General features: G+C 65.9%; 205 protein-coding genes, 5 tRNA genes and 2 pseudogenes (2 of these 212 cut by a window edge). 67 read left to right on the top strand and 145 right to left on the bottom strand.

The window, feature by feature from the left end; all coding sequences use genetic code 11:
* From ACUYV6_RS01930 to ACUYV6_RS01905, 6 genes are all read right to left on the bottom strand, one after another.
* Positions 1-463, bottom strand: partial view of an NAD(P)/FAD-dependent oxidoreductase gene (locus ACUYV6_RS01930; RefSeq protein ID WP_449276954.1) — the start only. It extends 872 nt beyond the left edge of the window; the window shows 463 of its 1,335 coding nt (coding positions 1-463); the start codon lies at positions 461-463; its stop codon lies beyond the left edge, outside the window.
* Positions 464-585: 122 nt separating this feature from the next.
* Entirely contained in the window at positions 586-1,266 is a 681-nt protein-coding gene (locus tag ACUYV6_RS01925; RefSeq protein WP_449276953.1) for a GntR family transcriptional regulator, read from the bottom strand.
* Positions 1,267-1,353: 87 nt separating this feature from the next.
* Complete coding sequence (locus tag ACUYV6_RS01920) at positions 1,354-2,316, bottom strand: ornithine cyclodeaminase family protein (RefSeq protein WP_449276952.1); 963 nt, start codon at positions 2,314-2,316, stop codon at positions 1,354-1,356.
* Complete coding sequence (locus ACUYV6_RS01915; protein WP_449276951.1) at positions 2,313-3,320, bottom strand: proline racemase family protein; 1,008 nt, start codon at positions 3,318-3,320, stop codon at positions 2,313-2,315. Before ACUYV6_RS01915 ends, ACUYV6_RS01920 begins: the two co-directional genes overlap by 4 nt.
* Before the next feature lie 223 nt (positions 3,321-3,543).
* Positions 3,544-4,449 (bottom strand): dihydrodipicolinate synthase family protein, encoded by a 906-nt coding sequence (locus ACUYV6_RS01910; RefSeq protein WP_449276950.1) that lies wholly within the window; start codon positions 4,447-4,449, stop codon positions 3,544-3,546.
* Positions 4,450-4,801: 352 nt separating this feature from the next.
* Positions 4,802-5,617 carry a GntR family transcriptional regulator gene (locus tag ACUYV6_RS01905; RefSeq protein WP_449276949.1) on the bottom strand — a complete coding sequence of 272 codons (816 nt, stop codon included), beginning with the start codon at positions 5,615-5,617 and terminating at the stop codon, positions 4,802-4,804.
* 185 nt (positions 5,618-5,802) lie between these two features.
* On the opposite strand from ACUYV6_RS01905, the gene ACUYV6_RS01900 reads away from it, so the two are divergent.
* Both ACUYV6_RS01900 and ACUYV6_RS01895 read left to right on the top strand, forming a co-directional pair.
* Entirely contained in the window at positions 5,803-7,116 is a 1,314-nt protein-coding gene (locus tag ACUYV6_RS01900) for an MFS transporter (protein ID WP_449276948.1), read from the top strand.
* Between the two features lie 61 nt (positions 7,117-7,177).
* Positions 7,178-8,281 (top strand): mandelate racemase/muconate lactonizing enzyme family protein, encoded by a 1,104-nt coding sequence (locus tag ACUYV6_RS01895; RefSeq protein ID WP_449276947.1) that lies wholly within the window; start codon positions 7,178-7,180, stop codon positions 8,279-8,281.
* A gap of 171 nt (positions 8,282-8,452) precedes the next feature.
* Here ACUYV6_RS01895 and ACUYV6_RS01890 read toward each other — a convergent pair whose 3' ends face one another.
* From ACUYV6_RS01890 to rplK, 10 genes are all read right to left on the bottom strand, one after another.
* Positions 8,453-9,427, bottom strand: coding sequence for a hypothetical protein (locus ACUYV6_RS01890; protein ID WP_449276946.1), 975 nt, complete (start codon positions 9,425-9,427; stop codon positions 8,453-8,455).
* The gene (locus ACUYV6_RS01885; RefSeq protein ID WP_449276945.1) at positions 9,424-10,248 is read right to left on the bottom strand and encodes a PP2C family protein-serine/threonine phosphatase; all 825 of its coding nucleotides are present in this window, start codon (positions 10,246-10,248) and stop codon (positions 9,424-9,426) included. Before ACUYV6_RS01885 ends, ACUYV6_RS01890 begins: the two co-directional genes overlap by 4 nt.
* On the bottom strand, positions 10,245-11,831 hold the full coding sequence (locus ACUYV6_RS01880; RefSeq protein ID WP_449276944.1) for a DUF5684 domain-containing protein: 1,587 nt from the start codon (positions 11,829-11,831) through the stop codon (positions 10,245-10,247). The genes ACUYV6_RS01885 and ACUYV6_RS01880 overlap by 4 nt, the downstream gene beginning before the upstream one ends.
* A 10-nt stretch (positions 11,832-11,841) precedes the next feature.
* Complete coding sequence (locus ACUYV6_RS01875) at positions 11,842-14,319, bottom strand: DUF3488 and transglutaminase-like domain-containing protein (RefSeq protein ID WP_449276943.1); 2,478 nt, start codon at positions 14,317-14,319, stop codon at positions 11,842-11,844.
* Positions 14,316-15,707 (bottom strand): DUF58 domain-containing protein, encoded by a 1,392-nt coding sequence (locus tag ACUYV6_RS01870; protein WP_449276942.1) that lies wholly within the window; start codon positions 15,705-15,707, stop codon positions 14,316-14,318. The genes ACUYV6_RS01875 and ACUYV6_RS01870 overlap by 4 nt, the downstream gene beginning before the upstream one ends.
* The gene (locus ACUYV6_RS01865; protein ID WP_449276941.1) at positions 15,704-16,699 is read right to left on the bottom strand and encodes an AAA family ATPase; all 996 of its coding nucleotides are present in this window, start codon (positions 16,697-16,699) and stop codon (positions 15,704-15,706) included. Before ACUYV6_RS01865 ends, ACUYV6_RS01870 begins: the two co-directional genes overlap by 4 nt.
* Before the next feature lie 106 nt (positions 16,700-16,805).
* A complete protein-coding gene (locus ACUYV6_RS01860; RefSeq protein ID WP_449276940.1) occupies positions 16,806-22,742 on the bottom strand; it encodes an Ig-like domain-containing protein in 5,937 nt (1,978 codons plus the stop codon).
* Positions 22,743-22,751: 9 nt separating this feature from the next.
* Positions 22,752-23,864 carry a serine/threonine-protein kinase gene (locus ACUYV6_RS01855; protein WP_449276939.1) on the bottom strand — a complete coding sequence of 371 codons (1,113 nt, stop codon included), beginning with the start codon at positions 23,862-23,864 and terminating at the stop codon, positions 22,752-22,754.
* Between the two features lie 256 nt (positions 23,865-24,120).
* The gene (gene rplA / locus ACUYV6_RS01850) at positions 24,121-24,810 is read right to left on the bottom strand and encodes a 50S ribosomal protein L1 (protein WP_449276938.1); all 690 of its coding nucleotides are present in this window, start codon (positions 24,808-24,810) and stop codon (positions 24,121-24,123) included.
* Between the two features lie 11 nt (positions 24,811-24,821).
* On the bottom strand, positions 24,822-25,250 hold the full coding sequence (gene rplK, locus ACUYV6_RS01845) for a 50S ribosomal protein L11 (protein WP_119073702.1): 429 nt from the start codon (positions 25,248-25,250) through the stop codon (positions 24,822-24,824).
* 281 nt (positions 25,251-25,531) lie between these two features.
* Between rplK and ACUYV6_RS01840 the strand changes: the two genes are divergently transcribed.
* Together ACUYV6_RS01840 and ACUYV6_RS01835 are read left to right on the top strand one after the other, a co-directional pair.
* Positions 25,532-26,305 (top strand): acetoacetate decarboxylase family protein, encoded by a 774-nt coding sequence (locus tag ACUYV6_RS01840; RefSeq protein WP_449276937.1) that lies wholly within the window; start codon positions 25,532-25,534, stop codon positions 26,303-26,305.
* 77 nt (positions 26,306-26,382) lie between these two features.
* Positions 26,383-27,243 (top strand): substrate-binding periplasmic protein, encoded by an 861-nt coding sequence (locus ACUYV6_RS01835; RefSeq protein ID WP_449276936.1) that lies wholly within the window; start codon positions 26,383-26,385, stop codon positions 27,241-27,243.
* Positions 27,244-27,395: 152 nt separating this feature from the next.
* Here the strand turns inward: ACUYV6_RS01835 and ACUYV6_RS01830 are convergent, their stop codons facing one another.
* The gene (locus tag ACUYV6_RS01830; protein ID WP_449276935.1) at positions 27,396-28,091 is read right to left on the bottom strand and encodes a GntR family transcriptional regulator; all 696 of its coding nucleotides are present in this window, start codon (positions 28,089-28,091) and stop codon (positions 27,396-27,398) included.
* A gap of 183 nt (positions 28,092-28,274) precedes the next feature.
* Here ACUYV6_RS01830 and ACUYV6_RS01825 point away from each other — a divergent pair, with 183 nt between their 5' ends.
* On the top strand, positions 28,275-29,030 hold the full coding sequence (locus ACUYV6_RS01825; protein WP_449276934.1) for an acetoacetate decarboxylase family protein: 756 nt from the start codon (positions 28,275-28,277) through the stop codon (positions 29,028-29,030).
* 268 nt (positions 29,031-29,298) lie between these two features.
* Positions 29,299-30,078, top strand: coding sequence for a FadR/GntR family transcriptional regulator (locus tag ACUYV6_RS01820; RefSeq protein WP_449276933.1), 780 nt, complete (start codon positions 29,299-29,301; stop codon positions 30,076-30,078).
* Positions 30,079-30,186: 108 nt separating this feature from the next.
* Here ACUYV6_RS01820 and ACUYV6_RS01815 read toward each other — a convergent pair whose 3' ends face one another.
* The 3 genes and pseudogenes from ACUYV6_RS01815 to ACUYV6_RS01805 form a co-directional block, all read right to left on the bottom strand.
* The gene (locus tag ACUYV6_RS01815; protein WP_449276932.1) at positions 30,187-31,554 is read right to left on the bottom strand and encodes a TIGR00366 family protein; all 1,368 of its coding nucleotides are present in this window, start codon (positions 31,552-31,554) and stop codon (positions 30,187-30,189) included.
* A 44-nt stretch (positions 31,555-31,598) separates the two neighbouring features.
* The gene (locus tag ACUYV6_RS01810) at positions 31,599-34,823 is read right to left on the bottom strand and encodes a molybdopterin-dependent oxidoreductase (RefSeq protein ID WP_449277142.1); all 3,225 of its coding nucleotides are present in this window, start codon (positions 34,821-34,823) and stop codon (positions 31,599-31,601) included.
* 3 nt (positions 34,824-34,826) lie between these two features.
* A pseudogene (locus tag ACUYV6_RS01805) lies at positions 34,827-34,997 on the bottom strand (hypothetical protein); the annotation flags it as partial.
* Between the two features lie 114 nt (positions 34,998-35,111).
* Here ACUYV6_RS01805 and ACUYV6_RS01800 point away from each other — a divergent pair.
* Positions 35,112-35,483 (top strand): annotated as a pseudogene (locus ACUYV6_RS01800) (class I SAM-dependent methyltransferase); the annotation flags it as partial.
* A 119-nt stretch (positions 35,484-35,602) separates the two neighbouring features.
* The gene (locus ACUYV6_RS01795; RefSeq protein WP_449277141.1) at positions 35,603-36,274 is read left to right on the top strand and encodes an ATP-binding cassette domain-containing protein; all 672 of its coding nucleotides are present in this window, start codon (positions 35,603-35,605) and stop codon (positions 36,272-36,274) included.
* Here ACUYV6_RS01795 and nusG read toward each other — a convergent pair.
* From nusG to ACUYV6_RS01780, 3 genes are all read right to left on the bottom strand, one after another.
* Positions 36,271-37,068, bottom strand: a complete 798-nt coding sequence (gene nusG, locus ACUYV6_RS01790; RefSeq protein ID WP_449276931.1) for a transcription termination/antitermination protein NusG — start codon at positions 37,066-37,068, stop codon at positions 36,271-36,273. The two genes, ACUYV6_RS01795 and nusG, sit on opposite strands and share 4 nt — an antisense overlap.
* Before the next feature lie 64 nt (positions 37,069-37,132).
* Positions 37,133-37,408 carry a preprotein translocase subunit SecE gene (gene secE, locus ACUYV6_RS01785; protein ID WP_449276930.1) on the bottom strand — a complete coding sequence of 92 codons (276 nt, stop codon included), beginning with the start codon at positions 37,406-37,408 and terminating at the stop codon, positions 37,133-37,135.
* Positions 37,409-37,507: 99 nt separating this feature from the next.
* A tRNA-Trp gene (locus ACUYV6_RS01780) sits at positions 37,508-37,583 on the bottom strand.
* A gap of 227 nt (positions 37,584-37,810) precedes the next feature.
* Between ACUYV6_RS01780 and ACUYV6_RS01775 the strand changes: the two genes are divergently transcribed.
* The 3 genes from ACUYV6_RS01775 (at position 37,811) to ACUYV6_RS01765 (ending at position 40,596) form a co-directional block, all read left to right on the top strand.
* Positions 37,811-39,013: a pyridoxal phosphate-dependent aminotransferase gene (locus ACUYV6_RS01775; RefSeq protein ID WP_449276929.1), complete on the top strand. Its 1,203-nt coding sequence runs from the start codon at positions 37,811-37,813 to the stop codon at positions 39,011-39,013.
* A 118-nt stretch (positions 39,014-39,131) separates the two neighbouring features.
* Positions 39,132-39,989: a siderophore-interacting protein gene (locus ACUYV6_RS01770; RefSeq protein ID WP_449276928.1), complete on the top strand. Its 858-nt coding sequence runs from the start codon at positions 39,132-39,134 to the stop codon at positions 39,987-39,989.
* 70 nt (positions 39,990-40,059) lie between these two features.
* Positions 40,060-40,596: a dihydrofolate reductase family protein gene (locus tag ACUYV6_RS01765; RefSeq protein ID WP_449276927.1), complete on the top strand. Its 537-nt coding sequence runs from the start codon at positions 40,060-40,062 to the stop codon at positions 40,594-40,596.
* Positions 40,597-40,704: 108 nt separating this feature from the next.
* Here the strand turns inward: ACUYV6_RS01765 and ACUYV6_RS01760 are convergent, their stop codons facing one another.
* On the bottom strand, positions 40,705-41,997 hold the full coding sequence (locus ACUYV6_RS01760) for an MFS transporter (protein WP_449277140.1): 1,293 nt from the start codon (positions 41,995-41,997) through the stop codon (positions 40,705-40,707).
* A gap of 215 nt (positions 41,998-42,212) precedes the next feature.
* Positions 42,213-42,671, bottom strand: coding sequence for a MarR family winged helix-turn-helix transcriptional regulator (locus tag ACUYV6_RS01755; RefSeq protein ID WP_449276926.1), 459 nt, complete (start codon positions 42,669-42,671; stop codon positions 42,213-42,215).
* A gap of 136 nt (positions 42,672-42,807) precedes the next feature.
* On the opposite strand from ACUYV6_RS01755, the gene ACUYV6_RS01750 reads away from it, so the two are divergent.
* Entirely contained in the window at positions 42,808-43,260 is a 453-nt protein-coding gene (locus tag ACUYV6_RS01750) for a VOC family protein (RefSeq protein WP_449276925.1), read from the top strand.
* 56 nt (positions 43,261-43,316) lie between these two features.
* A complete protein-coding gene (locus ACUYV6_RS01745) occupies positions 43,317-43,988 on the top strand; it encodes a dihydrofolate reductase family protein (protein ID WP_449276924.1) in 672 nt (223 codons plus the stop codon).
* 116 nt (positions 43,989-44,104) lie between these two features.
* Here ACUYV6_RS01745 and ACUYV6_RS01740 read toward each other — a convergent pair whose 3' ends face one another.
* The 3 genes from ACUYV6_RS01740 to ACUYV6_RS01730 all read right to left on the bottom strand — a co-directional run bounded on the left by ACUYV6_RS01740 (position 44,105) and on the right by ACUYV6_RS01730 (position 48,434).
* The gene (locus ACUYV6_RS01740) at positions 44,105-45,481 is read right to left on the bottom strand and encodes an NAD-dependent succinate-semialdehyde dehydrogenase (RefSeq protein WP_449276923.1); all 1,377 of its coding nucleotides are present in this window, start codon (positions 45,479-45,481) and stop codon (positions 44,105-44,107) included.
* A gap of 9 nt (positions 45,482-45,490) precedes the next feature.
* A complete protein-coding gene (locus tag ACUYV6_RS01735) occupies positions 45,491-46,858 on the bottom strand; it encodes an aminotransferase class III-fold pyridoxal phosphate-dependent enzyme (RefSeq protein WP_449276922.1) in 1,368 nt (455 codons plus the stop codon).
* A gap of 91 nt (positions 46,859-46,949) precedes the next feature.
* Positions 46,950-48,434 carry a CoA-acylating methylmalonate-semialdehyde dehydrogenase gene (locus ACUYV6_RS01730; RefSeq protein ID WP_449276921.1) on the bottom strand — a complete coding sequence of 495 codons (1,485 nt, stop codon included), beginning with the start codon at positions 48,432-48,434 and terminating at the stop codon, positions 46,950-46,952.
* Between the two features lie 172 nt (positions 48,435-48,606).
* Here ACUYV6_RS01730 and ACUYV6_RS01725 point away from each other — a divergent pair, with 172 nt between their 5' ends.
* Positions 48,607-50,394, top strand: coding sequence for a PucR family transcriptional regulator (locus ACUYV6_RS01725; RefSeq protein ID WP_449276920.1), 1,788 nt, complete (start codon positions 48,607-48,609; stop codon positions 50,392-50,394).
* Positions 50,395-50,607: 213 nt separating this feature from the next.
* Complete coding sequence (locus tag ACUYV6_RS01720) at positions 50,608-53,316, top strand: LuxR C-terminal-related transcriptional regulator (protein WP_449276919.1); 2,709 nt, start codon at positions 50,608-50,610, stop codon at positions 53,314-53,316.
* 11 nt (positions 53,317-53,327) lie between these two features.
* Here ACUYV6_RS01720 and ACUYV6_RS01715 read toward each other — a convergent pair whose 3' ends face one another.
* Both ACUYV6_RS01715 and ACUYV6_RS01710 read right to left on the bottom strand, forming a co-directional pair.
* Positions 53,328-55,256 carry a LuxR C-terminal-related transcriptional regulator gene (locus tag ACUYV6_RS01715; RefSeq protein WP_449276918.1) on the bottom strand — a complete coding sequence of 643 codons (1,929 nt, stop codon included), beginning with the start codon at positions 55,254-55,256 and terminating at the stop codon, positions 53,328-53,330.
* Entirely contained in the window at positions 55,253-56,545 is a 1,293-nt protein-coding gene (locus tag ACUYV6_RS01710) for an Hsp70 family protein (RefSeq protein WP_449276917.1), read from the bottom strand. The genes ACUYV6_RS01715 and ACUYV6_RS01710 overlap by 4 nt, the downstream gene beginning before the upstream one ends.
* A gap of 292 nt (positions 56,546-56,837) precedes the next feature.
* Here ACUYV6_RS01710 and ACUYV6_RS01705 point away from each other — a divergent pair, with 292 nt between their 5' ends.
* The 3 genes from ACUYV6_RS01705 to ACUYV6_RS01695 all read left to right on the top strand — a co-directional run bounded on the left by ACUYV6_RS01705 (position 56,838) and on the right by ACUYV6_RS01695 (position 62,062).
* Positions 56,838-58,418: an IniB N-terminal domain-containing protein gene (locus ACUYV6_RS01705; RefSeq protein WP_449276916.1), complete on the top strand. Its 1,581-nt coding sequence runs from the start codon at positions 56,838-56,840 to the stop codon at positions 58,416-58,418.
* A gap of 141 nt (positions 58,419-58,559) precedes the next feature.
* On the top strand, positions 58,560-60,419 hold the full coding sequence (locus tag ACUYV6_RS01700; protein ID WP_449276915.1) for a dynamin family protein: 1,860 nt from the start codon (positions 58,560-58,562) through the stop codon (positions 60,417-60,419).
* Positions 60,416-62,062 carry a dynamin family protein gene (locus tag ACUYV6_RS01695; RefSeq protein WP_449276914.1) on the top strand — a complete coding sequence of 549 codons (1,647 nt, stop codon included), beginning with the start codon at positions 60,416-60,418 and terminating at the stop codon, positions 62,060-62,062. The genes ACUYV6_RS01700 and ACUYV6_RS01695 overlap by 4 nt, the downstream gene beginning before the upstream one ends.
* A gap of 540 nt (positions 62,063-62,602) precedes the next feature.
* Here ACUYV6_RS01695 and ACUYV6_RS01690 read toward each other — a convergent pair.
* The 5 genes from ACUYV6_RS01690 to ACUYV6_RS01670 form a co-directional block, all read right to left on the bottom strand.
* Positions 62,603-63,367 (bottom strand): DsbA family protein, encoded by a 765-nt coding sequence (locus tag ACUYV6_RS01690; RefSeq protein ID WP_449276913.1) that lies wholly within the window; start codon positions 63,365-63,367, stop codon positions 62,603-62,605.
* Positions 63,368-63,416: 49 nt separating this feature from the next.
* A complete protein-coding gene (locus ACUYV6_RS01685; protein ID WP_449276912.1) occupies positions 63,417-64,145 on the bottom strand; it encodes a Maf family protein in 729 nt (242 codons plus the stop codon).
* A gap of 9 nt (positions 64,146-64,154) precedes the next feature.
* Positions 64,155-64,889, bottom strand: coding sequence for an ABC transporter permease (locus ACUYV6_RS01680; RefSeq protein ID WP_449276911.1), 735 nt, complete (start codon positions 64,887-64,889; stop codon positions 64,155-64,157).
* The gene (locus ACUYV6_RS01675) at positions 64,886-65,617 is read right to left on the bottom strand and encodes an ABC transporter ATP-binding protein (RefSeq protein ID WP_449277139.1); all 732 of its coding nucleotides are present in this window, start codon (positions 65,615-65,617) and stop codon (positions 64,886-64,888) included. The genes ACUYV6_RS01680 and ACUYV6_RS01675 overlap by 4 nt, the downstream gene beginning before the upstream one ends.
* Before the next feature lie 375 nt (positions 65,618-65,992).
* Entirely contained in the window at positions 65,993-66,625 is a 633-nt protein-coding gene (locus ACUYV6_RS01670) for a TetR/AcrR family transcriptional regulator (protein WP_449276910.1), read from the bottom strand.
* Positions 66,626-66,710: 85 nt separating this feature from the next.
* On the opposite strand from ACUYV6_RS01670, the gene ACUYV6_RS01665 reads away from it, so the two are divergent.
* Complete coding sequence (locus ACUYV6_RS01665) at positions 66,711-68,039, top strand: class I SAM-dependent RNA methyltransferase (RefSeq protein ID WP_449276909.1); 1,329 nt, start codon at positions 66,711-66,713, stop codon at positions 68,037-68,039.
* Between the two features lie 30 nt (positions 68,040-68,069).
* On the opposite strand, the gene ACUYV6_RS01660 is transcribed toward ACUYV6_RS01665, so the two are convergent.
* Positions 68,070-68,543 (bottom strand): META domain-containing protein, encoded by a 474-nt coding sequence (locus ACUYV6_RS01660; RefSeq protein ID WP_449276908.1) that lies wholly within the window; start codon positions 68,541-68,543, stop codon positions 68,070-68,072.
* A gap of 480 nt (positions 68,544-69,023) precedes the next feature.
* Here ACUYV6_RS01660 and ACUYV6_RS01655 point away from each other — a divergent pair, with 480 nt between their 5' ends.
* A complete protein-coding gene (locus tag ACUYV6_RS01655; RefSeq protein ID WP_449276907.1) occupies positions 69,024-71,261 on the top strand; it encodes an LPXTG cell wall anchor domain-containing protein in 2,238 nt (745 codons plus the stop codon).
* A gap of 868 nt (positions 71,262-72,129) precedes the next feature.
* Here ACUYV6_RS01655 and ACUYV6_RS01650 read toward each other — a convergent pair.
* Positions 72,130-73,515 carry an MFS transporter gene (locus ACUYV6_RS01650; protein WP_449276906.1) on the bottom strand — a complete coding sequence of 462 codons (1,386 nt, stop codon included), beginning with the start codon at positions 73,513-73,515 and terminating at the stop codon, positions 72,130-72,132.
* Between the two features lie 109 nt (positions 73,516-73,624).
* On the opposite strand from ACUYV6_RS01650, the gene ACUYV6_RS01645 reads away from it, so the two are divergent.
* A complete protein-coding gene (locus tag ACUYV6_RS01645; protein WP_449276905.1) occupies positions 73,625-74,179 on the top strand; it encodes a HutD family protein in 555 nt (184 codons plus the stop codon).
* Positions 74,180-74,208: 29 nt separating this feature from the next.
* Here the strand turns inward: ACUYV6_RS01645 and ACUYV6_RS01640 are convergent, their stop codons facing one another.
* The 7 genes from ACUYV6_RS01640 to hutH form a co-directional block, all read right to left on the bottom strand.
* Positions 74,209-75,507 (bottom strand): formimidoylglutamate deiminase, encoded by a 1,299-nt coding sequence (locus ACUYV6_RS01640; protein ID WP_449276904.1) that lies wholly within the window; start codon positions 75,505-75,507, stop codon positions 74,209-74,211.
* Positions 75,504-76,709: an allantoate amidohydrolase gene (locus tag ACUYV6_RS01635; RefSeq protein ID WP_449276903.1), complete on the bottom strand. Its 1,206-nt coding sequence runs from the start codon at positions 76,707-76,709 to the stop codon at positions 75,504-75,506. Before ACUYV6_RS01635 ends, ACUYV6_RS01640 begins: the two co-directional genes overlap by 4 nt.
* 151 nt (positions 76,710-76,860) lie before the next feature.
* Entirely contained in the window at positions 76,861-77,649 is a 789-nt protein-coding gene (locus ACUYV6_RS01630) for an alpha/beta fold hydrolase (RefSeq protein WP_449276902.1), read from the bottom strand.
* 51 nt (positions 77,650-77,700) lie between these two features.
* Positions 77,701-78,468: an amino acid ABC transporter ATP-binding protein gene (locus ACUYV6_RS01625; RefSeq protein WP_449276901.1), complete on the bottom strand. Its 768-nt coding sequence runs from the start codon at positions 78,466-78,468 to the stop codon at positions 77,701-77,703.
* Entirely contained in the window at positions 78,465-79,262 is a 798-nt protein-coding gene (locus tag ACUYV6_RS01620) for an amino acid ABC transporter permease (protein ID WP_449276900.1), read from the bottom strand. Before ACUYV6_RS01620 ends, ACUYV6_RS01625 begins: the two co-directional genes overlap by 4 nt.
* 309 nt (positions 79,263-79,571) lie before the next feature.
* A complete protein-coding gene (locus ACUYV6_RS01615) occupies positions 79,572-80,513 on the bottom strand; it encodes an ABC transporter substrate-binding protein (RefSeq protein ID WP_449276899.1) in 942 nt (313 codons plus the stop codon).
* A gap of 305 nt (positions 80,514-80,818) precedes the next feature.
* Positions 80,819-82,351 carry a histidine ammonia-lyase gene (hutH, locus tag ACUYV6_RS01610; RefSeq protein ID WP_449276898.1) on the bottom strand — a complete coding sequence of 511 codons (1,533 nt, stop codon included), beginning with the start codon at positions 82,349-82,351 and terminating at the stop codon, positions 80,819-80,821.
* Between the two features lie 192 nt (positions 82,352-82,543).
* On the opposite strand from hutH, the gene ACUYV6_RS01605 reads away from it, so the two are divergent.
* Entirely contained in the window at positions 82,544-83,596 is a 1,053-nt protein-coding gene (locus ACUYV6_RS01605; RefSeq protein WP_449276897.1) for an NADP-dependent oxidoreductase, read from the top strand.
* A 289-nt stretch (positions 83,597-83,885) separates the two neighbouring features.
* Here the strand turns inward: ACUYV6_RS01605 and ACUYV6_RS01600 are convergent, their stop codons facing one another.
* Genes ACUYV6_RS01600 through ACUYV6_RS01585 form a run of 4 tightly spaced genes read right to left on the bottom strand, consistent with a single transcriptional unit; the run spans position 83,886 to position 87,703 of the window.
* Complete coding sequence (locus ACUYV6_RS01600; protein ID WP_449276896.1) at positions 83,886-84,671, bottom strand: SDR family NAD(P)-dependent oxidoreductase; 786 nt, start codon at positions 84,669-84,671, stop codon at positions 83,886-83,888.
* A gap of 50 nt (positions 84,672-84,721) precedes the next feature.
* Positions 84,722-85,939, bottom strand: a complete 1,218-nt coding sequence (hutI, locus tag ACUYV6_RS01595) for an imidazolonepropionase (protein WP_449276895.1) — start codon at positions 85,937-85,939, stop codon at positions 84,722-84,724.
* 12 nt (positions 85,940-85,951) lie between these two features.
* On the bottom strand, positions 85,952-87,250 hold the full coding sequence (locus tag ACUYV6_RS01590) for an NAD(P)/FAD-dependent oxidoreductase (protein WP_449276894.1): 1,299 nt from the start codon (positions 87,248-87,250) through the stop codon (positions 85,952-85,954).
* A 48-nt stretch (positions 87,251-87,298) separates the two neighbouring features.
* Positions 87,299-87,703 carry a nuclear transport factor 2 family protein gene (locus ACUYV6_RS01585; RefSeq protein ID WP_449276893.1) on the bottom strand — a complete coding sequence of 135 codons (405 nt, stop codon included), beginning with the start codon at positions 87,701-87,703 and terminating at the stop codon, positions 87,299-87,301.
* Positions 87,704-87,955: 252 nt separating this feature from the next.
* Between ACUYV6_RS01585 and ACUYV6_RS01580 the strand changes: the two genes are divergently transcribed.
* The 3 genes from ACUYV6_RS01580 (at position 87,956) to ACUYV6_RS01570 (ending at position 91,799) form a co-directional block, all read left to right on the top strand.
* Positions 87,956-89,998, top strand: coding sequence for a flavin-containing monooxygenase (locus tag ACUYV6_RS01580; protein WP_449276892.1), 2,043 nt, complete (start codon positions 87,956-87,958; stop codon positions 89,996-89,998).
* Positions 89,995-90,846, top strand: coding sequence for an alpha/beta fold hydrolase (locus tag ACUYV6_RS01575; RefSeq protein ID WP_449276891.1), 852 nt, complete (start codon positions 89,995-89,997; stop codon positions 90,844-90,846). The genes ACUYV6_RS01580 and ACUYV6_RS01575 overlap by 4 nt, the downstream gene beginning before the upstream one ends.
* Positions 90,847-90,944: 98 nt before the next feature.
* Positions 90,945-91,799: a MurR/RpiR family transcriptional regulator gene (locus tag ACUYV6_RS01570; protein ID WP_449276890.1), complete on the top strand. Its 855-nt coding sequence runs from the start codon at positions 90,945-90,947 to the stop codon at positions 91,797-91,799.
* A 536-nt stretch (positions 91,800-92,335) separates the two neighbouring features.
* Here ACUYV6_RS01570 and ACUYV6_RS01565 read toward each other — a convergent pair.
* Positions 92,336-92,409 (bottom strand) — tRNA-Met (locus ACUYV6_RS01565).
* A gap of 29 nt (positions 92,410-92,438) precedes the next feature.
* Positions 92,439-92,510, bottom strand: a tRNA-Thr gene (locus ACUYV6_RS01560).
* A 191-nt stretch (positions 92,511-92,701) separates the two neighbouring features.
* Between ACUYV6_RS01560 and ACUYV6_RS01555 the strand changes: the two genes are divergently transcribed.
* Together ACUYV6_RS01555 and ACUYV6_RS01550 are read left to right on the top strand one after the other, a co-directional pair.
* Positions 92,702-93,175, top strand: coding sequence for a hypothetical protein (locus tag ACUYV6_RS01555; protein ID WP_449276889.1), 474 nt, complete (start codon positions 92,702-92,704; stop codon positions 93,173-93,175).
* A 36-nt stretch (positions 93,176-93,211) separates the two neighbouring features.
* On the top strand, positions 93,212-93,400 hold the full coding sequence (locus ACUYV6_RS01550) for a hypothetical protein (RefSeq protein ID WP_449276888.1): 189 nt from the start codon (positions 93,212-93,214) through the stop codon (positions 93,398-93,400).
* A 108-nt stretch (positions 93,401-93,508) separates the two neighbouring features.
* Here ACUYV6_RS01550 and ACUYV6_RS01545 read toward each other — a convergent pair.
* Positions 93,509-93,596: transfer RNA gene (locus tag ACUYV6_RS01545), tRNA-Ser, on the bottom strand.
* A gap of 156 nt (positions 93,597-93,752) precedes the next feature.
* On the opposite strand from ACUYV6_RS01545, the gene ACUYV6_RS01540 reads away from it, so the two are divergent.
* A complete protein-coding gene (locus ACUYV6_RS01540) occupies positions 93,753-94,400 on the top strand; it encodes a lipase (protein WP_449276887.1) in 648 nt (215 codons plus the stop codon).
* A 130-nt stretch (positions 94,401-94,530) separates the two neighbouring features.
* Here ACUYV6_RS01540 and ACUYV6_RS01535 read toward each other — a convergent pair whose 3' ends face one another.
* Positions 94,531-94,737 (bottom strand): hypothetical protein, encoded by a 207-nt coding sequence (locus ACUYV6_RS01535; protein WP_449276886.1) that lies wholly within the window; start codon positions 94,735-94,737, stop codon positions 94,531-94,533.
* A gap of 91 nt (positions 94,738-94,828) precedes the next feature.
* On the opposite strand from ACUYV6_RS01535, the gene ACUYV6_RS01530 reads away from it, so the two are divergent.
* Positions 94,829-94,972 (top strand): hypothetical protein, encoded by a 144-nt coding sequence (locus ACUYV6_RS01530; RefSeq protein WP_449276885.1) that lies wholly within the window; start codon positions 94,829-94,831, stop codon positions 94,970-94,972.
* A 407-nt stretch (positions 94,973-95,379) separates the two neighbouring features.
* Here the strand turns inward: ACUYV6_RS01530 and ACUYV6_RS01525 are convergent, their stop codons facing one another.
* The 6 genes from ACUYV6_RS01525 to ACUYV6_RS01500 form a co-directional block, all read right to left on the bottom strand.
* Complete coding sequence (locus ACUYV6_RS01525) at positions 95,380-96,489, bottom strand: fatty acid desaturase family protein (protein WP_449276884.1); 1,110 nt, start codon at positions 96,487-96,489, stop codon at positions 95,380-95,382.
* 275 nt (positions 96,490-96,764) lie between these two features.
* A tRNA-Tyr gene (locus ACUYV6_RS01520) sits at positions 96,765-96,846 on the bottom strand.
* Between the two features lie 122 nt (positions 96,847-96,968).
* The gene (locus ACUYV6_RS01515; RefSeq protein WP_449276883.1) at positions 96,969-97,568 is read right to left on the bottom strand and encodes a GNAT family N-acetyltransferase; all 600 of its coding nucleotides are present in this window, start codon (positions 97,566-97,568) and stop codon (positions 96,969-96,971) included.
* A 114-nt stretch (positions 97,569-97,682) separates the two neighbouring features.
* Positions 97,683-98,393, bottom strand: a complete 711-nt coding sequence (locus tag ACUYV6_RS01510) for a hypothetical protein (RefSeq protein ID WP_449276882.1) — start codon at positions 98,391-98,393, stop codon at positions 97,683-97,685.
* Positions 98,394-98,395: 2 nt separating this feature from the next.
* Positions 98,396-99,289, bottom strand: coding sequence for an ATP-binding cassette domain-containing protein (locus ACUYV6_RS01505; RefSeq protein WP_449276881.1), 894 nt, complete (start codon positions 99,287-99,289; stop codon positions 98,396-98,398).
* Positions 99,286-99,732, bottom strand: coding sequence for a GntR family transcriptional regulator (locus tag ACUYV6_RS01500; protein ID WP_449276880.1), 447 nt, complete (start codon positions 99,730-99,732; stop codon positions 99,286-99,288). The genes ACUYV6_RS01505 and ACUYV6_RS01500 overlap by 4 nt, the downstream gene beginning before the upstream one ends.
* Positions 99,733-99,872: 140 nt before the next feature.
* Between ACUYV6_RS01500 and ACUYV6_RS01495 the strand changes: the two genes are divergently transcribed.
* Complete coding sequence (locus ACUYV6_RS01495) at positions 99,873-101,024, top strand: threonine aldolase family protein (protein WP_449276879.1); 1,152 nt, start codon at positions 99,873-99,875, stop codon at positions 101,022-101,024.
* A 12-nt stretch (positions 101,025-101,036) separates the two neighbouring features.
* On the opposite strand, the gene ACUYV6_RS01490 is transcribed toward ACUYV6_RS01495, so the two are convergent.
* A complete protein-coding gene (locus ACUYV6_RS01490; RefSeq protein ID WP_449276878.1) occupies positions 101,037-101,657 on the bottom strand; it encodes a LysE/ArgO family amino acid transporter in 621 nt (206 codons plus the stop codon).
* 90 nt (positions 101,658-101,747) lie between these two features.
* Between ACUYV6_RS01490 and ACUYV6_RS01485 the strand changes: the two genes are divergently transcribed.
* Both ACUYV6_RS01485 and ACUYV6_RS01480 read left to right on the top strand, forming a co-directional pair.
* Positions 101,748-102,629 carry a LysR family transcriptional regulator ArgP gene (locus ACUYV6_RS01485; RefSeq protein ID WP_449276877.1) on the top strand — a complete coding sequence of 294 codons (882 nt, stop codon included), beginning with the start codon at positions 101,748-101,750 and terminating at the stop codon, positions 102,627-102,629.
* Positions 102,630-102,692: 63 nt separating this feature from the next.
* Positions 102,693-103,613: an AEC family transporter gene (locus ACUYV6_RS01480; protein ID WP_449276876.1), complete on the top strand. Its 921-nt coding sequence runs from the start codon at positions 102,693-102,695 to the stop codon at positions 103,611-103,613.
* A gap of 88 nt (positions 103,614-103,701) precedes the next feature.
* Here the strand turns inward: ACUYV6_RS01480 and ACUYV6_RS01475 are convergent, their stop codons facing one another.
* From ACUYV6_RS01475 to ACUYV6_RS01420, 12 genes are all read right to left on the bottom strand, one after another.
* Positions 103,702-104,115 carry a hypothetical protein gene (locus tag ACUYV6_RS01475; protein WP_449276875.1) on the bottom strand — a complete coding sequence of 138 codons (414 nt, stop codon included), beginning with the start codon at positions 104,113-104,115 and terminating at the stop codon, positions 103,702-103,704.
* A 103-nt stretch (positions 104,116-104,218) separates the two neighbouring features.
* Complete coding sequence (locus ACUYV6_RS01470) at positions 104,219-105,004, bottom strand: uroporphyrinogen-III synthase (protein WP_449276874.1); 786 nt, start codon at positions 105,002-105,004, stop codon at positions 104,219-104,221.
* 225 nt (positions 105,005-105,229) lie between these two features.
* Positions 105,230-105,505, bottom strand: a complete 276-nt coding sequence (locus tag ACUYV6_RS01465; RefSeq protein WP_449276873.1) for a DUF3618 domain-containing protein — start codon at positions 105,503-105,505, stop codon at positions 105,230-105,232.
* Positions 105,502-105,957, bottom strand: a complete 456-nt coding sequence (locus ACUYV6_RS01460) for a phage holin family protein (protein ID WP_449276872.1) — start codon at positions 105,955-105,957, stop codon at positions 105,502-105,504. Before ACUYV6_RS01460 ends, ACUYV6_RS01465 begins: the two co-directional genes overlap by 4 nt.
* A complete protein-coding gene (locus tag ACUYV6_RS01455) occupies positions 105,957-106,316 on the bottom strand; it encodes a YtxH domain-containing protein (protein WP_449276871.1) in 360 nt (119 codons plus the stop codon). Before ACUYV6_RS01455 ends, ACUYV6_RS01460 begins: the two co-directional genes overlap by 1 nt.
* Positions 106,317-106,439: 123 nt before the next feature.
* On the bottom strand, positions 106,440-107,795 hold the full coding sequence (locus ACUYV6_RS01450; protein ID WP_449276870.1) for an FAD-dependent oxidoreductase: 1,356 nt from the start codon (positions 107,793-107,795) through the stop codon (positions 106,440-106,442).
* Positions 107,792-108,991 (bottom strand): CPBP family glutamic-type intramembrane protease, encoded by a 1,200-nt coding sequence (locus tag ACUYV6_RS01445; protein WP_449276869.1) that lies wholly within the window; start codon positions 108,989-108,991, stop codon positions 107,792-107,794. Before ACUYV6_RS01445 ends, ACUYV6_RS01450 begins: the two co-directional genes overlap by 4 nt.
* Positions 108,992-109,016: 25 nt before the next feature.
* Positions 109,017-110,402 carry a glycine--tRNA ligase gene (locus tag ACUYV6_RS01440; protein WP_449276868.1) on the bottom strand — a complete coding sequence of 462 codons (1,386 nt, stop codon included), beginning with the start codon at positions 110,400-110,402 and terminating at the stop codon, positions 109,017-109,019.
* 139 nt (positions 110,403-110,541) lie between these two features.
* The gene (locus tag ACUYV6_RS01435; RefSeq protein WP_449276867.1) at positions 110,542-111,807 is read right to left on the bottom strand and encodes an MFS transporter; all 1,266 of its coding nucleotides are present in this window, start codon (positions 111,805-111,807) and stop codon (positions 110,542-110,544) included.
* Positions 111,808-111,957: 150 nt separating this feature from the next.
* Positions 111,958-112,497 carry a hypothetical protein gene (locus ACUYV6_RS01430; RefSeq protein WP_449276866.1) on the bottom strand — a complete coding sequence of 180 codons (540 nt, stop codon included), beginning with the start codon at positions 112,495-112,497 and terminating at the stop codon, positions 111,958-111,960.
* Entirely contained in the window at positions 112,494-113,015 is a 522-nt protein-coding gene (locus tag ACUYV6_RS01425) for an Lrp/AsnC family transcriptional regulator (protein ID WP_449276865.1), read from the bottom strand. Before ACUYV6_RS01425 ends, ACUYV6_RS01430 begins: the two co-directional genes overlap by 4 nt.
* Before the next feature lie 163 nt (positions 113,016-113,178).
* Positions 113,179-114,642: an aldehyde dehydrogenase family protein gene (locus tag ACUYV6_RS01420; RefSeq protein ID WP_449276864.1), complete on the bottom strand. Its 1,464-nt coding sequence runs from the start codon at positions 114,640-114,642 to the stop codon at positions 113,179-113,181.
* A gap of 207 nt (positions 114,643-114,849) precedes the next feature.
* Between ACUYV6_RS01420 and ACUYV6_RS01415 the strand changes: the two genes are divergently transcribed.
* From ACUYV6_RS01415 to ACUYV6_RS01405, 3 genes are all read left to right on the top strand, one after another.
* Complete coding sequence (locus ACUYV6_RS01415) at positions 114,850-116,313, top strand: NAD(P)/FAD-dependent oxidoreductase (protein WP_449276863.1); 1,464 nt, start codon at positions 114,850-114,852, stop codon at positions 116,311-116,313.
* Between the two features lie 66 nt (positions 116,314-116,379).
* The gene (locus ACUYV6_RS01410) at positions 116,380-116,766 is read left to right on the top strand and encodes a DMT family transporter (RefSeq protein WP_449276862.1); all 387 of its coding nucleotides are present in this window, start codon (positions 116,380-116,382) and stop codon (positions 116,764-116,766) included.
* Positions 116,767-116,990: 224 nt separating this feature from the next.
* Positions 116,991-118,226, top strand: a complete 1,236-nt coding sequence (locus tag ACUYV6_RS01405; protein WP_449276861.1) for an MFS transporter — start codon at positions 116,991-116,993, stop codon at positions 118,224-118,226.
* 50 nt (positions 118,227-118,276) lie between these two features.
* On the opposite strand, the gene ACUYV6_RS01400 is transcribed toward ACUYV6_RS01405, so the two are convergent.
* Positions 118,277-119,218 (bottom strand): 2-hydroxyacid dehydrogenase, encoded by a 942-nt coding sequence (locus tag ACUYV6_RS01400; RefSeq protein ID WP_449276860.1) that lies wholly within the window; start codon positions 119,216-119,218, stop codon positions 118,277-118,279.
* A 48-nt stretch (positions 119,219-119,266) separates the two neighbouring features.
* Between ACUYV6_RS01400 and ACUYV6_RS01395 the strand changes: the two genes are divergently transcribed.
* A complete protein-coding gene (locus ACUYV6_RS01395; RefSeq protein ID WP_449276859.1) occupies positions 119,267-120,199 on the top strand; it encodes an alpha/beta fold hydrolase in 933 nt (310 codons plus the stop codon).
* Positions 120,200-120,253: 54 nt separating this feature from the next.
* Positions 120,254-121,318, top strand: coding sequence for a lipoate--protein ligase family protein (locus tag ACUYV6_RS01390; RefSeq protein ID WP_449277138.1), 1,065 nt, complete (start codon positions 120,254-120,256; stop codon positions 121,316-121,318).
* A gap of 131 nt (positions 121,319-121,449) precedes the next feature.
* Here the strand turns inward: ACUYV6_RS01390 and ACUYV6_RS01385 are convergent, their stop codons facing one another.
* Both ACUYV6_RS01385 and ACUYV6_RS01380 read right to left on the bottom strand, forming a co-directional pair.
* The gene (locus ACUYV6_RS01385) at positions 121,450-122,196 is read right to left on the bottom strand and encodes a hypothetical protein (RefSeq protein ID WP_449276858.1); all 747 of its coding nucleotides are present in this window, start codon (positions 122,194-122,196) and stop codon (positions 121,450-121,452) included.
* A 12-nt stretch (positions 122,197-122,208) separates the two neighbouring features.
* Positions 122,209-123,087, bottom strand: coding sequence for a substrate-binding periplasmic protein (locus ACUYV6_RS01380; protein WP_449276857.1), 879 nt, complete (start codon positions 123,085-123,087; stop codon positions 122,209-122,211).
* A gap of 249 nt (positions 123,088-123,336) precedes the next feature.
* Between ACUYV6_RS01380 and ACUYV6_RS01375 the strand changes: the two genes are divergently transcribed.
* Positions 123,337-124,167, top strand: coding sequence for an IclR family transcriptional regulator (locus tag ACUYV6_RS01375; protein ID WP_449276856.1), 831 nt, complete (start codon positions 123,337-123,339; stop codon positions 124,165-124,167).
* Positions 124,168-124,222: 55 nt separating this feature from the next.
* Here the strand turns inward: ACUYV6_RS01375 and ACUYV6_RS01370 are convergent, their stop codons facing one another.
* Entirely contained in the window at positions 124,223-124,849 is a 627-nt protein-coding gene (locus ACUYV6_RS01370; protein ID WP_449276855.1) for a response regulator, read from the bottom strand.
* Positions 124,846-125,979 (bottom strand): sensor histidine kinase, encoded by a 1,134-nt coding sequence (locus tag ACUYV6_RS01365; protein WP_449276854.1) that lies wholly within the window; start codon positions 125,977-125,979, stop codon positions 124,846-124,848. Before ACUYV6_RS01365 ends, ACUYV6_RS01370 begins: the two co-directional genes overlap by 4 nt.
* A 216-nt stretch (positions 125,980-126,195) precedes the next feature.
* Here ACUYV6_RS01365 and ACUYV6_RS01360 point away from each other — a divergent pair, with 216 nt between their 5' ends.
* The gene (locus tag ACUYV6_RS01360; protein ID WP_449276853.1) at positions 126,196-126,996 is read left to right on the top strand and encodes an ankyrin repeat domain-containing protein; all 801 of its coding nucleotides are present in this window, start codon (positions 126,196-126,198) and stop codon (positions 126,994-126,996) included.
* Positions 126,993-127,934 carry an ankyrin repeat domain-containing protein gene (locus tag ACUYV6_RS01355; protein WP_449276852.1) on the top strand — a complete coding sequence of 314 codons (942 nt, stop codon included), beginning with the start codon at positions 126,993-126,995 and terminating at the stop codon, positions 127,932-127,934. The genes ACUYV6_RS01360 and ACUYV6_RS01355 overlap by 4 nt, the downstream gene beginning before the upstream one ends.
* 14 nt (positions 127,935-127,948) lie before the next feature.
* Here the strand turns inward: ACUYV6_RS01355 and ACUYV6_RS01350 are convergent, their stop codons facing one another.
* The 3 genes from ACUYV6_RS01350 to ACUYV6_RS01340 are packed head-to-tail and all read right to left on the bottom strand — an operon-like array spanning position 127,949 to position 134,150.
* Positions 127,949-128,917 carry a quinone oxidoreductase family protein gene (locus ACUYV6_RS01350; protein ID WP_449276851.1) on the bottom strand — a complete coding sequence of 323 codons (969 nt, stop codon included), beginning with the start codon at positions 128,915-128,917 and terminating at the stop codon, positions 127,949-127,951.
* A gap of 47 nt (positions 128,918-128,964) precedes the next feature.
* Positions 128,965-131,232, bottom strand: coding sequence for a YhgE/Pip domain-containing protein (locus tag ACUYV6_RS01345; RefSeq protein ID WP_449276850.1), 2,268 nt, complete (start codon positions 131,230-131,232; stop codon positions 128,965-128,967).
* On the bottom strand, positions 131,229-134,150 hold the full coding sequence (locus tag ACUYV6_RS01340) for an MMPL family transporter (RefSeq protein WP_449276849.1): 2,922 nt from the start codon (positions 134,148-134,150) through the stop codon (positions 131,229-131,231). Before ACUYV6_RS01340 ends, ACUYV6_RS01345 begins: the two co-directional genes overlap by 4 nt.
* A 167-nt stretch (positions 134,151-134,317) precedes the next feature.
* Between ACUYV6_RS01340 and ACUYV6_RS01335 the strand changes: the two genes are divergently transcribed.
* A complete protein-coding gene (locus ACUYV6_RS01335) occupies positions 134,318-135,019 on the top strand; it encodes a TetR/AcrR family transcriptional regulator (protein WP_449276848.1) in 702 nt (233 codons plus the stop codon).
* 72 nt (positions 135,020-135,091) lie between these two features.
* Complete coding sequence (gene dcd / locus ACUYV6_RS01330; RefSeq protein WP_449276847.1) at positions 135,092-135,697, top strand: dCTP deaminase; 606 nt, start codon at positions 135,092-135,094, stop codon at positions 135,695-135,697.
* 11 nt (positions 135,698-135,708) lie between these two features.
* Here the strand turns inward: dcd and ACUYV6_RS01325 are convergent, their stop codons facing one another.
* The gene (locus ACUYV6_RS01325; RefSeq protein ID WP_449276846.1) at positions 135,709-137,100 is read right to left on the bottom strand and encodes a DUF2130 domain-containing protein; all 1,392 of its coding nucleotides are present in this window, start codon (positions 137,098-137,100) and stop codon (positions 135,709-135,711) included.
* A gap of 107 nt (positions 137,101-137,207) precedes the next feature.
* Between ACUYV6_RS01325 and ACUYV6_RS01320 the strand changes: the two genes are divergently transcribed.
* Positions 137,208-139,307, top strand: coding sequence for an oxidoreductase (locus tag ACUYV6_RS01320; RefSeq protein WP_449276845.1), 2,100 nt, complete (start codon positions 137,208-137,210; stop codon positions 139,305-139,307).
* Between the two features lie 32 nt (positions 139,308-139,339).
* The gene (locus ACUYV6_RS01315; protein ID WP_449276844.1) at positions 139,340-139,768 is read left to right on the top strand and encodes a DUF3995 domain-containing protein; all 429 of its coding nucleotides are present in this window, start codon (positions 139,340-139,342) and stop codon (positions 139,766-139,768) included.
* Here the strand turns inward: ACUYV6_RS01315 and ACUYV6_RS01310 are convergent.
* From ACUYV6_RS01310 to ACUYV6_RS01275, 8 genes are all read right to left on the bottom strand, one after another.
* The gene (locus ACUYV6_RS01310) at positions 139,746-141,797 is read right to left on the bottom strand and encodes a cytochrome c oxidase assembly protein (RefSeq protein WP_449276843.1); all 2,052 of its coding nucleotides are present in this window, start codon (positions 141,795-141,797) and stop codon (positions 139,746-139,748) included. The two genes, ACUYV6_RS01315 and ACUYV6_RS01310, sit on opposite strands and share 23 nt — an antisense overlap.
* A 107-nt stretch (positions 141,798-141,904) precedes the next feature.
* Positions 141,905-142,183, bottom strand: a complete 279-nt coding sequence (locus ACUYV6_RS01305; RefSeq protein ID WP_449276842.1) for an HU family DNA-binding protein — start codon at positions 142,181-142,183, stop codon at positions 141,905-141,907.
* 261 nt (positions 142,184-142,444) lie between these two features.
* Positions 142,445-142,750, bottom strand: a complete 306-nt coding sequence (gene rpsN / locus ACUYV6_RS01300) for a 30S ribosomal protein S14 (RefSeq protein ID WP_449276841.1) — start codon at positions 142,748-142,750, stop codon at positions 142,445-142,447.
* A gap of 2 nt (positions 142,751-142,752) precedes the next feature.
* Entirely contained in the window at positions 142,753-142,920 is a 168-nt protein-coding gene (gene rpmG / locus ACUYV6_RS01295) for a 50S ribosomal protein L33 (protein ID WP_449276840.1), read from the bottom strand.
* The gene (gene rpmB, locus ACUYV6_RS01290) at positions 142,920-143,156 is read right to left on the bottom strand and encodes a 50S ribosomal protein L28 (protein WP_449276839.1); all 237 of its coding nucleotides are present in this window, start codon (positions 143,154-143,156) and stop codon (positions 142,920-142,922) included. The genes rpmG and rpmB overlap by 1 nt, the downstream gene beginning before the upstream one ends.
* Positions 143,157-143,394: 238 nt before the next feature.
* Positions 143,395-144,651 carry a dicarboxylate/amino acid:cation symporter gene (locus ACUYV6_RS01285; RefSeq protein ID WP_449276838.1) on the bottom strand — a complete coding sequence of 419 codons (1,257 nt, stop codon included), beginning with the start codon at positions 144,649-144,651 and terminating at the stop codon, positions 143,395-143,397.
* Positions 144,652-144,914: 263 nt separating this feature from the next.
* Positions 144,915-145,388 (bottom strand): GyrI-like domain-containing protein, encoded by a 474-nt coding sequence (locus ACUYV6_RS01280; RefSeq protein WP_449276837.1) that lies wholly within the window; start codon positions 145,386-145,388, stop codon positions 144,915-144,917.
* A gap of 269 nt (positions 145,389-145,657) precedes the next feature.
* Positions 145,658-146,113: a DUF3817 domain-containing protein gene (locus tag ACUYV6_RS01275; RefSeq protein WP_449276836.1), complete on the bottom strand. Its 456-nt coding sequence runs from the start codon at positions 146,111-146,113 to the stop codon at positions 145,658-145,660.
* 382 nt (positions 146,114-146,495) lie between these two features.
* Between ACUYV6_RS01275 and ACUYV6_RS01270 the strand changes: the two genes are divergently transcribed.
* Positions 146,496-147,365: an SGNH/GDSL hydrolase family protein gene (locus tag ACUYV6_RS01270; protein WP_449276835.1), complete on the top strand. Its 870-nt coding sequence runs from the start codon at positions 146,496-146,498 to the stop codon at positions 147,363-147,365.
* Positions 147,366-147,581: 216 nt separating this feature from the next.
* Positions 147,582-150,245, top strand: coding sequence for an ABC transporter (locus tag ACUYV6_RS01265; protein WP_449276834.1), 2,664 nt, complete (start codon positions 147,582-147,584; stop codon positions 150,243-150,245).
* A 163-nt stretch (positions 150,246-150,408) separates the two neighbouring features.
* Here the strand turns inward: ACUYV6_RS01265 and ACUYV6_RS01260 are convergent, their stop codons facing one another.
* Genes ACUYV6_RS01260 through ACUYV6_RS01240 form a run of 5 tightly spaced genes read right to left on the bottom strand, consistent with a single transcriptional unit; the run spans position 150,409 to position 155,435 of the window.
* The gene (locus tag ACUYV6_RS01260; protein WP_449276833.1) at positions 150,409-151,692 is read right to left on the bottom strand and encodes a threonine synthase; all 1,284 of its coding nucleotides are present in this window, start codon (positions 151,690-151,692) and stop codon (positions 150,409-150,411) included.
* Positions 151,686-152,483: a metal ABC transporter permease gene (locus ACUYV6_RS01255; RefSeq protein ID WP_449276832.1), complete on the bottom strand. Its 798-nt coding sequence runs from the start codon at positions 152,481-152,483 to the stop codon at positions 151,686-151,688. The genes ACUYV6_RS01260 and ACUYV6_RS01255 overlap by 7 nt, the downstream gene beginning before the upstream one ends.
* Positions 152,480-153,394, bottom strand: a complete 915-nt coding sequence (locus tag ACUYV6_RS01250; protein WP_449276831.1) for a metal ABC transporter permease — start codon at positions 153,392-153,394, stop codon at positions 152,480-152,482. The genes ACUYV6_RS01255 and ACUYV6_RS01250 overlap by 4 nt, the downstream gene beginning before the upstream one ends.
* Positions 153,391-154,266: a metal ABC transporter ATP-binding protein gene (locus tag ACUYV6_RS01245; RefSeq protein ID WP_449276830.1), complete on the bottom strand. Its 876-nt coding sequence runs from the start codon at positions 154,264-154,266 to the stop codon at positions 153,391-153,393. The genes ACUYV6_RS01250 and ACUYV6_RS01245 overlap by 4 nt, the downstream gene beginning before the upstream one ends.
* 29 nt (positions 154,267-154,295) lie before the next feature.
* Positions 154,296-155,435: a metal ABC transporter substrate-binding protein gene (locus ACUYV6_RS01240; protein ID WP_449276829.1), complete on the bottom strand. Its 1,140-nt coding sequence runs from the start codon at positions 155,433-155,435 to the stop codon at positions 154,296-154,298.
* Between the two features lie 123 nt (positions 155,436-155,558).
* Here ACUYV6_RS01240 and ACUYV6_RS01235 point away from each other — a divergent pair, with 123 nt between their 5' ends.
* Together ACUYV6_RS01235 and ACUYV6_RS01230 are read left to right on the top strand one after the other, a co-directional pair.
* Positions 155,559-157,088 carry an amidase gene (locus tag ACUYV6_RS01235; protein WP_449276828.1) on the top strand — a complete coding sequence of 510 codons (1,530 nt, stop codon included), beginning with the start codon at positions 155,559-155,561 and terminating at the stop codon, positions 157,086-157,088.
* 48 nt (positions 157,089-157,136) lie between these two features.
* Positions 157,137-157,586 carry a YdeI/OmpD-associated family protein gene (locus ACUYV6_RS01230; protein WP_449276827.1) on the top strand — a complete coding sequence of 150 codons (450 nt, stop codon included), beginning with the start codon at positions 157,137-157,139 and terminating at the stop codon, positions 157,584-157,586.
* 93 nt (positions 157,587-157,679) lie between these two features.
* On the opposite strand, the gene ACUYV6_RS01225 is transcribed toward ACUYV6_RS01230, so the two are convergent.
* Positions 157,680-158,657: a DUF4349 domain-containing protein gene (locus ACUYV6_RS01225; protein ID WP_449276826.1), complete on the bottom strand. Its 978-nt coding sequence runs from the start codon at positions 158,655-158,657 to the stop codon at positions 157,680-157,682.
* Positions 158,658-158,822: 165 nt separating this feature from the next.
* Here ACUYV6_RS01225 and ACUYV6_RS01220 point away from each other — a divergent pair, with 165 nt between their 5' ends.
* The 4 genes from ACUYV6_RS01220 to ACUYV6_RS01205 all read left to right on the top strand — a co-directional run bounded on the left by ACUYV6_RS01220 (position 158,823) and on the right by ACUYV6_RS01205 (position 163,584).
* A complete protein-coding gene (locus ACUYV6_RS01220) occupies positions 158,823-159,035 on the top strand; it encodes a heavy-metal-associated domain-containing protein (protein ID WP_449276825.1) in 213 nt (70 codons plus the stop codon).
* Positions 159,036-159,107: 72 nt separating this feature from the next.
* Positions 159,108-161,483 (top strand): heavy metal translocating P-type ATPase, encoded by a 2,376-nt coding sequence (locus ACUYV6_RS01215; RefSeq protein WP_449276824.1) that lies wholly within the window; start codon positions 159,108-159,110, stop codon positions 161,481-161,483.
* A gap of 21 nt (positions 161,484-161,504) precedes the next feature.
* Positions 161,505-162,668 carry a cation diffusion facilitator family transporter gene (locus ACUYV6_RS01210; protein ID WP_449276823.1) on the top strand — a complete coding sequence of 388 codons (1,164 nt, stop codon included), beginning with the start codon at positions 161,505-161,507 and terminating at the stop codon, positions 162,666-162,668.
* Positions 162,669-162,789: 121 nt separating this feature from the next.
* Positions 162,790-163,584: a DUF1684 domain-containing protein gene (locus tag ACUYV6_RS01205; RefSeq protein ID WP_449276822.1), complete on the top strand. Its 795-nt coding sequence runs from the start codon at positions 162,790-162,792 to the stop codon at positions 163,582-163,584.
* On the opposite strand, the gene ACUYV6_RS01200 is transcribed toward ACUYV6_RS01205, so the two are convergent.
* Entirely contained in the window at positions 163,570-164,568 is a 999-nt protein-coding gene (locus tag ACUYV6_RS01200; protein ID WP_449276821.1) for a transporter substrate-binding domain-containing protein, read from the bottom strand. The two genes, ACUYV6_RS01205 and ACUYV6_RS01200, sit on opposite strands and share 15 nt — an antisense overlap.
* A 249-nt stretch (positions 164,569-164,817) precedes the next feature.
* Here ACUYV6_RS01200 and ACUYV6_RS01195 point away from each other — a divergent pair, with 249 nt between their 5' ends.
* Positions 164,818-165,330, top strand: a complete 513-nt coding sequence (locus tag ACUYV6_RS01195) for an NADPH-dependent FMN reductase (protein WP_449276820.1) — start codon at positions 164,818-164,820, stop codon at positions 165,328-165,330.
* A complete protein-coding gene (locus ACUYV6_RS01190; RefSeq protein ID WP_449276819.1) occupies positions 165,327-165,908 on the top strand; it encodes a flavin reductase family protein in 582 nt (193 codons plus the stop codon). The genes ACUYV6_RS01195 and ACUYV6_RS01190 overlap by 4 nt, the downstream gene beginning before the upstream one ends.
* A gap of 127 nt (positions 165,909-166,035) precedes the next feature.
* On the opposite strand, the gene ACUYV6_RS01185 is transcribed toward ACUYV6_RS01190, so the two are convergent.
* Together ACUYV6_RS01185 and ACUYV6_RS01180 are read right to left on the bottom strand one after the other, a co-directional pair.
* The gene (locus ACUYV6_RS01185; RefSeq protein WP_449276818.1) at positions 166,036-166,992 is read right to left on the bottom strand and encodes an NADP-dependent oxidoreductase; all 957 of its coding nucleotides are present in this window, start codon (positions 166,990-166,992) and stop codon (positions 166,036-166,038) included.
* Between the two features lie 124 nt (positions 166,993-167,116).
* Positions 167,117-168,139, bottom strand: coding sequence for an ABC transporter substrate-binding protein (locus tag ACUYV6_RS01180; protein WP_449276817.1), 1,023 nt, complete (start codon positions 168,137-168,139; stop codon positions 167,117-167,119).
* Between the two features lie 294 nt (positions 168,140-168,433).
* Here ACUYV6_RS01180 and ACUYV6_RS01175 point away from each other — a divergent pair, with 294 nt between their 5' ends.
* Both ACUYV6_RS01175 and katG read left to right on the top strand, forming a co-directional pair.
* A complete protein-coding gene (locus tag ACUYV6_RS01175; protein ID WP_449276816.1) occupies positions 168,434-168,913 on the top strand; it encodes a Fur family transcriptional regulator in 480 nt (159 codons plus the stop codon).
* Positions 168,914-169,013: 100 nt separating this feature from the next.
* A complete protein-coding gene (gene katG, locus ACUYV6_RS01170; protein WP_449277137.1) occupies positions 169,014-171,203 on the top strand; it encodes a catalase/peroxidase HPI in 2,190 nt (729 codons plus the stop codon).
* A gap of 203 nt (positions 171,204-171,406) precedes the next feature.
* Here the strand turns inward: katG and ACUYV6_RS01165 are convergent, their stop codons facing one another.
* The 13 genes from ACUYV6_RS01165 to ACUYV6_RS01105 form a co-directional block, all read right to left on the bottom strand.
* A complete protein-coding gene (locus tag ACUYV6_RS01165; protein ID WP_449276815.1) occupies positions 171,407-172,432 on the bottom strand; it encodes an aldo/keto reductase in 1,026 nt (341 codons plus the stop codon).
* Between the two features lie 10 nt (positions 172,433-172,442).
* Entirely contained in the window at positions 172,443-174,503 is a 2,061-nt protein-coding gene (locus ACUYV6_RS01160; protein ID WP_449276814.1) for an FAD/NAD(P)-binding protein, read from the bottom strand.
* A gap of 32 nt (positions 174,504-174,535) precedes the next feature.
* Complete coding sequence (locus tag ACUYV6_RS01155; protein WP_449276813.1) at positions 174,536-174,691, bottom strand: hypothetical protein; 156 nt, start codon at positions 174,689-174,691, stop codon at positions 174,536-174,538.
* A 343-nt stretch (positions 174,692-175,034) separates the two neighbouring features.
* Positions 175,035-175,835, bottom strand: coding sequence for an amino acid ABC transporter ATP-binding protein (locus ACUYV6_RS01150; RefSeq protein ID WP_449276812.1), 801 nt, complete (start codon positions 175,833-175,835; stop codon positions 175,035-175,037).
* Positions 175,832-176,851 (bottom strand): amino acid ABC transporter permease, encoded by a 1,020-nt coding sequence (locus ACUYV6_RS01145; protein ID WP_449276811.1) that lies wholly within the window; start codon positions 176,849-176,851, stop codon positions 175,832-175,834. Before ACUYV6_RS01145 ends, ACUYV6_RS01150 begins: the two co-directional genes overlap by 4 nt.
* Entirely contained in the window at positions 176,848-177,435 is a 588-nt protein-coding gene (locus tag ACUYV6_RS01140; protein WP_449276810.1) for a GNAT family N-acetyltransferase, read from the bottom strand. The genes ACUYV6_RS01145 and ACUYV6_RS01140 overlap by 4 nt, the downstream gene beginning before the upstream one ends.
* Positions 177,432-178,853: an NtaA/DmoA family FMN-dependent monooxygenase gene (locus ACUYV6_RS01135; protein WP_449276809.1), complete on the bottom strand. Its 1,422-nt coding sequence runs from the start codon at positions 178,851-178,853 to the stop codon at positions 177,432-177,434. The genes ACUYV6_RS01140 and ACUYV6_RS01135 overlap by 4 nt, the downstream gene beginning before the upstream one ends.
* Positions 178,850-180,244 (bottom strand): LLM class flavin-dependent oxidoreductase, encoded by a 1,395-nt coding sequence (locus ACUYV6_RS01130; RefSeq protein WP_449276808.1) that lies wholly within the window; start codon positions 180,242-180,244, stop codon positions 178,850-178,852. The genes ACUYV6_RS01135 and ACUYV6_RS01130 overlap by 4 nt, the downstream gene beginning before the upstream one ends.
* Positions 180,245-180,406: 162 nt before the next feature.
* Entirely contained in the window at positions 180,407-181,768 is a 1,362-nt protein-coding gene (locus ACUYV6_RS01125; RefSeq protein WP_449276807.1) for a dihydrolipoamide acetyltransferase family protein, read from the bottom strand.
* A 63-nt stretch (positions 181,769-181,831) separates the two neighbouring features.
* A complete protein-coding gene (locus ACUYV6_RS01120; RefSeq protein WP_449276806.1) occupies positions 181,832-182,851 on the bottom strand; it encodes an alpha-ketoacid dehydrogenase subunit beta in 1,020 nt (339 codons plus the stop codon).
* The gene (locus ACUYV6_RS01115) at positions 182,848-184,050 is read right to left on the bottom strand and encodes a thiamine pyrophosphate-dependent enzyme (protein ID WP_449276805.1); all 1,203 of its coding nucleotides are present in this window, start codon (positions 184,048-184,050) and stop codon (positions 182,848-182,850) included. The genes ACUYV6_RS01120 and ACUYV6_RS01115 overlap by 4 nt, the downstream gene beginning before the upstream one ends.
* Positions 184,051-184,229: 179 nt before the next feature.
* Positions 184,230-184,994: a hypothetical protein gene (locus ACUYV6_RS01110; protein ID WP_449276804.1), complete on the bottom strand. Its 765-nt coding sequence runs from the start codon at positions 184,992-184,994 to the stop codon at positions 184,230-184,232.
* 16 nt (positions 184,995-185,010) lie between these two features.
* Positions 185,011-186,108: a histidinol-phosphate transaminase gene (locus ACUYV6_RS01105; RefSeq protein ID WP_449276803.1), complete on the bottom strand. Its 1,098-nt coding sequence runs from the start codon at positions 186,106-186,108 to the stop codon at positions 185,011-185,013.
* Between the two features lie 137 nt (positions 186,109-186,245).
* Between ACUYV6_RS01105 and ACUYV6_RS01100 the strand changes: the two genes are divergently transcribed.
* Both ACUYV6_RS01100 and ACUYV6_RS01095 read left to right on the top strand, forming a co-directional pair.
* On the top strand, positions 186,246-186,662 hold the full coding sequence (locus ACUYV6_RS01100; protein WP_449276802.1) for a phage holin family protein: 417 nt from the start codon (positions 186,246-186,248) through the stop codon (positions 186,660-186,662).
* A gap of 44 nt (positions 186,663-186,706) precedes the next feature.
* Positions 186,707-187,189: a low molecular weight protein-tyrosine-phosphatase gene (locus ACUYV6_RS01095; RefSeq protein ID WP_449276801.1), complete on the top strand. Its 483-nt coding sequence runs from the start codon at positions 186,707-186,709 to the stop codon at positions 187,187-187,189.
* Between the two features lie 11 nt (positions 187,190-187,200).
* Here ACUYV6_RS01095 and ACUYV6_RS01090 read toward each other — a convergent pair whose 3' ends face one another.
* Together ACUYV6_RS01090 and ACUYV6_RS01085 are read right to left on the bottom strand one after the other, a co-directional pair.
* Complete coding sequence (locus ACUYV6_RS01090) at positions 187,201-188,832, bottom strand: tetratricopeptide repeat protein (protein ID WP_449276800.1); 1,632 nt, start codon at positions 188,830-188,832, stop codon at positions 187,201-187,203.
* Between the two features lie 21 nt (positions 188,833-188,853).
* Positions 188,854-190,176: an AAA family ATPase gene (locus ACUYV6_RS01085; RefSeq protein WP_449276799.1), complete on the bottom strand. Its 1,323-nt coding sequence runs from the start codon at positions 190,174-190,176 to the stop codon at positions 188,854-188,856.
* A 110-nt stretch (positions 190,177-190,286) separates the two neighbouring features.
* On the opposite strand from ACUYV6_RS01085, the gene purB reads away from it, so the two are divergent.
* The 3 genes from purB (at position 190,287) to ACUYV6_RS01070 (ending at position 193,144) form a co-directional block, all read left to right on the top strand.
* Positions 190,287-191,672 carry an adenylosuccinate lyase gene (gene purB, locus ACUYV6_RS01080; RefSeq protein ID WP_449276798.1) on the top strand — a complete coding sequence of 462 codons (1,386 nt, stop codon included), beginning with the start codon at positions 190,287-190,289 and terminating at the stop codon, positions 191,670-191,672.
* A gap of 72 nt (positions 191,673-191,744) precedes the next feature.
* Positions 191,745-192,590, top strand: coding sequence for an LssY C-terminal domain-containing protein (locus ACUYV6_RS01075; protein WP_449276797.1), 846 nt, complete (start codon positions 191,745-191,747; stop codon positions 192,588-192,590).
* Entirely contained in the window at positions 192,587-193,144 is a 558-nt protein-coding gene (locus tag ACUYV6_RS01070) for a hypothetical protein (protein WP_449276796.1), read from the top strand. Before ACUYV6_RS01075 ends, ACUYV6_RS01070 begins: the two co-directional genes overlap by 4 nt.
* 85 nt (positions 193,145-193,229) lie before the next feature.
* On the opposite strand, the gene ACUYV6_RS01065 is transcribed toward ACUYV6_RS01070, so the two are convergent.
* From ACUYV6_RS01065 to rpsF, 8 genes are all read right to left on the bottom strand, one after another.
* Positions 193,230-193,514 (bottom strand): ABC transporter ATP-binding protein, encoded by a 285-nt coding sequence (locus tag ACUYV6_RS01065; protein WP_449276795.1) that lies wholly within the window; start codon positions 193,512-193,514, stop codon positions 193,230-193,232.
* 30 nt (positions 193,515-193,544) lie between these two features.
* The gene (locus ACUYV6_RS01060) at positions 193,545-194,144 is read right to left on the bottom strand and encodes a hypothetical protein (RefSeq protein WP_449276794.1); all 600 of its coding nucleotides are present in this window, start codon (positions 194,142-194,144) and stop codon (positions 193,545-193,547) included.
* A gap of 95 nt (positions 194,145-194,239) precedes the next feature.
* Entirely contained in the window at positions 194,240-194,752 is a 513-nt protein-coding gene (locus ACUYV6_RS01055; RefSeq protein WP_449276793.1) for a mycothiol transferase, read from the bottom strand.
* Positions 194,753-194,861: 109 nt separating this feature from the next.
* On the bottom strand, positions 194,862-196,238 hold the full coding sequence (dnaB, locus tag ACUYV6_RS01050) for a replicative DNA helicase (RefSeq protein WP_449276792.1): 1,377 nt from the start codon (positions 196,236-196,238) through the stop codon (positions 194,862-194,864).
* 469 nt (positions 196,239-196,707) lie between these two features.
* On the bottom strand, positions 196,708-197,157 hold the full coding sequence (gene rplI, locus ACUYV6_RS01045) for a 50S ribosomal protein L9 (RefSeq protein ID WP_449276791.1): 450 nt from the start codon (positions 197,155-197,157) through the stop codon (positions 196,708-196,710).
* A gap of 14 nt (positions 197,158-197,171) precedes the next feature.
* Entirely contained in the window at positions 197,172-197,432 is a 261-nt protein-coding gene (gene rpsR, locus ACUYV6_RS01040) for a 30S ribosomal protein S18 (protein ID WP_200114886.1), read from the bottom strand.
* A gap of 53 nt (positions 197,433-197,485) precedes the next feature.
* Positions 197,486-198,034 (bottom strand): single-stranded DNA-binding protein, encoded by a 549-nt coding sequence (gene ssb / locus ACUYV6_RS01035; RefSeq protein ID WP_449276790.1) that lies wholly within the window; start codon positions 198,032-198,034, stop codon positions 197,486-197,488.
* A 3-nt stretch (positions 198,035-198,037) separates the two neighbouring features.
* A complete protein-coding gene (gene rpsF / locus ACUYV6_RS01030; RefSeq protein ID WP_449276789.1) occupies positions 198,038-198,400 on the bottom strand; it encodes a 30S ribosomal protein S6 in 363 nt (120 codons plus the stop codon).
* A 168-nt stretch (positions 198,401-198,568) separates the two neighbouring features.
* Here rpsF and ACUYV6_RS01025 point away from each other — a divergent pair, with 168 nt between their 5' ends.
* A complete protein-coding gene (locus tag ACUYV6_RS01025; RefSeq protein WP_449276788.1) occupies positions 198,569-199,756 on the top strand; it encodes a glycosyltransferase in 1,188 nt (395 codons plus the stop codon).
* A gap of 14 nt (positions 199,757-199,770) precedes the next feature.
* On the opposite strand, the gene ACUYV6_RS01020 is transcribed toward ACUYV6_RS01025, so the two are convergent.
* The 11 genes from ACUYV6_RS01020 to ACUYV6_RS00970 form a co-directional block, all read right to left on the bottom strand.
* Complete coding sequence (locus ACUYV6_RS01020; protein WP_449276787.1) at positions 199,771-200,949, bottom strand: amidohydrolase family protein; 1,179 nt, start codon at positions 200,947-200,949, stop codon at positions 199,771-199,773.
* A gap of 49 nt (positions 200,950-200,998) precedes the next feature.
* The gene (locus ACUYV6_RS01015; protein ID WP_449276786.1) at positions 200,999-201,781 is read right to left on the bottom strand and encodes an ATP-binding cassette domain-containing protein; all 783 of its coding nucleotides are present in this window, start codon (positions 201,779-201,781) and stop codon (positions 200,999-201,001) included.
* Positions 201,778-202,617: an ABC transporter ATP-binding protein gene (locus tag ACUYV6_RS01010; RefSeq protein ID WP_449276785.1), complete on the bottom strand. Its 840-nt coding sequence runs from the start codon at positions 202,615-202,617 to the stop codon at positions 201,778-201,780. The genes ACUYV6_RS01015 and ACUYV6_RS01010 overlap by 4 nt, the downstream gene beginning before the upstream one ends.
* Before the next feature lies 1 nt (position 202,618).
* Positions 202,619-203,509 (bottom strand): ABC transporter permease, encoded by an 891-nt coding sequence (locus ACUYV6_RS01005; RefSeq protein WP_449276784.1) that lies wholly within the window; start codon positions 203,507-203,509, stop codon positions 202,619-202,621.
* The gene (locus ACUYV6_RS01000) at positions 203,506-204,426 is read right to left on the bottom strand and encodes an ABC transporter permease (protein ID WP_449276783.1); all 921 of its coding nucleotides are present in this window, start codon (positions 204,424-204,426) and stop codon (positions 203,506-203,508) included. Before ACUYV6_RS01000 ends, ACUYV6_RS01005 begins: the two co-directional genes overlap by 4 nt.
* Positions 204,427-204,492: 66 nt before the next feature.
* On the bottom strand, positions 204,493-206,037 hold the full coding sequence (locus ACUYV6_RS00995; protein ID WP_449276782.1) for an ABC transporter substrate-binding protein: 1,545 nt from the start codon (positions 206,035-206,037) through the stop codon (positions 204,493-204,495).
* 189 nt (positions 206,038-206,226) lie between these two features.
* On the bottom strand, positions 206,227-207,255 hold the full coding sequence (locus ACUYV6_RS00990; RefSeq protein WP_449276781.1) for a YncE family protein: 1,029 nt from the start codon (positions 207,253-207,255) through the stop codon (positions 206,227-206,229).
* 111 nt (positions 207,256-207,366) lie between these two features.
* A complete protein-coding gene (locus ACUYV6_RS00985; protein ID WP_449276780.1) occupies positions 207,367-208,824 on the bottom strand; it encodes an oxamate carbamoyltransferase subunit AllG family protein in 1,458 nt (485 codons plus the stop codon).
* Entirely contained in the window at positions 208,821-210,377 is a 1,557-nt protein-coding gene (gene fdrA, locus ACUYV6_RS00980) for an acyl-CoA synthetase FdrA (RefSeq protein WP_449276779.1), read from the bottom strand. The genes ACUYV6_RS00985 and fdrA overlap by 4 nt, the downstream gene beginning before the upstream one ends.
* Complete coding sequence (locus ACUYV6_RS00975; RefSeq protein WP_449276778.1) at positions 210,374-211,030, bottom strand: ankyrin repeat domain-containing protein; 657 nt, start codon at positions 211,028-211,030, stop codon at positions 210,374-210,376. The genes fdrA and ACUYV6_RS00975 overlap by 4 nt, the downstream gene beginning before the upstream one ends.
* A 49-nt stretch (positions 211,031-211,079) precedes the next feature.
* On the bottom strand, positions 211,080-212,012 hold the full coding sequence (locus ACUYV6_RS00970) for a carbamate kinase (RefSeq protein ID WP_449276777.1): 933 nt from the start codon (positions 212,010-212,012) through the stop codon (positions 211,080-211,082).
* A gap of 107 nt (positions 212,013-212,119) precedes the next feature.
* Between ACUYV6_RS00970 and ACUYV6_RS00965 the strand changes: the two genes are divergently transcribed.
* Positions 212,120-213,184, top strand: a complete 1,065-nt coding sequence (locus ACUYV6_RS00965; RefSeq protein ID WP_449276776.1) for an oxamate carbamoyltransferase subunit AllH family protein — start codon at positions 212,120-212,122, stop codon at positions 213,182-213,184.
* 10 nt (positions 213,185-213,194) lie between these two features.
* Here the strand turns inward: ACUYV6_RS00965 and ACUYV6_RS00960 are convergent, their stop codons facing one another.
* From ACUYV6_RS00960 to ACUYV6_RS00945, 4 genes are all read right to left on the bottom strand, one after another.
* Positions 213,195-213,908 carry a GntR family transcriptional regulator gene (locus ACUYV6_RS00960; protein WP_449276775.1) on the bottom strand — a complete coding sequence of 238 codons (714 nt, stop codon included), beginning with the start codon at positions 213,906-213,908 and terminating at the stop codon, positions 213,195-213,197.
* A 73-nt stretch (positions 213,909-213,981) separates the two neighbouring features.
* On the bottom strand, positions 213,982-215,046 hold the full coding sequence (locus tag ACUYV6_RS00955; RefSeq protein WP_449276774.1) for an inositol-3-phosphate synthase: 1,065 nt from the start codon (positions 215,044-215,046) through the stop codon (positions 213,982-213,984).
* Between the two features lie 125 nt (positions 215,047-215,171).
* Positions 215,172-216,119: a PIG-L family deacetylase gene (locus ACUYV6_RS00950; RefSeq protein WP_449276773.1), complete on the bottom strand. Its 948-nt coding sequence runs from the start codon at positions 216,117-216,119 to the stop codon at positions 215,172-215,174.
* Positions 216,119-217,606 carry a CCA tRNA nucleotidyltransferase gene (locus tag ACUYV6_RS00945; RefSeq protein ID WP_449276772.1) on the bottom strand — a complete coding sequence of 496 codons (1,488 nt, stop codon included), beginning with the start codon at positions 217,604-217,606 and terminating at the stop codon, positions 216,119-216,121. The genes ACUYV6_RS00950 and ACUYV6_RS00945 overlap by 1 nt, the downstream gene beginning before the upstream one ends.
* A gap of 77 nt (positions 217,607-217,683) precedes the next feature.
* Between ACUYV6_RS00945 and ACUYV6_RS00940 the strand changes: the two genes are divergently transcribed.
* The 3 genes from ACUYV6_RS00940 to trxA all read left to right on the top strand — a co-directional run bounded on the left by ACUYV6_RS00940 (position 217,684) and on the right by trxA (position 221,417).
* The gene (locus ACUYV6_RS00940; RefSeq protein WP_449276771.1) at positions 217,684-220,041 is read left to right on the top strand and encodes a DUF6049 family protein; all 2,358 of its coding nucleotides are present in this window, start codon (positions 217,684-217,686) and stop codon (positions 220,039-220,041) included.
* An 85-nt stretch (positions 220,042-220,126) separates the two neighbouring features.
* A complete protein-coding gene (gene trxB, locus ACUYV6_RS00935; protein WP_449276770.1) occupies positions 220,127-221,053 on the top strand; it encodes a thioredoxin-disulfide reductase in 927 nt (308 codons plus the stop codon).
* Positions 221,054-221,093: 40 nt separating this feature from the next.
* The gene (gene trxA / locus ACUYV6_RS00930) at positions 221,094-221,417 is read left to right on the top strand and encodes a thioredoxin (protein ID WP_449276769.1); all 324 of its coding nucleotides are present in this window, start codon (positions 221,094-221,096) and stop codon (positions 221,415-221,417) included.
* A 60-nt stretch (positions 221,418-221,477) separates the two neighbouring features.
* Here trxA and ACUYV6_RS00925 read toward each other — a convergent pair whose 3' ends face one another.
* The 10 genes from ACUYV6_RS00925 to rpmH form a co-directional block, all read right to left on the bottom strand.
* Positions 221,478-221,933: an SRPBCC family protein gene (locus ACUYV6_RS00925; protein ID WP_449276768.1), complete on the bottom strand. Its 456-nt coding sequence runs from the start codon at positions 221,931-221,933 to the stop codon at positions 221,478-221,480.
* Positions 221,930-222,412 carry a hypothetical protein gene (locus ACUYV6_RS00920; protein WP_449276767.1) on the bottom strand — a complete coding sequence of 161 codons (483 nt, stop codon included), beginning with the start codon at positions 222,410-222,412 and terminating at the stop codon, positions 221,930-221,932. The genes ACUYV6_RS00925 and ACUYV6_RS00920 overlap by 4 nt, the downstream gene beginning before the upstream one ends.
* Positions 222,413-222,422: 10 nt before the next feature.
* Complete coding sequence (locus ACUYV6_RS00915; protein ID WP_449276766.1) at positions 222,423-223,514, bottom strand: ParB/RepB/Spo0J family partition protein; 1,092 nt, start codon at positions 223,512-223,514, stop codon at positions 222,423-222,425.
* 2 nt (positions 223,515-223,516) lie between these two features.
* Positions 223,517-224,428: a ParA family protein gene (locus ACUYV6_RS00910; protein WP_449276765.1), complete on the bottom strand. Its 912-nt coding sequence runs from the start codon at positions 224,426-224,428 to the stop codon at positions 223,517-223,519.
* A 68-nt stretch (positions 224,429-224,496) separates the two neighbouring features.
* Positions 224,497-225,135 carry a 16S rRNA (guanine(527)-N(7))-methyltransferase RsmG gene (gene rsmG, locus ACUYV6_RS00905; RefSeq protein WP_449276764.1) on the bottom strand — a complete coding sequence of 213 codons (639 nt, stop codon included), beginning with the start codon at positions 225,133-225,135 and terminating at the stop codon, positions 224,497-224,499.
* A 135-nt stretch (positions 225,136-225,270) separates the two neighbouring features.
* On the bottom strand, positions 225,271-225,774 hold the full coding sequence (locus tag ACUYV6_RS00900; protein WP_449276763.1) for a Jag family protein: 504 nt from the start codon (positions 225,772-225,774) through the stop codon (positions 225,271-225,273).
* Positions 225,775-225,778: 4 nt separating this feature from the next.
* A complete protein-coding gene (yidC, locus tag ACUYV6_RS00895) occupies positions 225,779-226,747 on the bottom strand; it encodes a membrane protein insertase YidC (RefSeq protein WP_449276762.1) in 969 nt (322 codons plus the stop codon).
* A gap of 2 nt (positions 226,748-226,749) precedes the next feature.
* On the bottom strand, positions 226,750-227,058 hold the full coding sequence (yidD, locus tag ACUYV6_RS00890) for a membrane protein insertion efficiency factor YidD (protein ID WP_449276761.1): 309 nt from the start codon (positions 227,056-227,058) through the stop codon (positions 226,750-226,752).
* Entirely contained in the window at positions 227,055-227,414 is a 360-nt protein-coding gene (gene rnpA / locus ACUYV6_RS00885) for a ribonuclease P protein component (RefSeq protein WP_449276760.1), read from the bottom strand. The genes yidD and rnpA overlap by 4 nt, the downstream gene beginning before the upstream one ends.
* Positions 227,415-227,429: 15 nt before the next feature.
* Positions 227,430-227,567, bottom strand: a complete 138-nt coding sequence (gene rpmH, locus ACUYV6_RS00880; protein WP_010155609.1) for a 50S ribosomal protein L34 — start codon at positions 227,565-227,567, stop codon at positions 227,430-227,432.
* Positions 227,568-227,978: 411 nt separating this feature from the next.
* Here rpmH and dnaA point away from each other — a divergent pair, with 411 nt between their 5' ends.
* Positions 227,979-228,164, top strand: the start of a protein-coding gene (dnaA, locus tag ACUYV6_RS00875) for a chromosomal replication initiator protein DnaA (protein ID WP_449277136.1). 1,218 nt of this gene lie beyond the right edge of the window; only the first 186 of its 1,404 coding nucleotides appear in the window; the start codon lies at positions 227,979-227,981; its stop codon lies off the right edge, out of view.

Raw genomic sequence — 228,164 nt, 5'->3', positions numbered from 1 at the left:
TCGACGCCGCGAGCACCGGCTGCAGCTGACTGTCTTCGGGATAGTACGCCGCACCCTTCGCGTTGTCGGTGATGTGCGGCTCATAGCCACGCAGCGCCGCGACATCGATGCGCTGCGCATCGATGCCGTACTTGTGCTGCGCCGTCGTCAAACGCTCGAGCGACACCAGGCTCGACTCCTTCGAAGCGACGATGATGCCACCCTTGGGGTCGAACTCCCACAGATGCCCGAACTCCGCGAGCTCACCCTTCCACAGCCCCAGCGAGAACTGGGTCAGCTCGAGCTCCGGGCCCAACTCCTTATCGGAGACGAGCACGTTGCCCTCGCACCGCGAGGTCGTACCACTGACTGGCAGACCGCGTTCAACGATCGTGACCGACAGCCCGGCCTTCGTCGCGAAGTAAGCGGTTGCGGCACCGATGATGCCTGCACCGATGACCACGACATCAGAGGAACGACCCATACGACCCGTGCTCCTTTCGAATGGTGAGTGGTTGGTAAGTGATGAGAGTGAGGGGCAACCCGGTGTTGCGGTAATTCAGTGCTGCCTTAAGCCAATGTTGCGAACGATCGGAGCCAAAGCCCTCAGTGCTGCGGATCCTCAGAAGCGTGAGCCCCGGTCGCCCAGATCGACCTGGCGTGGCCGATGTGTGCGCGCATGAGGGCTTCAGCCCCTGCGCCGTCTCCGTCCCGCAGCAGCTGCACCAGTTGCTGATGCTCGATGGCCGAGTCGGCGAGCAGGCCCTCCTCCGCAAGCGCCTTGAGCCCGTACATACGGGTACGCACGCGAAGCGAAGTCGCGAGCTCGACGAGTTGCGGGTTGTCGGTGAAGGAGAGGATCAGGGCGTGGAACGCACGATCGTTCAGCAGGTACTCACCGAGGTTCTCGGTCTGCGCGCCGGCGAGGCAGCGATCGGCGAGCAGCTCCATCTCGGCGAAGGCCTCCTCGGAGATGCGCCCCACGACCTGGTGCATCGACGGCGGCTCGATCATGAGCCTGATCGATGCCAGGTCATCGAGATCCTTCTCGCTCATCGTCGTGACCCGGAAGCCCTTGTTCTTCACCGTCTCGACGAGCCCTTCGCGCGCGAGGTCCATCATGGCCTCGCGCACCGGGGTCGCCGAGACGCCCAGCGCCTGACCGAGCGTCGGAGCCGACACCAGCTCGCCCTCTTGCAGTTCACCCGTGATGATCGCAGTGCGCAACTGATCGAGCACACTCTCCCTCAGATTGAGCGGGCGCTCGAGCTGTGTGAGCCGGGTCACGGGGTTCTCCTCTGGCGAGGCGTTGAGGCACCGCTGCGGTGCCTCAGCGCTGGGCTGAATGCGCGGGCGCTGACCCGCGCAGGGCCGTCAGGTCGACGGAGTGCCCTCGGTGTACACCACCGTGGCACATACCAAATCTTCCCACGACATGCCCACTCCGGTGTACACAGCGGGGTGGCCGGCACGACGGGTGACCTCGCCGCGAACGAGGTCGCGCAGGTTGGCGGGCGGGTTCGACGACCAATCGGCTTCCGAGATGAAGGTCGACAGGTTGCCGTTCTCGCGCTGAGCCGAGGCACGTCCTTCAACGACGATGTCGGCGCGCGAGACGAGAGCGTCGTCGAGCTCACGAGCGTCGTGGCCGTGCGTGCCGATTGCTGCGACAATGGCGTTGCTTTTCACGAGTGAACCGTCGAACAGCGGCGCGGAAGCGGTCGTGGCGCAGATGATGATGTCGGCTTCGCTGACTGCAGTCTCGACGTCACCGGTACGATCGGCGACCTCGATGCCCTGCGAGCTGAACTCCGAGCGCAGCGCCTCGATGCGTTCGGGGCGACGCCCGATAACCTCGAAGGTGGCCCGCGGGAAGGCGGCCAGAGTCGCATGGATGCAGCTCGAACCCTGGGTGCCAGTGCCGAAGATGAGCACGCGAGGCGCCTCGGGAAGCGCATCGCCCGGCGCGGCTGCCTGGGCGAGGAGGCGGATCGCCGACAGTGCGACAGCGGGGGTGCGAATCGCGGTCAGGCTCGATCCTTCCATCACCGCGACCGGTGCGAGTGTGTCAGACGAGTAGAGGACGTAGACACCCTGGATCTTCTCGAGACCGCGGGCCGGGTTATTCGGCGCGAGGGTCAGCGCCTTCAGCCCGCTGAACTTCGAGCTCTGGGCGGGCATGAGCAGAAACTCGCCGTCGGGCGCGTCCGCGAAGAGGCGGGGGCCATCAAGCTCCGGGTCGATGTCGTCGCGCACGGCCTCCTCGATCGCGCGGATGGCGCGCTCGAAGGGAAGAACGGCATGAACGGCTTCGGCGTCGTAATAGGGCAGGCTCACAGCAGGAATCCTTCCGGGAACGGGTCGGTGGGGTCGATCATGTATTGGGCGGTGCCGGTGATCCAGGCACGACCGGTGATGGTCGGGATCACGGCCTTGCGTCCGGCAACCTCGGTCTCTTCGACGAGTCGACCGATGAAGCGCGAACCGATGTAGGACTTGTTGACGAAGTCCGTGTGCAGCGGCAGTTCGCCGCGTGCGTGCAACTGGGCCATCCGGGCACTGGTGCCCGTGCCGCAGGGCGAGCGGTCGAACCAGCCGGGGTAGATCGCCATCGCGTGCTGCGACTCCTGGGCGGTCGAGCCCGGCTTCTTGAGGTAGACGTGGTGGCACTGACGGATGTCGGGCCGCTCGGGGTGCACGGGTTCATCGGCCTCGTTGATGGCATCCATGATGGCGAGGCCGGCGTGCAGCAGTTCGTCTTTGTTCGAGCGATCGTCGCGCCACTCGATGCCGAGGCTCTCCAGGTCGACGATGGCGTAGAAGTTCCCGCCGAACGCGAGGTCGTAGTTGACCGTTCCGAGGCCGGGGACCTCGACGGTGGCGTCGAGGCGGTCGACGAAGGAAGGCACGTTCTTGATCGTGACGGTTTCGGCCTTGCCGTCCTTGACCGCAACCTCGGCGACGACGAGACCCGCAGGGGTGTCGAGACGGATCGTGGTGACGGGTTCTTGCACCTCGACGAGGCCGGTTTCGACGAGCACGGTGCAGACGCCGATCGTGCCGTGTCCGCACATCGGCAGGCAACCGGAAACCTCGATGTAGAGCACGCCCCAGTCGGCGTCATCGCGGGTCGGGGGTTGCAGGATCGCGCCGCTCATCGAGGAGTGACCGCGGGGCTCCGTCATGAGGAGCGTGCGGATCCGGTCGTCGTTCTCCATAAACCAGGTGCGACGCTCGGCCATGGTGCTACCGGGGATGACTCCGTACCCGCCGGTAATGACGCGCGTGGGCATACCTTCGGTGTGCGAGTCGACTGCGTGGAAGACGCGGGAGGTTCTCATGAGCTGTCCTTCGGTGGAGGAGGCCTGGTGTAGACGTGGATCGGGGCGCGAAGCGCCCATGTCGCTCCACTATCGAGCGGTGAAACACTTCAGAGTGGAGACCCGAGCGCGGGGCTCGAATCTCCACTCTGGAGTAGTGCGCTACTGGGGTAGCGTATCACGTCATCGCGGGGATAGTGGTTGAAATGATTACCAACTCACTCTCCACACGGTAGCGCATTACTTACTTGCCGTACCCCTTGTCAGCGGCTTCCTTGGTGTCGGCGATGATGCGATCGGCGACCTCCTTGGCGAGCGGCAGGCGCGGCGGGCGGCAGGGGCCGCCGTACAGGCCCAGCACGTCCATCGAGAGCTTGATCGACTCGACGAACTCGGTCTTGGTATCCCAGCGGAGGAGCTTGTGCAGGTCGCGGTAGATGACCTTGGCGCGCTCGAGATCCTGCACGTTGCCCGACGTCGAGAGCTTGAAGAGCTCGACGGTCGACTGCGGGATGGCGTTGGGGTACCCGGCAACCCAGCCCACGGCGCCGGCGATGCCGACCTCGAGCACGCTGTCGTCGGTTCCGATCAGGATGTCCATGGTCGGAGCGAGTTCCTGGATCTCGTAGATACGACGGGGATCACCGGTGAACTCCTTGACACCGACCATGTGGCCGGCCTCGTGGATCTCAGCGATCAGCGACGGCACCAGGTCGACCTTGGTGTCGAGCGGGTTGTTGTAGCCGACGATCGGCAGACCGGCCTTCGCGACGGTTGCGTAGTGGTGCTTGACCTGCTCGTGGTTCGCGCGGAAGGTGTTCGGGGGCAGCTGCATGACGCAGTCGGCGCCGGCCTTCGCGGCCTGCTCGGCCCAGTGGAGCGACTCGAGCGCACCGTAGGCGCCGGTGCCGGCCATAACGCTGAAGCCCTCGGGGGCGGCGTCGACGGCGACCTCGATGACCTTGGCGCGCTCGGCCTCGGTCAGGTTCTGGTACTCGCCCAGCGAGCCGTTCGGTGCGATGCCGTCGCAGCCGTTGTCAGCAAGGAACTGGACGTGCTCGGCGAACTTGTCGTAGTTGACCGACAGGTCCTCGTTGAACGGGAGTGCGGAGGCGACGATTACGCCGTGCCAGGGCTTCTTCTCAGACATGCATTGTCCTTTCGGAAAGTGTCGATGCGACGTGGTCGTGTCAGCAATGATGTGTGACATTGCACAGTGTAGCACGGTTCCGGATCGCAAGGGAAGTGCTGCTTCGAAACGCCGCACCGCGCGGTACCGCGCACGCCTTTTCTTTCCTCACCGCGCCGCACCGCACTACGCCACACGTTGCTGCGCCGCACCCCTCCGCACCACGCCCCATCCCATCCCATCCCATCCCATCCCATCCCATCGAGATAAGCCTTGTTGTTACTTCGCTTCACCTGAAGCAACAACCGGGCTCATCTCGAGGCGGGCCCGACTGCAGAGTCAGCGGCATCAGCGGCGGCGGGATCGACGGCGCCTAGTCGGGCGAGAGGCTCGGGTCGCTCCAGCCGCCCGCGAGGTGCCTGAGGTGGAAGTGCATGAGCTCCTCCACACGCACCACGTCACCCGCTATGAGTGCTTCGAGCAGGGTTCGGTGCTCCTCGGCCGAGCTGACGAGCTCGTCACTCTCCGAGAGATGGTGCAGACCGTACTGGCGGGTCTGATCACGAAGATCGCCGATCGCCCGTGTCAGACGATCGTTGCCGAGCAGATCGATGAGCCCGAGATGGAAATCTCGATCCCGCTCGAGATACACGATGAGGTCTTCCCGCTCAGCCAGTTCGACGAGTTCGTCAGCCAACGCCCTGAAATGCTCGGCGAGGTCCACGACCTTACCCGAGCTCGCTAACTTCACCATCGAGGGGATCTCGAGGAGCTTACGAATCTCCGCGATGTCGCTGCGGTCACTCGGGGTGAGATCAACGACGCGGAAGCCCTTGTTCCGCACGACCTCGAGCAGCCCCTGATTGACGAGCGCGAGCATCGCCTCGCGTACGGGCCCGTTCGAGACGCCGAGCTCGTTCGCGATCGTGGCGGCCGAGTAGACGGTGCCGGGCTTGAGCGCTCCGGCAACGAGACGCGCGCGCAGTTCGGCGAGTGCTTGGTCGCGCAGGCTCACAGGCCGAAGCTGTCGGGTTGCCGTCACCGTGGCCGCCTCCATTGGTCGCATCTCGGTACCTGCCAGCCTATCTGTTTCACGGGCACCACTTTCGTAGCGCACCAGTTGCACGGTTATCAACGTCGCTTCACCCCGTCGCCCGGCCATCACGACCGCCTCAGCCGGAACAGCCATCACGCGATTCACGGTCGCATCACGCGATTCGCGCCGATCTGAGACGCATCCGAGACGCATTGACGGGATGAGTAATCAGTAATAGATTACTCATCGGCTTGCTCAACGACCGAGCGAAGCTCTGCTTCGGTCGTTGGACGATGCCCGGTACTGAAGCTGCCATGAATACCAGGAAGGCGTCGAAGTTGACCCAGCAATTGCAAGTACCGGTGAAAACTCAGGAGCCCGCATACAAGCGCGCGCTCGCTGCGAGCGTGAGCGGGCAAGCGCTGGAATGGTACGACTTCGCCCTCTACGGTCTCGCGGCCGCCGTCATCTTCCCGAAGATCTTCTTCCCCGAGGTCTCCCCGATCGTGGGCATCCTCGCGTCGTTTGCAACCTTCGCCGTCGGCTTCATCGCCCGCCCCATCGGAGGCTTCGTCTTCGGCCGCCTCGGTGACCGCATCGGTCGGGCGCGCACGCTGATGATCACCATCATGCTCATGGGAGTCGGCACTGTACTCATCGGCGCGCTGCCCACCTACCAGTCGCTCGCCGGCATGGGTCTCGGCCTCCTGGCGCCGCTCCTCCTCGTGATCCTGCGCCTCGTGCAGGGCATGGGCATCGGCGGTGAATGGTCCGGCTCCGCCGTGCTCGTCGTCGAAACCGCACCGAAGGAGAGCCGTGGCTTCCTCTCTTCGATGATCAACTCGGGCGAGTACATCGGCACACTCATCGCCTCCGGCATCTTCGCAGTGCTTGCGCTGGCGATGCCGCAAGAGGCCTTCCACGCGTGGGGCTGGCGCATTCCCTTCCTGCTGAGCGGTGTCGGCGTACTCATCTGCTGGTTGATCCGCCGTCGCCTGGAAGAGCCCGAGACCTTCACCGCCGCGGTTGAGGTCGTCGAAGAACAGCCCACGCTCGGGCAGTCGATGCGCGCCGAGTGGCGCCACATTCTCGGAATCATCGGCATCCGCATGTTCGAGAACGCCGGCGCCTACATCATCCTCGCGTTCGCCGTCACCTACGCGGAGGGCGTGGGTGTGCCGACCGCCACGACCACGCTCGGAGTCTCCGTTGCCTCGATCGTCGCGATCTTCCTGATCCCCCTCTTCGGCCGCCTCTCCGACAAGATCGGGCGCCGCAAGGTGTACGCAATCGGCGCCGTCTTCCTGGTGCTCTTCTTCTGGCCGTTCTTCCTGCTCATCGACACGAACAACGCCCTCTGGATCTGGGTCGCTTTCGGTGCGGCATACGGCCTCGGCATGTCGCCGATGCTCTCGGTCGAGCCGGCCTGGTTCGCCGAGCTCTTCCCGACGCGCTTCCGCTACAGCGGCACCGCGATCAGCGCGAACATCGCGACGGTGCTCGCGGGCGGGCTCGCCCCGTTCATCGCAGTGGGCCTCATGGCGCTGACCGACAACCTCGTCCTGGTCATGGTCTACCTCGTGGTGCTCGCCGTGATCTCGCTCGTCTCCGCACGGCTCACCCCGGAGACCGTCGGCTCTGAACTCCGCTAGGTCCTTAAACTCCATCACCAACGTTCCACCCCAACACATCAATCTCGATGAGGAGAAGTCCATGAAAATCACCGGAATCAAGGTCTACAACTACGACCTGACCTACAAGCACGGCACCTATGTGATGTCGGGCGGCCGCGCCGCCGCCTCGCAGCCGTCGACGGTCGTCGCGATCGAGACCGACGAGGGAATCACCGGCTGGGCCGAGCAAGCCCTGCTCGGCGGCACCTACCTGCCGGCGTTCCCGGGCGCACTCCGCGAGGGTCTCGCTGAGCTCGCTCCCGCGCTGATCGGTCGAGATGCGCTCGACATCCGTGGCGCCGCACGTGCCATGAACAACACCCTGCTCGAGCAGCGTGCTTCGAAGAGTCCGATTGACATCGCACTGTGGGACATTCTGGGCAAGACCACCGGCCAGCCGATTTCGGCGCTCACCGGCGGTATCCAGAACCCCGACTTCCCGCTGTACGAAGCCGTTCCCCTCGACACTCCCGAGGTGATGGTCGCCTTCGTCGAGGCCCGCATGGCTGAAGGCATCAAGCGCTTCCAGCTGAAGGTCGGCAACGAGCCCGAGATCGATGCCGAGCGCACCCGCGCCGTCGTCGCTGCGGTTCCCTCCGACGTGGTCGTGCTCGCCGACTCGAACGGCGGCTGGGACGTGCACGACGCCATCAAGGCCGTCAAGATGATCGGCGACATCCCCGTCTATGTCGAGCAGCCCTGCCGCACGCTCGATGACAACATCCTCGTCGCGCGTCACATGAGTCAGCAGCTGATCCTCGATGAGTGCATCGTCACCCTCGACGACCTATACCGTGCGAAGTACGAGGCGGGCATTTCCGCGATCAACCTGAAGTTCTCGCGTGTCGGCGGCTTCAGCAACGCGCTGCAGCTGCGCGATGCCGCGCAGAGCCTCGGGCTGAAGGTGTCGATGGAAGACACCTGGGGCGGCGACCTCACCTCTGCCGCGGTCAACCATCTCGCGGCGACCACCGAGCCGGGCAAGCTGTTCAACGTGTCGTACTTCAACGACTGGAACAACGAGCACATTGTGCCCGGTGAGCAGCCGAAGTCGGTGAACGGGCGCGGCACCGCGATCACGGCGCCGGGCCTCGGCGTCGAGCCCGACGTGAGCTTGCTCACCCCGCTCGCCGAGTACAAGTAACGGCAAAGGGCACGCAGCGCACGACTGAGCTGCGTGGCTCGATAATCGAAGGCGGCTTTCGACTTCTCCCCTATGGTGAAGTCGAAAGCCGCCTTCGGTGCGTTATCCCGCAATACCGCATCGCAAGTTATGCAGTCCGTTCGACGCAGTCCCGCGATATCCGATCCCGCGCTACCCGAAGACGATGCGGGCGATGACCGTGAGCCCGGTGACCGAGATCGCGATTGCTGCGGCATAGGCGATCAGCGTGATCATGCCCGCCCGTCGGCCGCGCTTCGCAAGAGAGGGCATGGGCGGGCGCGGCTGGTGCAGAGGCGCGGTGTCCGTGCTCGGTGGGGGCCCGATCCTCATCTGCACTGCATCGGCAGAAGCGAGGCCCACCGCACTTCCGCCGGATGGTGCCTCGCCGCGTGGGCCGTACACGACCGGGATTCCCTGCCGCAGGCCGGGTTCGGGCTGCGCTTCCCAAGGGGCACGCTCAATGCGATGGTGAGGATCGAGCGCTTCCTCGGCAGTCCGCTGCAGGGAGCGCCCGGAGACCTCGGGTTCCTCGACGGGCATGCCGCCCGTTCCCGAACTCGTGTGCGTGCGCGAGCCTGTTCCCGCGGTGCCCGTCGTGCCGGGCCCCTGGAGCGGTCGGCGGAATCCGACGATCTCGACGTCACCCGATCTGCCCGACCTCTTGCCGGTCACCCCGCCCGGGGCTACGACGGTGCGGTCATCGACGGTGAACTCCTCGTCTGGCACAACCGTGGACTCCGAGGCCGGCTCCTCGGAAGCGGGGCGCGACGTCTCGGGAGCGCTCGGTTCCTCGGAGGCAGGGCTCGGTTCTTCGGGAGCGGGGCCCGGATCCTCTGGAGTGGCCCGCGGCGCAATGACCGTCTCATCATTGGCCGGCGAATCGGGTGCCGGACGCGGGGCAGCAACGGTGCGGTCATCGACCGTCGCATCAGAAGCGGGACGCGGCGCAACAACCGTACGGTCATCAACCGTCGCATCCGATACGGGACGCGGCGCCACGACGGTGCGGTCGTCCACGGTCCGATCGTCGACTGTGCTGTCGTTCACCGTTCGATCATCGACGCCACGATTGTCAGCCACCGGCCCCTCGAATTCCTTCTCGGACTCGTCTCCGCCAGTGCTCATCGACGGGGCCTCGTGCGCTCGATCGTGGTGTCGTCGTCAGGATCGATCGTGTCGATCATCGACGAATCCCAGCGTTGCGCGGTGGTCTCACCGGTGTCAGTGCCGCCGGAGAGCGTGTCCACCACGATCACGGAGATGTTGTCGCGTCCGCCGGCATCGCAGGCACGGCGCACGAGCTCTTCGACGACCGAGTCCGGTCGGCCCCCCATGGTCAGCACCGCCCTGATCTCTTCGTCTTCCAACTCGGTGGTCAGCCCGTCCGAGCAGATCAGCAGACGCGCGCCTGTGCGAATGGGGAGGAGCCAGGCATCGTGTCGCGCATCCGACGAGCCGAGCGCGCGAGTGATGACGTTCCGCGGCGCCTTGGCGGCCTCGGGATTGCCCTCGGCGATGAGTTGGGCGTGGAGCGAATGGTCGTTCGTGAGCTGTGTGAGCTCGCTGCCCTCGTGCAGGTACACGCGCGAGTCGCCGATATTGAGGATGTACCAGAAGGGCTGGTCTTCATACGACACACGGATCACGCCCGTGAGCGTGCAGCCGCCCCCGTTCAGGGTCTGCGCCGAGACACGTTCGACTGCCCGCCGGGCGGCTTCGATACGCGCCTCGATCTCGGGCAGCGACATCTCGGGCCCCGAGTCTTCGAATGCCGAGATCGCTGCACGACTGGCGCGATCGCCGGCTTCGTGCCCGCCCATGCCATCCGCGACCAGGTAGCACGGATCAGCGCAGAGCACTGCGTCCTCGTTCACGGGGCGCTTCATCCCCGGATGCGTGCGCGCTGCGGCTTCGAATATCGGGGTCACCGTCATCGCATGCTTCACCCTGTCTCCTCAACGCGGTGCAGGGTGACGGGCAGGGTGCCGATGATGAGCTGATCAGTCGCAGAGTGCTCGACGCCGGATTTCAGTTCAAGATCGGTGCCGTCGGGGTTCACGAGTGCGACACCGTTGGTCGACCCGAGATCCTCGATCGTCCACGAATCTCCGACGAGACGTAGCCGAGCGTGAGATTTCGATAGCGTGCGCGAGGGATCAGGGAGCTCCAGCGGAACGGCACCATCGCGCGGAGTCGGTCGGCGACCGATGATGACGTCCTCGCCCGGCAGTTCGATGCGAAGTCCATCTTGCATGCGCAACTCCCAGTGCACGCGCTTCGGACGCGCGACGACGACGGTGCGGTCGAGATCCTCGTCTTCGTCTGCGGCCTGATCTGCGGGCACCGAAGGCACCGGACCGGATGCGGAGCCCGTGACGGGCGCGGGAGTGGCAACGGGTTCGGGCACCACGACAGGTTCGGCAGCGGAGACATGATCGGGTGCTGAAACGGGCGTGGAACTCGCACGCGGAGGTTCCGGCGGAGGCGTCATGCGCTGCGTCGATTCGGTCTCACCGACGGGCTGCTCGGGAAGCACGACCGGCGGGAGCGGATCCGCCGCGTTCGCGTGCTGCGGGGCTCCGCCGAAGCTCTCGGCGTCGTTCCGGCTCTGCTGCTGCTCAGTGCCGGGCCAGCTGAAGTACTGCTGGGGAGCCTGCGGAGCCAACGGTGTTGCGGGTGGCTGCTGCACGTTCTCGGCTGCGAGCCGTTCGAACTCCCGCTCGGTGTCAGAGTTCAGGCCCCAGCGATCAGTCGGGGTGGGCTCCACGAACTGCGCTTCCGGCTGCGAATAGCCCGGCGCGTACCCCTGTGCCGGTCCGCCACCAGACTGCGACTCAGGGCGCGCGTGCTCTCCGTGCTCGGCGGGCGGATCCCAGGGGTTTCGGGGCTGCGCAGGTGCGGGCGGCGGTGGCACCGGGGCGAAGAGCGACTGCTGACCGGGGGTCAGGTAGCGGTGCTCCTCGGAGGTCGGCTGACCGTTGTAGCCCTGCTGACCCGCGTAGCCCTGCTGACCCGCGTAGCCCTGCTGGGCCGCATAACCCGGCTGGTTGCCGAAGCCCTGGCCACCGTAGCCCTGGCCCCCGTACCCGGGCTGACCCTGCGCCTGCGATCCGTAGGCGCCCCGCTGCTGCGCGTAGCCACCCGAGGGTCCGGCCGACGGCATGCGCTCGCCGAGATGGTTGCCGAGCAGGGTCGCCCAGAGCGGCGGAACGAAGGCGCCGAGCACGGTGAACCCGGCACCCTTGCCACTCTCTTGGTTGATCCGGTGGATCGACATGATCGTGAAGACGATGACGATGAAGTTCACGATCGGGATCGCGCTGAGCAGCACGAGCCATCCGGGGTTGCCGCCGCGATTGATGAGCTGCCACTGGTTCCAGATCGGAATCCAGCCCCACCAGCCGGTGACTCCCAGACGTGTGAAGAGCCGTGAGAGTGCCCAGCCGTACCAGATGTAGAAGGCCAGGAACAGGATGCCCCAGACGGCCAGCGCAGCACCTAGTCCGGCAAGCAGGTTGTTGTTGTCCATCTCGTAGTCCCTACCTGTTCAGGCTCTCGTGTTCGGCTTGCTCGGGTCTTGCTCTTCGCGCGGTCCGACGGGGTCGCGCGAAGCGCAATCCGTACGAGGTCACAGCATAAGCTTGGCCCAGTCTTTGACGTTTTGTCATCTCATTACGCCGCTCGGCGTCGTCGGCTTCCATCGCCTTCCAGAGCATGTCGGCGTCCGCGTCCGAGATGCTTTCCGGTGCGAAGACGGCGCGGTCTGCCTCGGCCGCGGCCCAGATCGCGGGTCGCGTGCCCAGCACCTGCCCGAGATCGCGGCGGCTGCCTCGATCTGGCAAGCGCACTCCGGCGTCTCGCGCTCGATCCACCATCTCATTCCAGGCACCGAGCGCGCGCAGCTCAGGAACTGTCTCGGCACGTCGGCGCTTCGCGCGAAACCGTTTCGCGATCGGCAGGAAGAGGAGCGGCAGCAGCAACAGCAGGAGCGTCGCTACCGATAGGCCGATCGCCCGCAGCACCTGCCACCACGCTCCGGCACCGCGCTCGTCGTCTGTGTCGTCGGAGGCGTCGTTCTGCTCGCCGAGGCCGAGTGGAGGGTCAACCTCGAGTGCGTCCCGCTCTTCGGGGACGGTCGGGAACTCGGGCAGTTGCTCACCCTCTTCGAGGGTCTGCGGCCTGATCTCGGCCTGCGGGGTGACGTCGATGGGAGCCCAGCCCCCGCTCTCGCCGCGCACCTCGATCCATGCTGCGAGGTTCTCACCGGTGCACGATCCGCTGCAGGCAGGGATCCCCGGCACCTCACTCGCATCATCAGCGCCCTGCGCGGAGTCTGCCAGCCGCACCCCGACCACCACGCGTGACTCGTACCCGAGGGCTCGCGCGATGAGTGCGCCGGCGGTGGCGAACTGCTCATCATCTCCGACCCCGGCGACGAGCATCTCGTCCTTCGGGTTCTCGCCGGCAGCACGTTGCTGCGTGTTCAGCTGCGAGAACAGGCGCTCGATGCGGGCGAGCGAGTGCCCACCGGCGCTCGATTCGAATCTCGTGCCGTACTGCTCGCTCAGCCGTTCGAGCCAGACGGAGTCTTCTTCGCTGATCGCGTGGCTCAGGTAGCCGCGCTGCCGCAGGCGGTCGATCAGCTCGGTCAGCCCGTCTCCCGTGGGAGTGAGGTCTTGGGCCGTGAGCCAGGCGGCGAGCTCCGGGGTCTGCTCGAGGTCGATGAGGGGCCCGTCTTGTGCAGGTCGCTGCGCAACGGTGGGCGAATCAGCGGCTTCCATGCGAGCGCTATAGCCATCGCCCGAGGTGAGCCCGCGGCCATCGGGCACTGCGATCGCGGCGCCGGTGTCGCGATTCACGTAGAACGCATCGGAAAGCTCAGCGGCTCGGGGGCCGGTGAAGGTCGGAGGATCGCCGAGCCCTGCCTCCGGAGCCCAGATTTCGCTGTAGCCTTCGCCGATCTCCACCGTCACCTCGGCCGGGCTCTGCAGGCGGTCACCGCTCGGGAAGCGCGTGAAGCGCCCGGCCTCGTCTTGGCTGACGTGGAAGTCGACTCCCTCGTAGGCATCGAGTACCGCGAAGCGGAGGTAGGCAGGCGGGCGTGCGGAGGTCGAGACCGTCAGGAGCTCGCGATCGATCTCGTCGTCGGTCTTCGAGAGTCGGTACGAGCTCAGCGGGCTCGCCTGCTGCTCGACGATGATGCGGGGGTCGATGCGGTCTCTCGGCACATCCCGGTCGCCGCGATCGAAGGCGGGGGCGAGACCGGTGCCCGCCACGAGGGCGACGACTACGGTTGCTGCACCGGCGACGATGCGTACGACACGTCCGCGCGCGAGGTCGGCTCCGCCGCGTCGCAGCGCGGCTCGACGTTCGGCGCCCGCCGTCCACGCCACCCAGACCGCCCCGAGCACCGAGACCGCGAGCCAGAGGCCGAGCTCGCGGGGCGCGACGACCACCAACGGTCCGAACCGCAACGGATCGCTCACCACCGAGGCGCCGAAGATCGTGCCGAATGCGACCGGGGCGAGCAGCGGAACTGCGGCGAGCGCGGCGAGGCGGCCGGGACGCAGAGCGATCATGGTCGCGAGCAGGCTCGAGAGCAGCATGACGAGGTAGAACGGCACGAGCACCGTCTGGTACGAGCCGACGGGCAGATCCAGGGTGAGTAGTTGCTTCCACCCGAGTGCTACTGCGGCAAGACCGTCGGCCAGGCCGCGGACGTAGCCGAGCGGCCCCTGCACGAAGGCCTGCGGAACGGCGACCGGGGCGACGGTCAGCGCGAATGCCACGAGCAGCGCCGCGACGAAGACCGGCATCCTCAGGGTCCAGAGTCGGCGCGCGACCCCGAGTCCGACGCCCAGCACGACGGCGATGCCGGCGACGAGCCACAGCCGACCGGTCTCGTAGATCGGCCAGGTCGCGGCAACGCCGAGCAGGGCCGCAAGCACACAGGCTGCACCGGCGGCGGCGATCCTGATCACCGCCGCACGACTCCCCATGCGTCTGCGTGCCGTCATCGCACGCTCCGGAGCATGAGCTGCGGCAGATCGCCGAGGGCGCCCAGCGTGAACACGGTGAGCGGGTCGATGCGCTTCGCGACGGGCTCGGCGTGCAGTTCGCAGCGCACACCGAGTACGTGCACATCGGGAGTGAAGACGACTGCGGCGCGTCGGATGCGGGCGAGGTCGGCCTGGGATCCGGTGACGATCGCGACGATGGAGAGGGGGCGTCGCGATTCGGCGAGTCCGCGGGCGAGCAGTTCGAACGGGTGCCCATCGATCGCCGCTTCGAGTTCGGCCCAGGCGTCGAGCAGTTGCACCGGATCACGCGACGGCAGCTCTTCGAGTCCGTCGATGCTCGGTCGCACGCGGCCCGGCGCCCAGGCGGAGGCGACGAAACGTTCGCGGCCCTCGCGCACGGCTTGCACCGAGAGCGAAGCGGCGACGCTCACGGCGAGCTCGAACTCCTCGTCGCTCGCGTACTCCTCGGGCACGGCATCGAAGAGCACGGCCACGCGGGCGGTCTGGGACTCCTCGTACTGTCGCACCATGAGGGTGCCGGTCTTCGCGGTCGACTTCCAGTGGATGTGGCGCATCGCGTCGCCCGGGGCGTACTCGCGTACGGCGTGGAAGGAGAGGTCGGACTCGGTGATGCGGCGGCTGGCGGCGCCCTCCAGATCCCGCACGAGGCCGGCGGGGTTCGGCGGCAGTATCGCGGTCGCCGGGTGCACGTGCAGCAGATGACGATCGGGCCAGGTCACCTCACGTCGCACGAGCCCCACGGGGTCGCGGCGGGCGACCGTGAGCGGGCCGACCCGAATCACGCCGCGGTAGTGGGCGGGCACGGCCACCGGAATGTCGATCGAGGCATTCGGGCCGAGTAGCGGGATCATGACCTCGCGCAGCGCGTCGCCCACCGGCAGCTCGGCGATGGCGGGCAACGCGGGCCTCGCCGACTCGTTCTCCACGCGGATCACGGCGTTCACGTCGCCGCCCACGACGACGTTCGCCCGCTCGAGTTCGATGCGCACCTGATACGCGCGGCTGCCGATGAGGAACGGCAGGGCGATCAGCAGCAGGACGAGCCCGACGACGGCGACGAACCACGCTTCGACCCAGCCGAGCGCGGGGGCGATGATGAGCGACGTCACGGTGATCGCGAGCACGAACCATCCGAGCGGGGTAACCGCCTCACCGGCTGCCGCCAACCCCCGCACTGCGGTGCGACGGGTCTCGCGCCACCAGCGACGGGTGCGCAGGCGTCGACGATCCCTCAGGCTGAGCGCACGATTTCGCGTGTTGCTCAGCCTCGTGGAGTTGCGCGTTCCGGTATGCCAGTTCTGCGTCGACGATCCGAACGCCGACGAAGTCCGTGCAGCCGAGCCGCGCGTACGCCCGGTATTCACTCGGTGCCGTTCTCCTGTGGTGCTGCGACGTCGAGCAGAACCTGACCGATGACGCCCTCAGCCGTGACGCCTTCGAACTCCGCCTCGGGTTCGAGCACGAGACGGTGGGCGAGCACTGCGATCGCGAGGTCTCGCACGTCGTCTGGGATCACGTACGAGCGACCATTCACGATCGCCCAGGCGGAGGCCATACGCACGAGACCGATCGCGCCGCGCACACTCGCCCCGAGCCGCACTTCGGATGCGCGGCGCGTGGCCTCGACGAGGCGGGTGACGTAGTCGGCGATGAGGGGGCTCACGTAGACGTCGCGGGCGAAGTCCTGCATCTGCTGCAGGGTGGCCGTGCTCATGACGGGATGCGCGACGGGCTCGACCCGTTGCTGCAGGATGCGCATCATCGCGGCCTCATCGGGGTAACCGATGGAGGTCTTGATGAGGAAGCGGTCGAGCTGCGCCTCGGGCAGTCGGTAGGTGCCGGCCTGCTCGACGGGGTTCTGCGTCGCGATGACGAGGAACGGCCTGCCGACCGGATGGGTCTGCCCGTCGACGGTCACCTGCCGCTCTTCCATGACCTCGAGCAGCGCCGACTGGGTCTTCGGGCTCGCACGGTTGATCTCGTCGGCGAGCACGACGTTTGCGAAGATCGGGCCCGCGTGAAACTCGAAGAGGCCCTGCTTCTGGTCGTAGACGGTGATGCCGGTGACGTCACCGGGCAGCAGGTCGGGGGTGAACTGGATACGCGAGCTGCTGCCCTGCATGACCTTGCCGAGCGTGCGCGCCAGTGCGGTCTTACCGGTGCCCGGCACGTCTTCGAGCAGCACGTGCCCGCCCGCCATTGCGGTCGCGAGCACGAGCTCGATCACGCGACGCTTGCCCTGGATCACCTGTTCGATCGCGTCTGCGGCGGTGCGCAGCGCTTCGCCGGCCCACCGCGCGCGATCCTCGGTGAGCGGCTCGCGCTGCTCGGCGGGGTTCTGGGGCTGCTGCGTCATGCGGCTCTTCTCTCTGTACGGCTTCGGGCGGCGGGCTGGGACGGCGTCAATGCGCCGAGTCGGAGGTCGATGCAGGATCCGGTCGCTGCTGCTGTCGGGTGGCGGATCACGGACCTTCCTCCGGTTCAGGCTCTGGCGGTTCTTCGGGTTCCGGATCGGCGCAACCCGCGTTGAAGGTCAACGGATTCAGTCCGCTGAAGCCTGGCCAGGAGACAGTGAGGTTACCCGTTGCACTATCGGCGCTGAAAGAGGCGTTGTCCGCAGTCGCACCTCCGGCGATCGTGACGAGCGTCCGGTAATCGGTCTCGCCGACGACGCATTCACCGTTAGTCGGCGTAACGCTGATCGGAATGCGCGGGTGGCCCCGAGCGGGCTCGACGGCGACACTCCGCTCCGAGCAGGAATCATCGAGGCACTGTACTGCGGAGATGTTCATCGGCGAAGAGGTTGTGAGGCTCAAAGTATTCACATCACCATTGCTGAAACGGATCTCGGCTTCATCGAGCTTTCCACTGAAGGTCGGCTGCGAGGCAAGCTCGTACGTGTAGATGCCTCCAGAAAGCGATGGGTCCTGCTGCATCGTGTACCCGCTTCGAAGCCCCAGGTCTGGAACCTTGCCACCCACAAGCACCTTCGCAGAGTCAGTGTTGTCAGCCGAACCCCACTCGTTTCGGGCACACACCGTAATCTCGGCGACCTTGAAGCGCCGCAAACCATCTGCCTGTTGCGGGCCTCCAGACCCGGCGTTGCCAGGTCGGCAGTCGCCATTCGCCGAGAATCCTGCTTCGACCGCGCTGCCGCCTCGTGCATCGACATTGATCGTGAACTTCACGCTCCTCGATAGCGGCTCCGAGCGCGCATCGCTGATCGAGACCGTGGGCCTCCCGCCGAGCCGAAACGTTCCTTCCGCCGCAGACCCCTCAACGGAGTGCGCATTCGTCGGCGGCTTGAAGCGGCTCACGGGTATGACCGTGTAGTTCGAGCTGCCGACCGGCAGGCCCGAGATCGTGGGGGTTGCGTTCTGCCCGGAGGCGGTGGTTTCACCGGCCTGCGTCACGATGCGGTACGAGGCGGTGTCCGAGCGTCCTTCGATCGAGAGCTTTGCAGTGGCCCGCGACGAAGATTCCGCCGAAACCTGGGTGGAGGTGACCGTCGGGCGCGACGGCGCCTCATACGCCCAGGCCGTCACCGCGTTCGAGGGGCGCGAGTCGCCCACACCGTTCACCGCAACCGCGGTGAACGAATGCTGCCGTCCGTTCTCGAGACCGCTCACGACACAGCGATAGGTGGCACCGCTGCCCGTGCAACTGTCCGAGCTGCTTCCCGGGCCGCCCACGATCTTCACTCCGGTCACCGCCGGGTGCGCCCGAACCGAGCTGTTGAGCTGAGCCTCCAACGTGACGCTGTTCCTGTCATAAGCCACGGCGGTCAGTGAGCTCGGGGCGGCGGGCACACCGCGCGCATCGAGTTCGACGCTGCCGACACCGGTGCGGTTCTGCGCGTCCTTCACCGTGAAGCTCGCGGTGCACTGTCCGCCGGGCCCCTTGGGGTCGTCCCAGGCGACCACGATGTTGTCGCCCGAGACCGACAGGCGGCCGTACGTGCACCCGCCGCCATCGACCGAGACGAGCTCGAGTCCGCTGCCCCGCTTCCCCTCGAAGGGGTCGTGCTCGCCCGCAACACCGATCGCACGGGTCTGACAGTTCGACCCCACCTCGCACTGCAGCGACACGGTTCCTCCACGCGGTGTATCACGCGGAGCCTCGCCGACGCGCAGGGTGAGCTGCGCGCTGCTCTCTCCGGCGCCTGCCGAGGTCACCGTGACCGCCTGCTGCGACCCCGGCACGCCGTTCGCGTCGACCGTTGCCTGCACGCGCTGCCCCGACTGCACCACCTCGATGGCGCCGCCACCGCCCGATACCGTGAAGCGCACATCGCTGAGGCGCCCATCTCGACCGCCCTGCCAGCGCACCATGTCAGAGAGGTCGATCGTCTCGGTGGCACCCGGCGCGACCGTGCGAGTCATCGCTTGGAGTTCGGCGACCGGCTGATCCGGAACGATCTGCACCGGAACCGCGAGCTGCGTCCACGCCTTCTGCTCCGTCAACCGCACCAAGATGGTGCAGGTGTCGTTCCAGGGCGACTCCTTGCCCGCGGCATAGCGCAGCGTCGTCGCATTCGTCGCCTCGCACCGGGCCTGACCGCGCTGGGTCGGGAAGGCGCCCTGCTTCAACTCGACTCGGTCGCCCTCGGCGAGATCGACGATCGAGTTGACGCGCACTTCCGTGCTCTTGTTCTCGTCCACCGAGATCGGGGGAAGCCCCGGTCGCAGCGTCAGCCGCAGCTCATCGAGCGGCGGTATGACGAGGAACCCGAAGGATTGCACTTCTTGGCCCGTCACATCTTTACCCGCGAGCCGGAAGGGCACGAGATCGCCCTCAGCACGGTACTTCCCGACGATCTTCGAGCCCTCGACCGAGTAGCGATTCTTCGCATTGCCCCACAGCGACAGCTTCAGGTCCGAGACATCACCCGCCGCCCAGTACACGCGATTCGTGACGACATCGATACCGGTGCGCTCGAGCTCCACTCGGTCGCGCGCCGAGAGCACGGTGTCGCGCACCGTCGGCGCCTGCTGGCCCACACGCGCAGAGACCTGCACGACGATCAGCCCATCGGCAGTGCTCTTCGTCTCCTTCGAGCGCACCGTGTACCGATACGAGACGGTGCCGAGCTCGTCACCGCCGTCGATACGCACTCGCCCCTGCTTGATCTGAGAGGCGTCGAGACGATCTGCCAGCTTGCGGTACTGCGCAGAATCCTCCCCGCCGGGCACGTTGGGCACCACCTCGAGCAGTTCGAGTTCACCGTTCGACGGATCGATGTCGTTGTCGAGCGGCCGCACGACCGCCGGCTCGGCGGCCCCCTGCGTGAGACGCACATAATCGCTGTAGACGATCGGGGCGCCTGCCCCCGGATCCGGTTCGGTGATGATCACGCGCAGCTTGCCGCGCCCCTCACCCCCGAACTCGTCGCGCACGGTATAGGGGATCGTCTGGATGCCCGGTTCCGCCTTCCCGGAGGCCTCGACCTGAATCGAACTGCCGCGCGGCACGATCATGGTGCTCAACTGGGGGTCCTCTGCAACGTCCACATTGACGAGACGCACACGGTCGCCGTCAGGGTCGACGTTCGACAGCGGCACCTGGGTCGTCGTCTGCTCTCCCGGCGCGAGGCGCACGGTCAGCGTGCGCGGCTGGGGCTCCCGGTTGCCCTCGCGCGGCACTACTGTGACGCGCACATGGCCGACGTCGCTGGCCTCCGGGGAGCTTGCGCCATAGGTCGTATAGCTCAGCGTGTACGTCCCCGGTTCCTTCGGAGCCAGGTACCGCAGCGAGTTGCCCGACGCGAACGCGAGCTCGCCCTTTGCCCCCGAGACTCCGACATCGGGATGCAGCACGAGCCGTTCACCGGGAGGCGCGACATCGTTGTCGAGCACATCGATATCCACGACGGCACCGGCGCGCACCGTGGCGGCATCAGCGACCGCAATGGCTCCGGCGCTGTCGGGAACCTGGAACACCGTCATGCGCCCAGTCGCGGAGTCTTCACCCTCGGCGACTTCGACGTCGACCGAGCCGATCCGACCGGGTTCGCCGCTCTCGGTCGCACCCGAGACCCGCAGCCGCGCATGCTCGATGACATCGGCGCGCAGCTGGCCGTCGAGCACATTCGCCGACCGTACGACGAGCGCGCGGCTGTTCGCGCCCGGGATCGCGTCCAGAACTTCAACAGTGGTGTCGGCAAGCGGGCGTACGAAGGCCCGCAGCGGCGGGATACCGATCTCCCCGCGATCCTCAACCGCGGTGATGCGCATGACCCCCGTGGTCTCCGACTCCGTCACGGTGTCGCGCACCGTGATCGAGAGCACCGAGCTGCCCGCCTCCGAAGCACTCACCTCGATGGCGCCCGTTCCGGCATTCGGCTTCACCGATACGCCGCCATCCTGCGCCACAGCGTCCACCAGCACGAACGATCCGGATCCGCCCGACACCCGCTCGAGCGGTCGCAAGGTCGTCGCCTCGCCCACCTTCACCGTGCTCGCGATGGGTGAGAACGTCGTCTCAGCACCATTGCGCACCCGCACGCGCAGGTCGCGCTCCCGGCTCTCGCCGCGCGAATCCTCGACCGTGAGAGACACCACGATCTCGCCCTCGGCCGCGTTCGCGTCGGTGTGCCGCAGGGCCATACGGCCATCCGCAGTCACCAGCACGCGAGCCGGGTCGTCATCGTTCGCGAGCTCCGCCCCGGCGAGCATCATGGGGTCGCCCTGCGGATCCACCCAGCCCTCGAGCACCGGTAGCACCAGCGTGCCACCAGGAGTCATCTCCGGGCTCGGCCACTCGCGCTGACACCCGTCGACCGGGCACCACGCCGGCGCGGAGTTCTCAGAGTCGTCGGCGACCGTGAGCCGCACGGTCGCCGGCTCCGAGAGCGCGATCCCGTCGGTGATGCGGTAGCGGAAAGTCGCAGTCCCAGACGCATCATCGGCGGGCGTGATCATGATGCCCTGCCCATCAGAGAGCATCTGCAGCGACCCGAAATCCGAGTCGAGCCCCGCGCCGAGGCCATCGGGCACCACCGTGAGCACGTCGCGCCGGTTCGGGTCGTAGTCATTCAGCAGCACCGGCAAGAGCGTCGGCTCACCCGGGCGCACGCCGAAGGAATCGTCGACCGCCACCGGCGGTTCCTGCTGCGTCACGTCATTGACGACGATCGCGCCCTGCTCTTCCTTCGGCGGGTCGACGAGCGACCACTGCTCGACCGGAATCAACCGGCCATCGGGCACGGTCCACATCATGCCGCTGCTCTGCTCGCTGACGAGCGCGCGGCTGCCATTGTTCAGGATCACGGGATCGGGTTCGCCTGTCTCGTCTGCGGCGTCATCCAGTTCGAGCGCCCGGGTGTCGCCACTGTCCGAGTTCCAGAACGCACCCTCGCCGGCACCGATCCACGCGGCGTAGCGGTGCTCGCCCACTGCAGCGGGCTTCGCGGGAACGCCGTCCGCCTCCGCGATCCGCTCGGCGTCGCCGTCTGGCGCCACACTCCACAGACCGGCCTCGTCGGCGATGAGCGCGTCTGCTCCCGCGGCACGCGCACTCGAGGCCTGCAGCATCGCCGTGCCCTCGAGGTCGAGCTCTGCCGCATCACCGCGGCCCTCGCGCCACAACTCGCCGCCCTCGAGGTCCAAGATCACCCAGTCGCCACCGACGATCGCGAGTTGCAGGCGTTCCGTCGGAATCCCCTCGGGCGTCTGGCTGACCCCGCTCTCGAACTCCCCGCTCTTCGCGTCGTACCAGCGCACCTCCGAACGGCCGGAGGAGAACATCGCCACGCGACCGTCGTCATTGATCGCGACCGCGTCGGCCTGGAACGTCTCGGGCTCATCGGCGTTCTCGGTCTCCGCGCGCTCGCCCGCGAGCGGATCGAGCAGCACCGGTTGGCCGAGTGGCACCGCCGCAGACGCCTCACCCTCGAAACGGCTGAGATGCACCTCACCCGATTCCGTGCGGAACACGACCGCCCCGCCCGCCTGCAGCACCTCACGCGTGCCATCGGGAGTACGCAGCGCGCCCTCTCCTGCGCCATCAGAGGTCTCGGGTGCTTCAGATGATGCCGCCGTCGCGGAGTCGCCGTCACCCGCACCGGCCCCGGCATCCTCCTGGAAATCAGCGGGAGCAATCGGATCGATGCTCCACGCCTGTCCGTTGCCATGGCTGAGCACTACGCCGTTCGCGCCGGACTGCACTACGCCGTTCGGATCCTCCACCTGTCGCACGGTGTCGATCTCGGCGGTCTCCGTGTTGACGCGCGCGTACTGACCCGACGAACGCATCGCCCACACCGAAGGCTCCTCGCGGGGCGTCTCACGAGCGTCATACCCGCTCGCGACGATCGCGACCGTCAGCACGACAGCGCATGCAAGGCCACCGGCGATCCAACTCACGACGCGCGAGCGCCGCGACTCCCCGAGCTGCTTCACCTCCGCCACCTAGAAACCGCCCATCGCCATGATGCCGAACACGATGACGCCCATCGCGCCGACAGCGATGCCGGCCCCGATGAGCCCGGCCCTCAGCGCCGATCTCGGCGGATCGATCAGCACGCCATCGCGATCCTCAACCGACGACGCCGCAGCCAACCGAGCCCGCCGCTTCGCTCGACCGCCCTCGGGCCGCACGGCGGACACCACCGGCCCGCGCACCGCACCGGCGGGCGCCGGGGGCGTCACCCAGGCCGACGCCACCGTGTCGAGCGGGGTGACATCCAAGCCGTACATGCGCTGCAAGCGCTGCAGAGCTTCTCCGAACGCGCGCATCGAGTCGAAGCGTTGCTCCGGCGCCTTCCCCATGGAGTGAGCGAGCACCGCGTCGAAGTGCTCGTAGCCCTGCGCACCCGGAATCGGCGTGTAGATGGCCTTCTTGATGCGCGAGCTCATCTTCGACTGGGTGTTCATGCTCCGCTCAGGAAGCTCGAAAGGCGCGTGACCCGCAGCAAACGTGTAGAGGGTGGCGCCCAGCGACCAGATCTCACTCGCCACCGTGCCGCCCTCGGTGCCCTCGAGCACCTCGGGAGCGGCCCAGGGCAGCGAGAACGCGTGGCGCGTTCCGGTGTCACCGCGCATCGTCGCAATACCGAAGTCGGCAAGCGCCGGACGCCCCGTCGTCGAAATGAGCACGTTCGACGGCTTGATATCTCGGTGCAGCACCCCCGCCTGGTGCGCAGTCTCGAGTGCACCGGCAAGGCGCACACCGACATCGAGCACTTCGGCCAGCCGTGCCGGTTTGCCCTTCGTGCGCGTACGCATCGAATCCGGACAGTATTCCATCGCAATGTACGGGCGGCCGTCGGTCGCGACGCTCGCCTGGAAGATGGAGACGATCGACGGGTGGCTCGACAGTCTGGCCATCGCATCCGCCTCGGCCTCGAACGCAGACCGCTCGGCGGGCGCCTGCAGATCTTCTTCGAGCACCTTGATCGCAACGACCCGTCGCGGCATGTCCTGCTCATAGAGGTAGACGTGCGCGAACCCTCCCGACCCCAGCGGTCGCACATATCCGAAGCCCGAGATCTGCGGCGGGGGCGACACCGCCGCCTTAGCCATCGGGCTGAACGGGCAGGATCGCTCGAGTGCCCGAAGCGGGGCCGACTTCGACGGCGCCACGCCCCTGGCGCGCATCGGAGCAGGTCGTGATCACGAAGCAAGCATAATACGCCAGATGTTCTCCTCATACCGCGAAGATCGACATTTCATACGCACGTCGCAGCGAAGTGCCTCCGACAACGACGGAACGGCCCCCGCCGAAGCGAGGGCCGTTCCGATGCGCTGTGCTGAGCCGAGAGCACGGCTCATACGGTCTTTACAGACCCGCGACGTCGAGCGGGATGCCCGGGCCGAACGTGGTCGACACGGCGCCCTTGATGACGTACTTGCCCTTCGAGGACGACGGCTTCAGACGCGAGATCTCGTCGAGCACCGAGGAGATGTTCTCCTGCAGCTGCTCAGCCGAGAACGAGGCCTTGCCGACGATGAAGTGCACGTTGGCGTGCTTGTCGACGCGGAACTCGATCTTGCCGCCCTTGATGTCTTCAACAGCCTTGGCCGTGTTGGGGGTGACGGTGCCGGTCTTCGGGTTCGGCATAAGGCCGCGGGGGCCGAGCACCTTACCCAGTCGTCCGACCTTGCCCATGAGCTCGGGAGTCGCGACGGCCGAATCGAAATCGGTGTAGCCGGCGGCCACCTTCTCGATCAGCTCGTCGCCACCGACCTCGTCAGCACCCGCAGCGATCGCGGCCTCGGCGGCCGGGCCCACTGCGAACACGATGACGCGCGCGGTCTTACCGGTGCCGTGCGGGAGGTTGACGGTGCCGCGGACCATCTGGTCCGCCTTGCGGGGGTCCACACCGAGCTTGACTGCGACCTCGACGGTCGAGTCGGTCTTGGTGGAACCGGTCTCCTTCGCCAGGGCGACGGCCTCAGCGGGAGTGTAGAACTTGCCTGCCTGAATCTTCTCGGCAGCGGCGCGGTACGCCTTCGACTTCTGTGCCATTGATCTGCCCCTTACTCGACCGTGATGCCCATGGAGCGAGCGGTGCCCGCGATGATCTTCGATGCCGCGTCCAGGTCGTTCGCGTTGAGATCGGCCTGCTTCTGCTCGGCGATCTGACGGACCTGCTCGGCGGTGACCTTCGCGACCTTGACGGTGTGCGGGGTGCCCGAGCCCTTCTGAACGCCGGCGGCCTTCTTGAGCAGCTCGGCGGCGGGGGGAGTCTTCAGGACGAAGGTGAACGAGCGATCCTCGTACACCGTGATCTCGACCGGCACGACGTTGCCGCGCTGCGACTCGGTCGCGGCGTTGTACGCCTTGCAGAACTCCATGATGTTGACGCCGTGCTGACCCAGGGCAGGACCCACGGGGGGTGCCGGGTTGGCGGCGCCGGCAGCGATCTGAAGCTTGATCAGACCGGTGACCTTCTTGGCCTTAGCCATAGTTGATTCCTCTCTTCGAACGCGCACGTGCTGCACGTGTTCTCCCGCTGCGCCGGCCGTTCCGACGTGCGGTGCAGTTCACGTTCCCACGACGATCGGCATGATGCTGACGCGCGTGAGACGCAAACCAGACAAGAATACCTGATCTCTGCGGGATCGGCATCCTGGAGTTCCGGTGGATCTCTGTCGCGATCCTCGGATCTCGTGCATACAATCGTTCGATGACGTTCTGAAATTTCTATATAGTAGTCACTGGAATTACTAACCCACGAAGGAGTGCGATGAGAACCTACGACCCGAAGACGTTCTTCCGGTTCCTCGGATTCGACCCCGGCGACCAGCAGTACGAGTGCCCCGACCTCGCGACGCTGAACGTCTACTGCCGCGGTGACCGCGACCAACTCACCCGGCTCGCCGGCGTCACCCCCTTCGAACTGACAAGCGATGTCTTCATGCTGACCGTGGCCGACTTCTCGAACTGCACGATGACGCAGGGCGGCTACTTCGACGGCGGGATGATCCTGCCCATCTCATACGGCGAGCACCGTGGCGGCAACTACTTCTTCGAGTTCGAGGATCAGCACTGGAGCACGGCTGCCGGTCGTGAACTGTGGGGATACCCCAAGCGCTACGCCAAGTTCTCACTCGAGACCACCGACAGCGGGGTTCGGGCGAAGATCTGGGACTACGACATGCCGATCCTCGATCTCGCACTCGACTTCGACGACAGCGTCACCGGCGAAGCCTGGAACGACGTCGACCTCACCCCCACCATTCAGGCTCGAGCAGTTCCCGAGGTCAACGGCCCGTCGTTCTCCCAGTTCGACATCGCGATGCGCAACACCGCAGCCAACTTCGCACTGAGGGAGCGTCGCCTCGGACGCGCACAGGCAACGATCGGAAAGATCGATGTCGGCTCAGATCTTCTCGACGGCCAACCGCTGCACGTACTCGAGGTGCTCGGTGGAGAGTACACCGTCGGCGACTTCGCAGCGACCGCGGCAAACGGCACCCCGGTGGTACTGGACTCACTCGTCAATCAGCCGGCCGACTGACGCCGACGGCATCGCCGAGCTCGCGTTGGCAGCGGCCTCCGAAACTTCTCCCGAATACAACGAACAGGAAACACACCATGTCACTTGCCTCACACAAGATCCGTCGCGTGCTCGCGTTCAGCGGCATCGCGGTCATCACCGCAGCGTCGCTCGCGGCCTGCTCCTCGGAAGGGGCCAGCAGCGACGGCGACTGCACTCCGGCTCACGAGTTCGAGACCATCAACCCCGGCGAGCTCGTCGTCGGCGCTTACGAGGTCGCACCCTACGTCGTCATCGAAGACGATGAGACGCTCTCCGGCTGGGAGGGCGACCTCATCACGAAGTTCGCCGACGAGAACTGCCTCGACCTCGTCGTGTCAGCGGCCGGTGGCGCCAGCGCCGTGATCCCCTCTGTGCAGAGCGGGCGCGCCGATGTCGGCATCACCGACTGGTACCGCACCAAGGAGCGAGCCAAGCTCGTGAACCTGAGCTACCCGCACTCGCTGGATCTCGCGGCGATCATCTCCAAGGATGGCCTCACGGTCGACGACCTCGAGGGCAAGAAGGTCTCTTCCGTGGCGGGCAACCTCTGGAATGACAGCCTCCAGAAGAAGTTCGGTGACAACTTCACCGTGTACCAAGACACGGAAGCCATCACCAAAGACCTCGAAGCAGGTCGCATCGATGCGATGATCGAATCCAAGTCGTCGGTCACCGCACGACTCGAGTCAACAGGCAGCGACCTGCAGATCGTCGAGATCGGGCCTCTCGACGGCGTTCCCGAGTTCGATCGCCCCGGCCAGACGACTTGGGTCACCTCACTCGACAACGACTCGATCGGCGAGGCACTCGACGCCACCATCAAGGGCTGGCACGAAGACGGCACCATCGAGCAGGCCTTCGAAGACTACGGTCTCGACCCCGAGCAGTCGAAGATCGACGAGGTCTGGGAACTCTAGGGCGCACTGAGCGCCGCGCTCGGGCAATCCTCACCGCGGCGGTCACGAGAACGGGCCGCGGATCCTTCGATCCGCGGCCCTATTCTCTTGGATCACCTGGCGCGCAACGGACGACCTCACGGGCCGGAAGACCAGCTACACCCTGGCCCTGCTCAGGCGTCGATGCCGCGCAGTTGCGAGAGTGCGTCTTCCGTGTCGCGGATCACATGCTCGCGCATCGCCTGCGCCGCACGATCTCCATCGCGTTCGACAATGGCGGTGACGATGTCGCGGTACGAGCTCACGTCATAGTCGCCCAGCGTGAAGGTGGCACCGGTGTTCGGCCGAGCACGATGGCAGTAGAACCAGATGCGCAGAGCATGCGCGAAGTGCCGGTTCAGGTCGGCGATCAGACTGGGGTTGCGCGTCTGAGCGTAAATCATGCGGTGGAGATCACGATCCATATCGGTGAACTGCATCTGAGCATCGAAGGTGTTCTGCGACGCGGCGAGCTGCTCGATCCCCTCGAGGTGCATTTGCAGGGCACGATGCTCCTCCGCCGTTCCGCGAGCCGCGGCAAGCCGCCCGGCCAACGGTTCGAGTTCGGTTCGAATCTCAAGCTGCCACTGCACGGCGTTGAGGCTCACCTCAGTGGTGAGGGTGCCGCGGCGGGGCAAGATCATGATCAGGCCGTCGTATTCGAGACGACGCAGAGCCTGTCGCGTAGGAGAGAGCCCGACTCCGAGCTCAGCACTCAGCTGCTTCTCGTCGAGCACTGAGAGCGGAGGGAAATCGAGGTGGACGATCCGCTGCCAGATCTCACGGTACGCCCGAGCGCCGAGGCTCTCACCGGAGGCCGCTGCTGCCACGCTGCATGTCCATTCTGTCGTTCACGGGGAATCTGATGCCCGCCGCTGACGGGGTCACGGCGATCCTCATTGTAGTGAAGCTATCCCACCGCCCGCCGTTCTTAAAAATGTAACAGATGAACAGAGTGAAATGTTAGACTGTTCGCACTTGCCATGACTCTGCACATCGGAGGATGTTCACACATGACTGCATCACCGCTCTACACATTGCAGACCCCCTCCTGGAGCCCCCTCGTCCCGGCCTGGCCCCTCCCGTTCCGCAACGCGAAGCGTATGACGACCCTCGTTCGGCTGCAGCCCGGGACAGCACGGAACCTCGTACCGGCACCACTCGAAGTCACCGGCGACTTCGCATACATCAACTGGCTCTCCTGGGACACGATCGAGAACGGTCGCCTGCTCTCCGGCTACAACACCTCCATCAACTTCCCGATTTCCTATCAGGGGCTGACCGCCAAGCACTGCAGCGTCGAGTACTTCAGTTACGACAGCGGGCTCGCTGCCGGGCGCGAGGACGTCGCCTTCCCGAAGAAGTCGGCCAGCATCGCCTGGACCGAGATCGACGGCAGGCACGAGATGCGCGCCTCTCGCGACGACGCCTTGATCTCGCAGCAGATCGCCGTCGTGAACCCAGACAGGCCTGCACCCGACTGGACCGCGGAGTACGGCGCACCCGACGTCTCGGACGGCATTATTCAGGTGCGGCGCTTCGGCCCCGCGCTTGACGGGCCGGCGACCCACGCGCAGGTTGAACAGGTCGTGCTCGGCGACTTCGAGGCGAGCATCGCACAGGAAGTCATTGTTGAACGTCTTGACTTCTTCGAGGCCCCTCGGGATACCTTCGCGCCCCTCGGAAACTTCGAGGTACTGGCCGGCAAGATCGAGGATCAGAACTTCGACATGCACCTGAACCGCGTCATCGACACCGTCGAGCTCTGAGCCGGAGCTTCCGCAAGCCTGCACCTCGCGCTCACTCCCTGATGAGGCATCCCTCCTGGGCTGGCTTCCCGCAGAGACGAGGGGACACCCTCGAGGGAACACCCGCGAGGGAAGAGTTTCTACGGTAAATCTGGGATAGATCAGCGATTATTCTTCCCTCGCCGAGGGTGCGCGAGCGGGAGAACGTGCCCCCGGACGCTCGCACTCGTTACGAAGTAGGCTGGGCAGTAGGCAGATCTATAGCCTTAGTCACCCGAAAGCGAGCATCATGACCGTGCGGCCAGCCTTCAAGCCCGAGACACTGTCACGACGCGACGCATCAGGGCAGATCGCTACGCAACTTCGTGCGGCAATTAACGAAGGCACCTGGCGCCCGGGTGAGCGCTTGCCGTCTGAGCAGGACTTTGCTGAGACCTTCGAAGTTTCTCGGGCTACGGCGCGAGAGGCGCTGAAACTCCTTGCAGCGACGGGCCTCGTCGAATCAGTTCGCGGCGGTCAAGGAGGAACCTTCGTCACCGTTCCGAGCGCGAATAAAGTAGCGGCTCAACTGGGCGACGCGATTCGGCTCTGGTATCGAACGGGCAATGTCACTCTGCAACAGGTTCGAGAGGCCCGTCAGGAACTGGAAACCATCAGCGTCGCGTATGCGGCGGAGCATCGTACTGACGAAGATATCCGGGCAATCCAGGCCACGATCGATACTGCGCGCGAACCCGGCGTCAGCGCTCAGGAGTGGTTCGATCTTGACGTTGCATTCCACACAGCCGTATCCCAGGCGACGAAGAATCCGATCATCGAGTTCGTGATGATGGCAATCCATCTCACTCGCCCGGCGGTCAATACGATCGTGATCGACACAGTGTCGCGCGACATCGTGCTCAACCAGCACCAGATGATCGCAGATGCCATCGCCGACCAGGATGCCTCGCGCGCCGTGGCGGCACTGGTGAAGCACGTCAAGTACAACGCTTCTGTCCAGGACGAGGCGCTCAAACAAAGAGATGTCGAGGATCTCCCCTTGTCCATCTTTCCACTCGAAGGCAAATAGACCCGCCGACAGCGGCGCCCTGCGCGGACGACCCTCGACGCCGAGATCTGCACAGCATCAAGGTCGTCCGCGCGGCTCACAGAGCTTCGACGAGAACTGCATTCGCCTCTACATCGTGAAACCGGTACCCAATAGCAGGATCGACCAAGCGATGCCGGTGACCAGCATGATGAGTATCGTGTACCCCAGTATCGCGCGTAGGCGCAATCCCGCCATTGCGAGCAGTGGAAGCGCCCAGAACGGCTGGATCATGTTCGTCAACTGATCACCGTACGAGAAGGCCATGATGGTTACTCCCGGGTCGACACCGAGTGCCGTACCCGCATCGAGCATGATAGGGCCCTGCACCGCGAACTGGCCGCCACCGCTCGGGATGAAGAAATTGACCATCGCCGCCGAGAGGAACGCGAAAAATGGGAAGGTCTCGAAGGTCGAGACCTGTACGAACCAATCAGTGATGACTGCGCCCAATCCGGTTCCGCCGATAATCCCCATGATTCCCGCGTAGATCGGGAACTGCAGCAAGATGTCGCTGACATTCGAAACAGACCTCTTCGCCAGGTTGGTGATCTCCTGAGGATTGGCCGCGAAGCACAGGGCGACGCCGAGAAGAATCCAGTTGACGATGTCCAACTCGACGGACCCTCCGTCGATGAAATATACGACGGCATACACCAGCAACGCCAACCCCGGGAGCAGGGTGATCAGCCTCGCACCGTCCAAACGCTCACCGAACGTCGACGGACGGAAGTCGTCTTCGGACGTCTCTGTAGAGAAATCACCGATAGCGTCGACCGGCTGATCACGCTTCGGCGCCATCAGGCCGATCGTGGCGCACACCACTGCGAATGTCAGCACGATAGCAATCAGATTCAGAGGGCTCAAGCTCGATTCGGCGAGCGGAACGGTGCGACCCAACGTTTCCTCGACAAAGCTGCCCTCCGTCGCGGCGGTGAGCGGAATCGCACCGAACGGCGCCATCTGAGAAGTCAGCATCACCATGTATGCGGCGGCGATCAGCAATGGGAAGTGCACTGGTTCGCCGCGCCTCTTCGATACTGCTGCGATCTCCTTCGAGATCAGTGCCGCAGCGACGAGCGCGACAGCCCAGTTGAGCATCGTCAGCGCCAGCGTTACGAAGGCGATGAAGACATACGGGAAGACGCGACCACGTGGAAACGACGCGAGTGCGACCAGCCCCCGCTTCACGATCCGGGTATTCGCGACCATACCGCCGAATAGCAGCATCAACGCCATCTGAGCCATGAACACGAGCAATCCGGCAAAGCCATCGCCCCAGCTGGTGATCACGTCCACCGGGCCCGACGGCGTCATCGTCAACGCCATCACCATGGCGATCATGGTAAGGACCAATGCGAAAACGAGTGGAGACGGGATCATCCGCTCCACGAATGAGTTCACTGATCGGAGCAGGCGCCCTCCGGTCGGCTTCTGTTGAGTTTCAGTTAACGTCATTGTTCTTCTCTCATATCCGGTTTCAATTGTTCACACAGTAAGAATCAGGCGTCGATCTCGAGGTCCTCGGCAGGCACCGCCTGGCAGGTCAGACATCCACTGTCGTCCTCGGGCTCGACATCGGGCGAGGAGTGGGTGACAGATCCCTTCAGCACACGTACGAAGCAGCTCTCGCACTGACCGACGCGGCATCCGCCCCGGATCGGGACCCCGTTGGTCTCCGCGAAATCGAGAAGAGTACCGTCCGTCACGGCCCACTCGATTTGCCGACCACTCTTCGCGAAACGCACTTTGAATCGCGCGCTCGGATCGAGGGCGCCTAACCCCCCGCCGCTCGAGAAGCGCTCCTCGAAAATCGCGAACGGGAGCACCCCTCGTTCCTCCAGCCCGCGTCGCATTTCGGACATCATCTGCTCAGTGCCGCACATGTAGAACCTGGCGTTCCGAGCGATCAGGTGCTCCGGCACTCCCTCGCTGGACACCCTCCCCAGGTGGTGGTAGTCCTGCCCCAGAACATCTCCCGGGCCGGGCCGACTGTAGTAGGTGTGCAGCGTGAGTCCGGGGAGCAGCGATTCGAGTTCGCCGAGTCGGTCTTTGAAGGCGTGGTGCTCGCTGTTGCGAGACGCGTAGAAGAGGTGCACCTCGGCATCGCTCTTCCGCCGCACCAGCGTTTCGAGATATCCGATGAATGGTGTGATGCCACTTCCGGTCGCGACCAGGCAGACCGGCAGATCCGCATCGATTGGAATCCGGAACTTGCCCTCCGGGGACTTCAGCGCGATCGTGTCTCCGACCGCGACGGCACTCGACAGTTTCTCTGAGAACTCGCCCATACCTTTGACCGTGATCCGGTAGCGATTTCCGTGCCCTTCGATCGGTCCGGAGAGCGAATAGGACCGCTGCACAACGTCTTCCGGATCACCGTCGAGGTCGGTTCGCACGGTGATGAACTGACCCGGAATGAACGGTGGTAACGGCTGGGCGTCGACAGGCTGCAGCAGCAGAGAGGTTGTGCCGTGAGCCTCCGAGGTCACTGAAACGACCCTCGCGTGCTTCCACCCTTCCCACCGCAGGTTTCCGGGCGTCTCGATCGGCCGTACCGCGCACTTCGACGACTTCAAAGGGAGCGAACCGCTGATCGGGTCGGCGGCCTCACCCGCGATGATTCTGTTGTAGCTGCTTCCCTCGTCGGCGAACGGGTCATACGATTCCAACCCGAGGTCGGCAGCCCCCTGCCACCACCCGAAACTCGAGGAGACCACTCCCGGATGAAGCGCCGCGTCGAGTTTCGCCTTGAGCCGCACCTTCGCGGTCGGCGTCGACACGACCACCCAGTCTCCGTCTCTGACCCTGCTCGCCTCAGCGGCATCAGGATGCATGAGTACGACCGGCTCAGGGATCTTCCGGCGCAGGCTCGAAATGCCTCGATCCTGCGTGTGGCGAAACTTGCTGAGTTTCCCGGAGGTCAGAACATAGGGATAGTCGTTGTCCGGAGTATCAGCCGGCTCCTTGTACTGGGGCAAGGGGTCGTAACCGTGCTCTTGGAATTGTTCCGAGTAGATCTCCACCCGCCGGGTTGGCGTGTCGAATCCCCTGATCCGTCCGTCTTGAGAGCGCTGCCGGTACTTCTCGTACTTCGTTTCGAGATCGAATGTGACGCCTTTGGGGCGCTCTCGAAGGTCCTCCACCGTAATGCCTAACGGTTCGATGACGTGATTCCAGGCCGCTTCGATCGACCCATCGAAGAACTCGTCGCCGAACCCCAGCCGGTTCGCGAGTTCGAAAACGATCTCGAGGTCTGAACGGGATTCTCCGCGAGGCGGGATCATGCGCTGTCGCAACTGAACATGCCCCTGCGCTTTCTGCGTGATCTCGAAGCCGGCCCGTAACCCCTCGCGCTCCCACGACGTATTCACTGGCAGCACGATGTCGGCCATCTCGGCAGTGGGATTCAGGAAGTAGTCGCAGTGCACCGCGAAGTCGAGTGCGGCGAGCGCCTTTCTCCCCCGCTCAACCCGTGGCTGCGAGAGCAGGATGTTCGCACCGAAGGTGAACAATGCACGGACTGGATAGGGCTGCGCTTCGAGGATCGCCTCATAAACATCAACCGCGCGAACCCAGCTGCGGTTTCCCGGTCCGAGCGGGCGCTCGGCGAGCCCGATCGCTTTCTGCTTCTGGGCCTCTGCAAGAAGATCGGGAGAGGAGACCGTACGCGTGCCGAGCGTTTCGAGCACGACGTTGCCGCCCTTGCGGTCGAAACACCCTGTGAGTGCATACAGCACCGCGATCGCACGCTCGGTCTGCGTTGCGTTCGTATGTTGCCCGACCCCCGACCACGTGTGGTATGCGATTCGGTCGGCCTGCCCGACTCGGGCCGCGAGCTCCTCGATGTTCGACTCCTCAACCCAAGTCGTACGCGCCACTCGCTCAACGGGCCACTGCGCGCAGAGGTCGGCGAGCATCTGGAATGCTGTTCGGCATTCGACCTCCACGCCACTCGCGAGCCTTACCGAACAGTGCCCAAGAAGCGAACTCGACGCACTCGCGATATCTGTCTCGGGATCCAGCAAGACAGGTTCTCCGTCTGCCCAGATGACGAACCGATCATCGTCCCAGCCGTTCAGATCGCGGCCCCGAAGGAAGTCGCCGTTGTCTTGTCGCACGAGATATGGGGCGTTCGTCCACTGCCGAACGAAGTCGGCGTCGTAGGCCTCATCACGTATCAGCAGGTTCGCGATGCCGAGGGCCAGCGCACCGTCGGTGCCGGGCCGCAAGCGAACCCACTGGTCGGATCCGAGCACGCTGCCTGTTCCTCGTGGGTCGATCGCCACGACTTGGGCGCCGCGCGCACGAGCGTCTCCGATCCGCGTAGCCTGAGCAAGCCAGGTCGTCGCCGGGTCGTGCCCCCAGAGCAGGATCAGGTCGGCATTGTCGTAGTCTGCTGCCGGAATTCCCACTCCGAAGGTGAAGGCGTGCGCATGGTCCTTGTGCCAGTTGCAGACCTCGGTGCCGGTGATGATGTTCGGGCTTCCGAACTTCCGGATGAACCGATCAATCCACTCGATGCTGTCGGAGAGGGAGGTCGCGCTCGGCGAGCTCAGGGAGAACGCGACGGCTTCGGGTCCGTGTTCACGTGCGATCGATCCCAGTCGATCAGCGATCTCGGACATCGCCTCGTCCCAGGAGATGCGCTCCCACCCGGGGTCGCTCGCCGTCTTCGGGCGTGTTCGACGCAACGGGTGGAGGATCCGCCGCGGACTATGGATCATTTCTGGCGCCGCACGACCCTTCGAGCACAGCGCCCCACCTGTGGGATGTTCTGAGTTCGGCTCAACCCCGCGCACCGTCCCACCCTCAACGATGTACGTCGCACCGCACCGCGAACGGCAGAGTGTGCAGAACCCCGGCTTGCGTTCGCCGCCTGGTTCTTCTGCTGCACTCATTCGGATTCGACCTCTCTGACTCGGTCGCGCCCCTTTGCAGTCAACGGCGACGCTCAGCCTCAGACACTCTATGTTCGATTGACGTTGATTGTCAAACATTGAACATCCATCCAAGTGATCGTTCGTCCCGCGCTCGACGTATTCCTCTCGCACTTGGATACCTCCCAAGGCCCCGTCGTCGATATCGGATGCGGCTCGGGACGCCTTCTTGCGCACGTACTCGAACGTCTGCCTGATGCTCAGCTGATCGGGCTGGCGCCCAGTGCTGCGATGCGCGCGCTTTCACTCGGACGGCTCAGCGCGAACCCGGCTTGGCGCGATCGAGTCACCGTCAGGCCCGAGGGTGCTCTGGAGGCTCCACTTCCGGAGCAGGTGAGCGGTGTCATCATGCTCGACGTCTTCGGGCACTTCGCAGCGTTCGAGCGTTCTGACCTCCTCAGGCGCCTCGCGGCGCGACTTCCCGTGAATGCACCTGTGCTGCTCGACCTGCAGCTCCCTGAGGAGCCCGAAGAGGTCGCCCGGTACCTGTTCGCAGACACCCATCTCGGCGAACTTCGATATCGGGGCTTCGCCGAGGGCAGCCCCACGGGAGAGCGATCAATGCTGTGGCGAATGACCTATCAGATCCTCGACGGAGATGCGGTGCTCGAGCAGAGCAAGGCGGAGAACATCTTCCACCATCCGCGCCACGGGTCACCGCACTTCGAGGTGCGAGCGGCGGAGGCAAGACCACGATCGCTCGCACGTTCGCCGGGTTCGCATCACTCGGGGCAGGCAGACTCGAGTTCCGCGGATCAGCACTTCCGAACATTCCGAGACACCGCACTCGTGCGCAGCGCCGGGCGATCCAGCTCGTCACCCAACACACGAGCAGTACGTTCAACCCGCGTCGCACGATCCGGCAATCACTGCTTGACGCGCGCCCCGAAATCGAGCCGAGCTCCCTGCTGAGCAGGCTGCATCTCGACCATGAGCTGCTCGACCGATTTCCGCACCAGCTGTCCGGGGGTCAGCAACAGCGTCTCGCCCTCCTGCGTGCACTCTCCGTCAGGCCGGACGTACTGATCCTCGACGAACCCGCATCAGCACTCGATCCCGAGACTTCGCAGCGTGTCCTCGCGACCATCCGAGGCATCGTCGACGAAGGAAGCGCCGTGCTGCTCATCACTCACGACGATGCGCCCAGGCACGAGATCATCGATGATGCTTTCGAACTCGCACGTGGATCGCTCGCGCGCACACAGCGTGCGCGCTGCGACAGAACCGGAAGTCGCTAAACGATCTTGGTGACCTGATCGAAGCTCAGCTCAACCGGAGTCTCACGCTCGAACAGCGAGACCAGCACCGTGAGCTTGCCGGCAGCAGGGTTGATCTCGCTGATGGTGCCCGGCAGGCCTTCGAAAGAGCCCGACTTGATCGTGATGGTCTCGCCGACCTCGAAGTCGATCTCGACGTTGCCGGCAGCTGCAGCGCCCGCTGCGGCCTTCGACTTCGCCGTCTCGGCGGGCTCGAGCTCGACGGTGCTCTTGAGCATCTCGAACGCCTCGTTGAAGCGCAGCGGCACCGGGTTGTTGGCGTTGCCGACGAAGCCCGTCACACCGGGAGTGTGGCGAACGACGCCCCAGGAGTGCTCATTGAGGCGCATGCGCACGAGCACGTAGCCCGGAATGCGCACGCGGGTGACCATCTTCCGCTGGCCGTTCTTGACCTCCATGACGTCTTCCATCGGCACCTGGATCTCGAAGATGTCGTCGACCGCGCCCATCGTCTCGCGACGGTTCCAGAGGTTCGACTTCACCTTGCGCTCGTAGCCGGCGTAGCTGTGCACGACGTACCACTTGCCCGGCTTGCGGCGCAGCTCGCGCTTGAACTCGGCGTAGGGATCCTCTTCCGCCGACTCTTCACCGGTCTCAGCTGCGGCCGAAGCGTCAGTGGCGTCTGCGGGGGCCTCCCCCGCAGTCTCGGGCGCATCCTCGGCGACAGCATCGGTCGCCGCGTCGTCCGACTGCGCGAGCGCGTCGAGCGCTGCGTCGAGGTCGGCCTCTGGAGTGTTGCTGTTCTCGCTCGTCATCTGACTTTCTGCTTTCTGTTGCTGGATCGGACCGGCTTGCGGAGCTGTCCGCATCGCTCGGTCGTCAGGCCAGCGGGGTTCCGAAGATGAAGAGGGTGAGCCAACCGAATGCCTGGTCGAGCACCCACACCAGCGCCATCATGATGACGACGAACGCCAGCACGACAAGGGTGAAATTGATGAGCTCCTTGCGGGTCGGCGTCACGACCTTCTTCAGCTCGGCAATAACCTGCTGAATGAACAGGATGAGGCGCCCGAACCACGACCGCTTCGCCGCGCTGTCAGCCTTGGCGCGCTCGACGAGACCGCCGCCGGTCTCTTCGATCTCGTTGCTGCTCACGCTGTGTCCTTTCAGTTGCTCCGCTGCGACGCGATCTCCTGCGTCCGTGCTCCTCGTGCACGTTGCGAGCGGTGCAGTGCACTCACCCCTCGCACGGAGTGGCAGGGCGGACAGGACTCGAACCTGCAACCTGCGGTTTTGGAGACCGCTGCGCTACCAATTGCGCCACCGCCCTAAGGAGGATCCCACCTGATTCTCCTGCCTTGTGGGCATAGAAAATCTTGGCAGAAGTCAACTACCGCGCATCACTCTACGCGATCAAGTTCCGCATGTCTAACCGAGCCCGCCTCAGTTTCACACGAGGATCACGGCCCGAGAAGCCCTCACGATTCCCGGTCAGGCCGCGGTCGAGTCAGCAGAACCCATGCCCTACAAGACCCCCTCTTCCCGTAGGCTTGAACTGTGAGCCAGAACGCACGTCTTTCGCAGAAGATCGCCGCCATCGCCGAGTCCGCGACCCTCAAGGTCGACGCCAAGGCCAAGTCGTTGCAGGCCGAGGGCCGTCCGGTCATCAGCTACGCAGCCGGCGAGCCTGATTTCCCGACTCCCCAGCACATTGTCGACGCTGCTCGCGCGGCCCTCGATGACCCGAAGAACTTCCGTTACTCCGCAGCGGCGGGCTTGCCCGAATTGAAGCAGGCGGTCGCCGAGAAGACCGCGCGCGATTCCGGCTGGGAGATCGCTCCGAATCAGGTCATCGTGACGAACGGCGGCAAGCAGGCCGTCTACCAGGCGTTCCAGGTGCTGCTCGATCCGGGCGATGAGGTCATCGTGCCGGCCCCGTATTGGACGACCTACCCCGAGGCGATCCAGCTCGCCGATGGTGTTCCCGTAGAGGTCTTCGCCGGGTCCGACCAGGGGTACAAGGTCACCGTCGACCAGCTCGAGGCCGCGCGTACCGAGCGCACGAAGGTGCTGCTCTTCGTCTCACCCTCGAACCCGACCGGCGCCGTCTACTCTCCCGAAGAGACGCGGGCCATCGGCGAGTGGGCCGAGGCCAACGGCCTCTTCGTGGTCTCCGATGAGATCTACCAGAACCTCGTGTACGACGGCGTACGCGCCGTTTCGATCGTCGAAGCCGTGCCGGCACTGCAAGATCGCACGATCCTCGTCAACGGTGTTGCCAAGACGTACGCCATGACCGGCTGGCGTCTCGGCTGGATGGTCGGCCCCGCCGACCTCATCAAGGGCGCCGCGAATCTCCAGTCGCACCTGTGCTCCAACGTCAACAACATCGCGCAGCGCGCCGCGATCGCCGCCCTCACCGGGCCGCAGCAGCCCATCGAAGACATGCGCCTCGCCTTCGATCGCCGTCGTAAGCTCATCGTCGAAGAGCTGAACCAAGTTCCGGGCTTCAACTGCCCGACTCCTGAGGGCGCCTTCTACGCGTACGTCGACGTCACCGGGGCGCTGGGGCGCGAGATTCGTGGCACCACACCGACGACCTCGCTCGAACTGGCCGATCTGATCCTCTCCGAGGCCGAGGTCGCCGCGGTTCCCGGCGAGGCGTTCGGTCCGAGCGGCTACCTGCGCTTCAGCTACGCGCTCGGCGACGAGGCTCTGGTCGAGGGCATTCAGCGCATTCAAGCGCTGCTCGGCGACTAGCAGAACTGAGCAATTCGCGCCTCTGCCCCTTCCAAGACAGGAGCGATAGGGTTCATCCGATGAAACGATTGCGGGTGCACCTGTCGCATCTGCTCCGCCAGATCGGAAAGAGGTACCTGTGAGCCCGATCACTCCCGTCGATACCCAGCGCTACGAATTGCGTGTACGCCACCTGACCGTGGCGCGCAGCGAAGAGGTCGCTCCGGCGATGCTCCGGGTGACTCTGACCGGTTCCGAGCTGGAGGGCTTCACAGCAGCCGGCCCGGCCGACCATGTCAAGGTGTTCTTCCCGCTCGCCGACGAGCACGGCGCACTCGGCGAGATCGTCGCGCCGCAAATCATTGACGGCCGACCAGTGCGCCCGGATGGCCCCGCCCCGATTGTGCGCGACTACACCCCGGCCGCGTTCCGTCCGGGCACCGCAGGCACCGACCCCGAGCTCGACATCGACTTCTTCACGCACGGCGACGGCGGCCCGGCCGTCAGGTGGGCGATCTCGGCGCAGCCGGGCGACCCGGCGGTCATCGCCGGCCCACGAGGATCGCACCTGCCACCCGAAGGCATCGAACGCGCCATCATCGTCGCCGACGAGACAGCGCTCCCCGCGGCACAGCGGTGGATCGCAACCCTCGGCGAGATCCCGACCGTCGGCCTGCTGAGCGTCTCCGACCCGGCGACCCGGGCGTACCTCGAGGCCGAAGATGGGGCGGCGAGCGGCGTCGGAACCGCCGAACTCCTCTGGTTCTCAGGCCCCTCCGCGGCGACCGACCTCGAGACCGCGTTGCGCGCCATCGAGATCGACGAGCACACGTTCGTGTTCCTCGCGGGCGAAGCCACCACTATCATGCCGCTGCGCCGCTACCTCCGTCGCGAGCTCGACCTGACGAAGCATCAGGTCGACGCCCACGGCTACTGGAAGCGCGGCGAGGCGAACCTCGACCACCACGCACCGCTCGATCCGTCGGATCCGGACTAGTCGGAGTCTCAGTTCGCTACGGCATACGGGGCCGCCTCCAGGTCCCTCGACGGCTGTTACCCTCGGGCGTATGGCCGTGCACTTCTTCACTGCGACAAGCCTCGACGGGTTCATCGCGACCCAGGATCACTCTCTTGAATGGCTGTTCAAGCAGGACTTCGATTGGGAAGCTCCGATGGCGGAGACGGCGTTCTTCGCAGGAGTCGGCGCGCTCATCATGGGCTCCTCGACCTACGAATGGATGCTGCGCAATCAAGAGACTTGGGCATTTGAGCAACCGGCTTGGGTGATGACCCACCGAGAGCTGGAAGCTCCGGATGGGGCAGACATACGCTTTGCCCAGGGCAATGCGGCGCAGATCTACCCCGATGTCGTCGAGGCCGCACAGGGCAAAGACATCTGGGTCATGGGTGGTGGCGACGTAGCAGGTCAGTTCGCTGATGCTGGACTACTCGACGAGGTCTGGGTGCAGTTCGCCCCTGTGGTGCTCGGGGCCGGTCGGCCACTGCTTCCTCGCCGTCTCCAGCTGGAACTCGTCGACACGGCACGCAACAGGGATTTCGTCTGTGCTCGCTATCGGGTGCTCCGCCCGTCCGAGAAGCGTTAGCCTCCGCTGCTCATCCTCGCTGGCTCTGCTCAGCCCTGCTTCATCACCTCGACCATCACGCACCGCTCGACCCGTCCGATCCGGACTGACCGGCGGGGCGTGCACGGCTCAGGCGTCGCCTGCGCCGATCGCCTCGGCCTCGCCGATCGCCGTCTCGTGCGGAGCCCCCACCCGGTGCAGCAAGCGGCCGACGCAGGCGAGCACGATGATGGACACGACGAGCGACGACGCTCCGACCCAGTAGGGTGCCGGAGCTCCGAGCCAGGCCGCGACGGGACCCGCGACGGCAGGGGCGATCGCCCCGCCGATGAAGCGCACCGCCGAGTAGGTTGACGAGGCGACATTGCGCGGCAGCTCCGTCGCCTCCATGACGGCCTCGGTCAGTGCAGTGTTCATGATGCCGAGCAGCAGTCCGCTGATGACGACGACCGCGATGAGGCCGGGCAGAGAACTCACGAGCACCCCGAGCAGCACGAGGCAGACGGTGAGACCCGTCAGCATCGTGAAGAGCACCGGGCGCAGGCCGAGGCGGCGCGTGAGCACCGGCGCGACGAGCACCGAAGTCACCGCGAGCGCCAGCCCCCAGCCGAAGAAGACAAGACCGAGCTCATGCGCTCCGAACTCGTGCATGCCTGCAGCTTTCGCAGCCGCTTCCATCGGGTACGGGCTGTAGGCGAGCAGCACGAAGAAGCCGAAGTTGTAGAAGAACGCGACCGAGGCGAGCGCGAGCAGTGCGGGGTTGCGGAGCGCTGTGAAGCTCGCCAGGAGCGATGGACGCCGGGCCCGCACGGCCGCACGCTCTTCGGCGGTCTGCTTCGGTGCCCGCAGGAGCACGAGAATCGCCACCAGTGCCACGGCCATGAGCGCCGCCGTGCCGAAGAAGGGACCGCGCCACGAGATCGATCCGAGCGCTCCGCCGACGAGCGGACCGACCGCCATACCGACACCGAGCGCGGCCTCGTAGAGCACGATGGCCTGACGAGATCCACCCGAGGCCGCACCGACGATCGCGGCGAGCGCCGTCGATATGAACAGCGCGTTGCCGAGTCCCCATCCGGCGCGATAGCCGATGATCTCGCCGACTGTTCCGGAGTCGCCGGCGCATGCGGCGAAGACGACGACCAGCACCAGGCCCGCGACGAGCGTCCACCGCACACCGATGAGCCCGGAGACCCAGCTCGTGAAGAACATCGCGATACCTGTGATGAAGAGGTAGCTCGTGAAGAGCAGCATGGTCTGGCTCGGGGTGGCGCCGAGGTCATGGCTGATGGCGGGCAGAATCGGGTCGACGAGGCCGATACCCATGAAGGAGATCGCGCAGGCGAACGCGATCGCCCAGACCGCGGTCGGTTGGCGCAGGATCGACGGCTTCTTCGGCGGCCTGACCGGTGACCCGACAATGACCGGTTGCGAAGCGGTTCCTGGCGTTGGGGCTGTCTGCGTACTCGTAATAGCTCCTGTCGTCTTGCATGGTGGGAAGGTTCTTCATCAATGGGTCGCACTTTGCTGCTTCAGCAGGGGAATAACTGCAAAATGCAACCCATTGCTCTCAGGTGGAGGCGCTGCGGCGGGGTCGACGGCGGCTGAGGGCGCGGGCGCGGGGTCGTTCGCGTCACCTACTCGATGTCGCTCAGTCGCTGCATGAGCTCGGACGCGCGAGCGAGTGTTGCCCGATCGGCCTCGTCGAGGCCGGCCAGCAGCGGCACGATGCGGGCAGCCGCTGCGCGGCGGTAGTCGTGCAGCGCGGTGCTCCCGGCCTCGGTGAGACGCACGAGAATTGCGCGACCGTCACTCGCATCGGGCTCGCGCGCGACCCAACCCTCGCCTTCGAGACGCTGCACGAGCGAAGTCATTGTCGGCTGTGCCACGCGCTGCTGCTGCGCCAACTCGCTGATGCGGGCCGGACCCGCGTACTCGAGGTCGGAGAGCACGCGCCAGGCAACCGACGAATAGGTCACACCGGGCACCCGCCCCACCGTCCGCGTGAAGCGGGAGGCGGAACGCAGCAGCTCGACGGCAGCATCGTCGGCGCTCGCGTCGGCGCCGTCGGCGTCTGGTCGATCCTGATCACTCACACGAACAGGGTAGCTCAAACTGCATAGTATATCTATGTAAATGTTCGCACACCTGCTGCGCCCGAGAATATTCCCATTGACAGGCATGCTCGTTCTTTTACAAGCTTGAGGCACCGAGCGAGCAAAGGGGCCCCTCATGATCTTCGTCAACCTCACCACAACCGACCTCGAACGCAGCAAGGCCTTCTACACCGCCCTCGGCTGCGACATCAATCCGCTCTTCACCGATCAGAACGCGGCCTGCATCGTGTGGGACGAAAGCACCTTCTTCATGGTGCTCACCCACGAGCACTTCGCACAGTTCACCGACAAACCGATCGCCGATCCGCGCGAGGGCGCCCAGGTGATCGTGGCGTTCACCCGCGACTCGCGGGAGCACGTCGACGCGACGGTCGACGCCGGTCTCGCCGCCGGCGGCGCGGCGCCGCGCGACCCCGTCGACTACGGGTTCATGTACCAGCGCGCCATCGAGGATCCCGCCGGCAACATCCTGGAGTTCACCTATATGGAGCCGCAGGCCGCCGAGCAGGGCCCAGGTGCCTACGGCGAGGAACATGGACCGGGGCCCGACCCCGTCCCCGGCACCTGATACGGCGTCCCGCCCTTCGACGAACCTCAGGGCCGATCCAGCCGAACGGAGCAATGATGCCTGAGAACACTGCACGAGGTCGCATCGTGATCGACCTCTTCACCACACTGGACGGGGTCGCCCAGGCCCCCGGAGGCCCCGAGGAGGATCCGAGCGACGGCTTCCGCTTCGGGGGCTGGCAGGCACCGCACCCCGACGACATGGTCGGCCGCACCATCATGGAGGGTATGCACAGCATGGACGCTCTCCTGCTCGGGCGCCGCACCTACGATATCTTCGCGGGATACTGGCCCCGGCACGGCGACAGCGAGGTTGGCCGAGTGCTGAACCGGATTCCCCGCTACGTCGCCTCGCGCGACAGCGGGATGCGGCTCGATTGGCCGGGCAGCACGAGGGTCGGCGACGCGCTCGCCGCCGAAATCGCCGGCCTGCGCGAACAGCACGAAGAGGTGCACGTGATCGGCAGCCTCGACCTCGTGCAGACCCTCGTCGCCGAGCGCATCTGGGGCTCATCCGACGCCGACGAGATGCGGCTCTGGGTATATCCCGTCGTACTCGGAGAGGGGCGCCGGATCTTCCCCGCGGGCGCCGCGCCCTCGAACCTCCACCTCATCGAACCTCCCGTCTCCGGGAGCGCCGGCGCGGTGCTGCTGCGCTACGCGTCGCTGCCCGGGGAGCCCGAGATCGGCATCGTGGACGACTCGGGCCCCGACTCGTCCGAGGCCTGAACGCGCAAGCGTCCCGGCCACCGCGGTCACTACCGCAGCCGCGGTCGTCGCCGTGCGAGCATGCGAGGGTTCGAGACGGGGCGCAGCCGCACGCTGCGCCCCGTCCGCAGGCTCATCTACTCCGCGACGAAGTACAGGCGCTTGTTTGCGAACTCACCGATGCCGAGCGGCCCCATCTCGCGACCGAAGCCGGAGCGCTTGACGCCGCCGAAGGGCATCTCCGCGGCCTCCGCGGCGATGATGTTCACGTGCGACATGCCGACCTCGAGACGCGAGGCGACACGCGCTGCACGAGCCTCATCGGTCGAGAACACCGAGCCGCCGAGACCGAGCGCGCAGTCGTTCGCCAACTCGAGAGCTTCCTCGTCGCTCGACACCTTGTAAACGGTGGCAACCGGCCCGAAGATCTCCTCGCGGTACGAGTCAGAGTCGCGCGGCACTCCGGTGAGCACGGTCGGCGAATAGTACGCTGCGGGCCCTTCGGACAACACACCACCGGCCTCGACAGTCGCTCCTTCAGAGACCGCCTTGCGCACCTGCGCGTCGACCGTCTCCGCGGCGGAGCGGCTCGACATCGGGGCGTACTCACCCTCGCCGAGATCCAGCTGATCGCCGGGCCGCAGGCCATCGGCGAGCTGCTTCAGCGCTTCCACGAACTCATCGTAGATGTCGTCCATGACGATCAACCGTTTGTTCGAGTTGCAGACCTGGCCGACGTTGTAGACCCGGAAGTCCCAGGCCTCCTTGGCCACAGCTGCCACATCGTCGGCGTCGAGCACGACCATCGGGTCGATGCCGCCCAGTTCGAGCACGCACTTCTTGAGGTGCCGACCGGCCTGCTCGCCGATCAGGGCACCGGCGCGCTCCGAGCCGGTGAGCGACACGCCCTGCACGCGCGGGTCGGCGATGATCGTCTCGATCTGGCTGTGCGATGCGAACACGTTCTGGTAGCCACCGACCGGTACGCCCGCCTGCTCGAAGATCTCTTGCATCGTGAGCGCCGAACGCGCGCAGATTCCCGCGTGCTTCAGCAGAATCGTGTTGCCGAGCAGCAGGTTCGGCGCCGCGAAGCGCGCCACCTGGTAGTACGGGAAGTTCCACGGCATCACGCCGAGCAGCACGCCCACGGGCAGTTGCTGAATGTAGGCCTTGCCCGGAATGGTGCTCGGGATCTCGTAATCGGTGATCAGCGAGGGGCCGTGCACCGCGTAGTACTCGATGATGTCTCGCGCGAACTCGACCTCGTCGATCGACTCGGCGATGGTCTTCCCCATCTCGAGCGCGATGAGCCGAGCGAGTTCGTCCTTGCGCTCCTCGAAGATCTCGGCCGCGCGCTTCACGACGACGGAGCGCTCTTGCACGCTCTTCTCGCGCCACTCGCGGTAAACGGCATCGGCGTCGGCGACCGCCTGCTCGATCTGCGCGTCACTCGCCTCCTCGAAGCTCTCGAGGATCTCTCCGGTTGCGGGGTTCTGAACCCGGTACTTCGACATGATGCTCCCTTACTTTCCGGTGTAGTAAGTATCGGCGACGTCGAGCGCCCCGTCGATGAGGTCGAGACCCGCGTTCAGGTCATCCTCAGAGATGACGAGCGGCGGAGCGATCTGCAGACGGTTGCCCGCAGCGAACGGCCAGAGGCCGGCCTGCTTGCACGCGGCGATGACCGAGCCGTACGCATCGCCGGTGAGCGGCTCGCGGGTCTCGCGGTCGGTGACGAGCTCGAGCGCCCAGAAGAGGCCGGTGCCGCGCACCTCACCGATCGCCGGATGCTTCTCAGCGAGCTCGCGCAGTCGCGGCTCGACGACACGGGAGCCGAGATCGCGCACCCGCTCGATGATGCCTTCCTGCTCGAAGATGTCGAAGGTTGCGATGCCCGCAGCGCAGCCGAGCGGGTGACCCGAATAGGTCAGGCCTCCCGGGAACGGCTTTTCGACGAAGGAGTTGTGGATCGCCTCGGAGATCACGACGCCGCCGAGCGGCACGTACCCCGAATTGACGCCCTTCGCGAAGGTGACGAGGTCAGGCGCGACGTTCCAAGCGTGGAAGGCGAACCACTCACCGGTGCGACCGAAGCCGGCCATCACCTCGTCGCAGATCATCATGATGCCGTACTTGTCGCAGAGCTCCCGCACGCCCGCGAGATAGCCGGGCGGCGGTACGAAGATGCCGTTGGTGCCGGTGACCGTCTCGAGGATGATCGCCGCGATCGTGTCGGGGCCTTCGAGCTGGATCGTGTGCTCGAGGTGGGTGAGCGCGCGCTCGGCCTCCTGTTCCGGTGTCTCGGCATAGAACTCGGAACGGTACTGGTAGGGCCCGAAGAAGTGCACGACGCCCGCGTCGGGGGTGCCGTTCGCCCAGCGACGCGATTCGCCGGTCAGTGTGATCGCCGTTGCGGTCGAGCCGTGGTACGAGCGGAAGCGCGCGAGCACCTTCTGCCTGCCGGTGTGCTGGCGCGCCATGCGCACGGCGTACTCGTTGGCCTCGGCGCCGCCGTTGGTGAAGAACACCGAACGAGCTCCGTCGAACGCCTTCTCGACGATGCGCTTGGCGAGCTCGCCCCGCACGTCGTTCGCGACTGCAGGCTGGATTGTTGCGAGGCGTCCGGCCTGATCCTGAATCGCCTGGACGAGACCCGGATGCTGGTGGCCGAGATTGAGGTTCACGAGCTGCGAGGAGAAGTCGAGGTACTCCTTGCCGTCGTAGTCCCAGAAGCGCACGCCCTCGCCCTTGGCGACAGGCAGCGGGTCGATCTTGCCCTGCGCCGACCACGAGTGGAAGACGTAGTTGCGATCGTTCTCGTACACCTCGCGCTTCGCGGCGTCGTCGCCGAAGCTGCGCTCGGTGCCGGTGAAGTCGATGTAGTCAGACATCTGGCGTTCCTGCTCTTTCTGAGAGTGTGTGCGGGAGAACCGGGGGACCGCACGGACCGAAGCCCGCGCGGTCCCCCGGTTCACAAGTGGATCAGTTGTTGCTGGGGAAGCCCAGGTCGACCTTCGAGGTCGAAGGATCGGGCCAGCGGGTCGTGACGACCTTGGAACGAGTGTAGAAGTGCACCGACTCGGGGCCGTAGATGTGGGAGTCGCCGAAGAGCGAATCCTTCCACCCACCGAACGAGAACGAACCGACCGGAACCGGAACCGGAACGTTGATGCCGACCATGCCGGCCTCGACCTCGAACTCGAACTCGCGCGCCGCACCACCGTCACGGGTGAAGATCGCGGTGCCGTTGCCGAACTGGTGATCGTTGATGAGCTGCACGCCTTCCTCGTAGGTGTTGACGCGCACGACCGCGAGCACCGGGCCGAAGATCTCATCGCGGTAGACCGCACTGTCGGTCTGCACGTTGTCGAGCAGAGTCATGCCGGTGAAGAAGCCGTCGCCCTCGAACTGCGCCTCGCGTCCGTCGACGACGACGGTCGCGCCCTCGGCCGCGGCGCCGGCGACGTACGACTCGACGCGCTCCTTCGCCTCGCGGGTGATGAGCGGGCCCATCTCAGAGGCAGGATCGGTGCCGTCACCGATGACGAGCTTCTCCATGCGCTCCTTGATGGCCGGAACGATCTTGTCGCCCACCTCGCCGACCGCGACGAGCACGGAGACGGCCATGCAGCGCTCACCGGCAGAGCCGTACGCTGCGGAGACCGCGGCGTCGGCGGCCATGTCGATGTCGGCGTCGGGCAGCACGAGCATGTGGTTCTTCGCACCACCGAGCGCCTGCACACGCTTGCCGTTCTCGGCGGCGCGCTGGTAGATCGACTTCGCGATCGGGGTCGAGCCGACGAACGACACGGCCTTGACCGTCGGGCTGTCGAGCAGCGTGTCGACGGCGGTCTTGTCACCGTGCACGACGTTGAGCACGCCGTCGGGGAGCCCGGCCTCACGGAACAGGTCGGCGAGGAACACGGAAGCAGAAGGATCGCGCTCCGAAGGCTTCAGCACGACCGTGTTGCCGCAGGCGATCGCCGAGGCGATCATCCACAGTGGCACCATGACCGGGAAGTTGAACGGGGTGATGGCGGCGACGACGCCGACGGGCTGCTTGATCGAGTGCACGTCGATGCCGGTCGAGACCTGCTCATCGCGCTCGCCCTTCAGCAGGTGGAGCAGCCCGGCCGCGAACTCGACGTTCTCCAGGCCTCGTGCGATCTCGCCGGCAGCGTCCGAGAGCACCTTGCCGTGCTCGCTCGTGACGATCGCTGCCAGCTCGGGGGTGCGGTCCTTGAGCAGCTGACGCAGGCGGAAGAAGACGTCGGCGCGCTTCGTGAGGCTGGTCTTGCGCCAGGCGGGCAGAGCGGCGCGAGCGGCCTCGATGGCCTGCTCGACGGTCTCGACCGAGGCGATGGCGAGCTGATGCTGCTCGGCGCCGGTGGCCGGGTTGTACACGGGCTGGGTACGCTCCGCGGCGTCGACCTTCTCACCGTTGATGACGTGGGGGATGAGTGCCATCCGTCTTCCTCTCGTGCTGCGCCCGTTCCAACGGATCAGGCAATGTGTTCGGGATTCAAGCTCCCGCTAAAACCCAGTGTTGCAGCCGTTGTCATACAATGACACCGTCAGTTCGTCCCTTTATTGACGCTGTTTCATACAATCTGTATGAGTACTTCAGAGGAGGATCGCCATGGCCGTGCATCCGCTGCCCCTAGGGCCTGATCAAGCCTCGCTGCCCACCGTCGCCGACGTGCTCTCGCTGCCCGAACTCGTCGCGGGCGAGGCCGCCGTCGTCGCCGGCGAACGCGGTCTCGCCCGCGAGGTGCGCTGGGCCCACGTCGTCGCAGGAACCGGTGCGGTCGCACTGCTCGACGGCGGCGAGCTCGTACTCACCACCGGAGCGGGGTGGCCCACTGACAACTCTGAGCTCGAAGCACTCGCGACTCAGCTCGTCTCATCGGGTCCGGCCGCAGTGGCGCTCGAGCTGGTCTCCAACTTCTCGTCACCTCCCGAAGCACTCGTCGCCGAATGCGATCGCGCGGAGATCCCACTCATCGCGCTGCACCGCGAGGTGCGCTTCGTGCAGATCACCCAGCGCGTGCACCAGAGGATCCTGTCGACGCAGAGCGCTGCGCTGCAGGCTCGCGCCGAGGTCCATGCCATGCTCACGGAGCTCGGCCTGAATCGCAGCCCCGTCGACTATGTGGTCGAGCGCCTCGCCGACACACTCGCCGCACCCGTGGTGCTCGAGGATCCCGCGCACCGCGTTGTCGCCTGGGCGACCGGGGGCACTGCGGCAAGGACAATGCCAACAGCTGCGCCAGCACCGGCACCAACGACACCGACACCGACACTCGCAACACCGCCACTCACGACACCGCCGCTCACAGCACCGACGAGCGACGATCCGGCACTCCTCCTCGCCCCCTGGGCGACGCCTCCGGGAACCGGCTTCACCCCCGACCCGAAATGGGACCGGGTGCCGGTGGAGGCGCGCGGCACCCGCTGGGGGTACCTCACCGCACTGCCCGGGCAACCGCACCCTGCCGGGCGCCGCACCGTGCTCGAACTCGGGGCGTTCGCACTTGCCCTCGCACGTCTGGCAGACACCGAGGGCGCGCAATGGCAGGAGTACGGGTCGAAGCGGATCTTCGAAGCGCTGCTCGGGGGCCGCTACCGCAGCGATACCGAGATTGCGACCCAGCTCGCCGCCAGCGGGCTGCCGGTCGAGGGCCGTGTGCTCCTCGGTGCGACGCTGACCGGCGTCGGCGACTTCGGTGCGCACTCGACACTCGAGCGTGCGGTTCTCGAAACCGGGCTGCGTCGTGCCGTCGCACCGGAGGGTCGGGTGATCATCACGGGTGCGCCCGGCACCACTGGCGACGGCCCGGCCCTGCTCGCTCTCCTTTCGCTCCCCGAGGGAGATCCTCGGATCGGCACCGGCAATGCGCCGCACAGCACCACCCCGCTGCTCGCCGTCCGTCTCGCACGCGAGCTCGACATGCTGATCCCCTCGCCCACACCGGCGTCATGGCGCGCGCACCTGGGCCTCGGCGCACCGGCGCAGCGCGTCCGCCCGCTGGTCGCCTCAATCGAGCAGGTGCGGGCGGCCGGTCGCCTGCCGGCGATTGCGAGCACCGGACGGGTCACCGTCCAGCAAGCGGAGCGTCAACCGCTTGCCTACCTCGTGCGCGGCCTGTCATCGAACCCGGAAGTGCAGGAGTTCGCCACCGAAACGTTGGGGCCCCTCATCGACCACGATCTCGAGCGAGGGCCGGGCCACACGGGAGATCTGCTTCGCGTGTTGGCGGCGTACCTCGAGCATCCGACGAATCGATCTCTCGCAGCGCAGCGGGCGCGCCTATCGCGGTCGGTGTTCTACCAACGCCTGGCCCTCATCGAGGATCTGCTGGCGATCGACCTTACCGATGGGACGACGATCGCGACCCTCTCCGTCGCGCTGCTCGCGCATCGCTGAGCAGGGTTCGCAGGCCGAGCGACGTTCGCGGATCGTCGTATTGCGGACCCCTCCCGGAATCATCATCTGTCGACTACCATGGGCGCAGAGCGACTCACGTGCGGGGGCAGTCTGATGAATGCACAAGGGGGCGGGGGTAGCCCGCTCTCGCCGATCCAATCTCGTCATGCTCTCGCGCGCGACATGCTCGCCCGGGCAAGGGAGGAATCGGGCATGCTGCTCGTCGCCGACGGCCTGCCGGGGTCGGGCAAGACCTTTCTGCTCCGCGAACTCATCGCCGGCGCTCAGGAGTCCTCGGATTGGAGCATCGGTTTCACCCGGGCCGATGAGATCGAGAGCAACGAGCCCTACAGCTTTATCGAACGTTTCATCACCGGTGCGGTGTGCCGGGAGTGGCGCTTCGTTCCCGACGAGCAGACCACCCCGGTCGCAGTCGCACGCGAGTGCGTGCATCGCCTCTCGGCAGGAGCTGACTCGCCACTTCGACTCATCATCGTCGACGACGCCCAGTGGGTCGATCCTGAATCCCAGCGCGTTCTGCGCTACCTCATCCCTCGCATCGTCGGCCAAGGCATCCTGCTCGCCTTCGGCGTGCGAGCCCCGCACACGAGCCCCTCGTTCGGCGAGTTCCTCTGCGCGCTCGGCACCGAAAGCCCCTTCGACAGAACCATCCACCTCGACCCGCTGACTGTGCCCGAGATCATCGCGTTGGCGCATGATCGCCTCGGCATGGGCATCCCGCCCGAGACCGCACAGCGCCTCCTCGATCTCACCGACGGATCGTTCCTCGGCGTCGACAGCGCGTTCTCCGCGCTCACCGAAGACGAGGTCACTCGGCTGCACCTCGCCTACGAAGTTCCGCTTCGCGTCTCGACCACGCACGACGACCTGATCCTGCGCGGATTCCACCAGCTGAGCCCCGCCGCCAGGAGCACCTGCGAAATCGTCTGCCTCGCCGATCACGAACTCACTCGCGCCTCCATCGCCGCAGCGGCACGACTCCTCGGCGAAGCCGTCCACCTCGAGGAATCCGTCGCTGTCGGACTCCTCGACGAATCAGGGTTCGGATCCACGATCCTCTCGAAGCACGCCCTCTTCTCGCGTGCGGTGCGCGACACCGTCCCCACCGAGCGCGCGGCCAGCGTGTACCGCGCACTCGCCGAAGTGACAACAGGGCACCGCTCGCTTCTCCACGCTCTCCGCGGCGCGCGGAGCTGGGACGCGGAGCTCCGCGATCGTGTCAATGCGCACGTCGTGGAGGTGTTGGAGAAGGGAAGCACCGACCAGGCCATCGAAGTACTTCGAGGCGCCCTCGAGGTCGCAACTGCCGGCGAAGATCGCACCGAGCTGCTGGAGAGTCTCGCGCTCATCTATCTGCGCGATAAGGCCGGGTACCGCATGATCGACCTGCTCGACGAAATCGAGCAGCTGCCCGAGAGCATCCTGCAGCAGTTCATCACTATCGTCGTCTCAGCCCATCGCACGGCGCAGACGATGACGATGGAACGGGCGCAACGTTTGCTCATGACGCCCGCGACCACTCCTGAAGAACGCACGATCATCGCGCTCTTCGCGTTCATGGCGGTCATGCTCGGTATGCGCTCCCGCGACGAAGACACGATTACCGCGTTGATCGATCACGCAAAGGCCCTGGTTGCGCAGAGCCCCGCAGACGCGTCTGAGCTGTCGGATCAACGCCTCGCCTGGATGCTGTCACGGCAGGGCCACTCGCTCGTATTGGACTGCTACACCATGGTGCGTCATCAGGTCAGAGGCGACTTCGACGAGGTCCGCGCCATGCTTCCCGAACTCACGCAGCGCATCGAGTCGCTTCCCGATGAACCGCTGAAGATTGACGCGATCGTGTCCGTCGCCGGCGCGCAGGTCGCGGTCGGAGATGCGGGAGCTGCTCTTGCCCTCGCACAGCAGGGCGTCGCCCTGCTCGACCGCGTAGGCGAACCCTGGGCCGCCGGCACTGCCCGCGTGATCTTGATCGACTGCCTCGTGATCCACGGCGACTTCGCTCAGGCCTGGGAGATCATGGACCTGTCGGAGGAATCCCTCCATCGTTCCCTCGACGTCGAGACCCGCACGGCCTGGGCCGCACTCCGCGCCATCATCTCGGCCATCACTGCTCGGGACGGCGTGGAAGAACACCTGGAACTCGCCCGCCGTGCCCAGGTCGACAGCTGGGAAGCCTACGCCCCCGATCTCAGCATCCTCGCCGAATGCGAGGTGGCACGGGTGCGCGGCGACTCTGCGGCCATCCTGCAGGCGACATCGGGAGACTGGGCAAAGCAGCTCAGAGTGCCGCAGCACGGCTTCCTCACGTTCCGGGCGCACGCCCTCATCGACGAGGGGCGCCTCGCGGAAGCTGCCGAACTCGTCCAGCAACTCGCCGAGTGGCGCGGCACGCGCTGGCAGGAGTTCTGGGGGTCGCTCGACTGGCTGCGTGCCCGTCTCGCTCAGGCCGATGGCGATGAGCAGACGGCGCAGTGGCACTACGAATCCGCGGCGCAGACCGAGTTCCCGCTTCCGCGCGCACTCGCGCTCGCGCACTACGGCGACTTCCTCCTGCAGCAGGGGCGTCTGGAGGAGGCCGCTGCTGTGACCGGTTCCGCCGTCCGTCTGCTCGAGGAGATCGGGGCTCACGGTTACCTTCCGACCCTGCTCGACCACCCGGTGGCGCCTGCGGAGGAGCAGCACGGGCCCAAGTCGGTTCGGCTGTCGGTACTCACCGAGCGAGAACAGCAGATCGCCGATCAACTGGCGAAGGGTCGCTCGAACAATCAGATCGCCGAATCACTCGTGGTGTCGGTGACGACCGTGCGCTCTCACGTCTCCAACGTGCTGCGAAAGCTCGGTCTGTCTTCGCGCGGCGAGGTCGCACGGTTCTTCAGAGAGGAACTCGACGGACGCTGAGGCGCAGCGGATCAGCGACGCTCTTCCAGCATGATGTCGTGCAGGCGCTCCAGCAGCTCTCCCCGGCTCGTCGCGCCGAGCCGACTGCGCATACGCGCGACATGATGCTCGACCGTCTTGGGGGAGATGAAGAGCCGCTCTCCGATCGCGCGGTAGCCCTGACCATCGAGCACGAGCCGGCCGACTTCGAGTTCGCGCCGCGTCAGCACCGAAGTCTTGGATTTCGAGACCGCGCTCCGATCATGGTCACGTCCGATCTCCCGCGCGAGCTGCATCATGGCGAGCGAGCGCTCCTGCTGCGGATGCTGCAGCGCGGCTTGCGCAGCGAGACGCGAGGCATCCCAGACGTGCCCGCTCTCCGCGAGTGCACGAGCGCTCCGCTCGACCGAAGTGAAGTCCGTCTCGCCGCGCAACATCTCGAGCCAGGTCTGTCCGGCGGCCGCAAGCGTCGCAGCGTACCGGCTCGTACGGCCGGCCGAGACCAGCGCATTCGCGTGTGGAATCAACGCCGAAGGCTCGTCGGCTGCGAATGCGGCCTGCACACCGTGCCAGTGCAGTGGGGCAGCCCACACCACCGGATTCCCGAGGCCGTCAAGCATCTCCAGAGCACTCTGCACCAATTGCTCGATGCGTAGCGCATCTCGCCCGATGTGCGTGCGCAGGCGAGAGGCGACCACCATCATCTCTCCGAGCGCCAGCAATTCGTACAGGGTGACGCGCAACCCGACGATGCGCCCCCGAATCTTGCGCCAGGCCGCCTGCATCTCAGCGGGTTCCGTACGCCGACGCGCGATCCCCGCGCGCAGACACCAGTACAGCAGGAGGTCACGGTCGCACAGTCGCGCGGGAAAATCCGCATGCTCGATCCCGCTCTCGGCTGCGTCGAGACGGCCCTGCATCATCAGCGCCCACGAACGCAGCAGCTTATGGCGCAGCCTCCCGGCCACCCCTCCGAGGTCCACCTCCAGCGCCCGGTCGAGCAGCACCTCCGCTGTCGTCGGCTCGCCACGACCCATCGCGACGAGTGCCGCAAGGGCTGCGGGAGACTCGGGCAGCAACGATTCCTCGCCGAACGGCGCGAGTGTCGAGATCGACCGCGCGAGCAGATCGACCGCATCGTCGCCTTCACCGCTCAGGCTTTCGAGCAGCCCATCCGCGAGATCGACGATGCCGGCCGAGTAGCTGGTCAGTCCTTCGTTCCCCATGGCGGCTCGCCAGGATCGCGCGGCGTCGGCATCACCGAGACCGACCGCGACGAGCACTGCCCATCCTCCGGCGATACCAATACGCTCCTCACCGACATGCCGATACATCGCTGCCGCACGATCCAACCGCCCGCCCTGGACATGCGCACCTGCCGCGAGCAGCGCGGCCTGCTCACGCGAACTTGCCACATCTGAGACGAGCAGACCTTCCACGAGCGCCAAGACGTGCTCAGGGTAGCCGGCCGCTGCAGCATCGGCGGCGCGCAGCAGCACGAGTTCATCGTCGCTCTTGCCGAGTCCTCGGGCAACGGTCGCGAGACTGCCGGCGACAGTCGTATCGTCCGGGTGATCGGCAACCGCCCGCACCAGCAGGCGCAGCAGTCCCTCCTCGCGGCATCCCGATTCCGCGAGAGCGACGAGGGCCGAAGGGCGCACAGCGCCCGTCTCTGCGGTCAACTCCGCCAGCACCTGGTCGTGGATCTCGCGCACCTGCTCGGTGCTCGCCTCATCGACAATCGGCTCCGGTGATGAGACGCGCAGTGCTCCGTCATGGAGATGCACGAGCCCGGCATCCATGAGCACGGCCAACTCTCGTCTCACGGCCTCATGCGGGCGCGCCGTCCGCCGTGCGAGCTCCCGGGCATCGTACGGGCGGGCAACCGCAATATGCAGCAGCAAGACGCGGCGGTCAGCGTCACGCATCACCTGCGCTTCCTGAGTACTCGAGGCAGTCATCCGAGCACCGCAGTCTTCGGCACTGACAGCGGAGCGGTGTCTTCCGCCCGCTCCATCACGGCAGGGTGCGTAGCCGCGCCCGTATCCGCGTCAGACATCGGAGCAACCGGCACTGCTGCAGTAGGCACCGTTGCTGCCGCCGAGGCTGCCAGCCCAGACGCGAACGGATGCTTCAACGGGTGACCGCGCAGCACGCGCTTGACCGCACCCCAGACTCCGCCCCGCTGAAGCCTTGCCTCCGCCTGATCGGCCTGTGACGCGGCCGCCGCCTCTGCCTCGACGCGAACGGCACGAAGGCGCTCCGCGCCTCTGACCGCTACCAGCGCCGGCTCCTGCGGTACAAGCACTTCCAATCCGAGGTCGGCCGATATGCGCTGCGCCACCATCGGCATCGCGGCAAGCCCGCCCGTCAGGAGCACGGTGTCCGTACTCACCGGCGACCGTTCGAGGGCGGTGCGCAGCAGACCAACCACAGATTCGACCCAGGAGGCGGCAACCTCCTCGAGTTCGGTTCGAGCGAGCAGCACTCTCCCCTGCACACCTGGCAGGCTCGGCAGAATCGATTCTGAAACGCTGCTCGACAACGCCTCGCGCAGCTCTTGACTCTGCCCGAGGGCGACGCGCGCAGCCGCGACAACGTCAGGATCCGACGCATCTACCTCGCACCCGAGGTCTGCAAGACCTGCAACCAAGTGCCGCAGCACGGCTCGATCCAACCATTTCCCACCGTCGCCGTGCACGAGCGCGGGCCGTTGCAGCGCGACGGGAGTACGGTCGCAATCCCGCACAATCGCAACGCTCGTCTGGCAGGCACGCAGTCCCACGACGGCTACCGTGTCGGGCAGCGACTGCGAGACAGCTCCGTAGCCCGATCCTCGAGCTCCCGCCGCCAGGTACTCCGCCACCGCGGCCTCCGCCTCGTTCACCAGAACCGCAGAGACTCCGGCCTCATGGAGCGCCTGCGTCACTTCGGATACCGTACGCCGCGACCACCATCCGGGTACCGCCACTGCCACCGGGTCATCCGGAGTACCGAGACCTCGGGGGTGCACGACGTCTGCGATAGCGCCGGCGTACAGCTTCTGCACCGACACCAACTCGTGTCCGCCTGACTCGAGCCGCACGTAGGGGACGCCATCGGCTATGCGAAGGAGGAGATCGTCGGGAAGGCTCCCCGGCTCGAGCGGCACACGATCGAGCGCTTCCGGCGCCGTTCCCGCGGCGCCCGACTGCGACGGCGCAGTTCGAAGCACCGTGATTCCGCTTGTACCGACTTCGATTCCAGCCATGAGTCCTCCCACCGGACCCCGTGCCACGGGGTCCGCCCCATCGCACGGGCGTCCGCCCCATCGACAGAGTAACTCGAATCGACATGTGACGACCAGGGTGCAATCCCTGATTCTCAGGCTCGAATCCCCCCATCCATCCCCCCATCCACCTCCGCCATCGCAGACGACGATGAGGGTGTATGGGGAATAAGTCAGGGGGCACTCCCCCGACGCCCGATATGCGGAGAACTCGTAGCGTGAACTCAACACCCGTCGAACCGCGGCGGGCGTGCACGACTGCTGGGAGAAGCACATGCCTGTCACCACTGCTGAACTGCTTCAGTTCATCCTGGATCTACTCGCAGATCCATCGAAATCTGCCGACTTCACTGAAGATCCGAGCGGATCACTGGCCGCCGCCGGTCTCGGCGGCATCAGCTGCGCCGACGTCGACGCCATCACACCCGTTATCGCCAACGCCGCACCCGGAATCATCGGAGTCGCCAGCGGAGCCGCATTCGCCACTCCGGCGAGCATGATCAAGAACATCGTCTCGAATGTCTCGGTCAACTCGTTCGAGAACAGCGGATTCCTGCAGAACATCTGGGGCGCCGAAGAGGTCAGCCAGGCGTTCGCCGGCAGTGGCGGGAACGCCCTGAGCGGTGACATCCTCACCAACGACCCGATCGTTCTCGGCAACGGCAACACGGTCGCCTCTGACGATGCTCACGCCGCCGGGCGCGACATCATCCAGAATCAGGGTGATGGCAACCTCGCCCTCGGCGGCGACCAGACCATCGCCCAAGACAACGGAGTGATCTCCGGCGGCGACAGCCTCCTCGGCGGCGACAAGGTCGGCGGCAACAACAACGAAGCCCCGAACACTGGCAACGACAACTCGGTGACCGTCGGCGGCAACCAGAACAATGCCGAGAACACCGGCAACGCCACCGTGAATGACAACTCGGTTTCGGTGGGAGGCAACCAGAACAACGCCGAGAACACCGGCAACGACAACTCCGACAACTCCGACAACTCGGTTACCGTCGGAGACGTCTCAGTCGACCTCTCCGACAACTCTGATCACTCGGACCATTCCGATAACTCGGTATCGGTCGGAGGCAACCAGAACAACGCCGAGAACACCGGCAACGACAATTCGGTCACGGTAGGTGACATCGACCTCTCCGACAACTCCGACCATTCGGTAACGGTGGGCGACATCGACCTCTCCGACAACTCCGACCATTCGGTAACGGTGGGCGACATCGACCTCTCCCAAGACAACTCGGTGGGTGGCGACCTGTGGGAGGACGGCTCGAACGTTGGGGGGATCGGAAACACCGATAACCGCAACTCGGGCAACACCAATGATTCGAACAACACCGTGACCCTGACGGAGAACAACGACGACTCGATTCACATCGGCAGCGTCGCCGTCGATCTGTCGAGTGAGACGGACGAGTCGGTGCATGTCGGCGGCAACCAGAACAACGCTGAAAACACCGGGAATGACAACTCAGTCACCAGCGGCGACACTACCACCGTCGATGACAACTCGGTCAACGTCGGTGATGTCGCGGTTGACCTCTCCGCTGACAACTCGGTGACGAGCGGCGACGCAAACTCCTACGTCGACAACTCGGTCACCAGCGGCGACGCGAATGCCTACGCCGACAATTCGGTGACGAGCGGCGACGCGAACGCTTACGTCGACAATTCAGTCACCGGCGGCGACGTCGTCGACGTCGTGGTTCAAGACAACTCCACCTCCGATTACTCCTACTCCAACGACTACTCCTACGAGGACTCGTCGACGAGCTACGGAGACTACTCGGCGAACAGCGGAGACGTCACCGCGGTCGACGTGGACGTGGACATCCCGGCCTCGTAACCCCGAGCGCGGCGCCCGGGTCCTTCCCCTGAACCGGGCGCCGTTCGATAGGCGGTGCGTGGAGCAACGACGAACAGTCGGCTCCGCGCACCGCCCGACCACATTCCACCGCATCGACATCCCCACTCCGAGGAGCCGGCCATGCACGTAGCGCACGTCTCGCACACCGCACCGCAGTTGGAGGCGATCCTGGCCCGTGTACGGGCGCTCGCAGTGCACAATGGTCGCCAAGACCTCGCAGACCGGCTCGATGGAACTGCTCGTCTGCTCGCGAACACCGATGTGCGTGTCGTCGTGGCCGGGCAGTTCAAGCAGGGCAAAAGCGCTCTCGTGAACTCCCTCGTCTCAGCGCCGGTGTGTCCGGTCGACGACGTACTTGCGACCTCCGTACCGACGATTGTGCGCTGGGGGTCCCATCCGAGCGCGGCACTGGTGACCGAGGTCTCCGAAGATCAGCCCGCGATCCGCACGGAGATCGATCCGCGGCATCTGCGCGAACACGTCACCGATCTGGCCACCGAATGCGGAACGACTGGGCTGCGTGCGGAGATCGCGCTTCCGCGACGCATCCTCGCCGATGGCCTGGTGTTCATCGATACCCCCGGCGCCGGCCGCGCCCAGAGCCGAGTCTCCACCAACCTCACCCTGCTGCCGCAGGCCGACGCCGTGCTCATGGTCTCGGACGCCACCCAGGAGCTCACCGCCCCCGAACTGAACTTTCTGCAGCAGGCCGTCGCACTCTGCCCCCGCCTGACCTGCGTCATCAGCAAGATCGATCTGCAGCACCAGTGGCGCGGCATTACCGAGGTCAACACCGAACACCTCTCCACGGCCGGTATCGACGCTCCCGTGCTCGCGACCTCGGCGCTCCTCGAAGACCTGGGAATCCAGAACGAAGATGCAGAACTCCGCGCGGAGTCCGGCATCCGCGGCCTTGCCGAGCACCTGCACCGAAACGTGCACGCCGACGTCATCGCCGAACGGCACCGCTCCATCGCAGATGAGATCGATGCTGTCGGCGAACTGCTCGCGATGGTGCTGCAAGCCGAGATCGACGCGCTGGCAGATCAATCGGGCGGATCCGAGATCGTGCACGATCTTCGCCAGGCCGAAGAGAACGCCGAACGGCTCACCCGACGCTCTGCCCGCTGGCAGCAGACCCTCTCCGACGGTGTCGCAGAACTCCTTTCCGACACCGAGTTCGATCTCAGGGATCGTCTGCGCGCTGTCAATCGCGAAGCCGACCAACTCATCGAAAGCTGCGACCCTGGCAAGGCCTGGGAAGACATCGGTGCGTGGCTCGCCGAGTCGGTGACCCAGGCCGTCTCCGACAACTTCGTCTGGGCTCACCAGCGCAGCCTCCATCTCGCCGATGTCGTCGCCCAGCACTTCACGCTCGACGGACGGGCAGCGATGCCCGAGCTGTCGCTCTCGGGCACCGAGCAGGCGCTCGCGGCGATCGGCGGACTCGATTTTGTTCGGTCGGGCAACCTCTCGATCGGGCAGAAGCTCATGATCGGAATGAAGGGCTCCTACGGTGGAGTGCTCATGTTCGGCCTCATGACCACACTCGCGGGTATGGCCCTCGTCAACCCGATTTCCGTCGCAGCAGGGCTCATCATGGGTGGCTTCGCCTACCGGCACGATGCCACGCAGCGTCTCGAGCAACGTCGCAACGAGGCGAGAATGGCCGTTCGAAAGCTCATCGACGAGGCGATCTTCCAGGTCGGCAAGGAGTCTCGCGATCGGATGCACAAGATCAGGCGCGTGCTCCGCGACCACTTCGTCTCCGTCGCCGAGAACTTCAAGTCGTCGCTCGGCGAGTCGGTGCGGAAGGCTCGGCAGGGCGCCGCCCTCCCTCCGAGCGATCGGGAGCGACGGGCCGAAGCCGCGAAAGCCGAGCTGCAGGAGATCCGATCCATGTGCTTGGAGGCAGCCAAACTCGTCGGTGCGACACCCGAGCCGGAGCCCACTCGAGTCGAGGAATGGAGTCGCTCATGACCGATTCGATCCCGCACGGATCCTCATCGTTCGGCATCACACCTCGCGACGCGATGGATTCCGCCCGCAATCTCCTCTCGACCGCGCGCATTCGGTATGTGGATCGGCCAGACGTGCTCGTAGAGCTCGATGCCCTCAACGAACGCCTCGATCAGCCGCTCAGGATCGCGCTCGTGGGGTCCGTGAAAGCGGGCAAGTCGACGCTGTTGAACGGACTGCTCGGCGAACGCATCGCTCCGACTGACTCACGCGAATGCACCCGCATCGTCACCTGGTACCGCTACTCCGCTACTCCGCGGGTGCAGGGCTGCCTCGCCGATGGCGAAACGGTGACTCTCCCGGCCCGACGTCAGCACGACCGACTCGAACTCGATCTCGACGGGCTCACCTCCGAAGACTTCGAACGGCTCGAGGTCTCGTGGCCGGCCCCCGGCACGCGCGGCATCACACTCATCGACACCCCAGGGATCGCCTCGATCTCTCAGGATGCGTCGCATCAGACCAACCGCTTCCTCCTCCCCGAGCAGGGGGCAGCCGGTGCCGACGCCGTCGTGTACCTGTTGCGGTCTCTGCACGAGTCAGACGTGCGGTATCTGCGGTCGCTGCACGACCGTACACGGCACGGGAACGCGTCCATGGGGTCGATCGCGGTGCTCTCGCGCGCCGATGAGCTCGGAGCGAGCCGCCTCTCGGCAATGCTCACCGTCAATCAGGTGGTCGAGAAGCTCCGCAATGCCCCGGAGGTCGCGGGAGTCTGCGAAACGATCGTGCCCGTCGCCGGGCTGCTGGGCACGGGTGCGATGACGCTGCGCCAAGCAGACTTTACCGTGTTCCGGAATCTCAGCGAGCAGTCTGCAGATGCGTCGAAAACCCTGCTGGTCAGCGCCGAGCGCTTCATCGCAGCACGAGACGCAGAACTGCCCTCCGAGCAGGTACGTGCCGATCTCGTCGAACGCTTCGGCATGTACGGAATCCGGCTCGCCATCGCTGCGTTGCGCGGCGGCATCGACAACGCCGTCGATCTCGCCGCGGAGCTGCTCCGGCGCAGCGGCCTCGAGGAGCTGCGGCGCGTCATCGATGTGCACTTCACCCAGCGGCAGTCGGAACTCAAGGCGCACTCCGTGGTGTTCGCCCTCCACCAGCTGCTGCGACAGCACCCGACCCCCGGCACCGAGCAGTTGCTCCTGCTCACCGACGAGCACATGGCGGCAGCGCATACCTTCACCGAGATGCACCTCGTGGGGCGCATCGCCGGTGGGCGTCTCGACCTTCCGGCTGACCTCTCCGCCGAGCTCGAACGGCTCGTCGGCGGTCGCGGCGCCGATATCGCTGTACGCCTCGGTGTCGATCCCGAGTCCATAGGTGCCGATCCTCTCGCCGTCGCTGCTGCTTCTCACTCCGTCGGCACCGATCCCCAGGCTATCGACGATGATGCACTGCTCGGCATGGCCGTCGCACACCTCGCGAGATGGCGCGGGCTCAAGGACAACCCGCTTCTCGACAGCGAAACGCTCAGGGCGTGCGAGATCGCCGAGCGGAGCTGCGAGATGATGATCCTGGAGCTGATGCATCGGTCGAGTCAGGAGCCTGCTGCACCAATGGAATCTTGCGACGCTCCTCGGTCTGACGCGACCAACGCGTGACGCGCGGCAGGCACAGCAGCACCGCGGCAACCAGCGAGGCGGCGAGGAAGCCGCCGATGAGCGGGGCATCGTACGGCCCGCCGCTCCCGACGATGAGCATGAGCAGCGCGACCGGAATCGCCAGGACGGTGAAGATCACGAAGACGGTCCGCGCGATCACGCTTCGACGCACCAGCACGGTTCTGACGCTGAGCAGCTGCCCGCAGGCCAGTACCGCCCCAGCGGAGTAGAGCACGATGAGCATGATGTTCGCAGCCCGCTCAATATCAGATCCGTCGTAATCGTCGGCGATGTCCTCGGGCAAGGCGTCGATCACCGCGTCTCTGATACCGTCGAAGCCCAGCACCGAGAGCACGATCATCGCCGCCAAGCACAGCGTGCCGACGATCACCAGCCCGAGTGCGATCAGCACCACCCGAGGCCTAGGGATCCTCTGCTCTTCCGGCAGGTTCGACTCGATCGTGGGGCGCTCGGGCACCGTCGCCCTGGCCGATTCCCATGTGGGTTCATCGGAGAGGCTGTCGGATCGCCCGATCTCGGTCATCGTGCCGCCTCGATCGCGAACTCCAGCTCATCCGGGCCGGGCATCGATTCCTCTCCGTCGGTGCTCCGCACCACTGTCGCGCCCTCCACCCTGACGGTGGGCGTAGAGCTGACGTCAGCCGCAGCGGCCGCATCGAGCGCCTCCTCGCCCCACGGCTCGAAAGTCATATCCTCAACACAGCCATCGATGTCGTCAGCGCCGGCCTTCTTCGCGAGCTCGATGAGCCTCACGTTACTCAGGCCCTCCCCGCCCTGCTCAGGCTGATGTTTCAGCAGCAGGTCGTGCATCGAGGCGTAGGCGGCGACCCCTGCCTGATCGGCGACGCAGGCAGCTGCGTTGGCCGCGCGGCGCGCGTAGTCATCGGTCGAGGCCGAGTTGAGGAAGGCGATCGGGTGGTAGGTGAGGGTGATCACGCCATCGGCCACCTGCTCGGCCAGGAAGTCACCCGACTGCTCCTGGAAGATCTTGCATGATGAGCACAGGAAGTCCTCGTACAGGTCTACGTCAACCGGGTCGTCTTCGGGTGCGTCGCCACCGGCGAGCTCCGGGGTGAGTACGAAGCCGTACTCACTGTTCGCATGCTCGGGGGCTTCCGCATCGCCGCCCGAACGTAACTGAAACCAGGCGAGCGCGCCCACGCACGCCACTGCGAACACGGCGACGAACGCGATTCTTGCTGCACGCCGCTTCCCGTGCCCGTGCAGATGATCGTTTCGGATCTTATCGGCGAGCTCCCGACGGTCCACGGCTCCTTCGCCCACTTGGTCCTCCCCCTGCACCTACGGGCTTCATGCTACACCGCAGGTGCCGTCAAACGGACGGAATCTCGCGGTTCCAGAGCGCCGAGTAGTCGTGGCCGAGCTCGCGGACGAGGCGCCGCATCGCCGGCAGCGACAGGCCGATCACGCAGCTCGGAGCTCCCTCGATGCGCTCGATGAAGGCGCCGGCGAGACCGTCGATCGCAAACCCGCCGGCGAGCTTCAAAGGTTCACCCGTCGCGACGTAGGCCTCGAGCTCCGCATCGGAGACATCGGCCGACAACGTGACGGTTGCAGTGTCGACGGATCCGGCGGCGGGTCGACCGGTCGCCTCTACCACGTCTGTCGCGTCCGCCACGTTGACTGCTTCTGCCGCAGCTCTCGTCTCTGGCGTCGCTGCGGTGCAGTCGATGACCCAGTGCCCCGAGTGCAGCACACCAGTCGTGCCCCGGTGCTGCTTGGCTCGGGCGAGCGCCACATCGGGTACATGCGGCTTACCGAGAATCTCACCATCGAGCAGAAACGCGGAGTCCCCTCCGAGCACGAGCCCACCACCGAGCGCGGCAATGTCTGCGGCGTGCCGACGCACCACATCCTCCGCCTTCAGCCGACCCAGGTACTCGACGAGCTCGGGGGCGCTGAGCGCCCTCCCCAGCTCGGTCTCGCGCGCGGCGACCTCGGCCGCTTCGTCAACCTCAGGCGAGAAGCAGATCGGCTCGATTCCGGCTGCGCGCAGCACAGACAAGCGTGCGGGTGAGGTGGAGGCGAGGATCAGACGCATGCCGCCAGCCTACGGCGTGCGGCGCCGCAGGGTCGCTGCGGCGAGCGCCAGCGCGAGGAGGGCGACCGCGGCGATCACGATGAGCGGCGCTCCGAGATCCCACCCCTCATCACCGGCCGTAACCGCATTCACCGCGTCGACGGCGTAACTCAGCGGCAGCCAATCAGAGATCACCCGCAGTGCGTTGGGCATCTGGTCTCTCGGCATCAGAAGTCCGCCGACAAGAATCTGCGGAATCACCACCAGCGGCATGAACTGCACCGCCTGGAACTCGGTGCGCGCGAATGCACTCGCCAGCAGGCCGAGTGCGGTGCCGAGCAGTGCATCGAGAACGGCGACGAGGCCGAGCTGCCAGACCGGACCTGCGACCGTCAGCCCGCAGACGATCACCGCGTATCCGACGGTCACGACTGCCTGCACGACCGCGACGAGCCCGAATGCGAGCGCATACCCGCCGATGAAGTCGGCCTTGCCGAGCGGAGTCGTCATGAGACGTTCGAGGGTTCCCGATCGTCGTTCGCGCAACGTGGTCACCGATGTGACGACGAACATGAGGATGAACGGGAAGAGCGCGAGAATCGGCCCGCCCAACTGATCGAACACCCCTGCCTGGTCGCTGAAGAGCCAGGAGAACAACCCGACGAGCAACGCGGGTGCCACAAGCAGCAGCACGACGGATCGCGGATCATGCGACAGCTGCCGGAGCACTCGGCCGGCGACAGCGAACAGACGCACCGGGTTCATCGTGCACCTCCGCTCTCGATGATCCTGAGAAACGCAGATTCAGGATCGGCCGCCCCTGTCGATGCAAGCAGTTCGTCCGGAGTCGTGTCGGCAACGATCGCGCCATCGCGCAGCAGGATCAACCGGTCGCAGCGGAGGGCCTCGTCCATGACGTGGCTACTGACGAGCAGGGTGGCCCCCGATTCTGCGAGGCGTTCGAAGATGTCCCAGAGCTCAGCCCGGAGCACCGGATCAAGACCAACGGTCGGTTCGTCGAGCACGATGAGTTCGGGATCACCGAGCAACGCGACCGCGAGAGACACCCGATTGTGCTGCCCGCCCGAGAGCGCATCGACGCGCCGCCCGGCCTGGTCGCCGAGCGCTACGAGATCCATCACCCGCTCGGCGTCCTTCCGTGGCACCCCGAGCGCGCGTGCGAAGAAGCGCAGGTTCTGCACCACTGTGAGGTCGTCGTACACGGAGGCGGCCTGCGTCGCGTATGAGACGCGGTGGCGCAGCGCCCGGGCGCCGGCGGGCAGGCCGAGCACCCGCACCCGTCCACGCACTCCGGCCTGCGCTCCGGCCTGCGCTCCGACGACGGTGCGCAGAAGCGTTGTCTTGCCGCAGCCCGACGGTCCGAGCACACCGGTGATCTCACCCGCAGGAAGCCTGAGGTCCAAGCCATCGAACACGGCGTGGCGCCCGCGTGACACCGCGAGGTCCTCGACTTCCACCGCCGCACTATTCATCATGTAATGAATTTATGTCGGCGGATCGCCGAGGTCAAGGTCTCGGTGGGCTCGGTGGGCTCGGTGGGCTCTGCGGGCCTGTGCTCGTGGATCTCCTCTCCTCATCCTCCTCTCCTCATCCTCGCCTCTCCTCATCCTCCTCTGCCCTCTTCCCTCGCCTTTCTGCTCTCCCTCCGCCTCAGCAGATAGATATGGGATCAGCACGTAGATATGCCAAAAATCGCTCAGACGGCATATCTACGCGCTGATCCCATATCTACGTGTCGAGCGCACCGGACTACCCGACCCGCGCCGAGGCCGTAGCGTCACCTACTCGCTGCCGCGCCGGACGGCCGCACCCGGCTGCCGCACCGGCAGCTCGAAAGCGCCAGCAGGTCAGCGCGGCGAGGCGTCGGGCACCACGTCCCCGAAGAAGTAGCGCTGGATGGTCGGACCCACGAGGCCCACCAGATCCTCGATCGAAGCATCGGCCAGTGGCTGAACCCGCAGTACGTAGCGCATCATCAACATCCCGGCGATCTGCGAGGCGACGAGCTCCGCCCTCAGCTCGGCGGCGGGCCCCTCGAGCCGCTCAGCAATCGCGAGTTGCTCGGCGACCCGCGGCAGCAGCTCTTTCGTCAGGAAGCCCACGATCAGGGAACCGCCGAGACCGCTCCCGACTGCGGTGCGCAGCAGCAGCACACCCCGACGGCGCACCTCTTCTCGTTCGAAGCTTTCGAGCACGAACCGGATGATCCGCTCCCCGACCTCATCGCGGGGCCCTCTGAGAATCATCGGCACGACAAGATCGGGGCGGATCGGCACCCCTGACGCCTCGGCGAAGAGATCGGCTTTGGTGCCGAAGTAGTGGTGCACGAGAGCGGAGTCGACCCCTGCGCGGGCCGCGATCGACCGGATCGTGGCTCCCTCGTATCCGAGCTCTCCGAACTCTTCGACGGCGGCCGCGAGGATGCGTTTTCGCGAATCGGATCGACCTTTCGGTCGCCCGCGTCCCCTCGGCTTCGTCATGCCCTCAGCCTATTCGGCCGCGATTCGGCTGTGGCGTCATCATTTGAGCAGACGCCTGGGCCGGTGCGATGGAAGAATGGAGACCATGGCATCATCCGCGCACGGCGCATCCTCTTCGCAGACCACCGCACCGCTCGCCGTCGGCGACGTGATCGAGCTCGACGTCACTGGCATCGCCCACGGCGGTGTGAGCGTGGCACGCCATGACGGGCGGGTTGTGTTCGTCGCAGACGCGATTCCGGGTGAGCGCGTGCGCGCCCGCGTGACTGAGGCGAAGAAGAAGTCCTTCGCCCGCGCCGTCACGACCGAGGTGCTCGACGCTTCACCCGACCGTCGCGAGCACGTCTGGGCCGAGGCCGGCGTCGAGCGCGATCCCGAACAGCGCCCCGGCGGCGCCGAGTTCGGGCACATTGCTCTCGAGCGTCAGCGCGCGTTGAAGGCCGAGGTGCTCGCAGACGCGATGCAGCGCTTCGGGGGAATCCCGCGTGATGAGCTCGAGGCCGACTTCGACCTCGTCGTCGAAGGAGTGCCCGGCGATGACGAGTCGAACGGGCTCGGCTACCGCACTCGTGTGCGCTTGCACGTCGACGCCGAGACGGGGCTCGTCGGCCCCTACGCGGCGCGCAGCCGTCGCGTAGTTGAGGTCGCTTCGCTGCCCCTCGCGAGCGAGGGTGTCAACGTTATCGCTCCGCTCGGGGAGCACATGCCTGATATCGCTGCGATCGACGTGATCGATCCGAGCGGTGGCGATCCTCGTCTCCTCATGTCTCTACCCGGTTCGAAAGAGCGCGCGGGCGAGAACGACCGTGTGCCCGAGGCCGTGGAGGATCGCGGATTCCTCGTGCGGGCCGGCGGATTCTGGCAGGTGCACCAAGGAGCACCCGCCGTGCTGTTCACCTCGGTGCGCGATGCGATCTCGTATCTCGTGGAGGCGGGGCGCGTTGATGCATCCGCGGCGAATCTCGATCTCTACGGCGGCGCGGGTCTGCTCGCAGCAGCCATGGCGGAGGCTGCCGGACCTGCACTGAAGGTGACCACTGTCGAGGCCGACCCGGGCGCGACCGACGACGCCGCAGAGAATCTTTCGGAGCTGGTGGGAGCTCTCGCGGTGACGGCGAGGGTGGATCGGCACCTCGCCGACCTGCTCCGCGCTGCACCGCCGGTGCGCGAACGGCTGCGCCGCGCGACGGTGGTGCTCGATCCGCCGCGCTCAGGTGCCGGCGGTGACGTGTGCGCGCAGCTCGCAGAACTCGCGCCCGCGAACATCGTCTACGTTGCGTGCGATCCGGTCGCACTGGCCCGTGACACGAAGACGCTGCGCGATGCAGGCTACGAGCTCACGGGGTTGCGTGCTTACGACCTCTTCCCGCACACTCACCACTTCGAAACGATCGCGCTCTTCGAACGGGCGTAGGGATGGCCACTGCCGTACCTTGAAGCGGCGCTACTCGGAAGCGCGGTGCAGCTGCCCGATCTCGTCGTCGTTCTTGTCGAACACGGTCATGGTGTCGCCCTCGAACGTGACGGATGCCACTGACCGGAGCCAGTCGTCGACACCCGGGCAGGCTTTGAGCGTCGATCCACCGCGTTCGATCTTCACCGCGTCGCCAGCAACCGTGTAGTCACCGCCCATACCGTTGCACCCGTCGCTGCCCACAAATCGGCCTTCATCCCGGAACTCCAGGAAGGGATCGCCCTTCTCGTCGGAGCGCCAGATCCCTACCAGCTGCCCCTCGTCGATGTTCTCTTCCATCGGAGCCTCCGTGTTCTCTTCTGAGCTTCCGTCAGAACCGCCACCGGTCGGGGCATCGCTCCCAGCCATGCCCGTGCAGGCAGCGAGCGAGGCACCTAAGAACAGTGCTGCAGCTGCGATCGTTGTGCGAACGAGTGCGCTCGGGGCAGTTCTTTCGATGACCATGCGGCCACACTAACCGCGCCCACTGAATGATCCGTGTGATTCTTCATCAATAGGAGTGAACACCACCCAACTCGACAGTTGCGTAATATCTATTTCCACAGATGTCGGTATTGAATTCGAACCCACCTTCGCAATTCGAAATCAACTTTGACAGTTGGTGAATTGGTAGTGAATGCGTCTCAAAATATGTCTCTCATAAGCACTCATTGAGAGCCGCGGCCAGCAGCGCAACGACCGATTCAGGCCCGCCCGTTCGGCCAGACAGAACGGATCCTCGCTCGGATCACGTTTCTCGAGCTTGTTCTACAACGGGCATCTAATATCTCCTTTATATTGCAATCGCAATTGCATAACGTCGGAAGTCTCGCTTATTTTAATGAGGGTGCCTCGATCGATATCGGGCGTCACGCGTCCGACCAAGTCGAGTCCGGGCCGTGCCACTACGGCACATGAACTAAGAAACATTGGGGAGATATCAGAGTGACGAAACGTCGCCCGCTGGCGCTCGGCGCCGCAGCAGCGATCGGCTTCGGCAGCCTCTTCTTCGCAGCGCCCACCGCGTTCGCAGAAGATGAGGTCGACCAGCCGGTCATCGACCAGACCGAAGAACAGGCTCCGGCCGAAGACGAGGCCGCGGCCGATCCGAAGGATTCGGAGTCTGAGGACCAGGATGCGAAGTCCGAGGACGAGGATCCGCAGCTGGAGGCCGCCGAGGCGATCGAGCAGGCCGACCTCCCGATCATCGCGTTCGGTGAGAACGCGAATGGCGAGACCCTCGTCTACACCGCCGAGCAGGTCTCGAAGACCGAAGAGCAGGCGATGCAGACCTTCGCGCTCGACGCGGGTGCCATCGACAAGGGCGAGACGATCAAGGTGATCGCCGACCGCGTGTCGGAGCCGGGAACGCCGTACGCCGCGAATGACGTCGTCGGCGGCGCCGGCTACCTCTCGCTCGAGGGCGACACGCTCGCCAGCGCGTGCTCGATGGGCTTCACCGCCTGGACTCCGAGCGGAGATCCGGCGATCCTGACCGCCGCGCACTGCACCGCCGACGGAACGTTCGACAACACCGTCCGGTCGATCCCCTCGGAGCAGCCCGCCCACCTCGGTGAGGGCGCCGGTGATGAACAGTGGGCTCCTCTCGAGCAGACCCTGCTCGGAGCCTTCGGCTTCTCGCAGTTCGGCGGCCCCGGCAACGCCGATGGCCAGGACGACTCCAGGTGGCCCGACGACCCGGAGAGCCCTGACAGCGCCGAGTCCTACGACCTCGCCGTCATCGAGAACATCGACGACAGCTTCAACCTCCTTCCCGAGGTGACCGACTGGAGCACCGCCGGAAGCGACGACCTTTCGGGCAGCACCACCGAGATCACTTCGGTCGGCGCCCCCACGATCGGTGACGTCTCGAAGAGCGGCCGCACCACTGGCAAGACGGACGGCACCATCACCGACGAGGACATCACTCGCGGCTACCACCGCCTCTGGGCTTCCAACGAGCCCGGTGAGACCCGCTGGCGCTGGGTGAAGGGCTTCGCAAGCTCGGTCCAGAGCGCCGGTGGCGACTCCGGCGGAGCTGTGTACCAGGGTGGCAAGGCCGTGGGTGTTGTCAGCGGCGGCGCCGGCAACGACGATCGCGGCGAACTGACCTGGGCATCGCTCCTCGACGAGGTTCCTGCCGAGCTCGAGGGCTACGAGGTGGCACTCCACATCGACGCTCCTGAGGTCACCAGTGACGAGAACGGCGCCGAGCTGGAGCCCGGCGAAGAGATTTCGGGCACTGCTCCCTCCAACGCCACTGACATCTCGTACAGCTTCCAGCCGAACTCCGGCGCGGGTGGCCCGGTAGAGGACGGCGCGTGGTCGCTCAACGCCCCTGAGGAGCCGGGTGAGTACACGCTCACCATCACCGCGACGAACGGTCACAGCCATTCCGAGTCGACCACGTTCGACTTCACCGTTGCCGAAGCGGCTGTCGCCGCCCCGGCGATCACCTCCCCCGCTGACGGCTCGTCGGTCGAGGGCCCGGTCGAGACCATCGAGGGCACCGGCATCGCCGGCGCAACGCTCACGATGACTGGCGACGTGGAGAGCGAGGTCGAGGTCGACGAGAACGGCAACTGGAGCGTTCCGACCGAGCTCACCGAGGGTGAGTACTCCATCACCGTGCAGCAGTCCGTGGACGGCGAGGACTCGCGTACGGTGAGCGCAACGTTCACCGTAACCGGCGACGACGAAGAGCCCCCGGTCGAAGATGTCGAGATCGGCATCAGCTCGATCGAGAACGGCGCAGAGTACACGCTCGCCAACGCTCCGACCGCAGTTTCGGGCACCGCGACCGCGGGCGCGACCGTGACCGGCAGCCTGGATGCCGAGAACGGCGAGTTCGAGGCCGTAGCCGATGCCGATGGCAACTGGACCGCCGAGCTCGGTTACGAGCCGGCACTGGGCGGCTACACACTCGAGGCGACCGCATCGCTTGACGGCGAGACCTCTGACACCGTGAGCGTCGACTTCACCATCGTCGACGGCAACGGCGGCGGTGGCGACGAAGGTGGCAACGGCGGCGAAGGCGACAACGGCGACGAGCTCCCCGACACCGGCTTCGATGCCATGTCGATGGCTCCGTACATCGCCGGCGCTGCGCTGATGGCGCTGCTCGGTGCGGCTGCGATCCTGATGACGGCACGCCGTCAGCGTGGTCTCAGCGACGAGAGCTAATCCTCCCCGCCGCGTAATCGCGGCATGAGAAGCGGGGTCCGGTCTTCATGACCGGGCCCCGCTTCTCGTTTCCCCAGCGGTCTCTTCTACGCACTCGAGAATTCCGTTCGGGACCGTGTACAACTCTGAAGGCTGAAGCCACCCTGCACAGGCACCGGGCACCTTGCCCACAAGATCACCGGCCTCAGAGTGCCACGCCTGCAGACAGACGGTCAGCGGCAACCCCGTCAACAACAGAACCCCCGCCATCGGCAGGGGTTCTGAGTGACTCCGGCAGCTGAGGCGGGGCTCGATCCCGCGACCTCACGACTCCACGCCTTTGCCGAAATCACGCCGCATTCAAGGCCTTCAGTTGACTCTCGAAAAACGTGATTCCACTCTCCGACTGGCTCAGAACGCGCCAGGCTATCTAATTCTCACCCTCAAAGCGTTTCGGCTTGCATCAGATGTCGGTCACGGACATCTTTAATGGGAATGTGCGGGGTCAGGATCGGAGGTTGAAGTGGATCGCTGAGCTCCTCGTAGCCTTCTGCAACAGTGATCCGTCACTCTCCAAGGTGTACCGAACGCAACGCCGTACACATCTCTGCCGTCACCTCCCTACGACCAACCCGGACTGCGTAACTCAGGAAGGAATGGAACGATTCTTCCGCGAATCCGGGCGAAAGTGGTCAATCTCATACCTTCGGAAGACCTACTGCGTCCTAGCCTCATTCTTCTCCTGGGCCTACGAGAACCGCCACGCCCCAAAGAACCCGATGGCCGATCTGCCCCATGCCATAGGATAGGCCGCGATAGTCACCTCTCCGAACCCGTATACCTTGAGTTCTTCGCTCAGTACCTTCGATCGGTAGGGCCTGACGCACGTTTAGGCGACATTCTGACCTGACCTGCGGTTCGGTTTCGCCGCGAAGATCAGCGAAGACGCCACGATCGCCATGCATGCGGCTACCGCAATGGCGATAATGGCGCCCAGCCGCACCGTCGACGGATCTGTTGATGCCTGAACTGCGGACACCTGGTGTATGACGGCTGAGAGCGAGGTCGCAGCGGCAATCAGGGCAACCCCCACCGTCTGGCCGGTTGCCCGGGTCACCATGTTGAGCGATGATGCGATGCCGACATGCGAACTCGATGCGATCTCCTGGATCACGATCACCACCGAGTTCGCCAGCGGCCCGAGCCCAGCACCCACCACGAATCCTGCAAAGACCAGCCATCCGATCCCGACTCCCTGGAGCACCAGCACGAGGAGAAGCACGTATCCGGCGCACACCGTCAATCCGCCCACGGCCCCTACGAATCTGATGCCAAAGCGTTTGACGATCGCCGAAGCGGCAAGAGCCGCGAGCGTCCAGGCAACTGAAAGTGCTGCATAGACCCAGCCCGAGACCGCCGGGCTGACACCGAGAACGATCTGTCCGTAGAGCGGCGCCGCAACATTCGTCGTGATAAGCATCGATCCCAACAGCACAGAGGCGAGGAGCGCATAAAGGAATCCCCGGTGGCGGATGAGTTCCCCCGGAAGAATCGGATCGTCCGCCCGTTTCTCGACGCTGATAAGCAGAAGTCCAATGAGCGCCAAGAGCAGTAGCATCGACACAAGTACGGGCAACTCGGGCTCGGTGACAACCACACCCAGGCATACCGAAGCCACGACAATCAGAAGCATGCCAGCTAGATCAAATCCCTTCCTCTTGACTACCTTCTCGGCGCGGTAGGCCCAAGGGAGTATAACGAAGGAAACAACGCCGAACGGTACCGTCGTGAGAAAGACCAGACGCCACTGCCCACCTGGAATCGAGCTGATGATCAGAGGAGCCACGACTGCCGCCCCGCCCCACGCAGCCGAGAGCACGGCGAGTACCTTCGCACGGGACGCGTGCGAAGAGAACTGCGAAGCAACCGCTGCCTGGGTTAAGGCCTGCATCGAACCGGCTCCCGCCCCTTGCACCACGCGGCACACGATGAGCGGCCAGAATTCGTCAGACAGAGTAGAGCCCACCGCCCCGAGTATGAAGAGTGCGGTGCCGAACAGCAGGGGCGTGCGGGGGCCGACTCGGTCGCTGAGTACGCCCCAGGGCAGGGTCGTGGCCAGCAGCGCCACCAGATAGGAACTGATGATCAGGCTGGAGGGTTCAGCCAATAAATCCTGCGCAGCGACGGGAAGCACCATGACGACCAGTGCGATATCGAGTGCCGGCATCGACACGATCATGACGAGCGCCACGATCAACGTGGTGTTGCGGCGCATTTGTACCTCGTTTCTGCGCGGAAGATAATGGAGATATGAATCCGACCCGCACGGCGTCGAGCAGACGACCGCCGCAAGATCCTCCGCGCGCTCGCGGATCGTAACAGGAATGACTAGCATGTGGGAACGACACATCAAGATAAACCGCCTCGAGTCGCAGCCGTGGGAGAACGGGCGGGGTAGCACCAGAGAGGTCTTCTCCTACGCAGCGAGTGCAGAACTGACGCCCGGCTCGCCTCGCTGGCGCCTCAGCGTGGCAGAGCTCTCCACCACGTCCGAGTTCTCCCCCTTCCCATCCCTCTTGAGGACCTTCGTCCCTGTCGGCGGCGACTGCGAACTGATCATTGACGGGGTCCACCATCATGTTCCGGAAGCACGGCCTCTGGTCTTCTCCGGAGACAGCGCGACGAGTCTGATCGGACTGTCGACGCCCTGCCACGCGGTGAACCTCATATCGCAGAGGAATGGCTCGCAGGTGGTGACATTGCGGGCGGCAACGCCGGACGACCCTGAGTTCGCCCGCGCGCCGGTCCGCATCGCACTGAAACATGGGACCGGCACCAATGCGATGGACGTCTTCTCCGGAAGCCCGACTGCAGACGCGCACGACGTCGCGCTGTGGGCGCTGGTATGCGTGGTCGAAGATCGGCTTTCGCGCAATTGATCGGAATCCCCTAGCTGATCGGCGGCGCCTCATTCCCGGGGTGAGTCTCCGGGCCGGGTCAGATTCCCGCCGACGACCGTGGCGGTGACATCTGCAGATCTCGCGACCAGGGGCAGCTGCTTGGCTTCGGCACCAGTCACCCGTCTCGAGAGCAAGTCGACCTCCACCGCGTCGAGGTGCGCGCCGATCTCGAAACCGGGCACGCGATTCCAGCTCGGGATGAGGCCCAGCGCACTGTAACCGCCGCTCGAACCGGCGGCCCAAAGCGTTTCGAGTGGGAACACCCCTCGACGTCGACTCTTCAGACGCTGATCGAACTCAAGTCTTGCGACTTCTTCCCAGGGATCGATGACGACATGCTGATCGGAGCCGATGGATATCTCGGCACCTGCACGGAGGAGCTCTGGAGCGGGTCCGATACCGTCACCCAGATCGGCCTCGGTTGTCGGGCACATAACAATATTTGCGCCGGCCCCGCCGAGCAGTTCGATGTCCCGTTCCGAGAGGTGGGTCGCGTGAACAGCGGAGAACCTTGAGTTCACCAGTCCGTGTCGCGCGAAGAGTTCGGTTGGGGACATGCCGTGCTCGGCGCGACACGATTCGTTCTCCGCTGGCTGCTCGGAAACGTGTGCATGGACGGGAACATCATCAGGGAGTCCCTGAGAGATCACCGCCAGGTCCTGAGCGCTCACAGCCCGGACCGAGTGGATGGCGGCTCCGAGCGAGACGAGCGGACTTCCAAAAGATTCGATGGCCGATCTGAGGTCATGCCATCGGTCCAACCAATGATCTGCTGAGCCGTCGCCGAACCTCAGCTGTTCCGCAGCTAGGGGCTGGGCGTCACCCCCACGGAGGTAGCAAGCGTCGAGCAGCACGAGGCGCAGCCCGACGGAGTGGGCAGCTTCTACGAGCGCAAGCTCCATGTCATGATTCGGATAGGGTTCCCCTCCGACGCCATGATGCAAATAATGGAACTCCCCCACCGCTGTGTAGCCAGCATCTCGCATCTCGAGAAACACCTGTTCCGCAATATTACGGTAGCTGCTCGGCGTGAGCTGGGCCGCGCGATCGTACATCTTCAGGCGCCACCGCCAGAAATTACCTCCCTGGTCATGGGTGCGTCCGCGCAGACCACGATGGAAAGCATGCGAATGCGCGTTCGCGAACCCCGGGACTACGAGACCGAGGCTGATGTCGGCCGCAAGCGGGGGTGAACCGACTTCGATCTGAGTGATCCGCCCACCGCTGGACACCAGGCGAACCTGGTCGGCGAACGAGCCCTCGATTAGCGCCGTTTCACAGTGGAAGGATCTGATCATCGGAATCATCTCGGCGATTCCTCGGCCAGATTCTTCAGCACCAAGGCCAAGGCCCGAGCCCCACGCTCGCAGTCCTCGCTCCGTGCACCCTCCCCCGGCGCGTGGGAGACTCCCGTTGGGTTGCGAACGAAGAGCATGGCAGACGGCACATACGCTGAGAGCACGCCGGCGTCGTGCCCCGCGCCGGTGGAGATCGCCGGGATGCCGTCGAGCAACTCGACGATCCTCGTGGTGATCTGTCGGTCGAACCTTACAATTGGGGTGAAGGATTCTTCCAGCACTTTGAGTTCGCAGCCCTGGCAGCCGGTGCTCTGCTCGACCAACGCCACGGTCTCCGCGAGCTGCTCCCGCACTGCCTCGTCGGTGTCGGCTCGGATGTCAACCCAAAGATCCACCTGAGATGCGATCACGTTGGTTCCATTGGGGGTGATACTCATCTTCCCCACCGTGGCACGCGCGCCGGCCCGTCGCCGCTCAGCCACCTCCTTGATCGCGAGGACCGCGGCAGACGCCGCGACAACGGGGTCCCTCCGATGCCCCATAGGGGTGCTACCGGCATGATTCCCTTCACCCATGATGGTGAGCCGCCATCGCCCGTGCGGGATGATCGTCGATGCGGCTGCAAGCGGGAGATCCCGTTCCTCCAGGTCGACCCCTTGCTCGACGTGGAGCTCGATAAAGGCCCCGATCCGCTCAAGGCGCTCCGGATCTGCGCCGACTCTGCTGACGTCGAGAGCCGCTTGGTGCCACGCACTTCTCAACGTAACTCCGGAGCGATCTGATCGACTCAGCGCATCGTCGGGGCTGATCTCGCCGACCATGAGGCGTGAGCCGAGGCACGGCACACCGAACCGACTCCCCTCTTCCTCGGCAAACACGCAGATCGCCACCGGTCGAGACGGCCGCCACCCGTCAGCCTGCAGGATCTCGATCGCTTCCAGCGCGCTCACGACTCCGAGAGGGCCGTCGTACGCGCCTCCACCCGGAACCGAGTCAAGATGGCTCCCTGTGACGATGGCCCCCGGGCCCGGTTCTCCGTACCAGGCCCAGAGATTCCCGTTCCCGTCCAGTTCGACCGAGAGCCCGAGTTGCTGCGCAGATCGCTGGAACCAGCGACGCAGCTCGAGCTCCGGCTCTTCGAACAGATGCCTCGAGTACCCGCCTCGAAGCGAATCGCGGCCGATGTCCTGGATCTCTTCCAGTCGGCTCATCACAGACAATTGAAACTCCCCTCGCGAAGGACCTCATGCGGGCGTGTGGACGTGGGCGGATGGCACGGAACAGCGCGACGGACGCGCGAGTCGATGATCATGTGGCGAAAGGTGTTCTTTCTGAATGGGACGGTTGATGTGCGGTGATGTTTCAGCGCTCCGGTCTCGAAAGCCCTGAGAAGAATGCCACCAGCAGCTCGGCGACCGCTTGTGGCCGCTCGAACGGAGCGGCGTGCGCCGCGTCCGCGATGCCGGCGGAGTGCCCGCGCCGAGCGCGATCGGAGATCTCGCGGAGCTTCGCCTCGGGCACGAGGGCGTCTTCCTCTCCCCATACTGCGAGCACAGGAGGCTCGAGCTGATCGAGCCGGTCGATCGCGTCATAGTCGGCGAGCGCCTCGCAGGCCCGAGCATAACTCGCGTCGTCGGTGCCCTCGAGAGTCTGAAGCAGCGCGTCCACGCGATCGGCGTGAGACCTGCGTGCCAGATCCGCGAACCAGCGTTGGCGCGAGCCCTGCACGAGCGAGCGGGTCCCGTCCTGCCGCACCGCGGCCGCTCGAGAGTACCAGGCCGCCACATCATCGACGCGAGCGCCCGATGAGATGATCGCAACGGCGGATATCCGCTCCGGATAGGAGAGCGCAAGCTCCAAGCCGACGGTGCCGCCGAAGGAGACTCCAGCATAGTACGCTCTCTCGACACCGACTCCGTCGAGATGGGCGATGATTTCCTTCGCGACCTCCTCAACGGAGAAGGCAGTCCGAGCCGGAGGCGCGGCACCGTGACCTGGCAGCTCCCAGGGCGCGACTCGAAAGTGCTTCGCGAGTTCCACCCTCGTCTGATCCCACAGGTAGCTCGAGGTGCCGAGTGAATGACCGAGGAGCAGATACGGCGCCCCCTCCGGCCCCTCAGCAGCAGAAAACGCAAGCTCAACTTTACTCACCTATTCCTCCATTTCAGATGCGACGATCGTCGCCCACGTGAGCATCGCCGTCTAACCAACATGCTTCAGAAACGCCTTCGTACGGTCCGAGGTTGGCCTATCGATGAGTTGCTCCGCGGGGCCGAGCTCAACGATCTTTCCCTGATCCATGAAGGCGACTCGGTCCGCGACATCTTTCGCGAACCGCATCTCATGCGTCACGACGATCATCGTCATACCTCGTTCAGCGACTCGGCGCATGACTGCTAGCACCTCGCCTACGAGTTCGGGATCCAAGGCACTGGTCGGTTCGTCGAAGAGCATCAACTTGGGCTCCATGGCGAGAGCCCTAGCAATGGCGACCCGCTGCTGCTGGCCACCGGAGAGATGCCTCGGATACGAGTCCGCGAGGTGCGCGAGTCCCACCTCGGCAAGGGCTTCTCGGGCCTGCTCCGATGCCTCGCGTTTCGGAATGCCCCTAACTTTCCGGAGCCCCACGGTCACGTTCTCCAAGGCAGTCAGATGGAGGAAGAGATTGAAATGCTGGAAGACCATGCCTACTTGCTCACGGTGCCGAGCGACCTCCGCCTCGCTCGCCTCGTGCAGAACGTCATGCTTTACGGTGGCCCCGACGAACTCCCCGTCCACCGTGATGAAGCCGCCATTGATTCGCTCAAGATGGTTCACGCACCTGAGCAGAGTGCTCTTGCCGGATCCGGAGGGGCCTATAAGGCACAGCACCTCGTTCTTGAATACGTCGAGATCGATGCCCTTCAGAACCTCGACCTCTCCGTAGCTCTTGACGACATTCCTGATGCTGACGAGCGGCTGCTGGCTCATGCTTCTTCCTCTGCATTCCGGGAGACATTGCTCTTCCGCTGCGGTCCGCCAGATAGCGAGTACTTCTTCTCTAGGAAGTGCTGACCGAACGTTGCGAGTGTGACGATGAGGAGATACCAGATGCTGACGACGATCAACAGCGGCATGACCTTGAAGTTGGAACCGTAGATCTGCTGCGCACGCGTGAGAAGATCGCCGCCGCCGATGACGGCGACGAGCGCGCTCGCTTTGAGCAGGCTGATGAACTGGTTGCCCGTGGGTGGAATAATGACACGAATCGCTTGAGGCACCACGATCGTCCGCATCATGAGCCCACGCTTCATACCAATACTCTGTGCTGCCTCCCGCTGCCCGACAGGCACAGAGAGTAGACCTGCTCGAATGATTTCGACCATGAAGGCAGCCTCATGCAAGGACAAGCCGATAATCGCTGCGGAGAAACCGGTGATGAGTGTATTGGTGTCCCAGCTGAAGTCTCCGAAGCCGATGCGGGGAAGAAACAGCGCCGCGTTGAAGCAGATAAGCAAGAGCACGAGCAGTGGCAGACCGCGGAAGAAGCCGACATATGCCTTCACGAAGCTTCGGAAAACCGGATTCTTCGACTCACCAAGCAAGGCTAGGATGCACCCGATCAATAACGCAAGGATCTGTGAGATGACCGAAAGCTGGACGGTGACCCAGAGGCCTTCCATGATCGGCTTCGAAAACATGTATTGCCATACCAACGACCACTGAAGATTCTGATTAGTGGCAAGGGAGTACAGAAGGAAACCTGTAAGGATGGCTGCCGCCACACCGCTGATCCAGTAGCTCGGGTGTTTCCGCGGAACCGGCTTTGCGAATGGGTCGCTAACTTCGACCCCGGTTATCGAGTGTGTCACAGACGTACCGTCTTTCGTATGCGTAGGTATCAACGGGATGATGGGTTGGCAGGAGGCTGACTTTGCGGATCGAAACGGCAGTGGGTATACGCGAACATAGGAACGGCCGTCTTCTCGCGGCGCGCAAAGCCGACGGGCTTCCACCACGTCGCTGCACGCCGCGAGAAGACTTCATATGCGCTCACCCGTTAAGGACACATGTGTCCTGGCCGGTTCGATCGCTCAGAGATCGCAGGAACCGCAGAGCTCAGGCAGCTCCAGAGGACGAGCGGTTGCGAGGTTGATGCCAGGCTCGAGTAGCATGATGTCCGTCAGCTCCCAGTCATTCATGATCTCCTCATAGGTGCCGTCGGCGATGATCTCCTCGAGGGCACCAAGCATCGCTTCTGATAGGCCCTCCTCTTCGGAGCCAACCACGATGCCGACATAGGTGCGGGAGAGCAACGGGCTCGGAATTACTTCGAACAACCCGTCGCTCGTCTTCGCCTGCCAGACGCCGGTTGCGGTGTTCGTAAATGCGAAGTCGATCTGCCCAGACTGGAGGGCAGTGTTCTGATCGCCAGCGGTCGGGAAGTTGGTGATCTGAAGCGCCTTCTGCCCCTCCGCCTCGCAGTTCTCAGTGAAGAACGCCGCGTCCTCGACGAACTCGGTTCCGGTCTGGACTCCGGCTTTCAGTCCGCATGCCGACAGCGGATTCTCCTCGATCCGCTTCGGGTTCTCCGTGGTCGTAATAATGCTCTTGGTCGCGTATGCGTAGTCGACGAACTTCACGGTCTTCTGTCGTTCTTCATTGTCAGTGATGCATTCCATAGCACCGTGAAAGCGACCGCTCTCCACCCCAGGCAAGAGCCCGTCGAACGAAATCGCCTCTTGCTTGATCTCCACGCCGAGCCGTGGGGCCATAGCCATCAGAAGGTCGTGATTGAAGCCATCGATCTCGCCATTGTCATTCGTGAAATCGCAGGGCGGGTACTGCGGATCGGTCGCGATGACCAGGGTGCCGCTTTCCTGAACGTCTTTGGGAAGGAGCTCGAACAGTTCTGGGACTACGAGATCTTTCCCTTCTCCCTCTGAGGAATCGTCTCCCGCTGTACAGCCGCTCAGCAAAAGCGTCGCAGCCGCGACCGCGGCAACCGTGGTCACGATTGTTTGAAGTTTCGTCATTGAGAACTCCTAAGTATGCATCGTTCTAAAATCGAATGAACAAAACCATTCATTCGTACAAGTAAATGTGACAAGTTCATGCAAATCACGCGAGACCGGTGCTCACCAGCTCCGCTTATGTGACAACATCGTTACCGAGCGATAAGGCCAGCAGTGGTCTTTCCGCAAATCAGGGGAATCGGGATCGCTAGAGTAACCCGATTCTCTTGGACTCAAGATCTTGAATGTAGTTGCCGCCGGATAACTGTGCCCTTCTCTCAGAGTGGATAGTTCGATTCAATGGCGCATGGGACCACGCCCCGGGGCTAGGCGGTAATCTCCAAGGGAAGCTCCACAATTGGCAGGAATGCTCCTCCGAGGATCTCGGCGGCGAGGTCCTCCATCTCATCGGCCATGATCCGATCATCGGTCAGGAAGTCAGCTTTGCTTCTGACAAGTTCATAGCTGGGGCGATTCGCTGGCGCGGCATCGCCGTCATTGCGCAGGTCCAATCCCTGCGCCGCTGAGAGTAGTTCGATCGCGACCACATAGGCCGCATTGCGAACCATCTGACCAAGACGCACGGAGGCGTGTGTCGCCATGCTCACATGGTCTTCCTGTCCGGCAGAGGTGGGGATGCTATCCACGCTGTTGGGCGTCGCCCGGGATCGGTTCTCTGCCACCAGCGCCGCACTCGTCACCTGGGCCATGATGAATCCCGAGTTCAGTCCAGCGTTCCCCACGAGGAACGGCGCGAGTCCGCTCATCGACGCATCCATGAGCATGGCCTGCCGTCGTTCCGAGATGGATCCGATCTCGCAGATGGCCAGTGCGATGATGTCAGCGGCGAACGCCACCGGCTGCCCATGGAAGTTACCGCCGGAGAGCACTACGTCATCTTTAGGGAACATGAGCGGATTATCGGAAACTGCGTTGAGTTCCGTCTCGAGGGTTCTGGCCGCAAATCCGAGCAGATCCCAGGCCGCTCCCATAACCTGCGGCTGGCAACGGAGGCAATAGGGATCCTGCAGCCGTCGGCCCTCAAATTCTTTCCCGAGCACGGAACTGTCTTCGACAAGTCGGCGCAGGGCGCCCGCCACTCTGATCTGTCCATGATGCCCGCGAATCTGCTGGATGCGATCGTCGAGCACAACTGGGCGGCCCGCTGTCGCCTCCAGGGTGAGCGCACCGGCGGCAAGGCCCGCGTTGAAGACCGCTTCAGCACCGAAGAGCCCGCGCAGGGCGATGGCCGTCGACACCTGCACGCCGTTGATGAGCGCTACGGCCTCTTTCGGCCCGAGCACCACCGGCGAGAGACCGACGCGCGCGAGTGCATCGCGCGCGCCATAGGTCTCCCCCTCGATCCTGATCTTTCCCTCGCCCATCATGGCCCCAACCAGATGGGACAGTGGCGCGAGATCGCCAGAGGCACCCACTGACCCCTGGGAGGGCACGACTGGCAGCGCGTCCGCATTGATGAGCGCTGCGATCAGCTCCGCTACCTCGACTCTGATCCCAGAGTGTCCGCGGGCCAATCCGATGAGCTTGATGACCATGATCGCCCGAACCGTCTCGTCCGGAAGTGGTTCCCCGACGCCGACCATATGGGAAAGCACGGAACGGCGCTGCAGTTCGGCGAGATCGTCGGGGGAGATCCGACGGTCGGCAAGCTTTCCGAATCCGGTATTCACGCCGTACACGACGTCACCGCGCGCAATCGCGTCGAGAATGACCTGGTGTGCTTTCTGAAGATTGTGGCGCGCAGCGTCGGTGAGTTCGACACGCACGGGTCCTTCGTAGACCGGGCGAATATCGTCGAGGCTCAGAAAGTCCCCGGATATCTTGATCGTTGTAGGCATATTTTCCCCTTGTCTTGAAGAGATGCGACACATTCGTGTTCGGCCTCGTGAGACGTTGATCGACGGGCCCGGGGAAGGGTGGCGGCTGACGTCCCTGTCGGCCAGCCCACGAATGAAACTTTTCATTCATGAACTGACGTTACTGTATCAAGCCGTATGCAAACGTGCAAGATTTGTCCTAGGATTCAATACATGACCCTCAGCACCGCCGTCGTCCTCGCCGCGCGCCCCACCGGGCGCCCGTCTGCTGAGCACTTCCGCATCGAACAGCGAACACTGCCCGAGATCCGAGAGAACGAGGTACTGCTCCGAACCGTCTACCTCTCGCTCGACCCGTATATGCGCGGTAGAATGAACGAATCGAAGTCGTATGCGACCCCTGTTCCCATCGGTGGGATCATGGAGGGCGGCACAGTCAGCGAGGTCATCGACACTCGCTCTCCCCGGTTCCGCACGGGGGATCTCGTCTTCTCGAAATCCGGCTGGCAGACGCACGCTGTCATGGCGGCGGAGGAACTGCGCCCTATCGATCCCCGGCTCGCTCCGATCACCACGGCGCTCGGAGTGCTCGGGATGCCGGGCTTCGCCGCCTACCTTGGACTGACAGAGATCGGCAAGCCGAAGCCGGGTGAAACCCTGGTGGTCGCCGCGGCCACGGGACCGGTCGGATCGGCAGTGGCGCAGATCGCCGGACTGCTCGGTGCGCGCGTCGTCTGCATCGCAGGAGGCGCCCGGAAGGTCGATTGGCTGAAGGCGCAGGGATTCGACGCCGTGATCGATCATCGCTCGGCCTCGTTCGAGGAGGATCTCGCTGCAGCCGTGCCGAACGGCATCGATGTATACTTCGAGAACGTCGGAGGGCAAGTCTGGGAGGCGGTGCTCGGCCACCTCAACGACTTCGCTCGTGTCCCGGTGTGCGGGCTCGTCGCGCACTACAACGAGACCGAGACGCTGGCCGGCCACAGTCGCATGCCCCAGCTCATGACCGCGATCAATGTGAAGCGGCTTCTCATCCAGGGTTTTACCCAGCGCGATTTCGGTGAGGAGCATCGTGCTCGGTTCGAGGAGGACATGGGCCGCTGGTTCGCCGAGGGAAAAATCCGGTACAAGGAGGACATCGTCGAAGGGATCGAACGGGCACCCGAAGCGTTCATCGGAATGCTGAACGGCGACAACTTCGGCAAACTCATCGTGCGGGTCTCGGAGGAGCCCATGGCCTTAGGTAAGGGCGCGGACGCGATCTGACAATGCGGACTCGCCGTTTTGCGCACCGAGGCCGACACCCGGTACACCCGCTCACGCGCAAGTCGCTTTGGGCTCTCACGCAGGTGCGAGAAGCCATCGACCGGCGATTGCCCTCCTGTCAACTTCCGCGGGACTTGGCTGAGCGGTTTCGGGCCGTCCCCAGAGATGTTCGGTCGTGCGGCTGATCGGCCGGTTCACGACCAGGAGGGCGAGTCGGCGTACTCGGTATTTGCCGCCGCCCGAACTGGAGTCGGGCGGCGGCAAATGCGAACGGCTCGGGTCAGCCCACCTAGTAGAGCGCCTTGCCGCCGTCCAGGCGGATCACGGTTCCGTTCAGGTAATCAGAGCAGCTGGCCAAGTACATCAGCGTCTCGGCGACATCATTCGCATCGCCGTTCTTGAACTCGTACCGGCTGCCGACACGATACGTGTCGCCGTCCACAAGCGGCTCGCCACGGTACTCGCGGAGCGCATCGTTGGTTCCGTCGTCGGATCGGTAGAACTGCGTTGGAGCCACAGCGTTACACTGCACCACCGGGGAGAGCGCGACGGCGAGTTGCTCCATAAGGCGGATCAACGCCGTCTTCGACAGGCTGTGCGGGATCAGGTTTGGCCAGGCCTCGTTCGTAGAATTTCCTACCAGTGCGATGATTCGGCCGTGCCCCTGCGCGAGCATCACCTCGGCGGCGGCTTGGCTCAAGAAAAACGGCCCGCGGATGTTCACGCCGAACGAAGCATCGAAATCGTCCTCCGTCACGTCTTCGAATTCCTTCGCACGGAGCGAACTGGCGTTGTGGATTAGCACGCTCAGATCACCCTTCCATGCCGCGGACTCGGCGACGAGACGTTTGGCCTCTTGAACGTTCGATACGTCGGCTTCAATAGAGATCGCCTGGCCACCGGCATCCGCGATGGCTTGCACTGTCTCATTGGCAAGATGCGACTGTCCGAGGTGGTTCACCACCACCGCAGCTCCGGCAGCGGCGAATCTCACAGCGAACTGTCTTCCTGCACGCTCAGCAGCTCCTGTGATGAGCACGGTCTTTCCTTCTAGATTCGGTGCCAGATAGGTCACTGTTTCTCCTTTTCCTACCGTCTGCCCAGCCAGAGTGGCGGGGTCCTTTTTCAGCGCTCACGTACACCGGCTCGCCAGACTGCAGATGTCAAAGCCATGCCTGGCCGGTAGGCGAGGTGCGCGATCGATACCGCATCGAGCATCTGCAGGTCAGCGCGGGCTCCAGCCCGGATCATCCCCACGGCCGGTTGGATTTGGCCTCGGGGATTCGTCCAGCCGTCCTCGTTCATGCCCAGTGCGATTGCGCCCCCGAGCGTCGCCGCGGAGACCGCTTCTTTCACCGAAAGCCCCATCTGCAGCACTGCGGTCGACACGCAGAAGCTCATGGACGAGGTGAACGAGGTGCCGGGGTTGCAGTTCGATGCGATAGCTACGATGACGCCGGCATCGATGAGCTCGCGCGCACGAGCCAGCGGCATCTTGGTGGAGAGATCGCAAGCGGGCAGCACTGTGGCGACCGTGCCTCGATCCGGTGCCGTCCACGATGACGCCAGTGCATCGATATCCTCCGCTGTGAGGAAGCCCAGATGATCGACACTGAGCGCACCGAACTCGACCGCGAGTTGCACGCCAGGGCCATGTTCAAGCTGATTACCGTGCACCCGCCGCGCGATTCCCCGAGACTTCGCCGCGGTCAGCACCTCCCGGGTGGCCGCGGCGTCGAATGCGCCTGCCTCGCAGAACACGTCGACCGCGGAGACGTACGGGTCGACTGCCTCGAGCATCTCCCCGACGACGAGGTCCAGGTACTTGTCAGGCTGCCATTCCTGCGGCACGACATGGGCTCCGAGGAAGGTGACAGCATCGACATGTCGGGCTGCGATGGACGCGGAGCGCACTTCATCCGGCACTGTCAGTCCGTAGCCGGTCTTGGTCTCTATCGTCGTGGTCCCGTTCCTCCTGGCTTCGCGGACGAGCTTCTCCAGATTCCTCTCGAGCGTACGGTCATTGGCCTGGCGCGTGGCACGAACAGTGTCATTTATCCCACCCGCAGCATAGGGCTCACCAGCCATCCGGGCCTCGAACTCCGCTGAACGATCACCGGCGAACACCATGTGGGTGTGCGAATCAACCCAGCCCGGGAGCACCGCGCGTCCGCCGGCGTCAACTCGCTCGTCAGCGCTGGGTGCAGCTGACGACGGTCCGACCCAGACGATTCGATCATCCTCGAGCACGAGGGCCGCATCGAGAATCTGTCCATCGTTCTCGGGATCGTTCGTGGTGAGCTCTCGTATTCCATCGATGAGCGTAGCCCGCGATTCTGCCATGCGAGTTCCGTCCTATCCTCGTGTCTGCCCTGATTGAGGCTCCCGCAGTCTTGAGAACTGCGCTGTGGAGAAGCTCCGCTCCCCGAAAGGGTTCTCGAAAGGAACGGTTCGGTGATCGATACCGTTCCGCTCGTTCTCGATGATGTGAGCCAACATTTCGCCGACGAGCGGCGCAGTCTTGAACTGGGTCCCAGAGGTCGCCATCGCCACGAAGAGACCGTCATAGCAGGTGCGATCATAGATCGGCAGCCAGTCCTCCGCGGCATCGTAGAGCCCGACAACACCGCTGCGCGAGCGAGGAATGCCGAGGTCGGGTATGCGTCGCGCGAGCCTGAGTGTCGCTCGCTCCCAGGCCTCCGGACTGACCGTGCGGTCAAAATCGTCGGGATCCTCGATGATCGTCTGCTCAGCGGCAAGATCCCCGTTGCTTCCGCCGAGCAATGCGTTGCCGCTCTCCGGCCGGAAATTGATGTTGAGGTCCGCATCGACGAGATGCACCCCCTGAAGCGCGACATCGATCGCCGAAGACACCGGCACATGGAGCAGTTCCTCCCGGATCCGACGGGTGCGGATCCTGAAGTCCTCATTCCCACCAATCGACTGCAGAATCGAGTCCGTATTCGGTCCCATTGCCAGGAGCACGAGTTCCGCCCGAATCTCCGTACCGTCGGCGAGGGTCGCACCGATCACCTGTTGCCCCTCGCGATCGATGGTCTGTACAGCCGCGGACGGCCGGTACTCGGCCCCGCGTCGCTGAGCCGCACGCATGAGGTTGGACGCGGCGAGGGTTGGGTCGCTGACGAAGCCCGACTGCGGGGTGTAGACGGCCCCAGCCAGGTACTCCTCGGGTTCCTTCCAAAAGGCCTCGTCCTCAACGGAAACCGGGGGCCCGAACCTGTGGAGGTCGAGGTAGGGGAACCGGTCCCCCGTCTGCTCGATGGTCCACTCCTCATACGCAACCCCTGAGTCGCGCATCGCGTCAACCGTTCGCCTGACCGGACCCTCACCAGTGTCGAGAAGCAGCGTTCCACACTGTTCAAAGCGAGCGATAGCCTCCCCGGCGTCTGCCTCGACGAACTCGGCCCACCGTTTCCAGAGCTCCAGCGAGTCCGCCGCGAGGGCTGAACTCTGCGGATCACTCGCGTGGACGCGGATGATGCCCGCCGAGGTGCCGGTCGAGCCGTCGCCCACCCCGCTATTACGGTCGACAACGAGCACGCCATAGCCTCGTTTGGCCAGGGCGAAAGCGGCGCTCGCGCCTATCACTCCTGCCCCGACGATCAGGACCTCGACCCGCTTCTCGACACCCATGTCTGCTGCTCCTTTGCAATCAGTGAACTCGTAGTCGTGGGCGTGAGGCTACTCGCCCCATCCCGGATGCGGATGGTGAACTCCCAGCTGCTTGACGAATGATTCCCGAAGGTCGCTCACCTTCTCGCCGACGAACTCCAGGAGGAAGTTGCCGGCGAGCGTGAACGGTTCACCCTGAACCGGCGTGATGATCGCCCACCATTCTGCTGCCACCCGGTCGTCCTGGACCACCGGCCGCCCATACCTGAAGTCGACATCCTGTACATTCTCAAGGGCAGCCACCCAGAAGCCCTCGATGGCTTCTCGCCCTACATACGGTTGATCCAGAAACGGGGTGTTACGGTAGCTCGCCGTGTTGGTCATAATGTCTGCCGCAGCTTGAGCATCCTTCGCTTTCCACACGCGACCGAAGCTCTCGAACCATTCTCTTGCCACGTCAACGGACACAGTCATATTCTCTTCTCCCGAACCTCTCAGTTACGTTCATCAGCAGTCGAAGCAGACCCCCGGGATTCCATACTCCCGTCGGTTTTCGAGACCGGCAACACTGCCTCCTCGATTCTTCTTCTATGCATTTGTATCATTTTTAGCATACTCTTATACACGGCGACCATGGAAGGCCGCCAGGGACGAGCCTTCACCGACACGAGCTCAGCTCTTCGTGAACGATGCCCTGACACCCACGAGCGAGGATGCAAGCCAACGATGACCACCATCCCACCCGATTCCCTAGACCCGACACGGGATTTCGACGATCTCTACTGGACGCCTGAGACCGCTGCAATCACCGAGAACGATGAGTTTCTGCAGCAGGTGATCATGCAGGCGGAACTCCCGGTCCTCCTGGCATCGATCGCGGCCGCTCTGCATGACCTCTCCTTTCTGCCGCACGAGTTGCGCCCCCCGCTCACCCCTATGGACACCGAGCCTCACCCCCACGGAGGCATGGATGACGAGCAGAAGTCCGCGGCCGCTTCATTGGCGTTACGGGGCCTGCAACGGATTCGCGATGAGAAAATCACTCGCGCCACCAGGCTCGACGACGATGAGGTACGTCAGATCCTCGATTTCCTCTCTGCGGGCAATTCCTCCTGGCACGATTCTCTCGTGCATGAGCTCGACCTCGCGCCCAGCAAGGGAGCCAAACCGGAATGGAGCTTCGAGACTTCATACCCCGGCCGCGAGTTCCCTGTGCTCATCGTGGGCGCCGGTGTCGCCGGCATCGCTGCTGCGCACCGCTACGGGCAGGCCGGACTGCCCTACACGCTCGTCGAAGCGAGCAACACGGTCGGCGGCACCTGGGCGAAGAATGACTACCCCGGTGTCCGGCTCGACACGCCGACGTTCGGCTATTCCTACTCCTTTGCCCAGCGAGTGGATTGGCCGCACCAATTCGCAGAAGGAGAAGAGATTTGCGAGTATCTCCGGGATGTCGCCGAGCGAGCGGGCATCATGGACCACATCGAGTTCGACACCCGGCTAATCCGCCTGCGGTGGAACGAACGGAAGTTGCGCTGGCTGGCGACGACGCGAACCGAACTCGGTGAGGAGCGCACGCGAGAGTTCTCGGCCGTCGTCAGCGCTCTGGGCCAACTCGACCGTCCGAACATCCCGGAGTTCCCAGGCGATGAACTCTACACCGGTATCATCATGCACTCTCAGGAGTGGGACCACGACGTAAATCTCACGGGCAAGCGCGTAGCCGTGATCGGCACAGGAGCCAGCGCGTACCAGATCGTTCCCGCCGTGATCGATCAGGTGAGCACCCTCACGGTGTTCCAGCGAAGCGCACCGTGGATGCTTCCCGCGCCCAATTATCACCACGACATTTCTCAGGGGTTCACATGGCTGCGGAACAAGGTACCCCACTATGGTCAGTGGTACCGGCTGTGGGTCATCCTTATCGGGATTCCGGGCCGGGCGCATACGGTAACAGCCGAGGAGGGCTGGGAGGGCGCACCGCTCAGCATCTCCGCTAAGAATCAGGAGTTGAGGGAGTATTTGACCGCGCGGGTTGAGCGACAGCTCGCGGGCCGCCCAGATCTGCTCGAGCACGCGATTCCGAACTATCCGCCGGGTGCCAAGCGGATGCTTCGGGACAACGAGGTCTGGACCGCGGCGTTACGGGCGGAGAAGTCCACTCTGGTGACGTCAGGCATCCAGCGACTCACTTCGAAGGGGATCGTCGACAACGACGGCATCGAACACGCGGTCGATGTGGTGATTCTAGCAACAGGCTTCAAACCATCGGACTACCTGGATGAGGTCGAAGTCATCGGACTGAACGGCACGTCCATTCACGATTTCTGGTCGGGAGACGCCCGGGCGTACAACGGGGTCACTGTGCCCGGATTCCCGAACCTCTTCCTCATCTATGGACCCAACGTCGGCGGTGTCGTCGCAGGCAGTCTGCACTTCATGCTGGAGCGCGCGGTCGAGTTCTCGCTAAAGGCCATCCGCGAGGTATTGGAGCGCGACGCCGCAGCAATCGACGTCCGCGAGGAGGCTATGAACCGATTCGTGGACTGGGTCGACGCGGGCAACCGCCGAATGGCCTGGGGCCAGCCATACGTCAAGACCTGGTATCAGAACATGTACGGCCGGGTGTCACAGATCTGGCCCTACACGAACGTGGAGTACTGGGAAGTCACGAACCGCGTTAAGGAGCAGGATCATCGGTTCATTCCACGGAACGCCGCAAGCAGCCGCCCGGGCTCGCCAGCCAGTCAGAACGGAGCAGCACGATGACGCATTGGGAGCGAAGGAGCCTAACCAACGAGGGCCTCGTCACAAGCTATCTTATCGCAGGCGACGCCCGGAACGCGCCGCTCGTATTGCTGCACGACGGAGCTTGGGGCGGGTCTGCAGAGGCGAGTTGGGGCAGCAGTATCGCCCGCCTCGCGGAAGAGTACCTCGTGCTCGCCCCCGACCTCTACGGATTCGGCGCTTCAAGCAAGATGGTGCAGCTCGATGTTGCACCCTATCGCTTCCGTCTGCGTCAGGTCTCCCGGCTGCTCGACAGCCTCGGTCTCGAGCACAGGCCCGCCCATCTCGTCGGCAACTCCTTCGGAGGCGCTATGGCGCTTCGTGCGGTCGTCGAGTCTTGGTTCTCCTATCGCGTCAGGTCTTCAACCTCGATTTCGGGCACGGGCGGCCCTTACCGAACCAAGGAGTCACTCGAATCACTCGCTCACTTCGACGGAACGCGCGAGGACATGCAGCGCATCGTCCGACTGCTGGCCGGAGACTTTCCGAGCATCGACAGCTACGTCGACCTGCGCCTCAGGGATGCCTGCAACTCGGGGCACTTCCGGGCCGTGTCGTCAGCGGGCCTAGCGACTCCATTCCGCTCCGAACCGAGGCCCGCTGACGACTATCCTGCGAGCCTCAAGCGCTCTCAAGTGCCGGTCACTCTAGTCACCGATCCAGCGGATACCCTCGTCGAGACAGGATGGGCCGAAAGGATCGCGGCCCACTCGAGCAGGTGCGCGGTTCGGCTCACGGCAGGCCTCCACTCTCCCAACATCTCAGATCCTGTCGGAACCGCGGAGCTAATTCTGGATATTCTCCGTACGCACGAGAGCGACTCGACCTGACTTTGGTCAGCGCGAAGCGCACCGCCCGCTGCGCATTGAAGGTATCATCCATGCAATATACACGCGTGACGGAAACGTCCTGAAAAGAAGTGGTGACGGTGACACACACAACTCCTCCTTCCAATGAGTTGTACGACCGCTTGCAGAGTGGGCGGTTCTCCCCCGGCCAGCGCCGAATCGCCAGGTACATCATCGACCACCGTGATTCCGCGGCGTTCCTCACGAGCGACAGCATCGCAAGGCAGGTCGGGGTGAGCCAACCCTCAGTCTCGCGATTCGCGGCTGTGCTGGGCTATGAGAGTTTCGCTGACTTCAAGCAAGCCCTTCAGAACTGGGCTCGCTCCGAGCTCTCGCTGTCGGCCTCTCCAGAGCAGCCGGCCACTCCGTTCAACGAGGCGATCACTGTAGAGATTGCGAACCTTCAGTGGCTGGCGCAATCTCCGACTCTCGCCGCGCAGCTCTCCCGCGTCGGCGAGCAACTCATGGATTCCCAGAAGCTCCCCGTGATCGGCCTGCGAATCTCCCGATCCTTCGCTCTCCACTTCGCCTACCTCGGCACCAAGATCCACCCCGGCATCGTGGTCGTCGATCGAAGCGATACAGAGAGCCGGGAGCTCCTGGCCCGCTCGATGCGTGACGGCGCAACCTGGTGCGTCGTCTTCATGCTTCCGCGATACCCAAGGGAGTGCTGCGAACTCGTCGAGTACGCTCGAGAGCTCGGCCTGAAGGTCGTCGTGCTGACCGACGAATCATTTCTGACGCTCGGCCTGAATGCCGACGAGTTGATCACGGTCCGCTTGGGGAGCGGCCTCTTGTTCGATACGTCGGCAACCGTCAATCTGGTATCGAGCGCCCTGCTGCACGCGATGGTGGATACGCGACCCGCGATTGCTCAGGATCGGCTGGAGCTCTTCGAGACGGAAGCGGTCAGGCTGCGGGTGTTCGAGGGCTGAACCCGCCGAACGCCATGAATCATTGTGAACCGAACACCCATCCCACCCGTTACCAGACCCTTCGTTCCGAAAAGGAACACTGCCAAACGAAGTGAAGCGCGACTGACGCATCCATTTGTCGAGCCTTCCGACATGGACGCCGAAGTCTTTCGCGATCTGCGCGAGAGTGACGTCTGAATCACGGTTCTGGGAGACGCGGATCACGTCGTCGCGGAACTTCCTTGGGAAATGGCTTGGGCATGATGACATCCTTCCAGGCCAGCCCTCTCGGCTAGCCACGCTAGATGTCACCCGTTCCTGACCAGACCAGACCAGACCAGACCAGACCAAGACTGCCACACCAGCACCTCGGAGGCAGCGGCCATCGATCGAGGAAGACCCTGTCGAGCCAGCTCTCTATGACACCGGCCTCGACGCAGGCGAAGGGCTCTGGCTCAGGACCGGATGGGCAGGGCGAGGGTAAACACCCCCGGTCCCATGGGTTCCCCGTCAACAACAGAACCCCCGCCATCGGCAGGGGTTCTGAGTGACTCCGGTAGCTGAGGCGGGGCTCGATCCCGCGACCTCACGATTATGAGTCGTGCGCTCTAACCAGCTGAGCTACTCAGCCAAACTCCACCCGAAGGTGAACAGAGTCAGAGCCCCGAGCCAGGATTGAACTGGCGACCCCTTCCTTACCATGGAAGTGCTCTACCACTGAGCTATCGGGGCGCGGCCGCTTACGGCAACCGTTAGAGAATATCATCTTTGCGGAGGCGATGCGAAATCGGGAGACTGTCTCGAACCCGTTTCTCTGAGGCCCCGATCACCTCCATTCGGCGAAGACGCAAAGCTGTCTGGAAACCGGGATAATTGGGAGCATCGGCAACACGATGCACACGAGATCGCAAGGGAAGGCAGCGTTGATTCAGCGTCTGGCAGTACTCATCGGCATCCTCCTCGCAATCTGGATGACCGTCGGCCACTGGGCTTTCGGCCTGGGCGGCCCACTCACTTGGTGGTACGTGATCATCGGGGCCGCGTACATCGCCATTCATCTCTGGGTCGCGTACCGCATTCGACTCGCACGCGATCGCGGCCTGCGCCGCGGACGCAGCACCGTGGTCGCCCTGATCCTCTCCTGGACCAGCGCCGTGGGATTCGGGTTCACCGTCCCTGACCTCGTGAACGGTGAACTCATGTCGATCGTGAGCCACTACGCCGGATCAGCGTTCTCTGCGGAGATGTCGATTGCACTGTGCAACCCCTTCGGGATCCTCGCGTTCGCGTTGCTCTTCGCCGCACTCGGCTTCTCCATCGCAGATGGGCGCGAGCCACGCCCGGAAGAGGATGAGGGCGACGACGAGCAGCAGATGGCTCCTCATCCACTCGGTTAGGCAGCAACGCACTCCAGAGGCTCGTACGCTAGTGGTATGAGCGACAGGAAGCCACCTCGCAGGAATGCCCCGATGCTGTGGACGCTCGGGGGAATCGTCTGCGGCCTCGCTGCGGGCATCGCTATCGGGATCGCGACCAGCATGGTCGGGCTATGGACTGGTGTCGGTCTCGCCCTGGGCGCGATCGTGGGGTTCATCATCGGGATGCCCTCCGAGAAGAACTGAGCGCCACAGCCGCAAGCACACGCGCCACCGTCACGGCCAACTACCCACACTCACGAATAAGTCCTGAGTCGCGACACCGTTTGTCAACGGTGTCGCGACTCAGGACAATGGCGGAGGATAGGGGATTTGAACCCCTGAGGGCGTGAACCCAACACGCGTTCCAGGCGTGCGCCATAGGCCGCTAGGCGAATCCTCCGCCGTCAAGTCTAGTCGGTACGACGATGAATACGCCAAACGCGATGGGCGGAGAGTGCTCCCCAGCACCCATTCAACCCGCCGAACTTGATTTATAACGGAAAGATAACGCATACTGTCATGGTGCCGTTTTTCGAACCGGCATTTTTGTTGGACCATGACTGGAGAATCTGTGCCGTTTCCTGCGAAACCGCTCATCGTGACGCTCGTCGCAGCCGTAACCTTCGCGTTCGGTGCAGCACCCGCCACCGCGGCAGAGCCCGTTGAAGACTTCGCAGCCCCGGCAGCAGTCGCGCCAGCAGTTCCTACCCAGTCTCTCAGCACCGACTCAGAGGCGATCGCCGACCAGGCCCTCGAGGCCATGATGCAATCCTCGGAGCTCGCGTCGACGCCCCACGGCTTCGACGTTGAAGCGACCATCGAGGCAGCCAAGAGCGAGATCGGCACGAGTCGCGCCACAGGGTGGAGCCAGCCCGGAGAATGCATCATGTCGGCACAGCGGTGGGTCAAGGCCGGCGGCGGCGCCTGGAACGGCGGCGGAACACCCGTCAGCAACTACGTAAACGCTACCCGTCTGCTCATCGGCGATGCTCAACCCGGCGACATCATCCAGTACGAGCACATCGCTTCCCCCGACTCCTGGGTGTCCGGCGTGCACACGCTCCTCATCGTTGGCGTCAACGATGACGGCACGTTCGACATCATCGAATCGAACAACCCGGGCGGATCCGGTCTCGTCTCCGAAGACGAGCACTGGACCCCGAAGCCTCCCGAGGGTTTCCAGGCCGTCGTCTGGCGTTTCTAAGTCCTCACCCATTGCGGGCAGCAGCCCACGGCATCCAGCGATGAGCTGCAAGCTCTCGTATCTCGAGCCATAGAACTTACAGAGTCAGGCCGGCAGAGCTCACGGAGTCGGACTGACCGCGATCCTGCGATCAAATGACGACAGACTCGCCCGTCAGCTCTTCACGCAGCTTGGATACTCTCGCGATACCGGTTTCGATCGAACGCACGAGATCGTCCTGACCGTTGGCGATTGCAACTTCGATCTCGGCGAACCCCACCAGAACCTCGTCGTCGAGCTTATTCGTGATGAGATCCTGCAGTTCAGCGGGGAGATACTGGAAGCCCTTGGTGGTCATAAACATAAGATACCCCGAATGACCGGCCTGCCGCCTCCCGTGCGTCACGCAGTCGGAGGCGGGGTCGCACGCTCACGAGTATCGTGCGCGTATGGATCCTGCCATTCTCCTGCTCATCATCTACATCCTCGCCGGACTCCTGGCATTCATCACGACTCTGCTCATCCTGTGGTCGGTGATACGCAGCGCTGTCCTTTCCGCGCTTCGTGCCCACAGCGAGGAGACCAGACAATGACAGACATAGTCCGCATAGCCCTCATCCGGTGCGGGCAGGAGCCTTACGCGACGCATGGCGATGGTTCATCAAGGCATGCTCGGTCTGCTGCCTTGCCACCTTGCAACTTCGGCGTGTTCTCGAACGTGGTATGAGGACAAGGTCCCTCGTTTTCTACATGAACCGTCCCTGCAGCTCTCGTGATGGGGGCTTTTCGTTTCGCCAGGTTGGGCTTGAGTGGTGACCGTAAGAAACGACCAGATCTGTTGTCCGAACGAGAGTTCTCGAGTTATCGGCAAGAAGCCCCGTCTGCCGCTAACCCGAATTTTCCAGATGACGGATGAGTGATTCAGGCTCGCGGGGGCCGCTGAACACGGGCACAGTGGCATCCCCGCAGGTACGGCACTGGAACTCATACTGACCGTCGCCTATCGAGCACGACCGTACTGCGCCGAGATCGGACAGTCGAAGGGGTCACGAGCTGCGAGACCCACTCGGTTGAGATAGTCGATCACGATCGCGTATGAGCGCCACAGCGAAGTTTCGGTATATGGCACGCCGAGTGAGCGGCACTGCTCGCGAACGATGTCGCGCGCCTTCGAAAGGTGTGGGCGGGCCATGCTCGGAAACAGATGATGCTCGACCTGGTAGTTGAGACCTCCCATGAGCCACGTGGCCCACCACCCGCCGCGGATGTTGCGAGACGTCCGCACCTGCTTCGTGAAGAAGTCGAGCTTCGCATCATGCGCAATCACCGGCATACCCTTGTGGTTCGGTGCAAATGATGCCCCCATGTAGACACCGAAGACGGCGAGCTGCACCCCAATGAAGGCGAACGCCATACCCAGAGGGAGGAGCAGAAAGACTGGCGCAAGCACGACCGCGAAGCGCGCAGTAATGATCCCGAGCTCTACCCATCGCCCCTTCACCGGGCCACGGCTCAGGAGGTACTTGAGGCTATGGAAGTGCAAATTCAATCCTTCCAACGTCAGCAAGGGAAAGAACAACCACCCCTGCCGTCGGGTGATCGCTCGCCGCAACCCGCGCGCCTGCACTGCATCCTCCTCGATGAAGGAAATGGTGTCGACCTCGATATCGGGGTCTTTGCCAATGCGGTTCGGGTTGGCGTGATGGCGAGAGTGTTTGGAATCCCACCACGCATAGCTCATCCCCACAATGCCCGCGAGGACCCGGGCGAGACGGTCGTTCGACGGGCCCAACGACAATATCTGGCGGTGCGCTGCCTCATGCGCAAGGAATGCGATCTGAGTGAAAATGATGCCGAGGGCGGCGGCGATGAGGAGCTGGAACCAGCTGTCTCCGAGCAAGATGAAGCCGGTCACCGCCCCACCGAAGGCGACGGTGATCGCAACACTGACCCATAGATAGAACCACGGTGCCCGGCGCAGGAGCCCCAACTCTCTGACCACCTCGGAAACGCGCTTGTATGCCTTCGCGATCGGCGGGAAATCACCGGTGCGGGCCCTCGTAGGCCTAAGCGGCCCGAGCCCGTGCAGCGCCTGGGGTAGAACAGTCATTATGCGAGGCACCTGTTTCGTCGTGAACCGCGGGCAATGCGATCCGGTAAAGCCAAGGGCGGATGCCAATCGCTCCTCTCACGGTATCCGCTCAACCATGCAAACCCCCGCATGTGCAGCAACTAGCGGCCGCTTCACAGGCGCGCTCGCCCTAAGGGCGTTAACCCTTCGGTCGAAGGTGATCACGGAGCTGCCCCACGTATCGGGGCCCATGGACACCAATCAACCCCTGACCCTGGCGCCTAAACGCCTGGTCAGGGGTTGATTTCTCGCGGTGGCGGATGAGGGATTCGAACCCCCGTAGGCAGTGCCAGCTGATTTACAGTCAGCCCCCTTTGGCCGCTCGGGTAATCCGCCGTGTGGCTGCAACGAATCACAACCAGCAATCAACAATACCGCGTGACCCCCGCGAACGGAAATTCTCGCTGCTCTGGAGTCTGTAGGCCGCAGATGCATCCCGCAGGTGCATCCGGGACGCATCACCCCGCAAGGTGCCGCGCCACGCGGTACTCGAGCCCCAGGCGTACGCCGGGCCACTCGGGCTCGGTGATCGAGAATACGACTGTGTCGCGCACATACCCCGCTTCGGGGCGCAGGTGGGCGCGCAGAATCCCGTCTTGTTTGGCGCCCAACCGAGCAATCGCGGCCCGCGACTGATGGTTATGGAAATCGGTGCGGAACTCCACCGCACTGCACCCCCATACTTCGAACGCGTGCCGCAGCAGAAGAAGCTTCGCCTCGGCATTCGTTCCAGTGCCTGAAGCGCTTGCAGCGTTCCAGGTCGATCCGATCTCGACGCGCGGGGTGACCGCGTCAATGTTCATGAAGGTCGTCATCCCGATGATCTCGCCGGTATCGATACGCCTCGTGGTGAACGGCAGCATGCTCCCCTGCCGCTGCAATTCGAGTCGGCGGCGAATCTCCGTCTCCATCTCGTCCGGCGCCGGCACGAGGGTGTACCAGAGCTTCCAGACCTCGCCGTCGCGCACTGCGGCGGTCAGTCCGTGCAAGTGATCGAGCGAGAGCGGTTCGAGGGCGACGAGGCTCCCGGCGAGAGTGCCTGGGTGGTCGAGGGCCATACGGTCTCCACTCGGATCGGGGTCGCCGATCCGGCAACCGTGTGCGCCCATGCTACGCCGGAACACGCGGGGCCGAGCCGGGAACGCCCCGACTCGGCCCCATGATGACCCGACCTACCGGACCGCGGTACGCCGCATGCACAGCCACGTACCGACGAGTGCGATGAGCGCTACGGCGATGCCGAACAGCGCCAGTCGGAACCGTGTGATGCCCGCGATGATGTCGCCGAAGTAGGGCACGGTGATGAGCAGTACGGTGACGAGCACCAAGGCGAGGATGAGAGCGAGGATCGTCGGCCCCTTCGTCCCGTACCGCACCCACACTGCGCCGAAGACGCCGCCGATGCTGAGCGACGCGAAGGCGCCGATGAAGGTGGTTCCGAGCAGCACCGCGTAGCTGCCGGCACCGAACCCGTGGTTGTCGAGTGCGTAGGCGCCGAAGAACCAGTGGTTGGTCGCGAGCTCGATCGCGAGCAGCGCCGTCATGACGAGTGCGATGTAGGCCGACTGGATCAGGTTCGCGATCGCGGTTCCCGTCACGTATGCGCGCCGAGTGGTGCCCATTGCGAGCGCGAACGGGAACGTCGTAGCGACGGCCTGCACACCGAGGTAGATGAGGAAGCCCGGCAGCGACCAGATCATCCCCATATTGCCGCGGGCCCCGTCGGCGTATGACGGATCGGCCGGATCCATGCCGGCACGCTGCAGGATCGCCGCGATGACCATCGTGATGACGAGCACGAGGCCGATGATCATGAGCGGAACACCGAAGGCGATCTCGGGCTTGTTCAGGTGGAGTCGGGTGACTCGAAGTACGCGTTGCATGATCAGTTGTCCTCTCCGTTGTTCGCGTCGCCGTCGACGCCATAGGCTGCGACCAGCTCCTGGAGCGTGACCGGGGCGATCTCGAGGCCGAGCGCGGCTGTGGCGGCTCGCTCGGCATCGCCGGCGGATCCTTCGACCACGGCGGTCTCGAGGCCGCCGACGCGGTTCCGGCTGAGTGCTTTCCGCTCGACCAGGTACTGGTCGACGTCGCCGGCACGCCCGGCGACCTGGTGGGCAGCGCCCCGCAGTTCATCGGTTTCGGCATCCTGCACCACACGCCCGCGATCGAGCACTATGACGCGCTCGAGCAGACGGTCCATCTCGTCGATCAGGTGCGTCGACAGCACGATCGTGCGCGGATGCTCCGCGTAGTCGCGCAGCAGCACCTCGTAGAAGTGCCCGCGGGCCGTCGCGTCGAGCCCGAGGTACGGCTCGTCGAAGAACGTGATCGGTGCGCGTGAGGCGAGGCCCAGCACAATCCCGAGCGCCGAGAACTGGCCGCGCGAGAACTTCTTGATGATCGGCTTCCTGGGAATGCGGAACAGGTCTACGAGTTCGTCGGCGAGCCGCTGATCCCAGTTCGGGAAGAAGATGCGCCCTGCCCTGAGCGCGTGCTTCAAGCGGTAATCATCGGGGTAGCGCTGATTGTCGCGGATGAAGCACATGCCCTCGATCGCCTGAGCGTTCTCGAACGGCGATTCCCCGTGCACACTGATCGTGCCGGAGGTCGGCTGATCCTGCGCCGTCACGAGCGACATGAAGGTCGTCTTGCCCGCTCCGTTCCGGCCGAGAAGGCCGGTGATGGTGTTCTCCTCGATGCTCAGGTTCACGTCGTCGAGCGCACGCGCGTCCTTGTGCAGGCGCGTAAGCCCGCGGGTCTCGATGGCGGTGGTCATGATGTGCCCCTTTCGGTGTCGGGTGCGTCGTGTGTGGTGCCGTCGGTGCCGTGCTGTGCAGGATCCGCGGCGTCGGCCGTATCCGCGTCTCCCGCGGCCTCCTCGATGCGGCGAAGCACATCGGAGACGCTGAGGCCCAGCTCGCGGGCTTCGGCGAGTAGCGGTTGCACGAACTTCGCGGCGAATTCACGCTGCCGATCGTCGGCGATGTGCTGTTTGGCACCGTCGGCGACATACATGCCGAGGCCGCGGCGCTTGAAGAGAATTCCACGATCGACGAGCACGCCCAGCGCCTTCCCCGCAGTCGCGGGGTTGATGCGCAGGTGCGCCGCCAGCTCATTCGTGGACGGCACGTGGTCGCCCTCGGCGTAGATGCCGCGCAGGATGTCTCCTGCGAGGCGGTCGGCCAGCTGCAGGAAGATCGGCCGGTCGTCGTCGAACATCCTGCACCTCCGTGGTCGGGGAAGCCTTCATTCGGCTTCCATGGTTCATTACTTCACTAATGAACCTAAGCACCTGCGTGGCTCCTGTCAACCCCGAATTCGATCAGTCGACCCGAAGTCGGGTCACTAGGCTGGCCGACATGACCGATGCTCTGCCTCACGAAACCAGCCGCCCGCCCCGCGATTTCGGGTCCGACAACTGGGCGGGGGCACACCCCGAGGTCATCGAGGCGATCAGCCGCGCCAACGGCGGGCACACCCCGAGCTACGGCGACGATCCCTGGACCCGGCGCTTCGAGGAGGTCGTGCGCGAACACTTCGGTTCGGATGCTCGGGCCTTCCCGGTGCTGAACGGTACAGGCGCGAACGTGCTCGCCCTGCACGCCGCGCTTCCGCGATGGGGAGCGGTGATCTGCGCCGACACGGCACACATCAACGATGACGAGACCGGCGCGCCCGAGAAGACCGGCGGTCTCAAGCTCCTGCCGATCGAGAGCGCCGACGGCAAGCTCACCCCCGAACTCGTAGAGCGGCAGGCCTGGGGCCACGAGCGGATCCACCGTGCGACACCGCTCGCGGTATCGATCTCGCAGACGACCGAGTGGGGCACCCGGTACTCCCCCGCTGAGATCCGAGCACTGGCCGATCACGCGCACGAGCGGGGCATGATCCTGCACATGGACGGCTCACGCCTCGGCAACGCCGCTGCCGGCCTCAACGTGCCGCTCGCCGCGCTCACCACGGATGCGGGCGTCGACCTGCTGAGCCTCGGAGGCACCAAGAACGGGCTGCTCGGGGCCGAAGCCATCGTGGTGCTCGGATCCCGACCAGACGGAGGCACGCGGGGCGCCACGACAGGCCCAGCGGGCACGGCAGGCGCAGCCTCGGCAGCTGATCTCGTGCCCGGCATCGAGTATCTCCGCAAGACCGTGCTGCAGCTCGGCTCCAAGATGCGGTTCGTATCTGCGCAGCTGACGGCCCTCTACGAGGGCGACCTCTGGCAGCGCTCAGCCGCGCACGCGAATGCCATGGCCGAGCGTCTCGCCTCCGGCATCGAAGAGCTCAGCACCTCAGGGCGCGCACCCGGGGTCTCGCTCGCGCAGCGTGTCGAATCGAACGCGGTCTTCGCGTCGCTCCCACCGAAGGTCGCGGCCCATGCGCGCACCCGGTTCTCGTTCATGGATTGGCATAAGGGTGCCGGCGTCGTGCGTCTCATGTGCGCCTTCGACACCCGCCCGGAAGACGTCGACGAGCTGCTCGCGCTCATCGCTGAGGGAGCACGCGGCGCATAGCGCACATGCCAGTCACCCGGTGAGCCCCAGTGCCTCGACGAGCAGGCGCAGCGCAATGATCAACATGATTCCGGCGATGCACCAGTCGAGCACCTGCCACGAGCGCGGCGTCGCGAAGAAGCGCGTGAGCGCTCTGGCTCCGTAGCCGAGTACGAAGAACCAGACGATGCTCGCGACAGCGCCACCGACCACGAACCACCAGCGTCCGGGGTCCCCCTGCGCGTTGCCGATCGACCCCATCAGCACCATGGTGTCGAGGTACACGTGAGGGTTCAGATAGGTGATCGCGAGGCAGGTGAGCACGGTGCGCTTCAGCGATCCTCCACCGCCCTCAGCCGCGGTGAGGGCCTCCGGGCGCATCGCCCGTCGTGCGGCCGACCACGCGTACCAAAGCAAGAAGACGATGCCGCCCCAGAGTACGATGTCGAGGAGGATCGGCGCCCGTTCGATCACGTAGCCGATACCGGCCACTCCGAGGAGCTCGAGCACCGCGTCGGTGAGCCCGCAGATCAGCACGATCGGCAGCACATGCTCGCGGCGAATGCCCTGCCGCAAGACGAACGCGTTCTGCGCGCCGATCGCGATGATGAGGGAGAGGCCGCTGCCGAAACCGATGAGGAGTGAGCCGATCACAGAGTCGACGTTAGAGCTCGGCGGCCGCCTTCGCCACTTCAGCAGGGCTCAATATTCTGAAGGTAGTGAAGTTCTGCTTAATCTAGAGGTATGGACCTCCCCGTCGAACACCTGCGCACCTTCGCCGTCATCGTCGACGAGGGCAGCTTCGAGAGTGCGGCCCGCCGCCTGCACATCACCCCCTCCGCCGTCAGCCAGCGTGTGCGCGCCATGGAGGAGCGGGTCGGCACCGTACTTCTGCAGCGCACGCGTCCGGTCGGAGCCACCGAAGCCGGCGCGGTCGTGCTGCGCGCAGCGAGGCAGCTGGAGCGCATCGTCGGCGACGCCGAACGGGAGCTCGGCGGCGAGCGCGGAACCGTCATCCCGATCGTGGTGAACGCGGATTCACTCGCCACATGGTTCGTCCCGGCACTCGCGCGAGCGGCCGCCGAGATCGATGCGCGATTCGAGGTGCTGCGCGCCGACGAGGCGGTGTCGACGCGCGAGCTTCGCCGAGGCGGCGCGATGGCGGCGGTCACGTCGACGCGGGAGGCGGTGCCCGGCTGCACATCGACAGCGCTCGGTCGTGCCCGGTACCTCGCCGTCGCGAGCCCGGCCTTCGTCGATCGACACTTCGCGCAGGGGGTCTCAGGGGCATCGCTCGCGACCGCCCCCATGCTCGATTTCGACCGCCACGATTCGTTCCAGAAGCGATTCTTGCGTCAAGCGACGCGCAGCCGGCTCGATCCTCCCCGACATTTCGTGCCTTCTTCAGCCGAGTTCGCGCTCGCGATCGAACTCGGTATGGGCTGGGGGATGCTGCCGGAGTCGCAGTGCCAGGAGGCGCTCGAGAACGGGCGGCTGATCGAGCTCGGCGCGGATCCGGCAATCGAACTGCCGCTCTACTGGCAGCGTTGGAATCTCGATTCTCCGGTGCTCGATGCGCTCTCCGATATCGTGTTCGAGGAAGCTGCGACAGCACTGCGGCGCTGAACACGTGCCAGTGCACCGCGAGCGCAGAATCCCGCGAAAGGACGTGACACCGGTGATCACCGCATGATGGGCGTGGTGCAGGGCTTCGCGCTGATCCTCGGAATCATCGGCGCCGGCTATATCGCCGCTCGCTGCCGCATCGTCGTCGGCGAGCAGCGCCTCGTCCTCAACAAGGTCGCGTTCTACGTCGCGACGCCCGCCCTGCTGTTCTCGGTGCTGCACCGCAGTGACACCGCGGTGCTGCTGTCACCGGTGATTCTCGTCACGACGAGCGCGGCCATCATCGTGGCCGCGCTGTACATCACGGTATCGCGGCTGTGGTTTCGTCAGGATCGCGCCACAACAGCGCTCGGCGCGACCTGTGCAGGCTACGTCAACTCGAACAACCTGGGGCTTCCCATCGCCGTCTACATCCTGGGCGATGCGGCGTATGTGGCGCCGCTGCTTCTCGTACAGCTCGTGCTGTTCGCGCCGATCATACTCGCGGTGCTGGACTCCACGCGGGGCAACCGAGGTGGCGCGCTGATCGCCCTCGGCCGGGCCTCATCGAACCCTGTGATCATCGCGTCGATCCTCGGATTCCTCGTGGCCCAGTTCGAGGTGCCCATTCCAGACCTCGTGATCGGACCCGTCGACATGCTCGGCGACGCCGCGATTCCGATGGTGCTGCTCAGCTTCGGTATCTCCCTGCACGGGCAGCGGGCGCTGCAGCCGGGCAGTGGGCTGCGCTTCGCGCTCACAGCATCGGGCATCAAGATTCTTGTGATGCCGCTCGTCGCCTTCGGGCTTGCCACGGCCATCGGCCTCAGCGCCCACGAAGTGTTCGTCGCGACCGTTATCGGCGCGCTTCCGACCGCGCAGAACGTCTACAACTACGCCGCGACCTATCAACGAGCCGAGATCCCCGTGCGTGACACGGTGTTCCTCACGACTTTCGCATCCCTGCCGGTCATCGCGGCGATCGCGCTGCTGCTGAACTCCTGATCTTGCAGCGCGCAGGTGTGTGCGCCTCGGGGCCTATGCGCCGGGCTCTACACGTTCGACCGTGCGCTCCGAGCTCAAAGCACGGGCCCTACGCGTCGGTATCGGTCGTGAAGACCTCGTCGCGCGGGGTGAGCCGCATCGCCTGGACGAGCTCCGCGGCGTGGGTCGTCGAGAGGATCACGCGGGCGAAATCGTCGAACTCCTCGTGGGCGGTGTGCGACTCGGCCGCCTCCAGATCGAGGACGACTGCGGGCACGCCTCTGCGAAGCAGCGCAAAATCTCGGCCGCTGAGATTGCGCCAGACTCCGTAGGCGAGTCGGCCGGGCAGGTGCGTGCCTGGCGAGCGCACACCGCGCAACCAGACCCATGGATCATCGGTGATGAGCACTGAACTCACGAGGTCGCGCTCGAAGACGACGTCGTTTCGACGCAATGAGAGCAGCTTCTCCGCTCGAGTCAGCTTGACGACCACCCGATCCGCATGCACTTCAACTCTGGCCATAGCTTCTAGTGTGCCCTGTCCGAGCGCTCACGCAGGCATACCTTCAGAAACCCCACAGGGAGACCACAGTATCGTCGACGCGCGGCGACACCGAATGGAGGATTCAGTCGAGCATGTCGCTCTGATCGATCGCCGATTCGACGGTCTCGATCAGGGCGCGCGTCACCTCGGTGCCGCGGTGGTCAGGATTGTGCTTGAGGCCTGCTTTCACGGCCTCGGTGTGCGTGTGGGGGCCGACGCAGGCAACGATCGTGTCTTCGGGAAACGTCGGGAACTGCTCGGCGACCTCGTGGGCGATGCGAGCCGATGCGACGAGCAGCGCATTGATGCGCCCCGACTCGACGTCTTCGCGCGTGTGCACCGAAGCCGGCACGCCGACCGTGCGGAAGGCCAGCACCTGAGTCACGTCGTGACCCCGTTCGATGAGGCCTCCGGTGAGCACGGGCTTCGCGACATCCGAGCGGAGCGTGAGCACGCGCAGCACGCCCGGCTCGTCGATCTCAGGCCACTCCTCGAGCAGTGCCTCAGTGGTCTGCGGGCCTTCGTGCGGAGTGCGGCTGATCGAGTACCCGGCAGCCTCGAAGGCGCGGGCAGTCGCCTCGCCCACCACGGCCACCTTCGTCTCGGGCGGAATCACGGCGCCGTGATGTGCGAGCACGTCGACGACGGTCGCACTGGTGGCGGTCATCCACTGGAACTCTCCGGCTTCGAGTTGCTTGAGCGACTCGACCAGCAGGTCCTCTTCGTTCGTGTGAGCGAAGTCGATGAGGGGGGACACCACGGTGCTCGCACCCTGCTCCCGGAGCGCCTTGGAAACCAGGTCTCCCCAGGCGCCTCCACGGGGCACGAGGACACGAAGCCCGCTGAGCGGTTTCGCATCTGTCGTCATAAATCCCACTCACTCATCATGTCGAGACGAATGGCGTTTGATACAACGCCACACGTTCGTTGAACCACTGCCGTGGTCTCGGAAGAGGATTCCGATTCTCCTATTCTTACCCTCTGCTCCGCAGGGACGCAAAACGACGGTGCTTCAGGCCTCGAACGAAACCGTAATGTGATGCGCCGCCATTGACATTGTCCCACTCGGCGGACAGCGCTTCGGAAGCCGACGTCAGTCGCTCAGGCGGTCGATGATCACCGAGGCGATGCCCCACACCGCGGCTCCGACCGCCGCTGCCGCGGCGGCAGTTCCGAGTGCGAATCCGACCGGATTCTCGCGCTTCGACCGGATGACGTTCCGCTTCGCCTCGTCAATCCGACTATCGATACGGCGCGCATAGTTCAGACGGTCGCGCAGTTGGGCCAGGGTGTCGTAGAGCTCGACTCGCGCCAGCTCTGCCTCGGCCACTCCGTCGAGCGGGCCCGCGGCATTGGTGTTCGTGCTCATCGCCAGTTCCCCTTTCCGCCGTGCTGAGGCAGCGGATCATCGGCCGACCCGCCGTCGTTGTTGATACGCACCTCGCTCAACGCCTCGAAGTCTCCCTCGACGCGCGACAGCGTTCCCTTCGGCACCGGAACACTCCGTTTGATGAGCAGAATTCCACCGAGGATCGCCATTCCTGCAAGCAGCAGCAGCCCGAATGCGACGACCAGCGCCGACAGCCAGACCGGCCAGATCAGCGCGAACGCCGCAATCGCCGCGACGACCAACGCCTCAAGGGCGAAGAAGACGAAGAAGAGCGCGATGACAATCGCGACGGCGCCGATGCCGGTGCGCTTCGCCTTGGCGGCGATCTCGCGCTTCGCGTTATCGAGCTCGATCTTGATGAGCGTGATGATCTGATGCGGCAGCCGTGCGAGCAGCTCGAAGGTGCCGGCGCCGCCGTCCTTGCGAGCCATCACTTGCCTCCGTCTGCCCCGGCCGAAGCACTTGCAGCGCCGGCGGACTTATTCGTCGCAGCGGCGCTCGATGTCGTCGCAGAGGAGCTCGATTTCTGCGCAGCGGCGCTCGATCCGCTGCTGCTCGTGCGCCCACGAGCAGCGAACACATCGCTGATCGCGGTGAAGATGCGGGCCTTCAGCGCCTCGAGCTGATCGCCGACCACGCCTTGCACCGTATCGACGCCCTGCTGCACCGGCGCCGACTCCCAGGCCGCCTTGGTACCACGCTTGATCTGCTCGTAGCGCTCGCGACCAGCTCGGGTGCCGAGTACGTAGCCGACCGCAGCTCCGAGAACGAATGCGACCTTGCCCCTCATGGTGCCCTCCAGACAGCTCTTGGTACGGGATCTTGCTCAGCCTATCGCCGTTCCCTGATTCCTCGCATTCCCGTCTAGATATATTCCCCGCGATGGGGTCGACGTGATATACGCGTGGCAACCTCAGTCGGTGAGGCCGAGGAGGTGCCTCCGGAGCTCGACCGATTCTTCACGTGCGCTGCGCAGCGCAGCCGAGAGATCACCGCCGTGCAGCGACGCACCGACCGGCACGAGCGTCTCGTGCTGCTCGCGCAGTGCGGCGACACGAGACTCTGCGGCGGTGCGCTCGTCCCGCGTGGCGAACGGTGCCGCACGCCACCATGCCGTCACCGATGAATCGTGGCCCGCAGCAACGCCCGATCCCACAAGTTCGAGTTCACTCAGCACCCGCTCTACGATCCGCGAAGTGCCGGCGGCATCGACGGCACGTTCGAGCACCGGGCCGGTGAAGATCGCACTCAGACCACCCTTTGCACGTCGCGCGGTGCGCACAGACCAGTCTTCGCCATCGATCTCGACAGTCTCCAACGCGTCGTGGTCGGCCAACTGGTCAAGACTCGGGCGGTCTGCGCCGACCTCGGCGTCGACGTCGGAACCGACGTCGACCGTGACCCGTATCTGCAGCCGGGCCGACTCGGAACTCGCGTCTCGGGGAAGCAGCTCCACCGCTTCGCCGAAACGAGTGCCTGCTGTGGCCACGACGGCATCGGCGTGGAATCGCTCGCCGTCTTCGAGCTCGATCTGCCAGCTGCCATCGTCGCGCTGGGTGCTCTTCACTCCCCCAGAAACGATCGTCGCGCCGTAGTGCGCGAGTCGTTCGAGCAGTGTGTCGCGCAGCTGCTCCCACCCGCCCCGCGGCATCACCCTGGTTTCACGTGCAACATTCCGATCGACGTATGCAAGCGCCGCGCCGGTCAAGCTGCCGGCCCGAGAAAGCGCCTCATTCAGGCCAGGAGCGACGATGGCGACGTCGACCCCATCGGATGACCGCCCGAACCGCTCGCGGATCACGGGTTCCACGAGTACCAGTCGTGCGGCCTCGCCGATGCGTGCCTGCACCAGCGGACCGTACTCATGGGTCTTGCCGATCGTGAGCAATGGCTTGATCCGGTCGAGGTACGCACGCAGCGTGCGCGAGGTGCCGAGCAGCGCGAAGCACTCGCGCGCAAGCGGCGTCACCGGGACTCCCTGCACCGAGGGCTCGGGCGCGGGCAGCCAGGCGCCTGTCGAGCTCCGCAGCAGGAGCGGACGCGGCAGGATCGATGTCGGCGACGCGGCATCGTGACGGTGACCACCCTCTGCGATGGGCTCAGCGACCCGCTCCATGAGTGCTGCAAGCGCGCCGTCATGGTCGAGTTCGGGGCCTTCAGGCAAGGTCGATTCGCGCCGTTCGACGCTGATGCGGATGCCGACCTCGGCCAGTTCGAGAGCCGCGGCGAGCGCGGGGAGGTCGTCGCCTACGATGTGGACCCGAGTCACGGTCGCGGATCCTTCGTGTCAGACGTCGCGAGCGGGGGCTCCCCCTCGGATGCCGTGTCAGGCTGTGCCAGCACCGGCACCTGGATCAGGTCGACGCGGGTGCGGCCATGACGTCCCTTGCGGAACCCGCGCAGGGTCAACCAGATGAACAGGACGAACGAGACCGCCTGCGCGAGGATGCCGATCGGCGTAATGCCATCGTCATTCTGATCTGTGGATCCCCCAAGACCGGTCGACATCGCCCCGAATGCGATCAGGTTGTTGACCACGTGCAGGGCGATCGCCGCCTCCAGGCCGCCGGTGCGCCAGGTCAGCCAGGCTGCGACAACGCCCATGATGCCGACCGAGAGCATGCCCCAGAAACCGTAGGTCGTGATGTGCGCGAGCGCGAACCCGATCGCGGGCAGAAGGATCGCGAACCAGGGGCTGCGCAGCCAGGCGCCCAGGGCCTGCATGAGCGCGCCCCGGAAGACGATCTCCTCTGCCGCCGCCTGCAACGGCACCAGCAGAACGACGATCCCCATCGAGATCAGCGCGGCCTGCACATCGATATCGGGCATTTCGGGAATCGGCTCGTCACCGCCCGAGAGCAGGAGGCCGGCAGTGACCGAGACCGCGAGGTTGACCCCGATGAGGGCGAGCGCCGCATAGCCCGCGGTGCGGCCGAGCAGCCCCCACCGCACCCGCAACGCGACCGAAAGCACGCGCTTCGCGGGCCGCACCCCGGAGACCCGCATCGCGAGCCAGACCGCGGGAATCATCGTCACGATCACGGACGACAGACCGACAAGCACCGAGAGCGGGTTCTGCGTATCGGGGATCGCCAACGTCTCGACAAGCGCGAACACCTGGTCGGGAGAGTTGAAGAGGAACAGCAGGCCACCCACGACCATGCCGAAGATCACCGACAGCAACAGGTAGAAGGTCAGCGTGAGCACGAGCACCAGCAGCGGCCGCCACCAGCGATAGTTCGCAACGCCTCGGTAGAGGCGGTGATACTCGAGGGGCTCGGTCTCGACCGTACGCGTGACGACCGGCTGCGCCCACGCCCACTGCGCCGGTGTCTCTGCCGGTGCATCTGCCCCTGTCTGCGGCGAGGTGGGTCCCTGCTGGAGACTCGGTTGAGGACTCTGCCGAGGATCCTGCCCCGCGGGCGTCGTCTCTTGTGGAGCGGGCTCAGAACCGGGGCTACTCATTCGGTGTCCTTTCGGGTCGGTACGCTCAGGCGCCGCGCAAACGCGTCGCGAGGTACGCGTGCAGGTCTGCGCGGGGTACGCGCTCTTGCTGCATCGTGTCGCGCTCGCGTACCGTGACCGCATCGTCGTCGAGCGAGTCGAAGTCGACCGTGACGCAGAACGGGGTGCCGATTTCGTCCTGGCGACGGTAGCGGCGGCCGATCGCACCCGAGTCGTCGAAGTCGATGTTCCAATCGTCGCGAAGATCCTGCGCGATCTCACGAGCGAGCGGCGAGAGCTTCTCGTTTCGGCTCAACGGGAGTACCGCCGCCTTGACCGGTGCGAGGCGAGGATCGAGAGCGAGCAGCGTGCGCTTATCGGTGCCGCCCTTGGCGTTCGGCACCTCTTCTTCACGGTATGCGTCGACGAGGAAGGCCATGAGCGAGCGGGTGAGGCCCGCCGCGGGCTCGATAACGTACGGGGTGTAGCGCTCGTTCTTGTTCTGGTCGAAGAAGTTGAGCTCCTTGCCGGAGTGCTGCGAGTGCGTCGAGAGATCGAAGTCGGTACGGTTCGCGATTCCCTCGAGTTCGCCCCACTCACCGCCCTGGAAGCCGAAGCGGTACTCGATGTCAGCGGTGCGCTTCGAGTAGTGCGAGAGCTTCTCCTGCGGATGCTCGTAGAAACGCAGGTTCTCGGGCGCGATTCCGAGGTCGGTGTACCAGCGCATGCGCTCGTTCATCCAGTACTCCTGCCACTCCTCGTCGGTGCCGGGCTCGACGAAGAACTCCATCTCCATCTGCTCGAACTCGCGCGTGCGGAAGATGAAATTGCCAGGGGTGATCTCGTTGCGGAAGCTTTTACCGATCTGACCGATGCCGAACGGCGGCTTCATGCGCGCCGCCTGCAGCACGTTCGCGAAGTTCACGAAGATGCCCTGCGCGGTCTCGGGGCGCAGGTAGTGCAGGCCCGACTCGTCGTCGACAGGGCCGAGGTAGGTCTTGAGCAGGCCCGAGAAGGCGCGCGGCTCGGTCCACTGGCCCCGGGTGCCGCAGTTGGCGCAGACGATCTCTGCGAGTCCGTCCTTCGGTTCACGGCCCTTCTTCTCTTCGAACGCTTCGATGAGGTGATCCTCGCGCTGACGCTTGTGGCAGCTCAGGCACTCGACGAGCGGGTCGGTGAAGACCTCGACGTGCCCCGACGCCTCCCACACCTGCTTGGGCAAGATCACGCTCGAGTCGATGCCCACAACATCGTCGCGCTTCTGCACCATGGCCTTCCACCACTGACGCTTGATGTTCTCCTTGAGCGCGGTGCCGAGGGGGCCGTAGTCCCACGCGGAGCGAGATCCGCCGTAGATCTCACCGGCCTGGAAGACGAAGCCGCGGTGGCGGGCGAGCGAGATGACCTTGTCGAGGCGGGACTGTTCAGCCATGTGTATTCAACACTCCAAGGGGCAGACGGGGATCTTGGACATGCGCGCACGGGAACGTTCTAGCGGCGCAACGGCCCAGTCTACTCGGGATCGCAGGGCGTCGGCTGGCCTGTCGGTCAGGTGGCCCGGTCTGCGTCGATCACGCCTGCCGCGGGCGGGGCCGACGAGTGCGTCGTGCGAGCACCAGTCCGGTGACGAGCGCCGCGAGCAACGGCACCCCGGCCGAAATGCCCATGCCCCAGCGGGGCCCGAAGTGCTCGATGATCCAACCGAGCAGCGGGCCTCCGAGAGCCTGCCCGCCGGCCGCGATGAGCAGGTACAGCGACATCACGCGTCCGCGAATCGATCTATTCGAGTGAGATTGCAGGGTCGTATTCGCGGCGGTCCACATGAGCACGCTGCCGCACCCCGCGAGGCCGATCAGCACGACGAAGACCCACTCCCAAGGCACGAGCGCCGAGGCCAGTTTGAACACCATGAAACCCGCTGTCGCGACGTAGACGCTGCGCAGTCGCACGCGCGATCGCTGCAGCGACAGCACGGCGCCGACAAGAGCTCCGACCCCCACTGCCGAGGTGTACAGGCCGTATCCGGTACCTCCGGAGTCGAAGACGCGATCCGCCATGCTCGTGAGCAGCACCGGCCAGTTCAAACCGACCAGCGCGACGAACAGCAGCAGGAACAGCGTCCAGAAGATGACCGGTTTGCGCACGCAATACCGAAGAGCTTCAACGATCTGTCCCTTCGCCCTGGCCGGACGCGGCTTCTCTCGCCCCGTCACGCGGATCATCGAGAGCATCACCAGATAGACGACCATCAGCACAGCGGCGATGAGAAACGCCCACTGCCCGCCGAGCGGGATCAGCAGCCCACCCACGGCGGGTCCGATCATCGTGCCCGTCTGGAAGATCATCGCGTTGATACTGATCGCATTGGGCAACGCACGCGCCGACACGAGTTCGCCGACGATAACCTGTCGAGCCGGCATCTCGACGACCGAGAACAGTCCGAGCAGCAGGGCAGCGATGAAGATCACCTCAGCGGTGAGCGCTCCGGCGAACGCGAACGCACACAGCGCCACCGACACGAGTGCGGCCCCGCTCTGCACCACGAGCAACGCTTGACGCGTGCGGTATCGGTCGGCGATGAGGCCACCCCACATGCCGAAGAGCAGTGTCGGGCCGAACTGCATCAGCACCAGCGCGCCCACGAGCGCGGCGCTGCCCGTGAGCTCGAGCACGATCCAGTCCTGCACGACCCGCTGCACCCACAGCGCAATCGTCGCCGAAGTCTGCCCGATCGCGAAGCGGCGGTACCCAGGCTCGGCCAGGGCCAGCAGCATGTCCCTCCCGCGTGGACGGCCTCGCGGGAGGTTCAACGGCTCCGTCATCGGACCCTCGGACACGGGCACCTCCCCCGCACAGGCTACTCCTCGAGAGCGGAAGAGCAAGTTGAGGCGCGGAACAGCTCATGACATTCGTCAGAGCCGAACACCGAAACTGACGAGCCCGGATCAGGATCGTGCGGGTTGAAGCGGGTCGAGTCGGATCGAAGGCTAGGGCATCAGGTAGATCTTGCGCAGATTCTCGTGCACGGTCCATTCCGTGCGCATGCCGGCGGAGAGGCGGCCGATCGTACCGGGCCGCAGCTCCATCACCTGCTCGCCACTCGCGATCCCCGGCTCGGCACCATGTTCCTCAAGCCCGGCACCTTCCTCAAGCCCGGCACCTTCCTCAAGCCCGGCACCGTCGCGGATCACGACCGTCGCCCGACCGGAGAGCACGATGAAGCACTCGTCGACCTCGACATCGACGGCGGTACCGGCCGTCATCTCCCAGACCCCGATGTTCGGGTAGGCCGAGGATTCCGCGCTTTCGGCATCGGGCGTACGCGCTGACCGTTCGGCGAGGTCGAAAGATACGGAGCCGGCGTTCGGGCTCCCCAGGCGCACCTCCTCTACCGGGAGCGGCTCGAGGGGAAGTTCGAGAGCCAGGACGTCGATGGCGCGCCCCGGAGTCAGCGGCACTCCTCCTTCCGCGTCGCTGGGCTCGGCACTCCAAGAGCCGTCTGGGGAATCCGCGTTGCCGTCATTCATGTCTCAGCACTCTCTTCATGTGCAGTCATCACCGCTTCAGTCGTCGCCTCCGTCGGGTCATCGTCACCGACGCCCCATCCGTAGGCGAGCTTGTAGGCCTCGAGCACGAAGAACGTGTCGGCGCCCACGATGCCCTCCTGTCGTGGCAGGCGGTCGTGCAGCAGCTCCGTGTAGTGGGCGACGTCCCGGCATACGACCTCGACCATGACGTCGTACGGACCGGTCGTGAGTACGACGTAGCTGGTCTCGGGAAGCTTCGAGAGCGCCTCGCAGACCATCCTCGCCTTGCCCATCTCGCATTTCAGCCCGATCATGGCGAGCCGGTCGAAGCCGATGCGCAGCGGGTCCGCAACACCGACGATCTGAAGCGTGCCCGAATCTTCCAGACGCTGCACCCGGTAGCGCACGGATGATGCCGGCACGCCGGTCTCCTCCGAGATCTCTTTGAAGGATCGGCGACCGTCTTGCTGCAGAATGGCGATCAGCTTCCGATCGATCTCGTCGAGGTCAGACTTCACGCGGACTCCTTATATAGGGGCAATGGATCTGGCCACAGATTACCAAGCAGCCGGGCCCACACCTTGCGAGATGCGCAGTGGCGCCGAGGGCAGCATCGCGCGACACCGATCGCCGGCGATGTCTTGCCGGCGATCGGGTCGAACGATGTCAGCCTGCCGAGGTTCAGTCGTCGGCGATACGGATGCAGCCGTTGCGCAGGTAGGTCATATCGTGCAGCGTGTACATGCCGCCGATCCGACCCCACCCCGTCGCAGTTCCGCCGGCGCCGCCGAACGGCATGTTCACATCCCACCAGCCGTTCGACTCGTTGACGATCACCTGACCGACCTGCATCTCTTCCATGAAGTAGAACGCCTTCTTCAGGCTCTCGGTGTACACCGCTCCCTGCAGACCCAGCGGGTCGTCGTTGGCGATGCGGAGCGCGTCCTCATCATCTTCCGCGACGATGATCGGCAGTACCGGGCCGAAGGACTCCTCGCGTGCGAGCAGGCTGTCGGTCGTGACGCCGTCGACGACGGTGAAGTCGTAGTAGAGGTCGGTCGGCATTCCCTCGACGCGGCCGCCACCGAGCAGCACGTCGAAGCCGCGCTCACGCGCATCGGCCATGTGCCGGTCCATCTTCTGCGCAACGCCCTCGTTGTTGAGCGGCCCCAGGTTGGTCTTCGGGTCGAGCGGATCGCCCAGCACGATGGTCTTCTTCGCGTAGTCGAGCACCGCACGCACGAACTCGTCGTGGATGTCGCGGTGCACGATGACCCGCTCGGTGGCGCAGCAGACCTGGCCGGCGCAGAAGTATGCGCCGTCGACAGCGGCCTTCGCCGCGCGCTCGACGTCGGCGTCGGCGAGCACGACGACCGGACCGTTACCCGATGCTTCGATGAGGAGGGGCTTGAGGCCCGCGGTCGCCTGGATCTTCGCGGCGGTCGCCGAGGATCCGATGAAGCCCACCGCGTTGATGCCCGGGTGCGAGACGAGCGCCGCACCGAACTCGCCCTCGCCGGGGAGCACGCTGACGAGACCCTTCGGGAGGCCGGCTTCTTCCATGACCTCCATGGCGGCGAGCACGGTGAGCGGGGTGTTGGCCGGCGGCTTCACGACAAGCGCATTGCCGGTGGCAAGGCCCGGCGCGACGAACTCCGCGAACATGAGCATGGGGAAGTTCCAGGGGGTGATGATGCCGAAGACCCCGATCGGCGCGCGCGAGGTGTACTGACGCATGTTCGGGTCGGTCGAGGGCAGCGTCTCTCCGTAGAGGCGCATCGCGTCCTCGGCATGCAGGTGGAACAGCTGGGCGGCCTCGGTGATGTCTCCCACCGACTCCTCGAGGGGCTTGCCCTGCTCGAGCGTCTGCAGGCGGGCGAGATCGTCGATGCGGGCTTCAAGGGCGTCACCGATCTTGTGACAGATCGCGGCCCGTGCGAATACTCCGAGACGGCGCCATGCCGTCTGAGCCGCGTGAGCGCCGGCGACTGCCTGATCGAGATCAGCCTGAGTGGGCACTGGAATGGAGGCAACCAGTTCGCCTGTGGCCGGGTTGCGTACCTCCGTGCGCTGCGTCGAGGCGCCGTCCGTGTATTCGCCGGCGATGAAGAGCTGCGTCCGTGTCGGCGCTGGAAGGGAATTCATGTCGATACCTCCGTGTATCTCGAACAGCGTTGTCGGGGCCCACCTTACGTCACGCATTCCTGCAAACGCAAGAGATTTCCCTCTTTTCTTGCTCTCACAGCAAACTAGGATGAAATAATTGACTGGATCGACAAGCTCAGGCACCATGCTGGAGATAGCCCAGCCGCGTCGACACCGGTGCAGCCAGGCATACTGCGAAGGAGCATCATGACCACCTACGAGCGCGCGGAGGCCGCCGTTCCGGCACACCGCATCGACCTCGCCCTAGCCGGCACCAAGCGCACGCCTTACTGGATGGACGACTCGCGTCGCCCCGAAGCGCTTCCGCCTGCCCGCGGCGAACTGAGCACCGACCTCGCGGTCGTCGGCGGCGGATACACGGGGCTGTGGACTGCGCTGCTCGCCAAGGAGCGCGATCCGCACCGTCGAGTCGTACTTCTGGAAGGCAAACGGATCGGGTGGGCCGCCTCCGGCCGAAACGGGGGCTTCTGCGAGTCGAGCCTTACGCACGGTGCGAGTAACGGCGAACGCCACCTTCCGAAAGAAACCGCCCGGTTGCACGAACTCGGACTCGAGAACATCCGGGAGTTCGGCGAGACAGTGCGCCGCTACGGCATGGACTGCGAATGGTCGGAATCCGGCGTGCTCCGGGTCGCGACCGAGGAGCACCAGGTCGACTGGCTCGTCTCGGACAGCGAGCAGGACCCCGACGCCATCTATATGGACCGGGAGCGTGTGCGCCAGGAGGTCGACTCCCCACTCTTCCACGCGGGCCTCTGGGAGAAAGAGGGCAACGTCATGGTGCACCCCGCGCGCCTCGCCTGGGAATTGCGCCGCGTCTGCCTCGAACTCGGAGTCGAGATCTACGAGCACTCACCGGTGATCGATATGGAGGCTCGGACAGACGAGATCTCACTGACCGTCGGCGGCACCGAACGGGAGACCAGCCGTAGGGCGCTGGCCACGGTCAGGGCGGGGCGCGTCGCGCTGGCAACGAATGTGTTCCCGTCGCTGCTGCGCCGCGCCCGCCCCTTCGTAGTGCCGGTCTGGGACTATGCGCTCATGAGCAACCCGCTCACTCCCGAGCAATCGGAAGCGCTCGGTTGGCGGGAGCGCCAGGGGATCGCCGACCTGAACAATCGCTTCCACTACGTGCGCATCACCCGTGACGAGAATGGCCGCGATCGCATCCTGTTCGGCGGCTACGATGCGATCTACCACTACGGCAAGGAACTCAAAGACGAGTATTACGACCGCGAGGAGAGCTACCGCAGACTCGCCGCGCACTTCATCGAGACCTTCCCGGCTCTCGGTGACCTCGGATTCAGCCACGCCTGGGGCGGGGCCATCGATTCGTGCAGCCGGTTCTTCTCCTTCTTCACCCGAGCGCACGGCGACCGCGTCGTCGCCTCTGCCGGATACACCGGCCTCGGCGTCGGCGCGACCCGCTTCGGCGCAAACGTGACCCTCGACCTGCTCGATGGGCTCGATACCGAACGCACTCGGCTCGAGCTGGTCAAGAAGAAGCCGATCCCCTTCCCGCCCGAGCCGCTCGCCTGGTTGGGCGTTCAGATCACGACCGCCGAGATGGCACGATCTGACCGCAACGGTGGCAAACGCGGGCTCTGGCTGTCGACAATGGATGCAGTGGGCATGGGGTTCGATTCCTGAACCCACGCATCACTGTGTCTGCGCATCACCGACCCTGCGCGTCACGCGGCCCGGGAGGAGACACCCATGCATTGGATCATGCTCATCGTCGCCATCTGCCTCGAAGTCTTCGCGACTTCGATGCTCAAGGTCTCAGAGGGCTTCACCCGACTGTGGCCGACGGTCGGAGTGCTGATCGGCTACGCGTCCTCCTTCTACCTGCTCGCGCAAGTCGTGAAAGTACTCCCGGTCAGCATCGCGTACGCCGTCTGGTCTGGCGCCGGTACCCTGCTGGTCGTCGGCATCGGCGTCTCGATCTATCGCGAACGCCTCTCGATGCTGCAGGTGCTCGGCGTGCTCCTCACGGTAGCGGGGGTGCTGTTGCTGAATCTCGGCGGCTCCGATCCTGACGACAGCGCAGCATCTCCCGCATCGACGGAATCTCCCGCGACACCGGACGCGCCTGACGCATAGCCCTGCTGTTCCCAGCGCAACTTACCGAGCCGGCGCTCGCGCCGACGACAGGCGGATTGAGCATTTAAGGGCGATCGCGCAAACAATCTCGATATTATTCTGGTCTATCAGCAAATTCAGATGTAGAGTATTGCTCTGACAGCCAATGATCTACCTTGTGGTTGCCGCTCCAAGAACTCATTGCAGAGTTCCCCTCTCAACGCCGAGACAGGAAGTGCCTCACCATGAATAAGACGAGTCCCACCACGAAGTGGGTGATGCTGGGCCTCTCATACCTGGTCCTGATCGCCTGCTTCATCCCCTACATCGGGTGGACCCCCAGCCTCCTCGAGATCTCCGACGAGCTCTCGCTGAACGCGAGCCAGGCCGGCCTGCTCGGCTCGATCACGGCGCTCGTCGGCGGCCTGATCCTGCCCTTCGCCGGTGTCATCGGCGACCGCATCGGCACGAAGAAGATCATCCTCATCGGCCTGGTCGCTGCGATCATCGGCCAGTTCGTCTTCGCGGTCGCCCCCGACTACGGTCTGCTCATGCTCGGCCGCGCTATCAGCGGCCTCGGCGTCGGCCTGCTCTTCGTCGGCCCGTACACGATGGCGATCAACTGGTTCGAGCGCGAGCGCAAGAACGGCATCGCTCTCGGCATCATGTTCACCACCGACGGCATCGGCTCGGTCTTCTCGCTCTACCTGTTCGCGATCGTGCTGGTCGCATTCGGGTGGCGTACCGGATCGAACATCGGCGGCATCTTCCTCGTGGTCGTGCTGGTCATCGCCGCGCTCTTCCTCAAGGACGCGCCACCACACACCGCAACAGCGGAGTCCGCGGAGGAAGACACTTCGGGCCGTTCGACCGCGAGCTGGCTGTTCAGCCGCAACGTGCTCGTCGCAGCCGCCTTCTTCATCGGCGAGTGGGGCATCTTCGCGGTGGTCGCCGTCTGGATGCCGACGATCCTCATCGAGGATGCCGGCTGGTCGACGACCGCAGCAGGCTTCTTCTCGTCGTGCTACGTGCTCGCGGGCATCGTCACATCGATCGTCTTCGGCCTCATCTCCGACAGCCTGGGCAAGCGCAAGAACCTGATCTTGCTCGCCGGCCTCGCCATGACCCTCTTCATGGGCGCACTGACCGTCAGCATCGCGGCCGACAACTATGTGTTCGCTGCGATCAGCCTGCCGCTCGTCGGCCTGGGCGTCTACACCGGCATGCCGCTCGCCCTGGCGCTCGCGACCGAGTCGGTGCCGACGCGCATGGCCGGAGCCGTCAACGGCTTCGTTCTCGGTATCGGCTTCATCGTCGGCGGCTTCGTCTACCCGTACGTCATGGGTCTCGTGAAGGACTCCACCGGCACCTACGTGGTCGGGTTCGTGGGCATGATCATCGCGACCGCGGTGCTGAACCTCATCTGCGCGCTCTTCGCGAAGGATGTGCGCCGAAATCAACCCGCGGCGGTACCCGCCTAACGGCCACCCGGCCTCCCTCGGGGCACAGAACCTCGTGCTCGACGTGTGCGCTACTCAGCCCACTCGCCGAGCACGAGGTTTTCTGGCCTCTCGCCCGCACGAACGTGTTCGATCTGTCGCAGAAGCAGTGCCCGGAGGCGCGGCAGCATCGCGCTCGAGTCACCCCCGACGTGCGGGGTGATGAGCACACCAGGCGCGTGCCACAGCGGGTGATCTTCAGGCAGTGGTTCAGGATCGGTCACGTCGAGCGCCGCACGCAGTCGGCCCGCCTCGAGCTCCGCGAGCAACGCGTCGGTATCGACAACAGGGCCGCGCGCCACGTTCACGATGAGCGCATCATCGGGGAGCGCAGCGAGCTCGGCAGCACCGAAGAGCCCTCGGGTCGCGTCAGTGAGGGGCACGGCGAGGAGCACGATCTCGGTGCTCGGCAGCAACTCATCCAGTTCATCGATGCCGTGCACATGCACGGTGTCACCCGCGAGGTTCCGATCCTCACGCGCACGCGAAGCGACGCGAGTGATCTCGGTCTCGAATGGCGCGAGCCGTGCCTCGATCGCCTTCGAGACCCCGCCGTACCCGACAATGAGGCACCGTCGATCTGCGAGACTCGGCCGCGTATGGAGGTTCCAGAAGCCTCGGGCCTGATCCTGCACGAACCCCGGGATATTGCGCTGTGCGGCGAGCGCCAGAGTGACGGCCAGCTCGGCCGTCCCGGACTCATGCACCGTCGAGGCATTCGCGAACGGCACTCCCTCCGGCAGGGAGTCGGCGACGCCGTTGAACCCGATCGACTGCCACTGCACGAGCCGCGTCTCGACGTCGGCGATACGCGCCAGCTGCGCAGTGCCTCCCCAGTACGGGGGAACCACGATGTCGAAGCTCGAGCGGGGCGCCTCACCCGTCAAATCCCATGACACGAACTCCACCCCGGGCACTTCGCCCATCAACTCGAATAGCTCATCATCGGGCAGGGAAACGACCAGATCACTCATGTCTCCGAGTCTATTCAGCGCGGAGGGAGCACGGGTACCCTGAGGGGCATGGGCGAGACACCGAGCACCGGCCGCGGCAACGGCCCCGATGAGTTCTCGCTGCGCGACGCCCACGGCATCGACCATGCGGTGTACCGCTGGGACGCCGAAGATCCCATCGGCGTCGTGCAGATCATGCACGGTGTCGGCGAACACGCGAAACGCTACCGCGCCTTCGCCGAGACACTCGTCGCTGCAGGGTTCACCGTCTACGCCGACGACCATCGCGGGCACGGAGAGACCTGGCGCCGGCAGTGGCGCGGCGACCGGACCAAGCTCGGCAAGCTGGGGCCTGGCGGCCTGCGCGCAACGGAGGCGGCGCTGCTGCAGCTCACCGCGTTGATCCGAGACCGGCACCCGGGGCTGCCGGTCATCGCCTTCGCCCACTCCTGGGGATCGCTCATGGCGCAACGCGTCTTGGGCGACCACCCGCGAGCCTTCGACGCGGTCGTTCTGTCAGGGAGCGCCCATCGCACCCCGCGCGGCCTCGAAAGCGGCGACCTCAACGCCCGCTGGCGCGGAGCAGACGCGAACGGTTTCGAATGGCTGAGCCGTGACCCCGCTGTGAGTCGGGCGTTCATCGCCGACGAGCTCTGCTTCGGAACGGACATTCTGAAGCTCTTCGGCCTGCCCGACGCCCTCAGGCTGTATGGCACGCCCCGCCCCGGCCTCGACCCCGATCTCCCGTTGCTCATCATCTCTGGTGGCGACGACCCGCTGCACCGCGGCGAGCGCCACCTGCGCCGGCTCGCAAAGGCGTACCGTAAGCGCGGCCTGCGTGACGTCACGGTGAAGGTGTACCCCGAGGCACGCCACGAGATCCTCAACGAAACCAACCGTGACGAAGTGCAGCGCGACATCATCACCTGGATGCTCGAGCGAGTCGGCCCGAGCGGATTGTTGACGGACGGCATAGGCATCATCGACCAAGGCCCTCGCTGAGCCGCAGACCCCGTCCCGGATACCGTCGCAAGGCGTACGCTTAAGTCCATGAGCATGCACGGTGAGTACAAGGTGCCCGGAGGAAAGCTCGTCGTCGTCGATTTCGACGTGGTCGACGGTGCCATCAGCGACTTCCGCCTGTCGGGCGACTTCTTCCTCGAACCCGACGAAGCGCTCGCCGAGATCAACCGTGCGGTCGAGGGAACCGACCCGAGCGGCACCATCGACGACTTCGCCACCGCGATCCGTACGCAGCTGAGCACTGCACCCGGCAACTCCGAAGTGCAGCTGCTGGGCTTCACGCCGGAATCGGTCGGCGTCGCGATCAGACGAGCCATGACCGGGGCGGCGCAGTGGCGTGACTACGACTGGGAGATCCTGCACGAGCGAGCCGTCGCTCCCGTACTCAACGCAGCCCTCGACGAGGTGCTCACCACCGCCGTCGGCACCGGCCGCCGGGGCCCTACCCTGCGCATCTGGGAGTGGAACTCGCCCGCGGTCTTCATCGGCAGCTTCCAGTCCGTGCAGAACGAGGTCGATGAGGCGCAGGCCGCAGCACGCGGCGCGCAGATCGTGCGCCGCATCTCGGGCGGCGGCGCCATGTACATGGAGCCGGAGGCCTCCATCACCTACGCACTGTATGTGCCGGGCGACCTCGTCAGCGGCATGACCTTCGCCGACTCGTACGCCTTCCTCGACGAGTGGGTGCTCGAAGCCTTGAAATCGCTCGGGATCGACGCCGTCTACAAGCCGCTCAACGACATCACCAGCCCGCACGGCAAGATCGGCGGCGCCGCGCAGAAGCGCCTCGGTTCGGGGGCCGTGCTGCATCACGTCACGATGGCTTACGACATGGATCCGGTCGCCATGACCGAGGTGCTGCGCATCGGCCGAGAGAAACTGTCGGACAAGGGGACGGCGAGCGCGCAGAAGCGGGTGGATCCGCTGCGCAGTCAGACCGGCCTGGCTCGCGAGGAGATCATCGAACGGCTCGTCGATGTGTTCACGCAGCGCCACGGCGGCACGGCCGGAACGGTCTCCGAAGAGGAGTGGGCCGAGGCCGAGCGGCTGGTTGCGGAGAAGTTTCTGAGCGAGGAGTGGATCCGCAGGGTTCCCTGAGCGAGGCTCAGCTCTGAGCCCGAAACACCGGACAGGACGCGGCCTCGAGTACGGAGCAGAGAGTACCGAGCCGCGCGAGACGGAGAACGCCTGATCCCCGACGGCCGCTCCGTCGGGGATCAGGTAGGTACTCAGATCGTGTAGGTGTGGCGGTCGTACACGACCGGCCCCAGGTTGAGTGCGGTGCGGTACTGCTCGCTCATGCCGAAGTACTCGGCGGTCTCACCCGATCCGGCGATGATTCTCAACGCCTCATCGAAGCCAATCGGTGTGTAGGTGCGCGCATCGTGCGCCCCGGCACGCGCCTGTTCCGCGGCTTCAGCTCCGAGAATCCCCTCGGAATCTGTTGCTGCCTTCCGAATGAAGTTCGCGGCGTTCTCGGAAGGCGTGACGCTCCAAGCATCCTCGCCTGCCGCACCGCCCACGCGGTAGATCGACTTGAGCGAGCGGGCCAGCTGTGTGATCGACTCCTTCTCCACGTTCGCCCCGCCCTCGGGGGCGTCCTGCAGCACCAGTCGGGTGATCCCGAGATCGCTGAGCGTTCCGAGCAGTGCGTTCGGATCGGCCGGCACCACGACTTCGCGTCGTTCTGGCCAGATATCGAGCATGCCGTGGTAGCCGTGCAGACCTCCCACGTGCACCGCGAACACATCGGGGTACTCGTAGAAGTCATCACTGCGACTGAGCAGCTCTTCGTAGAACGCCCCGATCGATGCCATCAGCAACGGTGCAGCTTCCAAGATGCCACCGGGGCGGAACGACACGAGTGCCACCCGATCCTGGATCGTGTAATCGGGCATGACGTCGGCGAACTTGACCGGCGCCCCGTGCTGGGCAAAGCCGAACTCGCCTGTCTTCATCGTGTCTTTGGTGTGCATCCGCTTTTTCTCCTAAAGCTCGTAGGGTTCACCCGTCTCAGCAGCATCGGCGCTGAGACCGTATTTTTCAAGAAGTTTCGCGATCGTCCCGTCATCGTGCAGGTCTTGAATCGTCTCGTCGACTGCGTCTCCGAAGGCCTCGTTCTCGAGTGACGTCGGGAACCCGACCTGACCGGGCTTCTCGAACTCCGGGACGTTGACGTTCGGCGTTACCTCCTCCATCTGAATGCCTTCGATCGGGCTGCCCTCCAGTCGATCTACCGCCGAAGCAGCACTCACGATGACGGCGTCGACCCGGTCGGCCGCGAGGTCCGAGTAAATGGACTCAGCATCTTGGTAGATCGTGTAGTTGTCGCCGAGCCAGGCCTTCGCGTTCGTGTCCCAGAGACTCCCCGACACTGATCCGACCTGGTATCCCTGATCGAGCTCGTCGCTGGTGATACCGGACTTCGACACGATCACGCTCACGTCGAGTACGGTGGGCGCGCTCTGTCGGATCACTTGCGCCCGATCCTTGGTTCGGTACCAGTCTCCAGCGCCGATATCGGCTCGTCCGGTCTCGACGGACGGAATCACCGACCCTGCCCCGCCGGACGACTGTATGTCGAGCACGAGGCACTCGCGTTTCGCGATCTCGGTGAGGATCTCTCCCTCGATACCCGACAGCTCCGTTGCCGAATCGATCTGCGTGTACGGAAGGAAGTCGTAGGTCGCAACGGTCAACGTCCCTTCGCTCACCGTCTCGAACTCGTGCGCTGGCGTGCAGTCGTCTGCGACCTCAGCATTTGATGCCGTGCCCCCTGACGAGCAGCCGGCGAGTGCAGCCATCGCCAGCAGGGATGCGCCTCCCAGCGCAGCGAGACTTCGGATCCTCGAGTTGCGTCGTTGCATCTGTAAGAACTCCTTGATTCAGTGACCTGACATGACTGTTGGGGGTATGCACGAGACCGGGTGTGACGGCGTCATCACCGCCAGGCCTGATCGGGCGGTCGGGTCGCTCATCAGCGTAGGAGGATCCTGAAATAATTTCAATAGTCAGATTTGAATTTCGTTAAATGAAATTCTCTCAGGGGCGAGTCTTCTGTCGCACTTAGGATGAAAGCGAGCACTCAGCACACACCACCGGGGAGCACGCGAAGCATGACCGATCCGAAGGACACACTCGCAGGCTCCACAGATGGAACCTCTGCAGAAGAGAATTCCGGAGACGGAAGCTCGTCATCTGTGCTCAACCGTTCGGTACTCAGAGCCTTCTCCCTACTCCGGGCAGCAAGCAACCATCCCGAAGGCACTACCGCCGCTGTGCTCGCCGACGAGGCAGGCCTCGCACGCCCAACCGCCTTCCGCCTCCTGCTCACGCTCGAAGAGGCGGGGATGCTCGTCAAAGAGCAAGGGCTCCTCTCGCTGGGCTGGGAAGCGTTTCGTCTTGGTCGCATCGCCGACCCTCGCCGCGGTCTCCGCTCTCGAATCCAGGTGGTGCTCGATCACCTCGCGCGAGAACTCACCGAACACGTCGCCTACTTCGCCGTCACAGGCCCGACTTCCATTGACTTCATCTCGCAGGCCGTGGGTCCACAGATCATGACTCTCGGCCGAGAACCGGATGTCATGCGTTTTCCCCACCACGCCACGGTCGCCGGCAAGATGCTGCTCTCGTTCCTCGACGACGACGAACTCGCGACGCTCATGCCGGAGCGGCTTCCAGCGCTCACTCCGCACACGATCACCGACCGCGCAGCGCTCCTCACGGAGCTGCACGAGATCCGAGAGCGCGGCTACGGCGTCATCGACGACGAACTCGAAGTCGGGCTATTCGCCGTGTCCGTTCCGGTCGTCGACCCGAACGGGGACCCGCTCGGCATGCTCGTCGTGTCAGGCCGCACCGAACGCATGAAGGCGGCGGGCGTCGACCATATCGTCGAGGCGCTCCGACCGGCGGCGCAGAGCCTTGCCGAGAGCCTCACCTCCTAGGCAGAGTCGCCGATACTTCGGCGCGCACAGGGGCCGAGCCGCCGCAGCGCGTCCCTCACAGCCTGATCAGGCCGCGCCTGATCGCGGTAGCGATGGCCGCCTGCCGATTGTCGGCTCCCAGCTTCGTGAAGGCGTGATGCAGATGGGTCTTCACGGTGGCCTCACTCACCAGCAATCTGCGGGCGAGGTCGCGGTTCGACAGGCCCGAGGCCGCAAGTTCGAGCACTTCCAGCTCACGCGCCGTTAACGCGTCATCGGGTCGTTGCATTCGTTCGAGCAGCCGCGCCGCAATCGGCCCGGAAATGGCCGCGGATCCTCCCGCTGCCGACCTGATCGCGCTGAAGAGTGCGGAGGGTCGACTGTCTTTGACGAGGTACCCGACGGCGCCCGCCTCGATCATCCGCACGATATCGGCATCTGAGTCGAAGGCGGTGAAGGCGATGACCCGGGCCTCCGGTCGAGCACCCAGGATCAGGCGCGTCGTCGCGGCGCCGTCTTCCTGATCGGGCCCCAGATCCAGGTCGACGAGCACGACCTCGGCACGCTCTCGCACCGCGAGCTCGACCGCTTCACGAGGATCGCCCGTCTCCGCCACCACGGAGAGGTCGGGCTGGGTGTCGAGCAGGGCACGGATGCCATGGCGGAGCACCGGATGGTCGTCGACGAGCAGGATCCGGATCATCCCCCGCCTCCCGCGTCGATTTCGGAGGGGACGACGCCCGCGACGACCGTTCCCCGTCCCGGATGCGATTCGACGGTGAACGATCCCCCGAGGCTTTCGGCGCGCCACGCCATCGCCCGCAACCCGTATCCGTCTGCGTCAGCGTCAGCGTCAGCGTCAGCGGAGCGTCGCTCGGTGTCGAATCCCACGCCATCGTCCGCGACGTCGATGCCGACCGCACCTTCGAAGAAGGTCAACGTTACCCGCGCTGAGGAGGCCCGCGCGTGCTTCTCGACGTTCACCAGGGCCTCCTGCGCGACGCGCAGGAGCGCGTGCGCGGCCGCATCGCCGGGGTCGTGCTCCTCCCCCACGATCGCGAACGCGGCACCGTGCTCATCTGCCAACTCGCGGAGGGCCGCCACAAGCGAACGCCGCTGGGCCCGTGGACGGGCGAGCCCGTGCAGCAGTCGGCGGGTCTCGGCGAGCGCCTCGCGAAGCACATCCCGGGCTTCCACTACGGCCGCAGAGGCTCGTCCTGCCGCCTCTCCCTCGGATTCGAGCAGCAGGAGCGCACTGGCCGTCCGTTGCACCACGACGTCGTGCAGCTCGCTCGCGACCCGGTTCCGCTCGACCAGCGCGACGGCCTCGCGCTCGGAGCGGTCGAGCTGGGCCCGAGCGTCGACGAGCTCGTCGATCAGGCGGCGTCGATTCTCAAGCGCACGGTCGAGCGCGCCGTAGGCGAACGAGAGCACCAGACCTCCGAAGAACGGCCCGAGCACCAGCCCCAGATCCTCTCCCTCCGACATGAGGAAGAGGCCCGCGCTCACCGCGACTACGACCGTGCTCGACACGACCATCGCCGGTCGACGGAGCAGCACACGATGCACGGCGAAGAAGAGCGCGAAGGCGCACCACCCGAACGACGGCGCCATCACGACGAGCGGCAGCCACAGAGTGGTCGCGAGGAGGATGCCGATCCTCTGCGTGAGCGGATGGGACGAGCCGAGCACCGCTACCGCGTAGGCGATGCCAGACCCGAGGGCCAACAGCAGCACTGCGAAGCCCCGGTCATCGAATGGATGATAGGTGAAGTACCTCGTGCCGCACACGACGAGCAGCACTGCGAAGCCCGCGTCCACGGTGACGTTCATGGCGGTGGCCGGTCTGTCGCGGACGGTGGGATTCGAAGAATCGGAATGAGGCATCACCGCAAGTATCGTGCACCCGCTCGCGTTGCGCCTCAACCGATCGATGGATCGGGGAGGAGCCGAACCGTCGATGTGCGCCGGGCGCGCCGCCGGAATGCTTGAGAGCACGAGGAACCCTCCGAACCGCGAGGGCACACAGAGCCTCTCGAAGGAGCCGCCATGCACACCATTCGTGTCACCGCCGCCCGTCACTCCGCCTCCGCCGCCGCCCTGCTCACCGGCGGTCTGCTCATGGGCGGCGCACTACTCCTCACGGCATGCGCCCCCGAGCCCTCCATTCCGGGCGAGCCCCGGGAGGCTCAGACGCCGCAGGCCGCCCCCGTAGAGCCCTCTCCCGCAGAACCCGGCCCGACCGCTGCGGAACGGGTGCGTGCCACGGCGGACTTGACGGCCGCGGTCGCCTCCGGAGATGTGCCTGCCGCCGAAGCAGCCATTGACGCGGGAGCAGAGCTCGAGCAGCGGGATGGAGAGGGGCGCACCCCGCTCGTGGCCGCGACAAAGGCGGGCCAGACCAAGCTCGCCGTGCTGCTGCTCGACGCCGGCGCGGATCCGAACGCGAAAGACGGGATCGAGGATTCCGCCTTCCTCTACGCCGGCGCGGAAGGGTTCGACGAGATCCTCCGCGCGACGCTCGCGCACGGCGCAGACCTCACTGCCACGAACCGCTTCGGCGGCACCGCGCTGATCCCGGCAGCCGAGCACGCGAACGTGAGTACTGTGGAGATCCTCATCGATGCCGGCGTGCCCCTCGACCACGTCAACGACCTCGGTTGGACCGCCCTGCACGAAACGATCGTGGGAGGCGACGGCGGGCAGGATCACGTCCGCACGACACGTGCCCTGCTCGACGCGGGAGCCGATCCGTCGCTGCCCGACGGCGAGGGGACGCCGCCACGCGATCTGGCCGTCGCGCTCGGCCAGTGGAGCGTCGCCGCCGAGATCGACCGGGCGCTCCGATGATGACGACCCCGGCCGGGCATCCGTTGAAACGCAGCAGGCACGCGCTCACCGCATGGGTAGCGCTTGCGGCGGTGTTGATTGTGGCGCTGCTCGGGCTCACCGGCTGCGCATCGTCCATCGAGAACACCGCGCACGACCCCGGGAGACCGAAGACCGAGAGCGTGCCTGGTCCGGTTCCGGAGACCGAGGCAGTACCCGCGCCGCCAGCAGCCGCGTCCGAACCCGAGCCCGAGAACCCCGGCCTGGATCAGCAGACCCTCGATGACCGCCTCCGTTGGGCAGCGTGGGAAGGCGACCTGGCAGAGGCCGAACAGCTCATCCGGTGGGGTGCCGACGTCAACGCGAAGGACGGCACCGAACAGTCCGCGTTCTTAATCGCGACGAGCGAGGGCAGAACCGACTTCGCCCGTCTGGCACTCGACAACGGCGCGCGAATCGACGACCTCGACAGCTGGCAGGGCACCGGGCTGATCCGTGCGGCGGAGCGCGGGCACTGGGAAGTCGCCGGACTGCTCATCAGCCGCGGCGTCGCCGTCGACCACGTCAATCGAGTCGGCTACCAGGCCATCCACGAAGCCGTCTGGTTCGGGCGCGACGACCCGATGTACCTAGCCACTCTCCGCGTGCTGGCAGCAGGAGGAGCCAACCTCTCGACCCCCTCGGTCACCGAGGGCTTGACTCCACTGCAGATGGCCCGGAGCAAGGGATTCCCGGGTCAGATCGCGGTGCTCGAAGCAATGGAGCAGGCCGCTCCCGCAGACCCCGGTGCAGCGCTGTTCGAGGCCGCCGCGTCGGGCGACGCGGACGCCGCCGCCCGGGCACTGCGAGCTGGTGCCGACGCTGGAAGCCAGGACGGAAGCGGTCGCACACCGCGAGAGATCGCGGAGGAGGCCGGGCACACGTCGACGGTCATGCTCCTGCGGGCTCTCGAGAAGTGACGGACGCGCCTCGCTTACGGCTCCAGGATCACCTTGCCGGTCGTGGCACGGCTCTCGAGGGCCGTGTGCGCAGCGGCCGCATCGGCGAGCGGGAAGCACGCACCGATTCTGACATCGAGATCACCGCTCTCGAGCGAGGCGAGCAGGTCGCCGTAGCGCCACTGGCGCTCCTCGGGGGTGAGCAAGAAGTGCACCAGTGAAGGCCGAGTGATCGACAGCGACCCGCCGGCGTTGAGGCGCTGCGGGTCGAACGGTGCCACCGGCCCGCTCGCGGCACCGAAGAGCACCATTTCTCCGCGCACGCGCAGCGCCGAGAGGGAGTCATCGAAGGTGCGCTGCCCCACGCCGTCGTACACGACCGAGACGCCGGCGCCATCGGTCAGTTCGCGGGCCTTTGCGGCGAAGGTCTCGTAGCGCAGCACTTCTTCGGCGCCGGCCGCGAGGCTGAGCTCACGCTTCTCAGCCGTCGACACCGTTGTGAAGACCCGCACGCCGCGGGCGGTGAGCAGCTGAGTGAGCAGCAGCCCGACGCCGCCGGCGCCGGCGTGCACGACAACCGCCTCACCCGCCTGCGGGTTCGCCGCCGAATGTGCCAGGTAGTGCGCGGTGAGCCCCTGCAGCGGCAGTGCGCCGGCGACATCGAGCCCGACGCTCTCGGGCACTCGGGCAACCTTCTGCGCAGATACCGTGAAGCGCTCGGCATAGCTGCGACTCGCCTCCGCCGTCATGATCCGATCACCGGGTGCGAAGCCATCCACGCCCTCGCCCACGGCCACGACCGTGCCCGAGGCCTCCCCGCCCGGGGTGAACGGGAACGACACCGGGTAGAGCCCTGTGCGCTGGTACGTCTCGATGAAGTTCACGCCGACCGCTGCGGTCTCGACGAGCAATTCGCCGGCACCGGGCGTCGGGTCGTCGATCTCGCGAAATTCGAGCACCTCGGGTCCACCGGCCTGGTCGGCCGCAATCGCACGTATCGTCATGATTCGAGAGTAGCCTCCTCCGCCCACGTTTCGGTGGGAGGGCCGGGTCACCCCGCCTGGCGACGTGCTCGCGCCACCGCGAAGCCCGTGAGCACCAGCCCCGCGGCGCCCCAGAGCATGAGCGCTGCGGCTGCAGCCCCCGCACCCGTCGTGCCGACGGCGATCGCCTGGAAGCCGGAGAGCACGGCCCCGACAGGGCTCGCATCGCCGATCGCCTGCAACGGCGTGGGCACGGTTGCGACCACACCCACGGCGAAGACGATGACGAGCAACGCGAAGGCGATGAAGCGCCCGAATCCGTGGAGCAGTGCCGACAGGCCCTGCACGAGCAACCCGAACACGGCTCCCGCGAGCACGGCGAGTCCGATGAACGCCGCCCCTTGGCCCAGGTCGTAGCCGAGTAGCCCCGGAATCACGACGCCGGCGATGAGCCCTTGGGCGCCGCCGATCGCGACGGCCGGCAACGCACTGCGCAGCGTGATCGCGGCGACTCCACGGGCTGCCTCACGAGTGCGTGACCAGAGCGGCGCCAGCAGCAGGAAGGTCGCGAGCGCCCCCGCCCACAGTGCAATCCCTGCGAAGAGCGGGGCTCCGGCCGCGTTGAAGAGCTCGTCCCCCGACCCCGTCGTCTCGACGGGTTCGACTGCGAGCTCCGACATGCGGTCACGCTCCGATTCGGAGTATGCCGGGATCTCGTCGGTCGCTTCGTGCAGTCCACGCGCAAGCGACCCCGCACCCTGCTGGCTGCGCTTCGCGCCGTCTGCAAGCTGCGATGCGCCCTGCGCGAGCTCGGGGGTGCTCGCCGCGAGCTCCGAGGTGCCGGCAGAGAGCTGCGAAGCTCCTCCGGCCAGTTGCGAGGCGCCCCCGGCCAGCTCGGAAGCTCCGCTCGAAAGCTGCGAGGCGCCGCCCGCCAGCTGGGACGCGCCGCTCGTGAGCGCGCTGCCCTGCTCGGCCAGGGTGTCGAGGCCGGAGCCGAACTCCGTCGCACCCGCGATGAGTGCGTCGAGCTCGGCGGCGGGGTCGCCGCCCGAACCGCCACCTGATGCCGCGGCGTCCTGCAACGCCTGCAGGGCCTGACCCAGACCGGCCGCACCGGTGCCGGCCGTTGCGGCACCCCCGCCGATCTCGCCGGCACGATTCTGCAGCGTCGTCGTCATGTCGGCGCAGAACTCTTCGGTTGCCCCTGAGGCCCCGCACTGCTCCGCCAACGTCGCAATATCTCCGGCGAGCCCCTCGGTGCCGGTCTGCACGGCAGACAAGCCGTTCTGCAGGTTCTCCTGCGGCACCGCCACGTTCGCCTGCAGCTGCCCGAGCGCTCCGGCGAGGGCCTTCAGCTGGGTCGCGGCAGCGATCGTGCCCTGCTCGAGCGAGTCGTACGACTGCGACAGCTGCGACGCACCGTCGACGTAGCGGCTCACACCGGTCGAGAGGCTCGCGGCGCCCGTCGACAGGTCTGAGGCACCCGATGAGAGCCCCGACGCTCCGGTCGAAAGCTCACCGGTCCCGTTCGCGAGCTCTCCAGCGCCACTGGCGAGCTGCTCCGTACCCGCCTGCAGCTCGGTGGTGCCGTCGGCGAGCTGCTTCGTGCCAGTCGCGAGCTGCTTGCCGCCATCTGCGAGCTGGTCCGCACCATCAGCGGCGTCGCTGATGCCGCTCTGCAGCTCGGTCATGCCCACGAAGATGTTGCCGACGAACTGCGATCCGAGCTGCTGGTTGAGCACGGTCGTCGCGGTCTGGGTGACGATGCCCGAGAGTGCTGGATCGAGCAGGCGACCCCGGTCGCTCGTAGCGACATCGATGTTGGCGCGCTCCGCCGATTCGGGTCCGTCCGAGAGCGAGGTCGCTGCACTTGAGAAGTTCTCGGGGATCGTCACGACGCTCGCGTAGCGACCGTCGTCGAGGCCGGCTGCGGCGTCGTCGGCGTCGGTGAGCACCCAGTCGAAGTTGGTGCGGGATCCGTCGTCCTCGGCGTCATCTTCAGAGCCACCACCAGAGGCGAGGTCACCTGAGGCCCCGACACCCGCGTCACCGTCGGCATCGCCGCTCTCGGCCTCGTCATCAGACCCGCCGTCGATCAGCTCGGCGGCGAGCACTCGCCCGAGTGGAACCGTCTGCCCGTCGACCTCAACCGGCTCGTCAAGGTTGACCACTGCCGCGGTCACGGTTTCGAGGCGCTCCTCGGGGTTCCAGAGCCCCCACAGCAGCACGCCGGCCACGGTCAGCGGCACGAGCACCAGCCCGAGTACGGTGCGCCAGGTCACCCGCCGCGTCGTGCCGGCACGGCCGGCGCGCAGAAGCTGCAGTGAACCGCTCATTGTTCCGCTCCCATCGTTTCGAGCCTGCGAGTGTCTGTCGTTTCTGATGCCGTGCTTTCAGGGGCCGGCGCTCCCGAAGCGGTCGATGCTGAATCAGACGATGCCGACCGCGATTGCTGAGCACGTTCGCTCGGTCGCACGAGCCGGGTGCCGCCGGGCAGCACCGCAGTCGCAACCTCGGCCGATCCGATCACCACGATCGTGAGTGGTCGGGCCCCGCCGCGTGCCGTGAGCACGGACCGTGACTCGAGGGACGACCTGAGCGAGGCGAGCTTCGACTGCCCGAGCGCACCATCACGGCGCACCGTGGTGCCATCAGCGCGTATCGCGAAGTCGCGCAGGTCGAGCACCACGAGGTCCGGGCGGTCGGAGAGCGCGGCGCGCAACGAATCAGCATCGGCCCACGCAGCCCGCCTGCGCACGGCGGCCGCCCGTTCGGGCATCAGCAGTCCGGTGACGGTGAGCGTTCCCCCGGTCACCGGCGCGCGGCCGGTCAGCACTGCGGCGAGCGCGTCGGGCGTGGCATCGATGGCGGTCGGGTCCGGATCGAGCAACAGCGCGTCACCGGAGCCGACCCGCAGATCGGGTACTACGGCTCCCCCTGCCACGGCGAGGTTCTCACTCGCGATCCTCGCGTCGGGCATGTCACTGGGCCAGTCCGCGTACGCGATCTCGCGTGCGAGGCCCTCGCCTTCGACATCGAACGACGGGAGCAGTCGGTCGAGCCAGCCGGGCATGCGCCAAGCACGGTCGCCGAGCAGAGCGAGCACCGCGGGTACGAGCGTCATGCGTACGACGAACGCATCGACGAAGACACCGACGGCGAGGCCGAGCGCAATGACCTTGATGCTGGGGTCGCCTTCGGGCACGAAGGCTGCGAACACGGCGAACATGATCACGGCGGCCGCGGTGACGACCTTCGCGGAGCCGACGAAGCCTCGCTCGATCGCGGTCTGCGCGTCGGCGCCGTGCACGACCTCCTCGCGTATGCGCGACACGAGGAACACTTCGTAGTCCATCGCCAGCCCGAAGAGCACACCCATCAAGATGATGGGCATGAAGCTCAGCACCGGACCCGCGGAGGGCACGTGCAGAGGTCCGTCGAGCCACCCCCACTGGAACACTGCGACGACCGCCCCGAAGGCTACGCCGACCGAGAGGAGGTAACCGAGCGTTGCCTTGATCGGCACCCAGACCGAGCGGAAGACCATGGCGAGGAGGATCAGTGAGAGCCCGACGACCAGCACGCCGAACGGCAGCAGCGCGCCGAACAGCATCTCCGACACGTCGATGCCGACGGCGGTGAAGCCGGTGACCGCGAGACTGACCCCGTACTTCTGCTCCCACTCGTCGTGCTTGTCTCGCAAGTCGTGCACGAGCTGCGTCGTGCTCTCGGCATGCGGCCCCTCCTCGGGAACGACCTGGATGATGCCGGTGTCGGCTGAGGGGTTCGGCGTCGCAAGCGGAACGTCGGCGACTCCGGGAACGTCGCGCACCTCATCGGCGAGATCGTCCATGAGCCCGAGGGGATCCTCGCTCGAGATGATGGAGCCGGTGAGCAGCAGGGGACCGTTGAACCCCTCGCCGAAGTGCTCACCCGTGAGCTCGTAGGTCACGCGGGCAGGATCATCGGCGGGCAATGAGGTCGCATTCGGCAGCGCGAGGCGCAGTTGCAGCGCCGGCACTGCCGCGATCCCGAGCGCGACGAGCACGGCGACCACCGTCACGAGTGGCCGCTTGGTGACCGTGCGTACCCAGCCGCCGAAGAAGCGGTCGGCCCGAGACGGACCGTGCGCTGACCTCTTGGGGCCGCTCGTCGCAGAGGCCGCGTCGCTCGCAGCGGTGCCGCCCGCGTTGCCCACCTCGGGTGCGGCAGCGGTGAGCGCGCGACGCTGCCGCTTCGGCAGGATCCGCATGCCGACCATGGCGAGCACGGCCGGGGTCAGAGTGATCGCGATGACTACCGCGATCGCGACGGCAACGGCAGCTGCGACGCCGAGTGCGGTGAGGAAGGGGATGCCCGCCACCGACAATCCCAGAAGCGCGATGACGACGGTGAGACCCGCGAATACGACCGCGGATCCGGAGGTCGCATTCGCGCGCGCGATCGAATCGTTGAGACCGACACCGGCCTTCAGCTGTTCCTGGTGCCGGCTCACGATGAAGAGCGTGTAGTCGATGCCGACCGCGAGCCCCAGCATGAGCGCGAGCATAGGTGTCGTCGAGGTCAGCTCGACGAACGCGGTCACGAAGAACACTCCCGCGATCGAGACTCCCACACCGAGCAATGCAATGAGGAGCGGCATGCCCGCTGCCACGAGCGATCCGAGGGTGAGGATCAGGACGACGAACGCGACGAGCACGCCGATCGCCTCCGTCGCGGTCACACCGGGCACCGACGAGCTGAAGGCTTCACCGCCGTAAGAGACTTCTGCTCCTGACGGGAGCCCCTCACCAATTTCTGCAGTGGCCTGCTCGATGCTTGCAACGGTCTCATCGGAGACGCTGTCCAGAGTTCCCTCGATCTGGATGGTGATCAAGGCGGCCGAAGCATCATCGGCGAGGCCGCTCGCGGGTTCCGTGAACGGCGTCATCACTGCGGTGACATCGCGCGCGTCCTCGAGGTCGTCAGTGGCGTCCTCGATGAGCAAGCTGTAAGGCGCATCGTCGACGCGATCGCCCTCCGCACCGGTCACGATGATCGTTGCGCTCGTGCCACTTACCTCGCCGAAGGTGCGACTGAGCGTGTCGAGCGCTTCCTGGGACTCAGTGCCGGGGATCGAGATACTGCCGTTGGCACCCTGGCCCAGGAACACCGCACCGGCGCCGAGCAGCGCGAGCACAGCGATCCAGAGTGCAAGCACCAGGATTCTCGCGCGAATCGCCCAGCGGCCGATCGCATGGAGCAGCGAAGACATAACGCCCTTCCAGAGAAGTCGAGAGTGCGGAAGTCATGAGCAGAAGCACCGCGATGGCGGCCGATACACTCATGCATCCATTTCGATACACCAATGTATTCGCAGTCGCTCGGAGCACGCTGAATGTTGCATCCACAGCTGTCGCCTCGGGGTGGGATGATAGAGACATGTCTTCCACGGTTCCCTCGGACGCCGCTGCGATCAGCGCCGCTGCTGCCGACGACCCTCACGTGGAATCGACCAGCGCCCGGCGACGCGAGACCCGCGGGCGGCTGCTCGACGCAGCCGCTGAAGTCTTCGCCGCGGAGGGGCTGCGCGGCGCCTCGGTCGAGGCGATCTGCGCGCGCGCCGGCTTCACCCGCGGCGCCTTCTACTCGAACTTCACAACCAAGGAACAGCTCTTCATCGCGTTGCTGGAGCGCGAGTTCGCCCACCAGACCCGCCGCCTCGCCGAGAAGGCCGACGAGCTGGAACCGCAATTGCGCGAGTGTGCGACCGGCTTCTCTCCGCGGGAGATCGCGCAGTATGTGGTGGAGTTCCTGGCACCCTCCGAAGACCACGAGACCTGGTTCACACTGGAGTTGGAACTGCTGCTGCTCGCGAAGCGGGAACCCTCGCTGCTCGCCGAGCAGCTCGACTTCAAGGAAAGCCTCTATCGGGGGATCGCAGAGCCTGTCGAGCGCATCGTTGCCGCGGCCGGGCGTCGCTTCATCATCCCGGTCGAGCGGGCCCTCCCCGTACTGGGGGCGCTCTACGAAGACGCGATGCGCGCCTCGATGCTGGGCGGCCCGAGCGTCGAGCAGTCATTCGACGAACTCGGCGGACGTATCGCGGAGCTGCTCTTCGCGATCACCGAGGAGATCGCCTAGCGGCCATCTCAGGATCGTGGGCCCGAGACAGGGCACCGCGCATTCGAGCGAGGGCCGCACTACACTGGTTCCGTGCTGCTCTCAGACCGCGACATCAACGCTGAAATCGCCTCGGGCCGAATCTCCCTCTCCCCGAGCGACCCCTCGATGGTGCAGCCCTCGAGTGTCGATGTGCGCCTCGACCGCTACTTCCGCCTCTTCGACAACCACAAGTACGCGGTGATCGACCCGGCCGAGGAGCAGCCGGAGCTCACCCGTCTCATTGAAGTCGACCCCGAAGAGGGCTTCATTCTGCACCCCGGCGAGTTCGTGCTCGGGTCGACGTACGAGCAGGTCGGCCTCGCCGACGACCTCGCGGCACGCCTCGAAGGCAAGAGCTCGCTCGGACGCCTGGGGCTACTCACCCACTCCACGGCCGGCTTCATCGATCCGGGCTTCGAAGGGCATGTGACGCTCGAGCTGTCGAATGTGGCCACGCTGCCGATCCGCCTGTGGCCCGGCATGAAGATCGGGCAGCTCTGCTTCTTCCGCCTGTCGTCGCCGGCCGAGCGCCCCTACGGCTCGGGAGCCACCTTCTCCCGCTATCTCGGGCAGCGCGGCCCGACGGCTTCGCGCTCGCACCTGAACTTCCACCGCGCCGACGTCAAGGCGACGGACGCGGGTGCTCCCGGCGAGTAAGCCCCTCGGAACTACTCACCCTCGAGTTCGGCGAACTTCGCCTGCATCGTGGGGTTGCCGCGCGTCAGTCGCTTGATCGAGACTCCCTGCGCCTTGTCGTTGGCGAGGCGCAAATTGTTCTCGGACTTCAGCAGGTTGTCTTTCACCTTCTGCATCTCGGCGATCGAAGTGTCGATGCGCTTGATCGCCTCCTGGAACTGGCGGGAGGCGAGGTCGTAGTTGCGGCCGAACGCGTCCTTGAACCTGTCGAGATCGTCTTCGAAGTTGGTGATGTCGATGTTCTGCGCCCTCACCAGCTCGAGTTCGGTCTTGTACTTCAGCGAGTTCAGCGCCGCATTGCGCAGCAGGGTGATGAGCGGGATGAAGAACTGCGGGCGGATCACGTACATCTTCGGGAACCGGTGCGACACGTCGACGATGCCACCGTTGTAGAGCTCGTTCTCGGGTTCGAGCAGTGAGACCAGCACGGCGTACTCGCAACCCTTCTCCTGCCGGTCTTTGTCGAGCTTCTTGAAGAAATCCTCGTTCCTCTTCTTGCTGGCCGTGCCGTCGGCCTCGTTCTTCATCTCGAACATGATCGAGACGATCTCGATGCCCGCCTCGTTGCGGTCGCGGAAGATGTAATCGCCCTTGGTGCCACCGCTCGCGTCATTGTCTTTCTCGAAGTAGGCGTGCGGAAACGCGGTGGGTCGAATCTGATTGAACGTGATCTCGCAGTGCTGCTCGAGAGTCTCGCCGAGCATCTTGGTCGAGAGCCGCGCCTTCATGTCTTGCAGACGCTCGATCTCGCTCTCACGATCCTTGATCTGAATCTCGTAGCGCTCTTTCAACGACTGCTCGGCGAGTTGCTTCTCGAGCTCCGCCTTCTCGAGGCTGCCCTTCAGCTCGTCGCGCTCTTTCGCAACGGTGCCGACCGCTTCGGCGAGCTCGAGCTTCTTCGCCGTCTCAGTCGACTCCAGCCGGGCACGCAACTGCTGGATCTCCGCGTCTTTCTCTGCCACGGTCTGATGCCGCTCTGCGACCAGCTTCGACTCGGCAAGCTCGATTGCCGACTGCTGCTCGCGTTTCGCCGTCTCGAGCCGGCTGAGCAGAGCGTCACGCTCCCTCTCCACAGTGCCCAGCGCTTCCGCCACGGCGAGCTTTCGCGCCGTTTCTTGCGCCTGCAGCTTCGCAGTCAGGTTCTGGATCTCGGCATCTTTCGTCGCGGCGGCGCGCTCGCGCTCACTCGCGGCCTTCGTCTCGGCCAGCTCGACGGCCTGCCGTTTCTCGTGCTCGGCCAACTCGAGCCGATCGTGCAGTTGTTTCTCGAACTCGCTGTCGCGAACCTGCCTGACGATCTCTGCATACCCGGCTTCATCGACGGTGAACGATTTCCCGCAGTGCGGGCACTTGATGTCGTGCATACGAAAAGGCTATTCCCCGCGACCGACATTCCGCTGCCGTCACTGAATCCGTGGGGTTTCCACAACGCCGTGGACGCCCGCCGAGAGTCGACGCGATACTGTGCCGCATGCCCCACCCCCGCTATCCCACCCTGCTGTCACCGGTGCGCATCGGCAGCCGCACCCTGCCCAACCGCGCCATCATGGGTTCGATGCACCTCGGCCTCGAGGAGGCGCCGGGCGGCTTCGAGCGCATGGCTGCGTTCTACGCCGAACGGGTACGCGGAGGCATCGGCCTGATCGTGACCGGCGGCGTCTCCCCCAACGGCGAAGGACGTCTGACTGAGCACGGCGCGGTGCTCTCCGATGACGACGAGCTGCTCGAGCAGCACCGTCTCGTCGCCGACGCGGTCCACGCCGAGGGCGGGCTGATCCTGCTCCAGTTGCTGCACGCCGGGCGGTACGCCGCGCACGAAGAACTCGTCGGACCGAGCGCGATCCGTGCGCCCATCAATCGCTTCACGCCGCGCGAGCTGAGTGATGCCGACGTGCGCCGCACGGTCGGCGACTTCGCCCAAGCGGCTCGCCTCGCCGTGGCGGCTGGATACGACGGTGTCGAGATCATGGGCTCGGAGGGGTATCTGCTCAACGAGTTCCTCGCCGAGGCCACCAACGCTCGGGATGACGCGTGGGGAGGTGATGTCGATCGGCGGCGCACTTTCCCCCTTGCCGTGACCGCAGCGGTGCGCGACGCGATCGGCCCCGACGCACTGCTCTCGTACCGGGTCTCGCTCGCCGACCTCGTCCCCGGCGGCAGTGCCCTCGCAGACTCGCTCACCCTCGCTGCGCAGCTCGAAGGTCTGGGAGTCGACCTCTTCGTCACCGGAATCGGCTGGCATGAGGCGCGGATCCCGACGATTGCGACGAGCGTTCCGCGAGCCGCCTTCGCCTCATTCACACACGAACTCGCTGCCCGAGTCGGCGTGCCGGTCGCAGCATCGAATCGCATCAACACCCCCGAAACGGCCGAGCAACTGCTGACGCGCGGCGACGCCGAACTCGTCTCACTGGCCCGCCCCCTGCTCGCCGATGCGGCGTTCGTGCGCAAGGCCGAACGCGGCGACACCGACCTCGTCAACACCTGCATCGCCTGCAACCAGGCCTGCCTCGATCACATCTTCGCCGGCCGCATCGCAACCTGCCTCGTGAACCCCCGCGCGGGACGCGAAACCGAACTCGTGCTCACGCCCGTCAGCAGCGCCGCGACGACGACCCGCATCTCGACCACCGCCACGATCAGTAGCCCCGAGGGCGGCTCCGCGGCATCTCGCAAACGCGTCGCCGTCATCGGCGCGGGCCCGGCCGGGCTGGCCGCAGCGACCGCGGCCGCCGAACGCGGCCACGAGGTCGAGCTGTTCGAACAGCGCGATGAGATCGGCGGGCAGTTCGATCTGGCACGACGCATCCCCGGCAAGGAGGAGTTCTCGGAGACGCTGCGCTACTTCTCCGCCACGATCGAGCGCCTCGGCGTGCGGCTTCATCTCGGCCGGCAGGCGGATCCCGCAGACCTCGCGAGATCCGAGTTCGACGAGGTCATCGTGGCCACGGGAGTCGCACCCCGAGTGCCGGAGATCGCGGGCGTCGAGCTGCCGCATGTGGCCGACTACGCGCGAGTGCTGCGCGGCGAGCACTCAGTCGGCCAACGCATCGTGATTCTCGGTGCCGGCGGCATCGGCTTCGATGTCGCCGAGTTCCTCTCCCGCGCCCCCGGGCATCCGCCGGTCGAGCCAATCCAGTTCGCACGCGAGTGGGGCATCAGCGATGATCCTTCCGCAGCGGGCGCGCTCACCCGCCCACACTTCGCGGCGAGCCCGCGCAGCATCACCATGCTGCAGCGCAAGACCAGCCGGCCGGGGTCATCGCTCGGCCTCACGACCGGATGGATCCACCGCGCAGAAGTACAACGGCGCGGCGTCGAGGCGATCGCCGGAGTTCGCTACGACGAGATCGTGCCCGGCGGCATCCGCATCACCATCGACGGCGAGTCACGGCTGCTGCAGGCCGACACGATCGTGCTGTGCACGGGGCAGGAATCGGTGAACGGGCTTGCCGCGGCTCTCGAGGGGTTCGGGATCGCGCCGCGCGTGATCGGGGGCGCGCTGCTCGCGGGCGAACTCGATGCACAACGCGCGATCAGGCAGGGCACCGAGACCGCGGCCGCGCTGTAGACCCTCTCAGGAGCAGTCCGTAGGGTGTGGCCATGGGATTCGTGAAACGCACAGCACGGCTCGTCGGATGGGCGGGTCTCACCTCGGTCGGCGTACTCCACGCCATGTGGGGCGCGGGTTCGTCTTGGCCTGCGAAGAACCGGAAACAGCTGGGCAAGGCAGTCGTCGGCAGCGCGAAGGCGATGCCGAGCGCCGAAGCCGCCTGGGTCGTCTCCGGTGCAGCCTTCTCCGGCGCCGCAGTGGTTGCGGGCGGGCTCGGAGAGGGCCGCGTGGCAGTCGGACTCAGGCGAGTAATCGGGCTCCTGCTGCTCGTACGCGGCGCTGCCGGCGGAGAAGCCGCGTTGCGCACGCTCGGCCTCCCGGAAGGCGGCAAGCGCTTCAACGAACTGGATCGTCGGTTCTATCGACCGTTCTGCTCGACACTCGGGATCGCGGTGCTCATCGGCGCCCGCCGCTCCTAGCATCTCGGCGCGCCTGGTCCGCGAGCATCGCGTTGTAGGCTTCGAGCTCGGCGTCGCCCGAGCGATCGGCCGCGCGATCCTTCCGCTTCTGCTCCTTCGTGTCGCTGCGCGACCACTGCACCGCCACGATCAGCGCCAGCGCGAGCGTCGGAAGCTCACCGATGCCCCACGCGATGCCCCCGCCCGTCGCCTGATCTTCAAGCGGCGTCGCGCCCCACGTACGGCCCATTGCCCCGAACCAATCGGCGAGCATGAGTGCATCACCCGTCATGATCGTGACGCCGAAGAAGGCGTGCGAAGCCATGGTCGCGAAGAGCGTCACGATGCGCAGCGGGTAGGGGAATCGATACGGCACCGGGTCGATGCCGATCATTGACAGGGCGAAGAGGTACCCGGAGATGAGGAAGTGGATGATCATCCACTGATGCCCCAGGTGCTCGACCATCGCCCACCGGAACAGCGGCGTGAAGTAGAAGACCCACAGCGATCCGGCGAACACGACCGCCGCGACCGCAGGATGCGTGATGAGCTTCGAGTACGGCGTCTGCACTGCCCACAGCACCCACTCACGACCGCCCCACGAACCGTCCTCCCGCTTGTGCACCGCTCGCAGCAGCAGCGTGACGGGTGCACCCAGCACGAGCAGCAGCGGAATCAGCATCGTCAGCAGCATGTGACCCAGCATGTGCACGCTGAACATGTACTGCTCATACACGTTGAACGCGCCGTTCGTCGTATAGGCGAGCAGCGCGATACCGAGCAGCCAGGGGATGGTGCGCGCAATCGGCCAGCGATCCCCCCGCCGCGCGAGACGGATCACACCACCCAGATAGAACACCAGCCCGGCGACGCACACGAGTGTCCAGGCGAGATCGAACTTCCATGACGTGAAGTAGCCCGCGAAGTCGAGCTCCGGGGGCAGCGGATCACCGGTCAACCACTCCGCGGGCGACACCTGCCCGCCGCTCTCGCGCGCCGGCTCCAACGACTGCGGCGTCTCCGTACGCCCGAGCGCACCTGCGATACCGCTCGCGACTCCCATGATCGCGAGTTCGCAGACGGCAAGCCACGCGAACGCGCGCATCCCGACCAGGCGCCGCGCCGATCCGCCACCGCCCGCAGCAGCCTTACCGCTCCCGGCGCCAGAAGACTCAGAGATGCGCGGGATCAACCAGCTGCGCTGCAGCGCACCGAACACACCGAGCACGACGAGCGCCGCAGTCTTCAGCAGCACCAGCGTGCCGTAGCCGGTGCCGAAGAGCGCGTCGAGGGTGCCGATGCGCAGCCACGCGCTCACCACGCCAGACGAAGCGACGGCGACGAATGCGAGCAGCGCGAGCGTCGAGTAGCGGCGCGTGAGCACGGCGAGGCGATCCCGATCTGTCGAGGCCGCAAGCACCGCCAGCACCAGCAGACCGCCGAGCCAGACCGCCGCGCCCAACAGGTGCACGAGCAACGAGTTCACCGCTTGGGCATGCCCGGAGGCGCCGGCCGCATGGCCCTGCTGCGCGAGCGGCACAGTCGTCGCAAGACCCAGCACGAGCGCGACCAGCGTCATCCGGCGCTCTCGGATCGCAAAACAGAGCACGGTCGTGATGGCAGCGAGGAGCAACTCCAGCAGCCAGAGCGTGCCGAGCTCGATCTCCGTGACGAACTGGGCGAGGCCCGCCCCGAATGCCGCATCACCCGAGAACGGGAGGCCTGAAACATCGACATAGGTGAAGATGAGCGTCGCCGCAGCAGCCACCGTCAACAGCGCCGACGAGGCAGCCGCGAAATCCATGACGAAGCGGTACTCGCGTCGCGCATCGGACAGGGCCCACACGGCCATGACCAACGCGCCGATCAGGCCGGCGATCGCAATGTTGACCAGGGTGCGCGATGCCGGAATACCGTAACGCACCACGTCACCCGGATCGAGCAGCGTACGCTCATCGGCGGCACCACCCACGGCGAGCCCCACCAGAAGTGCCACGAGCGTCGCTGCGAGCAGCGCGGCGGGGGCGAGAATGCGCAGATATCGGGGCACCCAACCAGCCTACGCCCAGTGCGCTGAGGGGAAGGCGAACCCCCTCAAACAACACCACCCTCGGGGCGCCGAAGCGCCCCGAGGGTGGTGAACAGGAAGGCCGAAGCTTACTTGACGGCAGCCTTGAGCTTGCTGCCGACCGAGACCTTGACGCGCTTGCCAGCGGGGATCTCGATGGTGTCGCCGGTGCGCGGGTTGCGGCCGGTGCGAGCAGCGGTGGTCGCGCTCTCGAAGGAGAGCCAGCCGGGGATCGAAACCTTCTCGCCCGAAGCGACGGTCTCGGAGACGGCGGCGAAGAAGCCGTCGACAACGCTCGACACGGTGGCCTGGCTCTGGCCGGTCTCGGCGGCGATCTTCGCGATGAGCTCAGTCTTGTTGAGTGACATGTTGGTCCTTCCGGGCGTCGGGCAACGGCCGCTGGCGCCTGATCGAATACAGGTGCCTCCCCGCGAACGAGGAAGCGATCGGTTGATCGAGTACGAATCTATCTCACATCGGCAGAATGATGCCGATTTACTGCAGATTTTCCTCACTCTGGCCCTGAAATTCGCCCTCAGAGAACGCTGCAGGCCCGGAAAACGCGAAACGGGCGCGGTTCCCGAAGGATCCACGCCCGTTTCTGACGACAGAAGTCGATGAGTGGCGGCTTACCAGCTCGACTTGGTGATGCCGGGCAGCTCGCCACGGTGCGCCATGTCGCGGAAACGCACACGCGACACGCCGTACTTCGACAGCACACCGCGGGGGCGGCCGTCGATGACGTCGCGGCTGCGCACGCGCACCGGCGAAGCGTCACGGGGAAGCTTCTGCAGGCCGACGCGGGCGGCCTCGCGGCTCTCGTCGGTCCCGTTCGGGTCCACGAGGGCCTTCTTCAGCTCGGCGCGGCGCTCGGCGTAGCGGGCGACGACCTCCTGGCGCTGCTTGTTCTTCGCAATCATGCTCTTCTTTGCCATGATTAGCGCTCCTCTCGGAAGTCGACGTGCTTGCGGACCACCGGGTCGTACTTCTTGAGCACGAGACGGTCGGGGGTGTTGCGACGGTTCTTCTTGGTCACGTAGGTGAACCCGGTACCTGCCGTCGACTTGAGCTTGATGATCGGACGGACGTCCTGCTGCTTTGCCATTAGAGCTTCACCCCGCGCTTCTGGAGGTCGGCGACCACGGCCTCGATGCCACGAGCATCGATGACCTTGATGCCCTTAGCCGACAGGGTGAGGGTCACCTTGCGGCCGAGCGAGGGCACGAAGTAGGCCTTCTTCTGGATGTTGGGATCGAACCGACGCTTGGTGCGGCGGTGCGAGTGCGAAATGTTGTGTCCGAAGCCGGGAACGGCTCCGGTCACCTGGCACACTGCTGCCATGGTGTTTCCTCTCATACCGTGAGACCGGACGGCCTCACCCAAGATTTCTTGTCTGCAGGATCCTGCCGTTTGCGGCGCATTCGACAGTTCGGTTGTTGGATCCCGCGGTCTGGGCGCTGGGACGGCGCACAGCCAGGGATCGATCTTAGCTCAGGATCGCGGATCGTCACAAGCCGGGCGTGTCGCGGCCCGGCAGCCCTGCGTGCCCGGATCCCCGGCGCCTGCCACTCGCCGGCGCCTACTGCCGCTCGCCGGTGCTTACGGCTGCCTCCTGATCGTCGGCGCGCTCGGCACCGCCGATCCTGCCCTTCGTGAGCCTGTTCATGATCAGCGCGATCGCCCCGTCCCCCGTGACGTTGGTCGCGGTGCCGAAGCTGTCGAGCGCGATGTAGGTCGCGAACATGAGGCCGACCTCGACCTGGCCGAAGCCGAGCATCTGGGTCAGCAGACCGGCCGCCGCCGCGATCGCACCGCCGGGCACGCCGGGAGCCGCCACCATCATCACGCCGAGCATCAGGATGAAGGGGACGTACGCGCCGAACGAGACATCGCCGCCGCTGAGCAGCAGGATCGCGATCGAGAAGCAGGTGATCTTCACCATCGATCCGGAGAGGTGGATCGTCGCCCCCAGCGGCACGACGAAGCCGGCGACCGAATCGCTCACCCCCAGCTTGCGCACAGATGCCAGGGTGACCGGGATGGTCGCGGCCGACGACGAGGTGCCGAGCGCGGTGAAGTACGCGTCGCGCATCCCCCACAGCGCCGAGAACGGGTTCCGGCGCGCGACAAGTCCTGCCGTCGAGTACTGCAGGATCAATACCGCGAACGTCAGCGCGAACGACACGACCACGACGAGCAGGAAGGTCTCGAGCACTTCGGCGACAGCGCCGCTGTGCGAAAGATCCATGAAGATGCCGAAGATGAAGAGCGGCAGGGCAGGGACGACGACCCGGCGGATCAGCGCCTCGACGATCGTGCGGAACTCGACCGCGGCGCGCAGCATGACGGAGTTCTTGATCGAGGCCAGGCCGATCCCGAGCACGAACGCGAGCACCAGAGCCGTCATCACGTCGAGGAACGGCATGAGCACGATCTCAGTCGCGCCCTCGCCAGGAGCATTGACGACCGCGAAGTAGGGCGAGAAATGCGTGTCACCGCCACCGATCTGGCTGAGCCCGCCGCCCGAGAGCGACGGCGCCAGCGCCCAACGGCTGACACCGTAGGCCAAGAGACCTGCAACGATGGTCGAACCGTAGGCGAAGACAGCGGTGATGCCGAGCCACTTCCCCGCCCCGCGGCCGAGCTCCGCGATCGCGGGAGTCACGAGCCCCGCGATGATCAACGGCACGACGAACCCGAGGAACCCGGAGAAGATCGAGTTGTACGTCATGAAGCCGTTGCCCAGCCAATCGGGCATGAACGGGCCGGTCACGATGCCGAGAACGATGGCGATGATGATCCAGCCGAGCAGCGGGATCCTGCGAAGAATGTCCATGGGTGCTTTCTGTCGTCGGACGCGCGCTCTGTCGAGCAGCGCGAATCGAACGTAGGCGCTCGTACGGACTCGCCGACGACGCAAACCGTCTCATCGTAGGTGATCGACAGCAAGCGCGTCGACGCGGGCCGAGCCGCGGGGTTCCGAGCCTCGGGGTTCCGCGCCTCGGGGTTCCGAGTTTCGGATTGCCGACCCACGGGGTTCCGAGTTTCGGGTTGCTATGCCTCGCCGTGCCGACCCACGTGCGTGAACCGAGTCGTGCGTCACCGCACGGCGACGACCAACAGCGTCTCGTTGCGCGCGGGGTCCCCTCCCGGCTCAGGTTCCGTCAGGTACTGCTCCCAGGCGAGACCTATCGGCTCGAGATCCTCCGCCTCCACCCAATTGAGGAGGTGCTCGTAGGCGGCGCTGAGCCGGGCATAGTCGCCGCGCACCAGCATGCGCGCTGCCCGCCCGGCAGGGATCGTCTCGGGCTGCACCTCTCCATCCGACTCGAAGGGCGCGGCCAGCGGCACGGCGGCTGCGAGATCGAGCGTCTCGTCGGGCTCGCCGCGCGTGACCCCCATCGGAGGCCCGGCGACCTGCGCACCCGCGCGCTGAACGGCGGCGAAGATCTCGGGAAACGCCCGGTCGAAGAGCGCCGGAATCTCGCTGAGCGCGACCCTGGCCCGGATCACCGCGAGGTGCTGCTCATCGAGCTCGACGAGCTCCGGGGTGTCGAACGACTCCTGGTTCATGTCTTCGCTCCTTCGCGTACATACGACCGGCCGCCAGCGCCGTAGGCAGGAATGCCGCGGCCATCAGTGCTCCGGGGTGCGGCCAGTGTACGGGGGAATCCATTGAATTGGGCGCCCGCCTGTGACCGATCAGTTCCGCGACCGATCAGGCGGCTCCGCAAGTGACCAGCCAGGTCCGCGACCGATCAGCCTCGCGAATGGCCGATCAGGTCCGTAGCCAATCAGCTCGGTGGCCAATCAGCTCGGTGGCCAATCAGCTCGGTGGCCAATCAGCTCCGAGGCACAGGAGGCCCGAGCCAGAGCAGCACGAGGAACACCACCGTCACCGCAACCACGAACACGAGCAGCGCCGCAAGCGGGCGCCGCAATATCTGGGCCTGCAGACGCTCGAGGAGGCCGTGCGGCTGATTCCCGCCGGGAGCCAATCGCCAGCCACCGGAGAGCAGGCCGCGGCGATCCGCCACGATCTCGAACGGCAGCGTCGCAAACGGCACCACCGACGAAGCGAGACCGATGAGCCCGACCGCTGGCCGCCAGCGCTGATTCACCCAGACGAATACGGTCACCCCGCAATAGGCGAGGAAGACGAATCCATGCACACCGCCCGCGGGCGCGACCGCGGCCTCGGTCACGCCGGTACCGCGCAGGATCAGGGCGGCGATGAGCCCGGCCCAAGTGATGACCTCGGCGATAGCGAAGGTGCGGAAGAGGACGCGTGGGCTCATGGCCACCACAGTATCGGCGACGCGCTGAGCATTTGGCCGGATCTGCGGATCTGATCGGCTCAGCGCGCGAGTCGGCCCGCATGCGCCTGCTCCAAGAGTCATGCATGCGCCAGGCAGCGCGCATCGGACCGGGCGAGGGTAGAAAGACTCATGAATAACTCGGCCTAAGCGTGAGTTTTTCGACCCTCGGCAGTGCTCCGGGCACAGGGCACAGGGCACAGGGCACAGGGCACAGGGCACAGGGCACAGGACTCAGGACTCAGGACTCAGGGCTCAGGGCTCAGGGCTCAGACAGGGCACAGCACAACTCAGGTCACAGGTCAGATCACAGACCACAGGCCACAGCGACGCACACCGGGTGCGTCGCGCATAGGGTGGAGAAATGGCAGGCACGAGCGCGGCACCCGGCGAAACGTCACCAGAAGAAGAGACGCCAGTGGATCCGGCTCCAGAGAATCCGACGCCACAGCCTCCAGCGCCGCCACAGCCTGCAGCCATCAGGTACGTCGCGATCGGCGACAGCTTCACCGAGGGCGTGGGCGATGAACGGTCCGATGGCTCGGTGCGGGGCTGGGCGGATCTCGTGGCGCAGGGCATCGCCGACGCGGTGGGCGCACCGATCGAGTACGCGAACCTCGCGATTCGCGGCCGTCTGCTCGCTCCGATCATCGCCGAGCAGCTCGAACCCGCGCTCGCGCTCGGCCCTACGCTGGTGAGCTTCAACGGCGGCGGCAACGACATGCTGCGCCCGAGAACCGATCTCGCGTGGATCGGCGCCGAGACCGAGCAGGCATTGCGCAGGATCCGTGAGACCGGCGCAGAGCCGCTGCTGCTCGCCGGCCCGAATCCCACGGCGGGATTGCCGCGCGGCGAACGCGTGCGCTTGAAGGGCGACGCACTCGTCGGTTTGGCGCGAGGGATCGCCGGGCGTCTCGATATCCGCTTCGTCGATAACTGGAACGACGCCGAACTGCCGCAGCGGCAGTACTGGGCGCCCGACCGCTTGCACCTCGCGCCGGTCGGGCATCACCGCGTCGCGGCGAACGTGCTTCGCACCCTGGGATATCCCGTGCCGAACGACTGGGCGACCGACGCCCGGCCGATCGCTCCTCCGACGCGCCGAGAGCAGCTCGCCTACACGCGCGAGCACGTGGTGCCCTGGATGCAACGCAGGATCACGGGTCGCTCGAGCGGTGACGGACGTTCCGCGAAACACCCGGAGTGGGTCCGCGTGGAACCGCGGGCCGGGTAGCGGGCATGACCTGAGCCGCCGAAGCACTTCCAACGCCGGAGCACTTCAAACACCGGAGCACCTCAAACGCGGAAGTGCCTCTTGCGCACGGGAGCACCCGATCATCGCGGAGATTTCGATGTGGGGCGGTGCGGAAGATGGTCTTCGACCAACGTACTGACACGAACGCGGTGACTACACTCGATGTGATCACAGCCGATCTGATGAGGAGAGCACGTGACCCAGACCCCACTCGACGGAACTCACGTCACGGGAAACCCCGGCACCGGCAGCCACGTCGCGGGAACCGGCACCACCGCCACCGCAGGCACCACCATCTCCGCAGGGACCGATGAGATTCTCGTCGTCGGCGCTCGCGAGCACAACCTCGCCGACGTGACCGTCGCGGTGCCCCACGGCAAACTCGTCGCGATCTGCGGTGTGTCAGGATCGGGCAAGTCGTCTCTCGCCTTCGACACCATCTATGCGGAGGCGCAGCGTCGCTACCTCGAGTCGGTCTCCCCGTTCACCCGTCACCTGCTCGGCACGGTCTCGGCGCCGCAGGTCGACCGCATCACGGGGCTCCCCGCGGCGATCGCGGTAAAGCAGCTCGTGACCACCCCGCCCGAGCATTCCAGCGTCGGCACGCTGTCGCAGGTGAGCGATCTGCTGCGGGTGCTGTTCTCGCGCATCGGCACCTACCCGGAGGGGCAGAGTCGACTGCTCGCGTCGGCGTTCTCGCCGAACACCGTCGAGGGGGCGTGCAAGACGTGTTCGGCAAAGGGCACGATTCACGACATCGACATCGAGGCCACCGTGCCCGATGATTCCCTCTCGATCAAAGACGGCGCGATCGCGGGCTGGCCGCGCGGCTGGGTCGGCCTCAACTTCAAGCGCGTGACCGAGTTGCTCGGCTACGACGTCGATTCGCCGTGGCGCGATCTGCCGCAAGCCGACCGCGACTGGCTCTTGCTGACCGACGAGATGCCCACTGTGACGGTGCGCCCGGGTGACGCCGGTCGCCCCGAAGACGCGAGCCGCCCGTACGAGGGTCAGTTCCGCAGCGCGCGCCGCTACCTGCTCGACACTGTCGTGAAGGGCAGCAGCGCCAGTGCTCGCGAGCGCGCCCAGCTGTTCTTGAGCGATGAGCCGTGCCCCGACTGCCATGGCGCGAAGATCACGAAGACTGCGCTCGCGGTGACGATCGGCGGAGAGAACATCGCCGAGGTGTCGCACCGGAGTCTGGCCGACATGGCGCGCTTCATCCGCGCCACTGTGGAGGAGGCGGTTGCCGCCGAGCAGGCCGACGAGCGGGCGTCGGCCGGGCACGACGGGGGCACTCGGGCGAGCGCCGCGAAGCACGAGGCCGCCGAACTGCTGCTCGCCGAGCTCGACAAGCGCGTCAGCGTCATCGACTCACTCGGGGTCGGCTACTTGGCGCCGAATCGTTCCGCGGCGACCCTGTCCCCGGGAGAGCTCCAGCGTTTGCGCCTCGCAGCACATCTGCACAGCGGTCTGCACGGCATGCTCTATGTCTTCGACGAACTGTCGACAGGGCTGCACCCGGCCGACACCGACCACCTCTTCACCTTCATCGAGCAGCTGCGCGACGCCGGCAACACGGTCGTGCTGGTCGAGCACGAGATGGAGACGGTGCGCCGCTGCGACTGGGTCATCGAGCTCGGCCCGGGCGGCGGTGCCCGCGGGGGGCGCGTGATGTTTGCGGGATCGGTCGCCGACGCACTTGCGGGCGGCGGCGCCACCTCCGCGGAGGAGGACGGGGTCGAAGGCGGCAGCACGACGGCCGACCGCCTGCGCAACGCACCCCCGGAGTCGCCGTGGCGCGAGCCGCGGGACTTCGACGAGTGGGCCCGCGTCGAAGGGCTCTCCGTCAATAACCTCGCCGATGCCGCCATCGACTTTCCCCGCGGCGCGCTCACGACGGTCACGGGCGTGTCGGGGTCCGGGAAGAGTTCACTGCTGCGATCCGTCGCCACGCTCGTCGCGTCAGCCGGTGCGACCTCGCTGCTCGACGACGATGAGGAGCAAGCGGCGGCCGATGCGGCCGAACGACGCGCGCTCTCGGCAGCAACAGCGACGGGTCTCGACGGGTTCAAGCGCGTCGTCAGCTTCGATCAGACCGCGATCGGGCGCACACCGCGCTCGGTGATCGCCACGTACCTCGGCATCTTCGACAAGTTCCGCGCGCTGTTCGCGAAGACACCGGAGGCGAAGGCGCGCCGATACTCGGCCTCGCGCTTCTCGTTCAACACGGCGAACGGACGCTGCCCTCGCTGCGAGGGACGCGGCGTCATCACCATCGATCTCGTGCATCTGCCGGCGTCGAGCGGTACCTGCCCCGAGTGCGACGGCAAGCGCTTCACCCCTGACACACTCGAGATCACCGTCGATGGCTACACGATCTCAGACGTGCTCGACCTCTCGATCGACGATGCGGCCGTCATCTTCGCGGAAAAGCTGGGGGCGGCCGACCACTTCGAGGCGCTGCAGCGGGTGGGCCTCGGTGGGCTGCTGCTCGGCCAGTCGACGTCGACGCTGTCGGGCGGGGAGGCGCAGCGGCTGAGGCTCGCTGCGGCGTTGCGGGCACGTCGTTCGAAGGATCGCTCGCTGTTCATTCTCGACGAGCCCACGAACGGCCTGCATCCGAGCGATGCGCGGGTGCTCGGCGAGCTGTTCCGTCAGATCGTCGACGAGGGCGGCACGGTGCTCATGGCTGACCACAACATGGAGCTGGCTGCGGCTTCCGACTGGCTCATCGATCTCGGCCCGGGAGCGGGCCCCGATGGTGGCCGGGTCGAGGCGCAGGGAACTCCTCGAGAGGTCGCGTCCGCCGGCTCCGGTCTCACGGCGAAGGTGCTGGACGAGCGCTTCGGAGCGTAGGCAGAGGCACTCACCCGACTTCTCGGCGGGGTCCGGCGCTCCCGGATCAGCATGTCGCCATGCGATCAGCACTTCCCTATGGGATCAGCGCGTAGATATGCCCAGATCCGTGAACTCGGGCATATCTACGCGCTGATCCCATATCAAGGTGCTGACGGGTCCGCTACACCGGCGGCGATTTCAGCCCCGAACCGGTGAGCACCACCACCGTGGTCTCTTCGGGCAGGATCGCTCCCGCTTCGAGCAACCGTGTGAGTCCGGCGACCGCGACGGCGCTCGTCGGCTCGGCGAGGAGGCCACGACGAGCAAGTGCGTCGCGGGCGCTCAGAATCTCGCTCTCCCTGACCGCGACTGCTGCGCCGTGACTCTCGTGCAGGGCGTCTAGCATCTGCGGCAGGCGCAGAGGATCGCGGATCGCCGTGCCCTCCGCGACGGTCGGCAGCACGGGGCGTGACGGCCTGCCGTCGAGTGACACGCCCGTGCGCACAGCCGCCGACGCGGCAGGGGACGACGCAGCAGGGGACGACGCAGCAGGGGACGACGCAGCCTCGAATGCCGCGACGACCGGGGAGCAGTTCAGCGGCTGCGCAGCGTAGAGGCGCGGCAGTCGATCGATGCTTCCGGAGCGCAAGAGCTCTCGGAAACCGAACGCGCAGCCGAGCAGGCTGCTGCCAGCGCCGACCGGCAGCACGACGCTGTCGGGAGCACGGAAGCCGAGGTCCTCCCAGATCTCATAGGCGAGAGTCTTGGTGCCCTCGAGAAACCACGCCTGCCAGTTGTGGCTCGCATAGAACCCCTGCCCCGCATCGGCCGCCGCAATCGCGGCGTGCTGCGAGGCCTCCCTCGGGCCTTCAACGAGTTCGACTCGCGCACCGTGCGCCCGCGCTTGGACCAGCTTCGCGGGCGAGGTCGAGACGGGCGCGAAGACCGTGACGTCGATACCCCCGGCAGCGCCGTAACAGGCGACGGACGCTCCGCCGTTGCCCGAACTGTCTTCGATCACGCGATCGACGCCCTGCTGCCGCAGTACCGAGAGCATGACGCTCGATCCGCGATCCTTGAAGCTGCCCGATGGCGAGAACCACTCCAGTTTGCAGCGGACCCGTGCACCGCCCCACTCCACGTCGACCAGCGGCGTGCACCCCTCGCCCAGGGTGATCGGCTCGGCGACTGCGACGGGCAGCGCTGCGCCGTACCGCCACATGCTGCGTCGCGACGCGTCGATGTCGTGCATGCCGATGCCCGGCTGCGGCGTGATCAGCAGCGGCCCGCCGCTCTCGGCTCGCCAGCGCGGTTGATCGAGCGGATAGCGCGTTCCCGTACGGGGGTCGACATAGGCAGGATCGGTACCCGGCAGATCGGCGCCGGGCAGATCTGCGCCGGCCGGATCACCGGAGGTCACGTCGCCGCTCGGCTCATCAGCCGGAGGCGCTGCTGCTTCTACCATGCCCGCAAGGGTAGCCGTGTGCGCAGGATCAGCGCGACGACGAACACCGCCGTCGCGACGCAGCCGATCGCACCGCCTGCAGCGACCCCGAACGCACTCGAGATCCAGAGACCGAGCAGGCCCGACCCGATACCGATGAGTGCGGCGAGCGGCGGGATCCACCCGATAGTCGGGGCAAGGATGCGGGCCGCGGCGGCGGGTGCGATGAGGATCGCCACTCCCAAGATCGCCCCGACTGCAGGCATTGCCGCGACCACGGAAGCCGCGATGACGCCGGTGACCGCGAGCTCGACCGGCCACACGCTGAACCCGGCGGCCCGGAAGCCCACGGGGTCGAAGGTCTCGAAGAGGATGCGGCGACCCACCACCAGCAGGACTGCTGCGGCGACGACGAGCACCCCCGCGGTGGTGAGCACGTCGCTCACCGTCACACTCAGCGGAGACCCCACGAGCAGCGCCTCGACCGGCACCCCGAGCCCCGGGTTCAACCCCGTGAGCAGCGTGCCGAGCGCAAAGCCGAGGGAGAGTACGACGCCACTCGTGACCTGTCGCCCCTGCCCGGGAACCCGGGCGAGCCAGGTCATCACGAGCACGAGCAGCAGTGCGAACAGCGCCTGACCGATGAGAAGGTTCCAGCCGACGATCGCGAACACCACACCGCCGGGAAAGGTCGCATGACTCAGCGCGACGGCGAAGAATGAGCGGCGCCGAAGCACGATCAACGTGCCTGCGAGGCCTCCGAGGAGTCCGAGGAGCGACAGCTCGATCGCTGCGAGGGCGAGGTAGTTCATGCGTGAGCCCTCCGTGCGAGCACGGCGCGGCGAACGAGTGCGCCGACCGCAGTCACGAGGTACATGCCGACGAGCAGCAGCACGACGACCGATCCTGGAGACACCTGGGCCCCGGCATCGACCGACCAGACGAACGAGCCCCACAGACCGAAGAAGCCGGCGAGCAGTGGCACGGTGACCGCGATGGGAACGAGCAACACGAGCCGTCGCGTGATGAGCCGAGATACCGCCATCGGCACCGTCAGCAGTGCGACGACCATCAGCACGCCGAGCGCCTGCACTCCGGCGACGACGAGCAGGGCGACGGCGACGGCGAGCCACAGATCAGTCGAGAGCGTTCGGAAGCCGGATGCCACGAAACCGTCTGGGTCGAAGGCGCGGAAGAGCTGGGCTCTCCAGGTGACACCGACGATCGCGACGGCGATGATCGCGACGATGAGGATCTGCCAGAACTGCGCCGGGGTCACCGTCAGCAGACTGCCGAAGAGCAGCCCCTGCAGCTGGGAGACATACCCCTCCTGCCGCGACACCAGCACGACTCCGAGGCTGAACAGACCGGTCAGCACGACCGCGATGGCGGCATCCGATCCGACGCCACCGGCTCGCTCGAGCAGGGTGAAGAGTGCTGCCGCGACGAGCGCGGCGACCAGCGCTCCAGGAAGCACGCCCGACGACCCGCCCAGTGCGAGTCCTGCCACGAGCCCGGGAAACACCGCGTGGACTAACCCGTCGCTCACGAACTCCAGCTCGCGAAAGCTCACGCACAGCCCCACGACGCCTGCCGCAACGGCGAGCACGATGACGGTGACGAGCGCCCGCTCCATGAACGGCAGCGCGAAGATCTCGCCGAGGCCGTAGCTTCGGGTCGGCATCGCGGTGATCGCCGCGGACACTGCCGCGAGCGGGATCACGGCTCGTCCACCTCGCGCGTCGTGGTGACCGTGTGGCTGTCGAGCTCGACCGTCGCGTCGTGGAACGCGTGCGCCACCGCATCGAGAGTCAACGCTTCCTCCAGCGTTCCGAAGGCCGCCGGGTGCCCCGGCTCCTCAGGCGAATGGCCGTTCGCGAGCAGCAGCACGTGGGTGCACACCTCGCGTGCGATCTCGAGATCGTGCGTCGACACGATGACCGTGCAGCCGCCGTCTCGCAGCTCTCGCACCAGCTGCAGCAGCACTTCGCGGTTCTCGCGGTCGAGCCCGTTGAACGGCTCGTCCAGCAACTGCAGCTGCGGGCATCCGACGAGTGAACGGGCGAGCACGGCGCGCTGCTGCTGCCCGCCCGAGAGCTCGGCGAAGCGGCGCCCGGCGAAGTCAGCGAGGCCCACGCGGGCGATCGCCTCCGCGACTCGGGCTCGCCCCGCCCGACCGAGCGGACGCAGCGGGCCGAGCTCGCGGTAGAGCCCCATCGCGACCACCTGACGCAGCGTCACCGGCAGCTCGGCATTGCGCCGATCGGCCTGAGGCAGCGTTCCGATATGAGACCTGGCACGCGCCGGCGTCGTTCCGAGTACCTCGACTTCGCCGCTGAGATGCTCCGCCAGGCCGAGGATGCCGCGCAACAGGGTGGACTTGCCCGACCCGTTCGGGCCGATCAGCGCGACCGCGCTGCCAGCCGGAACTGCGAGATCCAGCCCGGCGACCCGCGCCCGACCCTCGTAGCCGAAAGCAGCATCGCGCAGCACGAGCGCGGTGTCCCCGACCTGCGGGGAGGTCGGGGACACCCGGCACGCGGGCGTCTCGGCGTGCGGCGCTTCGCGATCCTGATCGCTGCGATCTTCGTTCACAGCATCGCAGCCTACCGCGCCAGGAAGGGTCACTCCCCCGCGAGATCTGCGGGCACGTCGTCGGGAGTGTGCCCCCAGGCCTCGAGAATCAGGCGCGTGTTATGGATCGTCGCACCGATGTAGTCCGCCCCGTCAGAGTCCTCGGCACCGAGGGAATCGGCGTAGAGCGTCTCGGCATCGACCACCTCGACACCGGCCTGCGTGGCGATGGTCTCGGCCTGCTTGGGGTTCATCGACGACTCGACGAAGACCGCCTTCACGCCGCGATCCTTGATCGCCGCGACCAGCTCATCGATCTCTGCCGCACTCGGCTCCGCATTGTCTTCGAAGCTCGGCAGGATCGACCCCGCGAACTCGATACCGTAATCGTGCAGGTAGTAGCGGAGGGAATCGTGCCCGCTCACGAGCACCCGCTCTTCGGCGGGCACGGCCTCGTACTGCGCCGAGATCCAGCTATCGAGCTCGTCGAGCTGCGCGATGTACTCGTCGGTGCGGCGCTCGAACTCCGCGGCATTGGACTCGTCCGCAGCAGACAGGCCCGCAGCGATCTCGGTGACCATTCCCTCGGCGAGGCGGGGGGCCGTCCAGATGTGCGGATTCACTGGGCCGTGATCATGATCGTGCTCGTCGTGCTCCTCGGCATGATCTGCGTCGGCGTGGTCATGGTCGTCTGCGTGCTCGTGCTCGTGCTCGTCATGAGCATGCTCGTCATCAGCGTGATCGTGATCGTGCTCAGCGTGGTCGTCCGGCTCACCGGCTTCCGCCTCCGAGGTGATCTCCTCGGCTTCTTCGAGATCGATGCCCTCGCTCGCGTCGATGATCTCGCCGTCGAATCCGGAGGACTCGACCGCGCTGTCGACGAAGGTCTCGAGCCCGACTCCGTTGACGATGAGCACATCGGCCTCGCCGAGTGCGAGCAGATCGGCAGGGCTGGGATCGAAGTGGTGCGCCGACCCTCCCGCGGGCAGCAAGCCGGTGAGTTCGATGTCGTCACCGCCGACCTGGCCGGCGAAATCATTGAGTTGCGTCGTGGTGGCGACGACCTTGAGCGTGCCATCGCTTCCGGAATCGCCTCCCGTTCCGGCGCAGGAGCTCAGCGCGAGAGCGGCGCCGGCGGCGAGCGCGAGGCCGGTCAGAGAGCGGGAACGGAGGTGAAGTGCGTGCGTCATAAGTGAACTTCCTAGTTGAGAACGAGTATCACTATAGGTGACCTTGAGAACCATTCGCAAAATCAAGGTCGCGCAGCGCTTGGTCCCGGCGCGCATGCGCTTCCCCATAGGCTGGTACGTGTGATGCCGATCGGGGCCCTCGAGCTGCGCGATGCACTGCGCTCGGGCGAGACGACAGCGGTCGAGGCCGTGCAAGGCGCGCTGCGGCGAGCGCGAGATCAGCAGGATCTCGGGGCGTTCACCCATCTTGCCGAGGATCGCGCGCTCGCCGAGGCCGAACGCGCCGATGACGCACTCCGTCGGGCTCGCGAGGCCAAAGCCACAGGCACAGCCGAACTACCCGGCACCGGCACCGCCCTGCTCGGACTCCCCATCGCGCACAAGGATCTCGTCGACGTCGCCGGCCACCCCACGACCCACGGCAGCGCTGCGGTTCCGCATGCACTCGCCGAGCGCGACGATCCAGGCGCGGCGCAGCTGCGTTCGGCAGGGGCCCTCTCGATCGGCAAGACGCAGGTTCCCGAGTTCGGACTCACCGGCTATTCGGAGAACCTCATCGCTGCTCCGGCACGCAACCCGCTCGACCCGAGCCGCACGGCAGGAGGCTCCTCAGGCGGATCGGCCGCGGCCGTGGCGAGCGGGATCCTGCCCGTCGCACCGGGGAGTGATGGAGGCGGGTCGATCCGCATCCCCGCCTTCGCGTGCGGGCTCATCGGGTTGAAGCCCCGCTTCGGCGCGGTGCCGAGCGACTCGGCCCGGGGCAGAACAGACGCGTTCGGTGCGCCGCGCCTCACCGTGACGGGCCCGATCGCCCGCTCGGCGGAGGACGCCGCACTGCTCTACGACGCCCAGCGCGGGCTGAACCAGCACGGAATCGACCAGCATGACACCGAGCCACCCGGCACAGCGCACCACAGCACGGCATCGGCGCTTGAGGCTGTTGCGTCGGCGGATCGGCTCCGAAAGCTCCGGATCGGCTTCTGCGACGCGTCTCCGTTCGACGGCACCTACGCGATCAGCCTGCACCCCGAGTCACGGCGGGCGTTCGAGCGCGCCGCGGAACTGCTCGAGCAGCACGGACACCGGGTGGATGAGGCCCAGATCCGTTACGACCCCCGCTACCCCGAGACGTTCACGACCGTCTGGACGGCAGGCCTCTCACTGCTGGAGCTCGAGAGCGGGGCTGAGGATCGCCTGGCGCCACTCACCCGCGAGTTCCGGGAGCGTGCACTCGCTCGTGGCGAAACGGTGCATCGAGAGGCGGCGAAGCGGATCCACGGCATCGCCGCAGACATGCGGAGGCAGTGGGGCCGCTACGACGTCGTACTGACCCCGGGTCTCGCGTTCCCGGCACCGCGCGTCGGCGCGTTCCTGGCGCTGAGCCCTGACGATGACTATCGCCTGCAGTGCGAGTGGGCTCCGTACACCTCGATGGTGAATGTGGCGGGGCTGCCTGCGATCGCAGTGCCGATTCTGCGGATTCCCGAGGTTGCCGCACGGGTTCCAGCCGACACCCGGGTTTCATCCGGCACACGAGGCCCAGCCGAACCCCGGAGCGAAGCCGGCACAGGGCTGTCGATGGGCGTGCAGCTCATCGGGCGCACAGGATCTGAGCCGCTGCTGCTGCAGCTCGCCGCCCAGCTGATGAGCTGAGGGCGCCCGATCCTTACCATCGAGGGACAACAGGAGGATACTGGGCGCATGAGCATCGAAGTGCGAACAATCCTTGAGCCGCAAGGGCCGGCGACCGCGATCGAACTCGACGACGAGCAAGTCGCGCAACTCGGCGGAGGCAAACGCGCGGCCGTGACAGTGACCGTCGGCGAACGCACCGCGAGATTGCGGCTCGCCGTCATGGGCGGTAAGAACCTCATCGGGCTGTCGAAAGCTGCACGGGCAGAACTGGGCGTCGAGATCGGCGATGCAATTGAGGCGAGCATCGAGCTCGACCTGGCTGAACGCGTCGTCGACCTACCCGAAGATCTCGCCGCGGCGCTCGACGCCGAGCCATCGTTGCGGCAGGCATTCGATCGACTTCCTCCCTCACGCCGAAAGGAGAGTGCGCGGTCGGTGGAGGAAGCCAAGCGCCCCGAGACACGCGCGCGTCGCATCGCTACGGTGCTCGACCGGTTGCGCCAGTCGCAGGACTGACCTCGCCGGGCCGAACCGAAGATTGCACCGCACCACACCGCGCACCGCACTCACGCGCGTGCCATCAGCGCCTCCCTGGCGCATCGGGGCGCATCAGGGCGCGGAAGGTTCCGGGTACTGCTCTTCGGGAGCCGTCGCTGCGCCGTCCCCTACCTGCCCTTGCGCGGCGACAGGCGCAGAGCGTCGCCTGCGCCGCCTGGTCGCCCGTCGCACGATAGCGATCACGACGAGTGCGATCACTCCTGCCACGATCAACCACGGCAGCAGCAGGCCGAGCACGACCAAGGCGCCGGATCCTGCGCCCAAGAGCGACTGGAAGCCCGCGACGAGTCCTTCCCAGAAGTTCGACGGCCCGCCTCCCGGAATCACAGCCTCGGAGCTCAGTGAGACCTCGATGGTCGCGAGATCGACCTGCCCTTCGAGGGCGTCGAGTTGCGCCTGCAATCCGTCGAGCTCCTGCTGTCGCTGCGAGAGGGCGCTCTCGGCCTCGATGAGCTCACCCGTCGAGGCGGAGCCCGACATGAGTTCGGTCAGGCGCTCGACGGAGGCCTCCAACGCGTGCACACGCGCCTGCAGATCGACGTACTCGGCCGTCACATCGACTGCTGATGCTTCCTGCGAGATCACATCGCCAACCTCGGAGAGCTCCTCGATCGCATCGTCGAAGCGTTCGGCAGGAACTCGCAGCGTCAGCTGAGCGCGCGCCGCATCTCCGGCATTTGCGCGCGACACGCTCTGCGATTCCACCTGCCCATCGAGTCGCTCTGCGATCTCTGCGGTGGACTTGGCTGCTTCAGCCGGATCCCCCACCTCGATCGAGACGTACCCCGTGCGAATCAGGGCCTGCTCGGCGTTCGCCGACGCACCGTCGCTCGTGGATTCGTCGGCGCGGCTTTCCGCGGAATCGCCGGGCGCCGACCCTTCAGTCGCACCGAACTCGGAACCGGTGCGACCGCCGGCGTCAAGCCTCGCGGAGTCCGATGCGGTGCACGCGGCGAGCGGCACCACCAGGAGTGCCGCCGCAGCCAGCATGAGAAGGGATCTACCTGTTCGCCGGGTCGTCTCGCTCATGGCGCCCACCATAGACGGCGCGAGGCGGGGTTCGCCCTGGGAGTCCTGCAACTTCCCTGGGTGTGGCCGAATCGTGACTCGACGGTGCCCGATCCGCACCTTGCGATATACCCCCCATGGGTATAGTCTCGCAGACGAACACCCCAGCACGACGAAAGGACCGGCATGGCCACCACCCAGTACACCGTGACCGGAATGACCTGCGGCAACTGCGAGAAACACGTCCGCGAAGAAGTGGAGCAGGTCGCCGGGGTGACTGCCATCGAAGTGAGTGCCGCCGACAACCGCCTCGTCGTCACCACCGCAGGCGAACCGGCAGATGACGCCGCGATCATCGCCGCTGTCGACGAGGCCGGCTACTCGGCCGCCCGCGCATAGCCCCGCGCCTACCGCCGCACACACCCGCGCCACCGGCCCGCAACAGACCGAGACCGACCCCGAGGAGCCCGCATGAGCACCGCCACCGACATCGAACTCGCTGTCACCGGGATGACCTGTGCGTCGTGCGCGAACCGCATCGAGAAGCGGCTCAACAAGCTCGACGGCGTAGAGGCCACCGTCAACTACGCGACGGAGAAGGCGCGGGTTCGCGCCCCTGAGGGCATCGCCCCTGAGCGGCTGATCGAGGAGGTCGAGAAGGCCGGCTACGGAGCGACCCTGCCAGCACCGAAGACACCCGCCCCAGCGCCCGGAGCCAATGGTGAAGCCAAGGGCTCGGACGAGCACGACGGTGCCTCTGCAGACGCACGCGATCCCGAACTGACTGCCCTGCGGCAGCGGCTCATCGGTTCCATTGTCCTTTCGGTGCCGGTCATCGCGCTGGCGATGATTCCAGCGCTCCAGTTCACATACTGGCAGTGGGCGTCGCTCGCGCTCGCCGCCCCGGTGATCGTGTGGGGCGCCTGGCCGTTCCACCGCGCCGCCTGGGTGAACCTGCGGCACGGAGCTGCCACCATGGACACCCTGGTCTCCGTCGGCACGAGTGCCGCCTTCCTGTGGTCGCTCTACGCACTCTTCCTCGGCACCGCCGGCGAGCCCGGCATGACCCACGCCTTCGAGTTCACCGTGCACCCGCACGATGGCGCGGGCAACATCTACCTCGAGGTCGGTGCGGGCGTGACGATGTTCCTGCTCGCGGGCCGCTACTTCGAGAAGCGATCCAAGCGGCAGGCCGGCGCGGCACTGCGCGCCCTGCTCGAGATCGGCGCGAAAGATGTCGCGGTGCTGCGCGGCGGCGATGACAGCGCCGGTGCTTCGGGCGCAGGGGTAGGGTGGGGATCCAGCCACCAGACCGGATCCGGATCCCCCTCCGAAATCCGCATCCCCGTCGAAGAGCTGCAGGTCGGCGACCGCTTCGTCGTCCGCCCGGGCGAGAAGGTTGCAACCGACGGCGTGATCGAGGAGGGGTCGACGGCGATCGACGCATCGATGCTCACGGGCGAATCGGTGCCGGTCGGCGCATACCCCGGAGATGCCGTCACCGGCGGCACGGTCAGCGAGAGCGGTCGCATCGTCGTGCGGGCAACCCGGGTCGGCGCCGACACGCAGCTCGCGCAGATGGCGCAGATGGTCGAAGACGCGCAGTCGGGCAAGGCCGAGGTGCAGCGCCTCGCCGACCGCATCTCAGGCGTCTTCGTGCCGATCGTCATCGTCATCGCCATCGCCACACTCATCACCTGGTTCGCGCTGGGAGGATCCGCCGCGTCCGCCTTCACGGCCGCCGTCGCGGTACTCATCATCGCCTGCCCCTGCGCGCTCGGCTTGGCCACGCCGACGGCGCTGCTCGTCGGCACGGGCCGCGGTGCGCAGCTCGGCATTCTGATCAAGGGCCCGGAGATCCTCGAATCCACGCGTCGCGTCGACACCATCGTGCTCGACAAGACAGGAACCGTCACCACCGGGCGCATGACTCTGGTCGAAGCGCTGCCGCTGCCGCACGTCGACCGCGAAGAGTTCCTGCGACTCGTCGGCGCAGTCGAGGGCGCCTCCGAGCACCCGATCGCCCAGGCAATCGCGCGCGGTGCCGCTGCCGAGATCGGCGACACCCTCCCGACCGTCGAGTCGTTCGAGAACGTTGCGGGCACGGGCGTCGTCGGTAGCGTCGTGCTCGATGGGCGCGGTCGCGCGGTGCAGGTCGGCCGACCGAGCCTCCTCGCCGACTGGGGCATCCCCGTCGATCCGGCGCTCGCAGCAGAGCAGGCGCGTCTGGAGCACGCGGGCAAGACCGTCGTGCTTGTTGCTTGGGACGGCGAGGCCCGCGGCCTCGTCGCAGTCGCCGACACCGTGAAGGAGACGAGTGCGGAGGCGATCCGGCACCTCGCGCGGCTCGGCCTCGCTCCCGTGCTGCTCACGGGCGACAACCGAGCCGTCGCAGACCAGGTCGCACAAGAGGTCGGCATCGCCTCCGAGCACGTGATCGCCGGTGTGCTCCCCGGCGAGAAGGTCGACGAGATCAAGCGTCTGCAGGCGGAGGGTCGCGTGGTCGCCATGGTCGGTGACGGCGTGAACGACGCCGCAGCACTCGCCCAGGCCGACCTGGGGCTCGCGATGGGATCCGGAACAGACGCCGCCATCGAAGCCGCCGACATCACCCTGGTGCGTGGCGATCTGCGCAGCGCGGCTGACGCGATACGCCTCTCCCGGCGCACTCTGGCGACCATCAAGGGCAACCTGTTCTGGGCGTTCGCCTACAACGTGGCGGCCATCCCGCTCGCCGCTCTCGGCCTGTTGAACCCCATGCTCGCGGGTGCGGCGATGGCGTTCTCGAGCGTCTTCGTCGTCGGCAACTCGCTGCGGCTGCGCGGCTTCACCGGCGTGGCCGAGTAGGGAGTTGTTATGGTCGGCGGCATGAGCGGCGGCACGGGTGGGAACACGGGTGGCAACTCCCGTGATGGCCTCGGTGGGGGCGCGAACAACGGTGCGGGCGACGTGGGCGACGTGGGCGACGGTCAGGATCGCGAACGTCAGGATCGCGAACGTCACTGCACGCCGGCGTTCAGCGCCGATCACCCTGCACGCCCGGCGAGCTCCGGCGCCTCGTCCGGGCACTCGCACTCTCACGGGCATACCGGGGACGGGTCGGACGGGCGTGGGCCTCACGCGCGCGCCGATAGCGCCCCTGTCACAGGAACTGCGAAGCACCGGCGGCGCCTCATCATCGTCCTCTCGATTACTCTCGGCATCTTCGGCGTGCAGGTCGTCGGCGCGATCATCTCGAATTCCCTCTCACTGCTCGCCGACGCGGGGCACATGCTCACCGACGCGACCGGCGTCGGGATCGCGCTCATCGCGAGCCTGATCGCCACGCTGCCGGCCACGTCGAAACGGACTTACGGGTACCTCCGCATCGAGATCTTGGCGGCGCTCGCCAACGGCATGGTGCTCGGCGTGATCGCCGTGGTGATCTTCGTGCAGGCGATCCAGCGCTTCGGCACCGAGGTCGAGGTTCACTCGGGGCCCATGCTCATCGCGGCCGTGATCGGTGCGGTCGCGAACCTGGTGTCCCTGCTCATCCTGCGATCCGGGCAGCGCGAAAGCCTCAACGTACGCGGTGCCTACCTCGAGGTACTCGGCGATCTGCTCGGCTCGGTCGCCGTAATCATCGCGGGCCTGATCATCATGCTGACCGGGTGGAATGCCGTCGACCAGCTCGCATCGCTGCTCATCGCCGCGATGATCGCCCCGCGCGCATACAGTCTGCTCCGCGAAGTCATCGACGTGCTGCTCGAGGCGTCTCCTCCGGGCACCGATGTCGACGAGATGCGGCAGCACATGCTCACGGTGGCCGGAGTGATCGAGGTGCACGACCTGCACGTCTGGACCATCACCTCGGGAGTGCCCGCCATGTCGGCGCACGTCACGCTCACCGATGAGGCTTGGGACGGACAGGGATCGCACCTGATCCTCGACGAGCTCCACCGTTGCCTGCTCGAGCACTTCGACACCGGGCATGCGACTCTGCAGCTGGAGCCTCGGGGCCACCGTGGCTCCAGCCCGCACGTGCACGCCTGAGCCGCGCGCAAACGCATCGAGACGCCACGTCGACACGTCGCCACCATTAACCTTATGCAATATTTCCCATAAGTATTGCGGCACTTGAGAGGCTGGGAGTACTCGATCCCTGGAGGAACCCATGCAGCACACCGCACCCCTGTCATTCGCCGACGCGCACGCCGCCTGGCACGCGCACGTCGAGACGCAGCGCGCAGCACCCCACGGACCACTCAGCGTCACCGCCCTGCACTGGCTCACAGCAGAACCCCAAACCTTCCCCGACCTCCCCGGCCAATGGTCAGCGGACCCCGGCGGACGCGTGACGGCGTGGTTCGTGAGCAAAGACGGCATCACGATCGATGGCTCACCCGCGCTCGGCGAGGTCACCGTCGGCCCGCTCACCGGCACCGCGGCCACCACGCTCGGCTGGGGCGCGAAGCGCATCGAGCTCGCGCGCCGCGGCGACCGGGTGGCCCTGCGCCCGCGCGATCCGGAATCCCGCGACCGCACGCACTACCGGGGCACCCCCACCTTCCCGCCAGACCCCGCCTGGGTCGTGACGGCACGCTACACCCCAGGAATCCGCCCGGGAATCGAGGTGGACTCAGCGGCCGACGGCCTGCGACACCGCTACGACTCCCCCGGCAGCGCCCAGTTCGAGGTCGACGGACAGGAGGTCTCGCTGACCCTGTTCGGCGAGACCGACGCCCGAGAACTGCTCGCGATCTTCTCGGATGCGACGGCGGCAGACCTCAGCTACCCGGCGGCACGCTTCGTGCCGGCCATCCGGGCCGACGACGGCACCGTGGTGATCGACTTCAACCGCACCACGAACCCGCCCTGCGCCTACTCGGCGAGTGCGACCTGCCCCTTCCCTCCGACTGAGAACCGCCTGCCCGTGCGCATCGAAGCCGGAGAACTACGGCCGCGGTAGACCGGGCGGATTGATCAGCGACTCATCGATCGACTCGGCCCCCTGCCCCCAACGCTCGAGCACCTCGTCGTAGACACCGGTCTCGATGAGGTCGTTCAGCACGATCTGTACGGGCTCGATGAGACCGTTGCCCTTCGCGGTGGCCGTGCCGACCTGGCCGTTCACCGGCCAGGCGCTGTTGAAGCTGCCGACGATACGGGTCTCGCCAAAGGTCGCTTCGCGGAATGCGGCCATCGAGTACGGCTCGATGTTGGCGTCGGCTCGACCAGAGGTGAGCGCGAGCAGCCCCGCAGCGGTGTCTTCGTAATACACCGGCTCACCGGGTTCGAGGCCCTGCTCTTCGAGCTGGTCGAACCAGTCGAGCAAGAACGCCTCCTGGTTCGTACCGCTCCCGACGATGACCTTGAGACCCGCGACGTCTTCCGGGCCGTCGATCGACTCGACCTCGCTGTCAGACGCGACGCTGAACGCCATGACCGCATCGCGATAGGTCGCGAAGTCGAAGAGATCCTTTCGCTCTTCGGTGACACCGACGTTCGCGAGCACCAGGTCGTACTTGCCCGATTCCACCCCCAGGGGCCAGTCCGCCCAGGCGACATTCTCGGGCGCGTACTCAAGATCGAGGCCCTCCGCGATCAGCGACGCGAAATCGGCATCGCTGCCGAGCAGAGTCTCGGCGTCGTCCTCGGCTAAGAAGCCGGTCGGCGGCCCACCCGCCCCGATGAGCGCGACCGTCAGCTTGCCCTCCTGAATCGGCTCGAAGCCGCTCTCCTCCAGCGCGTCAACCGCCTCGGGCACGGCCTCGATCGAGGGGCGGGTGTCGACGTTCGCCGACGTGAGATCGAACGGGCTCTCGGTCGCAGCAGACGCGGAAGTGTCTTCGGGTACTGCGGGGCCCGAGCTGCACGCGGTCAGGAGGCCGAGACCCGCTGCGGTGAGTAGCGCTGCGGCCCTGAATTGCTTCTTATTTGTTATGCAAGACATGCCAGGAGGTTATGCATTCCACGCTCGACCCGCACGCCATCACGAAATATTGCGTAACCGCATGACTCCCATTGCATTTTGTTTCGTCAGGGATCGCCCATCTCACTCCACGGCTCTACGCTGGCAGGCAGTGGCACGGATAAGACCCGCGCCCGCAACCGCGACACCCACCCGCGGATCGCTCGTTACCGCCCGCCAATCGGGCCCGCACAGGGCAACACGCCCACGAGCCCATCCGAAGGAGCACCCGTGCCCGAACTCGCCGTCATCGTCGGCAACCCCAAGCCCCGGTCTCGCACCCGCGAACTCGCGGAGGAGCTCGGCGAACGGATCGCACGACTCACCGGAGCACAGCAGCTGCCGACGATCGATCTCATCGAGCACGCAGATGAGCTCTTCCGCTGGCCCTCCGAATCGCTCGATGCGATCGGCGCCCAGGTCGCCGCAGCCGACTACGCGATCTTCGCGACCCCGACATACAAGGCGAGTTACACGGGGCTGCTCAAGTCGTTCCTCGACCGCTACCCGTCGAACGGCCTCACCGGCGTCTCGGCCGTGCCCGTCTTCACGATCGGAGCACCCGACCACGCACTCGCCGTCGAATTCACCCTGCGTCCGCTGCTCGTTGAACTCGGCGCACGCGTGCCGACTCGCGGCCTCTCGTTCGAGACGCCGAAGTTCGATCGTCGCGCAGCGATCCTCGACGAATGGATCGAGCAGCAGGGCGACGCGCTCATCGGCGCAGGAAAGGGGCAAGCATGAGCCAGAGCTGCATCGAGGCAGAGCACGCCTCCGCCCGGGAGACGGAGGCGAGTGAAACGACGGTCGATTCTGCGACCGAAGCACGGATCGTCGAGTTCGACCCGAGGTACTACCGAGACGTGATGGGCGCCTTCCCCTCGGGCGTCACGATCATCACGACGCGCGGCCCGGAAGGCGAGCCGGTCGGCTTCACCTGCCAGTCCTTCTACAGCGTCTCGATCGATCCTCCGCTGATCTCGTTCTCCATCGCACGCACCTCGCGCAGCCTCGCCGCGGTGCGCGATCACGGGCGCGTCGTCGTCAACTTCCTCAGCCGCGAGCAGCAGCACCTCAGTGCACAGTTCGCACGCTCGGGCACCGACAAGTGGCAGGGCGTCGACTGGGCTCCCGCCGAGTGGAACCAGGCGCCCGTCATCGACGGTGTCGCCGGCTGGGTCGCCGGAGACATCGAGCGCGAGATCGAAGCCGGCGACCACCTCATCTACCTGGTGCGGGTCGGCGGGCTGCAGACCCACTCGGATCGGGAGCCGCTCGTGTTCCACCGCGGCGCCTACCGCGAGCTCGAGTACATGATCTGAGGCCGTGCCGGTCGGATGACTCTCCGTCTGACGGGCGACCATCGAACACGCAGGAATCCCCGCCCTCTGAAGAGGGCGGGGATTCCTTATGCGGTCGGCGCCAGAAACTGTCAGTGCCGACGCAGGTTCAGCCGCGGAGCGCCGCGCGATCCTCATCGGCCAGATCGGCCGCGCCGACACTGAGCAGCACCTTGCCGACGGGGTGATCCTCCCGCAGGAAACGGTAGGCCTCGTGCACCTCATCGAACGCGAAGATGCGCGCCGTCGGAGCCTGGATCGCGCCGTGCGCAATGGCGCGGGCCAACAGGTCCAGGTCGTCGGGTCGCGCCGTGCCGGTGCCTTCGATGCTGACACCCCGTTCGGCCACCTGCCGCCCGGCGCCGATCGAGTTCGTGCGCCCGAGCGGAACCCCGAGTCGGGCGAGCAGATCCAACTCGTCCTCCCCCTGCGTCGAATACGCTGCGGCGATGCCCTCGGGAGCCGCTTCGCGCAAGCGCTCCTCGAGCCCCGGCCCGTATCGCACCGGCTCGATGCCGAGACTGCGCAGCACCGGTTCATTGTGCTCGCCGACCGCACCGAGCACGCGCGCGCCCAGGAGACGCGCGATCTGCGCGGCGAGAATGCCGACTCCCCCGGTCGCACCGGAGACGAAGACGGTCTCGCCGGGCTGCACCGCGAGCGCACGAACCCCGGATACAGCCGTGCGCCCGGTGATGAAGAGGCCTCCGGCCGTTTCGAGACCGAGACCCGCCGGGACCCGATGCAGTTGCCCTGAGTCCGCCTCCACCACGATGTGCTCGGCCTGGGCACCATTCGGGTGCCCACCGAAGACGAGGTCACCCGGCGCGAAGGTCGAGACCCCCGAACCGACGGCCTCGACGACGCCCGAGAAGTCGGTGCCGTTGCCCGAGACCCCCTGCACGGCGCCGAAGCCGCCGCGCAGAATCTTCCAGTCGACCGGGTTGAGGCCCGCGTAACGGACGCCGATGCGGATCTGGCCCGCCGCGGGCTCCGGGGCATCGACCTCTGCGATCCCGAGCTGATCAATGTCGCCGTTCTGGGTGAACTGGACGGTGCGTGTCATATTCCGATCCTCATTTCTTTCAGCGCTTCACGTCTTTCAACATCTGAGCGAGTCAGCTCCCGCCGCTCCGCAGTCACCGCCGTTCCGTGGTCACTGTCGTTCCGCAGTCACTGTCGCTCCGCAGTCACTCGCGCGGGAGGCCGGGCGGGTTCACGAGCGCTTCCTCGACGGACTCCTCACTCAGATCCCAACGCTCGAGCACCTTCGCATAATCCCCGCTTTCGATCGCGTGGTTCAGCACGATGGACACCGCCTCGATCAGGCCGTTGTCCTTCGCCGTCGTCACGCCGATCTGCGCGGTCTCGGGGAAGCCGCCGTTGAGCGTGCCGACGATCTTCGTCTCGCCGAGGGTCGCGACCCGGTATGCAGCGGTCGGGTTCGGCCCCAGGAAGACGTCTGCACGACCGGACACGACCGCGAGGTTCGCGGCAGCGTTGTCATCGAAGTAGACCGGTTCAGCCGGCTCGAGGCCCTGCTCTTCGTTCTCCGCGATCCAATCGAGCAGAATCTTCTCCTGGTTCGTGCCGCTCCCGACGATGACCCGCAGACCGGCAATATCCTTCGAGCTCTCGATCTGTTCGATGTCGCTGTCCGCGGCAACCGAGAACGCGAGCACGTCATTGCGGTGCACGGCGAAGTCGAAGAGGTCCTTGCGCTCCTCGGTCACGGTGACGTTGGAGACGACCGCATCGTACTTTCCGGACTCCACGCCGAGCGGCCAGTCGGCCCAGGCGACGTTCTCAGACGCGAGCTCGAGGTCGAGTCCGTCTGCGACGAGCTGCGCAATGTCGGGCTCCACGCCGAGCAGCGTACGGTTATCGTCTTCGGCGAGGAAGCTGAGCGGAGGCTCATAGGCGGAATGCGCGACGGTGAACTTGCCGTCTTGCACGGGCGCGAAGCCGCTCTGCTCGAGCGCCGCGATCGCCTCCGGTACCGGATCGATACGCACCCGATCATCGACGTTCGCCGAGGTGAGATCGAAGGTCGTCTCCGACGTCGATGCCGCGTCTGGCGCGTCCGTGACCGCACCGGAAGGTGAACTGCACGCGGCGAGCACCATGAGACCGACGGCCGCTGTTGCGAGAGCGATCGTACGGGGCGCGCGTGCTGTTGCAGAAGCGCCTGGGCGCGGCTGTCGAATCGTCATGAGTGTGGCATCCTTTTCATTTGAAGTTATGGGAGACATGAGCAGAGCTTATGCTGAGAGGAGCCGGTTTCTACAGTTGCGCTGCAACACAACGAAAGAAACGTGCGTATCGGGGGCCTCGACAGGGCGGCATGGGGCCTGGTCAGACCGATTCGGGGTCGAGGCGGCACCGGATCGTGATCCGCACCACCCCATCGCACGCCACCCGATCACACATCATGTCCGCACATCGCTCGTCGCGAACAGCGCATGAATTCTTTGTTTGAATGACTCAAAATAAGCTAGACTCATCGCGTGCACGAACGCAGAACCGCCTCCCCCGCATCTCGCGGCGAGCGCCTGCGTGCGCACGGGCTGCGCGTCACCTCCGGCCGTGTCGCGACCCTCGGCTACCTCGAAGAGCATCCGCACAGCTCTGCCGCCGAGATCCACACCGCACTCGCCGACGAACTTCCTTCGCTCTCGACCCAGTCGGTGCACAACATCGTGCACGACCTCACATCGTGCGGCATTCTCCGCCGCATCGACCTGCCCGGCACGAGCAGCGCACTCTACGAGACGCGGATCGGCGACAATCACCACCACGTGCAGTGCATCGTCTGCCACCGCATCGAAGACGTGCCCTGCGCGGTCGGCTCGGCGCCCTGCCTCACCCCCGGTGACACGCATGGCATGCGGATCGTCGAGGCGGCTGTCACCTTCAGCGGCATCTGCTCCGACTGCGACGCGGCACAAACTGCGGAGTCGCACGCGCCGATCCAGCAGGCGTCCTGAGACCCCGGCACCACACACTTACCACTCCTCATACCCCTCACCCCGACGAAAGGAACAGGCATTGTCTGAAGCCAGCAAGTGCCCGGTCGACCACTCCGGCATGGGCCCGACGCCCACCTCCGGTACGGCCAAGCTCGGCGGCCCGACCACCAATACCGATTGGTGGCCCGACCGTCTCAACCTGAAGCTCCTCGCTAAGAACCCCGACGTCGCGAACCCCCAGGGCGCCGACTTCGACTACAAGGCAGCGTTCGAAGCACTCGACCTCGCCGAGGTGAAGGCCGACATCGCCGAGCTGCTCACCACCTCGCAGCCGTGGTGGCCCGCCGACTTCGGCAACTACGGCCCCCTCATGATCCGCATGGCCTGGCACTCCGCCGGCACCTACCGCGTGTTCGACGGGCGCGGCGGCGGCGGCACCGGCCAGCAGCGCTTCGCCCCGCTGAACAGCTGGCCCGACAACGTCGGCCTCGACAAGGCTCGCCGCCTGCTGTGGCCGGTCAAGAAGAAGTACGGCAAGTCCCTCTCGTGGGGCGACCTCATGATCCTCGCGGGCAACGTCGCGCACGAGCAGATGGGTATGCCCACCTTCGGCTTCGGCGGCGGTCGCCCCGAGGCTTGGGAGCCGGACGACGACGTGTACTGGGGCTCGGAGAAGGGCTGGCTCGGCGACGAAGACCGCCTCGGCGAAGACGGCAAGCAGAACCTCGCCGAGCCGCTCGGTGCGACCATGATGGGCCTCATCTACGTCAACCCCGAGGGTCCCCGTGCGAGCGGCGATCCGCTGGCCGCGGCCCCGCAGATTCGCGAGACCTTCGCTCGCATGGCGATGAACGACGAAGAGACTGTCGCGCTGATCGCCGGCGGCCACACCTTCGGCAAGACCCACGGTGCAGCCTCCGAAGACGAATACGTCGGCGACTCCCCCGAGGGCGCACCGATGGAGCAGCAGGGTCTCGGCTGGAAGAGCAGCTACAAGTCGGGCAAGGGCGTCGATGCGATCGGCTCGGGCCTCGAGGTCACCTGGACCTACCACCCGACCCGCTGGGACAACGAGTTCTTCCACATCCTCTTCGCGTACGAGTGGGAGAAGGTGACCGGCCCCGGCGGTCACCACCACTGGCGCCCGATCGACGGCGGCGGCAGCGACATGGTGCCCGAGGCCGACTTCAAGGGTCGTCGCGAGCCCCGCATGCTCACGACCGACATCGCACTGCGTGAAGACCCGATCTACCGCGAGATCTCGCTGCGCTTCAAGAACGACCACCAGGCGTTCCAGGATGCGTACGCCCGCGCATGGTTCAAGCTGACGCACCGCGACCTCGGTCCGAAGTCGCGTTACCTCGGACCCGAGGTTCCCGAAGAAGATCTCATCTGGCAGGATCCGGTGCCCGCTCGCGACTACGAGCTGATCGACGCCGCCGACATCGCGGCCCTTGAGCAGAAGATCGTCGACTCCGGCCTGACCGTCGCCGAGCTCGTCTCGACCGGCTGGGCTGCGACCTCGACCTACCGCGGCAGTGATAAGCGCGGCGGCGCGAACGGCGGTCGCATCCGTCTCGAGCCGCAGCGCAACTGGGAGGTCAACAACCCCGCCCAGCTCGCTCGCGTGCTCGGTGTGCTCGACGACATCAAGGCCGAGTTCGACGTCGCGAACGAGGCCTCGGGCAAGAAGGTCTCGATCGCCGATCTCACCGTGCTCGCCGGCAACGTGGGCGTGAAGCAGGCCGCGGCCGCCGCGGGCCACGCGGTGTCGATCCCGTTCACGCCGGGCCGCACCGATGCGTCGCAGGAGCAGACCGACATCGAGCAGTTCGAGTTCCTCAACCCGCCCGCTGATGGGTTCCGCAACTACGAGAGCTCGCGTGCTCTCGGACGTCCCGCGGAATACCTGCTCATCGACCGCGCGAACCTGCTCACACTCTCGGCTCCCGAGATGACGGTGCTGCTCGGCGGCCTGCGCGTGCTCGGCACCAACTGGGACGGATCGTCGCACGGTGTGCTCACGGACCGTCCGGGCGTGCTCACGAACGACTTCTTCGTGAACCTGCTCGACCTGAACACCCGTTGGCGCGCGATCGACGGTGAGCGTCTCTTCGAGGGCCTCGACGAGGCCACTGAAGAGCGCAAGTGGACCGGTACTCGCGCCGACCTGGTCTTCGGCTCGAACAGCGAGCTGCGCGCCGTCGCCGAGGTATACGCCAGCGATGACGCCGCCGACCAGTTCGTCGACGACTTCGTGGATGCGTGGGTCAAGGTGACGAACCTCGACCGCTTCGACACGCGGTAGTCGCTCGACAGTGTCAGTGTCGTGAGGGGTGAACCCCTCACGCACGACGGATCGGGGCCCGGATCATCATGATCCGGGCCCCGATCCGTCTCTAGGCTGATCTCACTGTGCCGTTCTGAAGCACGCCCTGCCTGGGCGAACCTGCTCAAGTGGGTCCAGCTTCGGTAGTCCCGACTTCAGTGGACCGCCTCAGTGTGCCAGCGCTACTCCCGCGCGGATGAGATCCAGACTCGATCGAAGCTGCGAGCACCCGTGATCTGCACGGCGAGCGCATCAAGGCGCCGCGCATGCTGAGGGGCGAGTGAGTACCCCACCCCGGTGACGTTCTCATCGACGTGCTCCGCGAAGCGGGTCCCGGGAATCGTGATGACCGGAAGGCCGAGTTCGGCGCCCTTCCCGTAGAGCCACGCGAGCGCGAGACGTGCGGGCGTGACCTCGGCTTCCTTCGCCACCGCGAGCACTTCCTGCAGCAGCGGCTCATTCGCGCGCAGCGCCTCAGGAGCAAAACGCGGGAAGACCTGGCGGGTATCGTCTTCACCCAACGACGACGGGTCGAAGCGGCCCGTGAGCCACTGGCGCCCGAGCGGGGAGTAGGCGACGAAGGCGATCCCGAGCTCGCTGGCAGCGGGCACGACACCGGTTTCGACATCGCGGCTGACGATGCTCCACTCCGACTGCACCGCTGCGATCGGGTGCACGGCCGACGCTCTGCGCAACTCGTCGCCGGTCGCCTCCGACAGGCCGATGGTGCGCACCTTGCCTGCAGCGACGAGCTCGGCGAGCGTGCCCACTGATTCCTCGAGAGGAACCTTCGGATCGATGCGGTGGAGATAGTACAGGTCGACGTGGTCGGTGCCGAGCCGAGCCAGGCTCAGGTCGATCTGCTCGCGAATGTGCTCGGGTCGGTTCGAGGCCGTTCGTTTTCCTGGCGCACCGGCGGGGACGATCCCGACCTTCGTCGCGAGCTGGATCTCCTCACGCCGCGTGCGCAGCAGGTTCGAGATGATGCGCTCACTGCGTCCATCGCCGTAAATATTGGCCGTGTCGATGAAGGTGACACCGGCATCGACCGCGTGCGTCAGCGTGCGCAGCGCGGTGTCATCATCGATCGCGCCGTACGCGTCAGTCAACGACATCGCCCCGTAGCCCTGCGGTGGCACGAGCACTCCGGCCCCGAGATCGATGCGGTCGTCGAGTGAAGCGGGGATCGCTGTCGTGTGAGTTGTCATGCTGTCGAGACTAGCGATACGACGTTCGAACGCGCTCGGTACGTTCATCGAGCTCCACGAGCACATCTGCGACCCGCTCGTCGCGCACCTCACGGGCAGATTCGAGCACCTCGCGCGCGAAGCGATCGTGGCGGCGGAACGGCAGAGAGTTCAGGCCAGGGCGGGTGAAGGCCCCGCTCGTCGCGGTGGACGTGAACGGGCCCAGCGCGAACTGCCGGTGGGTGCCCGGGAGCTTGCCGCCCGGCGCCACCACGATCTGTCCCGTGCTGCCCGAGTGCTCATCGTCGACGACCGCCAGTTCGCGAGCGTGTCCTCCGGTGATGAGCTGGCGCAAGAGCGGGTTATCGCTCGTCGCCGCGGTCGCCGGGGGCAGCCAGGCGTCGATCAGCAGCTCGGTCGTCACGCTGCTGCGTACCGGCCCTTCCGGTGTCGCCACGCGGCCCGTTGCGGTGAAACGTCCGGTCTCCTCGTCGGCCTCGAGCTCGAGGTCGCCGCCGAGAAAGCTCAGTACCCCCGCCTCTGAGAGCGCAAGAAACTCCTCGAGTCGATGGCCGGGCGGGCCACTCGCGAGATAGCTGAAGAAGGTGAGCCAGCGCCTCGGCAGCGCCCAGGTGCGACTGCGCGCGTTCCAGGCCTCCGGCCGCACTTCAGCGATCGAGAGGTACGAGAACAGCATGGTCATGAAGAGACCCTGCGTCGCACTGTGCTCCTGTGTCGTTCGGTGGCGCAGATCCATCGCGATGTGCTCACGCACTCGTCGATCGACCTGCTCAGGCCGGAGTTCGCCCTCGGCCCGAGACTCGGTCCGCGGCACTGCGTGCAACCCCGCATCTACATGCGCACCGAGATCTCCCCACGGATCACCGGCGAGCGGTCGATCGAAGGAATCGATGTCGAAGCGGTCGTCAGGGTTCGGCACAGATCGCTGCACGAGCTCGAAGAATTCGCGCGAGCGGAAGCCCTCAGGCCGGGTGAGCACCGTTCGCAGCTCCGCGGAGAACGTCGGCCACTCCGCAAGTACCCGCTCCGGGTGACCGGTGAACAGCTCACGGTAGAAGCCGGTGGTGAGCTCGGCGACGACCAGAGGCCACACGTCTCGTTCGAAGTCCAGGCTGCCTTCCGCATCGCCAACGCGCTCGTGGAAGCCTTGCCCGAGGTACTCCAGGTGCACCGGATCACCGACGAGTCGGCTCGTGATCTTCGATCGATAGGGAACGCCTCGCCGAGATCCGAGATGCAAGATCGGCTCTCGACCGCTCGGAATATAGCGGAGCGAGCCATCGCCCTGCAGCACGTGCCGGCCTCCGCGACCCTCGGTCAGCATGACGACTAGGTCGACGGCGGCGAGCCCCATACCGCGCACGATGACGTCGGCACCCGCGGGCAACCACTCGTAGTCGATGTCGGCGGTGAAGGCGGGGGCGACGTACCCGAGCCCGTGGCGCTCGGCGAAGTCGGTGAGCGCGATCGACTCTCCCGAAGGATCCGATCCGTTGTGTCCCACCGCGTGTATGACGATGTCGGCCTCGACCGCACTTCCCGATGCGAGCCGCACCTCATGGCCGGGCCCCGAGTGCTCCACGGCGATTGCGGAATCGCGCAGCCATCTCGCCTTGAGCGACGGCGCGGCACGATCCAAGACCTCCTCGAACATCCAGGCCATGTAGGCGTTGTTCAGTCGTCGAGTCGGGAAGGACTCCCCCGTCGCGACCTCGATCTCGCGCTCCAGCAGCTCATCCCACCAGTCGGGGCGGGCGATGTCGCCGCCCCGCACTCGTTCGACCCATTCCCATAACGAGGGACCGGGCTCGACGGGACCGTACAACTCGCAGGAGGCATCGGTGAACACGGCGACGTCTCGCATCATGGAGTTGAGCTTCAGCAACGGCGACTGGCTGCGGCGCCAGATGCGGCCACCACCGGGTTCATGCGGGTCGATGAGTATGACGTCGAGTTCGAGATCCGGCGTATCGCGGGCGTGGATCGCGACGATCCGCTCCAGGATCATGACGGCTGCGGGGCCCGCGCCGATAGAGACGATGCGGACGGCGGAGCCGCGATCCTCTGCCACTCGGTTCTCCTGCTGTGCTCCCACCGTGACGCTCAGGATGCGCTGCGCTGTTCTGCGACGATGGCCGCTACTGCGAGCTCAGGAAGCGAGTTCTCGGCCGCCCACCGCAGCCGGCCCGCTATTCGCAGGAGGGGCTCGAAGGCCGTGCTCGATATCCTCATGTTCCACTCCCCGTACTCATTCATCATGCCGACTGCTTATTGCAGCCATTCTTATAAGTTATGTGCCTCAGGTTAGGCGCCGGGTTACGGCCCTGCAAACGATGTCGAAATATGGCGTCATGCGCGGCCCCGCCTGGAGCCCTGCTCAGCACTTCGATATGGGATCAGCACGTAGATATGCCGAAAAGTCGTGAATCGGCCATATCTAGGTGCTGATCCCATATCTAGCTGCTGGTGCATGCGCGCGGGTTTCCGGATCCCTTGGCGACGCGCCGATTGACGCGCGGACCGAAGCATCGAGCAGAGCGCCGAAGGCGCCTGACCATCGAGCAAGTTGCCCATCGAGCAAGGCGTCAGCCAACCCACCGGCTCAGATGACCCAGTCGAGGAACTCCTGCGTGCGCGCCTGCTCGGGGCTGCGGAGCACCTGGTCGGGGCGGCCCGCTTCGACCACGCGACCTTCGTCGAGGAAGACGACATGGTCTGCGACCTCGGCGGCGAAACCGATCTCGTGGGTCACGATGATGAGCGTGCGGCCACTGTGCGCGAGGTCGCGGATCACGCTGAGCACCTCGCCGACCAGCTCGGGGTCGAGCGCCGACGTCGGCTCGTCGAAGAGCAGCACGTCGGGCTCCAGGGCGAGTGCACGCGCGATGGCGACGCGCTGCTGCTGCCCGCCGGAGAGCTGCCGCGGATAGTGTTCGGCACGGTCGGCGAGGCCGACGCGGGCGAGCAGTGTGCGCGCCTGCTCGGTGGCGTCTCGCTTGGTCGCACGTTTCAGCGCGAGCGGCGCCTCGACGACGTTCTCGATGGCGGTGAGGTGCGGGAACAGGTTGAAGTTCTGGAACACCATGCCCACCCGGGTGCGGCGCTCGAGGATGTGCTTCTCGCGCAGCTCGTGGAGCTTCCCGGAGCGCTCTTCGTAACCGATGTAGTTTCCGTCGATCGTGATGGAGCCGGCATCGATGGTTTCGAGGTGGTTGATGGTGCGCAGCAGGGTTGATTTGCCGGATCCCGAGGGGCCGAGCAGCACGACGACCTGCCCGGGCTCGACGCGCAGGGAGATGTCGTGCAGCACCTCATTCGGCCCGTAGGACTTGTGCACGCCGTCGATTTCGACGAGGCCGGCCGAGTGCGTGCGGGGGTGCTGGACCTGTGCGGTTGCGGTCATGGGGTGCTCCTTCGTGCTGCGGCGGCGAACTGCGACAGCTTCGCGCGTGCTCGCCCGATCGGCGTGGGCGGCAGTTCGCGCGCCGTGCCTCGGGCGAATCGGCGCTCGAGATAGTACTGGGCGATGCTCAGCACTGTGGTGAAGATCGTGTACCAGACGGCCGCCACGAGCAGCAGCGGGATCACCTGGCCGCTGCGGTTGTAGATCACTTGCACGGTGTAGAAGAGTTCGGGCAGCGCCACGATGAAGACCACCGAGGTGCCCTTGAGCAGGCTGATGACCTCGTTGAACGCGTTGGGCAGGATCGCGCGGGCCGCTTGCGGCAGGGTGATGCGGAAGAAGCGGCGCCCGCGCGGCAGGCCGAGAGACTTCGCAGCCTCAAGCTGCCCCTGATCGACTGACAGCAGGCCTGCGCGGATGATCTCGGCGGAATACGCCGCTTGATGCAGCGAGAGACCCAGCAGGGCCGCGGCGGTTGACGACAGCAACCGCACGGTGTCGAACTCGACTACCCAGAAGTCGTAGGTGAACGGCCATCCGACGCCGAGCGTCGGGAAGAGGTATCCCAGGTTGTACCAGATCACGAGCTGCACGATCAGGGGCACCGACCGGAAGAACCAGATGAAGCCCCATGCGAAACCGTTCAGCAGCGCCGAACCCGAGAGTCGGGCCACCGCAAGAACGGCGCCGAGCACGAAGCCGACGACTGCGGAGATCACGGTGAGCCACAACGTGAGTCCGAGGCCGCGCAGCACGGCATCGCTGAAGAAGTACTCGGCGAAGATCCCCCATCGCCACTGCGGGTTGGTGAAGAACGTCCACACGAGCTGGGCGAGCAGGAACAGAGCGATGGCGCTGAAGATCCAGCGGACCCAGTGCTTGAGCGGCACGATCTCGCGTGAGACCGGCACGACCGGCCGACGCTGTTCGCTCTCCTCTGCCTGCCCGGCCCCACCACTCTGCTGAGGCTTCGCCTGGTCTCCCGGCTTGCTCGGCGATTCCACTGTGACGGTCATGATGCTGCCTCCAGTTCCTGGCCGAGATCCTTGTCGAAGGCCAGCAAGATGTTGTTCTTCCGGATCTCCTCCCCCGTGAGCGAGGTATCGAAGCGGGCCGTGTACCCGTGGCGCAGGTACAGTGCTCGTGCTTCGGGCTGTCTCGGCCCGGTCGTGAGGTAGATGCGGCCGTATCCGAGTTCGGCCGCGCGGTGCTCGAGCTCGGTGAGCACGACGCGTGCCAGACCTCGGCCGCGTGCGTCGAGGCGCGTCCACACGCGCTTCACTTCGGCGGTGGTCTCGTCGTACGGCATGAAGGCCCCACCCGAGATCGCCTCGCCTCGGTGCAGCAGCAGGAGGAATGCGCCGAGCGGCGGGGCGAAGCGCTCCGCCGGGTAGCGGTTGATCTCGACGCTGGCCGGTTCACCGAGCACCTCGAGGCCGTAGCGTTCATCGTACTCGCGCTCGAGATCTTTGAGCAGCAGGTCTCCGAGCGGATCGGTGTAGTCGACGTAGGCGAACTCGTAGTCCTCGCCCAGCGCGGGAACGGGACGCCGATCCCCCGCCGCTTCGGCCGATGGCGCCGTCGCCGCCGTGGTGCTCATGCTGCGATCCCTGCGGCGCGCGCTGCCGCGGCCTCTGCCGCGCTCGGTTCCGCCGGCCCGGGAGGGGTGGGGAGTCCGAGTGTGCTGCGCAGCGTGGGGTGCGGATCACTGCCCATGCCGTACGAAGTGCGGAACACACCACGCTCCTGCAGAACCGGCACGACGCGGTCGACGAACTCGTCGAGCCCGCCGGGGGTGAGGTGCGGCACCAGTACGAATCCGTCTGATCCTCGGGCCTGCACGAACTCGTCGATCGCCGCGGCGACGGAGTCGGGCGTACCCACGAATGTGTGGTTTGCGGTCTCGGCGACCGCCAGTTCACGCACGGTGAGCCCTTCGGCCTCGGCGCGCGCCCGTAACCGCTGCGCATTGGCGTAACGGTCGTCGACCTTGAACGCGTGGTGGCCTTGCCGCTGATCCTCGTCGCCCGGATCCTCTATCGGCAGGGGGCCGTCGGGGTCGAGTCCGGGCAGGGCACGGCCCCAGGCCGCCTCCACCCAACCGACCGCGTTCTGCGGGCTCATCTGCTGGAAGGCGATCTCGCGAGAGCGCTCCCGCGCCTCGGCGTCGCTGTCGCCGAGAACGAAGGTGACCCCGGGCAAGATGAGGAGCCCGTCCTCTTCACGTCCGACCGCGGGCAGGCGCCCCTTCACATCGGCATAGAACTTCTGGGCTTCCGCGAGCGGCGTGGTGCGCGTGAAGATCACTTCGGCGTTGGCGGCTGCGAAGTCGCGGCCCGCGGGCGAGTCGCCCGCCTGCACGATCACCGGGTAGCCCTGGGGCCCCCGCGGGACCGTGCTCGTCGCCGACACCTGGAACTGCGGCCCGCGGTGCTCGACGCCCGACACACGGCCGGCGTCGATGAAGCGCCCCGAGGCCCTATCGGCCACGACGGCGCCGTCCTGCCAAGAGTCCCACAGCTGCTTCGCGAGACGCACGAACTCCTCGGCCCGGGTGTAGCGCTCGGGATAGGGCAGGAAGCCGCCTCGCCGGAAGTTCGCACCGTGGAATGCGTCGGGAGTGGTGACGACGTTCCAGCCGATGCGACCACCGGTCAGGTGATCGAGGGTCGCGAACTGTCGTGCGATCTCGTACGGTTCATTGAACGTGCTCGTCAGCGTGCCGACGAGGCCGACGTGCTCGGTCACCGCAGCCATCGCCGCAAGGATGGGGAGGGTTGCCGGACGCCCCGCGACATCGAGGTCGTGGAAGTTCCCGCCGTGCTCGCGCACGCGCAGCCCTTCCGCGAGGAACACGTAGTCGAACAGCCCCCGCTCCGCCGTGCGCGCGAAGTGCCGGAACGACTCGAAGTCGATCTGGCTGCCCGACTGAGGGTCGCTCCACACGGTGTGACTGTTCACACCCGGGAAGTGGGCGACGAGGTGCACCTGTCGCTTCTGCTCGTTCGCACCGCTCATGCTGCGACCTCCGCTTCTGCCTGTTCGGATGCGTCCGCTTGCACCGATCCATCAGCTCGCTCAGACTCTTCTGTCTGCTCAGACGCCTGCACCGCGCGACCTGCACGCGCAGCCGTGTAGCGGTTCTCCGTCTCGGCCAGGCCGAAGCGCTCGCGCAGGCTGCTCGTGTCACCGGCATCCGGCGCTGCGAGCCCGCGGCTGCGCAGTTCGGGAAGGAGGCGCTCGGCGATGGCGCGCACATCGTAGGGTTGGGCGAGCGGACGGATCCTGACCCCCTCAGCACCGGCCGCGCGCCATGCCTCAATCTGGTCGGCAATGCGCGCCGCCGTACCGGTCACGATCGTCGCGTCGCTCGTGAACTCCGTTCCCCCTCCCGCGTCGAGGCGGGCAAGACGATCTGCACCGCTCTCCGTGTCGGTTTCGGTCTCTCCATCGAAGGCAACGACCGCGTCGACGACGATGCGCAGCGGCTCGAGCCCGCTCGCCGCGCGACCGGCTGCACGCTCCGCGGCACGCACTTCGGCGACGATCTCGGCGACGCTCTTACCGCGCGAGGCACCGGCGGCACGCGCATCGTTCTCAGGCGTGACGAACACGACGTCGGCCGAACGGGCGGCGAGTCGGTACACCGAGGCGGTGTGCGCCAGAAGCGTGATGGGCGGCTGACCCTGCGGCGAGCGCGGCACGATCGACGGGCCGATGACCGAGAATCGATCGCCTTCGAAGGCGATGTGATGCAGGCGCTCTGCGTCGAGGAAGCGGCCGGAGGGCTGATCGCGGATGATCGCATCGTCCTCCCAGCTGTCCCAGAGGCGACGCGCGACCTCGGCCGCGTCGGCGGCCTCGGCAAGGAGCTCGTCGAGACCGGCGTCGTCTCGACCCCCGAGGATCGCTTCGACATCGATCTCGGGAGCGGACTTGCGACCGAAGGCCGAGGCCTCGGCCGCACCGGTCGAGATCTTCAGCTGCCAACCGGCACGACCGAGCGAGATGTGGTCGAGCGTCTGGAGCCCGACGCCGACGTGGAACGGTTCGGTGTGGGTGGTCGTCACCGTCGGGATGAGCCCGATTCGATCGACGTTCGGCGCGATCCAGCTCAGCAGGAGCAGCGCGTCGAGGCGTGCATCGACGGTATCGGCACTCGGCTGGGGCGGGATCTCACCCCCGTTCGTGAGGCCAGTCGCCGAGGGCAGCGCGAACGAATCTTCAACGGTGACGTAGTCGGCGCCGGCCCCGTCGAGCCGTGCGATCAGGTCGCGCCAGTAGTTGCCGTCGAAGAGGCGGTCGGCAGCGGCGTCGGCCTCGCGCCAAGCCGACGGGTGCCACCCGGCTCCGGTAAGCGCGACGCCGACCGTGAAGGGCGCAGCATTGCCGTGCGTTATGGAAGTCATGCGACGAGGTTATGACACAGTGACCCGTCGATCGACCGACGCCGAAACAATCGGTAATCAACACTGTGGGCAACGCTCGATGCCCGTCGAGCTCATACGACGAGGCTCAACCGAACAAACTCAGCCGAACAAACTCAGTCGAGCAATCCCACTCGCCCTAACTCAGTCGAGCAGAAGCGCGGGTTCCTCGAGCACCGAGGCGACATCGGCGACGAAGCGTGAGACGACGTCTCCGTCGACGATGCGGTGGTCGAACGATCCTCCAACGGTCGTCACCATGCGCGGGCGCACCTCACCGTCGACCACCCAGGGCTTCTGACGGATGGCTCCCATCGCCATGATCGCGCACTCCCCCGGGTTCAAGATCGGGGTGCCGAAGTCCATCCCGAAGACGCCGATGTTGGTGATCGTGATGGTGCCGTCTTTCATGTCGGCGGGCTGCGTTCGGCCATCGCGCGCGGTGATGGTGAGCTGTTCGATGGCCTTCGCCAGATCGAGCAGGCTGAGATCCTGCGCCTCCTTCACGTTCGGCACCACGAGGCCGCGCGGCGTGGCTGCCGCAATGCCGAGGTTCACGAAGTGGCGACGGATGATCTCGGTCTCGGTGAAGGTGGAGTTCACCTGGGGGCTGCGGCGAATGGCCCACAGCATCGCCTTTGCGAAGATCAACAGGGGCGAGACCTTGACGCCGGCGAAATCGGTCGAGTTCTTGAGGCGCTTCACGAACTCCATGGTGCGTGTCGCGTCGACGTCGGTGAAGACGCTCACGTGCGGGGCCTCGTTCGAGCTGGTCACCATCGCGTTCGCGATGTGCTTGCGCATGCCCTTCAGCGGGATGCGCTCTTCGCGCGCCTCGTCGGGTTCGGGGGCCGGGGTGGCGATGTTGCGAAACAGGCTGGCTTGCGACGCGTGGCGCACGACGTCGTCTCGCAGGATCTCGCCCGCGATGCCGCTGCCCGCGACACCGGCGAGATCGACGCCGAGATCCTTCGCGAGCTTCCGGATCGGGGGCTTCGCGATCACCGGCGAGGCCTCGGCGACCGGGATGGGCGGCTGGGGCTTCGCGAGGAGCGGTTCGCCGCCGCGGCGTCGGCGAGACTTTGCAGCACCGCCGGTTCCGTAACCGACGAGCACCGCACCACCGGCATCATCTGCACGACCGCCACTGCTTCCCGACGCGTCTGCCTCGTGCTCGACGCTGCCCGCAGCGTCGGCCACGGTGTCGCGGGTCTCCTCAGTGTCGGCATGGGCCGGCTGCGTGGGTGCGTCGCCACCGACCTCTCCGTCCGAGCGCACGAGCAGGATCGGCTCGCCCACCGGAATCGTTTGCCCGGGTTCGGCGAGCAGCTCGACGACGACACCGGTGAACGGCGAGGGCAGCTCGACGACCGATTTCGCGGTCTCGATCTCGCAGATCACCTGGTTGAGGGCGACCGTGTCGCCCTCTGCGACGTGCCAGGTGACGATCTCGGCCTCCGTGAGACCCTCGCCGACGTCGGGAAGGGGGAATGCCTGGTCACTCATCGTTGCTCCGTCATCGTTGCGTCTCGGTTCGGTTCAGTCTAGGCGGGCGAGGAATGTGCTCGATCAGTAGTGCATGGTGCGGTCGACGGCCTCGAGTACCCGATCCGCATCGGGCAGGTAGAGTCCCTCGAGCTTGGCCGGCGGGAAGGGCACGTCGTAGCCCGACACGCGGAGCACCGGGGCCTGCAACGAGTAGAAGGCGTGCTCGGCGACGTGCGCCGCGATCTCGCTGCCGAGGCTCACGTTGCTCTGCGCCTCCTGGGCGACGACGAGGCGACCCGTTCGGCGCACCGATTCGAGCAGCGGCTCGTAGTCGATGGGCGACAGGCTGCGCAGATCGACGACCTCGAGGCTGACGCCCTCGGCTTCGGCGATCTCGGCGGCCTGCAGCATCGTTGTCACCATGGCGCCGTGGCCGACGAGCGTGCAGTCGGAGCCGCGTCGGGCGATCCTGGTCTGATGCAGCTCGCTCGCAGGGGCTGTCGGATCGACCTCGCCCTTCTGCCAGTACTTCGCCTTCGGCTCGAAGAACAGTACGGGGTCGTCTGACTGGATTGCCTGCTGGATCATCCAGTAGGCGTCGTTCGCAGTCGACGGCGACACCACGCGCAACCCGGGAGTGTGGGCGAAGTAGGCTTCGGGGCTCTCCTGGTGGTGCTCGACCGCTCCGATGTGCCCGCCGTAGGGCACTCGGATGACAATCGGCATCGGCACCGTGCCGTCATGTCGGCTCGTGATCTTCGCGAGCTGGGTGACGATCTGGTTGAAGGCGGGGAAGATGAAGCCTTCGAACTGGATCTCGAGCACGGGACGGTAGCCGCGCATCGCAAGACCGATGGCGCTGCCGACGATGCCCGCCTCGGCGAGCGGCGTGTCGAGCACGCGGGCTGAGCCGAAGTCGGCCTGCAGCTTGTCGGTGACGCGGAAGACGCCGCCGAGGGGCCCGATGTCTTCGCCCATCAGCAGTACGCGGTCATCGGCGGTCATCGCAGACCGGAGGCCCTCGTTGATCGCACGCGCGATCGGCAGGGTGGCGCGTTCGGTCAGCAGCGTCGGCTCAGCGTTCACGTCTTTGGTGGTCATGCTTCCCCTCCCTCGGCGAAGGAGGCCTCGTATCGTGCGAGCCAGGCCCGCTGCTCGTCCATGCGCGGGTGCGGTTCGGAGTAGACGTGCTCGAACATGCTGTCGGCAGTCGGCTCGGGCAGGTGCAGGATCGCGTCTCGCACCTGCTTCGCCTCACGGTCGGCCGTGTCACGTACTTCAGCGAAGAAGTCGTCGTCGACGTCGAGCGAGCGCAGATACGCTTCGAGGCGCGCGATCGGATCGCGTCCCTCCCAGTGGGCGAGCTCCGCATCGAGGCGGTAGCGGGTGGGGTCATCGCTCGTCGTGTGGGCACCGATGCGGTAGGTCAGGGCCTCGATGTAGCCCGGGCCACCACCCTCACGCGCTTCGCGCAGGAAGCGACGCCCGACGGCGTAGGCGGCGAGCGGGTCGTTGCCGTCGATCTGCACGGCGCGCAGGCCGAAGCCGAGGGCGCGGCGGTAGAGCGGCGTGCGGCTTTGCCGTTCGACCGGCACCGAGATCGCCCAGCGGTTGTTCTGCACGACGAAGACCTCGGGGGTCTGGTAGCTCGCCGCGAAGATCATGGCCTCGTTCGCATCTCCCTGGCTCGAGGTGCCATCACCGTAGAAGACCATCGTCGCCTCGCCGGTCGCGACAGCCGCCTCCCCCGCGTCGAGCGCGGTATCGCCCGCTCGACGCTTTGCATCGAGCAGCTGGCCGAGCGCGTTGCCGGTGGCGTGCTGCGTCTGTGCACCGAGCACGAGCGTGTAGAGATGGAAGTTGCCCTTAGCGGGGTCGGTGATGTCCCAGCCGCCGTGGGAGAGCCCGCGGAACTGCGCGGCGACCTCCAGGAAGTCGACGCCGCGAATGCGTGCGATCGCGTGCTCGCGGTACGCGGGGAAGATGTGGTCTTGCGGCTCGGCGGCTCGGCCGAGCCCGACCTGGCAGCCCTCTTGCCCGACGCTCGGCACCCAGAGCGCGAGTTGACCCTGGCGCTGCAGGTGGGTGCACTCGGTGTCGAAGGCGCGGGTCGCGACCATGTCGCGGTACCACTGCTTGAAGTCGTCGAGAAAGACATCTTCAAGCTCAGCGGCATAGGCGGCTGCGGTCTCCGAAGGCGCGTAGCGGCCGTCGTCGTCGAGGAACCTGATGGGTTCCGGATCGACGCCGCTGTGCAGGGCGGAGCCTTGCAACGGGTTGGCGTTGGTCTCTGCTGTCATCCCGACCCAGTGTACTGAGCACCTCCCACAAGACCGGGATATCTTCGCTCGATGCCGAGCAATTCTCAGTTGCGTGATCCGCGCCGCACTTGAGAGCGGCGCCCGCATCGCCACATTCGATGTACGGCTCGCCCGTGAGGCCGAGCACCCGGGCTTGGAGGTCGTTGGCGGCGGAACGCCTACACCGGAGGCGCCTGCTGGGGCGGCCGCTCGGGCAGCAGCAGCACCGCGCGGCGAGCGAACGTGACCGGGAAGAGGATCGCGCCGACGACACCGATCATCGCCCCGCCCGCGATGAGCAGCCCGCCTCCCCACGTCGGCACGGCTCCCGGAACAATCAGGAGCAGTGCCACGCCAACGAGCACACCCACGACGCCGAGGGCCACGACCGCGCCGCCCGTGATGAGCAACGAACGGTAGGCCGCGGGGCCGGTGAAGGTGGGCCTCACCCGGCCCGCGTGCACGATGTACGAGCCCCAGCGGGTGCCCGACCACCATCGGTGCGTGCGCCCCGCGATGGGGTACCACCCCGCTCCGGGGGCCTCCACGCGTCCTGGCAGCGGCTCGACCGCCTCGAAAGCCAGCGGTGCCGACTGCGGTGCGGGCAGACCTCGCACGATCGATGCGCCGATCCCGGTTGCGAACCAGAGTGCTGCGAGCAGCAGCATGAGGATCGCGGTGACCGGGAAACTCCTGGAAAGCGCCGCGACCCCGAACTGCGCGAATCCGAGAGCCAGGAACATCGCCCCGAAGGCGTAGCCGATCATTGGAGGCTCAACGGCGAACCAGTTCGCGCCGGGCCTGCCGCGCGCGATTCGATAGGCCGTCCAGTGCTGCTCGTCGCGCCACCTGATCTCGTCACGTCCCGGCACGTGGTACCAGCCCGGCTGGGCGCTCGGTATTGCAGCAGCGTACGCCTCATGCCCGCTCGAGAGATCCGTCATGCTCGCAGGCCGCCCGTCAACCCTCGATGAAGTTCCGCAGAATGCGCACGACCTCGTCGACGCTCTCCTCCTCGCCCACCGAGATGCGCACGCCGAGCCCCGGGAACGGGCGCACGAGCGTGCCTTCCTCTGAGAAGGCGGCGGCGAGCGCCTGCGCCTCGATGACGCGTTCGCCATGTGGCCCCTCGGGGATCCACACGAAATTGCCCTGCGCGTCGGGCACGTTGAGCCCGAGCTCGCGCAGCGCATGCGCCAGGCGATCTCGGCGCTCCACGAGTCGCGCGACCCGAGCCTCGTTCTCGGCCTGGGCTTCGGGGGCAAGCGATGCGCGCGCCGCGACCTCTGCGACACCGGTGATCGAGAGCGGCACGGCCGTTGTGGCGGCAGCCGAGAGGATTGCCGGGTGGCCGACGCCGTACCCGATTCGGAGACCCGCCAAGCCGTAGGCCTTCGAGAAGGTGCGCAGTACGACGAGATTCGGATGCGCGGCGAGCACGTCTTCGCCGCGCACGGCCTCCGGGTCGGTGACGAACTCGCGGTACGCCTCGTCGAGCACCACCAGGGTGTCGGCGGGTACTCGCGCCATGAAGCGGTCGAAGTCGACGCGCCGAATCGCGGGGCCCGTGGGGTTGTTGGGCGAGCAGAGCAGCACCACGCGGGTGTTGGCCGTCACCGTGTCAGCCATCGCATCGAGGTCGTGCTCGGCGTGCTCCGTAAGGGGCACTCGGATGCCGGAGGCTCCTGAAGCGAGCCCGAGCGCCGGGTAGGCCTCGAAGCTCGGCCAGGCGTACAGGTAAGCGTCACCGCTGGCCGCAGCCGCCTGTACGAGCTGGTAGAGGATCGCGACCGATCCGGCACCCAGGTGCACGTGATCGGCGCCGACTCCGAAGCGCTCGGCGATGGTCTCGCGCAGCTCGGGCATCGCCGCGGCGGCGTAGCGGTTGATGTCGGTGCGGTCTCCGATCGCCCGCAGCACGGCGGGCAATGGCTCGAACGGCGCCTCGTTGCTCGAGAGTTTGAAGCCCGGCTTCGTGGGCGCGGCGCCCTGTCGATACGCGGGAACGGCGAGCACGTCGGCGCGGAGACGGACGGGAGGCACTGCTGATTCGGTCATCGCCGCCAGTGTACGTGCCTCGGCGGCCCCACAATGTCGCACAGTGCCGCGCGGTGCCGCACGATGCAGTGCCGCGCAGTGCGGCGCAGTACCGACGGGCACTGCGCTGATCAGCTGCGCCTGCGATACTCGAGGTCATGCAGAGCATCACCCGCGTACTCGTCAACGCCTTCGCACTCTGGTTGACGACCCTCATCGTCGGCGGCACAGGTGAGCACGGCGTCTGGGTCGTGCCGATCGAAGACTCGAACGTCGGCCGACTTGCGACGCTCGTGCTCGTCGCACTCGTCTTCGGCCTCGTGAACGGCACGCTCGGCAAGGTCGTGCGTTTCGTCTCGATTCCGCTCTACATCCTTACCCTCGGGCTGGTCGGGCTCCTCATCAACGGCCTGATGCTGCTCGTGGTGCACTGGCTGTCAGGCCTCGCCGGGTTCGGGCTCTCGGTCGAGTCGTTCTGGTGGGGCGTGCTCACAGCACTGGTGCTCTCGCTGCTGTCAGGCATCCTGAACGGGCTCCTGGGCACCAGTAAGAAGAAGCAGGAGCGGGATCGCTGAGGCGAAGTTCCCCGCCCTCCCCCGGTCTGCGACAGACTGGACGCATGAGCTCATTCGAACCGTTCCGCGTCAGCTTCGTGTGCAGCGGCAACATCTGCCGGTCGCCTATGGGTGAAGTGATCTTTCGAGACCTCGCCGCACAGGCGGGGCTCGGCGACCGCTTCGCGGTGACCTCGCGCGGCACCAACAACTATCACGTCGGCGAACCTGCCGACCCGCGCACCATCGCGGCGCTCGCACTCGCGGGCTACGACGGGTCGTCGCACCGGGCTGCCCAGGTCTCCCCCGCCGATATCTCGAACAATGAGCTGCTCATTGCGATGGACCGCGGCCACGAACGCGCCCTTCGGTCGCTCGGCGCGGAGCAGATTGCCCTGCTCACGGAGTTCGACCCCGCGCGGCCTTCCGACCCCGACGTCTTCGACCCCTACCACTCCGGTGACGACGCCTTCACCGCGGTACGGGAGCAGGTGGAACGCAGCTGCGCGATCCTGCTCGACGAACTGCGCGGCCGACTCGCGAGCTGACCGCGAGTCGACTACAGCTCAGGCTCGATATCGCCGATATCGAGCCGCCCAAACTGGTCGTTCAGCTCCCGTTGCCGCTCGCGCAGCTCAAGCTCCCACGGCGTGGGAGGCGGATCGAACTCGCCTGCGTGCCTGTCTGCCAGCAGCCAAGTGCCCACGATGCCCGTGATCGCGAGTAGGATCGCCGCAGTCACGAGCACCGCGCTCCCCGGCCGCGCGCTGCGCAGGCGCAGCACCCTGGCCCACTTCAGCAGCATGACGACGAGCGCCGGCAGTGCGAGCGCCACCGCGATCACGGGAAGTACCCCGGCCGCTTCGGGTCGCATCTCGATCGGTGCCGCGATGATCGGCAGAGTCGCGATCAGCCCGGCGAGTCCCACGCGTACGAATCCCCACAGCGCATCCTTCGCAGTCGCCTGGGCTGCGGAGACTCCTTCGTCATCGTCGGGAAACATGCCGCTGCGCTGCTCCGACCGGAAGCGGGCGAAGACGAACAGCAGCTCGGCGATGAGCAAGATCCACACCGTGAAGCCGATCCCGCGCGTGATCCCGCCGACGTAGCTGCCCTGCATCTGCAGCTGGGCCTCGCCCGAACGAATCGCGAGCGATGCCGCCCACAGCAATGTGCCGAGACCGCCGACGGCTGCAAGCACGAAGCCGATCCACACCCACCACACCGGGGCGTAGAGGCGGCGCATGAATCGCTTGGGCAGACCCTTCCTGCGGATGGTGAAGAGCAGCACGAACCACACCAGCGGCAAGATCATCATGGCCTCGGCGAAGCGCACCTGCGTGCGGCGGCTCCCGGGCATGGGCTCACCGAACACCAGATAGGCGAACACCGCCAGCATGGCGCTCATCCACAGGGCAACCGTCGCGAGTATCTGCGTGCGGACCCAGACGTCGTCATTGATCTCACGTGCGACGGCCCGTTGCAAGGGGTTCTCAGCGACGACCCCTGACATGATGCGCAGCGCCGCGGCATCGTGGGCCGCCGATTGCACCGCCGAGACCAGCGGCTGGGCTCCAGTCTTGCGCTCCTGCTCCCGAGCAGCCGCATGGAGCAGAAGCTCCTCGTTCGCGGGTTCGATTGCGAGCGCGCGGTCGAGGAGATCGGATGCGGCCTCGTCATCTCCGATGCGGCGCAGCATGACGAGGGATCGACGCATGGTCTCGACATCCTCGGGAGCGAGTTCCAGCGTCCGCTCGAGCAGTCGGCGTACCTCTTCCTTGCGAGCCTTCCGCTCTTTCCTGGGCGCTTTCGGGAACGCGAGCAACGCTGCCGCGGCGTTGAGGTGCGACACCTCCCAGTCGGGCAAGCTGTGCTGCAGCTCCCGGGCGTGCGCAAGACTCTCATCGGCGCGCCCGTCAGTCGCGGTGATCGCGCAGAGCGTGTTCAACGCACGCGGGTCGCCCGGCCGTACGGCGAGTGCGCGCTGCGCCGAGCGCTCCGACTCCTCCGGGTGTCCCGCGAAGAACAGCAGCCATCCCAGGTAGCCGAGCAGCTCGGAATCCTGCGGAAACTCGGCAAGTCCGTGCCGCAGCTCGGCAATCGCCTGATCGGGGCGGCCGAACCCCTGCAGCGCTTCGGCCCGGGCGAAGAAGGCCGCGGCGGTCTGTACGCCCTGATCCTCACTGCTCACACGTACCCTGTTTCAGCTCGGTCACAGCCGCTTCATCCGCTTGAGCAGATCCACCAGATCGTCGTAGCGGCCGTCGGTATTCGCGTAGTTCGCGACGTTACGGGCGCTGTCGAGCCAGGGTCCGATCGAAGCCTTGACCTCTTTCAGTGCGCGATTCATGTCGCTCATCGAGATCGGCTGCACCATATGCGTCTTGATCGAGGCGGCCATCGCCTTCTCGGCCGCGGAATCGCACAGGTGCTTGAGGTCAGCACCCGAAAAACCCTCGGTCTTGCGCACGAGTGCGCGCAGGTCGATGCCCTGCAGTGGCCGCGTCTCGAGGTAGGAGCGCAGAATCGCCTCGCGGGCTGGCTCGTCAGGCGGTGAGACGAGCACGATTCGGTCGAAGCGGCCCGGTCGGAGCAAGGCAGGATCAACGTCCCAGGGCATGTTCGTCGCGGCGAGCACAAAGAGCCCGTCGTTGTCGCTGCCGACGCCGTCGAGCTCCATCAGCAGCTGGTTGACGATATTGCGCAGCATCTGCGAGGTCTGCCCGCTGCGCTTACCGCCCACCGCATCGATCTCATCGAGGAAGAGCACCGCGGGTGCCTTCTGACGAGCCTCGGTGAAGGTCTTATGGAGGTTCCCCTCGCTCTCACCGAGCCACTTGCTCAGCAGATCGGCGAGAGTCACCGAGATGAAGTGCGCACCGAGTTCACCCGCGATGGCGCGCGCAAGATAGGTCTTGCCACAGCCGGGCGGGCCGTAGAGCAGGAGTCCCCCGCCCAGGCTCTTCTTGAACGCCTTCGCGATCTCGGGGTGCGCAATCGGGTCGAGGAAGGTCTCGTGGATGCGCTGCTTCACGAGTTCGAGGCCGCCCACGTCCGAGAGCTTCAACGTCTCACGGGTCACCTCAGCCGGGCTCGACTCGTCATCGGCCTCGGTCACTGCGAGGCCGACACTGCCATCGGGGAGCTCGCTCGCCTCTTCGACAATGAAGGGCGGCGGCAGCGGATTGTCGAACTCGCGTTCCAGTTGCCGCCAATCAACGCCCGGCTCGGCCGATGGTGCTGCCGACGTCTCTGTCGGCGGCTCTGCCTGCACCTCAGCGGCCGCCTCTTCCTCGGGCACATCGTCGGCAGAATGCGCGGGATGTGCGTCGTCGCGCTCCGCCGACAGACGCTCGACGATTCCCTGGGCCGCGGCATGATCCGGTTGTTGCGCGAGCACCACCATCGCCTGCCCGATCGCTTCATCGCGCCGGCCCGCGTCGGCCAGTCGTGCGGCGTAGAGTGCGCGGAGTTCGACATCGGTCGGAGCTCCGGCGACTGCCGCCGCCAGGCTGACCAGGAGTTGATCGCTCATGCGAACATGTTAATCGTCAGGGGCGTCGCCTCCGCACGGCAATCAGTCCCAAGCTGCGCGGGGCACATGGGAGAATAGTGCCGGTACGCACACGCTCACGAGAGGTACTCATGACTTCGCTCCCCCCGCAGCCCATCAGCCCCCTCGACGGACGCTATCGGAAGGCAGTGCAGGGCCTCGGCGATTTCCTCTCCGAAGCGGGCCTGAACCGCGCTCGCGTGCACGTGGAGGTCGAATGGTTCGCCTACCTGACCGAGCACTCACTGCTCGGTTCCACCCCGGTCGATGCTGCACAGCTGACCGCGCTGCGCGAGTGGGCCGCGAACTTCGGGCAGGCCGAGATCGATGAGCTCGCCGAGACGGAGAAGACCACCCAGCATGACGTGAAGGCGGTCGAGTACCTCGTGCGCGCTCGGCTCGAGCAGCAGGGTCTCGGCCATCTCGCCGAGCTCACCCACGTCTGCTGCACGTCCGAAGACATCAACAACCTCTCCTACGCGCTCACCGTGAAGCAGGCGGTCGCCGAAGTATGGCGACCGAAGTTCGAAACCGTGATCTCCGAGCTTGCTCGCCAGGCCGAGCGGTACCGCGAGCTTCCGATGATGAGCCGCACGCACGGTCAGCCCGCAACACCGACGACGCTCGGCAAGGAGCTCGCCGTCTTCGTGCACCGGCTCGAGCGTCAGCTCAACCAGATCGACGATATCGAGTACCTCGGCAAGTTCTCCGGCGCCACCGGCACCTTCGCGGCGCATCTCGCAGCCGATCCCGACACCGACTGGGCGCAGGTCTCGCAGGAGTTCGTCGAAGGTCTCGGCCTCGACTGGAACCCGCTCACCACGCAGATCGAGTCGCATGACTGGCAGGCCGAGCTCTTCACCCGTGTCGCCCACGCGAACCGAATCCTGCACAACCTCGCGACCGACATCTGGAGCTACATCTCCATCGGCTACTTCCGCCAGATCCCGGTCGCAGGGGCGACTGGTTCGTCGACGATGCCGCACAAGGTCAACCCGATCCGCTTCGAGAATGCAGAAGCGAACCTCGAGCTCTCGAACGCGATCCTCGATTCGCTCGCCGCGACGCTCGTCACGAGCCGCTGGCAGCGCGATCTCACCGACTCCTCGGCGCAACGCAATATCGGTGTCGGGCTCGGTCACTCCGTGCTCGCACTCGACAACATTCTGAAGGGTCTCGGGCAGATCGATGCGGCACCCGAGGTGCTCGCCGCCGACCTCGATGCGAACTGGGAGGTGCTCGGCGAGGCGATCCAGACCGTCATCCGTGCCGAGGTGACTGCCGGCCGCTCCTCCATCAGCGATCCCTACGCCGCGCTCAAGGAACTCACCCGCGGGCGCCGCATCGGGCAGGCCGAGCTCGTGGAGTTCGTCGAGGGACTGGAGATCGGCGCCGAGGCCAAGCAGCGCTTGCTCGCGCTCACGCCCGCCTCGTACATCGGCGACGCCGTGCGGTTGGTGGACTTCCTCCAGCGCTAGACCTGTGCACGCAGGACGCCGGTCTGCCTGCTCTGCTGCTGCTCCCGACTTCGCGCTGGCTACGATGTGAGGGTGAACACCGAACAGCGCTCGAGTCGGCCAGCCGCGCCGCGCCGCCGCCTCTCCGTCACGGCGCTCATCGACGAGTTCTTCTTCATCTACGCCGGAGTCGCCGCGGTGTGGCTCGCCTGGCTCATCTTGACCGAGAGCTTCCACTTCGGCTGGTTCGGGATCCTCTTCTTCATAGTGTTCTGGGCGACACTCGCGTACCTCGCTCTCCCCCGCCTGCACCGGATTCTGACAACGATCTACGTGCCCGACTACTTCATCGGGCGCACTCGCACGAGCGACGGCCTGCTCGGCGACCCGGTCAACCTTGCCGTGCGCGGCGAGGAGGCAGCCCTGCACCGCGCCATGGAGGCTGCTGGGTGGACGCAGGCCGACGCAGTGACTCTGCGCTCATCGTGGGGAATCATCGCCTCCACGCTGAGCCGCCGCAGCTACGATCAGGCCCCCGTGAGCCCACTGTTCCTGTTCACTCGGAAGCAGGACTTCGCGTACCAGCAGGAGGTTGAGGGCAACCCGGCGAAACGCCATCACGTTCGGTTCTGGCGCACTCCTGACGGTTGGCTGCTTCCGGGCGGGGCCCGCGTCGACTGGCTCGCGGCCGGTACCTTCGATCGTGCCGTCGGGTTCTCGCTGTTCACGCTGCAGGTCACGCACAAGATCGATGCCGACACCGACGTGGAGCGGGATCACGTCGTTGCGACCGTACTCGCCGCGAACCCCGCGGCCGGCCTCGAGGTGCTCGAGGACTTCTCGACCGGCTACCACTCGCGCAATGGCGGCGGCGACAGCATCACGACGGATGGCGACCTGCCGATCCTCGATCTGCGAAACCCGGAGGTGATCCCGTGAGCCAGGAGTCCGGGAAACGCTCAGCCGTCGAACCACCCGCGGCGCTGCTGGCGACCCAGTCCGTCTCGCTCGATGCGAAGCGACCTGGCTCGCTCGCCGGCGGCGCTGCCCTGATCGTGCTCCGCAGCATCGGCGGGATCTTCTGGATCATCGGCCTGCTCGCGGAATGGCCCTCGGTCTCAGCCAAGTTCGAGTTCGATGACGTCACCTCGCTCGTTCTGCTGTGGCTCCTTCTGTGCGTCGAGGGCATCTGGATCGGGTCGCTCCTGCTCTTCGCGTGGCTGCTGTGGAGGGGCAGCAACCTCGCGCGCATGCTCGCCATGTTCTGGGCGGCGGCCAGCATCACGGCGTCGGCGGTCGCCTACTTCGCGACGGGTGAGCAGATCACCGTGCGAACGACGTTGCTGACGCTCGCACTCGACATCCTGCTCATGCTCGCGCTGTCGAGCCGAGACGCCAGGGCATGGACGCGCGGACGGAAGCAGGCACGCCGGGAGGCGCGGGAAGGTCGGCTCGCCGAGCGGATTGCAGCGCACGGACGGTCTGCTCGGTAGAGGACCCGCAGTTCGAGGTCACCGCACGCGAGCGCCGGGTTAGCGGACCGGGTCGCCTACTGCCGCGTCGGTCGCGGGAGACGGCTCAGTGCCAGTCGTCGTCGCTGGGGCGCTGCAGATCCTTGCGCGCCTCGAGGTCTTCCTCGCTCGGCTTGCGGCCGAGACCGACGAGGGCCACGAACATGACGGAGACGATGAACGCGACGCCTGCCGCGACCGAGGTGAGCACGATGTCGCGCGTCGCCATCAGCACGATGAGACCAGCGAAGGCCGCGAGCACCGCCGAGAATCCGAGCAGCTCGAGCGGCTTCAGCCGTTCGCGGCGGGTCGGGGTCACCGGATCTTGTTCGGGCTTGGCGGACTCAGTCATCATGCGCTTTCGTGGTCGGGAGAATGTGGATCAGGCTCGAGCGGAACGTTCGGCCTGCTCGGCGGTGCGTGCTCCGCGCTCATCGAATGCCGAGATGCCGAGGTAGACGCCGGCGACAAGTGCGTAGACGCCGAAGAATCCGATGGCAGCGACCGCGTCTTCGCGTGCGAGCAGGGCCGCGAGCGCCAGCAGCACCCCCATCGCGCCAAGCGTGGTGCTCTCACTGCGCTCGACGAACCCGAGCACGCCTGCGATGAATTCGAGCAGTGCGCTGACGAGCGCCCATGCGGCGATGACGACGGCGACGAGCACGATCTCCTCGGAGAGCAGTACTCCAACAGTGGCGCCGACCGCCGCAGCGGCCTGCAGGAGCGGAACAGCGTGCCTTCTCGGCTTGAGGGCAGTCCATTCGATGACCTGCACGATCGCGAAGGCGGCGAGCGTCACCGCAATGACCATGCGATCGAAGGTGAGATTCTCGTGCATCGTCGCGGTGAAGATGATTGCCATCGCCGAGACCAAGAGCACGACCACGCGCACCAGGCGTACGCTCCGTGGCAGCGTCGGGGTCGCGGGTTCGGGGATCGTCGCGTCTGCAGTCTGTGCTGCCGAGTGCACGGTTTTCGCCATTACGCGCCCCCTTTCAGGCCTCCTAGGAGTCTACCGCTCAGTGCTGGGAAGCGATGCATCGCGGGCGGTGCGCTGGAGCGCGCTCCACCGGTCGGTCACTCGAAGGCGCCCGCTCCCATGCCCGAGATGTAGGCCGCCTGGGCGACGTGCTCGGCGGCATCCACCGAGATGCTCACGAGGCGGGAGGCACGTGTGACGGGCGGGTCCCACTGCTCATCGATGATGTCGCCAAGCGACGCGTGATCGAGCGACTCGAGGTAGGCGACCTGCGCGTCGGTGACGGCGGAGAGGTAGTCGAGCAAGAGCTCGCCGTCGTCGACCTTCACGGAGCGAGCCTGCTCGGCGGTATGGCCGTAGCCCATCTCGTGCGGATCGAGTTCGAGGCCGAAGCGGCGCTCGAAGCCTTCCCCGAGCCACACGGTATCGCACCCGGCGAGCGCCGCGAGCTGCTCGTCGAGCTCACGGGCGGCGTGCCAGAGCAGCCAGGCGACGGAGTTGTCGTGATGGGGGTGGGCGTTCAGCAGGCCCGGCGTGAGCGACTCCCTGAGCGCCTCGGCCGACTGCTGCGGTCGACGGGCAAGATCGATGAGGATATCGATGTGGTTCATACGGCCACGATAGGGCCGGATTCGCCGATGCCGCCACTTGGTCGTGTCTCCCCTGCCCTGAGGTCAGGTGCATTCGCTGCGTCTACGCTTGCGGGACGCAGCAATAAACTCAGACGCCGCTCGGCATGTCTTGGAAGCGTGAGTACAGACCCTGGAACGCGACGGTGACGGTGCCCGTGGGCCCGTTGCGCTGCTTGGCGAGAATGAAGTCGGCTTCGCCGGCGCGCGGATTGTCTCGGTCGTTGACGGCTTCGCGGTGCAGCAGGATCACCATGTCTGCGTCTTGCTCAAGAGATCCGGATTCGCGAAGATCGCTGATGGCGGGCATCTTGTCGGCGCGCTGCTCGGATGCTCGGTTGAGCTGTGACAGGGCGACGACGGGCACATCGAGTTCTTTGGCGAGGAGTTTGAGTGCACGGGAGAACTCGCTGACCTCTTGCTGGCGGCTCTCGACCTTCTTGCCGCTTGAGAGGAGCTGCAGGTAGTCGATGACGACCATGCGCAGCCCGTGCTGCTGCTTGAGGCGTCGGCACTTGGCACGGATCTCGACAAGGGTGAGGTTCGGGCTGTCGTCGATGTAGAGCGGCGCTTCGTGCACGCGCGCCTGAGTGGCGGCGAGCTTCTGGAAGTCGCGGTTGTCGAGGTCTCCCTTGCGCAGCGCCTGCATGGGAATCATTCCCTCGGCTGCAAGCAGTCTCATCGCGATCTCGGCGCGACCCATCTCGAGCGAGAAGAAGACGGTGGGTGCGTTTGCGTGTACTGAGGCGTTTCTGGCGACGTCGAGGGCCAGCGTCGACTTACCCATCGCCGGTCGCGCAGCGATGATGATCATCTGCCCCCCGGCGAAGCCGTTGGTCATCGAGTCGAGCTCGGCGAAGCCGGTGGGCACACCGAGCATGCCGTCGGGCATCGCCTGTGCCTTCGTGATCTCCTCGACCGCGGCCTCCACCGCGAGTGAGAGCGGCACGTAGTCCTCTGCCTGCTCGGCCCCGGTGACGCCGTAGATCTCGGACTGGGCAACGTTGACGAGATCGACGGCCTCCCCCTCGCCCGCGTAGCCCATCTGCACGATGCGCGTGCCGGCCTCGACGAGTCGGCGCAGCAACGCCTTCTCGCCGACGATCTCTGCATAGAAGCCCGCGTTGGCCGCTGTCGGCACGATGCTCGTGATCGTGTGCAGATACTCGGCACCGCCGGCGCGTTGCAGATCGCCGGCCTTCGTCAGCTCATCGGTGACGGTGATGACATCGGTGGGCTCGCCCCGCGAATACAACGCGAGGACCGCGTCGTAGATCACTTCATGCTTGGGTACGTAGAAGTCGGCACCGCGCAGCTGACCGGTGACATCGGCAACCGCGTCCTTCGAAAGGAGCATGCCGCCGAGCGCGCTCTGCTCCGCCAGGAGGTCGTACGGCGGTGTGCGCTCGTGCGAACGCTGCGACTCGTCAGACATCGCGTCGGGGATCCCCAAATGAGCGATAGACACTCGATGACTCCTTCTCGCGGGCGGGAACTGTGGTTGAGAGATATCAAACAGGAGACCGCCGACATTCACCGTAGGTGGGGTTCGGCGCCCCGACAAGCCCACCGAAAGTGAACACGGACGAGCCTGTGGATAACTCGGTGAATAACTCACCAGTTTTCCTCGCTACTTATCCACAATCTTGGGGACAAGGTGTGGATAGTAACCTAGAATTCTCCCTATTTCTTAGCTCTGATCTGGTATTTCTCAAATATCATCCTGTGAAGTTATTCAACTTTAAGGTGGAACTTGAAGCTTGTGGGTTGATCGCAGGCTGTGGAGAACTGAGTCCGATCAGAAGCAGATATGTCAAGTGCGCAGCGCAATTTCGTGAACGCGGCGTGTCCGGCGGAAAGACGCCAGACGCACGAAACAGTGGCGGCCCAGAGGCTCCGAAGAGCTTCTGGGCCGCCACTGTGTATGGGTCGTGCGCTTAGCGCTCCGAGATCACCTGCAGGGTGATCTCGGCGTCGACGCCCTCGTGCAGGTGCACGATCGCCTGATACTCACCGGTCGACTTGATGGTCGGCACGGTGACCTTGCGCTTGTCGATCTCGCCGAGGCCGGCAGCCGACACTGCGGCGGCTACGTTGGCGGGCTTGATCGCACCGAAGAGGCGCCCACCGTTGCCGGTCTTCGCCTGCACGCGGATCTTGCCCTCCTGCAGCTTGGCCTTGAGTGCCTGGGCCTCTTCGGCCGAAGCGATCGCGCGGGCCTCGCGGGCCTTGCGGATCTGCTCGACCTGAGCCGCGCCACCGCGGGTCCAATGCGTCGCGAACCCCTGGGGAACCAGGTAGTTGCGCGCGTATCCGTTCCTGACCTCGACCACGTCACCCGCGGATCCGAGTCCCTGAACCTCGTTCGTAAGAATTACCTTCGCCATGATGCTCGTTCTCCTTAGCGGCCGGAACCGGCGTAGGGGAGGAGCGCCATCTCGCGGGCGTTCTTCACGGCCTTCGCGATGAGTCGCTGCTCCTGCACGGACACGCCGGTGATGCGGCGTGCGCGGATCTTGCCGCGCTCAGAGATGAACTTGCGGAGCGTCGCGACATCCTTGTAATCGATGACGCCGACGGTCTGCTTCTTCGCGGGTGCAGCCGCCTTGGCGTTCTTGCCGCGACCCGGCTTGCGGCCTGCGCCGCTGGACTTGCCTGCCATGTTGGTCTCTTTTCGTGATGTGCCCCGGATGACGCCGGAGCTGAAGAAGTTGTCTAGAAGGGTTGCTCGTCGTCGAAGCCGCCGAAGTCGCCGCCCTGGTTCGGGCCCTGGCCCGAGTTCGTCCAGGGGTTGTCGCCACCGCGACCGCCCTGACCGCCCTGCGGAGCGGCCGGCTGGCCCCAGCTCGACTGCCCTGCGGGAGCGCCCGAACCTCCGCCGAAACCGCCCTGACCGCGCGACTGGCCGCGCGTCACCTGAGCAGTCGACCAGCGGAGCGTCGGTCCGACTTCCTCGACCTCGAGGTCGAGCGACGTGCGCTGCTGACCCTGGTTGTCGGTGTAGCTGCGCTGCGTGAGACGACCCTGCACGATCACGCGCATGCCCTTGGTGAGCGATGCGGCGATGTTGTCGGCGTATTCACCGTAGGCGCGGCACCCGAGGAAGAGGGCCTCACCGTCAGACCAGTCGCCCGACTGACGGTCGCGCACGCGCGGCGTCGATGCGATGCGGAAGGTCACCCACGAGCGGCCCGCCTGACTGACGCGCGGCTCGGGATCGGCAACGAGGTTGCCGACGACTGTGATGAGCGGCTCGCCGGCCATGGACTAGGCGCCCTGCTTCGCGGCGGCGCGAGCCGCCTTGGCCTCGGCGCGCTTGCTCTGAGCGGCACGCTGGGCGATGAGCTCGTCGGCGCGCAGCACCTTGGTGCGGAGCACGGCCTCGGAGAGACCCAGCTGACGGTCGAGCTCGTCGGTGGCTTCCGGCGTAGCGGTGAAGTTCACCACGACGTAGATGCCCTCGGACTGCTTCTCGATCTCGTAAGCGAGACGGCGCTTGCCCCAGATGTCGGTGCTCTCGATCTCGCCGCCCGCGTTGCGGATGACCCCGAGGAACTTATCCATGCTGGGGGCCACAGTGCGCTCGTCGATACCGGGATCGAGGATCACCATGAGTTCGTACGGATGCATTACTGACCCACCTCCTTCGGACTTCGCGGCCACGGGATTTCCGTGGCAGGAGGGTGTTGTGCATCGTGTCCGCTCGCTCGGCAGATCGCTTTGCGCGCAGACAACCTGTCCATGGTACCAGCTCGGTAGGGCTTCGTCACGCTGCAGGCGCGACGATAGGCTGATCAGGTGAGGATCGCACTCGTCTCCGTGCACACATCTCCGAGTGCCGCACCCGGCTCGGGCGACGCGGGCGGCATGAACGTGGTGATCGCCGAGCAGGCACGCGCATTGACGGCACTGGGCCACGACGTCGTGGTTGCGACGCGGGCGAACCGAGAGGTATCGCCTGGCATGTACGAGATGGGGGAGGCGCGGCTCGTCGCCATCGCAGCCGGGCCGCCGAACCTTTCCAAGGGCGAACTTCCTGCGATCCTGCCGGAGTTCGCGCGCGGATTGCGTGAACTCGCGCCGTTCGACGCGGTGCACGCCCACTACTGGTTGAGCGGCGAGGCCGCTCTTCCGGTCGCGCGCGACATCGGTTGCGGTCTCGCCATCACCCTGCACACGGTGGCCGCGCAGAAGAACGCCCATCTTGCACCGGGCGACACTCCCGAACCGGCCGTGCGTCTTTCGGGAGAGGAGCGGCTGGCCCGTGAAGCCTTCGTCGTCGCGGGCAGCCGCAGCGAGCTCACCGCGATTGAACGCTGGTACGGACCATCGCGTTTGGGGGCCGAGGTCGTACACCCGGGTATCGACACGGAGCTGTTCCGACCCGTGCCCGCGGGGGAGCCGTCGACCCCGGCGCCGCTCCGAATCACGGTTCTCGGCCGCGTGCAACCGCTCAAGGGACAAGATCTCGCCGTCGAAGCGGCGGGCGAGCTCGCCCGGCGCGATCCTGAGCTCTGGCGCCGTTGCGAGCTGATCATCGCCGGCCAGGCCACGCCCGGTGCCGAGACCTATGCGGCCTCGTTGCAGAGGCGCGTCAAGGAGCTCGGCATCGCCGATCGGGTGCGGTTCTTGCCCGCTCAGGATCGCGCGGAGGCCGCGCAACTGCTCGCCTCTTCGGCTGTCGTACTCGTTCCATCGCATTCCGAGACCTTTGGTCTCGTAGCCCTCGAGGCGGCGGCATGCGGTACGCCCGCGGTCGTCGGCGGGCATACCGGACTGGTCGAGGCGGCGCCGGCAGGGGAGACCGCGGTGCACGTCGATGGGCGCGACCCGGGGGAGTGGGCGAGCGCTCTGTCAGCGCTTCTGCGCGATGACGCCGCGCGACGCGCACTCGGCGATCGGGCCAGGGCGCACGCGCTCACCCACAGCTGGGCGGCGCACGCCGAACGACTCGAGGCGATCTACACGCGTCTCGCCGCACGCTGAGATGCCCTCGGCGTTCAGTCCAGCGGCTGGCCGTCCGTGATCACGAGACGGCGTCTCCCCGCGTCCGCCAACACATCGAGATCGGCTCTTGGGTCGGCGTCGAGCACGAGCAGGTCCGCTGCGTAGCCCTCGCGCACGCGGCCGATCTCCTCGCCGAGACCGACGATCGCTGCTCCCGACACCGTGAGCGAGCGCAGAATCGCCTCAGGAGTCTGCACCCGAGCGCGGAGCCGGACCTCTTCGAGCTGATGCGCGAGGCCCGCGCCGTGCAGATCCGTGCCGTAGCCGATCGAGACTCCGGCCGCGTCGGCGCGTTGCAGGGCGTCGAGACCGCGTTCGAAGAGATCGGCCACCGCAATACGCTGCCCGGGCTCGAGCGCGCTTCCCTCCAGCGAGGCCCAGTACGTCGCCAGTGTCGGCACGAGATGCACGTCCTCGAGCTCGGTGAGCAGACGTAATGACTCGTCGTCGATGTGGGTACCGTGCTCGATGGTGCGGATACCGCATTCGAGCGCCCGGTTGACCGCCTCGGCGGTGTAGGCGTGCGCCGCGATGTAGCGCTTCGCGAGCCGGGCCTCCTCGACCGCGACCAGCAGCTCCTCCCGAGAGAAGCCGAGCGCCTCGATGCGCATCTTCGAGATGACACCGCCGGAGACGGTCAGCTTGATGTGATCGGCGCCATCCCGGAACTGCTCGCGCAGCGCACGGCGGATCTCGACCTCTCCGTCGATCGTGCGGGTGAGCGCGTGGCCCCCGGTCGGGGCAAAGATCGGTCCGCCGGTGAGGAGACGCGGCGCGGTGATCAGGCGCTCGCGCACCGCCCGTCCGAATCCGTTCTCCGCCCCGCCCATGTCTCGCACCGTCGTGAAGCCCCGACGCAGCATGCGCTCGAGTTCGACCGACGTTCGAGTCGCGAGATACGAGGCGTCCCAGTCCAGCAGCTGGGCGTGCGCCGCGGTCTGCGTGGGGTGGGCGTGCGCGTCCACGAGGCCCGGCATGACGACTCGACCCCCGATCTCGATCTCGCGAACGCCAGCGGGAAGGTCTGCTCCGGGCCTGATCTCGGCGATCCTGCCGTCGCGCACGACGATCGTCACGGGGGAGCCCAACTGTTCGCGCTCAGTGTCGAGCACACGGCCGCCGACCAGGGCGACGGGTTGCGGGCGGTGTTCGTCGATGGTGCGCACGGGCATCGTGTACCTCTTGTTCTCTGGGCGGTCTGCGGTCGGGGTGTGCACCCGGTCAGCGGATGTCGACGCGGGGAATCGAGGCCAGCAGGGTCCGGGTATAGGGATGCTGCGGGTCGTCGAAGACCTCTCCGATAGTGCCGCGCTCCACGAACTCGCCGGCCCGCATCACGACGACATCATCCGCGACCTGCCGCACGACCCCGAGGTCGTGCGAGACGAACAGATAGGCGAGGTTGAGATCGCGCTGCAGGTTGTCGAGCAACTCGAGGATCTGGGCCTGGATGAGCACGTCGAGCGCGGAGACCGGCTCGTCGAGCACCACGATGTCCGGGTGCAGCGCGAGGGCGCGGGCGATACCCACCCGCTGCCGCTGCCCGCCCGAGAACTCGCTCGGCCGGCGCTCCGCCATGTCGGGACTGACGCCGACCCGGTCGAGCAGTTCGTCGACCTCCGCTCGCGCATAGCGTCCGGTGATCCGCAGCGGCTCGGCGACGATCTCGTGCACGGTCATGCGCGGATCGATCGACGAGTAGGGGTCCTGGAAGACCATCTGCATCCGACCGCCCAGCTGCCGCCGCTTGCGCGCGGGCAGCCGCGTGATGTCCTCGCCGAACGCGCGGATGCTGCCGGAGACGATCGGGGTAAGCCCGAAGAGGGAGCGGATGAGCGTCGACTTGCCGCACCCGGACTCCCCGACCAGACCGAGCGTACGGCCGGGGAACAGCTGCAGGCTCACACCTCGCACGGCCTGCACCCCATTGCCCCGCCGCACGGCACTGGCACTGCCGTAGGTCACCTGGAGCTCATTCACTTCGAGCAGCGGTTCGGGCATCATGCCTCCTCCTCGAGCGGGGCCGCGCGTTGCGGACCCTCCTTCTCGGTGATGACGCTGCTCAGCAGCAGCTGCGTGTAGGAATGCTGCGGTCGCAGGAAGATCTCGCGGGTCGTGCCCGTCTCGACGATATCCCCCTGGTACATGATGATCATGCGGGAGGCGTTCTGCGCTGCGAGCGCAAGGTCGTGGGTGATGAGGATCAGCGCCGACGCGAGCTCCTCCCGCGCCTTGGCGAGGGTCCTCATGACCTGCGCCTGCACGGTGACGTCGAGCGCCGTCGTGGGCTCGTCGGCGATCAGCAGCGCCGGATTGTTCGCCATCGCCATTGCGATGACCGCGCGTTGCCGCATTCCGCCCGACCACTGGTGGGGGTGGGCCTTCGCCCGCTTCTCGGGGTCAGGAACACCGACCGTGCTCAGCAGCTCGTGTACCTGCCGCCTAGCCTCTGCGCGGCTGAGATTCTGGTGCAGTCTCACGGCCTCGCCGATCTGCGATCCGACGCGACGCAACGGATTCAGCGCCGTCATCGGATCCTGGAAGATCATGCCGAAGTCACGCCCTCGCATCTTGCGGAACTCTCGGTCCGGGAGACCGACAATCTCTTTCCCGCGCCAGCGGATCGAGCCTTGCTCGACGCGGACGCCCGTGGGCAGAAGCCCCATGACCGCCGACACCGTGAGACTCTTGCCCGATCCGGACTCGCCGACGATGCCGACGACCTCGCCCTCCTCGACCGTGAACGAGATGCCGTGCACCAGCCGCACGGTCTCACCGTCGGGTTTCGTGGCGGCGATGACCAGGTTCTCCACCTCCAATAGAGGGGTGTGCTCGCTCATATCAACGCACCTTTCGCAGCGGTTGCTTGTTCTCTGCGGTGAACCTCTGGCTGAAGAACTGTGTTCCTCCTACGATCAGGAAGATCGCGATGCCGGGGATGGTCGCCTGCCACGGCGAAAGCCGCAGGTACTTCTGACCTTCGAGCACGAGACCGCCCCACGTGGGGGAAGGCGGCTGCACGCCCAAACCGAGGTAGTCGAGGCCGGCCTGCAGCACGATCACGAGCCCGATGCTCGACACCGCGAGGATGAACATCTGCGGCACGACGTGCGGCAGAATGTGCGTGCGGATCACGTGCATCGCGGAGGCTCCGAGCAGCCGCGGGGCGATCACAAAGTCCTGGCCACGCAGGGTGAGCGCGGTGGCGCGGGCCACGCGTGCGAAGTTCATCCAATGCGTCAGCCCGAGCACGAGGATCATGAGGAGCGCGCTCGGCCCGAAGATGGCCGAAAGCGCGATCAGGAGGAGCACGGCGGGGAGCGCGAGGCTCACGTCGGTCAGCAGGGCAATGATGTTGTCGAGCCAGCCGCCGAAGAATCCGGCGCACAGTCCGAACACCGTGCCTACGAGCATATTGATTCCGACTACCGCTGCGGTGATCCACAGGGTCGTGACTCCGCCCGCCGCCAACCGACTGAGAAGATCGCGACCGTTAGCGTCGGTGCCAAGCGGATGCGCGGCGTCGACGAAGGGCGCGAGCCGCACAGCGGAGAGGTCCTGCGCGAACGGGTCGAATCCGGGCCAGAGGTGCACGAGAGCGTTCCCGAGTACGGTTGCGACGACGACGAGACCTCCGATGTAGGAGAGCAGCGCTCCTCCGCCGCGTGGACGCCGGCGCTTCGGCCGGAGCGCGGGATCGCCGAGTTGCGAGAGTACTGAAGTGTGTGTCATGAGAGCTTCACCCTCGGGTCAATGATCGAATACAGAAGGTCGACGACCACATTGACGACGACGAAGAGGAAGGCGACCACCAGCAGGCCCGCCTGCACGACTGCGAAGTCGCGCTGACTCACGGCTCCGACGAGCGTCACGCCGATGCCCGGCCAAGAGAAGACCTGCTCCACGATGACTGTGCCGCCGAGCAGAGCCGCCAGATTGAGGCCCGCGACGGTGAGAACGGGGAGAAACGCGTTCGGCAGCATCTCGGTAGCGACCACCTTCGAGTGGCTCTTACCGCGTGCGTAGGCCGTCCGTACATAGTCCGCGGTGGTCTGCTCGCTCAGAGAGGAGTCGAGCAGACGGACGTAGAGTACGAACTGCGCGGTCGCGATAGTGGCGACGGGGAGCACGAGGGAAGGGGTTCCGCTGTAGCCGAGACTGGGGAGCCAGCCGAGAGCCACGGAAAAGATGAGCACCAGCAGGAGGCCGAAGAAGAAATCTGGGACCGACTGCCGAAGCGATCCGCTCCACACGAACATGGCCCGCAGCGTGCGGCTGCCGGTGATATGGATGAGCAGCGCGGCCAGCACTGCGAGCACAAGCCCGATAGCGAAGGCGCTGATGGCCAGCGTCATGGTCGCCGGAAGGCGCTCAAGGATGATGTCGAGAGCCGGCTGCCCCGGATTACGGTAGGAGACGCCGAAGTCGCCGCGCAGCAGACCGCCGAGGTAGTTCAGGTACTGGGTGCCGAGCGGATCATTGAAGCCGAGCCGACCGTTGAGGTCGTGGATCTGCTGCTCAGTAGCGCCCTCCGTGAGGATCAGTGCGGCGGGCTTGCCGGTGGCGCGCCCCAGCACGAAGGCGATGGTGACCGCGATGAACAGGGTGGCGAGCGCCTGGAGGATGCGTCGTATGAGATAGGAGGCCATAATGAGCTTTCCGTGTGGAGCGCGCGACGCCGGGCGGAACCGCTTCGCGCGGTCCCGCCCGGGCTGTCACTCGCTGCGACCGATATCGTACGCCCGGTAGATACCGTCGACCGGCGGCGTCCAAGAGAGACCATTCGCCGATGCGTAGGCGTTGGTGATCTCCCAGAGAGGCACGTTCGGGACGATCTCCGCATTGCGCTCCCAGATGCGCTCGAAGACCTCCTGACGACCTTCCTCGTCAGCTGCCTGCTGCTCGAGGTACAGTTCCGCCATCTCGGCGTCGCGGGCGTAGTCCTCGGGACCGCCAGCCAGGAGCTGGCTGACGACGACGTCGCCGTCCATGCTCGAGGGCGACCAGAAGTTCAGGTAGATCCCGGTGATCTGATGATTGGCCACGGCGAGGCTCTGACTCTCCTGCTCAGCGCCGACGAGCTTGATGTTGAGACCGACGTCCTGTAGTTGACCCGCGATGGCCTGAGCAACCTCGGGATCGGTCGGATCGCCACCGCTGCTCGCGTACTGGAAGGTGATCTCCTCGCCGTCGTACCCGGAACGCTCGATGAGATCGCGAGCAGCATCGGTGTCGTGCTCGGGTACCGGGAAGCCGTCGACGTAGCCCGTCACACCTTCCGCGAGGAGCTGACCGGTCGGTTCTCCGAAACCGCCGAGGAGCTGATCGATGATCTGCTGACGATCAATCGCGAGCGGGATCGCCTTGCGCAGGTCCGCGTCTTCAAGCGGACCCGCCGTCGTGTTGATGCCGAGAAGCGCGACCTTGTTCGACTTCGCCTCGATCACCTCGGCGGTGCCGGAGCCCTCGATGACCGGGACCTGGCTCGCCGGGATCAGCGCGGCGTCGAGGGTGCCCGACTCCACGCCGGTGGTACGGGCGTCCGCTGCTCCGACGAAGGAGAAGGTCACCTCGTCGAGTTTGCCGGGCTCGCCCCAGTAGTCCTCGAAGCGCTCGACCTGGTAGTCGACTCCGTGGTTCCACGCGACGAAGCTGTACGGACCGGTGCCCACCGGATCATCGGCGAAGCCCTCGAGCTTGGCCTCGTAGTCCTCTTCCGAGACGATGCCGATCGTCGCCACCTGGCTGAGCCAGGCGCTGAACGGGTTCTTCAGGGTGAAGCGCACGGTGTGGTCGTCGACGGCCTCGACCTTGTCGACCATCGCAATCGCGACGCGGTTGGTGGAGGTCTCGCTCGCGAGGATCTTCTCGTAGGTGTAGACGATGTCCGACACTTCGAGATCGGTGCCGTCGTGGAACTTCACGCCGTCGCGGATCGTGAATTCCCAGACGTCGAGCGTGTCGTTCGAGGTCCAGGATTCCGCGAGACCGGGCTCGACAGAGCCGTCGGACGTGATGCGGGTGAGCCCGTCGAAGACCGCGTAGTACATGTTCCAGGCGGTGAGCTGGCGCATCATGATCGGGTCGATATTGCCGGGCTCGGCGGGCATCGCGAGCGTGGCGGCGCCGCCTGTCGCGGCTTCGCCGCCGTCGCCGCTCTGAGCGGCGGAGCCCATGCACCCTGTGAGCAGCGCTGCGCCCAGGGTGAAGGCAGCTCCGACGCCGAGGAGGCGCCTGAACTGTCGTGTGGTGGTGGACATCGGAGAGTTCCTCTCGATTGACGCGCGACCGTTGCGCGTGGATGAGTTGTAGCAGTGGGGAATTCGTGGAGTCATTTTGGTATACCAAAATGTGAATCCGATTTTGGTATACCGAATCCGCAAAGTCAAGACACGGCCGGGTTGCGATTTGATCACAGCGCCGAAAAGGGTCGCGCGATCCGCTCGCGACTACTCCGCGGCGATGAGCACACCCATCTGGGGCAGCTTCGGTACCGCGATCTCGGATCGCTCGAGGGACTCCAGGTCAACGATGGTAATGCCGTCCCAGGGGCCCCTGCTCGTCGATCCTCCGGTCAAGACGGCTTTCGGTCGTCCGTCCGGAGCATCGAGCCACTCGATCACGTTCTCGTGGCCCTTCTCGAGCTCGACCAATGTCTCCTCTCCCGAGGCGAGATCGCGTATGGTCAGACTCGGCCCCCTGGTCGCGCCCCCGATCGCGCCGACCCCCACGACGAGCAGTCGCCCGTCGTGGGTCAAACCGGTGCCGTGCTGATGCGTGTCGCCCGTCATCGGCTCCGTCGTGTACTCCCGCGTGATCGGGTTGTAGGTCACGAGTCCCTTGCCCTGGTAGGGGAGGAACAGGAGTCCGTTCTCGGCGACAGCGGCATAGTGGGGCTTGAAGTGCGACATGAGTCCGCCCTCCGTGCCGAACGGCGCGATCTCGGTTCGGGTCACATCGTGCCCCGGCACGCTGATCGTGTGCAAGGTGAACGAGTCGTGGTCGATCGTGTAGACCTCGTGCCCCGAAGGAGAGATCTGCACGTCGAAGGGGCGCTGCCCGACCTCGAAGGAGTCCGTGAACGCCCGATTCACGGTATCGAAGCGCTCGACGACGGAATCGAGGCCGTCGCGGTGCACCCCGACGTACACGGCGGAACCGTCGGGGACGACCACAACACCGGTGCCTCCCGACCGGTACTCGCCGTAGTCGATCGACTCCGGCTGAGCCAGATAGGGCACGAGAGCCACCCTCTCGCGGGAGTCGAGGTCGAGCACCGCGAGGCCCTCTGCCGTGCTCACGTATCCTCGGCGCGAGGGCTCGTGCACAGCGATGGCCCACGGCGCCGCCCCGACGATGGTCTCCTGGACCACTGCGTCCTCGTTCCGCGCGAGGTCTACGAACGCCACTCGATCGCTGTGGCTCTCGGTCACGATGAACAGATTTCCCTTCCCGGTTCCCGGGATGCTTCGAATCATGTTGCAGTTCCTCTCTCGGGGCGCACTCCGCGTCACTGCGCGAGCCGTCGCCGCCATTCTAGTTTTGGTATACCATAGCCTCTTGCGGGCCTATTCGGTCCGGGCGAGTGATCAGGTGGACGATGATCCACCGGAGAGGCGTTCGGCGAGCGCCACCACCGCCGAGTGGAATGCCTCGATCGGGGGATGGGTGATCCCCGCCCCGATCATTCCGATGCCTGCCTCGCGGTGCGCGATCGCGGTATTGATGACGGGCAGGACCCCACTGGCCGCGACACTGCGCACATCGATGCCGGTCGGCAGTCCCACGAAGTCGAGCAGGGGGATCGTCACGTTCGGATTTCGGCCGACGGTGATGCCTCCCATGCGGTGCGTCACCTCGATCGCGTCCTCTGCCGTGCCGCCGACGAGCGCGGTGATCGCGGGCGCTGCCGACATCGCAAAGCCCCCGAAGCCGTACGTCTCCGTGATCGCGCTGTCTCCGATGTCGAGCCCCGCATCCTCCGGCTTGTATCCGGCGAACATCGGGCCGACGACCCGCTGCGCCGCGCCGACGAACCACCCTTCCTCCTCCAGCCCGCTGACACGGACGCCGTGCTCGACGCCGTTACGGGCCATCGTGACGACGACGCTCGAACCGGGGATGCCGTGCGCGGCGTCGAGCGCGGCTTTCGCCGTCGCCATCCAGGTGGGGCCGGAGAAGTAATCGGAACTTGCGATGAACTCCAGCACCTCGACCTTCTTATCGGCATCGAAGTCGGCCTGCACGATGCCGGGGGCGAGCGCCTGAGCGAGCAGTGCGGTTCCCGCGACGTTCCGGTTGTGGCATTCGTCACCCATGTGCAGCGCCTGAGCGAGCATCAGCCGTAGGTCGATTGGCCCCACGGCGGCGATCGCCTGCTGCAGAACCGGTCCGAGAGTATCCCGCATCCACACGAGACGGTCGATTACAGCGTGGTCGTTCGCCCCCATGCGCAGCACCTTCGCCAGCTGCTCGCTGAGGTTCGTATAGGCGCGGTTGCCGTGGGTCGCGTTCTCGACTACGTGCACGAACATCGAGGCCGACGTCACTCCCGCCATGGAGCCAACTGCCTGATGCTCGTGGCACGGAGCGAAGTCGATCGCTCCCGAGGCGGCGAGTCGCGCCGCCTCCTCGACATCCGCGGCGAGGCCCTCGAAGACCAGGGCCCCTGTGACGGCTCCGCGCATGGGGCCGGACATCCGCTGGAACTCGATCGGAGGGCCGGCGTGCAGGATGGTAGTGGGGGTCATTCCGGGAATGACGTCGATCGCGCGCTCGAAACCGATGAGCATGGGCTGCGCGGAGACGATGCGGTCGATCGCCTGCTGGTTGGCCGCGTCGATGAGCGCGATGTTCTCGGGTCGCTCGAGAACCTCGAGGGCCGCGATGACCGCGGGATCGCCCCCGCCGGGCGGCGACCAGTCGACCGGGACGACCCGGGCTCCCTGAGCCGCGAGATCCTCGACGAACATCTCGAGACCGACATTCACGACGCGCGGTGTTCCCGCGAAGAGGTCTGAGATCGGAACGGACTGCTCTGCGTTCATCGGGGATCCTCCTTGACGACGAATTCACGGGCGAGCAGGCCGGTGTTCGTGCTGCTGCTCGCAATGGTCACCCCGGCCTCCTCGAGGGCGGCCACCTGCTGGGACAGGCCGGGCCGGTCGAGATCGGTGCCGAGCACGTAGCCGAGCACCTCGAGGTGGCGCCCCTCGGCCGCCGCGATCTCCTGGGCCTCGCGGATCGCGGGGAGCGCGGCGCCGACGGGATCTTCATGCGCACCGAATCCCAGGATGAAGTCGAGTGCGATCACACCAACCTCGGGATCTCGCGCCTCCTGCACAATGCGGGCGGAGCGGAGCGTCGGGTCGATCATCGGGTGCGGTCTGCCGTCAGTGAACTCGTCGGCGCCGAAATCAATGAACGAGTGGCCACGACTGGTATCTCCCGGCCCGAGGCGCCGCTCCGGGTCGATCGCGATGTTCGACCAGATCTCGTCATGCATCTCGGCCACGGAGAGCATGACCTCGTCGCAGATGGTTCCCCCGCAGAACAGCCCCCGCACAAAGCGCTGCCCCTGCCCGAGCTTCTCCTTGACCTCAGCGATGAGGGGGCGGTTGAGGAGGTGGAGGTCGAGCTCCTCCTCCTTCGCCCCCGCGAGCAGTACCGCCTGCAGCGCCGCGGGCTTCGATCCGTTCGCGAACCGGCCGCCCGCGGAGGTCACCGCATCCTCGGACCCTCCCAGGAACCAGACCACCACCGGCTTGTCCGTCTTCTCGATCTCCGCGAGCACCCTGCGCTCGACCGCGGGTGCCGGGGGCTTGGAGACGAGCACGATCACCTCGGTGGCCGGATCCGCCGCGAGCGCCCGGATCCCATCGATCATCATGATGCCGCCGACCTCCTCCGAGAGGTCGCGGCCGCCGGTGCCGATGAGCTGCGAGACGCCGCCGCCGAAGTCATGGACGCGTACGCTCACCTCCTGGCTGCCCGTGCCTGAGGCCCCGACGATGCCGATGGTCCCCCGACGTACGGCGTTCCCGAAGCAGAGGGCCGTGCCGCCGATGATCGCCGTGCCGCAGTCCGGGCCCATCATCAGAAGGCCCCGCTCGTGAGCGAGCGACTTGAGGGCGACCTCCTGCTCAACCGGGACGTTGTCGCTGAACATCATGACGTGAAGCCCGGCCTCGAGCGCACGGCGAGCCTCGCGCACGGCGAATGCGCCGTTCACCGAGATGACCGCGAGGTTCGTATTGGGCTCCGCCTCGACGGCCGCCTCGATGGTGCGGGGCGCGACGGCGACCCCGTCTCGGCGCGCGGGCTGCTTACGCACGAGAAGCTCATCGATGCGCTGGAGGATCTCCTCAGAGTCGTCCGCGTCGGCCACGAGCTGGACCACGACCATGAGGTCGCCGGCACCGGCGTCGTCGAGTTCGGGCGCCAGCAGATCGAGTTCGCGGAGTACGGCCCGGTTCATCTCAGTGCCCATTGCCACGAACGCCTGCTCTACGCCTGCAAGCTCGTTCGCCCGAGTCGAGATCGCCATCAGCGACACCGAGTCGACGTAGGTGTTCCGCTTCACCGCGGCGCGGAGGTTCATGCTTTCTCCTTCCGTCCCTCGGCAAGGGCGCGGGCGATGAGATCCGCGATCTCATCGAAGCCCTTGCGGCGTGCGAGCTCCAGAGGGCTCGTGCCCCACTCGTCGCTCATGCGGGGGTCTGCGCCGTGCTCGAGCAGCAGACGGACGATCTCCTGCTGCACCCGGCCTCCGTCGCCGAGGATGATCGCCTCGATGAGCGCGGTCCACCCCACGGTGTTCGTCAAGTTGACGTTGACCGACGTGTTCGCGAGGAGGTAGCGAACGACCTCGAGATGGCCTTTTTCGGCGGCCGGGGTGAGTCCATTGCCGCCGAAACGGGTGAGGCGTTCGAGATCGACCCCCGCCTCCACCGTGAGCCGCACAAGCTCGAGGTCACCGCTGATACAGCCGAAGAGAAAGGGATTGAGACACGTCTCATCTTGCAGATCGATGTCAGCCCCCCGTTCGATGAGGAAGCGCACGGCCTCGTAGTGCCCGGCCTTCGCAGCGCGCAGTACCGCGGTTTCGCGCCTGCGGTTCGTCGCATTGATGGACGCACCGGCGTCGAGCGACGCACGCAGGCCGTCCAGGTCGCCCGCCGCGGCGGCGGCGGCGAGACAAGCCTCGACGGCTTCGCGCTCCTCAGGTGCCAGAGTGGTGGCGGCTTCGCCCATGTCGTGTTTCCTCCGTGGTGTCGATGGTTCGGGTCGTGGAGCCGACGGCTCAGACGGTTGCGTATTCGATGCCGCGGGCATCAGGGACGACCTCAGTGCCGACGGTGCCGGCGAGCAGGTCTTCGAGTCGGTCGAGCGGCCCGATGACCGCCCGCCCACCGGCGCGGGCGACTCGGATCGCTGCGTCGACCTTCGGTGCCATGGAGCCCTCCGCGAACTCGAGTTCTTCGAGCGCGTCGGGCGAGGCCCTGCGGATCGGTCGGGCATCGGGTTCGCCCCACCGCTCGACGACGAAATCACCGTCCGTGAGCATGACGAGCATGTCGGCCCTGAGCTCTGCGGCGAGCGCGGCGCTCGCAAGATCCTTGTCGACGACCGCTTGCATACCGACCTGGCGTCCACGGCCGTCGATCCGCACAGGAACCCCGCCGCCGCCGACACAGACGACGGGGATCCCGTCGGTCAGCAGCCGGCCGATGAGCGGCGCCTGTACGATCCGCTCTGGACTCGGCGAAGGGACGACCCTGCGGAAGAGCTCGCCGTCTCTGGCGATGGTCCAGCGATAGGTCGCGGCGGCCTGATCGGCGTCCTGGGCCGAGTACTGCGGACCGATGAGCTTGGTCGGGTGTTCGAAGGCCGGGTCGCTCTCATCGACCACCGTCGTGGTGAGGATCGCGGCGACTTCGCGATCGGCGCCGAGCGTATTCGACAGCTCCTGCTGCACGACATAGCCGATCATGCCCTGCGTTTCCGCCCCAAGGATGTCGAGGGGGTACGCCGCAACATCCTGGTAGGCAAGGTTCTGCAGCGCGAGAAGCCCGACTTGCGGGCCATTGCCATGCGTGATGACGACCTCGTTGTCGGCCACGAGCGATGCGAGCATCCGGCATGTCGAGCGCACGTTCTTCCGAAGCCGATCAGCTGTCATCGGCTCGCCCCTGCGAGCCAGAGCATTGCCGCCCAGAGCCACCACGATCCGCATTTCGGCCTCCTCGATTGGTCGCGACGCCGCACCGCTCGGGCACTGCGGGTGTCTAATGATGCGCGACTGCGAGCGCGCAACAGCGATGGTATACCATTCAACGGGAAATGGACCAGACCTTTTCCAAGGATCCGTTCGACGAGAGGTGGATCGCCATGGATAACCTCCTCGCGGTGCAGAGCTGGGACGAGTCGCGCCTCGCACCGCGGATGCGTGAGCCCATGACGACGCACTCCGTCTTCTCCCGCGTGGTCAATCTGCGCACTGACGACGGGGAGCTGTTCTCGCTCGTATCCGCCGAGCTCGACGACGCTCCTCGCACCCTACGGCTCGCACCGCAGCAGGTGATTCCAGCCCTCCGAACTGGAGAGCGGGTCCACCTGATCAAACCGGGTAGGAAGCCCGTGCCGGCTCCCGCAGGAGTGATCGGACCCGAGCTCCCGGGCTCCCTCGGAACCGAGTCTGGGCTTGATCTTGGACTCGACCTCCACGCGGCAGTTGCTTGGAGTCCGGAGGCGATTCCCATCGGAATGAGAGGCGTCGCGGCTCTGCACGGCCTGGCCGGTGCCCTCGACCGCCGACTGGCGGTCGAGGGCGTCCGAGGCGGGGTGCTCGGACCAGCGCCGCACGCCGGTCCTGTCGAGTCCGCGGTCGCCGCGCGCCTCTTACGCGCGACCAAGCTGCTCAGCTCTGCGATATCGAACAGGCGAGCCGTCGACGGCGCCGTACTGAGCCTGCTCGGCCTCGGCCCCGGCCTCACGCCCTCGGGAGACGACTACCTTGCTGGGCTCGCACTCGTCTCAGCTTCTCCCGGCAGCGGGCTCTCGGACGTCGCCAACGCCGTACTCCGGATCGTCGCGCATCATCGACAACGCACCACCGAGTTGAGCGCTGTCACGATCCGAGAGGCGGCCGAAGGGCGTGCTGCGCAATCGCTGTTGGACTTGCTCCATGCAGGACTGCCGGAGCCGCCCGCGCGCGGCGCAGTCGCACTCAGTACGGTAGACCTCGACGCACGCATTCACGCCCCACTGCTGCGGGTGCTTCGCATCGGGCACTCCTCGGGCAGCGATCTCGTCTCGGGGATCATCGCCGGCCTGCGCGCGGCCGCACGGAGGCGGGCCTGCGCGAACGAGCCGGCGTGCCCCTCGGAGCCCGCCGGCGCTCTCTAGCGCGATCCGGTCAGTCCTGCGCCTCGGATCGCCCGCGCAGACGTGCCTCGTTCGCAAGCCAAATTCGGCGACTCGTGCGCACGTGCTCGAGCGAGCGCTCGGCGGCCAGGTCAGCATCCCCGCTCCGGATCGCCTCGAGCAGGGCCCCGTGCTCGTCGTGCAGCACCTGGGGGTCATCGTTCTGCCGCAGAAGCCAATGCAGCCGCCCCTCAAGCGGTTCCATGATCGACGCAAGCAGAGAATTGTGAGCAATCGCAGTGAGCAGGTCGTGGAAATCCTGGTTGCACCGACCGACCGCCTGCGCGTCGTCGCGCTCCGCCGCGGCCTCGGACTCGGCAATCGCGCGCTCGAGCTGCTTGATCTCCTCCGCTGTGGCCCGCTCGGTGACTCGCCGCACCGCGAGTACCTCGAGTGCCTCTCGCACCTCGAACAACTCTTCAATGTCCTGCCGCGAGAGCGGCGTGACCACCATGCCCCGGTTCGGCGTCGCCGAGACGAAGCCCTCACCTCGCAAGATGTTCAGTGCATCGCGCACCGGGATCCTCGAGACACCCATCTCGGCGGCGAGAGTTCGCTCCACCAGCCGCTGGCCTGGGGCGAGTTCGCCCTGCAGAATACGTTCACGAAGCACCGAGGCGACCTGATGGTGGTGAGGTCGAGTACGGTCATCGCCCGCTGCGGAGCCCGCGGACTGTCCATCGTCGGAATGGAGACCCTGATTCATGAGAACTAAGAATAGCTCCGTTCTGAGCGACAGGGCTCACCGAGAAGAAACGCCGACGGGCGGCGACCGCAGATTACTCGGCCAGGAATGCCTCGAGCTCAGCGCGCGCCTGCTCGTCGGGCTTCTGCACGGGCGGCGACTTCATGAAGTAGGCCGATGCGGGCTCAACCGGGCCCGAGAGGTGCTTGTCGAGGGCCACCTTCGCGGAACGAATCGCATCGATCATGGTGCCTGCAGAGTTGGGGGAGTCCCAGACCTCGAGCTTGTACTCGAGGCTCATCGGCACATCGCCGAAGCCGCGACCCTCGAGGCGGACGAATGCGAACTTGCGATCCTCGAGCCACGGCACGTGGTCGCTCGGCCCGATGTGCACATCGTCTGCGGGCAGGTCGATGTCGATGTTCGAAGTGACCGCTTGCGTCTTCGAGATCTTCTTCGACTCCAGGCGCTCGCGCTCGAGCATGTTCTTGAAGTCCATGTTGCCGCCGACATTGAGCTGGTACGTGTGGTCGAGCGCGATACCGCGGCTCTCCATGAGGCGGGCGAGCACACGGTGCGTGATCGTTGCACCCACCTGGCTCTTGATGTCGTCGCCGACGATGGGCAGCCCGGCCTCGACGAACTTCGCAGCCCATTCGGGGTCGCTTGCGACGAACACCGGCACCGCGTTGACGAAGGCAACCCCCGCGTCGAGTGCGGCCTGCGCATAGAACTTGACGGCCTGCTCGCTGCCGACGGGCAGGTAGCAGGCGAGCACCTCAGCGCCCGAGTCGCGCAGCGCCTGTGCGACATCGACGGGCTCGGCCGTCGATTCCTCGCTCACGGCCTGGTAGTACGAACCGAAGCCGTCGAGCGTGGGGCCGCGCTGCACCTCGACACCGAGGTTCGGTACGTCGGAGAACTTGATGGTGTTGTTGTGACCGGCCCAGATAGCTTCGCCGAGATCTTTCCCGACCTTCGCCGCATCGACTTCGAATGCGGCGACGAACTCGAGATCGCTCACGTGGTAGCCGCCCAGTCGCACATGCATGAGGCCCGGAACCTGCGTGCTGTCGTCGGCGCCTCGATAGTATTCGACGCCCTGCACCAGCGAGCTCACGCAGTTTCCGATGCCCGCGAGGGCGACCTTGACACTCATCTGCAATACATTCCTTTGCATCTTTGCGTCGCGGTGCTTCCCGGAACGACGCGGAAAATCCTTCGGGCATGCGCCCCGACCTCGCAGTTTACCCCCTTGGGCGGGATGCGATGGCATCCTCCGCCTCAGCGACGGCGGAAGGACTCCACTCGGGCGATCGGTTCGCGCTGTCCGCCAACGTGCACAATGTCTGATCCATCGACCGCAACCTGTGTGCCGTGCATGCGGAGCGCGGCAACCTTACGGTCCATCCAAGCGGCGATGTCGTGCTGCTCGACCGGGCTCTGGTCGGGATCGGCCGTGCCGTCGACAGCGTCGCTGTCACTGACAGATACGTCGGGAGCAGTTCCATCGACATCGGACACGATCTCCCAGAACGGCAGCTCCAAGGCCTGGGCGACCGCTCGCGCAAGTCGATGCGCCAGCACATGGTCGGGGTGCCCGTAGCCGCCTCCGTCGTCGTAACTGACGATCGCTCCGGCGTGGGAGTCATGGGCGGCGGCGAGCACGTCGTTCAGAACCTCCACTGCTGGCACGCTGGTCAGCGCATCGGGACCGACCGTGCTCGCGGGTACGGCTCGGCGCGACCCGTGCCGCTCATATTCCTCATGCGGCACGGACTGCGACGCCAACCCCGGCTCGGTCGCCGGGTCAGCGCCCTCCGTCGACCAGACAGCGGCCGATGGCTGGCCCGCGTCGTCGGAGGCGTCGGGAGAAGCCGGCTCCCACTCCATGCCCGAATCTTCATATATCGTCGGCGGCAGCCCGGCGGCACGTGCCGGAGGGACCCCGAGAAAGACGTGACGCTCGACGCCCAGCATCGCGAGCGCGGCCGCGAGCTCCTGCTGCCGATGGGGTGCGAGCGCATCCGTACCCTGCAGGTGGCGGAACGGGCCGTCGTACACTTCACCCTGCTCGCCACGGGTGAGGGTCAAGAGCAGTGGCTCGAGCCCCGCCTCGGCGAGCGCGGCGAGCGTTCCGCCCGTGGCGATGGTCTCATCGTCGGGGTGCGCGTGCACGAACATCACGCGCGGCACGCCTCCGAACCAGGCTTTCGGATCCTGCTCCGACATCATCGCTCCTTCGTCTGTTCAGCGGTTCCGTCGCTCTGCGATGCGAACCACGCCCGTAGTCGCGCCTCGGCAGCATCTTCGCCGATGACTCCCTCATCGAGGCGCACCTCGAGCAGATACTTGTACGCACGGCCGACGAGCGGCCCGGGCGGGATGCCGAGCACCGCCATGATCCGTTCACCGTCGAGCTCCGGTCGCACTGCAGCCAGTTCTTCCGCCTCCGAAAGCGCCGCGATCCGATGCTCGATGTCGTCATACGCGTGCTCGAGCCGCTCCGCCTTGCGACGATTGCGGGTCGTCACATCGGCGCGCGTCAAGATATGCAGCTGCTCAAGCACATCGCCCGCATCCCGCACGTAACGGCGCACGGCTGAGTCAGTCCACTGCTGATCGCTGTACCCGAAGAAACGCAGGTGCAGCTCGATGAGCCGCGAGACCCGCCTGATCGTGTCGTTGTCGAACCTCAACGCCCGCAGTCGCTTACGAGCCTGCTTCGCGCCGACCACATCATGATGATGGAACGTCACGCCGCCCCGCTCGAAGCGTCGCGTGGCCGGTTTGCCGATGTCGTGCAACAGGGCCGCGATCCGGAGCACGATGTCGGGGGAGGAGGCGGCGTCGCCTCCCTGCCCGCGCGCCGCTTCCAGATCAATCGCCTGCTGCAGCACCGTGAGGCTGTGCTCGTACACGTCCTTGTGCCTGCCGTGCTCGTCCTGGGCCGCGATGAGCGCCGTGAACTCTGGCAGGAAGCGCTCGGCCAGGCCGGTCTCCACCAGCAGGCGGATACCCGGCACCGGATCGTCGGTCGCGATGAGCTTCACGAACTCGTCACGGATTCGCTCCGCGGAGATGATGTCGAGGCGTGGCGCGTACTCTGCCATCGCGGCACGCGTCTCGGCCGAGACTTCGAAACCGAGCTGCGCCGCGAAGCGCGCGGCACGCAGCATGCGCAGCGGATCGTCGGTGAACGACCGTTCGGCTGGCCCCGGTGTCGTGATGCGACCCGCGAGCAGGTCTTCCAATCCGCCGGTGCCTCCCGAGGACGAAGTGCCGACATCGACGAGGCGCAACTGCGGCAGCATGAGCGCGAGCGCATTGATGGTGAAGTCGCGGCGTTCGAGGTCGCCCTCGATGGTGTCACCGTAGGTGACGTCGGGCTTGCGCGAGTCGTCACGATAGACCTCTGCGCGGTACGTCGTGATCTCGACGGATTCGCCCTGCACGCGGGCGGCGATCGTTCCGAAGTCCCGGCCCACATCCCAGATGCTGTCGGTGAGGGTCTCGAGGATCGCGCGCGTCTGCTCGGGCCTGGCCGAGGTCGTGAAGTCGAGGTCCGCGACCGAGCGCCCCAGCAGCGCGTCGCGCACGGGGCCTCCGACCAGCGCGAACTCGTGCCCCGCTGCCGCAAATGCGGAGGCGAGGGTGGAGACGGTCGGTGACGCTGCGATGGCCTGCAGATCGGCCATGGACTCGGCGAGGGGTCGCATCCGTCCAGCGTACCGGCAGTGCAGGGGGTGCTGACGACGCGCAGGGACGGTACGGCCGCCGCCTCTACACTGGCGGTATGACCCGACCGGACCGCATCAGGCGCCCCCCGGCGGCACGGTGGGGCCGTCCGCTGCGGTTGTGTGCAACCGGTTTCCTCGCAATCGCGATCATCGGCGCAGCTGGTGCCGTATCGGTTGCGCCGGCTCCGTCCGAAGCCCTCGCGGCGCCCGTTCATGCGCAAGATCCTGTTCGTGCGCAAGATACGGATCCCGATCCCGCTACAGCTGTCGCAGATACTCCGCCGATCGAGATTGTGCTGGCACCGATGGAGCCAGTACTGCAGCCTGATACAGAAGAGTTCGAGTTCCGCGTCCTGATTCGCAATACAGGGGCGGATCCCGCCCCAGCCGGCGAGCTCCACCTCGAGCTCCGACCGCAGCCACTCGCTGATCCTGATGAGCTGACCAGCGGCTTCCCAGACGTCGGCACACCGGTCACCACCGCCGAAGTCCGTGAAACCGCACCGGACAGCACGCAGGAGATCTCGCTGCGCGTGCCCAGAGACGATCTCAAGCTGCAGTCGGGCCAAGCGGGCGTCTACCTCCTGCGTGCATCCCTCGAACCGGGGGAGGACGCGGCCGCACGCACCGCGAATCCATTCGCTCTCGCTCCGATCATCTGGGAGGGCGCCGGCACGGCAGATCCGGTGGCGCTGAGCACCATCGTGCCGCTCACGCTCCCGTCCGACGTGGCAAGCATGCCCACCCGCGAACAGATCGACGCATCCACCCAGCGTCTGATGTCGATGATCGACTCTGCCGAGTCCCTCGGGTCGACACTCGCGATCGATCCGCGCATCATCTCGGGTATCCGCGCGTACGGCACCGCGGCTTCCGCAGATGCGCAAGAGCTCCTGGACCGCCTGACCCGCACCTCCGCTCCCGTGTTCCTGCTCCAGTTCGCGGATGCGGATCCTGCGGCGCAAGCGGCACTCGGACTCGACGAGCTCCTCACACCGCTGAACTTCGACTTCGTGACCAACCATGGAGAGTTCTCGGCGCAAGGGACGGAGCAGGGCTCGGAGCAGGGTGCAGAACAGGGATCGGGTGAGCACTCTGGGCAGAGCACCGAGACACCCGAGCCGTCAAGCGGTATCGGCCCGACAGAAGGCAGCAGTGAGGCCGAGACTCCCGGCCATCCGGTACCGCCCGAAGACTCAGACGCGGACACGGACTCCGATACCGTCCCCTCGCTCAGCGAGCTGCTCAACTGGCCGGAAGAGACGCCGACGGCCTGGCCGGTGGCGGGATCCACTGACCGCCAGACGCTCGATCTCCTGAAGCGCAACGGAATCGACTCCGTGATCGTCGATTCGGGGAACGTGACGCGAACGGGTGGGCCACGCGTCCAGCTGCGCAGCGGCCAAGAAGAGATCGCATCGGGGGTCGTGGTCGATCGCGACCTCCGACTGCAGGCCGAACGCGCTCTCGTCGGCGAGCACGAGATCGATCGCGCATCCGGTGTCGGCTCGATCGCGGCAGAATTGGTGCTCGCGGCACAGGATGGATCGCCCGGACTCGTGCTCGCGCTCGATCGGGGCGCGACGACGCTGCCCGATCTGCCGAGCGACGCCTCGTCGAACCTGCTTGAGACAATCGCGGAACTCGATTGGGTCGATCCGGTGCCGATCGCTGAGCAGCGGGCCGGCGACGCGTCCCTGCGTTCGGCCAGTGCCTCGGCGGGCGGAGGTTCCACCGACGATGCCGCCGCGACCGAGGCCGCCGAGCAGCGGCTGGAGCAGTTGCGCGCAGCACTCGATCGCGAGCCCGATGTGCAGGCGATGAGCCCACTGCTCGAACAGCCGAACGAACTCGTCGGCTACCAGCGGGCACGCTTGATGCAGCTGTTCGCAACTCGCTACGCGGGCCCGAACGGGAGATTCTCGGCTGTCGCCGATCGGTATGCGGCGCGCGATTCCGAACTGCTGGAAGGGGTGCGCGTCACCCGTGCCGAGAGCACGCACCTGGTCGGCACCTCCACACGCGTCCCGGTGCAGGTGCACAACTCGCTTCCGTTCGACGCACTCGTGACGGGCGAGATCACCCCGTCGTCGGCCGCGCTCAGTGTCGAGGAGCGCTCGATCGAGCCGACATTGATTCCCGCCGATGGCAATCAGCACATCCTTGTTCCGGTGCTCGCTCGTGTGTCGTCGGGCGAATCCGGGCTCGTCGTCACGCTGCGAGACACCGTCGAAGGGCGGGAGTTTGACAGCAGCACGATCCCGATCTCGATCAGCAGCAGCATCGAAACGATCGCCCTCGGCACGCTCGTCGGGCTCACGACCGCGCTGCTCGGCTTCGGAGTCTGGCGCAGCGTGCGCAGGCGGCGCGCGGATCGTCGAGGCGCACCCGCCGTCTCACGGATCGGGGAATAGCGCGCACCTAGGATGGGTTGTATCCCATCGGAGTCGTACGGTGCGCCCGCATCGCGGCTCACATCGTGCGTCTGCAAGGAGCCCCATGCACCAGATCATCATCATCGGATCCGGCCCCGCCGGTTTCACCGCCGCGATCTACGCTGCGCGGGCCGGGCTCGAACCGTTGCTCTTCGCGAGCCAGGTGTCGCCCGGTGGCGAACTGATGAACACCACCGACGTCGAGAACTTCCCCGGCTTTCCTGAAGGGATCCAGGGCCCCGAGCTGATGGAGAAGATGCAGGCCCAGGCCGAGCGCTTCGGCACGAAGGTGACCTACGACGACGTGACCGACGTCGATCTCGCGGGCGACACCAAGCGTGTCACCACGAGTGACGGCACAGTCCACGAGGCTCGCGCGCTGATCTTCGCGACCGGATCGGCCTACCGAAAGCTCGGTATCGCCGATGAGGATCGCCTCAGTGGTCACGGCGTCTCCTGGTGCGCGACCTGCGACGGCTTCTTCTTCCGCGAGAAGACGATCGCCGTGATCGGCGGCGGCGACTCTGCAATGGAAGAGGCGACCTTCCTCACCCGCTTCGCCTCGAAGGTGTATGTCATTCACCGCCGCGACGAGCTGCGGGCCTCGAAGATCATGCAGCAGCGCGCCTTCGACAACGAGAAGATCGAGTTCATCTGGAACTCCGAGGTGGCCGCGATCCACGGTGCCGACGAGCTCACCGGCATCACCCTGCGCAGCACCGTCGACGGGGCACAGAGCGAGCTCCCGCTCGACGGGCTCTTCGTCGCGGTCGGCAACGATCCTCGCACCCATTTGGTGCATGGCAAGCTCGACCTGACCACCGACGGCGTCATCGCTGTCGACGGTCGCAGTTCGAAGACCTCGGTCGCCGGCGTGTTCGCAGCGGGCGATGTCATCGATCCCACCTACCGCCAGGCCGTCACCGCAGCCGCATCCGGCACCGTTGCAGCGCTCGACGCCGAACACTACCTCGCGGCTCTCGACGGCTGATCCGAACCGCATCCGCAAGCGACCCACCCAGGAGGAACCCATGTCCGCAACCATCAATGTCACCGAGAGCACCTTCGAAACCGAAGTACTGCAGAGCGAAGTGCCCGTACTCGTGGATTTCTGGGCAGCCTGGTGCGGTCCCTGCCGGGCCGTCGCCCCTGTGCTCGAGCAGATCGCGGATGAGCAGGACGGCAAGCTGCGCATCGTCAAGGTGAACGTCGACGAGAACCCCGCGCTGGCTCAGCAGTACCGCATCACCTCGATCCCGGCGATGAAGGTCTTCAAGGGCGGCGAAGAGGTCCGAGAGATTATCGGTGCCATGCCCAAGCCCATGATCGAGGAACACCTCAACGGCATCATCTGACGCCGACCACGGCAACTGATGTGACAGGGGCGGAGCCGAAGAGGCCCGCCCCTGTGCGTCTCATTCGGTCTCGACGAGTGCGGCCAGACGATCGATCGACGCGCGCAGTGCTTCGGCGGTGTTCTTCCGGGCGCGCTCGATGCGCCGCTCGTCGCGCAGTTCGCTCCAGTCAAACGTGTGGCGCACGAGGGTGCTGCCATCGTCGCGCGGGTCGAGCTCCCACCGCCACAGATGGCCTGGCTGGGGCTCTCCGACTTCGGAGGGGCGCCAAGCAATGCGTCGCCCCTCCTCGAACTCGACGACGTGATTCTCACGCACGAAGTCGTTCGTGGTGATCGTCATCAGGAATACGTCGCCGACCGCGTGCACCCGCTGACCGGGTGCCGCTTCGGCGAGGTTGTTGTTGCCGTCCCAGCGCGGCTGCTGGGCAGGGTCGGCGATCAGGTCGAATATCGAAGCCGCATCGGCCGCGATGCTGCGTTCTGCGATGACTATCCGGGATGCTTCTGCGCTCATGGAATCGAATCTACCCGCATGAGCAGCAGCACGGCCGCCGGCAGCACTCCCACCGCGAAGAGCAGGGGAGTGAACAGCAGGCCCCGCTGGTAGAGATCTGGCATCGCCCAGGTCATGACGAGTGCGAGGCAGAGCGACACGGCGACGCCGAGCAGCCCGACAAGCATCGCTCGCACCGGGGCCGATGCGCCGCTCGACCCTTCCGGTCGCGCATCGGGGCGCTCGTGCGATGAGGTGCCGCGATGCGCGGAAGCGACTCGCAGCAGCCGTATCGCGGCGGTCAGTACCAGCAGAGCACCCAGGACGTCGCGAATCACCGATGGCGCCATCAGCGCGCCACCTCCGGACGAGATCACCCAGCTCATCAGCCAGATGAGCAGGTTTCCCGCACACGCGACACTGACGACGATGACGCCCAGCAGAGCGGCAGCGAACGTGGCGCCGCCCGTGCGCGGTTCAGTTCGTCCTATCCCGGTCATCGGCGGGAACTCAGTTGAAGCCCTCGTCTCCGAGCTCGGAGAGAATGCGCTTCAGGTCTCCGATCGTCGCGAAGTCGATGACGATCTGGCCCTTCTTCGCACCGAGCTTCACCGCTACCCGAGTGTCGAACCGATCTCCGAGCCGCTCGGCGATCTCGCCGAGCTGTGCCTGTACTCCGCCGGCACGCGGTTTCGGGGGCTTGCGCTTCGGCGCAGCGGTAGCCACGGCCTCAGCGGCGCGCACCGACAAGCCCTCGTTCACGACCTTGTCAGCCAGTTGCTGCATGGCATCCGCGTCGCCGTCGAGGGAGAGGATCGCCCGGGCGTGACCGGCCGACAGCACACCGGCTGCGACACGTGCCTGCACCGGCTCGGGCAGGCGGAGCAAGCGGATCGTGTTGGAGATCTGGGGACGCGAACGTCCGATGCGCTCCGCGAGCTGCTCCTGCGTGATGCCGAAGTCGGAGAGGAGCTGCTGATATGCTGACGCTTCTTCAAGCGGGTTCAGCTGTGCGCGGTGCAGGTTCTCGAGCAGGGCGTCACGCAGCATGTGTTCGTCAGCGGTGCTGCGGATGATCGCCGGGATCGTGTCGAGGCCGGCACGCTTCGAAGCGCGCAGTCGGCGCTCACCCATGATCAGCTCATAGCGAGGCTCGCCGGCTTCCGGGGTCGGGTCGACCTCTCGCACGACGATCGGCTGGAAGACGCCGAATTCACGGACGCTGTGCGTCAGCTCCTCGAGCGCTTCTTCGTCGAACTCCTGACGCGGCTGCAACCGGTTCGGCGCGATCTCAGCGACCGGAAGACGCGTCAGCGTTGCGCCGGGCACCTCACGCAGGTTTGCATCGGCGGCGCGCTCGTCGGCGGCGCGCTCGCTCGACCCGGTACCCGAGCGCGCCTCGTGTCCCGCAGCTACAGCGGCGGCCGCGGCTGCGGCCGCCGCGGAGGTCGTCTTGGGCTTCGACGTGGCGCGGCCCGTCGGTTTCGCCTCTTCACCGTTCGCCGGGAAGAAGACATCGACAGGTCGCTTCTCGCCCTCCGTCGCCTGGGGAATCAGGGCGCCGATGCCTCGGCCGAGTCCACTGCGTTTCTTGGCAGCCATCTCTAGTCTCCTTCACTCGGGGCGGGTGCGTCTTCAACTTGTGGGTCGCGCTCCGCGAGTTCGGCCGCGGCTTCCAGATACGCGAGCGCGCCGATCGATCCCGAATCATACGCGTGCACCGTCTGCCCATAACTCGGTGCTTCGGAAACTCGTACGGAGCGAGGAATCACGGCCTGCAGCACCTGGGTGGGGAAGTGGGCTCGCACTTCTTCGGCGACTTCGTTGGCAAGATTCGTGCGACCGTCGTACATGGTGAGCAGGATCGTCGACACGACCAGATCAGGGTTCAGGTGCGTCTGAATCAGCTCGATATTGCCGAGCAACTGGCTGAGTCCCTCGAGTGCGTAGTATTCGCACTGGATCGGGATGAGCACTTCGCGCGCTGCGACGAACGCGTTCACCGTGAGCAGGCCGAGCGATGGCGGACAGTCGATGAAGACGTAGTGGAACGTACGATCGGACTCTGCGAGGAAGCGTTCGAGCGCAGTGCGCAGACGCTGTTCACGCGCGACGAGCGAGACCAGTTCGATCTCAGCCCCGGCCAGGTGAATCGTCGACGGGACGCAGAACAGGCTGTCGTGATCGGTCGTGGGCTGGAGTGCGTCTTCGATCGAGGCATTGCCGAGCAGCACGTCGTAGATGCTGGTGACCTCCGGGCGATGCGCGACGCCGAGCGCGGTCGATGCGTTGCCCTGGGGGTCGAGGTCGATGACGAGCACATTCGCGCCGCGCCGCGCGAGGGCCGCGGCCAGATTGACCGTCGTCGTGGTCTTCCCGACGCCGCCCTTCTGGTTCGAGACGGTGAACACTCGGGTCTCAACCGGCAGACTCGACGTCGTCTGCTCCAGCACCCGACGACGACGCACCTTGTCAGCCAGGTGGTCGCCCACCAGGGTTCTCGCGGCGTTGGTCATGGGCTCCTCGGCTTGTTGACTGGGTGAAAAGTCGCGCGGCAGGATCGCGCACCGTTCTACTCTACGGCTTAGGCGCGGACCCGCGCTCTGAACACCCGGGTCGTCTCTGCGAGCTGTCCCGCGCCGAGTTCGTCAACCGTGACACCGGTCACACGATGCTTGCGCAATACCTTCTCCGCTGCGGTGATCTCGTTCTCAACCGCCGCTCCCTTCAGGAACAGCATGTCCCCGCCGTCCCGCACCAGCGGCGCGGTCAGCGGGATGAGCTTGCGCAGCGCAGTGACCGCGCGCGCGGTGATCTGATCGACCTCGAAAGCTCCGTGGTACTCCTCAGCTCGGCCGCGCTTCACGATCACGTTCTCAAGCCCCAGCCGTTCGATCTGCTCGTTCAACCACGCACAGCGTCGTTCCATGGGTTCGATGAGCTCGAAGCGTGCGTCGGGGCGGACGATCGCGAGAACGAGACCCGGCATACCCCCGCCCGTCCCGATATCGGCAACGCGTGCATCGGCGGAGATCAGGGGAGCCAGCACGGCGGAATTCAGTACGTGCCGCGTCCAGATGCGGGGTGCCTCGAGTGGGCCGATCAGCCCGAGCTCCTCGCCGCGCTCAGCGAGATCGCGGGTGAACTCACGGAGCACCTCGATGCGATCTCCGGCGATCTCCGGCGCGGAGGCCGGCTCCACCTCGACGCGTTCGTCGCTCATGCTCATTCCTCCTGCTCGCCGACGCGTGTGTTGATGACGCCCGAGACTGTCCTCGCTCCAGGACGCATAGTTACGCCTGCGCTCGAACTCGTCGTTTCACGTGAAACACCGTGTGTGGGCGGCGTGGATCGTGCATCAGCCCTCGCTGATCACCAGGCGACGGTCGCGACCCTCGCCGCGAGACTCCGAATGATACCCGCGCTCCGCAACCTCATCGTGCACCAGCTTCCGCTCGTACGACGACATCGGTTCCAGCACCACCTCGAGTCGCCCGGCGGCGATCTGTGCAATCGCCGCATCGACCATCCCGCTCAGCTCGACGGCACGTGCGTCACGTGATCCCCCGATATCGACGATCAGACGCGAGAAGGAAGCCGTCTTCGCTTGCACGGCGAGGCGTGTGAGATCTTGCACGGCCTGCACCGTTGCCGGTGCGGCCAAACGATCGAGATCCTCACCCCCGCCATTGACGGACACGTAAGCGCGTCCCTTGGCCACATCGATGTCGATATCGCCGTCAAGGTCGGCGATATCGAGCAGGCCCTCGATGTAATCGGCGGCGAGGTCTCCCTCTCGCTCAAGCTCTTCCAGGCTGGGGGAGTCCCCGGTGGGTGCGTTCGCTGCTGCTTCGGTGCTCACGATCTCACTTCTTCTTCTTCTTGGCCCGCTTCGCGCTGACTGGCTGCGAGCGCTGTCCCTGCTTGGTCTTCGCGCGCTCTTCAGCCGCGACTTCCTCGTCGGTCAGCTTACCCTTGGCCCGCAGACGCGCCTGACGAGCCCGCCAGGCATCGCTGCCCGGAGTCGGCATGCTCTGAATGACGATGTACTGCTGGCCCATGGTCCAGAGGTTCGAGCTGAACCAGTAGATGTTGAGGGCGAGGGGGAACGCCACACCCGAGAAGAGGAAGGCGAACGGAATGATGTACAGCATGATCTTCTGCTGCCGGTACATCGGTGAGGCCTTGGTCTCGTCGGAGACGTTCTTCGACATGATCTGCAGCTGAGTGAAGAACTGCGAGCTGATCATGAGCACGACGATCGCACCGAGCAAGGTGACGACGATCCAGTTGTTCGATTCCCATCCCTGGGTGAAGGTCATCTTCAGGGGCGCCCCGAAGATTGATGCCGCGTTGAAGCTATCGGTGAGGTACTGATCCATCATGCCGATGCCGGCCTGTCCCCGGCCTGAGCCACCGCTACCCATGGCACCCGAAGCGTTCCGCAGCACGTAGAAGAGCGAGAAGAAGATCGGCATCTGGATCAGGATCGGCAGGCACGAGGCGAACGGATTGGTCCCGTGCTTCTTGTAGAGCGCCATCGTCTCGCGACTCATCGCCTCACGCGAGAACTGGTCGTTCTTGCCCTTGTACTTCGCCTGGATCTTCTTCATCTCGGGCGCAAGGTCCATCATGCGGCGCTGAGACTTGATCTGCTTCACCGTGACCGGGATCAACGCCGAGCGCACGACGATCACCAGACCGAGGATGGAGAGCACCCAGGTCACTCCACTGTCGGCATCCATCCCGAGAGAGGTGAAAAGCCAGTGCCAGGCCCACAGGATGAGCTCGACAAGCCAGCGCAGGGGCCAGAGTATCGTTTCGATGAATTCCATCATCAGGCCTTCCGGTCGATGGGGCGGACGAAGCCGCGGGAGTTGGTCTGAAAGCGGGGAGATCGCGGTGCCGGCACGTCATCGATGCCGCCGCGACTCCACGGATTGCAACGGAGAAGCCGCCAGATGGTGAGAACCAGACCGAACAGGAAACCGCGTTGCTGATACGACTCCAGAGAATACCTGGAGCAGGATGGGTAGTACCTGCACACCTCGCCGTAGAGGGGTGAGATCAGGCGCCGATAGATCTGCATGACCGCGATCGCGACGTTGCGCGGCAGCAACCAAAGATCAAGCAGCAGACGGGTCATGAAGAGCCTTCGCTCCGGTGCTGGCGAGCAATTCTCGCTAAGGATCGATCCACCTCGGACTCGAGTTGCGGGAACGACGCCGATGCGATCGCGGGGAGCGCGCGGAACACGATGTCGATGCCCTCGAGTCCAGCTGCGATGTGACGTTCGGTGATCGTTTTCAGGCGTCGACGCACGAGATTCCTCGTAACGGCGTTGCCAACCGCCTTCGAGACGATGAAGCCCACGCGTGCTGGTTCCCCTGAAAGACGGAACACCGCGTGGGTGATGCAGTACGCACCTCCCACACGGTGTCCCCGCCGCACAATTCGGCGATAGTCGTCACCCCTCGTGACTCGATGCTGCTTGGCAGGCACGCGGGGCCAGAAGACTTAGGCGGTGAGCTTCGAGCGGCCCTTACCTCGGCGAGCGGCCACGATGGCACGACCGGCACGAGTGCGCATGCGGGCGCGGAAGCCGTGCACCTTGGCGCGACGGCGGTTGTTGGGCTGGAAAGTACGCTTGCTCATGACTGTCTCCGTGACTTATGGGAAAAGCTCCCTGGCACTCGCGGTGACAGGGAAGTCGAATTCGGGCACGCCAGCACGCGGCTGACGCCCATACAAGATAACAACCTTACGCGCAAAGGCCCCGCGCGTCAAAGGCAGTACTGCGGAGGATCTGCAACGGCGCTGCAGCCGTCCATCGCGCGGGTCGGGTCTGGTTCGGACTTGCCTGTGGAGAATTCTGTAGCTAGCGTGGGGGCCGATGTTCTTCACCTCGCAGGTTTCATCAGTTATTCCTTGATTTTTCGGGCTTTCCGACCTGTGGACGGCTCCTGGGGATAACATCGCTACAGACCGAACATCGACGCGACGCGGGTGGACCACGTGACAGAGGAAGAAGTCCAGAAGATCTGGGCACAGGTGACGCACTCGGTCATGGGCGACCCCGCTGTCGGTCCCGCCGTGGGAGCTCAGCTGGCACTCGCAGTGCCCCGCGGCGTCGGTGCAGGAACCCTGTATCTCGCGGTGCAGCATGAGTTCACTCTGAAGCTACTCGAGAATCGACTGCGCTCGGCCATCATGTCGGCGATCTCGGGAATCCCCGAAGCCGTAGATATCGAG

It is taken from the genome of Leucobacter sp. GX24907, from assembly GCF_053567335.1.
Note: the sequence above shows the minus strand (reverse complement) of the source record. Positions and strands in the feature narration are given on the sequence as shown.

What these genes read in the sequence shown, in the direction of transcription:
- ACUYV6_RS01915 (WP_449276951.1), bottom strand. Translation starts at nt 3,320, where the DNA reads ATGAGAACCTCCCGCGTCTTCCACGCAGTCGACTCGCACACCGAAGGT.
- ACUYV6_RS01910 (WP_449276950.1), bottom strand. Translation starts at nt 4,449, where the DNA reads ATGTCTGAGAAGAAGCCCTGGCACGGCGTAATCGTCGCCTCCGCACTC.
- ACUYV6_RS01905 (WP_449276949.1), bottom strand. Translation starts at nt 5,617, where the DNA reads ATGGCTGTTCCGGCTGAGGCGGTCGTGATGGCCGGGCGACGGGGTGAA.
- ACUYV6_RS01895 (WP_449276947.1), top strand. Translation starts at nt 7,178, where the DNA reads ATGAAAATCACCGGAATCAAGGTCTACAACTACGACCTGACCTACAAG.
- ACUYV6_RS01890 (WP_449276946.1), bottom strand. Translation starts at nt 9,427, where the DNA reads ATGAGCACTGGCGGAGACGAGTCCGAGAAGGAATTCGAGGGGCCGGTG.
- ACUYV6_RS01880 (WP_449276944.1), bottom strand. Translation starts at nt 11,831, where the DNA reads ATGGACAACAACAACCTGCTTGCCGGACTAGGTGCTGCGCTGGCCGTC.
- ACUYV6_RS01875 (WP_449276943.1), bottom strand. Translation starts at nt 14,319, where the DNA reads ATGACGGCACGCAGACGCATGGGGAGTCGTGCGGCGGTGATCAGGATC.
- ACUYV6_RS01865 (WP_449276941.1), bottom strand. Translation starts at nt 16,699, where the DNA reads ATGACGCAGCAGCCCCAGAACCCCGCCGAGCAGCGCGAGCCGCTCACC.
- ACUYV6_RS01855 (WP_449276939.1), bottom strand. Translation starts at nt 23,864, where the DNA reads ATGGCTAAGGCGGCGGTGTCGCCCCCGCCGCAGATCTCGGGCTTCGGA.
- rplA (WP_449276938.1), bottom strand. Translation starts at nt 24,810, where the DNA reads ATGGCACAGAAGTCGAAGGCGTACCGCGCCGCTGCCGAGAAGATTCAG.
- rplK (WP_119073702.1), bottom strand. Translation starts at nt 25,250, where the DNA reads ATGGCTAAGGCCAAGAAGGTCACCGGTCTGATCAAGCTTCAGATCGCT.
- ACUYV6_RS01840 (WP_449276937.1), top strand. Translation starts at nt 25,532, where the DNA reads ATGAGAACCTACGACCCGAAGACGTTCTTCCGGTTCCTCGGATTCGAC.
- ACUYV6_RS01835 (WP_449276936.1), top strand. Translation starts at nt 26,383, where the DNA reads ATGTCACTTGCCTCACACAAGATCCGTCGCGTGCTCGCGTTCAGCGGC.
- ACUYV6_RS01825 (WP_449276934.1), top strand. Translation starts at nt 28,275, where the DNA reads ATGACTGCATCACCGCTCTACACATTGCAGACCCCCTCCTGGAGCCCC.
- ACUYV6_RS01820 (WP_449276933.1), top strand. Translation starts at nt 29,299, where the DNA reads ATGACCGTGCGGCCAGCCTTCAAGCCCGAGACACTGTCACGACGCGAC.
- ACUYV6_RS01815 (WP_449276932.1), bottom strand. Translation starts at nt 31,554, where the DNA reads ATGACGTTAACTGAAACTCAACAGAAGCCGACCGGAGGGCGCCTGCTC.
- ACUYV6_RS01810 (WP_449277142.1), bottom strand. Translation starts at nt 34,823, where the DNA reads ATGATCCATAGTCCGCGGCGGATCCTCCACCCGTTGCGTCGAACACGC.
- nusG (WP_449276931.1), bottom strand. Translation starts at nt 37,068, where the DNA reads ATGACGAGCGAGAACAGCAACACTCCAGAGGCCGACCTCGACGCAGCG.
- ACUYV6_RS01765 (WP_449276927.1), top strand. Translation starts at nt 40,060, where the DNA reads ATGGCCGTGCACTTCTTCACTGCGACAAGCCTCGACGGGTTCATCGCG.
- ACUYV6_RS01750 (WP_449276925.1), top strand. Translation starts at nt 42,808, where the DNA reads ATGATCTTCGTCAACCTCACCACAACCGACCTCGAACGCAGCAAGGCC.
- ACUYV6_RS01745 (WP_449276924.1), top strand. Translation starts at nt 43,317, where the DNA reads ATGCCTGAGAACACTGCACGAGGTCGCATCGTGATCGACCTCTTCACC.
- ACUYV6_RS01740 (WP_449276923.1), bottom strand. Translation starts at nt 45,481, where the DNA reads ATGTCGAAGTACCGGGTTCAGAACCCCGCAACCGGAGAGATCCTCGAG.
- ACUYV6_RS01735 (WP_449276922.1), bottom strand. Translation starts at nt 46,858, where the DNA reads ATGTCTGACTACATCGACTTCACCGGCACCGAGCGCAGCTTCGGCGAC.
- ACUYV6_RS01730 (WP_449276921.1), bottom strand. Translation starts at nt 48,434, where the DNA reads ATGGCACTCATCCCCCACGTCATCAACGGTGAGAAGGTCGACGCCGCG.
- ACUYV6_RS01725 (WP_449276920.1), top strand. Translation starts at nt 48,607, where the DNA reads ATGGCCGTGCATCCGCTGCCCCTAGGGCCTGATCAAGCCTCGCTGCCC.
- ACUYV6_RS01720 (WP_449276919.1), top strand. Translation starts at nt 50,608, where the DNA reads ATGCTGCTCGTCGCCGACGGCCTGCCGGGGTCGGGCAAGACCTTTCTG.
- ACUYV6_RS01715 (WP_449276918.1), bottom strand. Translation starts at nt 55,256, where the DNA reads ATGACTGCCTCGAGTACTCAGGAAGCGCAGGTGATGCGTGACGCTGAC.
- ACUYV6_RS01710 (WP_449276917.1), bottom strand. Translation starts at nt 56,545, where the DNA reads ATGGCTGGAATCGAAGTCGGTACAAGCGGAATCACGGTGCTTCGAACT.
- ACUYV6_RS01705 (WP_449276916.1), top strand. Translation starts at nt 56,838, where the DNA reads ATGCCTGTCACCACTGCTGAACTGCTTCAGTTCATCCTGGATCTACTC.
- ACUYV6_RS01700 (WP_449276915.1), top strand. Translation starts at nt 58,560, where the DNA reads ATGCACGTAGCGCACGTCTCGCACACCGCACCGCAGTTGGAGGCGATC.
- ACUYV6_RS01695 (WP_449276914.1), top strand. Translation starts at nt 60,416, where the DNA reads ATGACCGATTCGATCCCGCACGGATCCTCATCGTTCGGCATCACACCT.
- ACUYV6_RS01685 (WP_449276912.1), bottom strand. Translation starts at nt 64,145, where the DNA reads ATGCGTCTGATCCTCGCCTCCACCTCACCCGCACGCTTGTCTGTGCTG.
- ACUYV6_RS01680 (WP_449276911.1), bottom strand. Translation starts at nt 64,889, where the DNA reads ATGAACCCGGTGCGTCTGTTCGCTGTCGCCGGCCGAGTGCTCCGGCAG.
- ACUYV6_RS01675 (WP_449277139.1), bottom strand. Translation starts at nt 65,617, where the DNA reads ATGAATAGTGCGGCGGTGGAAGTCGAGGACCTCGCGGTGTCACGCGGG.
- ACUYV6_RS01670 (WP_449276910.1), bottom strand. Translation starts at nt 66,625, where the DNA reads ATGACGAAGCCGAGGGGACGCGGGCGACCGAAAGGTCGATCCGATTCG.
- ACUYV6_RS01665 (WP_449276909.1), top strand. Translation starts at nt 66,711, where the DNA reads ATGGCATCATCCGCGCACGGCGCATCCTCTTCGCAGACCACCGCACCG.
- ACUYV6_RS01660 (WP_449276908.1), bottom strand. Translation starts at nt 68,543, where the DNA reads ATGGTCATCGAAAGAACTGCCCCGAGCGCACTCGTTCGCACAACGATC.
- ACUYV6_RS01650 (WP_449276906.1), bottom strand. Translation starts at nt 73,515, where the DNA reads ATGCGCCGCAACACCACGTTGATCGTGGCGCTCGTCATGATCGTGTCG.
- ACUYV6_RS01645 (WP_449276905.1), top strand. Translation starts at nt 73,625, where the DNA reads ATGACTAGCATGTGGGAACGACACATCAAGATAAACCGCCTCGAGTCG.
- ACUYV6_RS01640 (WP_449276904.1), bottom strand. Translation starts at nt 75,507, where the DNA reads ATGATTCCGATGATCAGATCCTTCCACTGTGAAACGGCGCTAATCGAG.
- ACUYV6_RS01635 (WP_449276903.1), bottom strand. Translation starts at nt 76,709, where the DNA reads ATGAGCCGACTGGAAGAGATCCAGGACATCGGCCGCGATTCGCTTCGA.
- ACUYV6_RS01625 (WP_449276901.1), bottom strand. Translation starts at nt 78,468, where the DNA reads ATGAGCCAGCAGCCGCTCGTCAGCATCAGGAATGTCGTCAAGAGCTAC.
- ACUYV6_RS01615 (WP_449276899.1), bottom strand. Translation starts at nt 80,513, where the DNA reads ATGACGAAACTTCAAACAATCGTGACCACGGTTGCCGCGGTCGCGGCT.
- hutH (WP_449276898.1), bottom strand. Translation starts at nt 82,351, where the DNA reads ATGCCTACAACGATCAAGATATCCGGGGACTTTCTGAGCCTCGACGAT.
- ACUYV6_RS01605 (WP_449276897.1), top strand. Translation starts at nt 82,544, where the DNA reads ATGACCCTCAGCACCGCCGTCGTCCTCGCCGCGCGCCCCACCGGGCGC.
- hutI (WP_449276895.1), bottom strand. Translation starts at nt 85,939, where the DNA reads ATGGCAGAATCGCGGGCTACGCTCATCGATGGAATACGAGAGCTCACC.
- ACUYV6_RS01590 (WP_449276894.1), bottom strand. Translation starts at nt 87,250, where the DNA reads ATGGGTGTCGAGAAGCGGGTCGAGGTCCTGATCGTCGGGGCAGGAGTG.
- ACUYV6_RS01585 (WP_449276893.1), bottom strand. Translation starts at nt 87,703, where the DNA reads ATGACTGTGTCCGTTGACGTGGCAAGAGAATGGTTCGAGAGCTTCGGT.
- ACUYV6_RS01580 (WP_449276892.1), top strand. Translation starts at nt 87,956, where the DNA reads ATGACCACCATCCCACCCGATTCCCTAGACCCGACACGGGATTTCGAC.
- ACUYV6_RS01575 (WP_449276891.1), top strand. Translation starts at nt 89,995, where the DNA reads ATGACGCATTGGGAGCGAAGGAGCCTAACCAACGAGGGCCTCGTCACA.
- ACUYV6_RS01550 (WP_449276888.1), top strand. Translation starts at nt 93,212, where the DNA reads ATGAGCGACAGGAAGCCACCTCGCAGGAATGCCCCGATGCTGTGGACG.
- ACUYV6_RS01540 (WP_449276887.1), top strand. Translation starts at nt 93,753, where the DNA reads ATGACTGGAGAATCTGTGCCGTTTCCTGCGAAACCGCTCATCGTGACG.
- ACUYV6_RS01535 (WP_449276886.1), bottom strand. Translation starts at nt 94,737, where the DNA reads ATGACCACCAAGGGCTTCCAGTATCTCCCCGCTGAACTGCAGGATCTC.
- ACUYV6_RS01530 (WP_449276885.1), top strand. Translation starts at nt 94,829, where the DNA reads ATGGATCCTGCCATTCTCCTGCTCATCATCTACATCCTCGCCGGACTC.
- ACUYV6_RS01525 (WP_449276884.1), bottom strand. Translation starts at nt 96,489, where the DNA reads ATGACTGTTCTACCCCAGGCGCTGCACGGGCTCGGGCCGCTTAGGCCT.
- ACUYV6_RS01515 (WP_449276883.1), bottom strand. Translation starts at nt 97,568, where the DNA reads ATGGCCCTCGACCACCCAGGCACTCTCGCCGGGAGCCTCGTCGCCCTC.
- ACUYV6_RS01510 (WP_449276882.1), bottom strand. Translation starts at nt 98,393, where the DNA reads ATGCAACGCGTACTTCGAGTCACCCGACTCCACCTGAACAAGCCCGAG.
- ACUYV6_RS01505 (WP_449276881.1), bottom strand. Translation starts at nt 99,289, where the DNA reads ATGACCACCGCCATCGAGACCCGCGGGCTTACGCGCCTGCACAAGGAC.
- ACUYV6_RS01500 (WP_449276880.1), bottom strand. Translation starts at nt 99,732, where the DNA reads ATGTTCGACGACGACCGGCCGATCTTCCTGCAGCTGGCCGACCGCCTC.
- ACUYV6_RS01495 (WP_449276879.1), top strand. Translation starts at nt 99,873, where the DNA reads ATGACCGATGCTCTGCCTCACGAAACCAGCCGCCCGCCCCGCGATTTC.
- ACUYV6_RS01485 (WP_449276877.1), top strand. Translation starts at nt 101,748, where the DNA reads ATGGACCTCCCCGTCGAACACCTGCGCACCTTCGCCGTCATCGTCGAC.
- ACUYV6_RS01480 (WP_449276876.1), top strand. Translation starts at nt 102,693, where the DNA reads ATGATGGGCGTGGTGCAGGGCTTCGCGCTGATCCTCGGAATCATCGGC.
- ACUYV6_RS01475 (WP_449276875.1), bottom strand. Translation starts at nt 104,115, where the DNA reads ATGGCCAGAGTTGAAGTGCATGCGGATCGGGTGGTCGTCAAGCTGACT.
- ACUYV6_RS01470 (WP_449276874.1), bottom strand. Translation starts at nt 105,004, where the DNA reads ATGACGACAGATGCGAAACCGCTCAGCGGGCTTCGTGTCCTCGTGCCC.
- ACUYV6_RS01465 (WP_449276873.1), bottom strand. Translation starts at nt 105,505, where the DNA reads ATGAGCACGAACACCAATGCCGCGGGCCCGCTCGACGGAGTGGCCGAG.
- ACUYV6_RS01460 (WP_449276872.1), bottom strand. Translation starts at nt 105,957, where the DNA reads ATGGCTCGCAAGGACGGCGGCGCCGGCACCTTCGAGCTGCTCGCACGG.
- ACUYV6_RS01455 (WP_449276871.1), bottom strand. Translation starts at nt 106,316, where the DNA reads ATGAGGGGCAAGGTCGCATTCGTTCTCGGAGCTGCGGTCGGCTACGTA.
- ACUYV6_RS01445 (WP_449276869.1), bottom strand. Translation starts at nt 108,991, where the DNA reads ATGAGTAGCCCCGGTTCTGAGCCCGCTCCACAAGAGACGACGCCCGCG.
- ACUYV6_RS01440 (WP_449276868.1), bottom strand. Translation starts at nt 110,402, where the DNA reads ATGGCTGAACAGTCCCGCCTCGACAAGGTCATCTCGCTCGCCCGCCAC.
- ACUYV6_RS01430 (WP_449276866.1), bottom strand. Translation starts at nt 112,497, where the DNA reads ATGAATGACGGCAACGCGGATTCCCCAGACGGCTCTTGGAGTGCCGAG.
- ACUYV6_RS01420 (WP_449276864.1), bottom strand. Translation starts at nt 114,642, where the DNA reads ATGAATTCCCTTCCAGCGCCGACACGGACGCAGCTCTTCATCGCCGGC.
- ACUYV6_RS01415 (WP_449276863.1), top strand. Translation starts at nt 114,850, where the DNA reads ATGACCACCTACGAGCGCGCGGAGGCCGCCGTTCCGGCACACCGCATC.
- ACUYV6_RS01410 (WP_449276862.1), top strand. Translation starts at nt 116,380, where the DNA reads ATGCATTGGATCATGCTCATCGTCGCCATCTGCCTCGAAGTCTTCGCG.
- ACUYV6_RS01405 (WP_449276861.1), top strand. Translation starts at nt 116,991, where the DNA reads ATGAATAAGACGAGTCCCACCACGAAGTGGGTGATGCTGGGCCTCTCA.
- ACUYV6_RS01400 (WP_449276860.1), bottom strand. Translation starts at nt 119,218, where the DNA reads ATGAGTGATCTGGTCGTTTCCCTGCCCGATGATGAGCTATTCGAGTTG.
- ACUYV6_RS01395 (WP_449276859.1), top strand. Translation starts at nt 119,267, where the DNA reads ATGGGCGAGACACCGAGCACCGGCCGCGGCAACGGCCCCGATGAGTTC.
- ACUYV6_RS01390 (WP_449277138.1), top strand. Translation starts at nt 120,254, where the DNA reads ATGCACGGTGAGTACAAGGTGCCCGGAGGAAAGCTCGTCGTCGTCGAT.
- ACUYV6_RS01385 (WP_449276858.1), bottom strand. Translation starts at nt 122,196, where the DNA reads ATGCACACCAAAGACACGATGAAGACAGGCGAGTTCGGCTTTGCCCAG.
- ACUYV6_RS01380 (WP_449276857.1), bottom strand. Translation starts at nt 123,087, where the DNA reads ATGCAACGACGCAACTCGAGGATCCGAAGTCTCGCTGCGCTGGGAGGC.
- ACUYV6_RS01375 (WP_449276856.1), top strand. Translation starts at nt 123,337, where the DNA reads ATGACCGATCCGAAGGACACACTCGCAGGCTCCACAGATGGAACCTCT.
- ACUYV6_RS01370 (WP_449276855.1), bottom strand. Translation starts at nt 124,849, where the DNA reads ATGATCCGGATCCTGCTCGTCGACGACCATCCGGTGCTCCGCCATGGC.
- ACUYV6_RS01365 (WP_449276854.1), bottom strand. Translation starts at nt 125,979, where the DNA reads ATGAACGTCACCGTGGACGCGGGCTTCGCAGTGCTGCTCGTCGTGTGC.
- ACUYV6_RS01360 (WP_449276853.1), top strand. Translation starts at nt 126,196, where the DNA reads ATGCACACCATTCGTGTCACCGCCGCCCGTCACTCCGCCTCCGCCGCC.
- ACUYV6_RS01355 (WP_449276852.1), top strand. Translation starts at nt 126,993, where the DNA reads ATGATGACGACCCCGGCCGGGCATCCGTTGAAACGCAGCAGGCACGCG.
- ACUYV6_RS01350 (WP_449276851.1), bottom strand. Translation starts at nt 128,917, where the DNA reads ATGACGATACGTGCGATTGCGGCCGACCAGGCCGGTGGACCCGAGGTG.
- ACUYV6_RS01345 (WP_449276850.1), bottom strand. Translation starts at nt 131,232, where the DNA reads ATGAGCGGTTCACTGCAGCTTCTGCGCGCCGGCCGTGCCGGCACGACG.
- ACUYV6_RS01340 (WP_449276849.1), bottom strand. Translation starts at nt 134,150, where the DNA reads ATGTCTTCGCTGCTCCATGCGATCGGCCGCTGGGCGATTCGCGCGAGA.
- ACUYV6_RS01335 (WP_449276848.1), top strand. Translation starts at nt 134,318, where the DNA reads ATGTCTTCCACGGTTCCCTCGGACGCCGCTGCGATCAGCGCCGCTGCT.
- ACUYV6_RS01325 (WP_449276846.1), bottom strand. Translation starts at nt 137,100, where the DNA reads ATGCACGACATCAAGTGCCCGCACTGCGGGAAATCGTTCACCGTCGAT.
- ACUYV6_RS01320 (WP_449276845.1), top strand. Translation starts at nt 137,208, where the DNA reads ATGCCCCACCCCCGCTATCCCACCCTGCTGTCACCGGTGCGCATCGGC.
- ACUYV6_RS01315 (WP_449276844.1), top strand. Translation starts at nt 139,340, where the DNA reads ATGGGATTCGTGAAACGCACAGCACGGCTCGTCGGATGGGCGGGTCTC.
- ACUYV6_RS01305 (WP_449276842.1), bottom strand. Translation starts at nt 142,183, where the DNA reads ATGTCACTCAACAAGACTGAGCTCATCGCGAAGATCGCCGCCGAGACC.
- rpsN (WP_449276841.1), bottom strand. Translation starts at nt 142,750, where the DNA reads ATGGCAAAGAAGAGCATGATTGCGAAGAACAAGCAGCGCCAGGAGGTC.
- rpmG (WP_449276840.1), bottom strand. Translation starts at nt 142,920, where the DNA reads ATGGCAAAGCAGCAGGACGTCCGTCCGATCATCAAGCTCAAGTCGACG.
- rpmB (WP_449276839.1), bottom strand. Translation starts at nt 143,156, where the DNA reads ATGGCAGCAGTGTGCCAGGTGACCGGAGCCGTTCCCGGCTTCGGACAC.
- ACUYV6_RS01285 (WP_449276838.1), bottom strand. Translation starts at nt 144,651, where the DNA reads ATGGACATTCTTCGCAGGATCCCGCTGCTCGGCTGGATCATCATCGCC.
- ACUYV6_RS01280 (WP_449276837.1), bottom strand. Translation starts at nt 145,388, where the DNA reads ATGAACCAGGAGTCGTTCGACACCCCGGAGCTCGTCGAGCTCGATGAG.
- ACUYV6_RS01275 (WP_449276836.1), bottom strand. Translation starts at nt 146,113, where the DNA reads ATGAGCCCACGCGTCCTCTTCCGCACCTTCGCTATCGCCGAGGTCATC.
- ACUYV6_RS01270 (WP_449276835.1), top strand. Translation starts at nt 146,496, where the DNA reads ATGGCAGGCACGAGCGCGGCACCCGGCGAAACGTCACCAGAAGAAGAG.
- ACUYV6_RS01260 (WP_449276833.1), bottom strand. Translation starts at nt 151,692, where the DNA reads ATGGTAGAAGCAGCAGCGCCTCCGGCTGATGAGCCGAGCGGCGACGTG.
- ACUYV6_RS01255 (WP_449276832.1), bottom strand. Translation starts at nt 152,483, where the DNA reads ATGAACTACCTCGCCCTCGCAGCGATCGAGCTGTCGCTCCTCGGACTC.
- ACUYV6_RS01240 (WP_449276829.1), bottom strand. Translation starts at nt 155,435, where the DNA reads ATGACGCACGCACTTCACCTCCGTTCCCGCTCTCTGACCGGCCTCGCG.
- ACUYV6_RS01235 (WP_449276828.1), top strand. Translation starts at nt 155,559, where the DNA reads ATGCCGATCGGGGCCCTCGAGCTGCGCGATGCACTGCGCTCGGGCGAG.
- ACUYV6_RS01230 (WP_449276827.1), top strand. Translation starts at nt 157,137, where the DNA reads ATGAGCATCGAAGTGCGAACAATCCTTGAGCCGCAAGGGCCGGCGACC.
- ACUYV6_RS01225 (WP_449276826.1), bottom strand. Translation starts at nt 158,657, where the DNA reads ATGAGCGAGACGACCCGGCGAACAGGTAGATCCCTTCTCATGCTGGCT.
- ACUYV6_RS01220 (WP_449276825.1), top strand. Translation starts at nt 158,823, where the DNA reads ATGGCCACCACCCAGTACACCGTGACCGGAATGACCTGCGGCAACTGC.
- ACUYV6_RS01215 (WP_449276824.1), top strand. Translation starts at nt 159,108, where the DNA reads ATGAGCACCGCCACCGACATCGAACTCGCTGTCACCGGGATGACCTGT.
- ACUYV6_RS01210 (WP_449276823.1), top strand. Translation starts at nt 161,505, where the DNA reads ATGAGCGGCGGCACGGGTGGGAACACGGGTGGCAACTCCCGTGATGGC.
- ACUYV6_RS01205 (WP_449276822.1), top strand. Translation starts at nt 162,790, where the DNA reads ATGCAGCACACCGCACCCCTGTCATTCGCCGACGCGCACGCCGCCTGG.
- ACUYV6_RS01200 (WP_449276821.1), bottom strand. Translation starts at nt 164,568, where the DNA reads ATGTCTTGCATAACAAATAAGAAGCAATTCAGGGCCGCAGCGCTACTC.
- ACUYV6_RS01190 (WP_449276819.1), top strand. Translation starts at nt 165,327, where the DNA reads ATGAGCCAGAGCTGCATCGAGGCAGAGCACGCCTCCGCCCGGGAGACG.
- ACUYV6_RS01185 (WP_449276818.1), bottom strand. Translation starts at nt 166,992, where the DNA reads ATGACACGCACCGTCCAGTTCACCCAGAACGGCGACATTGATCAGCTC.
- ACUYV6_RS01180 (WP_449276817.1), bottom strand. Translation starts at nt 168,139, where the DNA reads ATGACGATTCGACAGCCGCGCCCAGGCGCTTCTGCAACAGCACGCGCG.
- katG (WP_449277137.1), top strand. Translation starts at nt 169,014, where the DNA reads ATGGGCCCGACGCCCACCTCCGGTACGGCCAAGCTCGGCGGCCCGACC.
- ACUYV6_RS01165 (WP_449276815.1), bottom strand. Translation starts at nt 172,432, where the DNA reads ATGACAACTCACACGACAGCGATCCCCGCTTCACTCGACGACCGCATC.
- ACUYV6_RS01155 (WP_449276813.1), bottom strand. Translation starts at nt 174,691, where the DNA reads ATGATGAATGAGTACGGGGAGTGGAACATGAGGATATCGAGCACGGCC.
- ACUYV6_RS01150 (WP_449276812.1), bottom strand. Translation starts at nt 175,835, where the DNA reads ATGACCGCAACCGCACAGGTCCAGCACCCCCGCACGCACTCGGCCGGC.
- ACUYV6_RS01145 (WP_449276811.1), bottom strand. Translation starts at nt 176,851, where the DNA reads ATGACCGTCACAGTGGAATCGCCGAGCAAGCCGGGAGACCAGGCGAAG.
- ACUYV6_RS01140 (WP_449276810.1), bottom strand. Translation starts at nt 177,435, where the DNA reads ATGAGCACCACGGCGGCGACGGCGCCATCGGCCGAAGCGGCGGGGGAT.
- ACUYV6_RS01135 (WP_449276809.1), bottom strand. Translation starts at nt 178,853, where the DNA reads ATGAGCGGTGCGAACGAGCAGAAGCGACAGGTGCACCTCGTCGCCCAC.
- ACUYV6_RS01130 (WP_449276808.1), bottom strand. Translation starts at nt 180,244, where the DNA reads ATGACTTCCATAACGCACGGCAATGCTGCGCCCTTCACGGTCGGCGTC.
- ACUYV6_RS01125 (WP_449276807.1), bottom strand. Translation starts at nt 181,768, where the DNA reads ATGAGTGACCAGGCATTCCCCCTTCCCGACGTCGGCGAGGGTCTCACG.
- ACUYV6_RS01120 (WP_449276806.1), bottom strand. Translation starts at nt 182,851, where the DNA reads ATGACCACCAAAGACGTGAACGCTGAGCCGACGCTGCTGACCGAACGC.
- ACUYV6_RS01115 (WP_449276805.1), bottom strand. Translation starts at nt 184,050, where the DNA reads ATGACAGCAGAGACCAACGCCAACCCGTTGCAAGGCTCCGCCCTGCAC.
- ACUYV6_RS01110 (WP_449276804.1), bottom strand. Translation starts at nt 184,994, where the DNA reads ATGACGGATCTCTCGAGCGGGCATGAGGCGTACGCTGCTGCAATACCG.
- ACUYV6_RS01105 (WP_449276803.1), bottom strand. Translation starts at nt 186,108, where the DNA reads ATGACCGAATCAGCAGTGCCTCCCGTCCGTCTCCGCGCCGACGTGCTC.
- ACUYV6_RS01100 (WP_449276802.1), top strand. Translation starts at nt 186,246, where the DNA reads ATGCAGAGCATCACCCGCGTACTCGTCAACGCCTTCGCACTCTGGTTG.
- ACUYV6_RS01095 (WP_449276801.1), top strand. Translation starts at nt 186,707, where the DNA reads ATGAGCTCATTCGAACCGTTCCGCGTCAGCTTCGTGTGCAGCGGCAAC.
- ACUYV6_RS01085 (WP_449276799.1), bottom strand. Translation starts at nt 190,176, where the DNA reads ATGAGCGATCAACTCCTGGTCAGCCTGGCGGCGGCAGTCGCCGGAGCT.
- purB (WP_449276798.1), top strand. Translation starts at nt 190,287, where the DNA reads ATGACTTCGCTCCCCCCGCAGCCCATCAGCCCCCTCGACGGACGCTAT.
- ACUYV6_RS01065 (WP_449276795.1), bottom strand. Translation starts at nt 193,514, where the DNA reads ATGACTGAGTCCGCCAAGCCCGAACAAGATCCGGTGACCCCGACCCGC.
- ACUYV6_RS01060 (WP_449276794.1), bottom strand. Translation starts at nt 194,144, where the DNA reads ATGGCGAAAACCGTGCACTCGGCAGCACAGACTGCAGACGCGACGATC.
- ACUYV6_RS01055 (WP_449276793.1), bottom strand. Translation starts at nt 194,752, where the DNA reads ATGAACCACATCGATATCCTCATCGATCTTGCCCGTCGACCGCAGCAG.
- rplI (WP_449276791.1), bottom strand. Translation starts at nt 197,157, where the DNA reads ATGGCGAAGGTAATTCTTACGAACGAGGTTCAGGGACTCGGATCCGCG.
- rpsR (WP_200114886.1), bottom strand. Translation starts at nt 197,432, where the DNA reads ATGGCAGGCAAGTCCAGCGGCGCAGGCCGCAAGCCGGGTCGCGGCAAG.
- ssb (WP_449276790.1), bottom strand. Translation starts at nt 198,034, where the DNA reads ATGGCCGGCGAGCCGCTCATCACAGTCGTCGGCAACCTCGTTGCCGAT.
- rpsF (WP_449276789.1), bottom strand. Translation starts at nt 198,400, where the DNA reads ATGCATCCGTACGAACTCATGGTGATCCTCGATCCCGGTATCGACGAG.
- ACUYV6_RS01020 (WP_449276787.1), bottom strand. Translation starts at nt 200,949, where the DNA reads ATGCCCGTGCGCACCATCGACGAACACCGCCCGCAACCCGTCGCCCTG.
- ACUYV6_RS01015 (WP_449276786.1), bottom strand. Translation starts at nt 201,781, where the DNA reads ATGATGCCCGAACCGCTGCTCGAAGTGAATGAGCTCCAGGTGACCTAC.
- ACUYV6_RS01010 (WP_449276785.1), bottom strand. Translation starts at nt 202,617, where the DNA reads ATGAGCGAGCACACCCCTCTATTGGAGGTGGAGAACCTGGTCATCGCC.
- ACUYV6_RS01005 (WP_449276784.1), bottom strand. Translation starts at nt 203,509, where the DNA reads ATGACACACACTTCAGTACTCTCGCAACTCGGCGATCCCGCGCTCCGG.
- ACUYV6_RS01000 (WP_449276783.1), bottom strand. Translation starts at nt 204,426, where the DNA reads ATGGCCTCCTATCTCATACGACGCATCCTCCAGGCGCTCGCCACCCTG.
- ACUYV6_RS00995 (WP_449276782.1), bottom strand. Translation starts at nt 206,037, where the DNA reads ATGTCCACCACCACACGACAGTTCAGGCGCCTCCTCGGCGTCGGAGCT.
- ACUYV6_RS00990 (WP_449276781.1), bottom strand. Translation starts at nt 207,255, where the DNA reads ATGATTCGAAGCATCCCGGGAACCGGGAAGGGAAATCTGTTCATCGTG.
- ACUYV6_RS00985 (WP_449276780.1), bottom strand. Translation starts at nt 208,824, where the DNA reads ATGAACGCAGAGCAGTCCGTTCCGATCTCAGACCTCTTCGCGGGAACA.
- fdrA (WP_449276779.1), bottom strand. Translation starts at nt 210,377, where the DNA reads ATGAACCTCCGCGCCGCGGTGAAGCGGAACACCTACGTCGACTCGGTG.
- ACUYV6_RS00975 (WP_449276778.1), bottom strand. Translation starts at nt 211,030, where the DNA reads ATGGGCGAAGCCGCCACCACTCTGGCACCTGAGGAGCGCGAAGCCGTC.
- ACUYV6_RS00970 (WP_449276777.1), bottom strand. Translation starts at nt 212,012, where the DNA reads ATGCGGATCGTGGTGGCTCTGGGCGGCAATGCTCTGGCTCGCAGGGGC.
- ACUYV6_RS00965 (WP_449276776.1), top strand. Translation starts at nt 212,120, where the DNA reads ATGGACCAGACCTTTTCCAAGGATCCGTTCGACGAGAGGTGGATCGCC.
- ACUYV6_RS00960 (WP_449276775.1), bottom strand. Translation starts at nt 213,908, where the DNA reads ATGAATCAGGGTCTCCATTCCGACGATGGACAGTCCGCGGGCTCCGCA.
- ACUYV6_RS00955 (WP_449276774.1), bottom strand. Translation starts at nt 215,046, where the DNA reads ATGAGTGTCAAGGTCGCCCTCGCGGGCATCGGAAACTGCGTGAGCTCG.
- ACUYV6_RS00950 (WP_449276773.1), bottom strand. Translation starts at nt 216,119, where the DNA reads ATGTCGGAGCAGGATCCGAAAGCCTGGTTCGGAGGCGTGCCGCGCGTG.
- ACUYV6_RS00945 (WP_449276772.1), bottom strand. Translation starts at nt 217,606, where the DNA reads ATGCGACCCCTCGCCGAGTCCATGGCCGATCTGCAGGCCATCGCAGCG.
- ACUYV6_RS00940 (WP_449276771.1), top strand. Translation starts at nt 217,684, where the DNA reads ATGACCCGACCGGACCGCATCAGGCGCCCCCCGGCGGCACGGTGGGGC.
- trxB (WP_449276770.1), top strand. Translation starts at nt 220,127, where the DNA reads ATGCACCAGATCATCATCATCGGATCCGGCCCCGCCGGTTTCACCGCC.
- trxA (WP_449276769.1), top strand. Translation starts at nt 221,094, where the DNA reads ATGTCCGCAACCATCAATGTCACCGAGAGCACCTTCGAAACCGAAGTA.
- ACUYV6_RS00925 (WP_449276768.1), bottom strand. Translation starts at nt 221,933, where the DNA reads ATGAGCGCAGAAGCATCCCGGATAGTCATCGCAGAACGCAGCATCGCG.
- ACUYV6_RS00920 (WP_449276767.1), bottom strand. Translation starts at nt 222,412, where the DNA reads ATGACCGGGATAGGACGAACTGAACCGCGCACGGGCGGCGCCACGTTC.
- ACUYV6_RS00915 (WP_449276766.1), bottom strand. Translation starts at nt 223,514, where the DNA reads ATGGCTGCCAAGAAACGCAGTGGACTCGGCCGAGGCATCGGCGCCCTG.
- ACUYV6_RS00910 (WP_449276765.1), bottom strand. Translation starts at nt 224,428, where the DNA reads ATGACCAACGCCGCGAGAACCCTGGTGGGCGACCACCTGGCTGACAAG.
- rsmG (WP_449276764.1), bottom strand. Translation starts at nt 225,135, where the DNA reads ATGAGCGACGAACGCGTCGAGGTGGAGCCGGCCTCCGCGCCGGAGATC.
- yidC (WP_449276762.1), bottom strand. Translation starts at nt 226,747, where the DNA reads ATGGAATTCATCGAAACGATACTCTGGCCCCTGCGCTGGCTTGTCGAG.
- yidD (WP_449276761.1), bottom strand. Translation starts at nt 227,058, where the DNA reads ATGACCCGTCTGCTGCTTGATCTTTGGTTGCTGCCGCGCAACGTCGCG.
- rpmH (WP_010155609.1), bottom strand. Translation starts at nt 227,567, where the DNA reads ATGAGCAAGCGTACTTTCCAGCCCAACAACCGCCGTCGCGCCAAGGTG.